219 protein-coding genes, 1 tRNA gene and 1 pseudogene (1 of these 221 cut by a window edge) are annotated in these 229,525 nt (G+C 65.4%); 127 read left to right on the top strand and 94 right to left on the bottom strand.

All coding sequences use genetic code 11. From position 1 onward, the window contains the following. The 4 genes from QMF22_RS07905 to dnaA all read right to left on the bottom strand — a co-directional run. Positions 1–190, bottom strand: partial view of a DciA family protein gene (locus tag QMF22_RS07905; RefSeq protein ID WP_283452137.1) — the start only. The gene continues 350 nt to the left of window position 1, outside the view; 190 of the gene's 540 nt are visible here — the first part of the coding sequence; its start codon is at positions 188–190; its stop codon lies beyond the left edge, outside the window. Then, complete coding sequence (gene recF / locus QMF22_RS07900; protein ID WP_283452135.1) at positions 183–1,349, bottom strand: DNA replication/repair protein RecF; 1,167 nt, start codon at positions 1,347–1,349, stop codon at positions 183–185. Before recF ends, QMF22_RS07905 begins: the two co-directional genes overlap by 8 nt. A 5-nt stretch (positions 1,350–1,354) precedes the next feature. After that, positions 1,355–2,512: a DNA polymerase III subunit beta gene (gene dnaN / locus QMF22_RS07895; protein WP_283452133.1), complete on the bottom strand. Its 1,158-nt coding sequence runs from the start codon at positions 2,510–2,512 to the stop codon at positions 1,355–1,357. Between the two features lie 493 nt (positions 2,513–3,005). After that, on the bottom strand, positions 3,006–4,424 hold the full coding sequence (gene dnaA / locus QMF22_RS07890) for a chromosomal replication initiator protein DnaA (protein ID WP_283452131.1): 1,419 nt from the start codon (positions 4,422–4,424) through the stop codon (positions 3,006–3,008). A 473-nt stretch (positions 4,425–4,897) separates the two neighbouring features. Between dnaA and rpmH the strand changes: the two genes are divergently transcribed. From rpmH to QMF22_RS07850, 8 genes are all read left to right on the top strand, one after another. Further along, entirely contained in the window at positions 4,898–5,035 is a 138-nt protein-coding gene (gene rpmH, locus QMF22_RS07885) for a 50S ribosomal protein L34 (protein WP_010204566.1), read from the top strand. 23 nt (positions 5,036–5,058) lie between these two features. Next, positions 5,059–5,436 carry a ribonuclease P protein component gene (gene rnpA / locus QMF22_RS07880; RefSeq protein WP_283452116.1) on the top strand — a complete coding sequence of 126 codons (378 nt, stop codon included), beginning with the start codon at positions 5,059–5,061 and terminating at the stop codon, positions 5,434–5,436. Continuing rightward, a complete protein-coding gene (yidD, locus tag QMF22_RS07875; RefSeq protein WP_283452113.1) occupies positions 5,433–5,744 on the top strand; it encodes a membrane protein insertion efficiency factor YidD in 312 nt (103 codons plus the stop codon). The genes rnpA and yidD overlap by 4 nt, the downstream gene beginning before the upstream one ends. 8 nt (positions 5,745–5,752) lie before the next feature. Continuing rightward, a complete protein-coding gene (gene yidC, locus QMF22_RS07870; protein WP_283452111.1) occupies positions 5,753–6,736 on the top strand; it encodes a membrane protein insertase YidC in 984 nt (327 codons plus the stop codon). Between the two features lie 152 nt (positions 6,737–6,888). Next, positions 6,889–7,356, top strand: coding sequence for a Jag family protein (locus tag QMF22_RS07865; protein WP_283452640.1), 468 nt, complete (start codon positions 6,889–6,891; stop codon positions 7,354–7,356). 11 nt (positions 7,357–7,367) lie between these two features. After that, positions 7,368–8,048, top strand: a complete 681-nt coding sequence (rsmG, locus tag QMF22_RS07860; RefSeq protein ID WP_283452639.1) for a 16S rRNA (guanine(527)-N(7))-methyltransferase RsmG — start codon at positions 7,368–7,370, stop codon at positions 8,046–8,048. Positions 8,049–8,124: 76 nt separating this feature from the next. Then, the gene (locus QMF22_RS07855; RefSeq protein WP_283452109.1) at positions 8,125–9,078 is read left to right on the top strand and encodes a ParA family protein; all 954 of its coding nucleotides are present in this window, start codon (positions 8,125–8,127) and stop codon (positions 9,076–9,078) included. After that, positions 9,078–10,028 carry a ParB/RepB/Spo0J family partition protein gene (locus QMF22_RS07850; protein ID WP_283452107.1) on the top strand — a complete coding sequence of 317 codons (951 nt, stop codon included), beginning with the start codon at positions 9,078–9,080 and terminating at the stop codon, positions 10,026–10,028. Before QMF22_RS07855 ends, QMF22_RS07850 begins: the two co-directional genes overlap by 1 nt. A gap of 627 nt (positions 10,029–10,655) precedes the next feature. Here QMF22_RS07850 and QMF22_RS07845 read toward each other — a convergent pair. The 6 genes from QMF22_RS07845 to QMF22_RS07820 form a co-directional block, all read right to left on the bottom strand. Continuing rightward, complete coding sequence (locus QMF22_RS07845) at positions 10,656–11,612, bottom strand: D-alanine--D-alanine ligase family protein (RefSeq protein ID WP_283452105.1); 957 nt, start codon at positions 11,610–11,612, stop codon at positions 10,656–10,658. 40 nt (positions 11,613–11,652) lie between these two features. After that, positions 11,653–12,984 carry an aminotransferase-like domain-containing protein gene (locus QMF22_RS07840; RefSeq protein ID WP_283452102.1) on the bottom strand — a complete coding sequence of 444 codons (1,332 nt, stop codon included), beginning with the start codon at positions 12,982–12,984 and terminating at the stop codon, positions 11,653–11,655. Positions 12,985–13,130: 146 nt separating this feature from the next. After that, positions 13,131–13,454: a thioredoxin gene (trxA, locus tag QMF22_RS07835; RefSeq protein ID WP_283452100.1), complete on the bottom strand. Its 324-nt coding sequence runs from the start codon at positions 13,452–13,454 to the stop codon at positions 13,131–13,133. A 22-nt stretch (positions 13,455–13,476) separates the two neighbouring features. After that, positions 13,477–14,439 (bottom strand): thioredoxin-disulfide reductase, encoded by a 963-nt coding sequence (gene trxB, locus QMF22_RS07830; RefSeq protein WP_283452097.1) that lies wholly within the window; start codon positions 14,437–14,439, stop codon positions 13,477–13,479. A gap of 189 nt (positions 14,440–14,628) precedes the next feature. Further along, a complete protein-coding gene (murJ, locus tag QMF22_RS07825) occupies positions 14,629–16,254 on the bottom strand; it encodes a murein biosynthesis integral membrane protein MurJ (RefSeq protein WP_283452095.1) in 1,626 nt (541 codons plus the stop codon). Next, positions 16,247–18,565: a DUF6049 family protein gene (locus QMF22_RS07820; protein ID WP_283452093.1), complete on the bottom strand. Its 2,319-nt coding sequence runs from the start codon at positions 18,563–18,565 to the stop codon at positions 16,247–16,249. The genes murJ and QMF22_RS07820 overlap by 8 nt, the downstream gene beginning before the upstream one ends. Before the next feature lie 81 nt (positions 18,566–18,646). Here QMF22_RS07820 and QMF22_RS07815 point away from each other — a divergent pair, with 81 nt between their 5' ends. From QMF22_RS07815 to QMF22_RS07765, 11 genes and pseudogenes are all read left to right on the top strand, one after another. Further along, entirely contained in the window at positions 18,647–20,077 is a 1,431-nt protein-coding gene (locus QMF22_RS07815) for a CCA tRNA nucleotidyltransferase (protein WP_283452637.1), read from the top strand. After that, positions 20,067–20,948 carry a carbohydrate ABC transporter permease gene (locus QMF22_RS07810; protein ID WP_283452091.1) on the top strand — a complete coding sequence of 294 codons (882 nt, stop codon included), beginning with the start codon at positions 20,067–20,069 and terminating at the stop codon, positions 20,946–20,948. Before QMF22_RS07815 ends, QMF22_RS07810 begins: the two co-directional genes overlap by 11 nt. Then, the gene (locus QMF22_RS07805; RefSeq protein ID WP_283452090.1) at positions 20,935–21,765 is read left to right on the top strand and encodes a carbohydrate ABC transporter permease; all 831 of its coding nucleotides are present in this window, start codon (positions 20,935–20,937) and stop codon (positions 21,763–21,765) included. The genes QMF22_RS07810 and QMF22_RS07805 overlap by 14 nt, the downstream gene beginning before the upstream one ends. 43 nt (positions 21,766–21,808) lie before the next feature. Further along, positions 21,809–23,149, top strand: a complete 1,341-nt coding sequence (locus QMF22_RS07800) for an ABC transporter substrate-binding protein (protein ID WP_283452088.1) — start codon at positions 21,809–21,811, stop codon at positions 23,147–23,149. A gap of 162 nt (positions 23,150–23,311) precedes the next feature. Then, positions 23,312–23,680 (top strand): annotated as a pseudogene (rpsF, locus tag QMF22_RS07795) (30S ribosomal protein S6); the annotation flags it as partial. Between the two features lie 246 nt (positions 23,681–23,926). Beyond that, complete coding sequence (locus QMF22_RS07790) at positions 23,927–24,445, top strand: single-stranded DNA-binding protein (RefSeq protein ID WP_283452086.1); 519 nt, start codon at positions 23,927–23,929, stop codon at positions 24,443–24,445. Between the two features lie 47 nt (positions 24,446–24,492). Continuing rightward, positions 24,493–24,756, top strand: a complete 264-nt coding sequence (rpsR, locus tag QMF22_RS07785) for a 30S ribosomal protein S18 (RefSeq protein ID WP_035835236.1) — start codon at positions 24,493–24,495, stop codon at positions 24,754–24,756. A gap of 9 nt (positions 24,757–24,765) precedes the next feature. Next, entirely contained in the window at positions 24,766–25,215 is a 450-nt protein-coding gene (rplI, locus tag QMF22_RS07780) for a 50S ribosomal protein L9 (protein WP_283452071.1), read from the top strand. A 456-nt stretch (positions 25,216–25,671) separates the two neighbouring features. Next, positions 25,672–27,099 carry a replicative DNA helicase gene (dnaB, locus tag QMF22_RS07775; protein WP_502846921.1) on the top strand — a complete coding sequence of 476 codons (1,428 nt, stop codon included), beginning with the start codon at positions 25,672–25,674 and terminating at the stop codon, positions 27,097–27,099. A gap of 144 nt (positions 27,100–27,243) precedes the next feature. After that, positions 27,244–27,885: a hypothetical protein gene (locus QMF22_RS07770; protein ID WP_283452069.1), complete on the top strand. Its 642-nt coding sequence runs from the start codon at positions 27,244–27,246 to the stop codon at positions 27,883–27,885. Then, positions 27,882–28,151 carry a hypothetical protein gene (locus tag QMF22_RS07765; RefSeq protein ID WP_283452067.1) on the top strand — a complete coding sequence of 90 codons (270 nt, stop codon included), beginning with the start codon at positions 27,882–27,884 and terminating at the stop codon, positions 28,149–28,151. The genes QMF22_RS07770 and QMF22_RS07765 overlap by 4 nt, the downstream gene beginning before the upstream one ends. A 69-nt stretch (positions 28,152–28,220) precedes the next feature. On the opposite strand, the gene purB is transcribed toward QMF22_RS07765, so the two are convergent. Both purB and QMF22_RS07755 read right to left on the bottom strand, forming a co-directional pair. Next, positions 28,221–29,603, bottom strand: coding sequence for an adenylosuccinate lyase (purB, locus tag QMF22_RS07760; protein ID WP_283452065.1), 1,383 nt, complete (start codon positions 29,601–29,603; stop codon positions 28,221–28,223). After that, a complete protein-coding gene (locus QMF22_RS07755; RefSeq protein WP_283452063.1) occupies positions 29,600–30,127 on the bottom strand; it encodes a low molecular weight protein-tyrosine-phosphatase in 528 nt (175 codons plus the stop codon). Before QMF22_RS07755 ends, purB begins: the two co-directional genes overlap by 4 nt. Before the next feature lie 180 nt (positions 30,128–30,307). Between QMF22_RS07755 and QMF22_RS07750 the strand changes: the two genes are divergently transcribed. Both QMF22_RS07750 and QMF22_RS07745 read left to right on the top strand, forming a co-directional pair. Then, a complete protein-coding gene (locus tag QMF22_RS07750) occupies positions 30,308–30,544 on the top strand; it encodes a hypothetical protein (RefSeq protein WP_283452061.1) in 237 nt (78 codons plus the stop codon). Continuing rightward, positions 30,532–31,998 (top strand): hypothetical protein, encoded by a 1,467-nt coding sequence (locus tag QMF22_RS07745; RefSeq protein WP_283452059.1) that lies wholly within the window; start codon positions 30,532–30,534, stop codon positions 31,996–31,998. The genes QMF22_RS07750 and QMF22_RS07745 overlap by 13 nt, the downstream gene beginning before the upstream one ends. Before the next feature lie 18 nt (positions 31,999–32,016). Here the strand turns inward: QMF22_RS07745 and QMF22_RS07740 are convergent, their stop codons facing one another. Next, positions 32,017–32,409 carry a phage holin family protein gene (locus QMF22_RS07740; RefSeq protein ID WP_283452057.1) on the bottom strand — a complete coding sequence of 131 codons (393 nt, stop codon included), beginning with the start codon at positions 32,407–32,409 and terminating at the stop codon, positions 32,017–32,019. 103 nt (positions 32,410–32,512) lie between these two features. On the opposite strand from QMF22_RS07740, the gene QMF22_RS07735 reads away from it, so the two are divergent. The 14 genes from QMF22_RS07735 (at position 32,513) to QMF22_RS07670 (ending at position 44,952) form a co-directional block, all read left to right on the top strand. Beyond that, on the top strand, positions 32,513–33,619 hold the full coding sequence (locus QMF22_RS07735) for a histidinol-phosphate transaminase (protein WP_283452055.1): 1,107 nt from the start codon (positions 32,513–32,515) through the stop codon (positions 33,617–33,619). 106 nt (positions 33,620–33,725) lie between these two features. Continuing rightward, the gene (locus QMF22_RS07730; protein ID WP_283452053.1) at positions 33,726–34,817 is read left to right on the top strand and encodes a thiamine pyrophosphate-dependent enzyme; all 1,092 of its coding nucleotides are present in this window, start codon (positions 33,726–33,728) and stop codon (positions 34,815–34,817) included. Next, positions 34,817–35,821 carry an alpha-ketoacid dehydrogenase subunit beta gene (locus QMF22_RS07725; RefSeq protein ID WP_283452051.1) on the top strand — a complete coding sequence of 335 codons (1,005 nt, stop codon included), beginning with the start codon at positions 34,817–34,819 and terminating at the stop codon, positions 35,819–35,821. Before QMF22_RS07730 ends, QMF22_RS07725 begins: the two co-directional genes overlap by 1 nt. Positions 35,822–35,843: 22 nt before the next feature. Further along, entirely contained in the window at positions 35,844–37,193 is a 1,350-nt protein-coding gene (locus QMF22_RS07720; RefSeq protein ID WP_283452049.1) for a dihydrolipoamide acetyltransferase family protein, read from the top strand. Between the two features lie 55 nt (positions 37,194–37,248). Next, positions 37,249–38,292 (top strand): metal ABC transporter substrate-binding protein, encoded by a 1,044-nt coding sequence (locus tag QMF22_RS07715; protein WP_283452047.1) that lies wholly within the window; start codon positions 37,249–37,251, stop codon positions 38,290–38,292. A gap of 7 nt (positions 38,293–38,299) precedes the next feature. Beyond that, positions 38,300–39,097, top strand: coding sequence for a metal ABC transporter ATP-binding protein (locus QMF22_RS07710; RefSeq protein WP_283452045.1), 798 nt, complete (start codon positions 38,300–38,302; stop codon positions 39,095–39,097). Then, positions 39,098–39,982 carry a metal ABC transporter permease gene (locus tag QMF22_RS07705; protein WP_283452044.1) on the top strand — a complete coding sequence of 295 codons (885 nt, stop codon included), beginning with the start codon at positions 39,098–39,100 and terminating at the stop codon, positions 39,980–39,982. Further along, a complete protein-coding gene (locus QMF22_RS07700; RefSeq protein WP_283452633.1) occupies positions 39,982–40,833 on the top strand; it encodes a metal ABC transporter permease in 852 nt (283 codons plus the stop codon). The genes QMF22_RS07705 and QMF22_RS07700 overlap by 1 nt, the downstream gene beginning before the upstream one ends. Further along, positions 40,830–41,231, top strand: a complete 402-nt coding sequence (locus QMF22_RS07695) for a Fur family transcriptional regulator (RefSeq protein WP_283452043.1) — start codon at positions 40,830–40,832, stop codon at positions 41,229–41,231. The genes QMF22_RS07700 and QMF22_RS07695 overlap by 4 nt, the downstream gene beginning before the upstream one ends. A gap of 222 nt (positions 41,232–41,453) precedes the next feature. Then, positions 41,454–41,690 carry a 50S ribosomal protein L28 gene (rpmB, locus tag QMF22_RS07690; protein WP_035835252.1) on the top strand — a complete coding sequence of 79 codons (237 nt, stop codon included), beginning with the start codon at positions 41,454–41,456 and terminating at the stop codon, positions 41,688–41,690. Next, the gene (gene rpmG / locus QMF22_RS07685; protein WP_035880539.1) at positions 41,690–41,857 is read left to right on the top strand and encodes a 50S ribosomal protein L33; all 168 of its coding nucleotides are present in this window, start codon (positions 41,690–41,692) and stop codon (positions 41,855–41,857) included. The genes rpmB and rpmG overlap by 1 nt, the downstream gene beginning before the upstream one ends. A gap of 2 nt (positions 41,858–41,859) precedes the next feature. Continuing rightward, entirely contained in the window at positions 41,860–42,165 is a 306-nt protein-coding gene (rpsN, locus tag QMF22_RS07680; protein WP_119975823.1) for a 30S ribosomal protein S14, read from the top strand. 300 nt (positions 42,166–42,465) lie between these two features. Then, positions 42,466–42,753: an HU family DNA-binding protein gene (locus tag QMF22_RS07675; RefSeq protein WP_035835256.1), complete on the top strand. Its 288-nt coding sequence runs from the start codon at positions 42,466–42,468 to the stop codon at positions 42,751–42,753. Between the two features lie 210 nt (positions 42,754–42,963). After that, on the top strand, positions 42,964–44,952 hold the full coding sequence (locus QMF22_RS07670) for a bifunctional copper resistance protein CopD/cytochrome c oxidase assembly protein (protein WP_283452026.1): 1,989 nt from the start codon (positions 42,964–42,966) through the stop codon (positions 44,950–44,952). Between the two features lie 6 nt (positions 44,953–44,958). On the opposite strand, the gene QMF22_RS07665 is transcribed toward QMF22_RS07670, so the two are convergent. Beyond that, positions 44,959–46,041 carry a hypothetical protein gene (locus QMF22_RS07665; RefSeq protein ID WP_283452024.1) on the bottom strand — a complete coding sequence of 361 codons (1,083 nt, stop codon included), beginning with the start codon at positions 46,039–46,041 and terminating at the stop codon, positions 44,959–44,961. Between the two features lie 133 nt (positions 46,042–46,174). Between QMF22_RS07665 and QMF22_RS07660 the strand changes: the two genes are divergently transcribed. Then, positions 46,175–47,530 carry an ATP-dependent DNA helicase gene (locus QMF22_RS07660; RefSeq protein ID WP_283452022.1) on the top strand — a complete coding sequence of 452 codons (1,356 nt, stop codon included), beginning with the start codon at positions 46,175–46,177 and terminating at the stop codon, positions 47,528–47,530. Between the two features lie 43 nt (positions 47,531–47,573). On the opposite strand, the gene QMF22_RS07655 is transcribed toward QMF22_RS07660, so the two are convergent. From QMF22_RS07655 to QMF22_RS07640, 4 genes are all read right to left on the bottom strand, one after another. Then, complete coding sequence (locus tag QMF22_RS07655; RefSeq protein WP_283452020.1) at positions 47,574–48,173, bottom strand: hypothetical protein; 600 nt, start codon at positions 48,171–48,173, stop codon at positions 47,574–47,576. A 48-nt stretch (positions 48,174–48,221) separates the two neighbouring features. Further along, entirely contained in the window at positions 48,222–48,632 is a 411-nt protein-coding gene (locus QMF22_RS07650) for a DUF4383 domain-containing protein (protein WP_092338294.1), read from the bottom strand. Between the two features lie 204 nt (positions 48,633–48,836). After that, on the bottom strand, positions 48,837–49,100 hold the full coding sequence (locus QMF22_RS07645) for a GlsB/YeaQ/YmgE family stress response membrane protein (protein WP_283452015.1): 264 nt from the start codon (positions 49,098–49,100) through the stop codon (positions 48,837–48,839). Positions 49,101–49,281: 181 nt separating this feature from the next. After that, the gene (locus QMF22_RS07640) at positions 49,282–49,557 is read right to left on the bottom strand and encodes a hypothetical protein (protein ID WP_283452014.1); all 276 of its coding nucleotides are present in this window, start codon (positions 49,555–49,557) and stop codon (positions 49,282–49,284) included. Between the two features lie 269 nt (positions 49,558–49,826). Here QMF22_RS07640 and QMF22_RS07635 point away from each other — a divergent pair, with 269 nt between their 5' ends. Then, on the top strand, positions 49,827–50,303 hold the full coding sequence (locus QMF22_RS07635) for a MarR family winged helix-turn-helix transcriptional regulator (protein WP_283452012.1): 477 nt from the start codon (positions 49,827–49,829) through the stop codon (positions 50,301–50,303). Between the two features lie 6 nt (positions 50,304–50,309). Here the strand turns inward: QMF22_RS07635 and QMF22_RS07630 are convergent, their stop codons facing one another. Next, complete coding sequence (locus QMF22_RS07630) at positions 50,310–51,173, bottom strand: Rossmann-fold NAD(P)-binding domain-containing protein (RefSeq protein ID WP_283452010.1); 864 nt, start codon at positions 51,171–51,173, stop codon at positions 50,310–50,312. Positions 51,174–51,260: 87 nt separating this feature from the next. On the opposite strand from QMF22_RS07630, the gene QMF22_RS07625 reads away from it, so the two are divergent. Both QMF22_RS07625 and QMF22_RS07620 read left to right on the top strand, forming a co-directional pair. Then, positions 51,261–51,782, top strand: coding sequence for a DinB family protein (locus QMF22_RS07625; RefSeq protein WP_283452008.1), 522 nt, complete (start codon positions 51,261–51,263; stop codon positions 51,780–51,782). A gap of 169 nt (positions 51,783–51,951) precedes the next feature. Next, positions 51,952–52,572 carry a dihydrofolate reductase family protein gene (locus QMF22_RS07620; RefSeq protein WP_283452007.1) on the top strand — a complete coding sequence of 207 codons (621 nt, stop codon included), beginning with the start codon at positions 51,952–51,954 and terminating at the stop codon, positions 52,570–52,572. Between the two features lie 77 nt (positions 52,573–52,649). On the opposite strand, the gene QMF22_RS07615 is transcribed toward QMF22_RS07620, so the two are convergent. Beyond that, positions 52,650–52,720 (bottom strand) — tRNA-Gly (locus tag QMF22_RS07615). Positions 52,721–52,791: 71 nt separating this feature from the next. Between QMF22_RS07615 and dcd the strand changes: the two genes are divergently transcribed. Both dcd and QMF22_RS07605 read left to right on the top strand, forming a co-directional pair. Then, entirely contained in the window at positions 52,792–53,391 is a 600-nt protein-coding gene (gene dcd / locus QMF22_RS07610) for a dCTP deaminase (RefSeq protein ID WP_283452005.1), read from the top strand. Positions 53,392–53,446: 55 nt separating this feature from the next. Beyond that, positions 53,447–53,968 (top strand): hypothetical protein, encoded by a 522-nt coding sequence (locus QMF22_RS07605; RefSeq protein WP_283452003.1) that lies wholly within the window; start codon positions 53,447–53,449, stop codon positions 53,966–53,968. A 41-nt stretch (positions 53,969–54,009) separates the two neighbouring features. Here QMF22_RS07605 and QMF22_RS07600 read toward each other — a convergent pair whose 3' ends face one another. Both QMF22_RS07600 and QMF22_RS07595 read right to left on the bottom strand, forming a co-directional pair. Next, positions 54,010–54,810: an isocitrate lyase/PEP mutase family protein gene (locus tag QMF22_RS07600; protein WP_283452001.1), complete on the bottom strand. Its 801-nt coding sequence runs from the start codon at positions 54,808–54,810 to the stop codon at positions 54,010–54,012. A 211-nt stretch (positions 54,811–55,021) separates the two neighbouring features. Continuing rightward, the gene (locus QMF22_RS07595) at positions 55,022–56,332 is read right to left on the bottom strand and encodes an MFS transporter (protein WP_283451999.1); all 1,311 of its coding nucleotides are present in this window, start codon (positions 56,330–56,332) and stop codon (positions 55,022–55,024) included. Between the two features lie 218 nt (positions 56,333–56,550). Between QMF22_RS07595 and dnaK the strand changes: the two genes are divergently transcribed. From dnaK to QMF22_RS07570, 5 genes are all read left to right on the top strand, one after another. Then, complete coding sequence (dnaK, locus tag QMF22_RS07590) at positions 56,551–58,425, top strand: molecular chaperone DnaK (RefSeq protein WP_283451998.1); 1,875 nt, start codon at positions 56,551–56,553, stop codon at positions 58,423–58,425. Between the two features lie 9 nt (positions 58,426–58,434). Next, the gene (locus QMF22_RS07585; RefSeq protein WP_283451995.1) at positions 58,435–59,055 is read left to right on the top strand and encodes a nucleotide exchange factor GrpE; all 621 of its coding nucleotides are present in this window, start codon (positions 58,435–58,437) and stop codon (positions 59,053–59,055) included. Beyond that, entirely contained in the window at positions 59,048–60,049 is a 1,002-nt protein-coding gene (locus tag QMF22_RS07580; protein ID WP_134468118.1) for a DnaJ C-terminal domain-containing protein, read from the top strand. Before QMF22_RS07585 ends, QMF22_RS07580 begins: the two co-directional genes overlap by 8 nt. Before the next feature lie 2 nt (positions 60,050–60,051). Next, the gene (locus tag QMF22_RS07575) at positions 60,052–60,465 is read left to right on the top strand and encodes a heat shock protein transcriptional repressor HspR (RefSeq protein ID WP_283451991.1); all 414 of its coding nucleotides are present in this window, start codon (positions 60,052–60,054) and stop codon (positions 60,463–60,465) included. Between the two features lie 130 nt (positions 60,466–60,595). Further along, positions 60,596–61,720 carry a class I SAM-dependent methyltransferase gene (locus tag QMF22_RS07570; RefSeq protein WP_283451989.1) on the top strand — a complete coding sequence of 375 codons (1,125 nt, stop codon included), beginning with the start codon at positions 60,596–60,598 and terminating at the stop codon, positions 61,718–61,720. 15 nt (positions 61,721–61,735) lie between these two features. Here QMF22_RS07570 and QMF22_RS07565 read toward each other — a convergent pair whose 3' ends face one another. The 4 genes from QMF22_RS07565 to QMF22_RS07550 all read right to left on the bottom strand — a co-directional run bounded on the left by QMF22_RS07565 (position 61,736) and on the right by QMF22_RS07550 (position 68,135). Further along, complete coding sequence (locus tag QMF22_RS07565) at positions 61,736–62,329, bottom strand: histidine phosphatase family protein (RefSeq protein ID WP_283451987.1); 594 nt, start codon at positions 62,327–62,329, stop codon at positions 61,736–61,738. Then, the gene (locus QMF22_RS07560; protein ID WP_283451985.1) at positions 62,326–63,642 is read right to left on the bottom strand and encodes a glycosyltransferase 87 family protein; all 1,317 of its coding nucleotides are present in this window, start codon (positions 63,640–63,642) and stop codon (positions 62,326–62,328) included. Before QMF22_RS07560 ends, QMF22_RS07565 begins: the two co-directional genes overlap by 4 nt. A gap of 162 nt (positions 63,643–63,804) precedes the next feature. Further along, positions 63,805–67,335, bottom strand: coding sequence for a DEAD/DEAH box helicase (locus tag QMF22_RS07555; protein WP_283451983.1), 3,531 nt, complete (start codon positions 67,333–67,335; stop codon positions 63,805–63,807). A gap of 293 nt (positions 67,336–67,628) precedes the next feature. Next, the gene (locus QMF22_RS07550; protein WP_283451981.1) at positions 67,629–68,135 is read right to left on the bottom strand and encodes an Lrp/AsnC family transcriptional regulator; all 507 of its coding nucleotides are present in this window, start codon (positions 68,133–68,135) and stop codon (positions 67,629–67,631) included. A gap of 176 nt (positions 68,136–68,311) precedes the next feature. On the opposite strand from QMF22_RS07550, the gene QMF22_RS07545 reads away from it, so the two are divergent. The 4 genes from QMF22_RS07545 to QMF22_RS07530 are packed head-to-tail and all read left to right on the top strand — an operon-like array spanning position 68,312 to position 71,503. Further along, positions 68,312–69,382: a thiamine pyrophosphate-dependent enzyme gene (locus QMF22_RS07545; RefSeq protein WP_502846920.1), complete on the top strand. Its 1,071-nt coding sequence runs from the start codon at positions 68,312–68,314 to the stop codon at positions 69,380–69,382. After that, positions 69,375–70,415: an alpha-ketoacid dehydrogenase subunit beta gene (locus QMF22_RS07540; RefSeq protein ID WP_283451979.1), complete on the top strand. Its 1,041-nt coding sequence runs from the start codon at positions 69,375–69,377 to the stop codon at positions 70,413–70,415. Before QMF22_RS07545 ends, QMF22_RS07540 begins: the two co-directional genes overlap by 8 nt. Further along, positions 70,408–70,737, top strand: a complete 330-nt coding sequence (locus QMF22_RS07535) for a biotin/lipoyl-containing protein (protein ID WP_283451977.1) — start codon at positions 70,408–70,410, stop codon at positions 70,735–70,737. The genes QMF22_RS07540 and QMF22_RS07535 overlap by 8 nt, the downstream gene beginning before the upstream one ends. A 4-nt stretch (positions 70,738–70,741) precedes the next feature. Then, a complete protein-coding gene (locus QMF22_RS07530; protein ID WP_283451975.1) occupies positions 70,742–71,503 on the top strand; it encodes an alpha/beta fold hydrolase in 762 nt (253 codons plus the stop codon). A gap of 93 nt (positions 71,504–71,596) precedes the next feature. Here the strand turns inward: QMF22_RS07530 and QMF22_RS07525 are convergent, their stop codons facing one another. The 4 genes from QMF22_RS07525 to hisC form a co-directional block, all read right to left on the bottom strand. After that, positions 71,597–72,388, bottom strand: coding sequence for an ABC transporter ATP-binding protein (locus tag QMF22_RS07525; RefSeq protein ID WP_283451972.1), 792 nt, complete (start codon positions 72,386–72,388; stop codon positions 71,597–71,599). Positions 72,389–72,395: 7 nt separating this feature from the next. Continuing rightward, positions 72,396–73,295, bottom strand: coding sequence for an ABC transporter permease (locus QMF22_RS07520; protein WP_283451970.1), 900 nt, complete (start codon positions 73,293–73,295; stop codon positions 72,396–72,398). 30 nt (positions 73,296–73,325) lie between these two features. Then, complete coding sequence (locus QMF22_RS07515; RefSeq protein ID WP_283451968.1) at positions 73,326–74,321, bottom strand: ABC transporter substrate-binding protein; 996 nt, start codon at positions 74,319–74,321, stop codon at positions 73,326–73,328. An 83-nt stretch (positions 74,322–74,404) separates the two neighbouring features. Beyond that, positions 74,405–75,472, bottom strand: coding sequence for a histidinol-phosphate transaminase (gene hisC / locus QMF22_RS07510; RefSeq protein ID WP_283451965.1), 1,068 nt, complete (start codon positions 75,470–75,472; stop codon positions 74,405–74,407). A gap of 269 nt (positions 75,473–75,741) precedes the next feature. Here hisC and QMF22_RS07505 point away from each other — a divergent pair, with 269 nt between their 5' ends. The 3 genes from QMF22_RS07505 to QMF22_RS07495 are packed head-to-tail and all read left to right on the top strand — an operon-like array spanning position 75,742 to position 79,532. Further along, positions 75,742–77,922, top strand: a complete 2,181-nt coding sequence (locus tag QMF22_RS07505) for an ATP-dependent Clp protease ATP-binding subunit (RefSeq protein WP_283451963.1) — start codon at positions 75,742–75,744, stop codon at positions 77,920–77,922. A gap of 55 nt (positions 77,923–77,977) precedes the next feature. Beyond that, complete coding sequence (locus QMF22_RS07500; protein ID WP_283451961.1) at positions 77,978–79,027, top strand: zinc-dependent alcohol dehydrogenase family protein; 1,050 nt, start codon at positions 77,978–77,980, stop codon at positions 79,025–79,027. A gap of 34 nt (positions 79,028–79,061) precedes the next feature. Next, positions 79,062–79,532, top strand: coding sequence for a hypothetical protein (locus tag QMF22_RS07495; protein WP_283451959.1), 471 nt, complete (start codon positions 79,062–79,064; stop codon positions 79,530–79,532). On the opposite strand, the gene QMF22_RS07490 is transcribed toward QMF22_RS07495, so the two are convergent. Then, entirely contained in the window at positions 79,529–80,134 is a 606-nt protein-coding gene (locus QMF22_RS07490; RefSeq protein ID WP_283451958.1) for a nitroreductase family protein, read from the bottom strand. The genes QMF22_RS07495 and QMF22_RS07490 overlap by 4 nt on opposite strands. A 126-nt stretch (positions 80,135–80,260) precedes the next feature. Here QMF22_RS07490 and QMF22_RS07485 point away from each other — a divergent pair, with 126 nt between their 5' ends. Then, on the top strand, positions 80,261–80,929 hold the full coding sequence (locus QMF22_RS07485) for a hypothetical protein (RefSeq protein WP_283451956.1): 669 nt from the start codon (positions 80,261–80,263) through the stop codon (positions 80,927–80,929). Positions 80,930–80,936: 7 nt separating this feature from the next. Here the strand turns inward: QMF22_RS07485 and QMF22_RS07480 are convergent, their stop codons facing one another. The 11 genes from QMF22_RS07480 to QMF22_RS07430 all read right to left on the bottom strand — a co-directional run bounded on the left by QMF22_RS07480 (position 80,937) and on the right by QMF22_RS07430 (position 93,722). Beyond that, complete coding sequence (locus QMF22_RS07480; protein ID WP_283451954.1) at positions 80,937–82,622, bottom strand: long-chain-fatty-acid--CoA ligase; 1,686 nt, start codon at positions 82,620–82,622, stop codon at positions 80,937–80,939. Next, positions 82,619–83,701, bottom strand: coding sequence for a threonine aldolase family protein (locus QMF22_RS07475; RefSeq protein WP_502846919.1), 1,083 nt, complete (start codon positions 83,699–83,701; stop codon positions 82,619–82,621). The genes QMF22_RS07480 and QMF22_RS07475 overlap by 4 nt, the downstream gene beginning before the upstream one ends. A gap of 17 nt (positions 83,702–83,718) precedes the next feature. Then, positions 83,719–84,831, bottom strand: coding sequence for an ABC transporter permease (locus QMF22_RS07470; RefSeq protein WP_283451949.1), 1,113 nt, complete (start codon positions 84,829–84,831; stop codon positions 83,719–83,721). Further along, complete coding sequence (locus QMF22_RS07465; protein WP_283451948.1) at positions 84,828–85,712, bottom strand: ABC transporter ATP-binding protein; 885 nt, start codon at positions 85,710–85,712, stop codon at positions 84,828–84,830. The genes QMF22_RS07470 and QMF22_RS07465 overlap by 4 nt, the downstream gene beginning before the upstream one ends. A 96-nt stretch (positions 85,713–85,808) precedes the next feature. Then, a complete protein-coding gene (locus QMF22_RS07460) occupies positions 85,809–86,507 on the bottom strand; it encodes a response regulator (protein WP_283451945.1) in 699 nt (232 codons plus the stop codon). After that, positions 86,504–87,823 carry a sensor histidine kinase gene (locus QMF22_RS07455; protein WP_283451943.1) on the bottom strand — a complete coding sequence of 440 codons (1,320 nt, stop codon included), beginning with the start codon at positions 87,821–87,823 and terminating at the stop codon, positions 86,504–86,506. Before QMF22_RS07455 ends, QMF22_RS07460 begins: the two co-directional genes overlap by 4 nt. Before the next feature lie 69 nt (positions 87,824–87,892). After that, positions 87,893–89,299, bottom strand: a complete 1,407-nt coding sequence (locus tag QMF22_RS07450; RefSeq protein WP_283451940.1) for a hypothetical protein — start codon at positions 89,297–89,299, stop codon at positions 87,893–87,895. 225 nt (positions 89,300–89,524) lie between these two features. Further along, complete coding sequence (locus tag QMF22_RS07445; protein ID WP_283451938.1) at positions 89,525–90,187, bottom strand: SDR family NAD(P)-dependent oxidoreductase; 663 nt, start codon at positions 90,185–90,187, stop codon at positions 89,525–89,527. Then, complete coding sequence (locus tag QMF22_RS07440; protein WP_283451937.1) at positions 90,187–91,587, bottom strand: DUF6421 family protein; 1,401 nt, start codon at positions 91,585–91,587, stop codon at positions 90,187–90,189. Before QMF22_RS07440 ends, QMF22_RS07445 begins: the two co-directional genes overlap by 1 nt. A gap of 249 nt (positions 91,588–91,836) precedes the next feature. Then, positions 91,837–92,730 (bottom strand): amidohydrolase family protein, encoded by an 894-nt coding sequence (locus QMF22_RS07435; protein ID WP_283451934.1) that lies wholly within the window; start codon positions 92,728–92,730, stop codon positions 91,837–91,839. Continuing rightward, positions 92,727–93,722, bottom strand: coding sequence for an LLM class F420-dependent oxidoreductase (locus QMF22_RS07430; protein WP_283451932.1), 996 nt, complete (start codon positions 93,720–93,722; stop codon positions 92,727–92,729). The genes QMF22_RS07435 and QMF22_RS07430 overlap by 4 nt, the downstream gene beginning before the upstream one ends. A 106-nt stretch (positions 93,723–93,828) precedes the next feature. Here QMF22_RS07430 and QMF22_RS07425 point away from each other — a divergent pair, with 106 nt between their 5' ends. Beyond that, positions 93,829–94,230 (top strand): DUF3592 domain-containing protein, encoded by a 402-nt coding sequence (locus QMF22_RS07425; RefSeq protein ID WP_283451929.1) that lies wholly within the window; start codon positions 93,829–93,831, stop codon positions 94,228–94,230. Here the strand turns inward: QMF22_RS07425 and QMF22_RS07420 are convergent. Continuing rightward, complete coding sequence (locus tag QMF22_RS07420; RefSeq protein WP_283451928.1) at positions 94,227–95,378, bottom strand: cation:proton antiporter; 1,152 nt, start codon at positions 95,376–95,378, stop codon at positions 94,227–94,229. The genes QMF22_RS07425 and QMF22_RS07420 overlap by 4 nt on opposite strands. Before the next feature lie 82 nt (positions 95,379–95,460). Between QMF22_RS07420 and QMF22_RS07415 the strand changes: the two genes are divergently transcribed. After that, positions 95,461–96,297, top strand: coding sequence for an SDR family oxidoreductase (locus tag QMF22_RS07415; RefSeq protein WP_283451926.1), 837 nt, complete (start codon positions 95,461–95,463; stop codon positions 96,295–96,297). 166 nt (positions 96,298–96,463) lie between these two features. Beyond that, the gene (locus tag QMF22_RS07410; protein WP_283452628.1) at positions 96,464–97,867 is read left to right on the top strand and encodes an APC family permease; all 1,404 of its coding nucleotides are present in this window, start codon (positions 96,464–96,466) and stop codon (positions 97,865–97,867) included. Between the two features lie 45 nt (positions 97,868–97,912). Here QMF22_RS07410 and QMF22_RS07405 read toward each other — a convergent pair whose 3' ends face one another. Further along, positions 97,913–98,728, bottom strand: a complete 816-nt coding sequence (locus QMF22_RS07405; RefSeq protein WP_283451923.1) for an alpha/beta fold hydrolase — start codon at positions 98,726–98,728, stop codon at positions 97,913–97,915. Positions 98,729–98,886: 158 nt separating this feature from the next. Between QMF22_RS07405 and QMF22_RS07400 the strand changes: the two genes are divergently transcribed. Next, the gene (locus QMF22_RS07400; protein WP_349357087.1) at positions 98,887–99,735 is read left to right on the top strand and encodes an AEC family transporter; all 849 of its coding nucleotides are present in this window, start codon (positions 98,887–98,889) and stop codon (positions 99,733–99,735) included. A gap of 22 nt (positions 99,736–99,757) precedes the next feature. Here QMF22_RS07400 and QMF22_RS07395 read toward each other — a convergent pair whose 3' ends face one another. From QMF22_RS07395 to QMF22_RS07380, 4 genes are read right to left on the bottom strand one after another with little or no spacing between them, the layout of a single operon-like run. Beyond that, complete coding sequence (locus QMF22_RS07395; RefSeq protein ID WP_283451919.1) at positions 99,758–100,627, bottom strand: fumarylacetoacetate hydrolase family protein; 870 nt, start codon at positions 100,625–100,627, stop codon at positions 99,758–99,760. A gap of 1 nt (position 100,628) precedes the next feature. Continuing rightward, the gene (locus tag QMF22_RS07390; protein ID WP_283451917.1) at positions 100,629–102,674 is read right to left on the bottom strand and encodes a TRAP transporter permease; all 2,046 of its coding nucleotides are present in this window, start codon (positions 102,672–102,674) and stop codon (positions 100,629–100,631) included. Continuing rightward, the gene (locus tag QMF22_RS07385) at positions 102,671–103,195 is read right to left on the bottom strand and encodes a hypothetical protein (protein WP_283451915.1); all 525 of its coding nucleotides are present in this window, start codon (positions 103,193–103,195) and stop codon (positions 102,671–102,673) included. The genes QMF22_RS07390 and QMF22_RS07385 overlap by 4 nt, the downstream gene beginning before the upstream one ends. 5 nt (positions 103,196–103,200) lie before the next feature. After that, on the bottom strand, positions 103,201–104,193 hold the full coding sequence (locus tag QMF22_RS07380) for a TAXI family TRAP transporter solute-binding subunit (RefSeq protein ID WP_283451913.1): 993 nt from the start codon (positions 104,191–104,193) through the stop codon (positions 103,201–103,203). A 208-nt stretch (positions 104,194–104,401) separates the two neighbouring features. Here QMF22_RS07380 and QMF22_RS07375 point away from each other — a divergent pair, with 208 nt between their 5' ends. The 4 genes from QMF22_RS07375 to QMF22_RS07360 are packed head-to-tail and all read left to right on the top strand — an operon-like array spanning position 104,402 to position 107,781. Continuing rightward, the gene (locus QMF22_RS07375) at positions 104,402–105,277 is read left to right on the top strand and encodes an NAD(P)-dependent oxidoreductase (protein WP_283451911.1); all 876 of its coding nucleotides are present in this window, start codon (positions 104,402–104,404) and stop codon (positions 105,275–105,277) included. Positions 105,278–105,305: 28 nt separating this feature from the next. Then, entirely contained in the window at positions 105,306–106,091 is a 786-nt protein-coding gene (locus tag QMF22_RS07370) for an SDR family oxidoreductase (RefSeq protein WP_283451909.1), read from the top strand. Then, a complete protein-coding gene (locus QMF22_RS07365; RefSeq protein WP_283451907.1) occupies positions 106,084–107,070 on the top strand; it encodes a dihydrodipicolinate synthase family protein in 987 nt (328 codons plus the stop codon). The genes QMF22_RS07370 and QMF22_RS07365 overlap by 8 nt, the downstream gene beginning before the upstream one ends. A gap of 54 nt (positions 107,071–107,124) precedes the next feature. Further along, complete coding sequence (locus QMF22_RS07360; RefSeq protein WP_283451905.1) at positions 107,125–107,781, top strand: GntR family transcriptional regulator; 657 nt, start codon at positions 107,125–107,127, stop codon at positions 107,779–107,781. Between the two features lie 21 nt (positions 107,782–107,802). Here the strand turns inward: QMF22_RS07360 and QMF22_RS07355 are convergent, their stop codons facing one another. Further along, positions 107,803–108,228, bottom strand: a complete 426-nt coding sequence (locus QMF22_RS07355; RefSeq protein ID WP_283451903.1) for a cupin domain-containing protein — start codon at positions 108,226–108,228, stop codon at positions 107,803–107,805. Then, on the bottom strand, positions 108,225–109,412 hold the full coding sequence (gene lhgD, locus QMF22_RS07350) for an L-2-hydroxyglutarate dehydrogenase (RefSeq protein WP_283451902.1): 1,188 nt from the start codon (positions 109,410–109,412) through the stop codon (positions 108,225–108,227). The genes QMF22_RS07355 and lhgD overlap by 4 nt, the downstream gene beginning before the upstream one ends. A gap of 52 nt (positions 109,413–109,464) precedes the next feature. Between lhgD and QMF22_RS07345 the strand changes: the two genes are divergently transcribed. Beyond that, positions 109,465–110,199 (top strand): fumarylacetoacetate hydrolase family protein, encoded by a 735-nt coding sequence (locus tag QMF22_RS07345; protein WP_283451900.1) that lies wholly within the window; start codon positions 109,465–109,467, stop codon positions 110,197–110,199. Positions 110,200–110,214: 15 nt separating this feature from the next. On the opposite strand, the gene QMF22_RS07340 is transcribed toward QMF22_RS07345, so the two are convergent. The 6 genes from QMF22_RS07340 to QMF22_RS07315 are packed head-to-tail and all read right to left on the bottom strand — an operon-like array spanning position 110,215 to position 115,350. Beyond that, positions 110,215–110,901: a GntR family transcriptional regulator gene (locus tag QMF22_RS07340; protein ID WP_283451897.1), complete on the bottom strand. Its 687-nt coding sequence runs from the start codon at positions 110,899–110,901 to the stop codon at positions 110,215–110,217. A gap of 41 nt (positions 110,902–110,942) precedes the next feature. After that, entirely contained in the window at positions 110,943–111,614 is a 672-nt protein-coding gene (locus QMF22_RS07335; RefSeq protein ID WP_283451895.1) for a GntR family transcriptional regulator, read from the bottom strand. 36 nt (positions 111,615–111,650) lie between these two features. After that, a complete protein-coding gene (locus QMF22_RS07330) occupies positions 111,651–112,811 on the bottom strand; it encodes an acyl-CoA dehydrogenase family protein (RefSeq protein WP_283451894.1) in 1,161 nt (386 codons plus the stop codon). Further along, positions 112,804–113,985 (bottom strand): CaiB/BaiF CoA transferase family protein, encoded by a 1,182-nt coding sequence (locus QMF22_RS07325; protein WP_283451891.1) that lies wholly within the window; start codon positions 113,983–113,985, stop codon positions 112,804–112,806. The genes QMF22_RS07330 and QMF22_RS07325 overlap by 8 nt, the downstream gene beginning before the upstream one ends. Next, positions 113,982–114,608 (bottom strand): carboxymuconolactone decarboxylase family protein, encoded by a 627-nt coding sequence (locus tag QMF22_RS07320; RefSeq protein ID WP_283451889.1) that lies wholly within the window; start codon positions 114,606–114,608, stop codon positions 113,982–113,984. Before QMF22_RS07320 ends, QMF22_RS07325 begins: the two co-directional genes overlap by 4 nt. Next, positions 114,601–115,350: an SDR family NAD(P)-dependent oxidoreductase gene (locus QMF22_RS07315; protein WP_283451888.1), complete on the bottom strand. Its 750-nt coding sequence runs from the start codon at positions 115,348–115,350 to the stop codon at positions 114,601–114,603. The genes QMF22_RS07320 and QMF22_RS07315 overlap by 8 nt, the downstream gene beginning before the upstream one ends. 182 nt (positions 115,351–115,532) lie before the next feature. Between QMF22_RS07315 and QMF22_RS07310 the strand changes: the two genes are divergently transcribed. Then, positions 115,533–115,949, top strand: coding sequence for an FAD-binding oxidoreductase (locus QMF22_RS07310; protein WP_349357081.1), 417 nt, complete (start codon positions 115,533–115,535; stop codon positions 115,947–115,949). A gap of 18 nt (positions 115,950–115,967) precedes the next feature. Here QMF22_RS07310 and QMF22_RS07305 read toward each other — a convergent pair whose 3' ends face one another. Continuing rightward, positions 115,968–117,662: a dihydroxy-acid dehydratase gene (locus tag QMF22_RS07305; RefSeq protein WP_283451886.1), complete on the bottom strand. Its 1,695-nt coding sequence runs from the start codon at positions 117,660–117,662 to the stop codon at positions 115,968–115,970. Between the two features lie 156 nt (positions 117,663–117,818). On the opposite strand from QMF22_RS07305, the gene putP reads away from it, so the two are divergent. Further along, positions 117,819–119,321, top strand: a complete 1,503-nt coding sequence (gene putP / locus QMF22_RS07300) for a sodium/proline symporter PutP (RefSeq protein WP_283451884.1) — start codon at positions 117,819–117,821, stop codon at positions 119,319–119,321. A gap of 80 nt (positions 119,322–119,401) precedes the next feature. Here the strand turns inward: putP and QMF22_RS07295 are convergent, their stop codons facing one another. Together QMF22_RS07295 and QMF22_RS07290 are read right to left on the bottom strand one after the other, a co-directional pair. Beyond that, a complete protein-coding gene (locus QMF22_RS07295; RefSeq protein WP_283451882.1) occupies positions 119,402–119,986 on the bottom strand; it encodes an antibiotic biosynthesis monooxygenase in 585 nt (194 codons plus the stop codon). After that, entirely contained in the window at positions 119,987–120,823 is an 837-nt protein-coding gene (locus QMF22_RS07290) for an exodeoxyribonuclease III (RefSeq protein ID WP_283451880.1), read from the bottom strand. It lies immediately after the preceding gene. A 108-nt stretch (positions 120,824–120,931) separates the two neighbouring features. Here QMF22_RS07290 and QMF22_RS07285 point away from each other — a divergent pair, with 108 nt between their 5' ends. Beyond that, on the top strand, positions 120,932–121,933 hold the full coding sequence (locus tag QMF22_RS07285; protein WP_283451878.1) for a TIGR03557 family F420-dependent LLM class oxidoreductase: 1,002 nt from the start codon (positions 120,932–120,934) through the stop codon (positions 121,931–121,933). Positions 121,934–121,980: 47 nt separating this feature from the next. Further along, entirely contained in the window at positions 121,981–122,769 is a 789-nt protein-coding gene (locus tag QMF22_RS07280; protein ID WP_283452626.1) for a coenzyme F420-0:L-glutamate ligase, read from the top strand. Here the strand turns inward: QMF22_RS07280 and QMF22_RS07275 are convergent. Further along, positions 122,766–123,116, bottom strand: coding sequence for a hypothetical protein (locus QMF22_RS07275; RefSeq protein ID WP_283451875.1), 351 nt, complete (start codon positions 123,114–123,116; stop codon positions 122,766–122,768). The two genes, QMF22_RS07280 and QMF22_RS07275, sit on opposite strands and share 4 nt — an antisense overlap. A gap of 119 nt (positions 123,117–123,235) precedes the next feature. On the opposite strand from QMF22_RS07275, the gene cofC reads away from it, so the two are divergent. Continuing rightward, the gene (gene cofC / locus QMF22_RS07270) at positions 123,236–123,928 is read left to right on the top strand and encodes a 2-phospho-L-lactate guanylyltransferase (RefSeq protein ID WP_283451873.1); all 693 of its coding nucleotides are present in this window, start codon (positions 123,236–123,238) and stop codon (positions 123,926–123,928) included. Here the strand turns inward: cofC and cofD are convergent. The 4 genes from cofD to QMF22_RS07250 form a co-directional block, all read right to left on the bottom strand. Continuing rightward, positions 123,925–124,914, bottom strand: coding sequence for a 2-phospho-L-lactate transferase (gene cofD / locus QMF22_RS07265; RefSeq protein WP_283451871.1), 990 nt, complete (start codon positions 124,912–124,914; stop codon positions 123,925–123,927). The two genes, cofC and cofD, sit on opposite strands and share 4 nt — an antisense overlap. Next, positions 124,911–125,690 carry an ABC transporter ATP-binding protein gene (locus tag QMF22_RS07260; RefSeq protein WP_283451869.1) on the bottom strand — a complete coding sequence of 260 codons (780 nt, stop codon included), beginning with the start codon at positions 125,688–125,690 and terminating at the stop codon, positions 124,911–124,913. The genes cofD and QMF22_RS07260 overlap by 4 nt, the downstream gene beginning before the upstream one ends. Next, positions 125,681–126,697: a putative F420-0 ABC transporter permease subunit gene (locus QMF22_RS07255; RefSeq protein ID WP_283451867.1), complete on the bottom strand. Its 1,017-nt coding sequence runs from the start codon at positions 126,695–126,697 to the stop codon at positions 125,681–125,683. The genes QMF22_RS07260 and QMF22_RS07255 overlap by 10 nt, the downstream gene beginning before the upstream one ends. A gap of 94 nt (positions 126,698–126,791) precedes the next feature. Beyond that, on the bottom strand, positions 126,792–127,784 hold the full coding sequence (locus QMF22_RS07250) for a putative F420-0 ABC transporter substrate-binding protein (protein ID WP_283451865.1): 993 nt from the start codon (positions 127,782–127,784) through the stop codon (positions 126,792–126,794). Between the two features lie 173 nt (positions 127,785–127,957). Here QMF22_RS07250 and fgd point away from each other — a divergent pair, with 173 nt between their 5' ends. Further along, complete coding sequence (fgd, locus tag QMF22_RS07245; RefSeq protein WP_283451863.1) at positions 127,958–128,962, top strand: glucose-6-phosphate dehydrogenase (coenzyme-F420); 1,005 nt, start codon at positions 127,958–127,960, stop codon at positions 128,960–128,962. Between the two features lie 21 nt (positions 128,963–128,983). Here fgd and QMF22_RS07240 read toward each other — a convergent pair whose 3' ends face one another. After that, on the bottom strand, positions 128,984–130,366 hold the full coding sequence (locus QMF22_RS07240) for an aminotransferase-like domain-containing protein (RefSeq protein WP_283451861.1): 1,383 nt from the start codon (positions 130,364–130,366) through the stop codon (positions 128,984–128,986). Between the two features lie 153 nt (positions 130,367–130,519). Between QMF22_RS07240 and QMF22_RS07235 the strand changes: the two genes are divergently transcribed. The 9 genes from QMF22_RS07235 (at position 130,520) to QMF22_RS07195 (ending at position 140,636) form a co-directional block, all read left to right on the top strand. Next, positions 130,520–131,374: a nitrilase-related carbon-nitrogen hydrolase gene (locus QMF22_RS07235; RefSeq protein WP_283451860.1), complete on the top strand. Its 855-nt coding sequence runs from the start codon at positions 130,520–130,522 to the stop codon at positions 131,372–131,374. Positions 131,375–131,494: 120 nt separating this feature from the next. Further along, positions 131,495–132,928, top strand: coding sequence for a dihydropyrimidinase (hydA, locus tag QMF22_RS07230; protein WP_283451858.1), 1,434 nt, complete (start codon positions 131,495–131,497; stop codon positions 132,926–132,928). Positions 132,929–132,938: 10 nt separating this feature from the next. Continuing rightward, positions 132,939–133,955, top strand: a complete 1,017-nt coding sequence (locus QMF22_RS07225) for a TIGR03842 family LLM class F420-dependent oxidoreductase (protein WP_283451856.1) — start codon at positions 132,939–132,941, stop codon at positions 133,953–133,955. 4 nt (positions 133,956–133,959) lie between these two features. Next, the gene (locus QMF22_RS07220) at positions 133,960–134,901 is read left to right on the top strand and encodes an ABC transporter permease (protein ID WP_283451854.1); all 942 of its coding nucleotides are present in this window, start codon (positions 133,960–133,962) and stop codon (positions 134,899–134,901) included. After that, positions 134,898–135,746, top strand: a complete 849-nt coding sequence (locus QMF22_RS07215) for an ABC transporter ATP-binding protein (protein WP_283451851.1) — start codon at positions 134,898–134,900, stop codon at positions 135,744–135,746. The genes QMF22_RS07220 and QMF22_RS07215 overlap by 4 nt, the downstream gene beginning before the upstream one ends. Then, entirely contained in the window at positions 135,743–136,513 is a 771-nt protein-coding gene (locus QMF22_RS07210) for an ABC transporter permease (RefSeq protein ID WP_283451849.1), read from the top strand. Before QMF22_RS07215 ends, QMF22_RS07210 begins: the two co-directional genes overlap by 4 nt. A 45-nt stretch (positions 136,514–136,558) precedes the next feature. Continuing rightward, entirely contained in the window at positions 136,559–137,695 is a 1,137-nt protein-coding gene (locus QMF22_RS07205; RefSeq protein WP_283451847.1) for an ABC transporter substrate-binding protein, read from the top strand. Between the two features lie 89 nt (positions 137,696–137,784). Further along, positions 137,785–139,107, top strand: coding sequence for an aspartate aminotransferase family protein (locus QMF22_RS07200; RefSeq protein ID WP_283451844.1), 1,323 nt, complete (start codon positions 137,785–137,787; stop codon positions 139,105–139,107). A 29-nt stretch (positions 139,108–139,136) separates the two neighbouring features. After that, the gene (locus tag QMF22_RS07195) at positions 139,137–140,636 is read left to right on the top strand and encodes a CoA-acylating methylmalonate-semialdehyde dehydrogenase (RefSeq protein WP_283451842.1); all 1,500 of its coding nucleotides are present in this window, start codon (positions 139,137–139,139) and stop codon (positions 140,634–140,636) included. Between the two features lie 179 nt (positions 140,637–140,815). On the opposite strand, the gene QMF22_RS07190 is transcribed toward QMF22_RS07195, so the two are convergent. Continuing rightward, positions 140,816–141,730, bottom strand: a complete 915-nt coding sequence (locus tag QMF22_RS07190; RefSeq protein WP_283451840.1) for a LysR family transcriptional regulator — start codon at positions 141,728–141,730, stop codon at positions 140,816–140,818. A gap of 63 nt (positions 141,731–141,793) precedes the next feature. Between QMF22_RS07190 and QMF22_RS07185 the strand changes: the two genes are divergently transcribed. Beyond that, entirely contained in the window at positions 141,794–141,982 is a 189-nt protein-coding gene (locus tag QMF22_RS07185; RefSeq protein ID WP_283451838.1) for a hypothetical protein, read from the top strand. On the opposite strand, the gene QMF22_RS07180 is transcribed toward QMF22_RS07185, so the two are convergent. Next, positions 141,918–142,775 (bottom strand): IclR family transcriptional regulator, encoded by an 858-nt coding sequence (locus tag QMF22_RS07180; protein ID WP_283451835.1) that lies wholly within the window; start codon positions 142,773–142,775, stop codon positions 141,918–141,920. The two genes, QMF22_RS07185 and QMF22_RS07180, sit on opposite strands and share 65 nt — an antisense overlap. 179 nt (positions 142,776–142,954) lie before the next feature. Between QMF22_RS07180 and QMF22_RS07175 the strand changes: the two genes are divergently transcribed. The 12 genes from QMF22_RS07175 (at position 142,955) to QMF22_RS07125 (ending at position 155,185) form a co-directional block, all read left to right on the top strand. Continuing rightward, positions 142,955–143,785 (top strand): maleate cis-trans isomerase family protein, encoded by an 831-nt coding sequence (locus QMF22_RS07175; protein WP_283451833.1) that lies wholly within the window; start codon positions 142,955–142,957, stop codon positions 143,783–143,785. A 9-nt stretch (positions 143,786–143,794) separates the two neighbouring features. Beyond that, positions 143,795–145,132 carry an SLC13 family permease gene (locus QMF22_RS07170; protein WP_283451832.1) on the top strand — a complete coding sequence of 446 codons (1,338 nt, stop codon included), beginning with the start codon at positions 143,795–143,797 and terminating at the stop codon, positions 145,130–145,132. Positions 145,133–145,158: 26 nt separating this feature from the next. After that, positions 145,159–146,346, top strand: a complete 1,188-nt coding sequence (gene argE / locus QMF22_RS07165) for an acetylornithine deacetylase (protein ID WP_283451829.1) — start codon at positions 145,159–145,161, stop codon at positions 146,344–146,346. Positions 146,347–146,377: 31 nt separating this feature from the next. After that, entirely contained in the window at positions 146,378–147,268 is an 891-nt protein-coding gene (locus QMF22_RS07160; RefSeq protein ID WP_283451827.1) for an MFS transporter, read from the top strand. After that, the gene (locus QMF22_RS07155; RefSeq protein WP_283451826.1) at positions 147,268–147,690 is read left to right on the top strand and encodes an MFS transporter; all 423 of its coding nucleotides are present in this window, start codon (positions 147,268–147,270) and stop codon (positions 147,688–147,690) included. Before QMF22_RS07160 ends, QMF22_RS07155 begins: the two co-directional genes overlap by 1 nt. Before the next feature lie 115 nt (positions 147,691–147,805). Continuing rightward, entirely contained in the window at positions 147,806–148,354 is a 549-nt protein-coding gene (pyrE, locus tag QMF22_RS07150) for an orotate phosphoribosyltransferase (RefSeq protein ID WP_283451824.1), read from the top strand. Beyond that, positions 148,354–149,817, top strand: a complete 1,464-nt coding sequence (locus tag QMF22_RS07145; protein ID WP_283451822.1) for a hypothetical protein — start codon at positions 148,354–148,356, stop codon at positions 149,815–149,817. Before pyrE ends, QMF22_RS07145 begins: the two co-directional genes overlap by 1 nt. Positions 149,818–150,119: 302 nt before the next feature. Then, positions 150,120–151,157: an NAD(P)-dependent alcohol dehydrogenase gene (locus QMF22_RS07140; RefSeq protein ID WP_283451820.1), complete on the top strand. Its 1,038-nt coding sequence runs from the start codon at positions 150,120–150,122 to the stop codon at positions 151,155–151,157. Positions 151,158–151,181: 24 nt separating this feature from the next. Beyond that, positions 151,182–151,940: an SDR family NAD(P)-dependent oxidoreductase gene (locus QMF22_RS07135; protein WP_283451819.1), complete on the top strand. Its 759-nt coding sequence runs from the start codon at positions 151,182–151,184 to the stop codon at positions 151,938–151,940. Positions 151,941–151,942: 2 nt separating this feature from the next. Continuing rightward, on the top strand, positions 151,943–152,221 hold the full coding sequence (locus tag QMF22_RS17475; RefSeq protein ID WP_502846918.1) for an alcohol dehydrogenase catalytic domain-containing protein: 279 nt from the start codon (positions 151,943–151,945) through the stop codon (positions 152,219–152,221). Positions 152,222–152,305: 84 nt separating this feature from the next. Continuing rightward, complete coding sequence (locus QMF22_RS17470) at positions 152,306–152,704, top strand: hypothetical protein (RefSeq protein WP_502846917.1); 399 nt, start codon at positions 152,306–152,308, stop codon at positions 152,702–152,704. Between the two features lie 420 nt (positions 152,705–153,124). Continuing rightward, positions 153,125–155,185, top strand: coding sequence for an HNH endonuclease signature motif containing protein (locus QMF22_RS07125; RefSeq protein ID WP_283451817.1), 2,061 nt, complete (start codon positions 153,125–153,127; stop codon positions 155,183–155,185). A gap of 406 nt (positions 155,186–155,591) precedes the next feature. Here QMF22_RS07125 and QMF22_RS07120 read toward each other — a convergent pair whose 3' ends face one another. From QMF22_RS07120 to QMF22_RS07110, 3 genes are all read right to left on the bottom strand, one after another. Continuing rightward, positions 155,592–156,392, bottom strand: a complete 801-nt coding sequence (locus QMF22_RS07120) for an HAD-IIA family hydrolase (protein ID WP_283451815.1) — start codon at positions 156,390–156,392, stop codon at positions 155,592–155,594. 105 nt (positions 156,393–156,497) lie between these two features. Next, positions 156,498–157,142 (bottom strand): metal-dependent transcriptional regulator, encoded by a 645-nt coding sequence (locus QMF22_RS07115; protein WP_283451812.1) that lies wholly within the window; start codon positions 157,140–157,142, stop codon positions 156,498–156,500. Positions 157,143–157,163: 21 nt separating this feature from the next. After that, positions 157,164–158,435, bottom strand: a complete 1,272-nt coding sequence (locus QMF22_RS07110; RefSeq protein ID WP_283451810.1) for an Nramp family divalent metal transporter — start codon at positions 158,433–158,435, stop codon at positions 157,164–157,166. Positions 158,436–158,509: 74 nt separating this feature from the next. On the opposite strand from QMF22_RS07110, the gene QMF22_RS07105 reads away from it, so the two are divergent. From QMF22_RS07105 to QMF22_RS07070, 8 genes are all read left to right on the top strand, one after another. Next, a complete protein-coding gene (locus QMF22_RS07105) occupies positions 158,510–159,145 on the top strand; it encodes a TrmH family RNA methyltransferase (protein ID WP_283451808.1) in 636 nt (211 codons plus the stop codon). A 42-nt stretch (positions 159,146–159,187) separates the two neighbouring features. Further along, positions 159,188–159,556: a nuclear transport factor 2 family protein gene (locus QMF22_RS07100; protein ID WP_283451806.1), complete on the top strand. Its 369-nt coding sequence runs from the start codon at positions 159,188–159,190 to the stop codon at positions 159,554–159,556. Between the two features lie 76 nt (positions 159,557–159,632). Beyond that, on the top strand, positions 159,633–160,118 hold the full coding sequence (locus QMF22_RS07095) for a DUF3151 domain-containing protein (RefSeq protein WP_283451804.1): 486 nt from the start codon (positions 159,633–159,635) through the stop codon (positions 160,116–160,118). Next, on the top strand, positions 160,119–161,405 hold the full coding sequence (locus QMF22_RS07090) for an adenylosuccinate synthase (RefSeq protein ID WP_283451803.1): 1,287 nt from the start codon (positions 160,119–160,121) through the stop codon (positions 161,403–161,405). Positions 161,406–161,500: 95 nt separating this feature from the next. Then, a complete protein-coding gene (locus QMF22_RS07085; RefSeq protein WP_283451801.1) occupies positions 161,501–162,295 on the top strand; it encodes a GNAT family N-acetyltransferase in 795 nt (264 codons plus the stop codon). A 250-nt stretch (positions 162,296–162,545) separates the two neighbouring features. Continuing rightward, entirely contained in the window at positions 162,546–163,505 is a 960-nt protein-coding gene (locus QMF22_RS07080; protein WP_502846916.1) for a DMT family transporter, read from the top strand. Positions 163,506–163,526: 21 nt separating this feature from the next. Continuing rightward, positions 163,527–163,967, top strand: coding sequence for a chorismate mutase (locus QMF22_RS07075; RefSeq protein ID WP_283451799.1), 441 nt, complete (start codon positions 163,527–163,529; stop codon positions 163,965–163,967). A gap of 81 nt (positions 163,968–164,048) precedes the next feature. Then, positions 164,049–164,972, top strand: a complete 924-nt coding sequence (locus tag QMF22_RS07070; protein ID WP_283451797.1) for an SDR family NAD(P)-dependent oxidoreductase — start codon at positions 164,049–164,051, stop codon at positions 164,970–164,972. A 162-nt stretch (positions 164,973–165,134) separates the two neighbouring features. On the opposite strand, the gene purL is transcribed toward QMF22_RS07070, so the two are convergent. After that, positions 165,135–167,441, bottom strand: coding sequence for a phosphoribosylformylglycinamidine synthase subunit PurL (gene purL / locus QMF22_RS07065; protein WP_283451795.1), 2,307 nt, complete (start codon positions 167,439–167,441; stop codon positions 165,135–165,137). 126 nt (positions 167,442–167,567) lie between these two features. On the opposite strand from purL, the gene QMF22_RS07060 reads away from it, so the two are divergent. Then, the gene (locus QMF22_RS07060; RefSeq protein WP_283451793.1) at positions 167,568–167,810 is read left to right on the top strand and encodes a hypothetical protein; all 243 of its coding nucleotides are present in this window, start codon (positions 167,568–167,570) and stop codon (positions 167,808–167,810) included. A 74-nt stretch (positions 167,811–167,884) separates the two neighbouring features. Further along, positions 167,885–168,730: an endonuclease/exonuclease/phosphatase family protein gene (locus QMF22_RS07055; RefSeq protein ID WP_283451791.1), complete on the top strand. Its 846-nt coding sequence runs from the start codon at positions 167,885–167,887 to the stop codon at positions 168,728–168,730. Between the two features lie 144 nt (positions 168,731–168,874). Here the strand turns inward: QMF22_RS07055 and QMF22_RS07050 are convergent, their stop codons facing one another. Continuing rightward, complete coding sequence (locus QMF22_RS07050) at positions 168,875–170,467, bottom strand: AMP-binding protein (RefSeq protein WP_283451788.1); 1,593 nt, start codon at positions 170,465–170,467, stop codon at positions 168,875–168,877. 197 nt (positions 170,468–170,664) lie between these two features. On the opposite strand from QMF22_RS07050, the gene QMF22_RS07045 reads away from it, so the two are divergent. From QMF22_RS07045 to QMF22_RS07000, 10 genes are all read left to right on the top strand, one after another. Next, positions 170,665–171,618 carry a phosphate/phosphite/phosphonate ABC transporter substrate-binding protein gene (locus QMF22_RS07045; protein WP_283451786.1) on the top strand — a complete coding sequence of 318 codons (954 nt, stop codon included), beginning with the start codon at positions 170,665–170,667 and terminating at the stop codon, positions 171,616–171,618. 47 nt (positions 171,619–171,665) lie between these two features. Then, the gene (phnC, locus tag QMF22_RS07040) at positions 171,666–172,535 is read left to right on the top strand and encodes a phosphonate ABC transporter ATP-binding protein (RefSeq protein ID WP_502846928.1); all 870 of its coding nucleotides are present in this window, start codon (positions 171,666–171,668) and stop codon (positions 172,533–172,535) included. Next, positions 172,532–174,217 (top strand): phosphonate ABC transporter, permease protein PhnE, encoded by a 1,686-nt coding sequence (gene phnE, locus QMF22_RS07035; RefSeq protein ID WP_283451782.1) that lies wholly within the window; start codon positions 172,532–172,534, stop codon positions 174,215–174,217. Before phnC ends, phnE begins: the two co-directional genes overlap by 4 nt. Then, positions 174,214–175,383 (top strand): TIGR03364 family FAD-dependent oxidoreductase, encoded by a 1,170-nt coding sequence (locus tag QMF22_RS07030; protein WP_283451780.1) that lies wholly within the window; start codon positions 174,214–174,216, stop codon positions 175,381–175,383. Before phnE ends, QMF22_RS07030 begins: the two co-directional genes overlap by 4 nt. Next, positions 175,380–176,126, top strand: coding sequence for a phosphonatase-like hydrolase (locus QMF22_RS07025; RefSeq protein ID WP_283451778.1), 747 nt, complete (start codon positions 175,380–175,382; stop codon positions 176,124–176,126). Before QMF22_RS07030 ends, QMF22_RS07025 begins: the two co-directional genes overlap by 4 nt. 2 nt (positions 176,127–176,128) lie before the next feature. Continuing rightward, complete coding sequence (locus tag QMF22_RS07020; protein ID WP_283451776.1) at positions 176,129–177,331, top strand: alcohol dehydrogenase catalytic domain-containing protein; 1,203 nt, start codon at positions 176,129–176,131, stop codon at positions 177,329–177,331. 273 nt (positions 177,332–177,604) lie between these two features. Next, positions 177,605–178,249, top strand: a complete 645-nt coding sequence (locus QMF22_RS07015) for a TetR/AcrR family transcriptional regulator (protein ID WP_283451774.1) — start codon at positions 177,605–177,607, stop codon at positions 178,247–178,249. Further along, on the top strand, positions 178,246–179,892 hold the full coding sequence (locus tag QMF22_RS07010) for an MDR family MFS transporter (protein WP_283451772.1): 1,647 nt from the start codon (positions 178,246–178,248) through the stop codon (positions 179,890–179,892). Before QMF22_RS07015 ends, QMF22_RS07010 begins: the two co-directional genes overlap by 4 nt. Positions 179,893–180,067: 175 nt before the next feature. Beyond that, positions 180,068–180,478, top strand: coding sequence for a YciI family protein (locus QMF22_RS07005; protein WP_283451770.1), 411 nt, complete (start codon positions 180,068–180,070; stop codon positions 180,476–180,478). 1 nt (position 180,479) lies between these two features. Then, entirely contained in the window at positions 180,480–181,748 is a 1,269-nt protein-coding gene (locus tag QMF22_RS07000) for an RNA polymerase sigma factor (RefSeq protein WP_283451768.1), read from the top strand. On the opposite strand, the gene purQ is transcribed toward QMF22_RS07000, so the two are convergent. From purQ to kynA, 5 genes are all read right to left on the bottom strand, one after another. After that, positions 181,735–182,433 carry a phosphoribosylformylglycinamidine synthase subunit PurQ gene (purQ, locus tag QMF22_RS06995; RefSeq protein ID WP_283451766.1) on the bottom strand — a complete coding sequence of 233 codons (699 nt, stop codon included), beginning with the start codon at positions 182,431–182,433 and terminating at the stop codon, positions 181,735–181,737. The two genes, QMF22_RS07000 and purQ, sit on opposite strands and share 14 nt — an antisense overlap. Then, positions 182,433–182,717, bottom strand: a complete 285-nt coding sequence (locus tag QMF22_RS06990) for a phosphoribosylformylglycinamidine synthase subunit PurS (RefSeq protein ID WP_283451765.1) — start codon at positions 182,715–182,717, stop codon at positions 182,433–182,435. The genes purQ and QMF22_RS06990 overlap by 1 nt, the downstream gene beginning before the upstream one ends. A gap of 86 nt (positions 182,718–182,803) precedes the next feature. After that, positions 182,804–184,096, bottom strand: coding sequence for a kynureninase (locus QMF22_RS06985; protein ID WP_283451763.1), 1,293 nt, complete (start codon positions 184,094–184,096; stop codon positions 182,804–182,806). After that, on the bottom strand, positions 184,093–184,992 hold the full coding sequence (locus tag QMF22_RS06980) for an amidohydrolase family protein (protein WP_283451761.1): 900 nt from the start codon (positions 184,990–184,992) through the stop codon (positions 184,093–184,095). Before QMF22_RS06980 ends, QMF22_RS06985 begins: the two co-directional genes overlap by 4 nt. Next, positions 184,989–185,843 (bottom strand): tryptophan 2,3-dioxygenase, encoded by an 855-nt coding sequence (gene kynA, locus QMF22_RS06975; protein ID WP_283451759.1) that lies wholly within the window; start codon positions 185,841–185,843, stop codon positions 184,989–184,991. Before kynA ends, QMF22_RS06980 begins: the two co-directional genes overlap by 4 nt. Before the next feature lie 96 nt (positions 185,844–185,939). Here kynA and QMF22_RS06970 point away from each other — a divergent pair, with 96 nt between their 5' ends. After that, positions 185,940–186,659 (top strand): TetR/AcrR family transcriptional regulator, encoded by a 720-nt coding sequence (locus tag QMF22_RS06970; RefSeq protein WP_283451757.1) that lies wholly within the window; start codon positions 185,940–185,942, stop codon positions 186,657–186,659. 3 nt (positions 186,660–186,662) lie between these two features. Here QMF22_RS06970 and QMF22_RS06965 read toward each other — a convergent pair whose 3' ends face one another. The 3 genes from QMF22_RS06965 to purD form a co-directional block, all read right to left on the bottom strand. Next, positions 186,663–187,493 carry a VOC family protein gene (locus tag QMF22_RS06965; RefSeq protein ID WP_283452622.1) on the bottom strand — a complete coding sequence of 277 codons (831 nt, stop codon included), beginning with the start codon at positions 187,491–187,493 and terminating at the stop codon, positions 186,663–186,665. 168 nt (positions 187,494–187,661) lie between these two features. Next, positions 187,662–188,633: a phosphoribosylaminoimidazolesuccinocarboxamide synthase gene (locus QMF22_RS06960; RefSeq protein ID WP_502846915.1), complete on the bottom strand. Its 972-nt coding sequence runs from the start codon at positions 188,631–188,633 to the stop codon at positions 187,662–187,664. After that, a complete protein-coding gene (gene purD / locus QMF22_RS06955; RefSeq protein WP_283451753.1) occupies positions 188,633–189,898 on the bottom strand; it encodes a phosphoribosylamine--glycine ligase in 1,266 nt (421 codons plus the stop codon). The genes QMF22_RS06960 and purD overlap by 1 nt, the downstream gene beginning before the upstream one ends. Positions 189,899–189,950: 52 nt before the next feature. On the opposite strand from purD, the gene QMF22_RS06950 reads away from it, so the two are divergent. Then, positions 189,951–190,310, top strand: a complete 360-nt coding sequence (locus QMF22_RS06950; RefSeq protein ID WP_283451751.1) for a sterol carrier family protein — start codon at positions 189,951–189,953, stop codon at positions 190,308–190,310. A gap of 154 nt (positions 190,311–190,464) precedes the next feature. Beyond that, complete coding sequence (locus QMF22_RS06945; protein ID WP_283451750.1) at positions 190,465–195,042, top strand: lamin tail domain-containing protein; 4,578 nt, start codon at positions 190,465–190,467, stop codon at positions 195,040–195,042. 17 nt (positions 195,043–195,059) lie between these two features. Here the strand turns inward: QMF22_RS06945 and QMF22_RS06940 are convergent, their stop codons facing one another. Then, positions 195,060–195,977 carry a ribokinase gene (locus QMF22_RS06940; protein WP_283451748.1) on the bottom strand — a complete coding sequence of 306 codons (918 nt, stop codon included), beginning with the start codon at positions 195,975–195,977 and terminating at the stop codon, positions 195,060–195,062. A gap of 38 nt (positions 195,978–196,015) precedes the next feature. Between QMF22_RS06940 and QMF22_RS06935 the strand changes: the two genes are divergently transcribed. The 3 genes from QMF22_RS06935 to purM are packed head-to-tail and all read left to right on the top strand — an operon-like array spanning position 196,016 to position 199,137. Then, complete coding sequence (locus QMF22_RS06935; protein ID WP_283451746.1) at positions 196,016–196,435, top strand: MFS transporter; 420 nt, start codon at positions 196,016–196,018, stop codon at positions 196,433–196,435. A gap of 12 nt (positions 196,436–196,447) precedes the next feature. Then, positions 196,448–198,037 (top strand): amidophosphoribosyltransferase, encoded by a 1,590-nt coding sequence (gene purF, locus QMF22_RS06930; RefSeq protein ID WP_283451744.1) that lies wholly within the window; start codon positions 196,448–196,450, stop codon positions 198,035–198,037. Then, positions 198,034–199,137, top strand: a complete 1,104-nt coding sequence (purM, locus tag QMF22_RS06925) for a phosphoribosylformylglycinamidine cyclo-ligase (protein WP_283451741.1) — start codon at positions 198,034–198,036, stop codon at positions 199,135–199,137. Before purF ends, purM begins: the two co-directional genes overlap by 4 nt. Before the next feature lie 245 nt (positions 199,138–199,382). Here purM and QMF22_RS06920 read toward each other — a convergent pair whose 3' ends face one another. Beyond that, complete coding sequence (locus QMF22_RS06920; RefSeq protein ID WP_283451739.1) at positions 199,383–199,670, bottom strand: DUF3073 domain-containing protein; 288 nt, start codon at positions 199,668–199,670, stop codon at positions 199,383–199,385. Positions 199,671–199,822: 152 nt separating this feature from the next. On the opposite strand from QMF22_RS06920, the gene QMF22_RS06915 reads away from it, so the two are divergent. Beyond that, positions 199,823–200,908, top strand: coding sequence for an NAD(P)-binding domain-containing protein (locus QMF22_RS06915; protein WP_283451737.1), 1,086 nt, complete (start codon positions 199,823–199,825; stop codon positions 200,906–200,908). A 21-nt stretch (positions 200,909–200,929) separates the two neighbouring features. Here QMF22_RS06915 and QMF22_RS06910 read toward each other — a convergent pair whose 3' ends face one another. The 4 genes from QMF22_RS06910 to QMF22_RS06895 form a co-directional block, all read right to left on the bottom strand. Continuing rightward, positions 200,930–203,059, bottom strand: a complete 2,130-nt coding sequence (locus QMF22_RS06910) for an APC family permease (RefSeq protein WP_283452619.1) — start codon at positions 203,057–203,059, stop codon at positions 200,930–200,932. Between the two features lie 190 nt (positions 203,060–203,249). Beyond that, positions 203,250–203,990: a PadR family transcriptional regulator gene (locus tag QMF22_RS06905; protein ID WP_283451735.1), complete on the bottom strand. Its 741-nt coding sequence runs from the start codon at positions 203,988–203,990 to the stop codon at positions 203,250–203,252. Next, positions 203,987–204,874, bottom strand: a complete 888-nt coding sequence (locus QMF22_RS06900) for a DUF4097 family beta strand repeat-containing protein (RefSeq protein WP_283451733.1) — start codon at positions 204,872–204,874, stop codon at positions 203,987–203,989. Before QMF22_RS06900 ends, QMF22_RS06905 begins: the two co-directional genes overlap by 4 nt. 88 nt (positions 204,875–204,962) lie before the next feature. After that, complete coding sequence (locus QMF22_RS06895) at positions 204,963–205,757, bottom strand: CPBP family intramembrane glutamic endopeptidase (RefSeq protein ID WP_283451731.1); 795 nt, start codon at positions 205,755–205,757, stop codon at positions 204,963–204,965. A 111-nt stretch (positions 205,758–205,868) separates the two neighbouring features. Between QMF22_RS06895 and QMF22_RS06890 the strand changes: the two genes are divergently transcribed. Beyond that, complete coding sequence (locus tag QMF22_RS06890) at positions 205,869–207,035, top strand: M20/M25/M40 family metallo-hydrolase (RefSeq protein WP_283451729.1); 1,167 nt, start codon at positions 205,869–205,871, stop codon at positions 207,033–207,035. A gap of 547 nt (positions 207,036–207,582) precedes the next feature. Here QMF22_RS06890 and yczE read toward each other — a convergent pair. Then, on the bottom strand, positions 207,583–208,188 hold the full coding sequence (gene yczE / locus QMF22_RS06880; protein ID WP_283451726.1) for a membrane protein YczE: 606 nt from the start codon (positions 208,186–208,188) through the stop codon (positions 207,583–207,585). A 63-nt stretch (positions 208,189–208,251) separates the two neighbouring features. Here yczE and yczR point away from each other — a divergent pair, with 63 nt between their 5' ends. Both yczR and QMF22_RS06870 read left to right on the top strand, forming a co-directional pair. Further along, positions 208,252–209,712, top strand: coding sequence for a MocR-like transcription factor YczR (yczR, locus tag QMF22_RS06875; RefSeq protein WP_283451725.1), 1,461 nt, complete (start codon positions 208,252–208,254; stop codon positions 209,710–209,712). A gap of 35 nt (positions 209,713–209,747) precedes the next feature. Beyond that, positions 209,748–212,945 (top strand): efflux RND transporter permease subunit, encoded by a 3,198-nt coding sequence (locus QMF22_RS06870; RefSeq protein ID WP_283451723.1) that lies wholly within the window; start codon positions 209,748–209,750, stop codon positions 212,943–212,945. Positions 212,946–213,216: 271 nt separating this feature from the next. Here the strand turns inward: QMF22_RS06870 and QMF22_RS06865 are convergent, their stop codons facing one another. Further along, positions 213,217–214,884 carry a M23 family metallopeptidase gene (locus QMF22_RS06865; RefSeq protein WP_283451721.1) on the bottom strand — a complete coding sequence of 556 codons (1,668 nt, stop codon included), beginning with the start codon at positions 214,882–214,884 and terminating at the stop codon, positions 213,217–213,219. Between the two features lie 136 nt (positions 214,885–215,020). Continuing rightward, positions 215,021–216,604 (bottom strand): histidine ammonia-lyase, encoded by a 1,584-nt coding sequence (hutH, locus tag QMF22_RS06860; RefSeq protein ID WP_283451719.1) that lies wholly within the window; start codon positions 216,602–216,604, stop codon positions 215,021–215,023. Between the two features lie 98 nt (positions 216,605–216,702). Between hutH and QMF22_RS06855 the strand changes: the two genes are divergently transcribed. Further along, positions 216,703–217,470 (top strand): IclR family transcriptional regulator, encoded by a 768-nt coding sequence (locus QMF22_RS06855; RefSeq protein ID WP_283451717.1) that lies wholly within the window; start codon positions 216,703–216,705, stop codon positions 217,468–217,470. A gap of 111 nt (positions 217,471–217,581) precedes the next feature. On the opposite strand, the gene QMF22_RS06850 is transcribed toward QMF22_RS06855, so the two are convergent. Then, on the bottom strand, positions 217,582–218,790 hold the full coding sequence (locus QMF22_RS06850) for an alpha/beta hydrolase (RefSeq protein WP_283451714.1): 1,209 nt from the start codon (positions 218,788–218,790) through the stop codon (positions 217,582–217,584). A 108-nt stretch (positions 218,791–218,898) separates the two neighbouring features. Beyond that, on the bottom strand, positions 218,899–219,021 hold the full coding sequence (gene ykgO / locus QMF22_RS06845) for a type B 50S ribosomal protein L36 (protein ID WP_035839829.1): 123 nt from the start codon (positions 219,019–219,021) through the stop codon (positions 218,899–218,901). A 49-nt stretch (positions 219,022–219,070) separates the two neighbouring features. Between ykgO and QMF22_RS06840 the strand changes: the two genes are divergently transcribed. Next, the gene (locus QMF22_RS06840; protein ID WP_283451708.1) at positions 219,071–220,147 is read left to right on the top strand and encodes a CobW family GTP-binding protein; all 1,077 of its coding nucleotides are present in this window, start codon (positions 219,071–219,073) and stop codon (positions 220,145–220,147) included. A 1-nt stretch (position 220,148) separates the two neighbouring features. On the opposite strand, the gene QMF22_RS06835 is transcribed toward QMF22_RS06840, so the two are convergent. Continuing rightward, positions 220,149–220,610 (bottom strand): GNAT family N-acetyltransferase, encoded by a 462-nt coding sequence (locus QMF22_RS06835; protein ID WP_283451705.1) that lies wholly within the window; start codon positions 220,608–220,610, stop codon positions 220,149–220,151. A gap of 260 nt (positions 220,611–220,870) precedes the next feature. Here QMF22_RS06835 and QMF22_RS06830 point away from each other — a divergent pair, with 260 nt between their 5' ends. From QMF22_RS06830 to paaZ, 4 genes are all read left to right on the top strand, one after another. Beyond that, positions 220,871–223,072 (top strand): DEAD/DEAH box helicase, encoded by a 2,202-nt coding sequence (locus tag QMF22_RS06830; protein ID WP_283451704.1) that lies wholly within the window; start codon positions 220,871–220,873, stop codon positions 223,070–223,072. Positions 223,073–223,247: 175 nt separating this feature from the next. Continuing rightward, entirely contained in the window at positions 223,248–224,432 is a 1,185-nt protein-coding gene (locus tag QMF22_RS06825) for a thiolase family protein (RefSeq protein WP_283451702.1), read from the top strand. Further along, positions 224,432–225,325, top strand: a complete 894-nt coding sequence (locus QMF22_RS06820; RefSeq protein ID WP_283451700.1) for a 3-hydroxyacyl-CoA dehydrogenase family protein — start codon at positions 224,432–224,434, stop codon at positions 225,323–225,325. The genes QMF22_RS06825 and QMF22_RS06820 overlap by 1 nt, the downstream gene beginning before the upstream one ends. 50 nt (positions 225,326–225,375) lie before the next feature. Then, entirely contained in the window at positions 225,376–227,433 is a 2,058-nt protein-coding gene (gene paaZ / locus QMF22_RS06815; protein WP_283451698.1) for a phenylacetic acid degradation bifunctional protein PaaZ, read from the top strand. A gap of 158 nt (positions 227,434–227,591) precedes the next feature. Here paaZ and QMF22_RS06810 read toward each other — a convergent pair whose 3' ends face one another. Both QMF22_RS06810 and QMF22_RS06805 read right to left on the bottom strand, forming a co-directional pair. Further along, positions 227,592–227,969, bottom strand: a complete 378-nt coding sequence (locus QMF22_RS06810; protein WP_283451696.1) for a DUF7882 family protein — start codon at positions 227,967–227,969, stop codon at positions 227,592–227,594. Between the two features lie 151 nt (positions 227,970–228,120). Then, entirely contained in the window at positions 228,121–229,371 is a 1,251-nt protein-coding gene (locus tag QMF22_RS06805; protein ID WP_283451694.1) for a low temperature requirement protein A, read from the bottom strand. Positions 229,372–229,525 lie beyond the last annotated feature (154 nt).

Raw genomic sequence — 229,525 nt, 5'->3', positions numbered from 1 at the left:
CGCGGCCGATCCCGAAGGGAACACTCGATCCGGCTACCGGCGCGATTCTCTTTCGGCCGCGTGAGTGTCTGGCGTTGGGATCACCGAAAACACTCTTGAAGCGCAGATAGACCTGCGCTGCCTCACTGGTACCGGATTCCACCGAATCGCCGGTCTCAGTTGTTTCACGTGGAACATTTTCTTCAGCCATCGGTGACCGCGCCGGCATGAATGTGAATGGTGTGCGCAACGAGGGCCGGGGGAACATCCTCGAGTACCGCCGCGGTAATCAAAACCTGTTCGAACGACCCGATCGCGGCGGCCAACCGCGCCCGACGCTGCAGGTCGAGCTCGGCAAAGACGTCGTCCAGAATCAGGACCGGGTCGCCACTGGCTGATTCCTGCCGCAACAGCTGAGCGGATGCGAGTTTCAATGACAGTGCGAACGACCACGACTCCCCGTGGCTGGCATATCCCTTGGCCGGCAAGGCATTGAGCATGAAAACCAGGTCGTCGCGGTGGGGTCCGGCAAGGGTGATGCCCCGCTCCAATTCGCGTTTTCGCAGTCCGACCAGTGCCGTTCGAAATATCTCATTGGTAGACGATTCCACCGAAGCGGCGGATGGCAGGACGGTGGCCGGCAGAACGCCGAGCTCGGCGTCTTCGTCGGCGCCCAGGATGCTGAGGCTCGCCATGAGGGCTGGGCCATGATCTTCATTCACGACGGCACGATAGGCCGCTCGCAACGGTTCACCAAGCTGCTGCACGAGCTTGGCGCGCTCGTCAATGATTTCCGAGCCGAACTCCACCAGCCGGTCATCCCAGATATCGAGCGTGGAGAGCTGATTGCCGCGCACGCCCGATGCCCGAGCCGACTTGAGCAGGGTGTTGCGCTGTTTGAGCACTCGATCGTAGTCGCTGAGCACTGCGGCCAATCGCGGGCTGCGTAGCACCAACAGCTGATCGAGAAATTTGCGCCGACCGGAAGGGTCGCCGCGCACGAGGGCAAGGTCTTCCGGAGCAAACACCACGCTCGAGAAATAGCGCGGCAGATCGCGGGTCTTGATGACCGATCGGTTGACCTGCGCTCGGTTTTGCCCCGTGCGGTTCAGCTGCACCTCGGCCAGGATGTCCCGGCCGTTGTATTCAAGTCGGGCCCGAATAATGCCGGCATCCTGCCCGGACCGAATCATGGCCTTATCGGTGGAGACTCGGTGGGATCCGAGCGTGCTGAGAAAGCCGAGTGCCTCAACCAGGTTGGTTTTGCCCTGGCCGTTCCGTCCGACGATGAGGTTCGGGCCCGGAAAAAAACCAACCTCGGCGTTCGCATAGTTGCGAAAGTCGGTCAGCGAGAGGTGAGTAACTCGCACCGTTGTTAGCGGAGGAGCAGGTTGGGCTGCAGGAGGTATTTGTAGCTGTCCACTCCAGCCTGCTCGCGCGAGGTCTGGCTGGTGATCAATACCGGCCCGGGCTTATTCGGGTTTTCCGTCTTCGTGAACGAGATGCGCACAAATTCGGAGTGCACGGCACTGAGCCCGTCCAGGAGAAACTGCGGTTTGAGGGAGACGACGGTCTCGGTGCCAGAGAGAATGGCATCGATGGTTTCCGAAGCCTGGGCTTGTTCTGAGCCGACCGCTTCGAGGGTGACCCCATCGGTGGCGAACGTGAAACGCAGGGCCGCTTCGCGTTCCAACACGAGCTGCACGCGGCGGGTGGCTTCGATGAGGTCGGCCGTGTTCATCACCGCGTAGTTGTCAACGGTGGCTGGGAACAGGCGACGAACGGGAGGAAAATTGCCCTTGATCAGCAGTGACGTAACGGTCTTCTTGTTCGCGGTGAACGCGATCAGTTCGCGGTCGTCGCTGTTGGTGATAGAAACCGAAATGGTTCCGCTGTGACCGAAAGTCTTGCCGACCTCCTGCAGGGTACGGGCAGGAACGAGTGCGGTGATCGTTCCTGTTTCATTGCCGGCGGTGTTGCTGCCCGGGTCCCAGTCGATTTCCCTGACCGCGACGCGGTATCGGTCGGTGGCTACGAGGCTGAGACTATTTTCGGTGACCTCGAGCTGCACCCCGGTGATGACGGGGGTAACGTCGTCCCGCGAGGCAGCTACGGCGACCTGGGCGACAGCTGCAGCAAATTCCTCAGCCGGTACGAGGCCGGACTGGGTGGTGACCACGGGAATGTTCGGATATTCCTCAACCGGCATGGACAGCAGGGTGAAGCTGGCCGAGCCACAGCTGACCTTGATACGCGAATTCTCCGTGGAAAACCGCACGGGAGCGTTGGGGAGACGGCTGGCGATTTCGGCGAGGAGCCGGCCGGAGACGAGAACTTTTCCGGTCTCTTCAACCTCGGCGACGATCTCGGTCTGCGCCGAGACCTCGTAGTCGAATGACGACAGAATCAAGCCCGTCGCTGTCGCTTCGATGAGTACACCACTCAGAATCGGCAGCGTCGTGCGTTGGGGTAGAAGTTTGACCGCGAAGGAAACTGCTTCGCTGAAGACGTCCCGATTGGCCTGAAATCTCACGAAACATTCCTTGCGTTCGACGGGCGGATGGGTGGGCCTCAATGCTAGCTGTTGTCACAGGCCTATTCGTTACCGTGCTGCTCTGAGGTGCGCGGCACTCAAGGTTGTCGGCTGGATCAAGGTTAAAGAATTCTTGTTAATCTTCTTAACCGTTGTGGAAACTGTGGATAACTCTGTGAAAACCGCTCATGCGTTGGGAACTACACGTTTGTAAGTTGTGGGCGAGGTGTGGAAGTTTGTCATTCGTTTGGGCAAGCGCAACTTGTGGTAATCACACGTTTCTACAGGTAGGCGTCGAGTTTCTACAGGCGGCGCCCGGTTGTGTGAGTTAATTCCACAGGGTTATCCACAGGTGTGAAAACTAAAAAAATTTCGGCCCCTCCGGGTCAAAACTCGTCAGAGCGTCCAGTGGGGCCGAAATTTTTACTGCGGGCAGGGCTGCTTGGATCGGTGATCCTGTTTCCGTGAAGGTCGGTATTTTTGATGCGGGAACTTACTTGTAACGGTGATCCTGCTTGATGCGGTTTGTGAGCTCCGTGACCTGGTTGTAAATCGACCGACGCTCCTTCATGAGCTCGCTGATCTTCTTGTTCGCATACATCACCGTGGTGTGGTCGCGGTTACCGAAGAGCTGACCAATCTTGGGCAGGGAGAGGTTGGTGAGTTCACGACACAGGTACATAGCGATCTGGCGTGCAGTGGCAATCGCCTGTGAGCGGCTCGAACCGTATAGATCGTCGACGGATAGTTTGAAGTAATTGGCCGTGTTCGTGATGATGTCAACCGGAGCGATGACGTTGTCCTCATCCAGGGTGATGAGGTCTTTCAACACCGTCTGTACCAAATCCATGTCCACCGGCGTTCGATTCAGGCTCGCAAATGCGGTGACCCGAATCAACGTCCCTTCCAACTCGCGAATATTGGAGGAAACCTTCGATGCCATGAACTCGAGAATGTCGTGGGGAACCTGCAGCTTTTCGCTCTGGGCCTTCTTGCGCAGAATAGCTATGCGGGTTTCGAGGTCGGGCGCCTGGACATCCGTGATCAGGCCCCACTCGAATCGACTACGCATGCGGTCTTCGAAGCCGGTCAAATGCTTCGGCGGCAGGTCGCTCGTGATCACCACCTGCTTGTTGTGGTCATGCAACGTGTTGAAGGTGTGAAAGAAGGCTTCCTGGGTTTCCGCTTTGTTCTGTAGAAACTGAATGTCGTCGATCATGAGGATGTCGATGTTGCGATATCGGGCTTGAAAGGCCGCGCCGCGGTTGTTCGCGATCGAATTAATGAAGTCGTTCGTGAACTCTTCGGAGCTGACATAACGTACGCGGATGCCCGGGTACAGACTCATGGCGTAGTGACCGATTGCGTGCAACAGGTGTGTCTTGCCCAGCCCCGATGATCCGTAGATGAAGAGCGGGTTGTAGGCCTTGGCCGGCGCTTCGGCCACGGCCACTGCCGCAGCGTGCGCGAACCGGTTCGACTGGCCGATCACGAAGTTATCGAAACTGTATTTGGGGTTGAGCCGGGTTTCGTGCGGCTGCGCCGGAACGGCACCCTCGAATACCGATTGCGGCGGGGCGGGGGTGGTGACATCGGGTGGGGTCAGCGTCTGTTGCACCGGGCGCAGCGATTCCTGCTCGAGTTCCGGGTTCACAACCACGTAGAAGGTCGACACCGCAGTCGCTTCGTCCAGCTGACTCATCGCGGTCAACAGGGGAACCCTCATCCGCTGGTTGAGCATGCTGGCGGTGAACTCGTTCGGCACTTCGAGATAGAAGGTACCGGCGGCGATGCCCTTCGGCTCGACCAGACTGAGGAACCCGTAGAGCATGGGGGTGATCGTGGCGTCGGATTCCAACGTGGTCAGAACGGACCGCCAGGTTTCGGCTATCGGCGCTTCTACGTCTGCCATTGTTCCTACAATCTGTGTATTTCGGGTGTTCACTAGTGGACCGCGGCGGACGAGTGCGGGGCCGGTGTTGAAAACCGGCAAGCCGCCGTCAGTTGGCCCGCACCGCGGGCGTTTTGGAGCCTGGTTCGAAATCTGGGTTCGAGTTCATCGTTAAAGTTATCCACCGCTTGTGTATAAAACCGACCCAATTCTCAGGTTGATGCCACCAACCTGTGGATAACTTGTCTTTACGGTAGTCAATCCCGCTCAGCGAGGCGAATTCAGCGGTGAATCGCCTTCTCTGGTTGGTATCTGTGTTGGAGTCATTATTGTGGAGAATCGGCCGATTCGGGGCCTGAGTTTGACCAGACGTGGCCGAGGCCGTAGTTTTAATCAGTTGACCCCATCCTGCGGGCTTCCAACTTCTGTGCGCGCTGCTGTTCTGGCCGCGGGGAATCCAGCCAGCGGTGATTCAAATACGTGGAGATTGAACTATGAGCAAGAGAACCTTCCAGCCGAACAACCGTCGTCGCGCCAAAGTGCACGGCTTCCGTCTGCGCATGCGCACCCGTGCGGGCCGCGCCATCCTCGGTGCTCGCCGTCGCAAGGGTCGCACCGAACTCTCCGCGTAGACTCTCGTGGCCGCCAGGATCTCGTGCTCGCTCACGTAAATCGCATCACAAGCGGCAGCGACTATCAAGGCGTCGTTCGGCGCGGTGTGCGGATCGTTGGTGCGCACACCGTTCTCTATGTACGAAGGAGCGCTGAGGTTCCTTCGGGTACCGAAGCCGTTCCGGTACGTTTCGGCTTCATTGTCGCAAAGAATGTGGGTGACGCCGTGAGACGCAATCTCGTTCGCCGCCGCCTCAAGGCGGTTACGTACGAACTGCTCTCCCTGGTTCCATCTGGCACGGATGTCGTCATCCGCGCTTTGCCGACGGCGCAAGGCGCCGCCTGGCAGACGCTGTTCGAAGAAGTCCAACGCTCGCTTGCTCGCCCACTCCCGGTACGGAAGGGCAGTCCGGGGCGATGAACCCGATACTCGCGACGATCGTTCTGATACCCCGCAATGTGGGTGTCGTAATTCTTCGCGTGTATCGCGCCGTGATCTCGCCGTTGTACGGAGACGTGTGCCGGTTTTACCCGTCTTGTTCGGCCTACGCACTAGGAGCCGTTCAGGAACACGGACTAGCGTGGGGATCGGCTCTCGCTGCACGCAGACTGAGTCATTGTCATCCGTGGACAGAAGGCGGCATTGATGATGTACCGCTCAAGAGCAAACGTCGCTACCGCGTGACGAAGTTCGGTTTTGTTGTCGCTCCTAGCCACGGAAAGGGCTAACCCACAGTATGGACCTCATAGGTACGATCCTCTGGCCTCTGAAATGGGTGGTCGAGCTGCTGCTCGTGGCCTTCCACTGGCTCTTTTCGCGGATGGGAATCGCGGGACTGGGCTACGACGACGGTCTCACCTGGGTGCTGTCCATCGTCGGCCTCGTTCTGGTCGTGCGTGCCGCCCTCATTCCCATCTTCGTGCGGCAGATCAAGAGCCAACGCAAGATGCTCGAGGTTGCCCCACAGCTCAAGAAGATCCAGGACAAGTACAAGGGCAAGAAGGACCAGTTCTCGCGTGAGGCAATGTCCCGCGAGACCATGGCCATGTACAAGAAGACGGGTACCAACCCGCTCAGTTCCTGCCTACCACTGCTGTTGCAGATGCCGATTTTCTTCTCCCTGTTCCAGGTTCTCAACGCGGCCCAGAAGTCCAACGCCGGCGTTGGACCGCTTAACCAGAGCCTGGCTGAGAGCTTCGGCAATGCCACTCTCTTTGGCAACGCGCCGCTGCACGACACCTTCGCCGCACAATGGTCCCTCTGGACCGCCGGTTTGCCCTTCAACGGCACCGTCATGATCATTGCGGCCAGCATGGTCGTGCTCATGACCGCATCGCAGTTCATCACGCAGTTGCAGATCGTCTCGAAGAACATGTCGCCGGAGACGAAGGCGAGCCCCATGTTCAAGCAGCAGCGCATCATGCTCTACCTGCTCCCCCTGGTCTTCGCCTTCTCCGGTGTCGCCTTCCCGCTCGGTGTCATGTTCTACTGGCTAACCTCGAACTTCTGGACCATGATCCAGCAGTTCCTGGTCATCCGAAACATGCCGACGCCAGGCAGTGAAGCCGCGAAGGCCCGCGAAGAGCGTTTGGCACGTAAGGGCAAGCTCATAGCGACCGATGGTGACATCATTGTCGTGGAAGAGCCCGCCAAACCCGTGCAGCGCCAGCAGCCGGTCGGCAAGGCCCGTGCCAAGAAGCAAACCGGCCCGAAAAAGTAGTGGAGAACACCGTGACGGACAAGACCGGCCTCACTGAGGTAGACACTGTCGCCAGCTCTGAGGACGTAAGCAGCGCCGTTCCTACTGCCCCCGTCACACCAACGGATGCCGCTCCCACTCCGCCCGAGACGGGTAGCCTCGCCGAGGCCCCCATCACGACCGATCAACTCGAGCGCGAGGGTGACATCGCCGCGGACTACATCGAGGAATTTCTCGATATCTGCGACCTCGATGGCGACATCGACATTGATGCCCGCAACGGTCGGGCCTACCTATCGGTCAAAGCCTCGGATGCCGACAATCTGCGCGTGCTCTCCAAGCCGGAAACGGTCAACGCCCTGCAAGAATTGACGCGCCTCGCGGTACAGAACAAGACGGGTTCATTTTCGCGTCTGATCCTGGATATAGGCGGATCCCGTGAGGTGCGCGAAGCTGAACTCGCCGCCCTCGTGGCGCGTGCGATTGCCCGCATTGAAGGCGGCGCGACCGAAGCCGACCTGCCCGCTATGTCATCCTACGAGCGCAAACTCGTGCACGACATCGTTGCCGCCAGTGCTGGCTACCGGTCCGAGTCCTCGGGCGAGGGTCGCGACCGCCACACCGTCATCACCGCGGCGTAGTCTCGTTGGTCATGTCGCAACCTGTCACCCCGGAGCCGATCGGTGCCGTATCCGGTACCACCGAGGCTGTCGAGCTTGAAGCTGAGCCGACCGTAGCGGTCGATTTGTTTGGTTCTCAGATCGATGTGATTCGTGCATTCACCGGTAATTTAGCTGATCAGGGCGAAATATTGGGCTTGATTGGACCTCTGGAACTCCCCCGCCTCTGGTCTCGCCATATTCTTAACTGTGCAATTGTGGCACCTCTATTGCGCCCGGGTGTCGTGGGGGATGTCGGTTCCGGCGCCGGTCTACCCGGTCTGGTTCTGGCAATCGCCCGTCCCGATGTGAACTTTGTGCTGATTGAACCGATGGAACGTCGGGTGGCTTGGCTGAATGACCAGGTTGCGGCCCTGCACCTGACGAACGTGACTGTTGTGCGGGCGCGCGCCGAAGAGGCGCGGCTCCCGCATCCGCTCGATCAGGTCACCGCACGCGCGGTGAGCGCCTTCAGTAAGCTCATTCCCTTGACCGCGCCCCTGCTGCGCTCCGGTGGCGAACTCATTCTCATGAAGGGTGCGGGAGCGGAGCGTGAGGTCGCCGCCGCCGTAAAGCCCACACGCAAGTATCGTCTGCGCGATGTTGAGGTCATTACCCTCGGCTCCGGCGTGCTGCCGGAGGTGACCCGGGTCATCCGGGCTACAGTGGACTAGTCCCGAGTGTCGCCAAATTTGGTGTTCGGGAGTCCCTTTCGGGTGGCTCATCAACCGTCGAGCGTAAAGGTTTCACGTGAAACATCCTGCTGAAGATCAGCGCACCGGCAAGGCGGCGGGGTTCGACGGTACAACCCCGCTCGCCCGCGAAATCGCTGAGCTGACGCGACGGCGCCAGGTCATCGCGGCTGGCGAACTGCCCAAACCTGAGAAGACCCGGGTGTTGACAATCTCCAACCAGAAGGGCGGGGTCGGCAAGACCACGACCGCCGTCAATCTCGCTGCTGCACTCGCGCGGCAGGGTGCACGCGTTCTCGTCATTGACCTTGACCCGCAGGGGAATGCGTCAACCGCACTCGGAGTGGAGCACCGCGCCGAGACGCCGAGTGTCTATGACGTCATCATCAACGACATGCCCATGGACGAGGTCGTGCAGAAGAGTCCGGAATTCGGCGCCCTGTTCTGTGTACCCGCCACGATTCACCTGGCCGGGGCCGAGATCGAACTGGTCTCACTCGTCGCGCGCGAGCAGCGCCTTCGCCGCGCGCTTGATCTCTACCTGGCCGAGATGGCCGAGCCCTACGACTACGTCTTCATTGATTGCCCTCCCTCCCTCGGGCTGCTCACCATCAACGCCTTTGTGGCCGCCCGCGAAGTTCTCATTCCCATCCAGTGCGAGTACTACGCACTCGAAGGTCTCAGCCAGTTGCTCAAAAACATCGCTCTGATTGAGAAGCACCTCAACCCCGACCTGGTCGTCTCGACCATTCTGCTGACCATGTATGACAGCCGCACCAACTTGGCGACTCAGGTTGCCCAGGAAGTGCGCGATCACTTCCCCAAAGAGGTCCTGAACACCGCAATTCCGCGCTCTGTACGCGTTTCTGAGGCACCGAGTTACGGTCAGAGCGTCGTTAGTTACGACCTGAACTCCGCAGGATCGCTCTCCTACCTCGAAGCGGCGGCAGAAATGGCCCACCGAGGGGCTCCCCGATCCGAGAATATGCCCCAAATGAAAGATAAGCACTAATGGCGAAAAGAACCGGCCTCGGCCGCGGTATTGGCGCACTCATTCCGGTGCAGGACGACGTGTCGGCTCCCCGACCGGTTGACGTCTTTTTTCCGCGCAGTGTTTCACGTGAAACGGATGACTCCCCCGAGCTCGTTCCGGTTCCTGGCGCGAGTCTGGCCCACCTGAACCCACAGGATATTGTTCCCAACCGCGCGCAGCCGCGCACTATTTTCGACGAGGATGACCTTGCTGAACTCGTGCACAGCATCCGCGAAGTCGGAGTACTCCAACCGATCGTCGTGCGGCCGTTGCCGGATGAGCCCGGCAAGTACGAACTCGTTATGGGCGAGCGTCGTCTTCGCGCGACCAAGGAGGTCGGGCTCGACAGCATCCCAGCTGTCGTTCGAGAGACCGCCGATGTCGATATGCTGCGTGACGCGCTGCTGGAAAACCTGCACCGCGCCCAGCTGAATCCGCTCGAAGAGGCATCCGCATACCAGCAGCTGCTCGCTGACTTCGGTATCACCCAGGAAGAATTGGCGGTCAGAATTGGTCGATCGCGGCCTCAGATCACCAACACCCTGCGTCTGCTGAAATTGCCGGAACCGGTGCAGCTGCGAGTTGCGGCCGGGGTGCTGTCGGCTGGCCATGCGCGGGCGATTCTGTCAGTCGGCGATCTGGCTGGCATGCTTCGCTTGGCTGACAAGATCGTCGAAGAGGATCTCTCGGTGCGCGCGGCCGAGGCCGCGGCGACGTCTGTTCCAAAGCTTATCAACGCAAAGCCACTTCCTGGGCGACGTCAGGGCCACCTGGATGAAATCGCTGAGCACCTCGGGGATCGGCTCGACACTCGCGTCAGAATCAATCTTGGGGCAAGAAAAGGCCAGATCACAGTGGATTTCGCCACAATCGGCGATCTCAACCGTATTCTCACCGTTCTCGGCGAACCGGGCTTCAGCGCGAGCTAGTTCTTCTTTGGACGGGCCGTTTCACGTGAAACATAGCTCGCCGCGGGGTACTTTATTTCCGTAAAACGGTCCAAGGCTCACGGCGAACCCTCTACTGCGGATCACGGCTGGGTCGATAGCCTCAAACGCACCCGTATGGGCGTGGGCGGCGGCGACGGGTAATCCGCTCCCCGCTCAGACATCGAGGTCTTTCGGGTGCCTCTCGCGAAAAAACGTGCGAGAGGCACCCGAAATACTTCGAAACTCGCAACTCCGCGGAAAACCCGTCGCCTCCGCTATGTTGTTGAATTCACTCGTCCTAGGCCGTGAGTTGAGGTTGTCGCGACCGTCATTGCCCTCTGGCCTGCTGGTTTACGGGAGCCTTGGCGCATTGTTTCACGTGAAACTGTATTTCGCGGCCGACGGCCATCCGTTCCGCACACAGTGTTGCGTAGACGCAGTGCGATCTCGAAGCGGCCGATCAGCGGCGATCTTCGGGTGGCGCCAAGTGTTTCACGTGAAACACTCCCGTCCCGATTGCTGCAACTCGGGCAATCCGGGGGGGTCCGAGCTTGTCGAGACTGCCATCGCCCTACCGTGAGCGATCTGCGGGAGCTGTACCGTGTTGTTTCACGTGAAACGTTGGTGCTACCTGGCTGTCAGGGCGTTCGCGGCCAGGGCGGAGTAGGTGGAACCCAGGGTCTGGTTGGTCGACTCGATCGCCTGCGGTACCAGGGATGTTTCCGTCAAGCCTGGAAGCACGTTGGCCTCCAGGAACCAGGCAGTTCCGGCGGTGTCGACAATGAGGTCGATGCGGCTCAGGTGACGGAGGCCCAGCAGTCTGTGAATGGCGACCGCCGTTGCGGAAACTGATGCCGAGGCATCGTCGGGAAGGCGAGCCGGCGTGTAGAAGTCCGTCTCGCCGGCGTTGTACCGTGCCTCGAAGCTGTAGACGCCGTCAACGGGCACGATTTCAACGATCGGCAGGGCTGTGGGTCCGGTCCCGGTGTCAATTACCGCCACTGTGACCTCAATGCCGTCTACATAGGCCTCAACCAGGGCAGTGTTGGCGTAGGTGTACGCGTCCACCATGGCGCGGGGCAGGTCCGCTGCGATGCGCACGATTGTGACTCCCTGAGAGGAACCGCCCCGAGCTGGTTTGACGACCAGAGGCAGGCCGATTGCGCCGATCAGGTGCTCCAGCACGCTCGTGGCACCGAGGTCCCGAAATGTTTCGGTGGAGAGGGCGATTGCTGGGGGAGTGGGGTGGCCGGCCCGGCGCACGAGCTCCTTGGCGGTGCCCTTGTTCCAGGCCAGGGCGGCGGCGGGCCCGGTTGAGCCAAGAATTGGGATGCCGGTAGTCTCCAGCAGCGAGAGGAGGGCGCCATCCTCTCCGGTAGCTCCGTGCAGGGTGGGCCAGATCAGGTCGGGGGCCTGCTCGGTAAGGGTGGTGAGCAGGTTGGCCCCGGGATCGATCACGGTGACCGTGTGGCCCTCACCAGTGAGGGCATCCGCTACCCGTCGCCCCGAGCGCAGGGAAACGTCACGTTCGTGAGAGATTCCGCCGGCTAGAATTGCGATTTTGAGGGACTTGAATTCGCTCATGATCAGGTTTTTCCCTACCTTGGTGGGTGAACGGGGGAGTCTAGGAGATATTGGCCGGTGGACCGGCATAGCGCTGATTGTTGGAGCCGGGCCGATCGGGAACTGCGCCAAGCACTCCAGTTCCGGCGAAGGTATCGAGCAGATCGAGCTCGCCGCGAATGACCGTGGCCAGACGACGGATACCTACTCTGATGCTCTCCGGCGTTGGATAGCAAAAGGCCAAACGCATGTTTTGACGCCCGTCTCCATCGGCGTAGAACGCGGTCCCCGGTGTGTAAGCCACGAGTTCCTTGACCGCGCGAGGCAGCATGGCTTTGGAATCGAGCTGTTTAGGCAGGGTCACCCAGACATAGAACCCGCCGGTGGGGTTGGTCCAGGTCAAATCGGGCAGATATTCCTCGAGGGCGGCCAGCATGGCGTTCTTACGCTCGTGATAGACGCCGCGGAAGGTGTTGATCTGCCCCTTCCAATCGGCGGTGGAAAGGTATTCCGAGATCACCATCTGGGTGAAGGAGCTGGGAGAGAGGACGGCCGCCTCGTTGGCGAGCACGAGTTTCTCGCGGATCGCGTGCGGGGCGAGTGCCCAGCCCACCCGAAAGCCGGGAGCCAGGGTCTTGGAGAAGGTTCCCAGGTAGACGACGCCGTCTCGCTCGAGTGAGCGAATGGCATCCGGTGCCTGCTGGTCAAAGTAGAGCAGACCGTAAGGGTTGTCCTCCAGCACGAGAATATTGTTCGAGCGGCAGATCTCGAGAATCTCCATGCGGCGTGCCCAGCTCAGGGTGACGCCGGCCGGATTGTGAAAACTGGGGATCGTGTAGAGAAATTTGATGGTGCGCCCGGCTGCCTTGAGGGCCGCGATGTGCTCGATCAGTGCGGCCGGGATCAGGCCGTCCTTGTCCATCGGTACGTGATCAACATCGGCCTGGTACGACTTGAAGATCACCATGGCGGTGACGTAGCTGGGGCCTTCGGAGATGACGACATCTCCGGGGTTCAGGAACAACTTGCTGACCAGTTCGAGGGCGTGCTGCGAACCGGTGGTGACGACCACGTCGTCGGCGTTGGCCTTGATGCCTTCGAGTGCCATGACGTCGAGAATTTGCTCGCGCAGCAAGGGAACTCCCTGACCAGAGCCATATTGAAGCGCTGTGGCGCCTTTCTCGCGCATGACGCGCTCCATGGCATTGATGACCAGGTCCTGAGGCAGAGCCGCAACGTAGGGCATTCCGCCGGCGAGGGAGACGACTTCGGGGCGCGAGGCCACGGCGAAGAGCGCGCGCACCTCGGAGGCCTTGAGACCGGCGGCGCGATCGGCGTAGTGGTGGTACCACGGGTCGAGGTTGTTGCCGCCCTGCACAGTACCTGTCTGCACAGGCCCGGACTGCTTGTCATCTGCAGTGGAGCCTTGAATTGTCACGTCACCTATCCGTTCTGCTGTCGTCTTCATCGTATGGGGTGGCACGGGGCACGAAAAAACCCGCCCGGTCGAGGCCGGGCGGGTTTCGTCGTGCGGGCTGGTTAGACGAGGTAGTCGGCCAGGTCCTTTTCGAGCTGCGGCTTGGGCTTGGCGCCGATGACGGTCTTGACGACCTCGCCCTTCTGGAAGACCTTCATCGCCGGGATGGAGGTGATCTGGTACTTGGCGGCGAGGGCGGGGTGCTCGTCGACATTGAGCTTGACGATATCGAGCTTGTCGGAGTTTTCGGCCGCGATCTGGTCGAGAATCGGGCTGACGGCGCGGCAAGGGCCACACCACTCGGCCCAGAAGTCCACCAGAACGGTCTTCTCGTTGTTGATGACTTCCTGATCGAAGTTGGCCTCTGTTACAGCGCGTGCAGTCATGTGAATCTCCTTCTTGGGTAAATTAAACGAGTTCGGGTTCGCTGGCCGAAGCCAGCAGTTCCTGGGGAAGAGTACTGAGGTAGTGCTCGGCATCGAGGGCAGCAGCGCAGCCGGAGCCGGCCGCAGTGATGGCCTGGCGGTAGCTCGAGTCAATCACGTCACCGGCCGCGAAGACACCGGCCTGGCTAGTCAGCGACGACCGACCCGCGACGGCAATGGTGCCCTCGGGCGTGAGGTCAAGCTGCTTGTGCACGAGGTGCGTGCGCGGGTCGTTGCCGATCGCCACGAACACGCCGCCGACTGGAAGGCTGCTCTCGGTGCCGGAGACGGTGTCGCGCAGGGTCAGGCCATCGACAGCGTCGGCGCCGGTGATGCCGACGACTTCGGAGTTCCAGATGAACTCGATCTTGTCGTTGGCGAAAGCACGTTCCTGCATGATCTTGGAAGCGCGCAGCTCACCCTTGCGGTGGATGACGTGCACCTTCGAGGCGAATCGGGTGAGGAAGGTGGCTTCCTCCATGGCAGAGTCTCCGCCGCCGATGACGGCGATTTCCTTGCCCTTGAAGAAGAAGCCGTCGCAGGTCGCACACCAAGAGACGCCGCGACCGGAAAGGCGTTCTTCGTCGCTGAGGCCGAGCTTGCGATAGGCGGAACCGGTGGCGAAAATCACCGTGAGTGCCTGCTCCACGTCGCCACCACCGAGGGTGACCGTCTTGATGGGGCCGGACAGGTCGACCGATTCGACGTCGTCGTAGACGACCTCGGTGCCGAAGCGCTCTGCCTGCTCCTGCATCTTGGTCATCAGATCGGGTCCCTGTACGCCTTCCGGGAAGCCGGGAAAGTTCTCAACGTCGGTCGTATTCATCAACTCACCGCCGGCCTCCACCGAACTGGCAATCAGAAGCGGTTTGAGGTTGGCCCTCGCGGCATAGATTGCCGCGGTATAGCCGGCCGGTCCGGAACCGATGATGATGATCTGACGCACGCGCACACTCCTTGCAGTGGTGGGCAAGACGGGCAAAATCCCGCCTCACGTTTCGATACAACACATCCTAATCCGATGCTATTCCGCGGCCTCCCAGCTTGCCGGGTGCTGCCCAGCCAGTGACAAACCGAATCAGACCCGGCCAGCCCCTCACTTGAGTGCTGTGGACCCCTTGGGGCATCGAGGTGCTCAGCGCCGCAAGCGGGCCCGCAAGGGCGTGAGGAACGCTGTGAGCTCCCCGCTGCGCATAAGCAGCAGCAGGCCGAAGTAGGCCGCGGCCATCACCAGGCTGATCAGAATCATGGACACCATGGCCGCAAGCCTCGACGACACGGCGAACCCGCCCTCGACATTGCCCCCCAGAATCATCGTTAGGGCCAGACCAGCGGCTACGGGAATAACGACGGCGACCAGGTATTTTACGAGACTGCGCAGAATGCGTCGCCCGTCGATACCGTGCATTCGTCGACGCAGAAGAGCTGCGGCCAGAATGGCCTGCAATGTTCCGGTTACCGTGATTGAACCGGCGATGCCGACGGCTATCCAGTCCGTCGGTAACCAGGCGCACGCCAGCACGGCAACGATCAACAAAACCACCTGGAACAGTGTGAAAAAGAACGGTGTGCGAGTGTCACCAAGGGCGTAAAAGGTACGTTGCACAACGAACAACACGCAGAACGGTATTAGCCCCAGAATGAACGCGATGATGACGTTTCCGATGGACTGGACCTGGTCGAATGGTGCCACGAACACCGCTGCGAATGGGTACGCACAGACCGCGATAACGGCCGCTGCAAGCACGATCACGAGCGATGTCCCCCGAATCGCACTCGAAGCATCCGTTCTGACCAATGACCAGTTGCCCAGAGAGGCGTGCTCACTCATGCGGGTGAAGTAAGCCGTCGCGACCGACACGGTGATCACGGAGTGCGGCAGCATGAAGATCAGCCAAGCCGTGGCGAGAACGGCAACGGATGCCTTGCCGTGTGCGAGCGTGACGACCTGCGTTTCCACGATGCCGGCGAACGTGGTGAGCAACAGCATGCCGAAGGTCCAGCTCGCCATCTTGCCGGCAGCGCCGAGGCCAACGCCGCGGAAGTGAAAGTCCGGGCGGTAGCGCAAGCCAATCCGACGCCAGAAGTAGAACAGCACGACGGCCTGGGTGATCACGCCGAGGGTCGCGCTGCCGCCGAGCACGGTGACCATCGCCGAGGTGACTTCGCCGGCCGATCGAGCACCTGACGGGTCGGGACTGAACAGCGCGGCGAAGACGATCAGGCCCGCGATAGCGACCACGTTGTTCAGTACCGGAACCCAGGTGAATGGTCCGAAGGACTTGCGGGCGTTGAGCACTTCGCCCAGCAGCGTGTAGAGGCCGTAGAAGAACATCTGCGGGAGGCACCAGTAGGCGAATGCCACGGCGAGAGCCTTCTCGTTCTCTGGCAGGTTCAGGCCGATGAAGCCCGTGATCAGCGGCGCCAACAGGGTGGCCGCGAGCGTCGTCACGAACAGCACGACCAAGGCGAGGGTCAGTAGTTTGTTGATATAGGCCGTGCCGCCGTCGGCGTGCAGGCTGGCTCGAACGATTTGCGGGACGAGCACGGCGGTCAGGATGCCGCCCGCCACGATCACATATATCGTGTTGGGCAGCTGGTTGGCGATCGCGAAGGTGTCAGCGGCAGCCCCGAACTGGCCGATGATCGCGGCAAGCACGATGACCTTCACGAATCCGAGAATGCGCGACACGATCGTTCCGGAGGCCAGGAACGCGCTGGCCCGTCCGATGCCGCTGCTGCTGGGAGCCGGGTCAGGCATCGGGCACCGCCGTGGGTAACACCGTCTCTTCACTGACAGCGGATGTCTCGGCCGATTTCTCACGGCGTCGACGCACGATGTTGCGCCAGATACCAAAACCGAAGAAGCCGACGACGAGAATGGCGAAGATACTCGCGCCAACACCTTCCCAGTCGGCGCGTACGCTGACATCGATCGGGGCCGGCTGGCCGAGCGGGGTGCCATTCAGGGTGAACAGGGTGACCCGCAGGACCACATCGCCGTTACCGACAGCGGCGCTGAGGGGTACGGAGACGGCCTGCGCGGAGTTCGGCTGAATGGTCGTCTCGAGGGTTTCACCGACCACGAGTCGCCCGTTGGACGGCACGATCTCGGTGCGCACGGTGACGGCCTGGTCCAGGGCATTGTTGAGCGTTATGCGCAGGTCGACCTTGCTGCCCACCACGATGATCGGCCCGCGGGTGGTCACGGTCACGGCGTGGATCAGGTCGAAGGAAGCAGCGAGGTTCGCCCGCACCTGGTCGGCCCAGGCCGCGGTCTGAGAGGCCCAGGTGGTGTCCAGAAGGGTGAGCAAATCCAATCGTGCTGGCGCGGTGAACGCCAGCGGATCGGCCAGAATGGTCGCGAATTCGGCGATTGCCGCCTCGCGCTGCAACAGCGATCGGGCCAGCGTGACCCGGTCGCTGTCAATGGCCTGGTCACGAAAAGTCACCGTGGTGCCCGGAGTGGAATCCAGGGCAGCCTGCAGGGGGGCCGCGTTCGACCAGGCCGTCGAATCGAGGGCGGCAAGCGTCTGAGCGACCCGGGTCGCACTTTCCGGAATGCTTCGGTTGAAGGTGACCAACAATGTGCGTGCCGAGTTGGGGTTCTCCGCAGACACGACCGCGAGCAGCGACGCCGCCTCGGAGACGCTGACCCGCCACTCGTCCTCGGTCGTGGCTTCGGCCGCGGTACGGATGGCGGCCGACAGCGCGGAGTCGCTGACCAGACCAAGCCCGCCCGGAAGAGCGAACGCGGTATTCGGCGTGAAGACGTCTGACTGTTCGACGTTCCCGCTGGAGAGGATGGTCGTGGTCAGGCCGCTCGCGGCAAAGACGTCAAGATCGCCGCGCGCAACCTGCCCGGCGACCGGCCAGCCGATCGCGGTGCTCGTGTAGTTCCAGGCCAGCAGGTCACTGGTCGAGGGGATGACCGTTGCGCCGGGTTCCGGCGTGGGTGTCGGGGTAGGAGTCGGAGACGCGATGGCTTGGGCCCTGGCTCCTGACGTGACGCTGGGCACATCGGTCGGTTCGGTGGTGTCTTCCGGGAGCGGTGTGGCCGAGGGCACGACGAACAGGCTCGCGTCGATCGCCGACACGAAGGAGGTGGGCGCGAGCAGCGTCGTGGCACCGGCCTGCGCTTGCAACGCGATATCGGCATCCGCGTAGCCGAGCGGGAAGATGTCATTGCTCGCACCGGCCAGACGATCGAGCCAGGCCACGGCCGACGCCGGAGCGGCCGTGCCGAGCACCCGAATCGAGGCGATGATCTGCGGATCTATGGCGATCGTCGCGGTGGGCGCATCAATGGCGGCATCCAGTTGGCGCGAGAGCAGACCGACCGAGCTCGTGTACGACTCGAGTGCCTTCGAGGTGATCAGGCCGGCCGCGCTTTCCGGGGTCGTGATCGGCAGAATGGCGGCGAGAGCGACCGGGGTGATCGCGCTGCCCTGGGACCAGACAAACGTGCCGCGGCCCTCCGCTTGAATCTCGTCACCCGCTAGGAGAATCGCGGCGATCCCACGCGCGCCCCACGCGTTGCTATCGGTCAATCCCACGGCCGCAGCCGGAACCGTGACGCTCAGGTTCGTGCTGGCACCAGCCGGTATGCCTTCCGTGGTGGGCACACTTACCAGCTGGTCGCCGGAATTTGCATCGTCATCGGGCCGCAGCCAGCTATCGAGTGCCGTTCGGGTCGTCAGCGCGAGCTGCGCGAGGTACACATCGACTCGGCCGATCGGAATGTCTGCGCTGGTGTTGTTGTGCACGGTCACCGTCAGAACCAGGTCCTGGCCAGGCACCAGCTGCGGTGACGTGGTCGGCGCGACCGTGATGCCGACGGTGTCGGCTGGGGTGGTGACGGTCGCGACGGAGCCGTTCTCCGGGGCGGCCTGAGCCGACGTTAGAACGAATATCGGTGCAAAAATCAGCGACGCCAGGGTCAGAGCGCCCACCAGAAACGCCGTAATCGGCCCGGTCCGGCGACGACCTATCGTGCGCCGGGCCGGGCGCACGGCGCCGCACGCGGCAGCCGGGAGCGCGGGCCGATGCGCGGAATCTGAATCGGCCACCATAGGGGGATTCTACGGCGTGTCAGCCTAGAGCCGCCTGCACCGAGTCTGCGTGGCCCCATGATGGCAACTAATATGGGGCATATGCAGAGCGTCGCGGCAGCCCTCGCACGACTGGGCGACCTGGCTGCCACCCCCACCGTTTCCCGTCTCGCGAACGCATTTGCAGCGGCCGGCCATGAGCTGGCCCTGGTCGGCGGCCCGGTACGCGATGCGTTCCTGGACCGCCCACTGCACGACCTGGATTTCACCACGGATGCGACACCCGATCAGATTCTCGCCCTCGTCAAACCGCTCTCCGAAGCGCAGTGGGACATCGGTCGGGCGTATGGCACGATCGGTGCGAGCCTCGCCGGTGAAACCGTGGAGATCACCACCTACCGGGCGGACAGCTATGACGGCACGACCCGCAAGCCCGATGTGGTGTTCGGTACCAGCCTGGAACCCGACCTGCTCCGCCGGGACTTCACCGTCAACGCCATGGCCCTGCGCCTGCCCCAATTGATGCTCGTCGACCCGGCCGGCGGCATTGACGATCTGCTGGCTCAGCGCCTCCGCACTCCGAGCACTCCGGAGGTGTCCTTCGGTGACGACCCCCTGCGGATGCTGCGCGCGGCTCGGTTTACCGGCCAGCTGGGTTTCACGCTGGATCTGGATACCGCAGTGGCCATGGAGACGATGCGGGAAAGTATCCGTATCGTGTCGGCCGAACGCATCGGTGACGAACTATCAAAGCTGTTGGTCTCCCGGGACCCTCGCGCCGGCATCGAGGTACTGATGGAATCGGGCCTGGCCGAGATCGTGCTGCCGGAGATTCCCGGCTTGCGGCTCGAGATCGACGAGCACCACCACCACAAGGACGTCTACCAGCACACCCTCACGGTGCTGGAGCAGGCGATGGGCTACGAGACTTCGCGTGGCAGCCTGGAGGCCCCAGACCTGATCGTGCGTCTCGCCGCCCTGCTTCACGACATCGGCAAGCCGGCCACCCGCAAGCTGGAACCCGGCGGCGTCGTGAGTTTCTACCACCACGACGTGGTGGGTGCCAAGCTCGCCAAGAAGCGCCTGCGCGCCCTGCGCTTTGACAACGACACCATCAACGCCGTCGCCCGTCTGATCGAGCTGCACCTGCGATTCTTCGGCTACACGGAGGGCGCCTGGACCGACTCGGCCGTGCGCCGGTATGTGCGCGACGCCGGCGACCAGCTGGAACGACTGCATATTCTGACCCGCGCCGACGTAACGACCCGCAACCGGCGCAAGGCCGACCGGCTCGGCTTCGCCTACGACGACCTGGAACAGCGAATTGCCGCGCTGAACGAGCAGGAAGAGCTCGGCGCGGTACGGCCGGACCTCGACGGCGAACAGATCATGGCGGTGCTCGGTCTGAAGCCGGGCCGCGAAGTGGGAGAGGCCTACCGGTATCTGCTCGAGCAGCGTCTCGATGACGGCCCACTGGGCGAGGAAGAAGCCACCCGACGGTTGATTCAGTGGCGGGCGGAGCGTGCGGAGTAGAGGCAGGCTGCGTCGACGCAGTGCGATCACCGGCTATGCCCTTCTCGCCCCCAGCCTGTTCGGCGTGGTCTGCTTTCTGCTGCTCCCGGTGCTCGTCGTGCTCTGGCTCAGCTTTCAGAGCTGGGACCTGATCGGCCCGATCACCTTCGTCGGTCTCGACAATTACCAGTCCGTTCTCAGCGACGGTGTCTTCGGCAATTCACTGCTGGTCACGCTGATCTTCGTTGCCCTCGTGGTGCCAATTCAAACCCTGATCGGGCTCGGCGCGGCGACCCTGCTCACGCGTGGACTGCCGGGGTCCGCCTGGTTTCGGACCATCTACGTGCTGCCGTGGATCTGTGCCCCGCTTGCTCTCGGAGTCGTCTGGAAGTGGATTCTCGCGCCCACCGACGGAGCCCTGAACACCTTGCTCGGGCAGCGCGTCGAGTGGCTCAGTGATCCGGCGCTCGCGCTGCCGGCCGTGGCCGCCGTGGTGATCTGGACCAACGTCGGCTACGTCACCCTGTTCTTCATGGCCGGGCTCCTCAACATCCCGGGGCAGATTCTCGAGGCCGCCCGCATCGACGGTGCCGGCGCGGTACAGATGTTCTGGCACATCAAGCTTCCGCTGCTGCGTCCCACCATGTTCTTCGTGCTGGTTACCACCGTCATCTCGGCTTTTCAGGTCTTCGACCAGGTCTACGCGCTCACCCAGGGCGGACCTGCACGATCAACGGATGTCGTAGCGGCGCGCATCTACTACGAAGCTTTCGACGCCTTCGACCTCGGTCGTGCGGCCGTCATGGCGGTCGTTCTGCTGGTCATCCTGGTGGTCATCACCCTCGCCCAGCAGCTCTATTTTCGTCGGAGGGTCACCTATGAAATGGACTAGATTCTCCTCAACCGCCGCCGTCTACCTGGTGCTCGTGCTCGGCGCACTGTTCACCCTCGGGCCGTTCCTGCTGAGTATCCTCACCGCTTTCAAGACTCGGGAGCAGTTCGCGCAGCAGTCAGCCCTGAGCTGGCCTGACCCATTCACCCTCGACAATTTTGCCCTGCTGCTGACCGGACCGGCACAATTCGGTCGTGCCATCGTGGTCACGGTTCTGGCGGCGGTACTGATTCTGGTCGGGCAGCTGATCTGCTCGATTCTCGCCGCGTATGCCTTCGCTAGGGTCGATTTTCCGGGCCGTCAGGTGCTGTTTTGGGTGTACCTGTCGACCCTGATGATCCCACCCGTCGTGCTTGTCGTTCCGCTGTACCTGATGATGACCGAGGCCGGGCTGCGGAACTCGTTCTGGAGCCTCGTGCTGCCGTTCGCGTTTGCTTCCCCCTACGCGATCTTTCTGCTGCGCGAGTACTTTCGCGGAATCCCTCAGGAACTCATTGATGCGGCCCGGCTGGACGGTGCGAACACCCTCGACGTGCTGGTCGAGATTGTCGTGCCACTGTCGCGTCCGATTATTGCCACGCTGACCCTGATCACGATCGTGAGCCACTGGAACAGTTTCATGTGGCCGCTCGTGGTGACGACCGGCACCGACTGGCGGGTCGTGACCGTCGCTACCGCGAGCCTGCAAAGCCAGTTCAACGGCAACTGGACGCTCGTAATGGCGGCCACGACACTCGCCCTGGTGCCGCTGCTCGTGTTGTTTCTCCTGTTTCAGCGCAGCTTTGTGCGGTCCATCACCATCTCGGGATCTGCGTAGGCTGGTTCACTGGGGAAGGATCGATCCGTCAATAGAGGACTTCATGGCTAAGCGTTCCACTATCATTGCTGCCGGCGTTGCCGGAGTGTTGCTCGTCATTACCGGGGCCGTCACCGCCCTGACCTTCTCCAGCACGGAATCATCCGGCGATATCACCACAGTGACCGTGCGCCTCTGGGACGAACAGGTCGCCGCCGCGTACGAGAAGTCATTTTCCGCCTTCGAACAGGACAACCCCGACATCCACATCGACGTCGAGATTGTGCCCTGGAATGACTATTTCGAGAAGCTGCGCACCGACGTTGCCGGTGCTGGTGCGCCCGACGTCTTCTGGGTCGACGGCGGCAGCTACCCCGCCTACGCCGACGCGGGGGCGCTGCTGGACATCACCACCGCCATCCCAGCGGATGCCCAGGCCGGCTGGTCCGCGCCCGTCACGGCCCAGTACACCAGGGACGCCACGCTGTGGGGAGTGCCGCAGCTGGCCGACCCCGGCATTGCGGTGTATTACAACGCCGACCTGCTCGGTGATGCCGGCCTGACCGCAGGCGACGTGTCCGCACTCACCTGGGATCCCACCGGTGACAACGACACCCTCATTGGCGTGCTGCAGAAACTCACCAAGGACTACAACGGGAACACGGCCGACAGTGCCGAGTTCGACGGTTCCAACCTCAGCCAATATGGCTACAACGCCGGCTACGACCTGCAGGCGATGGTGCTGAATTACCTGGCCTCCAATGGTGCCCAGTTTCAAAACGAGTCCAACCAGTACGCTTTCGCGTCCGACGCCGGCATCGCCTCGTTCGAGTACCTGGTCGATCTCATGAACAAGTGGCAGGTCGCTCCGTCGGCCGCCGACACGAACACCAACGGCGACTTCAGCCGCGAACAGTTTCTGCAGGGCAAGATGGCCCTGTTCCAGAGTGGTGTGTACAACCTCGCCAATGTGAGCGCCGGGGCCAACTTCGATTGGGGCATTGTGCGCCTGCCCAGCGGCCCGGCCGGTGCGATCAGCGGCGTCGATGGCATCGCCGCCGCCGGTAATGCGGCATCCCATCATCCGGTCGAAACGCAGCGGGTCTTGGCATGGCTCGGGAGTGCCGCCGGATCAGAATTCATCGGGGCATCGGGTGCAGCGTCTCCGGCCGTGCTGGCCGCGCAGCCGGCCTACGCGGCCTACTGGGCTTCGGAGAATGTCGACATCAGCCCGTTCTACGACGTGCTGGCCGCCGGAACGGCGCCGGCGCCGCGGGGAGCCGGCTGGCCGGCCGCCGAGAACGCCATGCGGCCGCTGCTCGATGAGGTCTTCCTCGGCCGCACGCCGGTTGGCTCCGGTGTCCGTGCCGCCCAGAATGCCGCCAACGCCACTCTGACCGAGTAGGTCGGCCAACGACGGCAGATCGACTGGCGAATGCGCGCGGCATCCGGTAGTCTGGGCAGGTTGCCTGCGTGCCGGATTCCCGGCCTCCGCCGGCAGCACATGCACAACCCTCCTGTTGCAGAAATTCTGCAGCCGTTTTAGTCCGAAGGAGGTGGGTTAGTCATGCATCAGTACGAACTTATGGTTATCCTCGATCCCGAGATCGATGAGCGCACCGTAGCTCCCAGCCTTGACAAGTTCCTCAACGTTGTTCGCAACGATGGTGGCAGCATTGACAAGGTTGATGTCTGGGGTCGTCGTCGTCTCGCTTACGAGATCAACAAGAAGACCGAAGGCATTTATGCCGTCGTTGACTTCACCGCGAACGCCTCAGCCACAGTCGAGCTCGACCGTCAGCTGAAGCTGTCCGAGGCCGTCATGCGCACCAAGGTGCTCCGCGCCGAAGAGGGCATCGCCCAGGTCGTCGTCGCCACCAAGCTGGCCGCAGAGAAGGCTGCTCGCAAGGCTGCCAACCCGAAGGTCATCGCCGCCAAGGCTGACGCTGCTGCTGCAGCCGCTGCCGCTCCGGCCGCTAAGGTCGCCGCTGCCGCCAAGCCTGTCGTTGCCGAGACCGTCGTTGCAGAGGCCCCCGCCACTGCTGCGAAGGTCGAAGTTGCTGCTCCGGTTACTGCTGCCCCCACCGCGGTTCCCGCCGCGAAGGTTGCCGCTGCAAAGCCTGCTGCTGCCAAGGCGACTCCTGCTCCGGCCGCTGCCGACAAGGCAAGCGACAAGTAGCCCATGGCTGGCGAGACCGTAATCACCGTGGTGGGCAACCTCACCAGCGATCCGGAACTGCGTTATACGCAGAACGGGCTGGCGGTTGCTAACTTCACCATCGCTTCCACTCCGCGTACGTTCGATCGTGCGGCCAACGAGTGGAAAGATGGCGACGCGCTGTTCCTGCGTGCGAGCGTTTGGCGTGAATTCGCCGAACACGTTGCAGGTTCACTGACCAAGGGGTCGCGTGTCATCGCTTCCGGGCGTCTCAAGCAGCGTTCGTATGAGACAAAGGAAGGTGAAAAGCGCACGAGTATGGAGCTCGAGATCGATGAAATTGGTCCTTCGCTGCGCTACGCCACCGCCTCCCTCACTCGTGCGCAGTCCTCTGGCCCTCGCAGCGGTGCTCCCGCTGCCGGCGGCCAGGGCAACGATGAGCCATGGGCACCCAGCGCCCCCGCCAAGACTGCTGCGCCAGCAGCAGCTGGTGGAGACGTCTGGAACAGCCCCGGCAACTTCAGCGACGAGACCCCCTTCTAAGCTCGCCTTGCGCGTAGCTAACACCTCTTTTAGAAAGTAAGGAAATCATGGCTGGAAAGTCGAGCGGCGACCGCCGCAAGCCGCTTCGCGGAGCTAAGGGTGGCAAGAACGCCGCTCCCGCGAAGTCGATTCGGGTTGGTGTCATTGATTACAAAGATGTCCCCACCCTGCGCAAGTTCATCTCCGAGCGTGGAAAGATCCGCGCCCGCCGCATCACAGGCGTTTCCGTTCAGGAACAGCGCCTCATCGCCCGTGCCGTCAAGAACGCCCGCGAAATGGCTTTGCTGCCCTACGCAGGATCAGGCCGGTAAGGAAACCAAATGTCGAAATTGATTCTGACGCATGAGGTCTCCGGCCTCGGTGCACCCGGCGACGTCGTAGACGTCAAGAACGGGTTTGCTCGTAACTACCTCGTTCCCAAGGGCTTCGCTGTGGCGTGGACCCGCGGTGGCGAGAAGCAGATCGAGCAGATCAAGGCAGCCCGCGCTGCGCGTGAGCACGCCACCTTCGAAGAGGCTGAGGCACTCAAGGTCAAACTTGAGAACACCAAGGTCACCCTGGTCGTCAAGGCCGGCGCCGGCGGACGCCTCTTCGGTTCGGTCAAGACCACGGATGTGGCTAACGCCGTTGCAGCCGCAGGTCTTGGAACGATCGACAAGCGCAAGATCGAACTCACCGCCATCAAGCTGACCGGTGAGCACACGGCAACGGTTCGTCTTCGTGACGAGCTCAGCGCCACGATCACTCTCGTGGTCGTCGCTGCCAAGTAGCATCACACCTCGGCAGGCCGGGCTTTTTGGCCGGTCGCCTGTACCACTCCCATAGCGGGGGGTTCCCTAAGGAATCCTCCGCTATGCGGCGTTAAGAGCCACTTTTGGGGCATTGACCCACTGCTTTTGTGCACAGGTGAGCATTCGTATCGACAAGGTTCAAGGGTTGATTGAGGTTACTTTATTCACACCCATGTGCAGAACTTAAAATCCTGATCAAACGGCAGTTATTTGCAACTATTTAAAATCTGTCCACAAGCGAGTGCACAGGTTCTGCACAATCTCCACGGCGTTTCGCGCAGATTCTCCACAGAGTTATCCACAGGGGTGTTTGTGGGTCGCGCTACTGGCTCCTTAGGGTGATCCAGTAGCAGAATCTGGCTCGGGCTGGGTGGGTGCGTCCCGTGTCGGTGGGTCCTGATACACCTAGAGTCACGACAGAGAAAGAGGTACCGAGTGTCGATCGCCCATTTGGGCCTGGCCAACCAGCCAGCGTCAAGCGAGTACGGTTCGTCTACCGGTGGTGGGCCGGGCCGTCTGGAGCGGCCCGCTGAAGCTTGGAAGTCGGAGCGGGCGCTGCCCCACGACCTCCTCGCCGAGCAGAGCGCCCTCGGGGGCATGATGCTGAGCAAGGACGCAGTCGCTGACGTCGTCGAAACCGTGCGGGGCGGAGACTTCTATATCCCCAAGCACGAGATCATCTTCGACGCGATTCTTTCCCTCTACGCCCAGGGCGAGCCGACCGACGTCATCACGGTCACCGATGAGCTCACCAAGGTCGGTGAACTGTCCCGTGCCGGTGGTGCGGACTACCTGCACACCCTGACGAGCCTGGTGCCCACCGCTGCCAATGCCGGGTTCTACTCCACCATCGTCGCCGAACGCGCGCTGCTGCGTCGTCTAGTGGAAGCTGGTACGCGCATTGCGCAGATGGGCTATGCCGCCGAGGGCGAGGTGCTCGACCTCGTCAACACGGCTCAGGCCGAGATCTATGCCGTCACCGGGGGTACCCAGACCGAGGACTACGTTCCGCTCACCGACGCTGTGACGGCGGCCATCGAAGAAATCGAGGCCGCCAAGCTCAAAGACGGCCAGATGAGCGGCGTACCCACGGGCTTCGCCGACCTCGACGAACTCACCAACGGGTTCCACGGTGGCCAGCTCATCATCGTGGCCGCCCGTCCGGCACTGGGTAAGTCCACCCTCGCCCTCGACTTCGCGCGGTCGGCCTCGATCCACCACAACATGCCGAGCATTTTCTTCTCCCTCGAAATGGGGCGCAGTGAAATTGCCATGCGCCTGCTCGCGGCGGAGGCATCCGTTCCCTTGCAAAGCATGCGTAAGGGCACCGTCGAGGCCCGCGACTGGACCACTATCGCGGCCACCCGCGGTCGCATCAACGACGCACCGCTCTACATCGACGACAGCCCGAACATGACCCTGGTTGAGATTCGAGCCAAGTGTCGTCGGCTCAAGCAGCGAGTCGGGCTCAAGATGGTCATCATCGACTATCTGCAGCTGATGACCAGCGGCAAGAAAGTCGAGTCACGACAGCAAGAGGTCAGTGAGTTCTCCCGAGCGCTCAAGCTGCTTGCCAAAGAACTGCAGGTTCCGGTTATTGCGCTGTCCCAGCTCAACCGAGGTCCGGAGCAGCGCGCCGACAAGATGCCCGCCATCTCCGACCTTCGTGAGTCGGGTTCGCTCGAGCAAGACGCCGACATGGTGATTTTGCTGCACCGCGAGAGTGCCTACGAGAAGGACAACCCGCGGGCCGGTGAGGCCGACCTCATCGTGGCCAAGCACCGTAACGGCCCCACCCGCACCGTCACCGTTGCCTTCCACGGCCACTACTCCCGGTTCGCTGACATGGTGGCCGGCGGGTAGCTCGGCACTGCCTCATTCAGGAGCCTGATCGTGCCGGGCCCGGTTCGTCGCGCACGAACGCACCGCGTGCAGCCCGCTCGCAGATCCGCACGGTCCCGCCGCGTAGACTGAGCCTGACAAATTTTGCAACGAAAGAGGTCCTGCGTGGCAAACGCCCAGGCACCATCACACGTCGGTTCCGGGTACTGGTCCGTGGCTGTTGGGCGCGCCCTGATCGCCGTGGTTCCCGCAGCGATAATCACATTCAACCGGGACCACTCGGCCCAGCTTGGTCTGCTCGTGTTCGGCGCTTTCGCGCTCGCCAGTGGCCTGCTCCTCGTTCTGACCGGCCCGCGTACCCTCACCGCCGCTGCCGACCGCAGCCTGTTTCTGATCCAGGGCATCGTGAGCATGGTAGCCGGCGCGACAGCGCTCGGCTTTCACGCCGGAGGCCACGGGTTCTTTTTATTCATCGTGAGTGTCTGGGGGGCCGTCACCGGCTTTCTCGAGATCTATGCCGGTATCCGGGTGCGCAAGCGCCCGCTGCCAGCCAAAGACTGGCTGTATACCGGAATCGGCACCGCGATCCTCGCCCTGCTCTTTCTGCTTCTGCCGCCCAATCCGGTGGTCTCGGTCGGCCTCTTCGGTGCGTACCTGGTCTTTCTCGCTGTTTTCCTGCCCATCGCCGGCCTCTCCATCAAGTGGGATTCGCCCAGACAGCGCCGCGACGCCGCGGCACCAACGAACATCGCACCACCGAACATCGCACCAACGAACACCGCGCCTAGAGATTTGGACTCACTGTGACCAAGAAGACCCCTGGCACGCCCAACTCCGCCCACCAGCCCAGCCGCTCTGATCGACTGAAGCCGGCCGAATTGCTCGCCATTTCGGCCGGAATGGCCCTCTTCGTCGGGCTGACTATTCTGGGCACCACGCGCGAGCTCATGCTCTCCGTGATCGGACTCGGCGTGACGTTCATCGTGGCGCTCGTGGTGATCGCCATGCTCGTGCTCGGTATGAAGCCCAATGCCTCGGAGCAGACCGACCTCGACGAGCAGAACGGGCACTAGCCGGCTCCGCAACGAAAAAAAGCACCTTCGTCCCTGTGGACGAAGGTGCTTTTGGGTAACTGGTGACAACTAGGGCAGGTAGTCGACCAAGGGGGCGGCCAGGCCGACGTAACTTCCCGGGGTCAGGGCCAGCAGGCGGGTCTTGGCCGCTGCGCCAATATCGAGGGCCGAGACGAATGCTGCCAGGTCGGCGCTCGTGATGCGCTTGCCGCGGGTCAGCTCCTTGAGAAGGGCATATGGGTCTTCGATGGACGAGCGGCCGGCCGAGACCTCAGCGCGAATCACGGTCTGAATCGCTTCGCCCAGAATCTCCCAGTTGGAGTCGAGGTCGCTCGCCAGCAGCGCACGATCGATGTCGATCTCGCCGAGACCCCGCAGAATATTGTCGAGCGCGAGCAGCGAATGCCCGAAGCCGACACCGATGTTGCGCTGGGTGGTGGAGTCGGTGAGGTCACGTTGCAGGCGGCTGGTCACGAGGGTAGCCGCGAGTGAGTCCAGGATGGCGCAGGACAGTTCGAGGTTAGCTTCCGCGTTCTCGAAGCGAATCGGGTTGATCTTGTGCGGCATGGTGGACGAGCCGGTGGCACCGACCTGGGGAATCTGGCGAAAATATCCAATGGAAATGTAGGTCCAGATATCGGTGGCCAGGTTGTGCAGAATGCGGTTGGCGTGAGAGGCGCGGGAGTACAGCTCAGCCTGCCAGTCGTGCGACTCGATCTGAGTCGTGAGCGGGTTCCAGCCGAGGCCGAGACCCTCGACGAACTCGCGGGAGACGGCCGGCCAGTCAATGGACGGATCAGCGGCCACGTGGGCGGCGAAGGTTCCGGTGGCGCCACTGAACTTGCCCAGGTATTCGCCGGCCTCAATCTGGCGCACGATGCGTTCGAGGCGGTAGACGAATACGGCGAGTTCTTTACCCATGGTGGTCGGCGTCGCGGGCTGCCCGTGGGTGCGGGCCAGCATCGCATCCGCTCGAAAGTCCAGCGCGTTGCTGCGAAGCGCTTCGATCACGAGGCGCAGCTTGGGCAGCCAGACGGTCTGCACGGCATCCCGCACGGTGAGTGCATAAGAAAGGTTGTTGATGTCCTCACTGGTGGCCGCGAAGTGGGTGAGCTCGCTGATGTGATCGAGGCCCAGTGTGCCGAGGCGTCGGCGAACGAGGTATTCGACGGCCTTCACGTCGTGGCGGGTGGTGGCCTCGAGCTCGGCCAGTTCGTCGATCTCGGCCTGACCGAAGTCGGTCACGAGTGTACGGAGGGCCACCTTCTGCTCGTCACTCAGGGGTGCGGAACCGAACAGGCTGCGGTCGGTAAGGGTGACCAGCCACTCCACCTCGACGCGCACGCGGGCACGGTTGAGACCGGCCTCGGACAGGAACTCGCCCAGATCGGAAACGGCGGCTCGGTAGCGGCCATCAAGCGGACTCAGAACCTGTACGGGTAGGTGACTCATCGGACTCCCTGTCGAATTGCGGGTGCAAGTTGTTTCACAAGTGCGTGACTTGCCCTCTCAATCATGCCTAATACGGCGTCAAACAACGCATCGTCGGAATAGTAGGGGTCTGGCACGTCGAACAGGGCGGCCTGTTCGGCGTCGAAGCTCAGCAGCAGTCGTACCTTGGCGCGATCGCGATCCTCGAGGGCCCAGTTGCGCAGGATACGCTCCTGGCTGCGGTCGAGCACGACGACGAGGTCGTGTTCGGCGAACCACAGCGGGTCAAACTGGCGGGCCCGATGGTGGCTGCCGTCGTAGCCGCGCTTAGCCAGGGCCGTGATCGTGCGACCGTCGGCCTGCTCACCCACATGCCAGTCTCCGGTGCCGGCCGAGCTGCTCGCGATGAGACGCCCGAGGCCGAGTTTCGTGACGAGGTCGCGCAGCACGACCTCGGCCATGGGCGACCGACAGATATTTCCGGTGCAGACGAAAATGATTCGAAACGGCGTCGACTCGTCGGGGGTGAGTGACGCGAAGGGCATGTCTTCCATTCTGGAGCAGTTTCGCCTTCTCCACACGTCCAGTATTTGGTGTCTATACACAGAATGCGCGACGGCCAGCCGGATGCGTCGCGGATTCTGCGACGATCGTCCCGACCTGGAGGTGTCATGGACGCAGTGGGGCGGGTACCGGGTGGGCCATACAGTCCCGCGCACTTGGCGATGATGCATTCCCAGCGCGATCTCCTGCTCGGCCTGCGTGCCGAAATCGAGGGTAAACGTCGCCAGCTACTCGCCCTGGACCCCAGCGAATTCTGGAGTTCCAAATCTCAGCGTGCCTATTCGGGCTGCGTCGCAGACATCGTGCAACACCTCGATGTTGTGCTGCACTACCTGCACGAGGCGCTGGCCAGCGTGCGAAACCAGATCTACCTCGAGGAGGAGCTGTGCCCGGCGTGAGGGACGGCCTCGTTCACGGCGACCTGACTGTCTCGGTCGGCGGTACGACCATCGTTGCCACCGATGAAGTGCTCGCCCAGGCACAGTTCCTGAACGTTCTGCGAAATGATGTGGCTGACTGGGCGGGTCGCGCGCATCGGATCCGCAATTTGGACCCGAACTGGCCGGCGAACTGGCTGGGCCAGGATCCCTGGCCAGATCTGCTCCAAGTGGCCGGCCGGCTGAATTCGCTTCACGAGTACTGCGGTGTTATCGCGGACAATCTCATTGCAGCGGCTAGAAGTTACGGATACGTGGAGCGTGTCGCCCGGGAGGCTGCATTGATGGGTGCCGCAGATCTTGCGTATGGCCTCGGCCGGCTTCTTCGGGGTGGCCTTGTTGCCCTTACCGGCACGCCGCTCGGTGTATCCATGGCCGGTGTCGCCGGCGTCGGGCACATATGGCTTTATGGAAGCCTCCGTTCGCCCTACCGGGCGCGGGCTGCACGAATCGGCACGGACAAGCTCGACCCCCGCCTACTCACGAACCCCACCGTGGTGGCCCTGCTACGAGCTGCGGCCTCGTCGCTCGACGACGTAGCTTGGGGCCTGGCCGGTACACCGCGATCTGTTGGTCGGGCTTTCGGTGACGAAGGTCTGGGTGTGATCGACACCTCACGCACAGCGTTCGGCGTTTTGGCCGTGGCGCGCAAAGACGGCTTGTTGCGGGAAAGTCCGGTGAGCGTTGCTGCAGTGGGAGATTCAACCCAGCCAATGCCCCCCACTGGTGTCGGCGACCTTGCTTCGCGGATCCCGAAGGCCGTCGCGGGGAAGCCGCAGGTGCGCATTGAGAATTATGGAGACACCGAGCATCCGTCCTGGGCGGTCTACATCAGTGGAACCGTTGAATGGGATGCCATCGCCAAAACGGACCCCTTAGACCTCACCTCCAACATCACCGCGATGGCCGGGCAGGCCGCGGGTTCCTTCGAGACCGTCATTAGCGCCATGAAGGCGGCCGGAATCGCACCGTCCGACCCGGTTGTGCTTGCCGGCCATTCCCAGGGCGGCCTGATCGCCACCCAGGTGGCTGCCTACAGCTGGTTCAACGTGCAGGCGGTGGCCACCTTTGGGGCACCCGAATCCAAGGTGCCCGTGCCGGACGGCGTAGCCACCCTGACGGTCGAGCACACCGACGACATAGTGCCTGCGATGGGCGGAGACAGCCTGACCGACTCCGCTGACCGCGTGACTGTGCGCCGTGAAGCGTTCGCCTCCGAGCCGCTGCCAGCTGGTGCCGCCCTGCCGGCTCACAACCTCGACACCTACCGCGAGACTGCGCTGCTCATTGATGCCTCTCCGGAGGAGAACCTGCAGGGCTTTCGCGATACCGTGACCGGCATTCTCGGGAGCGAATCGGGCGGGGCGGTCTTGTGGCACGGCATCCGAGTACCGGAAGGGCCTGCGCCGCAGTAGGTTTCTTCCCGCCGCAGCTCAGTCGCGCGCGGTGACCGGACGCAGAATGAGACCGAGCAGCCAGGAGATGATGCCGAGCACGAGGGCACCCAGCACACCCCACCAGAAGCTGTCAACGACGAGGCCGAAGCCCAGAAAGCCGGAAAGCCAACCCACGAGCAGCAGGAGCAGGCCGTTGACGATCAGGGCGAACAGTCCGAGCGTCAAAATGTAGAGCGGAAAAGCGACGATGCGCAGCACCCCGCCCACAATGGTGTTCACGAAGCCGAAGATGAGCGCAATCAGAAGATAGGTGAGCACGCCGGCGCCGGCATCCGGCGCGTAGGGCGTGACGTGCACCCCCGTCACCAGCAGGGCGGTGAACCACAGGGCTACCGCGTTGACGATCAGTTGGATCAGGAATCTGGCCATGCACCTACTATCTCACTGGCTCGCGCCGACCAGGTCGTGGCGGCCGAAAGTCAAGCGAACATTCATTCTCAACAGCGAATATATCCGGGCGTAGACTCACCGAGTGAGCCTCTCAGACCGCCCCTCAGTCCGACTGCGCCCGGAGATCATCGCCCTCCCGGCCTACAAGCAGGGCAAACCGGCCGACGCCAGTGCCTTCAAACTCTCCAGCAATGAGAACCCGTTCGACCCGCTGCCCGGTGTTATTGCGGCGGTCACGGCCGAAACGGCCTACAACCGCTACCCGGACGCCTCGGCCCTGGTTCTGCGCGAGCGCCTCGCTGCCACGTACAGCCTCGACACAGACCAGGTGCATGTCGGATCCGGCTCGGTGGCTCTGCTGGCCCAGCTCATTCTCGCTGCGGCCGGGCCCGGCGATGAAGTGCTCTACTCCTGGCGGTCGTTTGAGGCCTACCCTTCCCTCGTGACCGTCGCCGGTGCGACCAGCGTGCGCGTGCCCAATCGCACCGATCATGGTCATGATCTGCCCGAGATGGCCGCCGCGATCAGCGACAACACCCGGGTCGTCATCGTTTGTTCGCCGAACAACCCCACCGGCACGATCGTCACGAAGGACGAATTCGAGTCCTTCATGGCCGTCGTCCCAACCGATCTTCTGGTTATTCTCGACGAGGCATATGTCGAGTTCGTCACCCAAGCGGATGCCGTTAACGGCCCGCCGCTGCTCGCCCGCTACCCCAATCTGGTCGTTCTTCGCACCTTCTCGAAGGCCTACGGTCTTGCCGGGCTGCGGGTTGGCTATGCGCTCGGCCCGGTGGACATTCTGAACGCCGCCCGATCGACCGCGATTCCACTCTCGGTGACCGCGCAGGCCGCAGCCGGCGCGATCGCGTCCCTGAAGGCGGAGAAGGAGTTACTCGAGCGGGTTCGCGTCATCGCCGCGCGTCGCGATGCGACCTGGCAGGCGCTGACCCGACAGGGTTGGAACATCCCTGCGCCCCAGGGGAACTTTCTGTGGCTGCCGACTGGTGCCGAAACGACCACTGTGGCCGAGGCGCTTGGAGAGGCCGGCCTCGTCGTTCGTCCGTTCGCGCCGGAAGGTATTCGAGTCTCGATCGGTGAGGAGCAGGCTGTGGCGACACTCCTACTAATGAGCGCGGATCTTGTCGACGCCCTTCCCGCCGATCACCCAGCTCGGAAGATAGGTTAGTACGGTGTCAGCCACCCGAAACGACGCGACTGCGCCACGCCTTGCCGCGCGTACACCTGCCCCATCCGCTCCCTTTGGCCTCGATGGGGCCGAGACCTGCGTGCGGATGATCTCTCCGAACGGCGCGTTCGAACCCAACGCAGCCGCCGAGGAGTTTCTTCCCTACCTCGACCGACTCACCGAGGCCGACCACCGCAGGTTTTACCGCGACATGGTCGTGGTGCGTAAGTTCGATACCGAGGCGGCCAACCTTCAGCGCCAGGGCCAGCTGGCCCTCTGGGTTCCCAGTCACGGCCAGGAAGCCGCCCAGGTCGGGTCTGCCTACGCCACACGCGCGCAGGACCATGTATTCCCCTCCTACCGTGAGCACGTCGTCGGTATGATCCGTGGCCTCGACGTTGTGGACATCCTGCGCATGCTGCGCGGAGTCACCCTCGGCGGCTGGGTACCCGAAGAGCACGGAAACTTTCACCTCTATACCCTCGTTCTCGCCTCGCAGACCCTGCACTCCACCGGCTATGCCATGGGCATGCAGCTCGACGGGTCGACCGCGACCGGCAACCCGGAGACCGACCAGGCCGTCATCGTGTACTACGGCGACGGTGCTTCCTCGCAGGGCGACGCCAATGAGGCGCTCGTCTTCGCGGCAAGCTACCAGACCCCGCAGGTATTCTTTCTGCAGAACAACCACTGGGCCATCTCGGTGCCGGTCGCACGGCAGTCCCGAACACCGCTCTACCTGCGCGCCGGCGGTTTCGGCATGCCCGGCACCCAGATCGACGGCAACGATGTGCTCGCGAGCTTCGCCGTCACGGCAAAGTCGATGGATGACGCGCGCGCCGGCCAGGGCCCGTCCCTGATCGAGGCGCTCACTTACCGCGTCGGCGCACACACCACCGCCGACGACCCCACCAAGTACCGCGACCCGGAGGAACTCGCCTACTGGGTAGCCCGAGACCCGATCGTGCGCTTTCGCAGCTATCTGCAGGGCCGGGGCATCGAGCAGGAATTCCTTGACGCCGTCGATGAAGAAGCGGCCGACTTCGCGGCCGATGCCCGCCGTCGCGCTCTGGAAATCACCGGCCCGGAGCAATCGGTGATCTTCGACAACGTCTACGCTGAACCGCATCCGCTCGTGGCTGAGCAAAAGGCCTGGCTGAAACGCTATGAAGCGTCTTTTGACGAGGGTAAGAACTGATGAACACTGGTACCGACACGAGCGTGGCATCCGCTTCGCTGCCCATGACGAAGGCTCTGAACGCCGGACTGCGTCAAGCGATGCAGAACGACCCTAAGGTGCTGCTGATGGGCGAGGACATCGGCCCGCTCGGCGGCGTTTTTCGGGTCACAGAGGGGCTCATCGCCGAATTCGGCGACAAGCGGGTTCTAGATACCCCGCTCGCCGAATCCGGCATCATTGGCACCGCCATCGGCCTGGCCATGCGCGGCTTTCGCCCGGTGTGCGAGATCCAGTTCGACGGATTCGTCTTTCCCGGTTTCGACCAGATCACCAGCCAGCTGGCCCGCATGCGCAATCGCCATGAGGGCGGCCTGATCATGCCGGTGGTCATTCGCATTCCGTACGGCGGACACATCGGCTCGATCGAGCACCACCAGGAGAGCCCGGAGGCCTACTTCGCGCACACCCCCGGTCTGCGGGTGGTCAGCCCGTCCAACCCGCACGACGCCTACTGGATGATGCAGGAAGCAATCAAGAGTGACGACCCGGTGATTTTCTTCGAGCCAAAGAGCCGCTACTGGCCTAAGGGCGAGGTGCGCTTCGGTGAGAGCGGAACGCCGCTGCACGCCAGCCGGGTGGTGCGGGCCGGTACCGATGTCACCGTCGTCGGTCACGGCGCCATGGTGAGCGTGCTGCTGCAAGCCGCCGAACTCGCCGCCGCCGAGGGCATCAGCCTCGAGGTCATCGACCTGCGGTCGATCTCCCCGATCGATTACGGACCGATCCTGGGTTCGGTGTTGAAAACCGGTCGCCTCGTGGTCACCCAGGAAGCGCCCGGCTTCGTGAGCGTCGGCAGTGAGATCGCCGCCACGGTCGCCGAGCGTGCGTTCTACACGCTCGAAGCGCCCGTGCTGCGGGTCTCCGGCTTCGACACACCGTTTCCGCCGGCCGCCGTCGAGACGCACTTTCTGCCCAGCCCCGACCGGGTGCTCGAAGCCGTCGACCGCGCTCTCGCCTACTAATGAACGTCAGGAAAGGCCTCTTATGAGCGTTTCTAAATTCACCCTCCCCGACGTCGGCGAAGGCCTGACCGAGGCCGAGATCGTGGAATGGAAGGTCGCGCCCGGCGATACCGTGACGATCAACCAGGTGCTGGTCGAGATTGAGACGGCCAAATCGCTGGTCGAGCTGCCGTCACCGTTCGTCGGCGTGGTCGGGGAAATCCTGGTCGCCGCCGGCACCACCGTCGACGTGGGTACCCTCATCATCACGATCAACTCCGAGGCCGGCGCGAATGCCGATCAGCCGACTCCGACACCGGATGCCGCCGCCACGCTCGCCCAGGACACGAGCAGCACTATCAGCGATGAGGCGCCCGAACCTGTACTGGTTGGCCGCGGTACCGCCGCCACGATGCCCACCCGTCGGCGTCGGCACACCGGTGCGAATGTCGCGCACGAGACGCTCGCGCCTGAGGCCCCGCAGCGCACGCAGGCCGAGCCGCTGGAACCGACTCGGCGTGCGGCATCCGCTGGACCGGTCATGGCCAAGCCGCCGATTCGCAAGCTCGCCAAGGACCTCGGCGTCGACCTCTCGCTGGTTGAGGCGACCGGTCCGGTCGGTGACGTGACCCGCGAAGACGTGCTGCGCGGTGCGACCCAGGCCAGCGTTTTCCGCAACATTAAGACGCCGGAATGGCCGGTCGATCGCGACGAACATATCCCGGTGAAGGGTGTGCGCAAGGCTATCGCGCAGGCCATGGTGAAGAGTGCGTTCACCGCGCCGCACGTGAGCTTGTTCGTTGACGTGGATGCCACCCGCACCATGGAATTCGTGAAACGCCTCAAGGCTTCCACCGACTTCGCGGGAATTCGCGTGTCGCCCTTGCTGATCATGGCCAAGGCCATGATCTGGGCGGTGCGACGCAACCCCACGGTGAACTCCACCTTCACCGATGAGGAGATCATCGTGCGGCACTACGTGAACCTCGGTATCGCCGCGGCCACGCCACGCGGGCTGATCGTGCCGAACATCAAAGAAGCGCAGGACATGAGCCTGCTCGAACTCGCTGCGGCGCTCGAAAAGCTCACCATGACCGCCCGCGACGGCAAGACCAGCCCGGCCGAGATGAGCAACGGCACGATCACCATCACGAACATCGGCGTGTTCGGCATGGACACCGGTACGCCCATTCTCAACTCTCCCGAGGCCGGAATCGTGGCCCTCGGCACGATCAAGCAGAAGCCGTGGGTGGTTGACGGTGAGGTACGAGCCCGGTTCGTGACCACCATCGGGGCGAGCTTCGACCACCGCGTCGTCGATGGCGATGTCGCGAGCCGTTTTCTCGCCGACGTCGCGAGCATCATCGAAGAGCCGGCCCTGCTGCTCGAGTAATCGCTGACCCGCTAATGGTTTTGACAATCATTATCAGCAAGACTATTCTCGGGGGATGCACAAGAGATCCTTTATCGTTCCCGCACTCCTCGCATCAGCCGCCCTCGCTCTCTCGGGGTGCTCGGCCGGCACGATCGCGAGCGCCGACGGCGCGGCGACCGACCTCAAAATCGTCGCGACGACCACCCAAGTTGCGGACCTCACGCGCAATGTCATCGGAACCGCCAGCGGCGTCGACCTCACCCAGCTCATTCAGCCCAACCAGAGCGCCCACAGCTACGACCCGTCCGCGGCCGACCTGACCGCGCTCGGTGCCGCGGACGTGCTCGTCATCAACGGCGTCGGACTCGAAGAGTGGCTCGACGACGCCATCGCCGCCTCGGGCTTTGACGGCGTCACCATCGACGCCGATACCGGCATCACCATCTCAGAGGTCGGCGCCGGCGAGGATCACGCCGCCGACGAAACGGATGCCCGCACCGACGAAGCCGATGCGCCCGCCACAGCCGACGCGCACGCGCACGACGGTGGCGACCCACACATCTGGACTGATGTGCACAACGCAGAGACGATCGTGCAGACGATCACCGACGGACTCGTGACCGCCGACCAGGGCAATGCAAGCGTCTTCGAAGCCAATGCCTCCGCGTACACGGCACGGCTCACCGACCTTGATGAGTGGATCCGCACCAACGTCGACACCGTACCGGAGAGCGAGCGCCTGCTCGTGAGCAACCATGACGCCCTCGGGTACTTCACCGCGGCGTACCACATCGACTATGTCGGCTCCGTGATTCCGAGTTTTGATGACAACGCCGAGCCGAGCGCCGCCGAGATCGACGCCCTGGTCGCGGCCATCAAAGCCACCGGCGTCACGGCCGTCTTCTCCGAGGCGTCGCTCAGCCCCAAAACCGCCGAGACGATCGCGACCGAAGCCGGCGTCACGGTCTACTCCGGCGACGACGCCCTCTACGTCGACTCGCTCGGCCCGACCGGAAGCGCCGGTGACACCTACATCAAGGCGCAACTGCACAATGCAACGCTCATGCTTGAATCCTGGGGCGTCACACCCTCTGCACTGCCCGCCGACCTGCAATAGTTAACACGTGATCGAGAACACTTCTCAAGTAACACCCCCAGCGAACGTTGCCGCCGCTCTTCGAGTGGCGGCAGCGTCGTTCGCGTACGGTCCCGAGGCCGCGTTGACCGGAATCGACTTCACCGTGTCCCCCGGCCAGGCCGTTGCCCTGATCGGCCCCAACGGCTCGGGCAAGTCCACCCTGCTCAAGGGCATTCTCGGGCTCATCACCCGCACGGCTGGTACCGTCGAGGTGCTCGGACAGTGGCCGGCACCGGCTGGCTACATCGGCTACGTACCGCAGACCGACCAACTCGACCCGCACTTTCCGGTCTCACTCGAGCAGGTCGTCCTGATGGGCCGCTACCGTTCCCTCGGCTGGTGGCGCATGCCTGCTCGGGCCGACCGCCGGGCCGTGACCGAGGCGCTCGAGACCGTCGGCCTGGGCAGCCGCGCCAAGACACGCTTCGGTGAGCTGTCGGGCGGGCAGCAGCAGCGCGGTCTGCTGGCGAGAGCCGTGGCATCCGACCCGCGCTTATTGTTGCTGGATGAGCCGTTCAACGGCCTGGATCAGGTCAACCGGGACGCCCTCATCGAAACGGTGAAACGCCTCAAGCAGCAGGGTGTCGCGGTGCTCGTGTCCACCCACGACCTTGACCTCGCTCGGGCCGTGTGTGAGAGCGTTCTGTTGCTCAACGGCGCCCAAGTGGCCTTCGGTCCGCGCGAAGAGGTGCTCACCCTGGCCAACGTGCAACGGGCGTTCGGCTCGGTCGGTGTGGAAATGGACGAGCACACCATCGTGGTTCCCGGCCACGGAGGTCACTGAGTGGATGCCCTCATCACAGCCTTCGACCTGCCGTTCATGGCCAGGGCGCTGCTCGTGCTGGTCGTGCTCAGCCTCGTGGCCGGGCTTGTCGGAGTGCTCGTCAACCTGCGCGGGCTCGAGTTCATCAGTGACGGACTCACTCACGCGGTCTTTCCGGGCGTGGCCATCGGATTCGTCTGGGGCGGGCGCGACGGCCTGTTCGTGGGAGCACTGATCGCGGCCCTTCTTGCTGCTGTCGTGCTCACGGTGATCGTTAGACGGGCCGTCACCTCAGACGCCGCGATCGCGATCGTCTTCACAGCCATGTTCAGCGTGGGAATCATCGTTGTTTCACGGGAAACAAACTACGTCGGCCAGCTCGACGCACTGCTCTTCGGGCGTTTGCTCACCGTCAGCCCGGCCGAGGTCAACCAGACCGTCGTGGTGTGCCTGATCGCGCTGATCATCGTGGGATTCACGCTCAAGGAGCAGGTATTTCGCGCCTTCGACCTGGAAGGCACCGCGGCCGCCGGCTACCGGCCGCTCATTCTCGACATTCTGCTCAACGTTGCCATCGCCCTGGTCGTGGTGGCGGCCAGCAGCGCCGTGGGCAACCTGCTCGTGCTCGCCGTGCTGATCGTGCCGGGCGCCGTGGCGCGGCTGGTGACCGATCGCCTGTGGCTGCTCTTTCCGGTGGCCGCCGGCTTCGCGATCCTGGCCGCCTGGGTGGGGCTCGCGCTCGGCTACGAAGCGTCGGTGAACGGCGGAGTCGACCTGCCGAGCGGAGCTACTGTCGTACTCGTTCTTGTCGCCGGCTACGTGCTGGCCCTGGTAGTACGGCTCGTCCTCGACCGAATCGGCGGCCCGCGTCGAACGCGGGCTGTTGCTGGATCGGCGGCGCAGTGATGGGTTACTTCGAACAAGCTCTCCTGGCCGCGTTGCTGATCGGGGCACTCAGTGGCCTCGTCGGCACCCTCGTCGTGCTGCGCCAGCGCACGTTCTTCGCCCAGGCCCTCACCCACGCGACGTTTCCCGGAGCGGTCGGCGCGGCCATCCTGGGCGTGAGTATCCCGCTGGGGGCCGCGGTGGCGAGCGTGGTCATTGTGGGCATCATGACCATGATCGGGCGGGTGAAACGTCAGGGCAACCAGGTCGCCTCCGGCATTCTGCTCACTGCCGGATTTGCTCTCGGGGTTCTGCTGCAGGGCCTCAACCCCTCCCTGCCGGTCAAGGTCGATTCCTACCTGGTCGGTTCCATCCTCACGGTGACCTCCAACGACATAACTCTGGTGGCCATCGTTCTGGCGCTCGCTGTACTGGCCATCGTATTTCTCGGCAAACAGATCATGTACTCGACCTTCGACGTGAACGGGTTTCGTGCGGCAGGCTTCCGGGAATGGCCGATCGAATTGCTGACCCTCGTGCTCATCACGGCTACGGTCGTCACGGCGATGCCGGCCGTCGGCGCCATCCTGGCCATCGCCCTGATCGCAGCCCCCGCTGCGGCAGCCCGCCTCGTGTCACGCACGACCACCCAGATGTTCGTCATCGCGCCCGTACTCGGCGCGGTGTCCGGTGTCATTGGCGTGCTGCTGTCCCGCTCCCTCGATGTGGCGGCCGGACCGGCGATCGCCCTGACGGCGGCCGCCCTCTTTCTGCTCGCCCTGGTTCTTCGACGGCTGGTCGCTGCAGCGGGCGCGCTCGGCCAAGCGGATGAACGCCGACCCACGCGAACATCGTTACGGTTGAAAGCATGAAGCGAAACACCTGGCAGCGTGAGGCCGTACGGGGCGCCCTCGATGCAAACGACGGCTTCGTCAGTGCCCAGGCCCTGCACTCGGCCCTGCACGCCAGCGGATCTCCCATCGGCCTGGCTACGGTCTACCGCGCTCTCGCCGACCTCGCCGTCAAGGGTGACGCCGACTCCCTTCAGTCGCCGGAGGGCGAGAGCCTGTACCGCGCCTGCAGCACCAACCTTCACCACCACCACTTGATCTGCCGCAACTGCGGCCTCACTGTGGAGATCGAAGCGGATGCCGTCGAGCGGTGGGCCAAAGACGTCGCCGCGAAGAATGGCTTCACCGAAGCCGCCCACGTCGTGGACGTGTTCGGATTGTGCGCCGCCTGCACGGCCAAGGCCGCAGCATCCGCTTAAGCCGTTTCGCGAAAGCGGGTGGCGTGTTACTTCGACCTCGTTCGTAGCCAGTTCGGTTTGCAAGAGGGCCGGCGATCGAGTAGCATGGGTAGCTGCTACGCCTGTGTGCGTACATTGCGGGCGATTCTCCCCCGGTTCTGAGCTTGCTCGGAGCTGATGTGGTTCTGCCCGTCGACAAGGGATCTTGGGAAGGGCATTCGCTCTTCGGTAATGGAGGTAACCATGGCATCTGTATGCCAGGTGACCGGAGCTGTTCCCGGCTTCGGACACAACATTTCGCACTCGCACCGACGCACCAAGCGTCGTTTCGATCCGAACGTTCAGAAGAAGACGTACTACGTACCGTCGCTTCGTCGCAAGGTCACACTGACCTTGTCCGCAAAGGGCATCAAGGTTATTGATGCTCGTGGTATCGAGAGTGTTGTCAAAGACGTTCTCGCTCGTGGGGTGAAGATCTAATGGCTAAGGCTCATGACGTACGTCCGATCATCAAGCTTCGTTCCACGGCTGGAACCGGTTACACCTATGTGACCAAGAAGAACCGCCGCAACGACCCCGACCGTCTGGTACTCAAGAAGTACGACCCGGTCATCCGTAAGCACGTTGACTTCCGTGAGGAGCGCTAAACATGGCGAAGAAGAGCATGATTGCCAAGAACAACCAGCGCAAGGTCATCGTTGAGCGGTACGCCGCCAAGCGCCTTGAGCTCAAGAAGGCACTAGTTGACCCTGCCGGCACCGACGAGTCGCGTGAAGCCGCTCGCAAGGGCCTGCAGAAGCTGCCGCGCAACGCGAGCCCGGTGCGCCTGCGCAACCGTGACGCCGTTGACGGTCGTCCCCGTGGCCACCTCTCCAAGTTCGGCATCTCGCGTGTTCGTTTTCGCGACATGGCGCACCGCGGCGAACTGCCCGGCATCACCAAGTCCAGCTGGTAACTCCGGCCGGCAGCCGCTGAAGTTCATCTTCAACGGCCTCTGAATCATCCAAACGGGATGTCGACTCTGAGTCGACATCCCGTTTTGTGTTGCCTGATGTTCCGCGGACAGCGAAAATCGGGTGCCCGAGTGGGTGAAACTGCCCTGAAATGGTCGAAAATCGCCGTAAATCCGGGGATTTTGGCGGATCAATGCTAGATTTCAACTCGGTCGAACCGACCGGCGGGGCTTCTCTCTCGAGGAGCATCCGTATTACGCATATCGCTGTTTATACAGACGAAGGTCCGAGGAGGACACTCAATGGCTGACAAGTCGCTGAACAAGACCGAGCTCGTTGCCAAGGTTGCCGCTGACTCCGGACAGAGCCAGGCCGCCGTTGACGGCGTTCTGAACGCATTCTTTGCAACCCTGGCCGAGACCGTTGCCGCTGATGGCAAGGTCACCATCCCGGGATGGTTGGGCGTCGAGCGCACCGCAACCGCAGCTCGTACCGGCCGCAACCCGCAGACCGGCGAAGAGATCGCCATCGCTGCCGGCCACCGCGTCAAGCTGACCGCCGGAAGCAAGCTCAAGGCTGCCGCCAAGTAGCTTTTGCTCTCAGAAAGGGGCGTCGACCACGGTCGGTGCCCCTTTCGGCGTTCCCGGGCAGGGGTTCGGGCAGGGTTCCCTTGGCGAGGTGTGCGTTCGAGCGCCGTGGAACGATTCAAACCGCCTCAAACTCACCCTTCGGTGCCAGATCGCGCGTTCGCGCGGGCACCTGGCGACCAATGCCCAGGGCTGGGCGAATAAGCTGGGCGGGTGCCCCGTCTCGTCCGCGTTCTCGGACCGGCAGTCCTGCTGCTGGTCGCTGTATTGTCCACCCTTGTCGCGCTCGCCTACGGGGGTGGCGCCTCGGCCCAACTGCTGGCCGACCCGGGACCGGTGGTGCGCTGGGGACTGCCCATCGCCAAACTTGTCGTCAACATCGCAGCGGCGGGCACCATCGGCGCCCTCGTGCTCACGCTCTTCGCGCTCAGCCCCAAGGAACGCGAATTCGGCACCGCCCTGGACTTCGCAGCGGCGTCGGCAGCCGTGTTCGCCGTCGCATCCGCTGTCACCGGCTTTCTGACCTTTCTGCAGGTCACCAACGTGCCCTTCGGCATAAGCGACCAGTTCAGCGCCACGGTCGGCCAATTCTTCAGCCAGATCGAACTGGGGCAGGCCTGGCTCGCCACAACACTGATCGCCGCCGGCGTCACGGTGCTGTGCTTTGCCGTGCGCAACCAGACCGCGCTGGTCTTCGTGACCGTGCTGGCCTTGACCTCGCTGCTGCCGATGGCCCAGCAGGGCCACTCGGCGGGCGCTGCCGGGCACGATGCAGCCATCACGGCCCTCGGCCTGCACCTGGTCTTCGCGGCGATCTGGCTGGGCGGCCTGCTCACCATCATTGTGCTGCGCACCCAGCTCGACGGCGAACGCATCCGCCAGGTGATTGGGCGGTATTCGTCCCTCGCGCTGATCTCGTTCATCGTCGTGGCCGCGTCCGGCTACGTCAGCGCCGAACTGCGCATCGGGAGCTGGGACAACCTGTTCAGCCCCTATGGCATTCTCGTGCTGGTCAAGGTGATCGCGCTGATCGCGCTCGGCGCCTTCGGCATTCTGCAACGTCGTTTTTTCATTCAGCGCATGCAGCGGAGTGAGACGTCACAAAGCCGCTGGTTCTGGTGGCTGGTCGTGACGGAGCTCGGTTTCATGGGCCTCGCCGCTGGCGTGGCTGCCGCGCTCGCCCGCACGGCCACCCCGGTCGCCCAGGTGGTGGCGACGGAGATCCCCCAGTCGACGCCAGCGCAGATTCTGACCGGTGAACTACTGCCGCCCGAGCTGACCTTCTCGCGCTACTTCACCGAATGGGACATCGACCTGGCCTGGCTGCTGTTTTGCGCTTTCGGTATCTTTTTCTATCTGGCAGGCGTGTGGCGTTTGCACCGCCGGGGCGACAAGTGGCCGGTCTACCGCTCCATTGTGTGGGTGAGCGGGCTCGTGATCCTGTTCTACCTCACGAGTGGCGGACTCAACGTTTACGTCGACTACCTGTTCTCGGCACACATGCTCATGCACATGATGCTTACAATGCTCGTTCCACTGCTGCTCGTACCCGGTGCTCCGGTAACCCTGGCGGCACGGGCCATCCGTAAGCGCCAGGACGGCAGCCGCGGTTCGCGCGAATGGATCCTGATCGCTGTGCACTCGAAATTCGCGGGAGTCGTCGCCAACCCGCTCGTGGCGGCCGGACTCTTTGCCGGTTCGCTGTGGGTGTTCTACTACACGCCGATCTTCAGCTGGGCCGCGACCGACCACATCGGGCATGAGTGGATGACGGTTCACTTTCTCATCACGGGCTATCTTTTTGTGCAGTCCCTCATCGGGATCGATCCCGTTCCGTTCCGGCTTACCTACCCGTTCCGGCTGTTGCTGTTGATCGGCACCATGGTTTTCCACGCCTTCTTCGGTGTCGCTCTCATGATGGGCACGAGCCTGCTCCTCGCGGACTGGTTCGGCGCCATGGGGCGCACCTGGGGTCTCAGCGCGATTGCTGACCAGCAGATGGGTGGCGGCGTGGCGTGGGGCGTCGGTGAGCTTCCCACGATTGCCCTCGCGATCGTGGTGGCCATTCAGTGGAGCCGAAACGACACCAAAGTTGCGCGTCGGCTGGATCGCACGGCCGACCGCACCGAGGACTCCGAGTTGATCGCCTATAACGCGAAACTGGCCCGAATCGCCCAGCGCGACGCGCAGACCCCCAACTAGCGGGACCTAGTGCAGCTGGATGGCCAGGGCGCCGCTCGGCTGCACGACCACGCTGAGTCCCATGGTGAACGGAACGTCTTCGTCGCGGGTGCTGACGTCGCCGTCGAAGAGTGATTGTACGTCGACCACGATATGGGCCTGCCCGGGGGTGGCGACCATTTCGAAGGACAGCTCACCGGCCGTGAGGGCGACGGTGGGATACGTGGTGATCGACCAGGCCGGAGTGCTCTCGATGCGATCGTCGATGGTGATGCCCCACGGGCAGCTGGTCGGTTGCAGAACCGTTTGGGTGGCGCAGTCGTCGAGGAACTTGTTCAGCTCCGACTGCACCTGGCCAACCATGGCCTCGTTCGGCAGTGCGTTGACCTCGACCGCGGTGGGACCGGCCACCGTCGCGCGCACGATGGACTTCTCGGCGGTCAGCATGGCCGAGTCGTGTTCGAAGGTGTAGCGGTTCGGAGCGAAGGCGAGATACGCGGCAGACGTGGAGAACGTGGCGGGGGCATCCGCTGCACTGTGGGCACGCGTATCGAGGGTGAGGCCGTTGACCGTGAACGATCGTTCGTGCAGCACAGAGACCTGCAGTACGGCGAGGGGGCTGGTGCTGAAAGCCCAGGCGTTGAAAACGCCACTGAAGGTGCCAGCCCGCTCGACGGTGAACACCATGCTCGAAGCGGTGCCGTTCAGGTCAAAGTCGAAGACAACCGTCTGGGCCGTGCCGTCGTCGGTGGCGACGGTATCGGTCGCGCTGGCGAGTTCGATATTGTCGAGACCGCCCAAAACGGATGCCCGCAGCAGCGTCTTCGGCAGATCCTTCGCGACCTCGTCGGTCAGCCCCCAAGACGCCAGATCGGCAGTGCTGGGCATGACGCCGCCGAGGGCGAGGGCTCCGACGGTGTCGCCGCGGGCGAGGGCATCAAGGTACTGCTCCACAAAGCCGCCGGCGCTGTACACCGTGCGATTGAGGGCGCTGATGGTGCCGGCGAGACCGGCCGCGAGCAGCCCGGCGACCACCACGATGGCGAGAACGGCCCGGAGCATACTGCCGCGGCGCCCGCTCGCCCGATGCTGTTCGGCCGGAATGGTCACTTGAATATTGTATGGGGAGGTGGGTCGGCCAGTCGGCCACACCCCGTCTCGCGCCCGTACGGGCTGGGCGGTTACAGTGGGATGTCCCCTGCGCTGGTCCCGTGCAGCATTCGACTGTCAGAGAGAGTGTGCCGTGTCCGAGATTCCGCTCAGCCGTGAACAGGCGCTGGTCTTCGCAGCGATCGAGGGCACCAAGCAGAACGTCTTCGTTACGGGCCGGGCCGGAACGGGCAAGTCCACGCTGCTGAATCACCTGTCCTGGAACACGAGCAAGCAGATCGTGATCGCCGCGCCCACCGGCGTCGCCGCGCTGAACGTGGGCGGCCAGACCATCCACTCGCTCTTCCGCCTGCCGATCGGCGTGATCGCCGACAGCCCGATCGACCAGAACGACCAGGTGCGCAAGCTCCTGAACACCATCGACACCCTCGTGATCGACGAGGTCTCGATGGTCAACGCCGACCTGATGGACGCGATCGACCGCAGCCTGCGCCAAGCCAGACAGCGGCCATTCGACGTGTTCGGCGGGGTGCAGATCGTGCTGTTCGGCGACCCGTACCAACTCGCGCCGGTGCCCGGCGGCCCCGACGAGCGCGCCTATTTCGCCGATCATTACCGCTCGATGTGGTTCTTCGACGCGAAGGTCTGGCGTGACGCCGAGTTGCGCATCTTCGAGCTCACCGAGATTCACCGCCAGCACGACAACGACTTCAAGCTGATGCTCAACGCCGTGCGCCACGGCCAGGTCACCCCCGAGATCGGTGGCGCACTCAACGGTGCCGGAGCACGAACACCGCCGACCGAGGGCGTGATCACCCTCGCGACCCGCAACGATGCTGTGAACCGCATCAACGCATCCGCTTTGAAGAAGCTGTCGGGCAAATCACTCACCGCCAAGGCTGATATCACCGGGGATTTCGGCGGTAAACAATTTCCGGCTGACGAGGTGCTCGAGCTCAAGGTGGGCGCGCAGGTGATGTTTCTGCGCAACGACTCACCGCTCGACGGAGGCCCGCGCTGGGTGAACGGCAGCATCGGCACGGTGACCAAGGTCACCTCGACGGTATTCGTCGACATCGACGGCGACGTGCACGAGGTTGAGCCAACCGTGTGGGAGAAGTACAAGTACACCTACAATGCCGCGACCAAGAAGCTGAGTCGGGATGTCGTAGCCGAATTCACGCAGTTTCCGCTGCGGCTGGCCTGGGCGGTCACCATTCACAAGTCGCAGGGCGCCACCTACGAGCGGGCGATCGTCGACCTCGGTGCGCGGGTGTTCAGCCCCGGCCAGACTTATGTGGCCCTGAGCCGCCTGACCAGCCTGGATGGGCTCTACCTCACCCGCCCGTTGCGGCCGAGCGACATCATCGTCGACGAGAACGTGAAGAGATTCATGAACATTGAGGTGGTACCGCCGGTGGCCGACCTGGCCGGGCTGGATGTGTCGGGATCGGCATCGACCGACCAGGAAAACGGGCTGCCCGCCTGACACTGTTGCCCGGCGGGGCCCGTTTCACTTGTCTGCGAGGAACCTAGTGTGACCCGTGGCCGCCCGAGTCCGGCACGATCAACTCGGTAACCCCGTGCGAACCATGGGGCACGGCGTGCGAGCCGACCTCGGTAGCGGCGAGGGCCGGGGTGGTGAGCGCCGAGAGGAGAAAACCTCCGACGACCAGGCCGGTGATAAAACGCCAGCCACCAGGTGTTGACGTGCCTTGTGTTGACGTGCCGGGTGATGTAGCGGGCGCGGCGGCACCGAGGGCCGTAGGGATTCCGTTCGGTGCGCGCCGCAGGGCGATGGCCACCGTTGCGGCCAAGAAAATGTTGAAGAGTGATGCCACAGCCATCGGGTAGAGCGGCAGACCGGTCTGGGCGCTGGTGACGCCGAGTCCGCTGCCGAGCGCGGCCGTCACACCCCAAATGAAGACTGGGATGAGAGCCGCACCGACGACGATGCGCGGCGTGATGACGCGGCCGGTGGCAAGGGTGGCGATTCCCCAGCCGAGTTCAGCGATGCCGAACCCGACCAGAAGAACCGACAGTGGAAACGGAGCCGTCACGCCCACGGCCAGGTGGATCAGAGCGGCGCCGAGAGCGGCGAAGCCGAGCCAGGTGCGAACGACCGGGGACATGATGCTCCTTGGGTGATCTGCTGCGAAGGGATGGAGTGTTGCCGGTTGTCAGGCCGTGGCGTGGGTGCGAACCGTCTTGTCGGCGGTGAGGCCGACACCCAGAAGCACGATCGCGCTGGCGAGGTGCAGGAAGTGGTCGGCGGTGTTCAGCGCCAGGATGTTCAACGAGGTGCTCGCGATGAAGAATCCGACGATACCCAGGAGCAGGTAGACGGCACCGATGGTGGTGTTGGTGGCCTTGGCTGCCATGGCATTGGAGAGGCCGGCAATAAGCAGGGCGGCACCGATCAACAGGTGCGCAACGTTGTGCAACGGGTTGACCTCGAAGATGCCGAGGAGAAGTCCGCCCTGGGTGGCGATGAAGCCGACACTGCCGGTGACGGCAAAGCCAAGCAGTCCGACGAGAACGTAGACCGCGCCGAAGATGGTGGCGATCAGACGATTGGGTGATGTGCGCATTTCAGGTGCCTCCTATGTGATTCACGGGTTAACCCGTGGTTGCTATGTATTCGGAGCTCCATCCGCTTCGGATTGGTACTAATTGTGGCCCCGATATCCCCGAATGGGTGTGGACACGTGTACCGAGGTCGGGACAAAACAGTGCGGCACCCAAGAACTGGGTGCCGCACTGGGTTGATCGCCGCCTTTCGGCGGTGGACTAGGTCAGGCTTTGCGCCGGCCCGTGATCGCGCCATAGATGAGAAGCACAATGAGCGATCCGACGATGGCGAGAACCCACGTGGTCAGGGAGAAGAAATCGCCCAGGTTCACGTTGAACAGGAGTCCGCCGAGCCAGCCGCCCAGGAATGCGCCGACGACGCCGAGCAACAGGGTGATGAACCAGCCTCCGCCCTGGCGACCGGGAAGGATTGCCTTCGCGATGGCGCCGGCGATGAGGCCGAGCAGGAGGAATCCAAGGAAACCCATGAGACTACCTTTCAGTCAGTCGTGCGGTCAGTGAATGTGCCGGCGCAAAGCAGATGCGCCGTTCGCGTGAACGTACCCGTGTCGGGGCCCTCCGTCAATGGCATCTGCTGGTGGATCGAAACGAATTCTCGACCAGCGGATGCCGACGGTCCCGTAGCGTCGAAAGGGTACCCGGAACGATTCAATCCAGCCAGTAGTCATCGTCAATGTATGACAGACCGACCGTGGGCATGGACTCGATGACATCGGGTAGATCCTGGGTGAAGATCGTTTCAAATTTTACGATGGAATGGCTTGTGATGAGCAGGGAGATCTGCGAACTAACAGTACTGAAAATGTCGACGAAGCCACCCCCGTTGTGTACCGCTGCCGCGAGAGCGGCTTTGAGCGCCAGAATGTTGTAGTCACCAGAGAGATAGAACCAGTCGTCGTTGATCGTCAATCTGTAGCTCTGCATTGCATGGTCCATTTCGTTGTAGCAGGTGTTCCGGCGCTGGCGCAGCGACGCCGTGCGTGCGGGCCGGTCGGGAATGACTACCGTGGCTGCCGAGCTGGAGCAATGCGTGACGTTCAATATACGGTACTTACTTCAAAGTACAAACTACTTAATCGCTAAGAAGCTTACTTGTTGATCTATCCGGTACGCTGACAAGACAGATCGGCCGTGTGGGCGATTCTGCGGGCCTGCAGGTGGGCAAGACACACAGACCAGAGGTCGGAAAAAGCATGTACGGACTGGATAACGCGGGACGCGCCCTGGATAGCCTGTCGGCGTCCGCACTGTCATTTCTGCGGGCGATGGACCGCAACCGCAGTCGGGTCGCTGCGGAAACCAACCTGACCGGAAGCGAAGTGCGAGCTCTCGCGCGGGTCGCCGAGGCCGGCAGCATTACGCCGAAGATGCTCGCGGAGTCCCTGGAGATGACGACGGGCGCCGTGACGGCGATTTCGAATCGTCTGGTGGCGTTAAACCTGCTCACCCGGGTGGCGCACCCGCATGATCGGCGCAGCCTTCTGCTGGTGCTCACGCCGGATGCCGAACAGATAACTCAGAAGGTCTACGATGACTTTCAGGCGCTCATTGCCCATGCCGCCCGGGGCCTGAGCCCGGAAGACCAGGCTCGGCTCGGCGACCTGCTGAGCTCCATGGCGCTCACCGTCGGGTCGGACGCCGACCTGAGCCTGGCTGGGCCGAGCGCCTAGATCGCCCTAGGGATGGCGGGTTCCGCCGCCGGCCAGGAGCGCTCGGTAGCCTTCACGATAGGTGGAGTAACTGAAGGTGAAGCCGGTGTCGCGCAGCAGTTGGTTACTCAGGAGCTTGTCGCCGCCGCGCTGGCTTTCGCGGTTCGGGGTCGGCCCGTTTGACTCTTCGAGGGTTGGCTCGGGCAGGCCGAGCTCGGCCGCGAGAAAGGTCAGCACCTCGTTGGCCGGCACCGGCGCGTTGTCGACGCCGAGATAGAGCGGAGCCGGGTGCTCAGTGCGGAGCAGCAGGTGAACGATCGCGGCGGCTGCGTCGTCCCGGTGTATGCGGTTGGTGTGGCGCGACTGGGCGGAAAGCCCGGCGCCGGTTTGTACCTGTTTGATCAGCCGTTCCCGGCCGGGGCCGTAGATGCCGGCCAGGCGCAGAACTGTGGCGGCGGGCAGCCGCTGGTGCAGCATCCGCTCGGCGTCAAGCACGATGGAATCGGTGCCCGTTTTCGGGTTGGCGGGGGTCTGCTCGTCGACCCGGCTGCCGTCGTTGACGTCAAAGACGGCGGTCGAGGAGACGAGCAGCACGCGCTGCGGCGTGACCTGCGCGTCATCGAGGGCGTCCAGCAGGTTGCGCAGGCCGTCGAGGTAGGCAGCCCGGTAAGCGTCGACCGTGGGACTGCCGGCGGAGATGGCGATGACGACGAACTCGGTGTCGGTCGGGATGACGGGTTTTGTGGTGCTGAGGTCAACGGATTGCCCGTCAATTTCGGCGGGCAGAACGCGCCCGTTGCGCCGGAGCCCCACCACCCGGTGCCCGAACAGCGCGAACCGTAAGCCCACCTCGGTGCCAAGGTCGCCGCATCCAGCAATGAGTACCGTCATCTGTCTCCCTATTCTGTCTCCACGGTATCGGGCGCACGATGACAGTTCGCCCGGAGCGCCACGCCGCTTGGTCGCTAGCATGAAGTCATGCCTATTGTGCCTGACACGTCTGACTGGACCTGGGTGCTCGAGCGCCCTTGCCCCGCTTGTGGATTTCGGGCGGGCGAGGTTCTGTTCGATGACTTGCCTGCGCTGATCCGGGCGAACGCCGCTGTCTGGCCAGCGGTGCTGGCACGAGCGGATGCCGGGGTGCGCCCCAACGATCACACCTGGTCGCCCGTGGAATATGCGGCGCATGTGCGCGATGTCTGTCTGCTGTTCACGGAGCGTCTAAACCGCGCACTCGAGGAAGACGACCCGCTGCTCGACAACTGGGATCAGGATGCCACGGCGATATCCGAACGCTACGACCTGCAGGTACCGGCGACGGTGGGCCGTGAGCTTGCCGTGGCGGCAGCATCCGTTTCTGATGCCTTTGCGGCCATTCCAGCGGATGCCCGCCAGCGCACCGCCCGCCGCAGCGACGGTCCGTCGTTCACCGTGGAGACCCTCGGGGCCTACTTTTTGCACGACATCGTGCACCACCGCCACGACGTGGGTGCCGCCTAGCGGGAACGTCGACCGGGTGCGGGCGCCCGATCTGGGCGCGCACTGCGACGGTCACCGTAGCGGCCACCCACATCGGGCGCGCCCACAGTGACCTGGCTTGCTCTGGCTCCTTGACACCGCGATCGTAACCGGCCACCATGTCGGCACCTTCCGTTGAAAGGAGTCCGTCATGCCCGGCCGCATCCATATTGACCTATTCACCACGCTGGACGGAGTCGCGCAGGCTCCTGGCGGCCCCGACGAAGACACCGACGCTGGTTTCGCGTTCGGCGGCTGGCAGGCACCCCTGATCGACGACACCGACGGCGCCCAGATCGGCGCGGGGATTGAGGCCATGGACGCTTTGCTGCTGGGACGGCGCACGTACGACATCTTCGCCTCGTACTGGCCGCATCAGCTTGACGGGCCGTCGTCGAGTGATGCGCGCACGTTCGACGCGATCCCCAAGTACGTCGTGTCGCGCGGTACGCCCCGTCTCGAATGGCGCGACTCGCACCTGATCAGCGGTGACCTCGCGTCCGAGCTGACGGCGCTCCGCGACCGGCACAAGGAGATCCACGTGATCGGCAGCATCGACTTCGCCCGCACGCTCGTGACCCAAGGCCTGTTCGACCAGCTGAACCTGTGGGTGTACCCGATCGTGCTCGGCGCCGGCAAGCGCCTGTTCACCGCCGACGGTCCGCCCGCGAATCTTGAGTTGCTCGCCGCCGAGCCGGCTTCGACGAAGGGCGCCGTTCTGCTGCGCTACGCGTGGAAGGGGCCGATGCCGGAGACCGGCGTCATGAGCTGACGACACACCGTTGTGGGGGGTGCGCCGGGCCACACTGCACGAAGTTGTCCAGTGAGAACGCGACGGGGTTTGCCGGGAGCGGATGACGGGAATCGAACCCGCGCTATCAGCTTGGGAAGCTGAAGTTCTACCATTGAACTACATCCGCGTGCCCGACCGTGGATGAACAACAATCGGAACCGTGCCAGCATATCAACCCCGCGCCGCTAGGCTGGCACCGTGCTGCTCTCCGATCGCGATATTAAGGCCGAACTCAATGCTGGACGAATCGGTTTGGAGCCGCTCGACCCGGCGATGATCCAACCATCGAGCATCGATGTGCGCCTCGACCGCCTGTTTCGGCTGTTCGACAACCACAAGTACGCCTACATCGATCCGGCCGAAGACCAGCCAGAGCTAACCCACCTCATCGAGACCAAGCCCGACGAGCCGTTTATTTTACACCCGGGCGAGTTTGTGCTCGGCGCCACATACGAGCAGGTAACCCTGCCCGACAACGTTGCAGCACGCCTCGAGGGCAAGAGTTCGCTCGGCCGCCTCGGTCTGCTCACCCACTCCACGGCCGGCTTCATCGACCCCGGCTTCTCTGGCCACGTCACGCTCGAGCTCAGCAACGTCGCGACCCTGCCGATCAAACTCTGGCCCGGAATGAAGATCGGCCAGCTGTGCTTCTTTCAGCTCAGCTCCCCGGCGGAGAAGCCATACGGCTCAAGCGAATACGGCTCCCGCTACCAGGGGCAGCGTGGCCCGACGGCGTCGAGATCATTCCAAAACTTTCACCGCACCACCATCAGCGAGCCGATCGCCGCGAGCGACTGAAAGCGGATGCCTGCGGGTAATCTGCAGGTAACCTCGCGTCGGGTAAAATCTGGGTATGACCTCCATGCCCACCCGATTCGACGAGGCGCTCGTCGCTGCCGGCCCAACCCCGGAATACCCCGGGCGCATGCATCGCTTCGGCCAGATGGTCGGCTCTTGGGCAGCCAAAGGCACCCGCCTCGACGAGACCACCGGCGAGTGGATCGAACGCGACTTCATCTGGATGGTCGAGTTCATCCTCGACGGCCGGGCCGTGCAGGACGTCGAGGTGGTCGCGAGCACGACGCATCCGTCTGGGTTTGAAACCGTTGCCACCACCGTGCGCGTCTACGATTCCCTGGCCGGGGCCTGGCGCGTGAGCTATTTCGCGCCGGCTCTCGGCGAGTACTGCCAGCTCATAGCCACCCCGTATCGCCACGGCGTGCGGCAGGAGGGCACCCGCACTGACGGTCGCCCGATCCGCTGGAACTTCACTGCCATCACCCCCGACAGCTACAAGTGGGAGGGCTGGGTCTCCGCCGACGAGGGTGCGACCTGGCAACTGATCGAACACAACGAGGCCACCCGCATCCGCTAGTCGTCATCGACGCAAGCGGATGCCGGCGGCCCTCGCGAGAACTACAGTTCGAACTTGAACCCGAGGTCGGCGGGGTACTCGCCGAGCGCAGTCAGGTTCGCCGCAGCGGCCTGCAGAGCTGCCAGGGTGAGACCGAGAGTGCCGGGACCGAAGCTGACCCGGGAGACGCCGAGCTCGGCGAGGCGCTTCAGCGGCACGAGTCCGGGGGCGCCGATCACGGAGATTTTGCCCTTGACCTGTTCGATCGCCCGGGAGACCTTCTGCTCGTCGGTGAGACCGAGAAAAAAGATGACGTCGGCACCGGCACCGAGATAGGCGTTGGCGCGGGCGACGGCCTCGTCCCAGTCACCGCCACCGGCCAGGGTGTCCACGCGCGCGTTGATCACGAGCGGAATACCGCTCTGGTCGGCGCCGGTGCGGGCTGCGGCCACGCGGGCGGCAGCGGTCTCGATGTCGAACTGGGGCGCCTTCGGGGCGCCGACCGAGTCTTCGATATTGATGCCGACGATGCCGGATTCCTCGATGAGGCGACGAACGTTGCGGGTCACGCCCGCGGCATCCGGCGAATAGCCCTTTTCGAAGTCGGCCGAGACCGGCAGATCCACCGCGCTGGCGATGATCGTGGCGGCACGGATGGCTTCATCGAGTGAGAGGCCTTCACCGTCTGGCAGGCCGCGCACGTTCGAGATGGAGTGGCTCGCGGTGGCGAGGGCCTGGACGCCGGCGGCGTCGGCCACGATCGTGGCGGTGATGGCATCCCACACGTTGGTAACGATGAGGGGGTCGCCGGGCACGTGCAGCGAGAGTAAAAGTTCGGCCTTCTGGAGCTGGGTAAGTGTCATGCGCTTCAGTCTGACCGGCTTCTGGCCCCCAAGCGAGGGAACATCCCCATTTCAGCGGATGCTCAGGCAAACGACCGTTGGCGCCCAGGCAGTGGAGCGTCGTCGTTCGGCGCGCCAGCTGCGCGTGAGCGCGCCAGCTGTAAGTGGCGCGCTCACCGATTACGGGCGTGCCGAGACTTTCCGTCACACGGCCGCGCTGCCACCAGCCCGATTAGCGAATCTGCTGCTGTTTGGCCGAGACGGGAATGAGCAGCAGCAGGCCGAGCAGCAGCACGAGCATGATGCCGAGAATGCCCCAGTAGGTCTCGCCGAAGATGGTCACCGCCAGCGCGAAGGCAGCCGGGGCGAGAAAGCTCACGGCCCGACCAGTCGTGGCGTAGAGCCCGAAGACCTCGCCCTCGCGGCCCACCGGGATGAGTCGGGCGAGAAACGTGCGGCTGGCCGACTGGGCCGGACCGACGAACAAGCACAGTGCCAGCCCTGCGGTCCAGAACACGATCTGCCCTCCGTCGTGCAGAACGAACACCAGAAGCCCGCTCACCAGGAGCCCGACCAGAGCGGTCACGATCACGGGCTTCGCACCGAGGCGGTCGTCGAGCGCGCCGACGCTCATGGTGGCAATACCGGCCACCACGTTCGCCGCGATGGCGAAGATGATGACCTCGCCGGGGGAGAATCCGAAAACGGATGCCGCGAGCACGCCTCCAAAAGTGAAGACGCCGGCCAGGCCGTCGCGGAACACCGCGCTCGCAATGAGGAAGTACACCGTCTGGCGGCTGGTCCTCCATAACCGGGCAATGTCGTGGGCGAGCACAATATAACTTCGAAAGAAACTGACTCTTTCGCGGCGTACGGCCTGCGGCGCCCGGTACTCCGGCACTCGCAACAGCACGGGGAGCGCGGACAGTCCGAACCAGGCAGCCGCTAGCAACATGGACACACGCACAGCCAGGCCGTTGTCGCCGGTTACTCCGAACAGGCCAACGTCGGGCTGAATAAAGCCGAAGTAGACGATGAGCAACAGCACGATGCCGCCGAGGTAGCCCATGCCCCAGCCGAACCCGCTCACCTTGCCGATCGTGCGCGGCGTTGATACCTGGGCGAGCATGGCGTTGTAGTTGACCGCGGCGAATTCGAAGAAGACGTTGCCGGCGGCGACCAGGAACAGGCCCAGTAGAAGGTAGCTTGGGCTCGCCTGCACGAAGAACATGGCTGCGGTCATTGCGACGACGATGAAGGTGTTGACGCCGAGCCAGAATTTACGGCGACCCGAGGTGTCGGAGCGTTGCCCGGTGATCGGGGCAAGCGCCGCGATAACCAGGCCGGCAATGGCGAGCGCCCAGCCGAGCTGGGCCGAGATGACGTCTTCGTCGCCGAATGATGAGCCTGTTATGTAGACAGTGAAGACGAAGGTCGTGACTACGGCGTTGAACGCTGCCGACCCCCAGTCCCAGAATGCCCAGGCCACCACCCGCCCGCGCGTTGGAGCGGCACCAGCGTCTACGGCGACAGTCTCGGTCATGTGCACAATCTACTGCCCCGGAGTAAACAGGTGGGTTTGGCCGCCGCGCGGCTGAGGTGGCAGCATCCGCTTGTTGAAAGTTGAGTCACTCACACTCAACTTTCAGCCTCCAGAATTGACACCGGCTAAGCCGGTCTGGGAGACTTGAGTCATCGAGGCTCAAGTCTTGAGATTACTTTGTAGTTCGTTTCGCACATGATTGAAGGAGAACAACCCACATGGCTCGTGCAGTAGGTATTGACCTCGGAACCACCAACTCTGTGGTGGCCGTGCTCGAAGGTGGAGAACCCACCGTCATCGCCAACGCTGAAGGCTTGCGCACCACCCCCTCGGTGGTCGCGTTCACCAAGGACGGCGAGGTTCTCGTCGGAGAAACCGCCAAGCGCCAGAACGTCACCAACGTCGACCGCACCATCTCCAGCGTCAAGCGCCACATGGGCACCGGCTGGACCGTCGGCATCGACGACAAGAAGTACACCCCGCAGGAGATTTCGGCGCGTATTCTCGCCAAGCTCAAGCGTGACGCCGAGCAGTACCTGGGCGAAAAAGTCACCGACGCCGTCGTGACCGTGCCCGCGTACTTCAATGACGCCGAGCGTCAGGCCACCAAGGAGGCCGGCGAGATCGCCGGACTCAACGTGCTGCGCATCATCAACGAGCCCACCGCCGCCGCGCTGGCCTACGGCCTCGACAAGGGCAAGGAAGACGAGCTCATTCTGGTCTTCGACCTCGGAGGCGGAACGTTCGACGTATCGCTGCTCGAGGTGGGCAAGGATGACGACTTCTCCACCATTCAGGTGCGCTCGACCGCCGGCGACAACCGCCTCGGCGGCGACGACTGGGATCAGCGCATCGTTGATCACCTGATCAAGCGCTTCAAGGAGACCACCGGCGTTGACGTGTCGAAGGACAAGATCGCCAAGCAGCGCCTCAAGGAAGCTGCCGAGCAGGCCAAGAAGGAACTCTCTTCGAGCATGTCGACGAGCATTCAGCTGCCCTACCTCTCGCTGACCGAAAACGGTCCGGCCAACCTCGACGAGACGCTCACCCGCGCCCAGTTCGAGAAGATGACCGAAGACCTGCTCGACCGCACCAAGAAGCCCTTCCAGGACGTCATCCGGGAGGCCGGCGTCAAGGTCGGCGACATCGCCCACGTCGTTCTCGTCGGTGGTTCCACCCGCATGCCCGCCGTCTACGAGCTCGTCAAGAGCGAGACCGGCGGCAAGGACCCGAACAAGGGCGTCAACCCGGACGAGGTCGTCGCTGTCGGCGCCGCGCTCCAGGCCGGCGTGCTGAAGGGCGAGCGCAAGGACGTTCTGCTCATCGACGTCACCCCGCTGAGCCTCGGAATCGAGACCAAGGGCGGCATCATGACGCGCCTGATCGAGCGCAACACGGCCATCCCGACCAAGCGCAGCGAAACCTTCACCACGGCCGACGACAACCAGCCGTCCGTTGCGATCCAGGTGTTCCAAGGCGAGCGCGAGTTCACCCGCGACAACAAGAACCTCGGAACCTTCGAGCTCACCGGCATCGCTCCGGCGCCGCGCGGAATTCCGCAGGTCGAGGTCACCTTCGACATCGACGCCAACGGCATCGTGCACGTGTCCGCCAAGGACAAGGGCACCGGAACCGAGCAGTCGATGACCATCACGGGCGGTTCCTCGCTCGCGAAGGAAGACATCGAGCGTATGGTGCGCGAGGGTGAAGAGCACGCCGCAGAAGACAAGCGTCTGCGCGAAGTCGCCGAGACCCGCAACACGGCCGAGCAGCTCGCCTACTCGATCGAGAAGCTGATCAAGGACAACGTCGACAAGCTGCCCGAAGACGTGAAGAATGAGGTGCAGACTGACGTCGACGCTCTCAAGTCCGCTCTCGCCGGCGACGACGAGGACGCGGTGAAGAGCGCGTTCGACAAGCTCAATGAAAGCCAGGGCAAGCTCGGCGAAGCCATCTACAAGTCCAGCCAAGCGGATGCCGCAGCCGGGGCTGACGACGCCGGCACCGACGAGACTCCCTCCGACGAGAACAAAGACGAAGACGTTGTCGACGCCGAGGTTGTGGACGACGACGAAGACGACAAGAAGAAGTAGGCCGCAACTATGGCTGACAAGAAACATCCAGACAACGACGCTGCGGGGGTGCCCGATGACGGCACCGCCGCAGCTGGCGGGCCGGCAGAAACGGCGGCCGCTGCGGCATCCGCTGCTGACGGCGATGCGGCGGCTTCGGCCGACGGCATCGAAGAAGACGAACTGACCGTTCAGGACATCCTGGACGCGGCGGAGCGCGAAGCTGCTGAGCCGACGAGCGAACACCTCGCCGATCTCAAGCGCGTCACGGCCGAGTACGCCAACTACCGTCGGCGCACCGAAGCCAACCGTGCCATCGAGAAAGAGCGCGTGACCGGGGATATCGTCAAGGTGCTGATTCCAGTACTCGACGACATCTACCGTGCTGAAAAGCACGGCGATCTCGTGCCCGACTCTGCTTTCGCCACGATCGCGGCCAAGCTGCGGGCGAGCGTTGAGCGTCTCGGACTGACCTCATTCGGTACGGTCGGCGAACCGTTCGACCCGAACATGCACGAGGCGATCTTCCAGCAGCCGAGTGCCGCCGTCGACACCGAAACCGTGGGCGACGTCGCGGAGACGGGGTACTACCTCGGCTCCACGCTGCTGCGCGCGGCCAAGGTCGTCGTTCAGGTACCGAGCGATGGCTAGCCAGGACTGGTTCGACAAAGACTTCTACAAGGTTCTCGGGGTATCGAAAGATGTCACGCCGGCCGAGTTGAAGAAGGCGTACCGCAAGCTGGCTCGCAAATACCACCCGGATTCCAACCCGGGGAACCCCGCCGCTGAGGCGAAGTTCAAGGAGCTCAGCGAGGCGCACTCGGTATTGAACGACCCCGCGCAGCGCAAGGAATATGACGCCGTGCGGGCCATGGGCAGCGGGGCGCGGTTCGCCGCGCCCGGCGGCCGGGCCCAGAGCGGCGGGTTCGAGGACGCCTTCGGGGGCATGTTCGGCGGCGGAAGCCGTCAGCAGAGCTATACCTTCGAGCAGGGCGGCTTCGACGACATCCTCGGGGGTATGTTCGGACGCGGTGGTGGCGGTGGGGGCGGCTTCGGCAACCCCACCGGCGGCTACCGTGGGTCGGGCGCGCCCACCCGCGGCCGAGACGTGATCGCTTCGACGACCATCGACTTCATCACGGCCACCCAAGGCGACCAGATCAGCCTGCAGACGCAGGATGGTCGACCGATCAAGGTCAAGGTTCCGGCCGGTGTCGCCGACGGGCAGAAGATTCGCCTGCGCGGCAAGGGTCAGCCCAGCCCGGACGGCGGAGAGACCGGCGATATCGTGCTCACGATCACCGTGCGCAAGCATCCGGTGTTCGAACGTGACGGCCTCAACCTGCGCGTGACCGTGCCGGTGACTTTCGTCGAGGCCAGCCTCGGCGCGACGATCGAGGTGCCCACCCTAGGCGGAAGCCCGGTCAAACTGCGCGTAGCTCCGGGCACTCCCGGTGGCCGCGTGCTGCGGGTCAAGGGCCGCGGCGTCACCACGGCCAAGGGCACCGGCGATCTGCTCGCCGTCGTGCAGGTCGCGGTACCGTCGCACCTCTCGAAGGATGCGGAAGAGAAACTCGCCGCGTTCGCCGAGGCGCTGCCCAAGGAAAACCCGCGCGATGAATTGATCGCGCGGGCGAAGGGCTGATCATGGACGAGACCACCCGGGTTTTCGTGATTTCCACGGCCGCTGAGCTTGCGGGAATGCACCCGCAAACCCTGCGCCAATACGATCGCCTGGGACTCGTCAGCCCGGAACGCACCCCCGGCAAGAGCCGCCGGTACTCCATGCGCGACGTGGCAAAGCTCCGTGAAATTGCGGAACTCGGCTCTGAGGGCGTGAGTTTGGAAGGCATCCGTCGTATCCTCGAACTCGAGGATCACGTGCGCGGTCTCGAAAACCGTGTGCGCGAGTTGGAATCGACGCTCGCCGATGAACTACTGAACCGTCCGGGCCGCCGCGTTTTCGCGGCTGGCTCGGCCGGCGACGTCATTTCAATGAAGGCGGGCACTCGCACCAGGCGCAGCAACCAGATTGTCATCTGGCGGCAGCCCAGACCATAGTCAGCTCCACGTTTTTGTTTCACAGCACGAACTGGTTGCACCAGCACCACTTTCAGGGGGAACCATGTCCGAATCGGGCACGCACGACCAGTCCGCGACGCGGAACACCAACACGTATTCGAAAAACATCGTGAACGAATTCGACTTCGATCGACTGCGCCGTCGCCCTGATATCGAGGCCGAGAACCTGTTCGCCGTCGATGCCAGCGACCGGCTGATCCTCGATGAGGCCGCCGGCGCGCTCGCCGCCTACCGTTCCGGCGGAGTCGTGGTACTCGAGGATCGCTACGGCGCCCTCACCCTCGGTGCCGCAGCCCTGCACGGCGCCCGCGGTATCCGGGTCTACCAGGATGCCCTCTCGGGCGAATACGCGCTCGACAGCAACGCCTCCGGCGTCAACCTGACGGACGCCTACCGCTCCCTTCCGCTCGATGTCGAGCTCCTGAAGGACGCCCACGTCGTGCTGCTGCAGCTGCCGAAAAGTCTCGACGCGCTCGACGAAATCGCTGGCGCCATCGCGAAGTACGCGGCGCCCGACGTGATCGTTTTCGCCGGTGGCCGCATCAAGCACATGACCGTGAGCATGAACGAGGTGCTGCGCCGCCATTTCGGCGCCCTGAACGTGCGCCCGGCCCGCCAGAAGTCGCGCGTGCTGATCGCATCGTCGCCCATGGCAACGTCAACCACCGACTGGCCACACACCGAAAAGCACGACGACTTCGACCTGACCGTACGCGGCCACGGCGGCGTTTTTGCCGGAACCAGCATCGACATCGGCACCCGGGCGCTGCTCGAGGTGCTCGACCGCATGAAGCCCGACGCCGAACGTGCCATCGACCTCGGCTGCGGTACCGGAGTGCTTGCCGCAGCCCTCGCCGTTCAGCGACCCCTGCTGCGGGTGCTCGCGACGGATCAGTCGGCCGTGGCCGTCGCATCCGCTCGCGCAACCGTCGACGCCAACGCGCTCGCCGATCGGGTCACCGTCGTGCGCGCCGACGGCCTGTCCGGCCAGGCGGATGACTCGGCCGACCTGATCCTGCTCAACCCGCCGTTCCACATCGGAGCGTCGGTGCACGCCGGCCTCGCCGAGAAGCTGTTCAACGACGCGGCGCGAGTACTTGCGCCGGGCGGCGAGCTGTGGACGGTATGGAACACGCACCTCGGTTACCGCCCGATGCTCACCCGCATCGTCGGATCGACCCGCCAGGTTGGCCGCAACACCAAGTTCACGGTGACGGTGTCGACCGGTCGCTAGGGGATTGACCAGGGGTCAGGCGCGCACGAGCGGCTCGCCGTTCAGCACGTCGAGCTGCCACGCCGGGGTGTTGTCGCCGTGGGCGTGGTGATGGTGCACGAGGTTGAGCGAGGCGTTGCTGATGCTCTCGATGCGCGCGTCGAGAGCCTGAGCGAGGCTCAAACGGATGAGCGTGCCGTGCGCGACGACGATGATGCGGGCTCCGGGGTGCTCGCGGGCCAGCTCGCCCAGGGCATCGATACCCCGAGCAGCGACTGCTTCCTCGGTCTCGGCGCCGTGGAATCCGCCGGGAAAACGCAGCGCGTCGAGTTCAGCGCCGGCACTGAGGCCCTCGGCTGGCCCGTAATTGCGCTCGATCAGACCCGGAATGCGCCGGGCTTCGTCGAGTCCGAGCTGTTCGCCGATGAGGTCGGCGGTTTCTGCCGCACGTGACAACGGGGACGAGACGATGAAGTCCCAGTCGTAACGCTTCAAGGGGGCGACGGCATCCGCTGCCTGGCCGCGCCCCACGTCGTTGAGCGGGATGTCGGTGGCGCCCTGAATTCGCGCGGCGGCGTTCCAATCGGTCTGGCCGTGGCGGATGAGGGCGAAGGTCGTCGTCGTGGTCACCCGTCTATTCTGCCTTGGCCGACTGGGAGTGTGCGACGGGCCAAGATCTCTCGACCCGGCGCAGCCCAGGCCAGTCGCACGAGGCGCGTAACCGACCAGCCGAACAGTACGACCAGTAGAGCGTTGCGCGCGGTGAGCAGGAGCAGCGAGAACAGGTCGCCATCAATGAGCGGCAGGTAGAAGATGGGAAAGATCAGCGTGGTCAATGCCGAGATGGCCAGCATCAGCACGGCCGGCACCCGCCACTGGGCCCAGCTTGTGGCCACACCGACCGCGACCACCGGCACCAGCCACAGCATGTACTGCGGCGACCCCACCTTGTTGAAGACGATGAAGGCGCTGACCAGGGCGAGCGCGCCGACCAGCAGCAGCTGGGCGGCATCCGTTCGGCGGTGCTGGGCAATCAGCATCAGTACGAAGATCGCCGCTATGGCACCGAACATGACCGGCGTCATCAGTGAGGCGACCAGCCCGGTGCCGGGGCCGGTGACCTCGCGGGTGGCGATGGTGAAGTTCTCGTAGATGACCGTGCTGTGGTGGCCGAGCGTGGCCAGCCACACCCACGGGGTGGTGATGGGCGCCTCGAGTTGCAGGGCACGGTCAGATTGTTCGGTGACGAATCCGGTGAGGAATTGCAGGCCGCCCAAGAGCCAAACGGATGCCGCCACCCCCGCCGACAGTATTGCTCCGGTGAGCACCACCGTGCGTCGGCGGGGCGAGACAGTGACCACCGCGAGCACGACGGCGGCCGGCCAGACCTTGATCCACGTGGCGAGGGTCAGCGCAGCCGCAGCGACAATCGGCCGCTTCGCGAGCAGCACGAGTGAGACGATGACCAGTGGCGCCGTGATTCCTTCCAGTCGCAGCAATCCCACCGGACTCAGCAGAAACGACGCGAACAACCAGTACCAGGCCGATTTGAAGCCGCTACGGCGGCGTCCCCAATCGGTGAGCGCCCCGACCGCGATGGCGTTCAAGGCGGCCGTCAGCAGAAACCAGAGCAGTTGGTAGAGCAGGGGGCCGGCGATGCCCGCGAAGGCGATCGGGAGCATGGCGCCGATCGGGTACACCCACTCGGTGTCGATGCCCTGCCAGTCGCCGTGCTCCAGGCCGAGTTCAGCCCAGGTGCGGTACAGCGGCAGGTCGCCCAGAACCCCGCCGGTGAGGATGGTCGGCAGCAGCGCGAACAGGAACACCGTGTGGAGACCGAGAAAACCGAGCACGAGGGTGCGCGGGCGCTGGAGAGCGAGTCGGCGACTCGGCGTCAGCGCTCTCGCCAGTCGGGCGTCAACCCGATCGAAAATAGTGGACATTGGACCGTTTCTGCAGGTGCGAGGTGGGGCCGTCGCGTGCAGTCTAGGGGGATCGGGTGAACGCTGGGTTTCAGCTCTGGCTGCTGGCGCGCCGGGCCCATGATCTATCGTGGTCCCACTTTCCGGGACCGGGCCTGGAAAGTGGTGGTGTGGGGAAGCAGGTCAAGCCAGGAGCTCTCGAATGTCGGCGGCCGTCAGCGCGGTGCCGGCTGGGGCGCCGTCGGTCATGACACTCTCGAACAGGCGGGCCTTGGTGGCCTTGAGGGCCATGACCTTCTCTTCGATGGTGTCCTTGGAGACCAGCCGGTAGACCATGACGTTCTTGGTCTGGCCGATGCGATGCACGCGGTCGACGGCCTGGGCTTCGGTGGCCGGGTTCCACCACGGGTCGAGCAGAATGACGTAATCGGCCTCGGTGAGGTTGAGGCCGAATCCGCCGGCCTTGAGGCTGATCAGAAAGACCGAGCTGGTGCCCTCTTTGAAGTCGCTGATCGCCTTGGCCCGGTTGCGGGTCTTGCCGTCGAGGTAGGAGTACGTGATGCCGGCGGCATCGAGCCGGTCGCGTGCCTTGCCGAGGTACTGGGTGAACTGGCTGAAGATGAGGGTGCGGTGGCCCTCCGCGACGGTGTCCTCGAGCAGTTCGAGCAGGGCATCGAGTTTGGTCGACGGGATCGCGTCGTACTTCGCGTCGTACAGGCTGGCGTCGAGGCTGAGCTGGCGCAGCATGGTGAGCGAGCGAAAGATCTCAAACCGGTTCGCATTCATGTCCTCGATCAGGCCGAGGACCTTCTGGCGCTCTCGGGCGAGGTGCATGTCGTAGACCTTGCGGTGCCGCGGGTGCAGGTCGAGTTCGAGCACCTGCTCTTGCTTCTCCGGCAGGTCGCTGGCTACCTCGGCCTTGGTGCGGCGCAGCATGAAGGGACGGATGCGGCGGCGCAGCTGCGCGAGACGCTCGGCGTCGGCATCCGTTTCAATCGGCTTGCGATAGTAGTCGGCGAAGCGGCTGGGGCTCGGAAACAGTCCGGGCGCCGTGATGGAGAGCAGCGACCACAGTTCCATGAGGTTGTTCTCCATGGGCGTGCCGGTGATGGCGAGCTTGAACGGGGTGCGCAGGCGACGCGCGCAGACGTGCGCCTTGCTCTGGTGGTTCTTCACGAACTGGGCTTCGTCGAGCAGCAGGCCGGCCCAGTCCTGAGCGTTGTACTCCTCGAAGTCGAGCCGGAACAGCGTGTAGGAGGTGATCACGACATCCGCTTGGCCCATCACGTCGTGCAGGCTGGAGCCGCGCTTGCCAGCCGTCTGCGTGATGGCGACCGTGGCGAGGTCGGGCGCGAATCTGGCGCACTCGGTGGCCCAGTTCGAGACGACGCTTGTCGGGGCGACAACGAGGAACGGCTTGCGGGCGGCGCCTTCCGAGTCGCGCTGCGTGTCGCGAGCGTGGGCGATGAGGGCGATGGCCTGCAAGGTCTTGCCGAGCCCCATGTCGTCGGCGAGCACGCCGCCGAGCTGGTGGTCGTAGAGAAAACTGAGCCAGTCGAATCCGGTCTGCTGGTAGGCGCGCAGGGTGGCGTGCACGGCTGGCGGCAGTGAACGTTCGGCGATCGGTGCGGCCTCAGACAATCCCTCGACAGCGCTGCGCCACGTGGCGGCCTGTTCGGCCACGACGCCGAGCAGCTGCAGTTCGTCCCACAGGTCCGCCTGAAAGCGACTGAGACCTAGCGTGCCGGCGTTGCTCTCCTGCAGGCCGCGCGCCTCTTCGATCAGGCGGCGCAACTGCTGCAGCTCGGGTCGGTCGAGGCTGAAATAGGTGCCGCTGTCGAGGATCATCAGGTCCTGGTCGGTGGCCAGCGCTCGAAACAGGTCGTCGAAGGGAATGTCTTCGCCCTCGATCGAAACCGTCACGGCGAGGTCGAACCAGTCGCGGGTATCGGTGCTCTCGGTGGTGGCGAGGCTGATCACGGGCGCTTCGTCGGCTTCGCGGTAGCTCGGGGCGTCGGCGGAGACCTGCACGACGATGCCAGCCGCTTCGAGCTTCGTCACGGTCTCGCCGAGAAAGCTGATCATGACGGCACCGCGCAGCTCGGAGCGCTCGAGCAATCGAGCCTGGCTGATCGGGGTGGCGGGCTGCCACAGGGCCACGAACGACGTAATCGTGCGTTCGACCTCATGCAGGATAACGCTCTCTCGGGTCGCATCGCGAAAGCGGGTGTCGCCCGGGGTGGGGCGCAGGGGGTGGCGGTACAGTACGGATTCAATGCCGACCGCGGCAGTCGTGGTGTCGACGTGGTCGGCAGCGGCAACAATAGAGGATGCCACCGCCGGGCCGGGCGCAGTAGCTCCGCCCGAGCCGCCGGTCGCAGCAGTGGTTGCCGCAGCGGGCTTGGCTACGTCGGTGGGCGCGACGTACTGCCACTCCCAGGCGAGGGTGATGCGGGCATCAGTTTGGTGGGTGATAGTGAGTGCGAGCTGCGGACGGGCCGTCCTGGGCAGCTCGAACGAGGCATCGTGGCTGGTCAGAGTCAGCTTTTGCTGGAGAAAGGGGTAATAGTCGGCGAGGAATGTGGCTTCGTCGTCGGCCGGAATGTCGAAGCCGCCGGTGACCGCGAGCGCCCGAATCTCGGAGCTGACCTGCGCAATCAACGGGGCGAGAGTGAGCTGCTTGCCGGTCGCGAGCGGGTCGGCCGGGCTCAGGAAAGTATAGGCGCCGTGCGCCGGGTCCCCGATAAAACCGAATTCGGCACCGCGATGCAGCTGTTCGTTCAGTACGAGAAGCGGGCTCAGCAGCAGCCCCTCGTCGTCGCGCCGAATGTCGATCTCGAGCGCGGCCGGCGTGGGGGAGAGCAGAACGGGATTCTGGGCATCCGTCGCGCAGACCATGGGCAGACCGCTCAACTGGGCTTCGTGCAGAAGGTCCCAGAGGGCTTTGTTCTCGAAGTTGTCAAGGTAGAGCCAGTGGTCGGTATAGCTGTAATAGCGCTGACCGGTGGCCGAGAGGGCGTAGAGAGCGTTGAGAATCTTGCGGTGACCGCGGTTGTAGGTGCCCGGGGTCCAGGACAGGTTGTCCCAGGTGAGGTTGCCCCGAATCCACTTGCCTTTCTTGCCCATGACCATGGGGCGGGCGCCGAGGCGGCGGGGACCCGGGCGCCGGTTGGGACTGTAAGCGGGGTCGAGGAGGTCGAATTGCAGCGCGAGGGCCGTGCTGGTGGAGGCCTCGCCGGTCGGCTTGGCCAGAGGAGCCAGGGCCGCGCGCCAGGCCGGGACGGGCGGGCGAATCGGAACAACGGGGGACGGCGTCGGTGGCTGGTAGGCGGCCGGCACGAAGGTCGATTCGAAGACGGGGGTGCGGCGGTCGCCGATCGCTCGCACGTTGGAGGCGTTGCGCTCGGCGTTCAGCTCGGCGCGCGTACTGCGGCTGGCCAGAAGCAGAGCGGCGACGTGCTTGCAGTTGCTCCCCATCGGGCAGGTGCAGGTACCGCTGGCTCGAACGGCCTGGCCTGCGGCGTTCAGTGTGAACGAGACGAGCACGGTGTACGGCTGCGGGCTGGTGCCGCTGACGCGACCGGTGAGGTGTGTTCCCGACGGGGCCCAGGACTGTTCGGTGACATGTCCGTTGCGGGCGTATCGTTCACCGCGCGAGAACGACTGGCTGCCGACGATGCGGGCGATCTCGTGCGTGCTGAGGGAATGGGCCATAGGTGTGGGAGCTCCGTAAGAAAAAGGGACCAACCTCTATTATCTCACGGGAGGCTGGCCGCCCGCGCTCAACTCGGTGGCTCACGGGGCTGCGCGGCCGCGCGCTCGTCCCGCGGCGCTCGCGGCACTCCTTGGAGTTGGCGGCACTCCTACAAGGGGGGCCCCGAACTCTAACGAATGCCGCGACGGGGTGTATCGCCCGGCCGCGCTCGCGGCACCCCTTGGCCGTCGGGGCACTCCCAACTAGGGGTGCCCCGAACTCTAACCAGTGCCGCGACAGACGCGGAGGGCGATTAGCCCGCAGTGCGGGCCGGTGCGGCGGGCATGGGCGCGCCGGTGGCGGTGGCCTGCAACAGAGCGAGAGCCTGCGCCTCGATGTGGGTCTGCAGCACGATCACGCTCGAGGAGCGCACGACCGTCTGCGTCGCGACGATCAGGTCGAGCACCCGCTGCACGTCGGCGTTCGACCGGGCGACGACACGAGCGAGCATGTCGCTGTCGCCCGAGACCGTGTGCAGTTCGAGAATCTCCGGTATTTTGGCGAGGGCCGCGACAACGACGGCGTGGCCGGAGTCCTGCCGCACGGTGAGTGAGCAGTAGGCGGTGACCGGAAACCCGAACTCGCTCGGGTTGAGCGCCGGAGCCCAGGACTTGATCACCCCGCGGCTCATCAGTCGGTCGAGCCGGGCTTGCACCGTGGCTCTGGCCACCTTGAGCCGACGCGAGGCCTCGAGCACCGAGAGCTTGGGGCGCTCGCAGAACAGGGTGACGAGGCGGGAATCCAGAGAATCGATGTCCATGACGTGACCTTTCACGTGCCGCTAATGCTGTGGTGATGAATGTACTAACTGTACGGTGATTTGACTCAAACACGCACAATTTTTCGCAGATTGTGCACTCCAATTAGTCACTGTGGCGAACGCTGGGCAAAGTCACTAACTTTACTGTGACCCGCCCACCGATGGAAGGAGCCAGCATGGCGCCTCGTGCACTCGCTGCCACGCTCGACACCCTGTCCACTTCTCCAGCGGATGATGCAGCTCGAGGCCCAGCCCGCCTCCTCGACGTGTACCGGATGCTGGCGAACGTGCGCCAGCTCGACACCTCGGCCGTGGCCTGGCAGCGGCAGGGACTCATTCCCGGTTACGCGCCGATGCTGGGGCAGGAAGCAGCCCAGGTCGGCGCTGGATTCGCCGTCGACAAGACCCGAGACTTCGTCTTCCCGAGCTACCGCGAGATGGGCGTGGCCTACACGCTCGGTGTGAACATGGTGGACTACATGTCGACCCACAAGGCCATCTGGCACGGCGGGCTCTACGACCCGGTCGCCAGCCACTTCGCACCGTTTCAGGCTGTCGTCGGTGGATCCGTTCTGCACGCGGTCGGCTGGGCGCACGGTCAGACTTTGAACGGGGCCTCGCTGGGCGGTCTCGGAGTTGGCCTGGCGTTTCTCGGCGACGGAGCGAGCTCGCAGGGTGATGTGCACGAGGCCATGAACTTCGCCGCCATTCTGAAGGCGCCGGTGGTGTTCTTCGTGCAGAACAACGGCTGGGCCATTTCGGTGCCGACCGAGCAGCAGGTGGCCGGCGGCTCGGTCGCCGCTCGCGCAGCAGGCTACGGCATGCCGGCCCTGCGCATCGACGGCAACGACGTGCTCGCCGTGCTGGAGGCCACTCAGCGCGCGGTCGCCCATGCCCGGGCCGGACTCGGCCCGGTCGTGGTCGAGGCCATGACCTATCGGCGCGGCCCGCACTCCACGAGCGACGACCCCGGCCGCTACCGCACCCTCGATGACGAGAAAATCGACGGCGGCGAAGATCCGCTCAGGCGGTTTCGGTCGGTGCTGGTCGAGCAGGGCGTGGCCGATGCGTCCTTCTTCGACAAATCCGACGCGGATGCTCAGACGCGGGCCGACGAGATTCGCGACGGCGTCGTGGCCCTCGAAAGCCGCCCCGGCAGCGAAATGTTCGACTTCGTTTTTCAAGAATCAACCCCGACGCTCGGCGCCCAGGCGCGCCAGTGGAGAGAGGAATCCGAGCATGTCTGAGTCCACGAAGAGCGCCACTTTAGAAATCGTGCGGGAGACACCGCTCCTGCAGCTCTCCATGCAGCAGGCCATCAACCGCGCGCTCGGCGAGATTCTCGACACCGACGACCGTGCCCTCATCTTCGGCGAAGACGTCGGCCTGCTCGGCGGTGTCTTTCGGGTCACCGACGGCCTGCAGCAGCGCTTCGGCGCGAACCGAGTCTTTGACACCCCGCTGGCAGAGTCGGGCATTCTCGGCACTGCGATTGGTCTGGCCATGGCCGGGTTCCACCCGATTCCCGAGGTGCAGTTCGACGGCTTCGCCTACCCGGCCGTGAACCAGATCATCACGCAGCTGGCTCGCATGAACTATCGCAGCCGTGGCACCCTCCCGATGCAGGTGACGCTGCGCGTGCCCAGCTTCGGCGGCATTCGCGCCCCCGAACACCACGGCGAAAGCCTCGAATCGCTCTTCGCGCACGTGCCAGGACTCAAGGTCGTGTCGCCCGCCAACCCGCAGCAGGCCTATCACCTGCTCAAGCACGCCGCCTCGATGCCCGACCCGGTCATCTTCATGGAGCCGAAGGCGCGCTACTGGAACAAGGCCGGGGTCGACCTCGCTGCTGACGAAGACATCGCCTCCCTCGAGGGTTCGGTGATCGCCCGCCCGGGAAAGCACGCGACTCTCATCGCCTGGGGCGCCATGGTCTCCCGCTGCCTCCAGGTGGCGGAGCTGGCCGCGGAAGACGGCATCGAACTCGAGGTGCTCGACCTGCGCTGGCTGAAGCCGATCGACGAAGCGGGGCTGGCGGCATCCATTTCGCGCACCCGTCGCGCCGTCGTCGTGCACGAGGGGCCGCACACCATTGGCCTCGGCGCGGAGGTGGCCGCGCTCGTCTCGCAGAGCTGTTTCGACACGCTGCGGGCACCGGTCGAGCGGGTGACCGGCTTCGACGTGCCGTACCCGTCTGGCGACCTGGAAGACGAGTACATCCCGAACATTGACCGCATTCTCTTCGGAGTGCAACGCGTATTGGAGTACCGCCGTGGCTGAAGTCTCTTTTCCCCTGCCCGACCTCGGTGAGGGACTGCTCGAAGCGACAGTGCTCGAATGGCTGGTCAAGGTGGGTGACCAGGTCGAACGCAATCAGCCGTTCGTCGAGGTTGAGACCACGAAATCGTCGGTGGAACTGCCATCGCCGATATCCGGTACCGTGCTCACGCTGCACGGCGAGCCCGGCGACGTGGTACTCGTCGACACTCCGCTGATCACGTTCACGGTCGCTGACGATTCGGCTGGCATCGTGGGAACCGTGCCGGCCGAGGTCGCCCCGAAACGCCGCGTGCGCCTCTCGGCCGTGCTCGACGAGGACTAGAACGGTGCTCACCAGCTGGCAGCAGCACGAACCCGAGGTTGACGCCGGCCTGGCCCCGGTGCTGCTCGTGCACGGCTTCGCCTCGTCGACCGCCCTCAACTGGGAGGCGACCGGCTGGCTGCGCGACCTCAGCAATGCCGGCCGCCAGGTGCTCACCATCGACCTGCTCGGTCACGGCGAGAGCTCCGCACCGCTCGAAACGGATGCCTACGCCCCCAGCCGCCTGCGCGCCGCCATTCTTGAGGTGCTCGCCATGGCCGGTGTGGGGCCACGCGAGGCCGACGATCCAGCATCCGGCGTCGATCTGGTCGGCTACTCGCTCGGGTCGCGCCTGGTCTGGGAGCTCGCCGCCGAGCGACCCGACCTGGTCAATCGCGCGGTCCTCGGCGGCATGAGCGCCGAGGACCCCCTGGCCGACTTCGATCTCGATGCGGCTCGAATATTTTTATCCGACTCCGAGGAGATCGCGCACGAGTCGACCGCCTCGCTGATGGCCCTGATGCAGCTCGCGCCGGGTGCGAACACTCCGGCCCTCTTGCGGCTGGTCGCGGCGATCAAGGCGGAACGGTTCGAGCCGGGCGCAGCCGTTCCGCCCCGACCTCTGCTGTTTGTCACGGGCGACCGCGACGTGCTCGCGACCGGCACGGCTGAGCTCGCGGCGCTCGCCGCCGACTCTGAGGTGCTCTGGCTGCCCGCCCGCACCCACGTGAACGCGGTCAGTTCCCGAGCTTTCAAACAGGCCGCGATCGAGTTTCTCGCCCGCTGAGCAGCTGAATCGTACAAGCCGCCGGACCGCGCAAGCGCCGACCCTGCCCGCGCTCTAACGCAGTGCCGGGTCGGCGCTCCTGACAGTCGACCGCTACCCGAGCAACGCCCGGTCGTCGAGGGATGCGCCCTTGATCTTGGCGAACTCGGCGAGCAGGTCGGGCACGGTCATGGTGGCTTTGCGCTCGGCATCGACGTCGAGAATGATCTGGCCCTCGTGCATCATGATGAGCCGGTTGCCGAGGCGCAGCGCCTGTTCCATGTTGTGCGTGACCATGAGGGTGGTCAGGTGGTGCTTCTCGACGATGCTCTCGGTGAGCGTCGTGACCAGTTCGGCCCGCTGTGGGTCGAGCGCGGCCGTGTGCTCGTCGAGCAGCAGAATGCGCGGCTGGGTGAAGCTCGCCATGAGCAGTGACAGCGCCTGGCGCTGACCGCCGGAGAGCAGCCCGACCCGGGCCTTGAGCCGGTTTTCGAGGCCGAGTTCGAGGGACAGCAACTCCTCGCGAAAGAACGCACGGCGCTTGTGGGTGACGCCCCAGGGCAGTCCGCGGCGCTGGCCGCGGCGCAGCGCGAGGGCGAGGTTCTGCTCGATGCTCAGGTCGGGCGCTGTTCCGGCCATCGGGTCCTGGAAGACGCGGCCGACGTAGGCGGCGCGTGCGTAGTCGGGCATCCGCTTAACGGAACTGCCGTCGATCGACAGGTCGCCGGAATCGATCGGCAGCTTGCCGCTGATCATGTTGAGCAGGGTGGATTTGCCGGCGCCGTTGCTGCCGATGACGGTGACGAAGTCGCCGGTGTTCAGCTGCAGCGACACGTCGTTCAGCGCGACGCGTTCGTTGACCGTGCCGGGAAAGAAGGTCTTGGTGATGTTCTCGATGAGCAGCATGAGACTCCTAGTTGGCTTTGACGGCGGCGGCGGAACGCATCTGGCGCAGCGAGGGGATGCGCTTCAGAAAGCCCCAGCGAGGCAGGAGCAGCGCGGCGACGACGAGCAGCGCCGAGATGAGCTTCATGTCGTTCGGGTTGAGGCCAGCGCCGAGGGCGAAGAAGATCACCAGGCGATAGATGACGGCGCCGCCGATGACGGCCAGCGAAGCGATAAAGATGGTGCGACGCCCGAACACGGCCTGGCCGACGATGACCGAGGCGAGCCCGACGAGAATGAGGCCGATACCCATGCTGACGTCGGCGAAACCCTGGTACTGCGCGATGAGCGCGCCGCATAGGCCGACGAGTCCATTTGAGATCGCAAGCGTGAGAATCGTCGTGCGGTGCGTGTTGACACCCAGGCTGCGGATCATCTGTTCGTTGTTGCCGGTCGCCTGAATCGACAAACCGAGGTCGGTGCTGAGGAACCAGTCGATCGCGAACTTGATGACGAGAGCGGCGACGGCAAAGAGCAAGATGCTCCACACCCCGCCGAGCAGACCGGCGTCACGCAGCGGCGTCATGAGGGTGTCCTCCCGCAACAGGGGCAGGTTGGACTTGCCCATGATGCGCAGGTTGATCGACCACAGCGCAATCATCGTGAGGATGCCGGCGAGGAGGCCGTCGATGCGGCCCTTGGTGTAGAGCACGCCGGTGACTAGTCCGGCGACCGCCCCCGACGCCGCTCCGGCGAGGGTGGCGAGGGGAGCCGGCACGCCGTTGATGATGAGCGACGCGGCTACTGCGGCCCCGGTCGTGAAGCTTCCATCGACGGTGAGGTCGGGAAAATTGAGGATTCGAAACGTCAGGTAGACGCCCAACGCCATGATTCCGTAGAGCAGGCCGAGTTCGAGAGCCGCATTCATCTGGTTATTCCTTCGGTAGAGGAGCGGCGGCTAGTCGATGATTTTGTCGGCCTTGGCGATGAGCTCCTCGGAGAGGGTCACGCCCATGCGCTTCGCGGCGGCCGGGTTGAGGATGAATTCGATCGTGTCGAGGGTCTCGACCGGCATGTCGGCGGGGTCTTCGCCGTCTTCGAGGATGCGGATGGCCATCTGGCCGGTCTGGTAGCCGAGGTCGGTGTAGTTGATGCCGTAGGTGGCGATGGCGCCACGCTCGACCTGGCCGTTTTCAGCACCGAACAGCGGAATCTGGTTGGCCTCCGAGTACTGGATGACAGCTTCGAGCCCCTCGGTGACGCGGTTGTCGGTGGGGATGTAGATGGCATCCACGTCGCCGAGCGACACGGTCGCCTGGGCGACCTCGCTCGAGTTCGTCACGGTGGCCTCCTTGATGGTCAAGCCGAGGTCCGTGGCAGCCTCCTTGGCAAGCTCGACCTGCACGTCGGAGTTGACCTCGCCCGAGCTATAGATCACGCCGACCGACTTCGCGCCCGGCAGAATCTCCTGGATCAGTTCGAGCTGTTCCTTCACTGGGTTAAGGTCACTGGTGCCGGTGATGTTGCTGCCCGGCTTCTCCCAGCTCTCGACCAGTCCGGCCTCTTCCGGCTCGGTCACCGCGGTGAACAGCACGGGAATGTCGATGATGGTCTGCGCGGCGGCCTGCGCGGTGGGCGTGGCGATGGCGAGCACGAGGTCTACCCTGTCGGCGGCGAACTTGGCGGCGATGGTGCTCGCGGTGGCTTGCTCGCCCTGTGCGTTCTGCTCGTCGAACTTTATGTCGGTGCCCTCGACGTAACCGGCGTCAGCGAACGCTTTCTTGAAGCCTTCACGGGCGTCGTCGAGCGCCTGGTGCTGCACGATCTGGCTGATTCCGATCGTGATCATGTCATCCGAAGCGGATGCTTTCGGCTCGCTGGCCGCGCAGCCGCTCAGTGCGAGGGCGCCCGCGGCGACCAGGGCGAGGGCTGTTAGCGATTTCGTGTGCTTCATGCTGGGAAATTCTCCTTTGAATTCTGATTGCGAACATGCGGGTGCGGCGCGCGCGAATATCCGCGGCCGAACGTTGAAAGGGGCTAACGGGCGGCGGGAGTGAGAGCAGCAGCAGCCGCGACCAGGAAACGATCGTTCTGCACTGCCGTGCCGATCGTGACGCGCAGGCCCTCGCCGCCAAAAGCACGGGCCAGGATGCCTTGGGCACTGAACACCGTGTTCACCCGGTCGGTGTCGTCGCCGGTGCGCAACCAAACGAAGTTTCCCTGCGAGTCGATGACGCGCCATCCGCTCGCCCGAAGCGCTGCCAGCACCCGGGTGCGTTCGGCGACGATCTCGTCGATGTGCAGGGCCAGCTCAGCCTCGGCGTCGAGGGAGGCGAGGGCTGCTCGCTGGGCGAGGGCGGTGACCCCGAACGGCAGGGCAACGCGGCGCAGATTGGCCGCGACGGCGGTCGGCGCGATCGCGTAGCCGATGCGCAGACCGGCCAGGCCGTAGGCCTTGGAGAAGGTGTGCAGCACGGCCACGTTGGGGTAGCGGCGAAAGAAGTCGATGCCGACAGCAGACGACGCGTCGCGGTTGAAGTGCACGTACGCCTCGTCGACGACGACGAGCACATTTTCGGGCACCCGCGCCAGAAACGCGTGGAGTTCGTCGGCGGTGACGAAGGCGCCGGTGGGATTGTTGGGGTTGCAGACGAGAATGAGCCGGGTCTGGCTCGTGATGGCGTCGGCCATGGCATCGAGGTCGTGGCGCTCATCGGCAGTGAGCGCGACCGCGACGGGCGTCGCCCCGGCAACCTGCACCAGAATCGGGTAGGCCTCGAAGGAACGCCAGGCGAAGATGACCTCGTCGCCGGCTCCGGCGCTCGCGTGGATGATCTGTGACAACACCTCCACGGACCCGGCCCCGAAGGCCACGTTCTCGGCGGCCACGTCGAACCGCGCCGCGATGCGGTCGGTGACCTCGGTCACGGCCATGCTCGGGTACAGGTGAATCTCGCCGAGAGCGGATGCGATGGCCTCGGTCACCGAGGCCAGCGGCGCAAACGGGTTCTCGTTCGACGACAGCTTGAAGGCTCCCGAATCGCCGGCCGCGGCCCCCTGCTTGTAGGCGGGCAGCCTGCTGATGGCTTCGCGTTGCTGCACCATAATCTCTCAACCTCACTCGTGACGGGCGGGCCAGACATGCGCGTCGAGTAGGACGTCGGCAATGACGGGTTGATTCAGAGCGTAGTGAACGGGCAGAAGTTTGACAATTCGACCAGCCTGCACGACACAAACTGCTCTATTTGACTGGTGTCGAGCCGTATTTGCCAGACAAGTTGCTTAGTTCTCGAATATTCGATGCCCTATTTCGGCTGCTGGCAGTCTGGGGCTAAATTTGAGTCAGCAAGGCTCAACTTTAGAGGAGACAGCTCATGCAAGCCGGTCAGCAACCACCGCAGAAAGACGCCAAGACGGCCCTCGAACTGTACGGGGTGAACCTCACCGATATCGCCCGCAGTGGCAAGCTCGATCCGGTGATCGGGCGCGACGCGGAGATTCGCCGGATCAGCCAGGTGCTCACCCGACGCACCAAGAACAACCCGGTGCTCATCGGGGAACCCGGCGTCGGCAAGACCGCCGTGGTCGAAGGGCTGGCCCAACGCATCGTGGCCGGTGATGTGGCCGACTCGCTCAAAGGAAAGCAACTGGTCTCCCTCGACCTGGCCGCCCTCGTGGCCGGCGCTAAGTACCGCGGTGAGTTCGAAGAGCGGCTCAAGGCCGTGCTCAAGGAGATCAACGACGCCGACGGGCAGATCATCACCTTCGTCGACGAACTGCACACGCTCATGGGTGCCGGCGGCGGCGAAGGCTCCGTCGCGGCGAGCAACATGCTCAAGCCCATGCTGGCCCGCGGCGAGCTGCGCCTGATCGGCGCCACCACACTCAACGAGTACCGCGAATTCATCGAGAAGGATGCCGCACTGGAGCGCCGCTTCCAGCCGGTGCTCGTCGACGAACCGTCGGTGGAAGACACCGTCGCCATCCTGCGCGGGCTCAAAGAACGCTACGAAGCCCACCACAAGGTGACGATCGCGGATTCTGCCCTCGTGGCCGCAGCATCCCTCTCGAATCGGTACATCACCGCACGCCAGCTGCCCGACAAGGCCATCGACCTCATCGACGAGGCCGCGAGCCGGCTGCGCATGGAGATCGACTCCTCGCCGGTGGAGATCGACGAGCTGCGGCGCAGCGTCGATCGGCTCAAGCTCGAAGAGCTCGCCTTGAAGAAGGAGAAGGACGACGCCTCGAAGGCGAGGCTGGTCAAGCTGCGCGATGATCTGACCGAACGCCAGGCCAGTCTTAAAGAACTTCAGGCGCGCTGGGACAGTGAGCGGGCCTCGCTCAACCGAATGGGTGGGCTGCGTGAGCGGCTCGACACCGCACGCATCGAATCCGACCGGGCCCAGCGTGAGGGCAACCTCGAAAAGGCCTCCCGGCTGCTCTACGGCGACATTCCGGTGATGGAACGCGCGCTCGCCGACGCAGAGAAGGAAGAATCCGTCGGACCCCGCATGGTCAACGACCAGGTCACGAGCGAGGACATCGCCGCAGTGGTCGCCGCCTGGACCGGAATTCCGGTCGGCCGACTGCTGCAGGGTGAAACCGACAAGCTGCTCAACCTTGAAAATGAGCTCGGCCACCGCCTGATCGGCCAGAAGCGCGCCGTGCGCGCCGTCGCCGATGCGGTGCGGCGTTCGCGGGCCGGCATCTCCGACCCCGACCGGCCGACCGGATCGTTCCTGTTCCTCGGCCCGACCGGTGTCGGCAAAACCGAGCTGGCCAAGGCGCTCGCCGAGTTTCTGTTCGACGATGAAAAAGCCATGGTGCGCATCGACATGAGCGAGTACGGCGAGAAGTTCTCGGTGTCACGCCTGGTCGGAGCGCCTCCGGGTTATGTCGGCTACGAGCAGGGCGGCCAGCTCACCGAGGCCGTGCGGCGTCGCCCCTACTCGGTGATTCTGTTCGACGAGGTGGAGAAGGCACACCCCGAGGTGTTCGACGTGCTACTGCAGGTGCTCGATGACGGCCGCCTCACCGATGGCCAGGGCCGCACCGTGGACTTTCGCAACACCATCCTCGTGCTCACCTCGAACCTCGGTTCGCAGTTTCTGGTCGATCCGACCCTGTCGGTGGAGCAGAAGGAGGAGGCCGTGCAGGGTCTGGTGCGGCAGGCTTTCAAGCCCGAGTTCGTCAACCGACTCGACGACATTGTGGTGTTCTCCTCCCTCACCACCCACGAGCTCGGTGAGATCGTCGAACTCGACGTCGACCGGTTGCAAAAGCGCCTCGCCGAGCGCCGCCTCGAATTGGCCGTGACACCGGATGCCCGCCGCTGGCTGGCCGAGCGTGGTTACGACCCGATCTACGGCGCTCGCCCCTTGCGGCGGCTGATGCAGAGGGAGATCGACGACCGCCTTGCGCGGGCCCTGCTCGCCGGTGACATTCGGGACGGCGACACGGTGCTGGTGGCGCTCGCCGAAGACGGCGACGCCCTCACCGTCGCATCCGCTCCCGCGCTGCCGGAGATGCCCCTCGAGGAGGACTTGCTCTAGCAGCGGCTCTAGCGTGCAGAGGGAGATGTCCAGAGTCGCGGGTTAGGCTTAAATCATGCTCGCAACTGTGATTTATGGCGAACGGGATGTTCGCCTTGAAGAAGTTCCCGAACCCGTACTCTCGACCGGTGGCGATGCCATCGTTCGGGTGGTCGCGGCCTGCGTCTGCGGGTCGGACCTGTGGCCCTACCGCGGCGTCACGCCCACCAAGGAACCGCACCGCATCGGCCACGAATTTGTCGGCATCGTTGAAGCCATCGGCTCCGACGTGTCGACCGTCAAGGTCGGCGATTTCGTCATCGCACCCTTCTATGACTGCGATGGCACCTGCGTCAACTGCCAGAACGGCGTGAGCACCTCCTGCCTTAATGGCGGCTGGTGGGGAGCGGATGACCAGCTCGGTGGATTCGCCGACGGCGCTCAGGGCGAGCGCGTGCGCGTTCCCCACGCCGACGGCTCGCTCGTGGCCACGCCCACGGTTCCGAGCGATGACCTTGTTCCGAGCCTGCTCACCCTCGCCGACGTGATGGGCACCGGGCACCACGCGGCCGTCTCGGCCGGCGTGGAGCCGGGCAGCACAGTGGTCGTCGTCGGTGATGGTGCCGTCGGGCTATGCGCTATCCTCGCCAGCAAGCGCCTCGGTGCGACCCGCATCGTGGCGATGTCCCGCCACGCCGACCGCCAGGCCGTGGCCCGCGAATTCGGCGCGACCGACATTATCGAAGCCCGGGGTGATGAGGGCGTTGCCGCCGTCAAGGCCCTGTTCGACGGTATCGGCGCGGACTACGTGCTTGAGTGCGTCGGAACGCAGGAATCCATGGACCAGGCCATCCGTTCGGCTCGCCCGGGCGGAATGGTCGGCTACGTCGGCGTTCCCAACGGCGGCGCCGAGTTGCCGATCCGCACCCTGTTCGGCACCAACGTCGGCGTGAACGGTGGTGTCGCATCCGTGCGCAGCTATGTCGAGGAGCTGCTGCCCGAGGTGCTCTCGGGCGAGATCAACCCCGGTCGGGTCTTCGACCTGCAGCTTCCGCTGGCTGAGGTGACCGAGGCCTACGCTGCCATGGACGAGCGCCGGGCCATCAAGGTGCTCCTGCGCCCCTAACCCCCCCCATCTGGCCCACTCTGGAGGGACAATTGTGAATCAACCGTTCCTCTGGGGAGGGCTACTGGCATTCGCCATCGCCTCCGCGATTCTGCGGCTCGTGGTGGGGCGCCCTCTGCTGCGAAAGCGTTCGGTGCGTGTGGGATGGCCATGGGCTGTGGTGGGGTTCGCCAGCGGGCTTGCACTGGTTTTTCACTGCACCGCTATGTTCTTCGGGCCCTGGGTCGACGCCGTGTCGTTTCTTCTGGCACCGGCCGACATGGTTCGGGGCATGGGCGCGGGCAGCCAAGTCGCCTACTGGCTTCCCGCCGCGGCCCTGGTGGTGGCATGGCAGAAAGTATGGGGGCCGGCTCTGGGGGCACTCATTGTCACCCTTGCCGGCGTGGGAGTGACCATGTATTGGCCGTTCCCAATCGACGTACACCTCGCGTGGCTCACGGCCGTGATCATCGTCGGTTCGTTGATTCCGACGCTGTTACTCCGTGGGCCACGCGCTGCGAGCTAGTCGTCGGCGAGCAGCAGCTCGGTGAGGGGCTTGCGGGTGCGGGGGGCGATCTCGCGCTCGTGCAGCTCGGGGGCGAGCGTGGCAGCGTCGCCGAGTACGCCGAGGGCGGTGACCGTCACGACGTCCTGCTCGGGGGTGAGGTTGAAGGCTGCGGCAATGGCCGCGCCGTCGAATCCGCCCATCTGGTGCGTGTGCAGTCCCTCGTGCTGGGCCTGGATCGACAAATGAGCCACGGACTGGCCGAGGTCGTAGCGCGCCCAGGGGTTCTGGCGTTCGCCCTCCGCCGGCAGCTGCGCCACATTGACGATCAAAACGGATGCCGAATCGGCCCACGCCTTGTTGAACCCCATCAGCGCGTCGGTGATCTTGACGAAACTGGCCGAACCGCGGCGGGCCACAATGAAGCGGGCCGGCTGCCCGTTGTTGCCTGAGGGCGCCCAGCGTGCGGCCTCGAGCACGGTCGTGAGGGTGGCCTCGTCGATGACGGCGCTCTTGTCGTAGGCACGGGGGCTCCAGCGCTCGGCCAGAATCTCGATGAGCGGCGACTGGGTGTCGGCGCGACGGGTGGCGTTTACCTGGGTGGGGTCAACGATGAGGGTCATGGGCGAATCCTTTGATCGAGGAATGTAGGCGGGGCTACGCTGACCCACTGGCTATAACGCTGCAGACTGCGCACTATTCCAACTAGGGTGTCATTACGTGATGTGACGATAAGCCGAGGTGGGACCGTGAAGAAACACGCCAGCGCTCGTTCCGTCGGAGTACTGGCCACGGCGGGCACGATCGTGGCCGCGCTGTCGGGCTGCAGCGCCTTTTTTCCTGCGGACGTGACGCCGACGGCATCCGTTTCGAGCCCGGAACCGGTCGCCTGCAGCCAAGCGGATGCACAGCTGACCTGGCACCCGATGCAGGAAGCGGAGCCGGCCCTGCTTGGGCACCGGGAGCTCACCGTCGCCGCCGATGGCACTGAGACCGCCATCGACACGGAGCTCGTCTATTTCTCGAGCCTTGTCAGCGACGATCTGCTATCCCGCGACTATTTCACGCCCGAGTGGATGGATTTTCTGCTGGCGGAGTTTGAACGCACCGGGCAGACGGAGACGACGGACCCGGGGCATCCGCAGGTTGACTTCGAGGCGGCGAAACCGTCTGTTCCACTCGTGGGGACAACCATCATGGGTTTTCAAACCAATCAGATTCAGGTTGCCTTCGACCTGAGCTGCTCCGGCAGCGAGGTGGGCTCCGGCCTGCTCACGACAACCACGAATGGCCTGATCGCCACCATGCTCGTGTGTGGGCAGCCGGCGCCGGCGCCGACCATGGGTGAGATGCAGGACTTTCTTCCGCAAACTCTGTACCAAAAACAACTACGGTCCTACTGCCCCAATCACGGCTAGCCGCCGGCTATTTACCCTGCAGGCGGTTGCGCACTTCGCGGCGCAGCACCTTGCCGAGCAGGCTGCGCGGCAGGTCGTCGACCTCCACGATGCGACGCGGCACCTTGTAGGCCGACAGCCGGGTGCGGCAGTACTCCCGCACCGCTGCGACATCGAGTTCGGTGCCGGGCGTGAGTACGACGACGGCCACCACGTCTTCGCCGCCGTTCGCGCTCGGCAGGCCGACCACGGCCGCGTCGTTGATATCGGGATGCGAGAGCAGGGCTTCCTCCACCTCGGACGGCGACACGTTGAAACCACCGGTGATGATGAGCTCCTTCATGCGGTCCACGACCGTGATGAAACCATCCGCGGAAACCCGAACGATGTCACCGGTGCGCAGCCAGCCGCCGGGCAGCAGCGCCTGGGCGCTCTCGGTGGGCCGGTCCCAATAGCCCGAGAAGACCTGCGGGCCGTGAACGAGCAGCTCGCCCTCTTCTTCGAAGCCGCGCTCAACTGTGGGGTCGTCGGGATCGACGACGCGAATATCGGTGCTGGGAAACGGCACGCCCACCGTTCCGGGGCGACGGCTCGGGCCGATCGGATTGCCGGCCACGATCGGCGACGCCTCGGTCATGCCGTAGCCCTCGACCAGCAGTCCGCCGGTCGCCTTCTCCCAGCGCTCAACGATCGACACCGGCAAGTTCATCGCGCCAGAAATCGCAAAGCGGATGCCCGTCAGGCTCACCTTCTTCTTCGCTGCGGCCGTGACCAGGCGGTCGTAGATCGGCGGCACCGCCGGCAAGAACGTGGGCGGCGCATGCTTGGCGGCGTCCAGCACGAGCTTCTCATCGAACTTCGGAAACAGCACGAGCCGGGCGCCGATGCTCATCGCGAAGGTGAGGCACAGGGTGAGGCCATAGGCGTGGAACATGGGTAGAACACCGTAGACCGTTTCATCGCCGGGACGGAGGCCCGCCACCCAGGCGGAACCCTGCGCGGCGTTGGCACGCAGGTTGTAGTGGCTCAAAATGGCACCCTTCGGGGTGCCGGTTGTGCCGCTCGTGTACTGCAGCACGGCGGTGTCGGTCAGCAGCGGGCGCTGGTGCGAGGGGTGCAGCTTGCGGGCGCCCACGATCGACTCCCAGCTGATCGCGCCCTTTCCTGGTCCGGCGGTGAGGGAGTCCCGGGCATCCCGGGCCTTCTTGATCGGCAGTGTGAGGGCCAGCCGTTTGGAGAACGGCATCGCGCGGGTGAGGTCGATGGTGACGACATCCGCTACCCCCATATCACCCGGAAAACTGCGCACCGACTCGTAGACCTTGTCCCAGACGATCGCGACCTTCGCACCGTGGTCTTCGAACTGGTGGCGCAGCTCGCGGTCGGTGTAGAGCGGATTGTGCTCGACCACTATGGCGCTGAGACGCAGCACAGCATAGAAGGCGACGACGTGCTGCGGGCAGTTCGGCAGCACCAAGGCCACGCGGTCGCCGGGGCTCACGCCGAGTTTGCGCAGGCCGTTGGCGGCCCGGGAGATCTGCTCGCCGAGCTCGGCGTAGGTGGTGGCGGCGCCGAAGAAGTCCAGGGCGACGCACGGTGCGAACCGCTCCGCCGAGGTCTCCATCATGTCGGTGAGGCTTTCGGTGGTCTCCTCGATCGTGCCGGGAACGCCCGGCGCATACGAGGAGAGCCAGGGCTGGTCCTTGAAGGTCACGACAGTTCCCGGGTGATCGCGGCGACGAACTGGTCGATGTCGTCTTCTGTGGTGTCGAAGCCGCACATCCAGCGCACCTCGTTCTTCGACGCGTCCCAGTCGTAGAAACGGAACGACTCGCGCAGCCGGTCGGCGACGCCGGCCGGCAGGGTGGCGAAGATGGCGTTGGCCTGGGTGGCCTGGCTGAAGGCCAGGCCGTTGATGGTGCCGTCGTTGAGCGCGTTTTCGAGAGCGCCGCGCAGTCGGGCTGCCATCGCGTTGGAGTGGGAGGCGTTTCGCAACCACAGGTCGCCGTCGAGCAGCGCGATGAGCTGCGCCGAGACGAATCGCATCTTGCTGGAGAGCTGCATGTTCGACTTGCGCAGAAACTTCAAACCAGTGGATGCCGCCGGGTTCAGCACCACGATGCACTCACCCAGCATCATGCCGTTCTTCGTGCCGCCAAAGCTGAGCACGTCGACACCGGCGTCGCGGGTGAATGCCCGAAGCGGAACCCCGAGGCTCGCGGCGGCGTTGGAGATGCGCGCACCGTCCATGTGCAGCGTCATGCCCTTGGAATGGGCGTGATCGGCGATGGCGCGCACCTCATCGACCGTGTACGCGGTGCCGAGCTCGGTGGTCTGCGTGATGGCCACGACGAGCGGCTGGGCGCGGTGCTCGTCGCCCCAGCCCCAGGCTTCCTGGTCGATGAGTTCGGGGGTGAGCTTGCCGTCGGGGGTGACCACCGGCAGCAGTTTGAACCCGCCGACGTGTTCGGGGGCTCCGCCCTCGTCGTTGTGGATGTGTGCCGTGGCCGAGCAGATCACGGCGCCCCAGCGCGGCAGCATCGACTGCAGCCCGGTGACGTTGGCGCCGGTGCCGTTGAACACCGGAAAAGCTTCGACGCCCGCGCCGAACTGTGCCACGAAGACTTCCTGCAGCCGGGCCGTGTAGACGTCTTCGCCGTAGGCGATCTGGTGGGCGCCGTTGGCCTGGCTCATCGCCTCCAGAATCTCCGGATGAATTCCGGAGTAGTTGTCGGAGGCGAAACCGCGGGAGGACAGATCATGGAGTTGGGTCACTCCTCCATCCTCCCGCATTCGGCTGGCTGTCCGCCCTACTTGTGCAGGGCGTCGCGCAGGGAGACGCGGGCGCCCATCCGCAGCAGCGCGTTGGAATAGATGCGCGACCCGATCAGGATGACGACCATCGTTGAGAGGACCAGCACGATCAGCGAGAGCGCGGGCTCCCACCATTCGGCCTGGCCCAGGAAGATGCGTACCGGCATCCCGACCGGAGCCGAGAACGGAACGTACGACATGATCGCCAGCACGAGCGGGTTGTCGTTGAAGAAGATCACCAGAAAATAGGGGACCATCACGAGGAACAGCACCGGCGAGGTCGCCGAGCCAACGTCTTCCTGCCGCGACACCATCGAGGCCGTAGCCGCGTAGAGCGAGGCGAGCAGTACGAATCCGAAGGCGAAGAACACGGCGAACCAGACGATGGCCGGGCCCACATCGGCCAGCAGTACCCGCTGCCCGGTCACCGCCAAGCCCACGGAGACCAATAGTCCGATGGCCACGATCTGCCCGAAGGCCATGAGGCTGTTGCCGAGTACCTTGCCGGCGAGCAGGGCCCGCACCGAGATGGTCGACATGAGAATCTCGACGATGCGGGTCTGCTTCTCTTCGACGACACTCTGGGCAATCGTGGCGCCGAAGGTGGTCGCCGACATGAGAAAGATGATGCCGAAGCCAATGGCAACGAGGTAGGCGAGAAACCCGTCTTGCGAGGCCGGTTCGAGAATCTCCACGTCGGGGCTCACGCTGAGCGTGCCGAGAACGTCGCTCGGCGCTGAGTCGAGGCCGATCACGGTGATTCCGAGCAGCGAATCGGCACTACCGGACGGCACGACGGCCGCGTCGACCGTGCCGTCGCGCACGAGCGCTTCGGCCTCCTTGACCGTGTCGGATTCGACGATGTCGAAGGCCGCGGTCTGTTCGACGACGCTGATGGCCGTGCCGACCACCGCGACCTTGGTCAGGCTCGTGTTCTGGCTGAGAAGACTGCCGACGACGACCGACGCCACGGAGATGAGCAGCAGAATTCCGGTCGCGATGAGAAAGGACTTGCTGCGGAGGCGCGCTGTGATCTCCCGGTTGGAGACCAGCCAGACGCTCCGGGCGAAGGTGGGCGCGGTGTGCACCGGACGTGAGAGATTGCTCATGCGATGACCTCCTTGAAAATGGTGGCGAGGGTGGGCCTCTGCTGACTGAAGCTGTGTACCGCGCCGAGCGTGATCGCGTGCTGCAGGACGGCCTGGCTGGCGGCATCCGTTTCGGCTTCGAAGACGGCGAAATCCCCGTCGAAGTCGATCACGGTGATGCCCGGCTGCGAGCGGATCCAACCCGTGTCGCCTTGCGTTCGGATTTCGAAGCGGGGGCTGCTGTGCTGCTCGCGCAGGGCTTCGCGCGAGCCATTGGCACGAATCTCGCCGTCGGCGATGATGACGAGGTCGTCGCAGAGCCGTTCGACGATGTCGAGCTGGTGCGAGGAGAACAGCACGGGCGCGCCGCGTGCGGCGTAGCTGGCGAGCACGCTCATCACCACCTCCACCGCGAGGGGGTCGAGGCCGGAGAACGGCTCATCGAGCACGAGAAACTCGGGATCGTGCACGAGTGCGGCGGCGATCTGGGCGCGTTGCTGGTTGCCGAGGGAGAGCGACTCGACGGTGTCGCCGGCGCGTTCGGTGAGTCCGAGACGCTCGAGCAGATCGGCAGTATTGCGGCGAGCGGATGCCGGCACCAGCCCGTGCAGGCGCGCCAGGTACACCAGCTGCTCGGCGACCTTCATCTTCGGGTAGAGGCCGCGCTCTTCGGGCATGTACCCGAACCGGCGGCGGTCGCTCGCGGTGACCGGCACGCCGTCGATGAGAACGGTGCCCGTATCCGGCGAGAGCACGCCGAGAATGATGCGCATCGTCGTGGTCTTGCCGGCACCGTTGGCGCCGACGAAACCGGTCATGCGGCCGTCCCCGACAGTGAAGCTCACGTCGCTGAGCACCTCTCTCGTGCCGTAGCTCCTGGTGACTCCCCTGATGTCGAGCATGCCCGCCCTTTCATTGCGTGTGCCTTCACGGTAGCGCGGGGCTGTTAGCCGGCGCATCCGTCTGGCGGGTGAACCGGTCTCCGCCGCACGGTGGAGCTAGGTCTCGAGCGCGCCGCCGGGCACGATCACGCGGTGCTCGTAGGCGTAGACGACGGCCTGGATGCGGTCGCGTAGTCCCAGCTTCATCAGCACCTTGGAGACGTGCGATTTCACGGTGGCCTCGCCGAGGTAGAGCTGCGCGGCGATTTCGGCGTTGGCCAGGCCCTGGGCCAGCAGCGCGAACACCTCGGTCTCGCGCTCAGTCAACTCCTGGAGCTCGCTCGGCACCGCGGCAAGCGGTGAAACGGATGCCCCGCCCGGGTTCACGCACCGCTCAATCACGCGCCGGGTCACATCGGGTGCCAGCAGGGCATCGCCGCGGGCGAGTACCTGAACGGCCTCGATCAGCGCTTCGGGCGTGGAGTTCTTCAGGATGAAGCCGCTCGCGCCGTGTTGCAGCGCTGCAAAGAGGTAGTCCTCGCGGTCGAAGGTCGTGAGCATGAGCACCGCGGCGTGGATCGACGGGTCGTCGACGATGGACTGGGTGGCGGCGAGGCCGTCGACGCCGGGCATCTGCACGTCCATGCAGATGACGTCGGGCTGAAGCGTTCGAGCCATAACGAGTGCGGCCGCGCCGTCGGCGGCCTCGCCGACGACATGAAGACCCGGCTCGGACTGCAAAATGATGCGGAACCCGGCGCGCACGAGCGCCTGGTCGTCGACGAGTAGCACGCGGACACCGGCCGGCTCACTCATACGGTCTCTCGTTTCATGAGTGGAAACCGCGCGCGTACGAGATAGCCGCCGCGCGGTCGTCCGCCGAGGTGCAGTTCGCCGCCGACGGCAGCGACCCGTTCGCGCATGCCCCGCTGGCCGAGCCCGGTGGTCACGGCGCTCGTGCCACTGGCAGCTGCCGCAGCGAATTGTCGCCGTGGACCGACGCCGTCGTCGGTGATCTCGAGCTCGACGGCATCCGCTTCGTAGCGCAGGCGCAGGTCGGTGCTGACGCCGGGGCCGGCGTGTTTGCGCGTGTTGGTCAGGGCTTCCTGCGCGATGCGATAGATGCTCAAGCCGATCGTGGCGGGAATCGTGCGTTCCTCGCCCACGATCGAGAGGCGCACGGGGACGCCGGCGGTGCGGGATTCGTCGGCGAGCTCGCCGAGTTGGGCGATGCCGCGGGTGCTGCTGCTCTGGCTCGTCTGTTCGATGCCGGGGGCATCGTCGCCACGCAGGGCTCCGAGCATGGTGTGCAGCTCGTCGACGGCGCTGCGCGCGCTTTGCTCGATGATGGTGAGCGCGTCGGCCGCCTGCTCGGGGTCACTCGAGAGAATGCGGCGGGCCGCGCCGGCCTGCACACCCATGACCGAGACATGGTGGGCGACGACGTCGTGCAGCTCGCGGGCGATGCGCACCCGTTCCAGGGTGAGGGCCTGCGCGGCCGTGCGCTCGCGTTCGGCTACGAGCTCGGCGGTGCTGTCCTTCAGGGCGGCCCCGTTGCGCGCGGACTTCCAGGCGGATTCCCCGAAGTACCAGGCCGCACCGAAATAGACCAGGTTGATCAAGACCTGCAACACACCGAACGCCGCGTAGGGGGAGAAGAAGCCGTCGCGGGAGAGGTCGGGCATCATGGTCAGCTGGTTGGCCTGCACGATCAGTTGCGCGAACAGCCAGATGAACATGCCGGCCACGATCGCGATTCGAACCCACTTGGCGGCGACGCGGTGGCGGCTCCAAGCCCCGACCGAGTAAAGGGCGATATACAAGCAGATATTGGAGAAGAGCAGGTCGCTGGCTTCGAGCATGGCGCCGGAGGCGAAGACCACGGAGGCCGTGAGGGCCACGATTTCGGGCCAGCGGCGACGCAGCGCGAGCGGCAGGGTGATGAGTGCGACCCAGAGCACCACGAGCCAGACCGGGGAGTCGCTGAAGACGCCGGAGGTGCGGGTGAGAGACACACTCAGGGCGGTCGCGGCGGCCAGGACCAGACCGACCCATAGGTCATTGCGCAGGCTCGGCCCGCTGGGGGTGGGCCTCCGCCACTCGTCGCTGAGGTGGGAGTCGGGGGTGCTCATGACTACACGCTAGCGTGCACGCAAAAGGGGCGCGGCCCGTTGGCCACGCCCCTTCACATTGTTGCTGCGTTACGCGAGCGTGCGGCGGCGACGCGCGATGACGAGCGCGGCACCGAGCAGAAGCAGCAGCGCGGCGGAGCCGAGCGGCACGATGGGATCGACGCCGGTGGCGGCGAGGGTTTTGCTGATGCTGAACGCGACGGCCTGCACGGCACCCGAGGACTGGCCGGTGAAGACCAGGGTGTGTGAGCCCGAGGCGAGCAGCGCCAGCATGGCGGGACTCAGAACGGCCTGCACCTTGCCGTTGACGACGGGGAACGTGCCGACGAGTGTCGGCGTGGAGTAGGCGTAGACGTCAACAAAGCCGTCGGCGGCGGCCCAGTCCACGGTGGCCGTGTACGACTTGGTCACGTCGAGGCCGTCGGCCGGCAGGCCAGCGGATGCCGCCGTGCCGGTTACGACGCCAGCCCCGGTCAGGAAGGCGGCCAGCTCGGACGAGGTGGCGACCGGGGCGGCGGCGGCGGGTGCCTGAGCGGCGGTGACCGTGTCGGTGAAAGCGCTGGCGAATGCCGGCTGGAACCCCTCGCGGGTGGCGGTAACTAGACTGGCGATCTGCATGCCCGCCATGGAATCGGTGATCGTGTAGGTCGCACCAGTCGCGCCGTCGATCTCGCCGCCGGACTGGCCAGCGCTATAACCCCAGGAGTACGCGAGCGTTGCTCCCTCGGGCCAATCGTTTCCGGCTGTCGCGGTCAGCACGCTGCCGACAACCGGTGAGCCCGAGATCGTGACGGTACCGGCGGTCAGGAGCGGCAATGTAACGGCAGAAGTCCCGTTGGTGCTGTAAAACGTGCGAACTGAGCCCGGAAAAGTTCCGGTCACTGCGAGCGAAATTCGCTGACCGAGAAGGTCATCGGTCACCACGAATGAATCCGAGGTCGCTCCCGGAATGGCGGTCCAAGTCCCGTCTACGGACACTACCCACTGATAAGTGAACACGGTGCCGTCGGCCCAGGTTCCCTCGTCGACGGTCAGGGTTTCTCCAATCGCGGCGTTCCCCGCGATGGTGACCGGGCCAGCCTGAGCATTGGTGCGGTCGAGCCAGATCTGGTCGGTGGCGTTGCTCCACGACGTATGCGTGTTGTCAGAGACGCCGACACGAACGTACGAGCCGATATCTGCTGTAGTTACCTTGTAAGTCTTTTCGGTAGCGCCCTCGATGGGGACGCCGTCAGACCAGTCGGCTGGAATACGGACCCAAACATAAGTGAGGTCCGGGTTGTTATCCCAGGCGGTCAGATCCACATCGGCAGTGAGCATGTCACCGACGATGACATCCGTGGCGTGTGTGGGGCGATCGTCGAGTGCGAGGGCCTGGGCCGGCGCGGCGAGCAGGGTGCCGAATGCGAGTACGGCCGCGACTGCTAGGGCGACGGCGGAGCCGCGATTTCGAAAACGTACACGTGCGGAAGTCATTGGGGCCAATCTTGAAGCTGGACGTGTGGATCACACTGGTGGAGGAACCGCCGGTCGAGAAAATCGACCGTCGGCTGGGGTGTCTGCCTGTCCGCTGGTTCAAATTCTGGCCACAGAAAGCTGTGGTGATGCGAGAGCCCCGGACTCACCCTAAGGAAAAGTTCCGACCCAAAACGGATTCCGGCCAAACTGGGGGTGGAAACGTACCCGCGCCGCGAGTAAGTGTCAGGTTTCGGGAGGCGCGAGCAGAACCCGACTGTTATTGACGGATGCCGCCGCCTCATCCCACAGGCCGCTCACGCGGGTAGCCAGCTCGGTTTCGAGCCCGTCCAGCGAACGTACGACGAAAATCACGGCCGCGGCGCTGTCGCCGGCTTTCGCAAATCCTTGACCGACCGCACGGACCCAGGTTTCGGCCGCGGACTTCGCGGCCGCATAGTTCGCGCCGCCGGCGAGAGGCCGGTCGACCGAGACGCTCGAGACAATGGCGAGCCGCCCGGCCGACGAGGCCAGCAGGTCGGCGTTGAAGGCCCGGGTGGTATTGCGCAGCGTGGTCACCACGTGAGAGTGCAGAAAATCCCAGTCCTGGTCGGTCTGGCCAGCGAGCCCGCCGCCGCCGCGCCAACCGCCGACGAGATGGATCAGCCCGTCGATAGGGCCGACCGCTGCGGCCACCTCGGTTACCGCGGAAAAATTGGTCAGATCGCACTCGTGCAGGGCGGCATTCGGAGCGACGGCCAGCACGGACTGGAGGCGTGCGAGATTGGAGCCGACGGCGATGACGCGAGCACCGGCATCCGCTAGCGATGACGCCACTGCCAGCCCGGCCGTGCTGGTCGCGCCGGCGATCAGCACGGTGCGGCCGGCAACGGCCGGACTGGCGCTCATCAGTCGACCGCGCTGGCGGTGATGCCGGCCGTGGATTCGATGACCGTGCGCATCTTCTTCTCGAGCGCTTCGAAGAACATCGACAGCGGGAATTCGTCGTCGAGAACCTGGTCGGTGTAGCCCTTGGGTGCGCCGGCCAGCACGTCGAGCGGCAGCCCGCGGGCCCAGGTCGACGCCGGGTTGGGCGTGAGAGTCTTCGAGATCATCTCGTAGGCCGCGAGCCAGTGCGCCTTCTTCGGCCGGTCGATCGACGCCCAGTACAGCTCGTCGATCTGCGCGCCGAGCGCGATGACCACCTCGGGAACCGCTTCCCAATCGAAGGTGAGCCGGGTGTCGGTCCAGTGCAGAACACCGTGCTGGTGCATCCAGGCGAACAGCAGCTGACCGCCGAGGCCGTCGTAGTTGCGCACCCGGTTGCCGGTGATCGCGAACCGAAAGATGCGGTCGAAGATGACCGCGTACTGCACCAGTTTCGCGTGCCGACGGGCCTCGGGGCTGGCCAGTTCGCTTTGTGAGATCGTGACCGACTCCCGAAAAGCGGTCAGGTCGCAGCGCAACTCCTCCAGTGAGTAGAGGAAGAACGGCATGCGCTGCTTGATCATGAACGGATCGAACGGCAGGTCGCCGCGCATGTGGGTGCGGTCGTGAATGAGGTCCCACATGACGAAGGTCTCTTCGGTCAGTTGCTGATCTTCCAGCAGCAGTGCCGCATCCTTCGGCAGCTCAAGCCGCGTGATTTCGGCGGCCGCTCGCACGACCCGGCGAAAACGGGCGGCTTCGCGGTCGGCGAAGATCGCACCCCAGGTGAACGTCGGGATCTCGCGCATCGCGACAGTCTCGGGAAACAGCACGGCCGAGTTGGTGTCATAGCCAGGGGTGAAGTCGAGAAAACGAATCGGTACGAACAGCTTGTTCGTGTACCCGGCCTCGAGTTCGCCGACGAATTCCGGCCAGATGACCTCGATCAGTACGGCTTCGACCAGGCGGTTGGTGCTGCCGTTTTGCGTGTACATCGGGAACACCACGAGGTGGCGCAGCCCGTTCACGCGGTGCTGCTGTGGTTGAAAGGCCAGCAGCGAGTCGTAGAAGTCGGGCACGCCGAATCCGTCCGACGCCCAGCGGTCGAAGTCTACGACGAGGGCTGCCAGATACGCGGCGTCGTGCGCAAAATGCGGCGCGAGGTCGGTGATCGCGGCGGTGATGCGCGAAACGGAGATGTCAGCATCCGCGTGCCGCTCGACGTCGGTGATCGACCCGTTCTGAGACTGCACACCCTGCAGTGCCGTCGCTGCTGCCTTGAGGCTCAGCCAGGACGGGTGCTGCGCGAGTTCGTCTTCGAGAACCTCGGGCTCTCCGACCAGAGCGTTAGCTACGTGTGTTTTTTCAACAGATATCGACATGGGAACCTCCGATTCGAGTGAGTGCCGCGGTCGCGGCGGGCGTGCGCGCCGAAAAAAGGCGTTCCCTCAGAGTATCGGGCGCCGCGCGGCGTTTTCTTGCGATTTCTCGCAACGAATAACGTGCCTGGCCGGGTTTTCGCGCTGAGAATCGCCGCATTGGCCTCGCTCGCGCACTTCTTACCGGAGTGGCGGGCGGGGCATCCGGTCTGAGCGGTTCTCGACTCCCCCGTCGCCGATTGATGGGTACCGCTATTCGCCGATCAGCCGCAGACCGTTGTACCAGCAGACGGCGCGCAGCCAGTCGTCGTCGAGCCGCGATTCCCGATCGCGAAGGCGTTCGAGGGACTCGAGCTGGTGCGCATAGGGATACGGAATGTTGGGAAAGTCGCTGCCGAGCACCACCCGGTCGGGCAGGTCGGCCAACCGCGGCAGCAGGGCCGGGTCGAACGGTGCGAGCTGCTCGAAGAAATCGGTGAACACCATGGTGGTGTCGAGGTGCACCCACGGGTAGCGTTCGGCGAGATCGAGAAACTCGCCGTATTCCGGGGCACCGAGATGGGCGACGACGGCCGTCAACAGCGGATGCCGCGCCAAAACTCCCGCGAGCTTGTCCGGCCCGGTGAATCCCGCGCGGGAGACCGGCCCGCTGCCGACGTGGATCACGACCGGAATGCCGGCATCGGCGAGCAGGCCCCAGACCGGGTCGAGCCGGGGCTCGCGCAGGTCGAATCCCCCGATCTGCGCGTGAATCTTGAACACCCGAGCGCCGCGATCGAGGGCGGACTGCACCTGCTCGAGCACGCCGTCCTCCGGGTAGAACGTGGCGCTCGGCACGCAATCAGCGTGCTCCGCCGCCAGCTCGAGCGAGAAATCGGTCAGGGACGCCGCCATCCCAGGGCGATGCGCGTAGGACAGTGCGGTGAAGCGCCGCACGCCCAGCCGACGCATCGTCGCCAGCCGTGACTCCTGGTCGTCGCGGTATTGGATCGGCCATTCCCGGCCGATCAGCGGTTCGATCTCGTCGAAGTGCGCCCAGACGCGCCGCAGCATCCGCTCGGGCAGAAAATGGGTGTGCAGGTCAACCAGCCCGGGCAGGCCGAGGCCTCGCCACCACGCCGGTATCTCGTTGTCGGTGAGCATCATTGCTGCAGGGCGGGCATGACCTCGCGCTCGAACAGTTCGATGCCGGAGCGGTCGTAGGCTGCCTCGGGAAAATAGTGGATCGCATAGCCGAGGCCGCGCTTCTTCATGGCAGTCAGTCGCTCGATGACCTGTTCCGGTGTGCCAACGCCCTGGGCCTTCCCGCTTCGATACTCCGCCACGAACTTCTCGGCTCCCTCGGCACCGAGGTACGGGGCAACCCGGGCCTCGATCGCGTCCAGCCGTTCGGCAACTTCGGCTTCGGTTGCGCCGATCACGGTGTTGTAGTTAGCCGAGCGCACGATGCGCCCGAAGTCGGTTCCCTGGTCCACGCAGTGCTCGGCCAGGAGCGCGCTCTTGTGCGAGAAACCGTTCGGTGAGCCGTCGAAGTTGGTGTAATCGGCGTACTGTGCGGCGATTCGCAGGGTGACTTTTTCGCCGCCGCCGGCGATCCAAATGGGAAGACCACCGGCTTGCAACGGAAGGGGCCGAAAGATGGCGCCATCCATTTGATAATGCACACCGTCGAGGGTCGCCGTGCCCGTCGTCCAGGCCTGCTTCATAATCTGCACACCCTCGTCGAGCCGAGCGAGACGCTCGCCGGGGCCGGGAAACCCGTAGCCGTAGGCGCGCCACTCATGCTCGTACCAGCCGGCACCAATGCCCATCTCGATGCGTCCGCCCGAGATGATGTCGGCCGTCGCGGCGACTTTCGCTAGGTAGCCGGGGTTGCGGTAGCTCATACAGGTGCACATCTGCCCGAGGCGCACCCGTTTCGTGGTCGCAGCGAAAGCGGAGATGAGCGACCAGGCCTCGTGCGTGGCCTGCTCGCTCGGCACCGGAACGGTGTGAAAGTGGTCGTACACCCAGATCGACTCCCAGGCGCCGGCATCAGCGTGCGCGGCCAGGCCGCTCATGGTGGCCCACTGCGCCGCCGGTTCGATTCCGACCAGATCGTGTCGCCAGCCCTGGGGTACAAAGAGTCCAAATCGCATGGATTCAGCCTAGACGGGCCTGCTGGCCTGATGTGAAACGATACGATTTAGCCAGTGGTGCTTGCGCCGCCGGGAACCTCGATATAGACGACTCAAGGGATGGGCGGTGGCAGTGCACGCGCTCGACTTCGCCGGCATCATGAGCGAGATTCTCACCCTCGTCGGCCTCATCATCGGTGCGGTCCTCTATATCGTGGGTCTGTCCGTTCGCGGGATCAGTGGCCGCTGGACTCGCACGAGTGCCGTGATCGCAGCGGCGGGACCGGCTACGGTCATCCGCTGGTTTGATAACGACGGCGATGTGCACGAGCGTGCGGCTGACACGCACGAGACGCACCAGCTGGTGCCCGGCGACGACGTACGTGTCTGGTTTCGCAATCGCCAGCCCGAGAAGTGCCGCACGCACGACCCCGACCTTGACGGCAAGGGGCTGCGCCTGATCGGCCTGGTGCTGCTCGGCATCGGCGTTCTGGCCGGTGTGGCCGGCATCGTGCTGATGTTCCTCTAAGCAGCTTTCAGCCCAGAAACGGATGCCGCGCGCGGCTTGGCCCATCCGCTCGCCACCGCGGTCACCGCGATGGTCACGAGCGCCCCGAGCAGCAGGGCGGCGGCTTCCCCGGGAGCGAGCACGTGCAGCTGGGTGCCGATCGTGGCGGCCGCGATCGGAACTCCAAGCTGCGCGGCGGATAGCAGCCCGAAAGATAGGGGGAGCCCGAGCGCTCTGCTGGTCGCGTGGGTGAGCAGGGTGGCGACGCCGAGCGCGAGACCGAGCGCGATCATCTGCGGGTGATCTCCGAGGTCGCGAAGCGCGAGCGAGGCGCCGAGCCAGACGAAGAACAGCGGCCCGAAGAATCCGTCGGCGAGGGCGAACAACTGGCGCGCGAGGCGGCGCGGTTCGCCGACGGCCGCGACGGCGAGGCCGAACGCAAACCCGGCGAGCATGACTGAGACGTGGCTGAACACGGCCACGGCCGACAAGGCGAACAGAATGGCCAACTGGATGCGCAGCTCGAGGGCGAACTTGCGATTGGCCGACAGCTTGTGCAGCTTTATGCGCGAGCCGTTGCGTTCCAGCCTGGCCAGCACAATGTAGATGATCACGGCCAGCACAGCGACAGCGGCAGCGCCGAGGGCGGCGCGGCTGGCATTGGGCGGGTCGATGGCCAGAGGTAGTGCCACGATCGCAGCAATATCGGCGATCGCGACTTGCGCGGTGAGCTCGAGCACCGATCGGCCGCGCAGTCCCAGCGAGTGAATGAGCGGCAGCACGAGCGCGGCGGACGAGGAGGCGAGCAGCACTATATATAAGGGTGCGTGGTGCGTGCCGAAAATCAACGCGATGGCCACGCCGAGCGCGCTCGCCGCCACTGTGACGAGAATCGCCCGGAGCAAACCGGCCGACAGCGCCGACCGAATCGCGCCCGTGCGTAGCGGCACGTGTGTGCCGGCCACGAACATAATCAGCGCGAATCCGATATCTGCGAGAAAAGTCAGGGTGGGATCGGACGTGTCGATGAGGCCGAAACCGGTGCGGCCGACGATCACGCCGGCGGCGAGCTGGCCGATCACGACGGGAATGTTCCAGCGGCGCGGTGTGGCCAGCAGCGGCCCGAGCAGTGCGATCACGGAGATGATCGCGAGGGTTCGAAAGTCCATGCGCACCTCCCCCGGTCTGCCGCAATCTCGCGCTGAATCGAGCGTAGTCCCGCGCGACCCTCGCAGGCGGCATGATGGGGGTATGAGTCGAACCGTTGCCGGAGCCCGCGTGCTGATTACCGGAGCAGCCATGGGAATGGGCCGCCTGTATGCCGAGCGGGCTGTCGCCGAGGGGGCGAAAACGCTCATTCTCTGGGATCGCGACGGTGCCACGCTCGCGGCGACCACCGCCATCCTGAACGATCTGTCCAACGGGCGCACGACGATCGCGCCCTACGTTGTCGATATCGCCGATCTGGGGGCCATCGCGCAGACGGCGCAGCGGGTGCGCACCGAGGTCGGCGACCCCGACGTGGTCATCAACAACGCCGGAATCGTGCGCGGCAAATATTTCTGGGAGCACGACAACGGAGCGGACACCCGCCCAACGATGCAGATCAACGCGCTCGCGCCGATGTACATCGCCCGCGAGTTCCTGCCGGAGATGATCGCGAGCGGATGCCGCGAATCACGCATCGTGAACATCGCCTCGGCCGCCGGTACCCTCAGCACCCCGCGTATGAGTGTCTATGCCGCCTCGAAAGCCGCCCTGATCGGCTGGAGCGATTCGCTGCGGCTCGAACTGGTGCAGCAGGGCCACGGGCAGGTCAAGGTGACCACGGTCTGCCCGAGCTACATCAACACGGGCATGTTCGAGGGGGCTCGCGGTCCGTTGCTCACCCCGCTGATGACGCCGGAATACGTGGTGGATCGGGTCTGGCGGGCGATGCTGGCAGGCAAGCCGCAGTTGTTGCTGCCGTGGACGGTGAACCTGTCGAAGGTGCTCCGCGGAGTGCTGCCGCTGGCCGCGTGGGACGCCGTCGCCGGCCGTGTTTTCGGCGTTTACCGGTCAATGGATCGTTGGGTCGGCCGCGGATAGCGTTCTGCGCCGCCGCCGGGGTGACAGAATCAAGGCAGACAAGCGCTCGCGGCGGGCCGATCGGTTCGCCGCCAGCGCACCATCCGGCGTCGCATCAGCGTTGACCTGAGCCGAAACAAACGGGGACACCATCCATACCACGCACCATCACCACACGCCGGATTCTCTGCTCAAAGTCCTTGGAAATCGAGACGCGCTGGCTCTCGGCTTCGGAGCCATGATCGGCTTCGGCTGGGTTGTGCTGACCGGCGGCTGGATCAACGAAGCCGGCACGATGGGCGCCGTCACCGCCATGATCGCCGGCGGCATCATCATGGGCATCGTCGGCCTCACCTACGCCGAGTTGACCGCGGCCATGCCCAAGGCCGGCGGCGAACACAACTTTCTGCTGCGCGCCATGGGGCCGCGCTGGTCGTTTGTCGGATCTTGGGCGATCACCGGCGGCTACGTCACCATCGTCGCCTTCGAGGCCGTCGCCCTTCCCCGCACGGCCGGGTACCTCTTTCCCAACCTGAGTCAGATTCCGCTCTGGCAGATCGCCGGCGAGCAGGTGTATTTGACCTGGGCACTGGTGGGAGCGGTGGCGGCCGTCGTGATCACGGGCATCAACATCCGTGGTGTGAAGGTGGCCGGTGTCGTGCAGACGTTCGTCGTTTTGTTCCTGCTGATCGTGGGAGCGATGCTCGTGCTCGGCTCGTTCACCGGCGGCCAGGCCGTGCACATGGAGCCGTTCTTCACGGGCGGCATGGGCGGATTCTTCGCCGTGCTGGTCGTGGTGCCGTTTCTCTTTGTGGGCTTCGACGTCATACCGCAGTCGGCGGAGGAGGTCAACGTGGCACCCCGCCAGATCGGCAAGCTCGTCGTCGTCGCCGTGATCCTCGCCACCATCTGGTACGTCATGATCGTGCTCACCACCTCGTCGGCGATGCCGGCCGCCGACATCGGCCAGGCCGATATCGCCACAGCGGATGCCATGGGTGCACTCTTCGGCAACGACATCATGGCCAAGGTGCTCATCGCCGGCGGAATAGCCGGAATTCTCACCTCGTGGAACTCCCTGCTGCTCGGCGCCTCACGCCTGATGTTCTCGATGGCTCGTTCGGGCATGCTGCCGGCCTGGTTCGGCAAGCTGCACCCCAAGTTTCGTACCCCCACCAATGCGCTCTACTTCATCGGCGCCCTATCGTTTGTGGCCCCGTTCTTCGGCACGCAGATGCTCGGCTGGCTCGTTGATTCCGGTGCCCCGAGCATTGTCATGGCCTACATTCTGGTGGCCGTCGCCTTCGTGGTGCTGCGCCGCCGCGAACCGAAAATGGACCGCCCGCTGCGCGTGGGCGGCAAGGGCAATGGCGGAGTCGTGATCGGCGTCGCCGCTGCCGCGCTGTGCCTGGGCCTGCTCAGCCTGTATATGCCAGGGATGCCGGCGGCGCTGTCGTTCGAGCCCTGGGTGTTGTTCGGGCTGTGGTGGGTCGGTGGTGTCTTCTTCTACCTGCGCATTCCGGCCGGAATCGCGCCCGGTCATGACGCCGAGGAGCGACTGCTCGCGAGCCTGGGGTCGCGCCGCTCCTAGCCTCGGGCAGCGGTTTGTTTCTGTCCGGAGCAAGGGTGGAGGAGATTAGAGACTGTTGGTCGCGAGCCAGCTGATCAGTACGCGCTGAAACTCCAGCGGATGCTCGACGCTCGGCAGGTGCGCGGTGTCGCGGAACGTGCATCCGCTCGCCTGCGGCAACATCTCCAACAGGAACTCGTACTGCGCCAGCGACGACGTGACGTCGAGCTCGCCCACCGTGACCAGCGCGGGAACGTCGATGTCGCTCACCCGGTCGAGTGCCGGGGGCTCCAACGGAATCAGGATCGGCGCTTCCGTGGCGTGGATGACGTTGCGCAGATTGAGCTCCTGCGCGAGGGCCAGAAAGGCGGGATCGACGTCGGCCGCCTTGCGCGTGGGTCCGACCGCCCACAGCGCAACTTCGAGGCGCGCCAGCCGCGGCCACTGGCGAGCCTCGAAGGCCGCATCCAGCTTGTCGAACAGGGCGTCTTCCTTCTCGGTGAGCTCCACATCGGGAAACCCGCTGGGCCCTGACCCGATGGTCACGAGGCCGGCGACCCGCTCGGGGCTGGCCACGGCGAGGTCGATGGCGATCGTGCCTCCGCGGGAGCACCCGATCACGGTGACGCGTTCGACGCCGAGATGATCGAGCAGGGCCGCGGCATCCGCTCGGTTGGAGAATTCCACATTCTCGGTCGTGGTCTGCCCGAAACCACGGGTGTCGAAGCGGATGACGTAGTGGTGCGCCGCGAGGGCGGCCACCTGCGGATCCCACATGCGCAGGGTCGCGATACCGGCGTGAATCAGCAGCAGGGCTGGCGAGGCGGGGTCTCCCTGAGTCTCGTAATAGAGGGAAGCGCCAGGAACGTCGAGTCGGGGCATGCTTGGATCGTAGCAACGTCGATCACCCGACCGAAAGGGCGCACGCTGACTCATCAGCGGCGCAAGCGCCTAGGCTCATCAGAATGGGCGGTGTATTGGTCGGCTTCTCGATTATCGGATTTGTGATCCTGATCGGGTACTTCATTTAGCGGTTCGGCATTGCCGAAGCGGGTGCCGGTCGGGTGCTCAACCGCATGGCGTACTTCGTCGCGACCCCCGCGCTGCTGTTCACCGTGCTCTCCCACGCCGACGTCTCCGTGTTGTTCTCCGAGTTTCTGGCCGCCATCGTCTGCACGGTCCTCGTGGGCGCTTTGCTCTATATGGTGGCGTCCCGCTTATTCTTTCGCACTCCGCTGGCCGAGACGGTGCTGGGTGCCTCGAGCGCGACCTATGTCAACGTCAATAACATCGGATTGCCGGTGGCCATCTATGTGCTCGGCAGTGCCCAGTATGTGGCGCCAGTGGTGCTGCTGCAGCTGGTGATTCTGGCCCCGACGATTCTGGCCATTCTCGACCTGGCCACCCACGGCCGGGCATCCCTGCGATCGATCCTCACCCAACCGTTTCGCAACCCGATGATTCTTGCCTCACTCGCCGGTGTGGTCGTTGCGGTGTCCGGCATCACTCTGCCGGACCCGGTACTGGCACCGTTCGAGCTCATCGGCGGAGCCGCCATTCCCATGGTCTTGCTCTCGTTCGGCATGTCCCTGCACGGCCAGCGCCTGCTCCAGGCAGGCACCGGTCGCAAACAGGTCGTTGTGGCCACGGTGATCAAGGTCGTACTGGCACCGGTCATCGCGTACCTGTTCGGTCATTTCGTGTTCGACCTGGGCGGCGCCCAGTTGTTCGCGGTCGTCGCCGTGTCGGCCCTGCCGACCGCGCAGAACATTTTCAACTTCGCCTCGCGTTACGACCGGGCGTTCGTCGTCGTCACCCGCGACACAGTCTTACTCACGACGATCCTGTCAATGCCGGCATTGATCGTCGTTGCGGCCCTGCTGGCGTGACCAGCGCTACTGTGACTGCGCGTCAGCGTGGCTGGGCCACAACGGGATTCTGCAGAACACCGATCCCCGGGATGCGACACTCGGCGACATCGCCCGGCCGAACCTGCACCGCACCGGGCGTTCCGGTCGAAATGATATCGCCGGGATAAAGCGGCATGATCTTGCTGTGAAAGCTGACAAGGAAGGCCGGGTCATAACGCATGTTGGAGACGGTGTTGCTGCGGTGAACGGCTCCGTTAATCATGGTTGAGACGGTGACGTCGGCCAGGGAATCGTAGGACTCGAACACTTCCGACAACGGCACGATGCTCGGCCCGAAAGAGAAGAATCCGGGAAAGTTCTTCGACCGCGTGAGAAAACGGGGATTTCGCTGCAGGATATCTTCGGCCGTCTGGTCGAGCAGCGGAACCACGCCGGCCACATAATCTAAGGCATCGTCCGCTTCAACGTCGCGGCAGTATTGTCCGATCACGATGCCCAGTTCGGCCTCAGCGGTCGTTCGGATGCTCTGCCACGGGATCGGGATATTCTCGCCCGGACCGATGATGGTGTGGTCGCCCTTGATGAACGAGGCCGGCTCGTCGGGCACGCCCTCGGCGAGATCCGACGCATGTTCCACATAGTTCAATCCAATGCCCCACAGCATGCGGGGGTGCCGATACGGCGCACCGAAGGTCACCGAATCCGTCGGGCGAAAGACCGAAGCGTCAGCGGCGAGAGCTGCCGCCTCGATCGCATCCGCTGTGCCCGTGGTCAGGACGTCGAGCACGTCGCCCGTGAACCCCGGGAGGAGATCCCGAATGAGCGCTACTCCGCGATCCGGGAGGATGACGGCGGCGATTTCAATCGAACCGTCACGAATCGAGCCGTGACGAACACTACAGAGACGCATGTCAAGCCTTTCCGGACGCGCGGAGAGTGGATTTACGACCGATGAAGTGCACAATGACTCCCAGCGCAATGGCGCTCAGGCCACAGACCATGGGAACGAGCGAGAGCGTGACCAGGGGGATTGCACCGGCGCCGATGAGTACCCTGGCCGGCCACTTGGCCGGGCCCCACAGCCAGCCGCCGGTTCCCACCGAGAACGCTGCAACGGCAATGATCGACGTTACCGAGGCGAGCAGAATAGACCCGATCCCGCCCTGCAGCAGCAGACCAACACCCTGCTCTGACAACACGAAGATGAACGGCACGAGGAAGGCGGTGAGCGTATAACGCCAGGTCAGCCACATCGTCGTGATGGGCTTTCCCCCGGTAATAGCGGATGCCGCGAACGGCGACAACGCCGTCGGCGGGGAGACCTCACTGAGCACCGAGAAGTAGAAGATGAACATCGCCGCGGCGAAAGCCGGCACGCCGACGTCTTGAAGGGCCGGACCGATGATCACCCACGAGATGATGAAACTGGCCGTAACCGGCACCGCAAGACCGAGCAGGGTTACGGCGATGGCCGAGAGGATAGCCGTCAGCAGCAGGTTGCCTCCGGCGGCTGAGACGATGATGCCGGCCAGCTTCAATCCGAGACCGGTGAGGGTCAACACGCCGACGATGAGTCCGGCGGCGGCCATCACGGGAATGATCGACATGGCTCCGGCAGCTCCGGTAGCAAGGGCGTCCCAGACGCGTCGCGGAGTCATCCAGGAGTTGCGGTCGAAGAAGCTCAGCACGAAGGCGAGCACGGTGGCGTACACCACCGCACGGAACGGTGTCATCCCCAGCGACATGAAGACCACGATCGCCGCCAGCGAACTGAAGTGGTAGCCGAAGCGCAGCAGCAACTTGCCGGCCGGCTTGACTTCCATTTTGACGTCGGTGGTCTTGAACTTGCGGGCATCCATTTCAATCGACAGGATGAGCCCCAGATAGTACAGAATCGTCGGGATGATCGCCCAGAGCAGCACCTGCAGGTAGGAGACTCCGAGCAACGCGGCGATGATGAAGGCTGCCGCGCCCATCATCGGCGGTGCCATGATGGCACCGATTCCGGCAGCCGCGAGCAGGGCTCCGCCGTGTTCCCGCGGGTAACCCGCCCGGCGCAACAGCGGCCAGGAGATTCCACCGAGGGTCACGGTCGTTGCCACACCGGAGCCGGATACCGTTCCGAGCAGGAAGCCGGCCAGGGTTACGGTGCGGCCGGGGCCGGAGGCGGACTTGCCGAACGCGGCAAAGGACAGGTCGATGAAGAACCGACTGGCACCCGACGCGGTCAGTACAGCGCCGTACACCGTGAACAGAATGACGAAGGTGGCCGCAACGTTGGTCGGGACGCCGAACAATCCCTGCGTGCCCATGATGTTGTGACCGACCAAGCGGGACCAGTCGAAGGATGAGGTGCCGAACACGCCCGGAATATAGGAACCCCAGTGGGCGTAGGCGAAGAAGACAAGGACCGCAATGGGGATCATCAGACCCACGGTGCGCCGCGCGGCTTCGAGGGTCACCAGGATGGCGAGCGTGCCCATGATGACGTCGAGGTCGGTGGGGATGATCGCCCGACGAAAGAACGCGTCCCAGTCGGAAATGATGTACGCGAAGGGCACCACGGCGACCACAGCGAGCGACCAGTCCGCGATGCGGGGGTTGTCTTTCGCGCCAGGGGCCTTGGTTTTGTTCTTGCTGCCCCAGCCGCGGTAGGTAAGAAAAGTGGCTGAGAGGGCGAGCATTAAGAAGGCGGGCAGGTAGAACTGCGTGGCCATGGGGTTGAACACCCAGTACAGACCGAACAGGGAGAGAGCGACGCCCATGATCTTGACCACGAGCTGGGGAATGCCACTGAGCTTACGCGCGGGAATTTCAGCATCGAACTCCGCGAGAAGCGCTTCCTCGTCGATAGCCGGTTCAACCTCGTCGAGCAGGTCCGGTGCGGCGTCGCCCCGCGAAGAGTTCGGTGAGGATTTGGTGTTGACGGCTGCGCTGCCGCCCGATTCCTGGGTCATGGTGTCTCTTCGATCTCAAGTATTAGGTAGGGGTCGTCATCGTCGACAAGCTGCCAGAGTGCGTAGGGGGACGACCCGGGAATGTGGATGGTTCGTTCGCCGAGGTCGGTTGCCGCGATCGAGAGTGCCTCGAATACGGCCGGATGCAACGGGTCCGGCTCTACCACATACGCGCGTCGGTCCCCGGCAGGCGACGGGCGCGGAGCGTCGGGCACGGCGTAATACTCTTCGATCACGGCCAGCTGGTCGGCCGCGATTTCGACGAGTTCGTATTTTCCATCGGCGGCAACGACGTAGCGTTCCTCAGCCATGGTCTGGTAGATCGAATTGCGATAGCTGACGGAGAATGAGTCTCCGTCCAGCGGAAGGCTGGCCAGCACGTCGCCGTCCTGGTCGCTGACCACGATCATCCGTTCGCCGCCCTCGGCAGCGCCGACCGGCCCGAAGGCGGTGACGAAGCCGAAAGCGCCGATGGCGAGCGTGCCCAGCACCGCAGCGATGGCAACGGCTGGCTTGCGCATCGCGGTTAGCTCGCCTGGTCGAAGTATGTCTGAGCGCCCGCGCAGGTGGTGATGTACGGAACATTACCGGCCGTTGCTGCGTCCAGCTCTTCGGCTGCCGGGTGCACCTGAATCAGGGCTTCCTTGTTGTCGAAGACGGCTGCCGTGATCTGCTCCTGCAGGGTCTCGTCCATGTCATTGCTGGCGACCAGCAGGTTCGGCGAGACGATCACGGAAACGGCTTCGGTCTGGCCCTCGTAGGTGTTGGCCGGGATGTCCTGTTCGACATAGTACGCACCGAAATCGGTGGCGAGAGCATCGGCGTACTCGCCGAAGTTCACCAGCACCATGTCGCCGGTGCTGGCATAGTCGACCAGCGCACCAGTGGGGAGACCACCAGACCAGAAACCGGCGTCAATCGTGCCGTCGCGGAGGGCGTCGGCGGTCTCGGCGGCGCCGAGCTGGCGGCGGTCGATGTCGGTCTCCACGTTGATGCCGGCGGCTTCGAGAATGCGGATGGCTCCGACTTCCGTTGCCGAGGACGGCGATCCGACGGAAACGCGCAGGCCCTTCATGTCCTCGACACTTTCAATGCCGGTGCCGGCCGAGGTGACCAGCTGCATGTAGTTGTTGTAGAGGTTGCCGAGCGAGCAGATATCGGCAGCATTGTCCGCAAAGGAACCGACGCCGTCCACGGCATCGGACACGACGTCACCCACTACGAGGGCGAGGTCGGCCGATCCCGTCTGAATAAGAAGCAGATTATCGACCGATGCGTTCGTTTCCTGAACCGTGGCGCTATATCCCTCGATGTCGTTACCGATCATCGTGGCGATACCACCACCGAGCGGGTAGTAGACGCCGCCGGTGCCGCCGGTAGCGATGGACAAGGCGGTGGATCCGCCGGTCGCGCCACCGCCCTCACTGCAGGCGGTGAGAAAGAGGGCCGGTACCGCGAGCGCGGCAATGGCAATACGCACTGTGCGTCGTTGGGGAATTGTACGAGAGCGGATGGTCATGAGCTGTGGGCTCCAAACTTCATTGGTTCGAGCGGGCTGGGGAATGTGAATATCCCTCTCTCCATTTATACATTCCTCGTACTATCCACGTCAATAAACCCGAATTATCGCCATGTTTTTGTCGACATTGACAGGATTGTCTAAATTTCGTACAGTCGGGATCAGTGCAGTTACTGCAAACGCATTCAACGCGATTGATAGGAACCCAATGAAGCTGGCCATCATCGGTTGTGGCGAGGTCGGACGGCTCTATGCTGCCGCCGCAGCAGAGGCATTCGACGTGGTGCTGTGTGATTCGTTCCCCTCTCCGCAAGCCCGGGAATGCGCCCGGCGCCTCGACGTCGAGTTGAAGGAAACCATCGGCCAGTGGCTTGGCGAGATGGATCGGGTCTGGGCCTGCGTGCCCGGCGATGTCGCGCACAGCGCGGCCGAAGCCGCCCTGCCGTTTCTTCGCAGCGACGCGGTCTACGTGGACCTGAGTACCGCAACCACCGCGGGCAAGAAAGAAATGGGCCAGCGGATGTCCGCCCGGAACGTCGCGTATGTCGACGCCGCGATCATGGGCGCCATCGCACTCACCGGGTTGCAGACCCCGATCCTGCTCGCCGGGCCTCGAGCGGAAATCTCGCTGGCCGATTTCGCGACGATTCGGGCCCCGGCCCGTGCCCTCGCCGATGGTGAACCGGGCGATGCCATGACGTTGAAGCTTCTGCGCACGGTGCTCACCAAGGGGCTGGAAGCCCTTGGAGTGGAATGCCTGATCGCGGCCGAGAGTCAGGGTGTTCGGGACGAGTTGTACCTGGTTCTCGACGACATCAACCAGGCCGGGTTCACGCAATTCCTCAACGCCATCGTGCGCACGCACGTGGTGCACGCCGAACGGCGATCCCACGAGGTTCATCGTGCCATCGCCCAGCTGAATGAAATTGGCCTGCCGGGAACGGTACTGGCCGGCACATCGGAGCGCTATAAGCAGACGATTCGTTCACTGCGAGAGACTCCGCCAACTCCGGGCACGGCAGATCACATTGACTCAGCGGTCGGTTGGCTGCTCGAATCCACACTCGCGCGCACCGAGAACTGACCGACGGAACCTCAATGAAAGGATCACCATGGACTTGGGAATCGGAACGAAAACGGCACTCGTGCTGGGTGCCGGCGGTGGCCTGGGAGGAGCCATCGCCCGCGCCCTGGCCGCCGAGGGCGCTTCTGTCGCTGTCGCCAGCAGAACCCTGGCCGGGGCAGTCGCCACAGCCACCGCCATCACCGACGCGGGAGGCCGAGCCGAAGCTTTCGCCTGGGACCTCGCCAATCTGGTCGAGATGGACCGGCAGGTCAGCCTGGTTGAACAGCGCCTGGGCGGAATCGACATCCTCATCAATATGACCGGCGGACCCAAACCAACGCAGGTGAGCGGCGTGCCCGCCACGGAGTGGACCAGCTACTTCCAATCGATGGTCCTGCCGGTGATCGCACTGACCGATCGGGTGCTTCCTGGAATGCGCGAACGCCAATGGGGCCGCATCATCACCAACACGAGTTCGGGAGTGATCGCTCCTATTTCCAATTTGGGATTGTCGAATGCCCTGCGGTCGACCCTGGTCGGTTGGTCGAAGACTCTCGCCCGCGAAGTCGGCGGCGATGGCATTACCGCGAACATCGTGCTGCCCGGCCGCATCCTGACTGGTCGCATCGCCTTTCTCGACGAAGCGAAGGCCACCCGCGAGAATCGTGCGGTGGCCGACGTGACCGCCGAGAGCGAAGCCGCCATTCCACTCGGCCGATACGGCACCCCCGATGAGTACGGCAAAACGGTCACGTTCCTGGCCAGCGAGGCGGCGTCCTACATCACCGGGTCGACCATCCGTATTGATGGAGGACTGATCGCCAGTGTCTGAGCGGATAACTGCACCCGCGGGCAGCACGACGGTGACGGCGGGAGCGTTTTCGCGTTCGACCGCCGGGGTCTACGCCATCGCTCCCACCCCCTTCCTCGAGGACGGGGCTGTCGACTACGACTCGCTCGACCGCCTGATCGAGTTCTACAACGAGTCCGGCGTCGATGGGCTGACCGTTCTGGGACAGCTCGGCGAAGCACCGAAGCTCTCGGCGGAGGAAGCCGTGCGGATCGCCACGCGGTTCGTAGAACGCACTACCTTTCCCATCATCGTCGGAGCGTCCGCACCGGGCTTCGCGGCGATGCATGCCCTGACGGCGGCCGTGATGGATGCCGGAGCGGCGGGAGTCATGATTGCCCCTCCCGTTTCGCTGCGCACCGACGATCAGATCGTGGGCTACTACGCGGGCGCCAGTGCGGCCATCGGCAGCGAAACGCCCTTCGTGATCCAGGATTACCCGTTGACCTTCTCGGTAGTGATGACGCCCCAGGTGATTCGACGGATCGCCCTCGAGAACGACAACGCCCTCATGCTGAAACACGAGGATTGGCCTGGGCTCGAGAAGATCACCACTCTGCGCGGGTACGAGGCTGAGGGCAGCATGCCTCGCCTTTCGATCCTCTGCGGCAATGGCGGCCTCTTTCTGGACTTCGAAACGGAACGTGGTGCCGACGGCGCCATGACCGGCTATTGCTTTCCAGAAATGCTCGTCGACACAGTGGCGTTGACCGCTGCCGGAAACCGCGCCGCGGCCCACGACCTGTTCGATGCCCACCTGCCGCTGATCCGCTACGAGCAGCAGCCGGGCATCGGTTTGGCGGTGCGCAAGTACGTATTCCAGCGACGCGGCATTCTGGCCTCTGCGGCCCAGCGGTCACCGTCCGGCCGAATGACAGAAACGACCAGAGCCGAGGTCGACTACCTGCTGGAACGTTTGTCGCACCACGACCCCAGGGCGAAAATGTCGCGCGAACACTGACGCTAAGCTACAGCTGCTGTACAGCAGCTGAGTCGATTGAGAACGGGAAGAACAATGGCGGGTGCAGACGACAGCGTCTACTCGGTGGTGCGTGGTCGCATCGTGTCTGGGGCCTACCCACCGGGCCAGCACCTGCTCGAGTCCGTTCTCACCGAGGAGCTCGGCGTCAGCCGTTCTCCCGTGCGGGCAGCCCTGCGCCGACTGACCGAGGAAAGCCTGGTCATCACGGAACCCCATCGGGGTGCTTTCGTGGCGCAGCTGACGCGCTCGGACATCGACGAAGTCTTTGACCTGCGCCAAACGTTGGAGTCCAAGGCGGCCGGGCTGGCGGCGATCATCCGGTCGGACGATGAAGCCGACGCGCTGTTTGAATCGGTGCGGACGATGGAGGCGATCATTGAAGCGCGGTCGCCGAGCTACCGCGCGGAACTCCTGACGAACAACCAGGAATTCCACGATCTCATTCTGGCGGCGGCCAGAGCCCCCCGACTGGTTCAGATCGTGCGAACGCTCACGGCCGCGTCGCTGTCTCTGGGTACCTTCTATTACTACTCCGACGAAGATATCGCCCGCAGTGTGGCGTTTCACCGTGATCTTGCCGTCGCCATCCTGAAACAGCACCCCGAGGTGGCGGCCGCGCTCATGGCCGCCCACCTCGGTATCGCCCATCACGCTTTCGTCGATCGCAGATTCGGCGACGCGCGCGCCTAGCGCCCTTCAACGGGCAGGGGTCTAACCGTGGTCTTCGCCGTCGATTCGGCCCGTGACACCGGTGTCCACCATCGTGCGGGTGGCATCGGCCGACCCGTAGGTCCAGAGGATGCGCATGGGGTGGACCAGCGACGCGTTGCGAAAGTGGTGCGGAATGTCGGCGGGAACAAAGGTGGTGTCGAAGGTCGACAACCGCGTTTCGACGCCGTCGATGTTCACGACTGCTTCACCTTGAACGACGACCACGCTTTCGATGCAGTTGTGGCTGTGGTGGCCGATAGCGGCCCCCGGTTCGAAAGTCGTCAGGCCGTTGAGAAATGTCTGGGCGCCAATCGCTTTTGTGACGAGAGCCACAGTGGATGCGCCGTTGCCGCGATTCCGCGCGGGCAGCGCGGCCGGAACCAGAATGCGCGGCAGCACCACGCGCACGCGCGTCGGCTCGGTCATCGTAGGGCTGCCAATTCATCGGCAACAGCCCGGCCGATTTCCAGCCCGGCCGTCGCGGCGGGGGATGGCGCATTCAGCACGTGAACTTGCCGGGGGGCGCGTTCAAAGTAGAAATCGTCGACCAGGCTGCCGTCTCGTCGCATGGCCTGAGCGCGTACTCCGGCGTGGGTGGGCACCAGACTGTCGTCGGCCAGTGCGGGAACGAGCTCGCGCAGGCTCGCCAGAAAGCGCTTCTGCGACAGGGAACGGGCGACCTCATCGAGTCCGTTTCGCCAGAACTTCTTGCCCAATTTCCACAAACCCGGCCATCTTGCGCTCTCCCAGGTGTCCCGGGGGTTGATCTGAAGCCAGGTATACCCCTCGCGGGCGAGGGCGAAGACGGCATTGGGCCCGGCGTGAACGCCCCCCGTGACCATTTTGGTCAGGTGCACTCCGAGGAACGGAAACGCCGGGTCCGGCACCGGATAGATGAGGCCGTTCACCAGATGCGTCGACTCGGGAGTGAGCTCAAAGTACTCGCCCCGAAACGGAATGATCCGCACGTCAGGTTTCAGTCCGGCCAGACTGGCGACCCGGTCGCTGTGCAGTCCGGCACAGTTCACGAACTCGTCGGCGCGATATTCCGCCACTGTCGTGGTGACCGTCACCGCGTCCTGATGGGTCGCGACGCCCACGATCTTCTGGTCGAAGAGAACTTCACCGCCGGCCTGCTCGATCAGCCGACTCAGTGCGGCGCACACGCCGCGATAGTCCACGATGCCGGTGGATGGCACCTTCAGCGCGGCCACGGCGTTGACGTGAGGCTCAACCTCCCGCGCTTCTGACGTACTGACGATGGTGCAGCCCACCCCGTTGGCCTGGCCGCGTTCGTACAGCCGTTCCAGAGCGGGCACCTGAGACGCGTTCGTGGCGACAACGAGCTTTCCGCAGATATCGATGGCCACTCCGTTGTCTTTCGCGAAGCGCTCCATCGAAGTCGCCCCGGCCTGACCCAGCGTCGCCTTCAGGCTCCCTGGGGTGTAGTACAGGCCGGAGTGGATGACGCCGGAATTGTTGCCGGTCTGGTGCGCCGCAACGCCGCGTTCCTTCTCCAGCACGGTAACGCGGTGGCCTCGGCGCGTGAGCTCGTACGCGGTGGAAAGTCCGACGATGCCCGCTCCGGCGACGATGACGTGAGTCTTCATTGATTCGATCCCGCCTATAGTTTGCTTGCTGCCAGCATACTATAGTGAAATAATGCACCCGATCAATCCACTGTCTGCCGTCTCCTCGCCGCCGACCGCGCCCAGCCTTCCGATCCGCGACTCGGACGATCGCTACTACTTGCGCCGGGTGTTTTGCGTGGGGCGCAACTATGCCGATCACGCGCGCGAACTGGGTAACGATCCCGACCGGGAGCCCCCCTTCTTCTTCGCCAAGCCGGCCGATGCCGTGTTCGCCGTCGACGAGGGTGTTCCGGAGTGCGGGATCGCCCCGCACGAGGTGCCCTACCCGCCGCAGACCGCCAATCTGCACTACGAGATGGAACTCGTCGTGGCGATCGGCACCGGCGGCAGCGATATCTCGGTAGCGGATGCCCTCAGCCACGTCTGGGGCTACGGTGCGGGGATCGACCTGACGCGCCGCGACCTCCAGGACGAGGCCAAGGCACTGAAGCGCCCGTGGGATCTGTCCAAGGGCTTCGACTTCTCCGGCCCCTGCACGCCGCTCGTGGCAGCATCCCGGATCGGCCATCCGGCTGCCGGAAATGTGTGGCTGAGCGTGGATGGCGACAGTCGCCAGCGCGGCGATCTCGCCGACCAGATCTGGTCAGTTCCGGAAGTGGTCGCGTCGCTGTCGCGCTTCGTCACCCTTCGGCCGGGCGATTTGATCTTCACCGGCACTCCGGCCGGAGTGGGTGCCATAGTGACCGGCAACGAGGTTCGTGGTGGTGTCGACGGAATCGGCGAGTTGAGCTTTCGCGTCGTCTGACCCGGAGAATCGCCGCTATTCGTTCGCGAGGATGGTTTTGCGATCACTGAGAGCGCGCAACCGGGCACTTTCAATGTGGTGGCGCATCAGGTCGGCAGCGGCTTCGGGCGCACGGGCCACGAAAGCATCGTAGATCTGCCGGTGTTCCGCGGCGGCGAATCGGGCATCCGCTGAACCGAGTTTCACGAACAGGCGAAAGCGCTGCACCTGACCGCCGAGTGACCGGTAGGCCCCCTCGAGAAAGGGATTCGCCGACTGCTCGGCGATGAGGGTGTGAAAATCCTCGTCAGCCGACCAGTACTCCCGGAAGGATCGCACCACCTGGGACTCCGAGAGGCGCAGCAGGTCATCGATCGGCACCAGGAGTTTTGCGAGGAACTCCGGCGTCACCCGCCTCCCAGCCTCCAGCGCCAGGGCCGGCTCGAGCACGAGTCGGGCTTCCATGAGCTTGTCCAGCTCGACTTCGCTGAACAGCGCCGCCACGAAGTAGCCCCGAAGAGCTTCGCGATGCACGAGCCCGGTGTGTTCGAGACGGGCGAGCGCCTCGCGGATCGGCGTCTGGCTCACCTCAAACTCGCGCGACAGCGTGGGAATGTTCAGCGCAGCACCCGGATCGAACGTGCCGTTCATCAACTGGCCGAACAAGAGGGCGTAGACCTTGTCAGCGTGCGTTGTGCGTTCCGGTGCGTCGTCTCGTGCCATAGTAAAATCCTACCGGCTATAGTTTGGACGAGTTTGGTGCTCTAAGTCAGCAGGGCACGAAGCGCGTTCGTGGCGTGTCGCCGGTGATCGTCCAGGAGCTGGATCAGCCGATCGGTGTCGCCGACGGCGAAAGCCTCCACCATTTGCGAGTGTTCACTCTCCACGCGCTCCCGGTTGCTCGGGGTTTCGTAGTACAGCAGCCGGTAGGCCTCGGTCGAATCCCACAGGGCTCCGACGATACGTTCCAACCGCGGCAGCCCGGCTGCCGCCACCAGCACGAAGTGAAACCGTCGATTGGCTTCGGTCATCGCCAGGAGGTCGCCACCGTCGCTGGCGATTTCGACCGCGCGGGCAGCCTCGCGAAAATCGCTCAGCACTCCGGCCGGCGGATTGGCCATGGTCGTGCGTACGGCTTCGGTCTCGAGCAGCTGCCGAAGTCGGTAGACCTCCAGCAGGTCGTCCAACGACAATCGCGCCACCCGGTAGCCACGGTGCGGCTCGTGCACCACCCGGCCCTCGGCGGCCAGCGTGTTCAAGGCTTCGCGAACCGGCACCCGGCTCACCCCGAGACGTTCGGCGAGGGTGTCCTGGCGAAGCGGCTGGTCGGGAACCAGCTCGCCGACGACGATCAGCCGCCGCAGCTCCTTGAGTACGAATTCCGGGGCCGTCGATGGCCGCGGGCCGGTCACCGAGGGGGGAGTTAGTCGCGTCACGGTCATGACTCTAACCCACCCCCCACTCACTCCTACTCAGCGGAAGGCCGCGATGCCGGTGATGTGCTGCCCGAGAATGAGGGTGTGAACCTCGTCGGTACCTTCATAGGTGCGCACGCTTTCCAGGTTGTTCGCGTGGCGCATCGGGGAATAGTCCAGGGTGATGCCGTTCCCGCCGAGCATGGCCCGCGCTTCCCGGCAGACTTCGATGGCCTCCCGGCAGTTGTTCAACTTGCCCACCGAGATTTGGTGGGTCGACAGCGTTCCTAAGTCCTTGAGCCGCCCGATCTGCAGGGCCAGCAGGGTTCCCTTGTTGATTTCGAGTGCCATATTGACGAGTTTCTGCTGGGTCAGCTGGTAGCCGGCGAGCGGCTTGCCGAACTGCATCCGCTCGCGAGAGAAGTCGAGAACGGTCAGGTAACTGTCTCGGGCAGCGCCCATCGCGCCCCAGATGATGCCGTAGCGCGCCTCGTTGAGGCACTCAAAGGGTCCGCGCAGACCGCGAGCCTTGGGCAGCATCGCCGACTCCGGCAGTCGCAGGTCGGTGAGCTGGATTTCGCACTGGATCGACGCACGCATCGACAGTTTCTGCTCGATCGGGGTCGCGACGAACCCCGGAGTGTCAGTGGGCACGATGAAGCCGCGGATGCCGTCTCCGGTCATCGCCCAAATAATGGCCACCTGGGCCACCGAGGCGAGTCCGATCCACCGTTTCGTGCCGTTCAGCACCCAGTCGGAGCCATCACGATGGGCGAAGGTGGTCATGCTTCCCGGGTCAGACCCGGCCGTCGGCTCGGTCAGGCCGAAGCAGCCGATGATCTCGCCGGCGGCCATACGGGGCAGCCACTCGTTCTTCTGCTCCTCTGAGCCGTGCTTGTGAATCGCGCTCATTGCGAGGGAGCCCTGCACACTCACGAAGGTGCGCAGGCCGGAATCGCCTGCCTCCAGTTCCATCGCCGCGAGGCCATACTCCACGGACGTGCGTCCGGGGCAGCCGTAGCCCGTGAGGTGCATGCCGAGAAGACCGAGCTTGGCCATTTGCGGCACAATCTCGAGCGGAAAAATCGCCTTCTCGTACCAGCCCGCGATGTTTGGTTTGATCGACGAGTCGACGAACGAACGAACTTCATCGCGCAGGACGATCTCGGTGTCGGTGAGCAGGGATTCAATGCCGATGAGATCTGAGGTGTCAAGCATGGGCTGTCCTTCTGGTCGTGGTGGTTGGTTCGGTGTTGAACGTGGCTCCGGCATGTTCGCCGAGCATCGGTGGCGGTCGCAGATAGCGCGCGGGGGTATGGGAGAGGCGAATCGGGTTAGCGATCTGCCGACTGGAACGGGCGCCGTCTGTCACGTCCACGACGGGAGCCAGGCCGAGCGTCGTGGCCAGCTCCAGCGCTTCAAGAATCGAGTTCACCTTGCCGGCCGGTACTCCGGCCAGGAGCAGAGCGGCCGACCACTCTGCGGCGGGCTGATGCTGCAAGCGCTCCTCGAGCAGTTCCTTGAGAGCAGCCCGGTGGGCTAGACGCTCGGTATTGCTGCCGAAACGGTCGTCGTCGGCCAGCTCGGGCAGACCGAGCACTCGCACCAGATTGACGAATTGTTTGTCGGTGCCGACCGCGACGGCGATCGGGCCATCCTGGGTGCTGAAGGTTTCGTAGGGCGCAATGCTCGGGTGTGCGTTTCCCATTCGGCGCGGCGCCGTTCCGGTGGCGAGCGTGCTCGACGACTGGTTGACCATGCCAGCGAGCAGTGAGGAGAGCAGGTTCACCTCCACGCGCTGTCCCTGCCCGGTGCGATCTCGCACCCGCAGTGAGGCGAGGATTCCCACGACGGCGTTCTGGCCGGTGATCACATCGACGAGCGCGACGCCCACCTTGCTGGGCTCGGAATCGGGGGATCCGGTCACGCTCATGAGGCCCCCGACGGCCTGCACCAGCAGGTCGTACCCGGGAAGGTGAGCGCCGGCATCCGTTCCGAAACCGGTGATCGAACAGTAGACCAAGTCCGGTCGCTCCAGCCGGAGCGACGCATCGTCGAGTCCGTACTTGTGCATCACTCCCGGACGAAAATTCTCGATCACGACGTCTGCGGCGAGGGCGATGCCGCGGGCTTCGGCCAACCCCGCTTCGGTGCGCAGATCGCAGACCACGGACCTCTTGTTGCGGTTGACGCTGGCAAAGTAGGAGCCCATGCCGTTCGCATCGACCGGCGGAACCCAGGCCCGGGTGTCGTCCCCGGCCGGATGCTCAATCTTGATGACGTCGGCTCCAAAGTCGGCGAGCATCATGGAGGCGAACGGACCGGCCAATACCCGGGAGAAATCGGCTATCTTGATGCCGCCGAGCGGCGACCCGGTATCCGCGTCGATCACGAGGAGACCTCGGTGACGCTGGCGGGAGCGGGAGCGGGAGCGGGAACGTCGAAGGCGATCAGCAGGCCGGCCAGCAGTTGGTAATACCCGGCCAGTATGGTGATCTCGACCAGGCCGGCGTGGCCGTGCTGCTGCTTCGCCCGGGCATGAGTGCCCGCATCGACGGCGCGGTCGCGCACGAGCGCCAGCGCAAAGGCGAGAGCGGATGCCTCCCCCTTGGTGGCTGTCTCGGGCGTCACCCCCTGGGCGAGCGCCCGCAATTCGAGCGGGGTGATGCCGACGGTGGCCGCCACTCGGCTGTGGGCGTACCACTCGTACTCACAGCAGTATTCGGCTGCGATCAGGCACACCACCAGTTCGCGGGTGCGGTTCTCGAGCGTGCCGGCAAAACGCAGCGATGCGCCGAGGGCCGAAACGGCCTGGCCCAGGGCGGGGGAGTACAGCAGCGCGTTGAACGGGCCGGCGAGCAGGCCGTCATTGTCGACCACGAGGAAGGGCCCGTCGCCGCGCGGGGGAGCGACGATCTCGTCGTAGAGGCGTTGTTGCGCCGGGTCGAGGTCGGTCGGGGAGAGCAGAGGAAGGCGCCCGCCTTGTGCGCTTTCAGACAGGCCAGATTCAGACAAGGGTTCGCCCGCCGTCGATGAACAAGACCTGACCGGTGAGGAAGGCCGCCTGGCGGGAGGCCAGAAAGAGCACGGAACCAGTGAGGTCATCCACAGTGCCTAGCCGTCCGGCCGGAACGAGCTCGGTGTAGTGGTCGCGCATTCCGGGCCGGTCCAGGTGGGCGCGGGTCAGCTCGGTCTCGGTGTAACCCGGCGCGATGGCATTGACCGTGACGCCGGAAGCGGCCCATTCGCGCGCCATCACCCGCACGAGCTGGTTGAGGCCACCCTTGCTCGCCGCGTACGGCGCGTGGTCGGCGTGGGCGAGGGTGCTCGAAACCGAGGAGCAGAACACCTGACGCCCGTAGCCGGCATCGATCATGATTCGGCCGGCCGCCTTGCCGAGACGGAATGCACTGGAGAGGTTGACGTCGAGGATGCGCTGCCAGTCGTCGTCGTTCAGGTCGAGCACGGGAACCCGATGGTTGATCCCGACCGCATGCACGAGCACATCGAGGCCGCCGAGGCGTTCCACCGCGGTGGCGACCACGCTCTTGCACCCGGCCGTGGTCGTCAGGTCCGCCTGTACGCCGATGATGCGCGGATCCAGCTCGGCGAGGTGTTCTGGGCTGAGATCGGCCACAACAACCTGGGCACCAACCTCCAGGAAGGCGAGTGCGCAGGCAGTGCCGATTCCCCCGGCACCCGCCACGAGGACTCGCTGCGCGCCCAGGCCGAGCCAGTCATTCGTGGTGCCGGTCATCGCGTGCTCCGGTCACGGGGTGCGGGTGCGGGTGCGGGAGCGGGAGCGGGTGTCGGCTGGATTGCATCGTTGCAAAGACTCATTTGGATACTGTATCCAATTTGGGGCGGGAGTCAAAGGCTCGGGCGCAAGAACTTTCGGAGCGTTTTGTGCACAATACGACGCCGGTAGCATTGCTACCCATGCACACCGTCGTCGCCCAGTCGCAATCTCTGGCCACCGCTCTGCGCTCCCGGGGGGTGCGGCATGTGCGCGACGACGACACGACGAGGGCGGCATATTCCTCGGACGCCTCGCTCTACCGCGTCGTTCCATCGGCCGTCGTGCTGCCGCGCGACGCCGACGACGTCGCCACGACCCTGGCGCTGTGCCGAGACCGGGGGATTCCCCTGACCTCCCGCGGCGCGGGCACATCGGTGGCCGGTAACGCCATCGGTGCCGGCGTCATCCTGGATTTCAGCCGCTACCTGAACCAGGTCGTGTCGATCGATGCGGAGGCCCGCACTGCGGTGGTGCAGCCGGGAACGGTGCATGCCACCCTGCAGGATCTCAGCGACCGGCGCGGCATCCACTTGGCGCAGTTACTCGACCAGTCCTGAGACCTAGCCCAACACTACCTATTGCAGGAAGCTCAGATCTGCACCCTCTGGGGCCTGCAGAACCGTCGACGCATGCAGTCGACTCCAGCCGCGCGGGGGCAGGGCCGGAAGTTGCAGGTCGGCCCGCCGACGGGCGAGTTCGTCGTCGTCGACCAGCAGGTCGACGGTGCGACCAGGCACGTCGAGCCGAATCCGGTCGCCGTCACGAACCAGGGCGAGCGGCCCGCCGATCGCGGCCTCCGGCGCACAGTGCAGCACGATCGTACCGTAGGCGGTGCCGCTCATGCGGCCGTCGGAGATGCGCACCATGTCCCGAACGCCCTGCCGGGCCAGATAGCGGGGGATGGGAATCGATCCGGCTTCCGGCATGCCAGCCCCGACCGGGCCGATGTTGCGCATGACCAGCACGTGATCCGGGGTCAGCGCGAGACTCTCATCGTTGAGCCGGGCCTCCACGTCGTCGAGGGAGTCGAACACCGCAGCGATCCCCTCGTGCACGAGCAGGCGAGCGGATGCTGCCGCGACCTTGATCACGGCGCCGTCCGGCGCCAGCGAGCCGGTCAACGCCACGAGCGCACCGGTCGGTCCGAGCGGATCGTCGAGCGCGTGCACCGTGCTCTGCCAGGCCTGCGGGGCAACGGCCCCGTCGAGGGCCTCGCCCAGGGTCTGGCCGGTGATGGTCAGCACATCCAGATCGAGCAGCGGAGAGAGGGTTTTGAGCAGTGCGGGCACCCCGCCGTCGCGGTGCATGTCCGGCAGGTAATTCTGGCCGGCCGGTTTGCAGTCCACCAGCAGCGGAGTGCGCGCCGCGATCTCGTGAAAGTCGTCGAGGTCGAGTTCAATGCCGAGCCGCCGGGCAATCGCGGTGAGGTGAATGATCGCGTTGGTCGAGCCGGAGATCGCGGCGAGCACGGTCACCGCGTTACGGAAGGCTCCGGCGGTCATGATCTGCGACGGTCGGCGGTCGGCGGTCGCAATCTCGACGGCACGGCGACCGGTCTGCACGCCGAGCCGCAGCCGGTGGGCTGATACGGCCGGGGCGGTACCCGCGAAGGGGAGCGACATTCCCATGGCTTCAACGACGCAGGCCATAGTCGAGGCCGTCCCCATCACCATGCAGGTCCCGGCTGTCGGCGCGAGCTCCTGGTTGATCTCGCCGATGGTCGTCTCGTCGATCGCGCCGGCACGAAACTCCGACCACAGGCGTCGACAGTCGGTGCAGGCACCGAGCCGTTCGCCCTTGTAACTTCCGACAGACATCGGGCCGACGACGAGAGAAATCGCTGGGATGTCGGCCGACGACGCCGCCATGAGTTCGGCCGGCACCGTCTTGTCGCAGCCGCCCAGCAGAACCACCGAATCCATCGGCTGGCTGCCCAGCTGCTCCTCGAGTTCCATAGCCATGAGATTGCGAAAAAGCATGCTCGTGGGTGTGGTCAGAATCTCACCGATAGACATCACCGGAAAGACGAAGGGAAGGCCGCCCGCTTCGAGCACTCCGCGTTTGACGCTCTCGATGAGTTGCGGCATTTCCCGGTGGCAGGTCGTGAAATCCGAGGAGGTATTGACGATGCCGACGACCGGCCGTTCGAGGTCCTCGGGGTCCAGCCCGGCCGAGGCAAGAAAGGCCCGACGAATGAATTTGCTGAAATCCCGGTCGGCATAATTGGTCAGTTTGCGGTCAACGCCGACAGCTCTGTCATGTGTGTGCATGACCAATCAGGATCCCACACGTTCGCGAGATGGATGGGCGCATTGGGGTCAAAGGGTGGTAAAAAGCCCGTGTTTCTGCGAGACTGGAACTTTGAGCTTGCCCGAATCGCGGGCATTCACGTCCTGCATGTCGGGCATCCCAACAAAGGAATCCCATTGACGGATCAAACTTTTCAGATAATTGCGATCGTTTTATACCTCGCTGGCATGGTCGCCATCGGGTACTTCGCCTTTCGGCAAACGAAAGATCTTGACGACTATATGCTCGCCGGCCGAGGCCTGAAACCCGGCACAGCCGCCCTGAGCGCCGGAGCATCCGACATGTCCGGCTGGTTGCTCCTGGGGCTTCCCGGAGCGATTTACGTGTCCGGTCTGGTAGAAGCCTGGATCGCCATCGGCCTCACGATCGGCGCTTGGTTGAACTGGAAGTTCGTGGCCCCGCGGCTGCGTTCCTATACATTTGTGTCGAAGAACTCGATCACCATCCCAAGTTTCTTCGAAAACCGACTCAAGGACACGTCGCGCCTTCTACGCGTGATCTCCGGCGTCATTATTCTGGTGTTCTTCACCTTCTACGTTTCTTCCGGCATGGTTGCTGGCGGTGTGTTCTTCGAGAACTCATTCGGCTCGACCTTCCTCACCGGCATGCTGATCGTTGCCGGCGTCACCCTGCTGTACACCCTGTTCGGCGGTTTTCTCGGTGCGACTCTCACCGACGTCGCCCAGGGCATTCTCATGCTCATCGCCTTGATCGCGGTTCCCCTCGTCGCGCTCAACGCCACCGGCGGAATCACCGCCACACTCGATTCGATTCGCGCGGTCAATCCGGATCTGCTCTCCATCACCGCCGGCGGATCCGTGCTGGGCGTTATCTCCGCTGCCGCCTGGGGCCTGGGGTACGTCGGTCAGCCGCACATTATTGTGCGTTTCATGGCCCTGCGCACACCGCAGGATGCCACGGCGGGTCGCCGCATCGGCATCGGCTGGATGATTCTCACTGCCCTCGGTGCCGTCGCAACAGCCCTCATCGGTATCGCGTACTTCCAACAGAATCCTGACCTGACGCTCTCGAACCCGGAAACCGTGTTCCTGCTGCTGTCGCAAACCCTGTTCCACCCGTTCATCGCGGGTCTCGTGCTGGCTGCCGTTCTCGCCGCTATCATGAGCACCATCTCCTCGCAGCTGATCGTATCGTCGTCGGCGCTAGTTGAAGATCTCTACAAGATTGTCGGCAAGGATGCGACCCCCAAGCAGCTGGTTATGCTCGGCCGCGTCGGCGTACTGCTCGTTGCCGTCGTCGCCGGACTCATTGCGCTGCAGCAAAACTCGACCATTCTCGACCTGGTCGGTTTCGCCTGGGCCGGTTTCGGTGCTGCCTTCGGGCCTGTGGTCATCCTGTCCCTCTACTGGAAGAAGCTTTCCACCTGGGGCACTCTGGCTTCCATGGTCACCGGTGCTGTCGTCGTCTTCATCTGGGGCAGCTCCCCGCTCGGCGACATCCTGTACGAGATCGTGCCCGGCTTCGCTGCCAGCCTGATCGTGGCCGTGGTCGTTTCGCTGCTGACCTACAAGCCGAACGCTGAGATCGACGCCGAATTCGATCTGGCCGCCGAACAGGCCCACCCGAAGTACGTGGCGCCCGAGAAGGTGTCCGTCTAAGCAACACCGCACCTCGCACCACGGCGGCACCCATCCTCGGCCATACGGTCGAGGATGGGTGCCGTTTGCTGTTGCCGCCTTTAGCGGGGCGGTTTCTGCAGCCAGGGGCGCAGCATCCGGGTCACCCACGGCAGCACGAAGTAGGCCATGAGTGGCGTGAGCGCGAGGGTGGACAGCAGCACCTTGAGGGCAGTTGCGAGGTCGCCCCAGCCGGGAACCAACCAGGTCACCAGCAGAGTGAAGACGAGGTTGACCGGAAAGAAACCGAGCCAGATGCTGATCATTTGCTTCCAGCGCGGCGGCGGCACCAGTGCGGGTACTCCGGGTTCCGGTTGCACGCCGTCGAACCAGCCCTCGATGCCGGTGCGTTTCTCCACGTGGGCGTCGAGCACCAGGTCGGTTCCGGCCTCGAGCCACTCCGTGCGCTCGTCGGAATTCTCCCAGGCCTCAAGACTCTCGGGGTCGGAGAAGCGGTAGAGCATGTTCCAGGTCGCGGAATCTTCGCTGCCCCGCACCCAACCCGACCCAAGAAACCCGGGGTATTTGTGCGCGAGGTTGATGCCGTACTGCACCCACTCGCTCGCCTCGGTGAAGCGCTCCGGATCGACCGTGCGGGTGATGGAAACGGTGACGGATGCTGACGCGGGTGGGGGTGGGAGAGCCATCTAGAAGATCATCGGGCGGTCGTCGTCATCGCCGCCGAGATCGAGGTCGACGAGCACCGGCACATGGTCGCTCGGGGCGTCACCCTTGCGTTCGTTCCGGTGGATGCTGGCATCCGTCACCAGGTCGGCGAAGGCGGGCGAGCCGAGGATGAAGTCGATGCGCATGCCCTCGTTGCGCGGAAAGCGCAGCTGCTTGTAGTCCCAGAAGGTGAATCCTTCGGGCACGATCGGCCGCACGACGTCGGTCAGTCCTGCCCGTTCGAACCCGTCGAACGCCGCCCTCTCCTCGGGCGAGATGTGTGTCGAGCGCCCGGGCACGAAGCTCGGGTCGCCCATGTCTTCGTCGCGGGGCGCGACGTTCCAGTCGCCCATCATGGCCAGCGCGAGCGCGGGGTGCTGGCTGAGTTCCTCGGCCGCGTGGGTCTGGAGCGCCTTCAGCCAGGCCAGCTTGTAGGCGTAGTGCGGGTCGCCGAGCGCGCGACCGTTCGGCACGTAGAGGCTCCACAGCCGCAGGTCGTTCACGGTCACGCCGAGCGCGCGCGCCTCGAGCGGCTGGTCAGGGCCAACGGACCCTTTCTGGAAGCCGGGCATATTCGGAAAGCTGGTGACAACATCCGTCATCGGTTCCCGGCTCGCGAACGCCACACCGTTCCACTGACTGAGGCCGTGAATGGCCAGGTCGTAACCGGCATCCTCGAAAGCCTGCGACGGAAATTGCTCCGGCTTGCACTTGATCTCCTGCATGGCGAGAACGTCGATGTCCTCGCGTTCCATCCAGTCGACGATTCGCCCGGAGCGGGCACGAACGGAGTTGACGTTCCACGTGGCAATGCGCATTCGTCAAGCCTATAAGCCTGAAGCGGATGCCAGGTGGCGGTATCGGAAGCGGCCCCGGCTGTGTTGAGATTGAATGGGTACAACATTCTTGAGCGCGGAAAGGTCACAGTGACCCAGTTGCAAATTGGCTATGCGGCCATGTTGGAGCAGTTTCCACCTGCCGAAGCGGTCGCACTCTCGGCCTACGCCGAGCAGCACGGTTTCACCGGCGTGATGGCGGCCGACCACTTTCAGCCCTGGGTTCCGGCGCAGGGGCAGTCGAGCTTCGTCTGGAGCGTGCTCGCCTCGATCGCCGAGCGCACCACCGGCAACTTCGGGCCCGGCGTGACCGCACCGACGTTCCGCTGGCACCCGGCCATGGTCGCCCAGGCCTCGGCGACGCTCGCCTCGATGTATCCCGGCCGACACTGGCTGGGCCTGGGTAGCGGAGAAGCTCTGAACGAACACATCGTGGGCGGCTACTGGCCCGAGGCCCCCGAGCGCATCAACCGCATGTTCGAGGCCATCGAGATCATCTCCAAACTGTTCGCCGGTTCCCTGGCCGGCCGGGACGTCAAGCACTCCGGCCAGTTCTTCAAGCTCGAGTCGACCCGGCTGTGGACGATGCCACCGGTCGCCCCCGAAATTCTCGTCGCCACCGCCGGCCCGGTCACCGCCAAGCGCGCCGGCCGACTGGCCGACGGCCTGATCACGGTCGGCGCCCCGCTGGAGAAGATCTCGATGCTGTTCGGCAAGTTCGACGACGGTGCGCGCGAGGCCGGAAAAGACCCCTCGACGATGCCCAGGGTGCTGCAGCTGCACCTGAGCTGGGCCGAGACCGACGAAGAGGCGATGGCCAATGCGCTGCACGAGTGGCCGAACGGCGGCATGCGATTTCCGAAGAGCGACATCCGTTCACCCTTCGAGTTCGAGCAGCTGGCCAAACTGGTGCGCCCGGAGGACTTCGAGGGCCGCATGATCATCTCGGCCGACCCCGACGACCACCGCAAATACATTCAGAGGTTCGTCGACCTCGGTTTCGACCGCATCTACCTGCACAACGTGGGCCGCAACCAAAAACAGTGGATCGACGTCTTCGGCGCATCCGTTCTGCCGAAACTGGTGCGCTAGTGCCGCACGATTCGCTGCCCGACGCTGCCGCCGCCGAAGTGGGGGCCATGGAACTGTTCGGTCTGAAAGTATTCACACTCGGGGGTTTCGGCGAGATCGCTGCCGGAGACGACCTCGCGGACCTGATCGCTGAAGCCGCGCAATCCCGCCTCGTTGACGGCGACATTGTGGCGGTGACCAGCAAGATCGTCTCCAAGGCGGAGGGGCGCGTCGTTCAGGCCGCCGACCGCGAGCAGGCGATCACCGACGAGACCGTGCGCGTCGTGGCGTCGCGGGCGCACCCGGGCGGGGTCACCCGCATCGTCGAGAACCGGCAGGGCCTCGTCATGGCGGCGGCAGGCGTGGACACCAGCAATGCGCCCGAGGGTGTGGTGCTGCTGCTGCCGGTCGATCCGGATGGGTCGGCGCGCGCGATCTGCGCTGCACTCCGCGAACGCACCGGGCTGCGCCTCGGCGTGCTGATCACGGACACCGCCGGGCGCCCCTGGCGGGAAGGCCAGACCGACATCGCCATCGGCGCGGCCGGGCTCGCCGTGCTCGACGACCTGCGAGGCACAGCGGATGTCTCTGGTCGCCGCCTCGACGTCACCGTCGCGGCGGTCGCCGACGAGATCGCCGGCGCCGCCGACCTGGTCAAGGGCAAGACCAGCGGCAACCCGGTCGCCGTGGTGCGCGGACTCGGCCGGCTGGTCGCCGAGCTGGATGTCGCGGGCGCTCGGGCGCTGCAGCGCCCGAGCGACACCGACATGTTCCGGCTCGGCACGGCCGAGGCGCGCGCTGAAGGGTATGGCGAGGGATTCGCGGCCGGGTTGGCTGCAGCGGCCGGTAAAAGCTAGATCGAGATGGTGAGGGCCTGAATCAGGCCGCTCTCGGCGTCGAGCTCGAAGCGGTAGTTCAGGTCGACGCTGCGGCCCGGAAAGTTGCCCTCGACGCGGTTGACGACGGTCGTCGACGACTCGTCCTTCTCGGTGCGCAGCTGGGTGGTCGTGTACTCGAATTCGGCGGCGCTGCCGGCGAGCCAGGCGGTGATGGCCGTCTCGCCCGTGTAGGTCTTGCCGTCATCAATGACGACCGCGTTTTCGGTGAAGGTTGCTCGCGCGGAGGCGGGCTTCGCGCTGGCGCTGCGTTCGAGGTAGGTCATGATGGCCATCGGCAGCGTACGGGACTGGGTGGTGAGTGACATGGAACCTCCTGGGCCGTTCAAACGAACGTAATCGAGTCGATGGATGCGTGCAGTCGACCCTTGAGGCTACCGCGCGCCGGGTTGCGGCACATTGCACGCACGCTGGTACCTTGTCGCAGATGGAAGAAAACTCGGGCGACGGCCATGCTGCCTCGCCCTCGCCCTCGCCCTCGCCCTCGCCCTTGGCCGCTCCGGCCTGGGTGGTCGTTGTCCCGGTCAAGGGGAGCGCCGAGGCGAAGAGTCGTCTCGGGGCCGGGCCGGGGCGGGCGGCGCTCGCCGACGCGTTCGCCCTCGACACTGTGGCGATGCTGGTGGCGGCATCCGCTGTGGAGCGGGTGTTCGTGGTGACCGCGAGTACCCGGCTGGGCGCCCTGCTCGGCGGGTTCGGCGCGGTCATAGTGCCCGAGGTGCCAGTGGCTGAAACGGGGCATGCCCGCTTGAACGCCGGGATCGTGCAGGGCCTCGCTGCCGCTCGGCTCGCCTATCCCCAGGCGAATCTGGCCGTGATGACCGGGGATCTGCCCGCCCTGCGCCTGAGCGACCTGGAGAACGCGTTCGCGCTCGCCGAAGTGCACCCACGCGCCATGGTGGCCGACGCGGAGGGTGTGGGCACGACGACGTTGTTCGCCCGCGCAGGAGTCACTGTCACGCCGCGGTTCGGTCTCGGCTCCCGCGCTGCCCACGAGGGCGACGGACACGTGGTGCTCGACCTGCCGCCGACTTCGTCGTTGCGGCGCGACGTCGATACCGCGGCCGACCTCGAAGCCGCGCGGGCCCTCGGACTTGGGCCGCACACGAGTGTGTTGCTCTAGGCGGTAGCCGCGAGAGCAAGCACGGCCGCGGCCATCGCGGTTGTCGCGGGCAGGTCGGTCATCCACACCGGCACAGCAGCAGAGCGGATGCCGGCGGCCGCTAGCGTGGGCAGCGCCGCGGCATCCGTTCCATCGATCAGCCAGGCGTCCAGTACTCCGCCGTTCGTGCGCGCTCCGTAGTGCAGACCGACGGCGAGAGCACTGGTCTCGACGCCGATGGTGTGCAGGCAGGTATCGGCCATGCCGCGCACCGCCGCGCCGCCGATGATCGGGGATACCCCGACGACTCGCGCGCCGGTGGAACGCAGGGCTTGGCGCACTCCGGGCACGGCCAGGATCGTGCCGACCGAGACAACTGGGTTCGACGGTGGCAGCACGACCAGGTCGGCCTCGGTGATGGCTTCAAGAACACCAGGCGCGGCGACCGCGTCGGTCAGCCCCTGCTGCTTGAACCCGGTGATCGTCACGCGAGCGCGATATCGAACCCACCATTCTTCAAAGTGAATATAGTCGCCCGCCGTGTGCTCATCAATATTCTCGGCGAGGCATACGTGGGTTTCGACTGGCTGGTCGCTCATGGGAAGCAGGCGCACCCCGGGCTGCCAGCGGCGGCAGAGAAATTCGGTCGCCTGCGACAGCGTCGAGCCGTTTCGCAGAAGGTCGGTGCGAACGATGTGCGTCGCCAGATCGAGGTCGCCGAGGGTGAACCATGACCAGCCGCGCCCGTATGCTGCGATCTCCGCCGACGCGCGTCGCGTTTCGTCGGGGCGCCCCCAGCCCTGCTCCTCGTTGATGCCTCCGCCGAGTGTGTACATGACGGTGTCGAGGTCGGGGCAGATGCGCAGCCCGTCGAGCCACATGTCATCGCCGGTGTTCACAATCACGGTCACGGCCGCGTCCGGAGCGAGAACGGCGAGGTGCGCGAGCAGCCCGCGAGTGAAGCGGGCACCGCCGACACCGCCGGCCAAGACCGTGACTCGCTTCACGCCGACATCGCAGCCGAGTACACGATGACCGGATGCCCGCCGCGCGGATGCTCCAGAATGAAGCAGTCCACCCCGTAGACTGCGCCGATGATCTCCGGAGTGAGCACCTCGGCTGGTGGGCCCGAGGCCACCAGCAGGCCGCCGTCGAGCAACAGAATGTGGTCGCAGTACGCCGCCGCGAGATTGAGATCATGCAGGGCCATGATGGCCGTCACCCCGAGCTCCCGCACCTGGCCGAGCAGGGAAAGCTGGGCGCTCACGTCGAGATGGTTGGTCGGTTCATCGAGCAGCAGCAGGCTCGGTTGCTGCGCCATGGCCCGCGCGATCTGCACCCGCTGCTGTTGCCCGCCGCTCAGGCTGTGCCAGGACCGGTCGGCGAGCGATCGGGCACCCACCGCCTCGAGGGCATCGAGAGCGACGCCGCGATCCTCGTCGCCGCTGAAGGAGCCCATGAGTTTGGTGCGATGCGGAATGCGCCCGAGCAGCACAACCTCGAGCACGGTCAGCTCCACGCTCGGAGCCGCATTCTGCTCCAGCAGGGCGATGCGGCGGGCCGCGTCGCGTCGGTTCAGTGACCCCACCGAGACGCCGTCGAGGGCGGCGGTGCCGGCATCCGCTTTGTCGATGCCGGCAATGAGCCGCAGCAGGGTGGACTTGCCAGCGCCGTTCGGGCCGAGCAGGCCGGTGACGCTGCCGGTGGGCAGCGACGCTGAGACGTCGCGCAGAATACTGGTGCCGTCGATCGAGAACGACAGCTGGTCGAGGTCTACGCCCACAGGTGCGACTTCTTTCTCTTGATCAGCAGAATGAACACGGGCACCCCGATGAACGCCGTGATGATGCCCACCGGAAGCTCGCGCGGGTCGAACACAGTGCGGGCGAGCGTGTCGGCAATGACCAGGAACAGCCCGCCGCAGACGGCAACGAGCGGCAGCAGTCGGCGGTGTCCCGGCCCGCTGACGCCGCGCACGAGGTGCGGCAGGATGAGTCCGACGAACCCGATCGAGCCGCTGACGGCCACCATGGCACCGGTCAGCAGGGCCACCGATCCGAGCAGTGCCCAGCGGGTGCGGTTCACGTTGATGCCGAGGCTCGCCGCCGAGGTGTCACCGAACGCGAACGCGTCGAGCCGAGTCGCCGAGAAGAGGATGCCGGTGCCCACGACCAACACGGCCGTTCCGGCAATCGCGACGCTCTCCCATGTGGCGCCGGCCACCGAGCCGAGCAGCCAGTTGAGAATCTCGCGGTAGGAGTCGCCCTTGGCCGCCCAGAAGATGATGAACGAGGTCAGCGCGCCGGCGAGCTGGGCGATGGCCAGCCCGGCGAGGACCGCCCGCACCGGCGTGATCGTGCCACCGACCCGGGCGATGCTGAGCGTGGCGACAAGAGCGAGCAGCGCGCCGAGGAAGGCGGCGGCCGGCAGGGCAAAGCCGATGCCGAGAATGACCACGCAGACCGCACCGACGGATGCCCCGCTCGACAAACCCAGCAGGTACGGGTCCGCGAGCGGGTTGCGCGTCACGCTCTGCATCACCGCGCCGCTCAGGGCGAGGCCGGCCCCGACCAGCGCGGCCGTGAGCACGCGCGGCAGCCGCAGCTGCCAGACGATGGAGTCGGTGAGCAGAGGCACCGGCGCGGTCGGAAGCCCGAGGTGCGCGCCGATGCTGCCCGCCACCTGCGCGAGGCTGACGGCTGCCGGCCCGATGGTCACGGCGACCGCGCACACGAGAATGAGCGCGATGGTGGCTGCAACGAGCCACCCGAGGTACGTACTCCGGGTCACGCGAGTCTCCGCCAGGTTCGCGAAAGCGGGAAGGCTGTTGCCTCAACCCTGCTGAAGCGACACTTCACCCGCTTTCGCGTGGGGGGGAAGGAGCTCACTCGTTCAGGTCGGCTAACTGGGTGATCGTCGACGATGCTGCTTCTACATTGCGGATGCCGGCCTCGGTGGAGGCGAATGGCAAAATGATGTAGCGCTGGTTCTTCACTGCGTCGAGCACCTGGGTGGCCGGGTCCGATTCGAGGTGGGCGATCTTCGACGCGGCGGTGTTCCAGGTGGCGTCGACCAGCACGATGACGCTCGGGTTGGCCTCGATGATCGATTCCCAACCCACCGAGGTCCAGGTGTCGCTCACATCGGCGAAGATATTAGTGAGCCCAGCGGCGTCCATGATCATTTCGGGTGAGCCGATGCCGGCGCCCACGTAGGGGGTCGTGGTGCCGCTCGAGTACCAGAGGGCCGTGGTGGTTCCGGCGATCGACGGCGTCAGACCGGCGAGGTCGTCGTTCAGGGTGTTGACCAGGTCGGCGGCGGCGGACTCGACGCCAAAGATGGCGCCGGCTTCTTCGATCTCGGTGAACACCGAGTCGAAGGTGAGCGGATTGGGCATGAAGTCGCCCTTGCACGCTGCCGGTGAGACGTATGTGCCGACGCCGAGCGCCGTCAGGGCATCGCGTTCGCCCACACCGTCGGCGCTGAAGTTTGATTCCCAGCCGCCGTAGATGAAGTCGGGGTTCAGGCCGAGTACCGCCTCCTGGCCGGGCAGGAAGTCGCTGATCACGTTGAGGTCGGACCCTTCGGTCGCCAGCGATGAGGGTAACGGGCCGTCGAGAAAGGCTGAGCCGACGATGCGGTCGCCGAGACCTAGGGCCAACAGCAACTCGGTCGCCGAGGACTTGATCGACACGATCCGCTCGGGCGCCTTCGTGACGGTGAGGTTCGTGCCGCAATTCTTCACGGTGACCGGGTAGCTCGCGCTGGCGGCGGGGGACTCGGCCGGGGTGGCGGCCGGTGTTGCGGCGGCGCACCCGCTGAGCAGCAGGGCGGCGCTGGTGGCCACGCCGATGAACAGAAAACGGGAATGGCGCATGCGGAACCTCATTATTTTGGGCGCGGGAACTGGATTGTCCAGAGACCTGCTGCCCAAATCGAGGCAAGCTCAACCAATAAAATCTAATTGGTGGTCACGAATACCGTAGCAGGGACCGGCCAGTGCAAACATTGAGTCAGTGCGAATATTGGGTACGACACGAGGGAGAGCGCATGTTGAAGCTGGGATTGAAAGCGTCGGCGGAGCAGTTCGCACCGCGAGAACTAGTGGAACTCGGCGTCATGGCCGAAGAGCACGGGCTCGACAGCGTCACCGTGAGTGACCACTTTCAGCCGTGGCGGCACGAAGGCGGCCACGCGCCCTACGCGATGGCCTGGATGGCCGCGGTCGGCGAACGCACCAAGCGGGTGCAGATCGGCACGTCGGTGATGACACCCACGTTCCGCTACAACCCGGCCGTACTGGCCCAGGCCTTCGGAACCATGGGCTGCCTCTACCCCGGGCGCATCATGCTCGGTGTGGGAACGGGCGAGGCCCTCAATGAGATCGCCACGGGCTACCAGGGCGACTGGCCCGAGTTCAAGGAACGTTTCGCGCGCCTCCGCGAGGCCGTCGACCTCATGCGTCAGCTCTGGACCGGTGAGCGCATCGATTTCGACGGAGAGTATTACAAAACCGTCGGAGCCACCCTCTACGACGTTCCGGATGCCCCGGTGCCGGTGTACATCGCGGCCGGCGGCCCGGTCGTGGCCCGCTATGCCGGCCGTGCCGGCGACGGTTTCATCTGCACCTCGGGCAAGGGCATGGAGCTTTACACCGAGAAACTCCTTCCCGCCGTCGCCGAGGGGCTGGACAAGGTCGGTCGCGCCCAGGACGACATCGACCGCATGATCGAGATCAAGATCTCCTACGACACCGACCCGCAGGCCGCGCTCGAGAACACCCGGTTCTGGGCCCCGCTGTCGCTCACGCCCGAGCAGAAGCAGTCCATTCACGACCCGCTCGAGATGGAGGCGGCCGCCGATGCGCTCCCGATCGAGCAGGTGGCCAAGCGCTGGATCGTCGCCTCCGACCCCGACGAGGCGGTGGCACTGATCAAGCCGTACCTCGATGCCGGCCTCAACCATCTGGTCTTCCACGCCCCGGGCCACGACCAGAAGCGTTTTCTCGGCCTGTTCGAGCGCGACCTGGCCCCCAGGCTGCGCGAGCTGGGCTGACGCCTCAGCGAACGAATCCGGTTACGACCAGCGCGCACCGATGGGGTGCACGGCCGAATCAAGCGGACGCGCCGCCGCGGCCAGCGCCTCGGCCACCGGTCGGATGTCGTCGGGCAGGGCGCCGGCGGTCACGCGAATGAATGCGGGGCCGCCGGCGCCTGACAGATCCGGGGCGGCCAGAAACGGCGAACCGCCAGCCACGCGAATGCCGGAGGCGGCGAGCCGCACCATGGCATCCCGCTCGTTCTGCACGGGCAACCAGGTGTTGATGCCGTCGGCCTGCACCACCTCAAGCCCGAACTCGGCCAGGGCATCGGCAAGGGCACGCTGGCGGGCGAAGTAGATGCGGCGGGCCTCGCTGACCTGGGCCATGCTCTCGCCGTTGGTGAGCAGGTCGTGCAAAATGGTCTGCAGCATGCGGCTGGTCCAGCCGGGGCCGAGCATGCGCCGCGATACGATCGGGTCGATCAGCGCGGCCGGACCGCCGAGCGCGGCAATGCGCAGGTCGGGGCCGTGCGATTTGGAGAAGCTGCGCACGTGCAGGGTGCGTTCCGGCAGCCAGAGGCCGAGACTCACGTCGGAGGCGATGCTGATCTCGGCGGAGTGATCGTCTTCGATCACGATGGTGTCCGCGCTCGCCGGCGTAGCGCGCAGCAGCCGGGCCAGCTCCTCGGCCCGATGCGCCGTCATCGAGGCGCCGGTGGGGTTCTGCGCCCGCGGCTGCAGCAGCACCACGGCCGGGCCGAGCTTCAGCGCCGCGGCGAAGTCGGCCGGAACAATGCCGTGCTCGTCGACCGCTACCGGGAGGCGCTCGAGGCCGAGCTGGTCGAGTAGGTCGAAGAACGGCGGAAACGTGGGGTTCTCCATGATGACCCGGTCGCCGAACCGGGCCACTGCGTCGAGGCTGCGCGAGATGGCGTCGAGGGCGCCGTCGACGACGGTGATGGTTTCCACCGGGTAGGGCCACGAGGCCCGCAGTACCTCGAGCAGCTCCGGAATGATCGGCAGATCCTGGTAGCTCGGCGTCACCGCGCGCTGCGACACGCGGGACAGCGCCGGTCCGAGTGCCGGGAGCAGCAGCGGGTCGGGAGTGCCGCGCGAGAGATCGAGGCGGGCCGGACCGACCGCGCCGATCATGGACTGGCTGCGGGCCGGCAGCCACTGGGGCGCGGCATCCTGAACGAAGGTGCCGCCCCGACCACGCGACACGATCAGGCCGACCGAGGAGAGCGCCTGCCAGGCGTGGCTGACCGTGGCCGGGCTCACGCCGAGCTCGCCGGCCAGTACTCGCACGGTCGGCAGGCGGTCTCCAGGCGCGAGGCGACCGCTCGCGATCAGCCGGCCGATGGCCGCGGCAATCCCCGCCGGGGTGCGCTGCTCGATTTCATCGATAAAGTTCTGCATTGCTCTTGCCCCAAGGTGCCGTGGACGACAGGATGATTAATGCGTGCGTTACACAGAGAAACACATTTGAAATGTTTACGTCAAATAATAACAATACGAACAGCGCGGTTCATAGCGACCCTTGACTAACGAAAAGCAAGTGGAAGGCACAGCATGAATAGCCAGATCGTTCGAACCGCCATCACCCAGGCCACCTGGACCGGCGACGAAGAATCCATGATCGCCAAGCACGAAGGCTTCGTGCGCACCGCCGCCGCCCAGGGCGTGCAGGTGATCTGCTTTCAGGAACTCTTTCACGGCCCCTATTTCGGCATCGTGCAGGACGCCAAGTATTACGACTATGCGCAGGCCGTTCCCGGCCCGCTCGTGGATCGGTTCGCTAAACTCGCCGCCGAGTTCAAGATGGTCATCGTGCTTCCGGTCTATGAGGAAGAACAGCCCGGCGTGCTCTACAACACCGCCGCGGTCATCGACGCCGACGGAACCTACCTCGGCAAGTACCGTAAGCACCACATCCCGCACCTGCCGCAGTTCTGGGAGAAGTTCTACTTTCGCCCCGGCAACACCGACTACCCGGTGTTCGACACGGCGTACGGCAAGATCGGCGTCTACATTTGCTACGACCGCCACTTCCCGGAGGGCTGGCGTGCACTTGGCCTGAACGGCGCCGAGATCGTGTTCAACCCCTCGGCCACCAAGCCCGGTCTCTCGAACCGCCTGTGGGAGCTCGAGCAGCCCGCCGCCGCCGTCGCCAACCAGTACTACGTCGGCGCGAACAACCGCATCGGCAATGAAGCGGCCGAGTTCGGCGACGAGGCCGTGACCTTCTACGGCAGCTCGTACTTCGTTGATCCCAAGGGCAACTACGTGGGCGAGGGCGCCTCGACCGACACCGAGGAGATTCTCGTGCGAGACCTCGACCTTGGCGTCATCCGCGAGGTGCGCAACTCCTGGCAGTTCTACCGTGACCGTCGCCCCGACTCCTATGAGCCCCTCGTCGCGCCCTAATAATTGGGCCCCGAGCGGCTAGAGCCCTAGCAGCTAGGCACAAGCGGATGCTTCCGGCCGACCTTTGAGGCTCGACCGGCGGCATCCGCTACCCCTGACACTTTCAGCGAAGAGGATGCCATGAAGACTTTGATCAAGAACGGCACCGTGGTCAATGCCACGGGTCGAGGACTCGCCGACGTGCTCATCGATGGCGAGAAAATTGTCGCGGTGCTCGCACCCGGCTCCACCCTGCTCGGCTTCGATGTGGCGGGCAACGTCGACCGCGTCATCGATGCCGGCGGCAAGTACGTTATCCCAGGCGGTATCGACGCCCACACCCACATGGAGATGCCGTTCGGCGGCACCCAAGCCAGCGACACCTTCGAAACCGGCACCCGCGCGGCCGCCTGGGGCGGCACCACGAGCATCGTCGACTTCGTCGTGCAGTACGCCGGCGAAGACGTGCTGGAACGCTACGCCGCCTGGCAGCAGAAGGCCGCCGGCCAGTGCGCCATCGACTATGGCTTCCACCAGATTCTCAGTGACGTGCAGGACAGCTCTCTGACCGCGATGGACGAACTCGTCGGCGAGGGCGTCTCGAGCTTCAAACTGTTCATGGCCTACAAGGGGGTCTTTCTCAGCGACGACGGCCAGATCGTCAAGGCCATGCAGCGCGCCGCCACCAACGGCAGCATGATCATGATGCACGCCGAAAACGGCAGCGTCATCGACCTGCTCGTGCAGCAGGCCGTCGCCGCCGGCAACACCAGCCCGCTCTACCACGGCCTCACCCGGCCCTGGCAGGCCGAAGAAGAAGCCACGCACCGGGCCATAATGCTTGCCAACCTCACCGGCGCACCCCTATATATAGTTCATGTGTCGGCGAAGCAGGCCGTTGACCAGATCGCGACGGCCCGAGACAACGGCCAGAACGTGTTCGGCGAGACCTGCCCGCAGTACCTCTACCTCTCACTCGAAGACAACCTCGGTGCCGAGAGCGACGAGTGGGGCAGCTTCGAAGGAGCCAAGTGGGTGTGCTCCACGCCGCTGCGGGCCAAGGCTGAAGGCCACCAGCACCACATGTGGCAGAGCCTCGCCACGAACGATATCCAGATGGTGTCCACCGACCACTGCCCGTTCTGCATGAAAGGCCAGAAGGACATGGGCCTGACCGACTTTTCCAAGATCCCCAACGGAATCGGCTCGGTCGAACACCGCATGGACCTGCTCTACCAGGGTGTGGTCGACGGCAAGATCTCGCTCGAACGCTGGGTCGAAGTGTGCTCCACGACCCCGGCACGCATGTTCGGCATGTTTGGCCAGAAGGGCGTGATCGCCCCCGGCGCCGACGGCGACGTCGTGGTCTACGACCCGAATGGGCACACCTCCATCGGTGTTGATAAGACTCACCACATGAACATGGACTATTCCGCCTGGGAAGGCTACGAGATCGACGGCCACGTCGACACCGTCATCTCCCGCGGCAAGGTCGTCGTTGACGACAATGCCTACCTCGGCACCAAGGGTGACGGTCGCTACATCAAGCGCGGCCTGAGCCAGTACCTGATTTAGGGCGGAAAAGATGGATTTCGGAGCAGTACTTCAAACCAACCCGCCGTCGGCGCGCACCGTGCAACTGGCCAAACTGGCCGAGGCCCACGGGTTCAGCCACGTCTGGACCTTCGACTCGCACCTGCTCTGGCAGGAACCGTATGTGATCTACAGCCGCATCCTGGCCGAAACCAGCAAGATCATCGTCGGCCCCATGGTCACCAACCCGGCTACCCGAGACTGGACCGTCACGGCGTCGACCTACGCGACCCTCAACGAGATGTACGGCAACCGCACCATCTGCGGCATCGGCCGTGGCGATTCGGCGGTGCGCACCACCAACGGTGCACCGACCACCCTGAAGACCCTGCGCGAGTCGATCCACGTCATTCGCGAGCTCGCCAACTCCCGCCCCGTGGAGTACAACGGTGCCACGGTGCAGTTTCCGTGGAGCCGCGGCTCCACGCTGGACGTCTGGGTCGCCGCGTACGGCCCGCTCGCGCTCAAGCTCGCCGGTGAGGTGGGCGACGGCTTCATCCTGCAGATGGCCGACCTCGACGTGGCCAAATGGATGATCGAAAGCGTGCGCACCGCAGCCTCCAACGCCGGCCGTGACCCGCTGGCAATCAAGTTCTGCGTCGCCGCCCCCGCCTATGTCGGTTCGGACTGGGAGCACATGCGCGACCAGTGCCGCTGGTTCGGTGGAATGGTCGGCAACCACGTTGCCGACATCGTCGCCAAGTACGGCGCCGATTCGGCCGTGCCGAAGGCACTCACCGATTACATCAAGGACCGCGAGGGCTACGACTACAACCAGCACGGCAAAGCCGGAAACGAGCACGCCGCCTTCGTGCCCGACGATATCGTCGACCGGTTCTGCCTTCTGGGAACGGCCAAGGACCACATCGAGAAGCTCGAGGCACTCAAAGACCTCGGCGTCGACCAGTTCGCCGGCTACCTGCAGCACGACAACAAGGAAGAAACCATGCGTGTCTACGGCGACACCGTCATTCCGGCACTGACCGATTCCATCACGGCCAAGAAATAAGCGGATGCCCACCCAGACCGAGCAGACCGCCCCGTCCCGGCGGAGAGCAGTCCCAGTGCGTCGCGACGCGCACGTGCACCCGCGCCTGCGCGGTGGCCTGTTCGGCCTGGCCGGCCTCGTACTGCTCGCCCTCATCTGGGAGCTCTACAAGGCGCTCGGCCCGGTCGATGGTGTCGTCATCGGCACGCTCACCGTGCTGCCGCGCACGACCGACCTCGCCATGCCGCACCTCTGGGTCATGTTTGATCGGCTGTTCGAGCCGGTGACGGGTGCGGCATCCGCTTTGCCGTTGTGGCAGGCGGTGTCGCAGGGCTCGCTGTTCACCCTGGGCATTGCCGCGGTCGGCTGGCTGGTCGGGGTGACTGTGGGGCTCGCGCTCGCGCTGCTGATGCAGCGTTTTCGCCTGGCCGAGTCGGCCATTCTTCCGTGGATCATTCTGAGCCAGACCGTGCCGCTCATCGCGATCGCTCCACTGGTGCGGCGCTGGGGCGCGCAGATCCAGTTCGGCGATTTCACCTGGGAAAGCTGGATGTCGGTGGCCCTGATCGCCAGCTACCTCGCGTTCTTTCCGGTGTCGATCGGCGCCCTGCGCGGCCTCGCCTCGCCCGACGCCAACCACGTCGACCTCATGCACTGCTACGCGGTCGGCTGGTGGAAGACGCTCTGGCGGCTGCGCCTGCCGGCCAGCGTCGGCTATCTGTTGCCGGCTCTGCGCCTGGCCGCGGTCAGCGCTGTCGTCGGCAGCGTCGTCGCCGAGGTGTCGATCGGGCTGCGCGGCGGCATTGGCCGGCTCATCGTGGAGTACGCCGGCGCGGCCGGCAACGACCCGGGCAAGCCCTGGGCGCCCATCTTCGGATCGATCTTGGTCGGCCTCGTCGCCGCCGGCTTTGTGGGCCTGATCGGCCTGTTCCTTCGTCGTTTTCGCAGGGGAGAGGCCTCAGCATGACTACCACCACTAGCTTCGCCGTCGACGTGCCCGCAGTGAACGTGCACGGCGTCAGCCGCATCTTCGCCGCCCGCAAGGGTCCAGGTGTCACCGCCCTCGACGACGTGAGCCTTACGGTCGCGCCCGGCGAATTCGTCAGCCTGATCGGGCCAAGCGGATGCGGCAAGAGCACGCTGCTGAGACTCATCGCCGACCTCGACGTTCCCACGAGCGGCAGAATCGAGGTGTTCGGCAAACCGGCCAGGCAGGCCCGCATCGACCAGGACTACGGCATCGCCTTCCAGCAGGCCGGCCTGCTGCCGTGGCGCACGGTGGCCGGCAATATCGAGCTGCCGCTCGAGTTGCACGGGGTCGGCAAGGCGGCGAGGCGCCGCCGTGCCGCTGAACTGATCGCGTTGGTCGGGCTCTCCGACTTCGCGGCGCACTTTCCCGACCAGCTCTCCGGCGGTATGCAGCAGCGCGTGGCAATAGCGCGCTCGCTCGCCGAAAGCCCCAGCCTGCTGCTTATGGACGAACCGTTCGGCGCCCTCGACGAGATGACCCGCGAGCGCATGCAGAATGAACTCGTGCGCATCTGCGCCGAAACCCAGGCCGCCGTGGTCTTCGTCACCCACTCCATTCCCGAAGCGGTGTTTCTTTCCAACCGGGTGGTGGTGCTGGAGCCGCGGCCCGGACGCATCCGTTCGATTGTGAGCGTTGGTCTTGGCGCTCCGAGTGGCCGCGGCGAAGACCTGCGCGAAGACGAGGGCTTCTTTCGCTCCCTCAGCGAGGTTCGCGACCTGCTGCACGGCGATGAAGCCGCCGGTGCCAGCCCGGCCGGCGCTCGCGGGGTCGAGACGCGATGAGAACGGCCCAGCCGGGACTGGTTCAGACCGTACTCGCCCCAATCGTGTTCGGGGTGGCCGTCATCCTGCTCTGGCAGGGCTTGGTCACCGGGCTGGCGATCAAGGCGTTCATTCTTCCGGCACCGTTTGCGATCGGCGCCGAATTCGCCGGCAACCTGAACAACGTCGCCGGCGGAATGGCGGTCACTGGCCGTAACTCCCTGATCGGCCTGGTCATCGGCGCCCTGATCGGCATTGCGCTGGCGATCGTGGCAGCACTCGCCCGCCTGCTCGATGAGATGGCCGCACCGATCGTCGCAGCCCTCTCGGTGGTTCCGATCGTGGCGCTCGCGCCGGTGCTCTATACGATGTTCGGTGCGGGCGCCGAGACCGCCCGGCAGCTGGTCGCTGCGCTCGCCGTGTTCGTGCCGGTCTACTTCAACACCCTCAAGGGCCTGCGCCAGGTGCGCCCGGTGGACCGCGATCTGATGCGCGCCTACGCCGTCACCAGCTGGCAGGCGACCCGCGCGGTCACCCTGCCCACCGCGCTGCCGTTCGTCTTCACCGGCCTGCGCATCGCATCGTCGCTCGCCGTGATCAGCGCCCTGATCGCCGAGTACTTCGGCGGACCGGTCGGCGGCCTTGGCAAATCGATCACCTCGGCCGCGTCGAGCAGCAACTACGGGCTGGCCTGGGCCTACGTGCTCGGCTCGATCATTCTCGGACTCGCTTTTTACTGTGCAGCTCTCATCGTGGAGAAGCTCGTCACCCGCCGTTCCGGCGGCTAGACCATCCACCCCACCACCCACAGCAACAGTAACCAAGGAGGCACCATGAAACACCGCATCACATGGCTTGGCGCAATCACGGCCGTCGGCGCTCTCGTTCTCTCAGGCTGCAGCACGGCGAGCACTGCTCCCTCAACGGATGCCGCCGGCGATCTCACCCCGATCACCCTGCAGCTGCAGTGGTTTGCGCAGGCCCAGTTCGCCGGTTACTACGCCGCGCTCGACCAGGGCTACTACGAAGACGAAGGCCTCGACGTGACCATCGACGAGGGTGGCTCCGACATCGTGCCGCAGGACGTACTCGCCGCCGGTGACGCCGACTACGCCATCTCCTGGGTGCCGAAGGTGCTCGGCTCGATCGAGCAGGGCGCCAACATCACCGACGTCGCCCAGATCTTCGAGCGCAGCGCCACCACCCAGATCTCGCTCAAGGACAAGGGCATCACGACCGCGGCGGACCTTGCGGGCAAGAACGTCGGCAGCTGGGGCTACGGCAACGAGTGGGAACTGTTCGCCGGCATGCAGAAAGCCGGCGTTGAGCTCGGCGACATCAACCTCATTCAGCAGGCGTTCGACATGACCGGATTCCTCGCCGGCGATATCGCTGCCGCCCAGGCCATGACCTACAACGAGTACGCCCAGGTTCTGGAAACCATCAACCCCGACACCGGCGAGCTGTTCCAGCCCGAGGAACTCAACGTCATCGACTGGAACGACGAGGGCACCGCGATGCTCCAGGACTCCATCTGGGCCAACGCCGACAAACTCGACAGTGACGCCGACTATGCCGACAACACGGTGAAATTCATCAAGGCGTCGATCAAGGGCTGGATCTACGCGGCCAACAACCCGTCGATCGCGGCCGGTATCGTCACGGCCGCCGGTTCGACCCTCGGGGAGAGCCACCAACTGTGGATGACCAACGAGGTCAGCAAGCTCATCTTCCCGTCGACCAACGGCGTCGGAATGATCGATGAAGCGGCCTGGGCCAACACGGTCGATATCGCTATGAACACCAAGAACGAAACCGGCGCGACCATCATCACCACGGCTCCGCCCGCCACCGCCTACTCCAACGAGTACGTCACCAAGGCGCTCGATGAGCTGAAGGCTGACGGCGTCGATGTCATGGGCACCGACTGGAAGCCCACCGAGGTCACCCTCAACGAGGGCGGCAACTAGCAGCTGAACCGGCCGGGCGGCCCTGCACGGGCCGCCCGGCGCACAATTTTTCCTATTCACCCACTTCCAACAGAAAGCCAGCGATATACGTGACTGACACCAGCACACAAACTCTCAACGCGCACACCAGCGAACTCGACCGGGCGCACGTATTCCATTCCTGGTCGGCACAGGCAGCATTGAAGCCGCTCGTCATCGCCGGCGGGTTGGGCTGCCGCGTCTGGGATCATGACGGGCGCACCTATCTCGACTTTTCGAGTCAGTTGGTGAACCTGAATATTGGCCACCAGCATCCGGCCGTCGTGAAAGCCATCACCGAGCAGGCCGCGCTCCTGACGACCATCTCGCCGGCCACGGCGAACCTGGCCCGCGGCGAGGCGGCCAAGCGCATCACCGACCGGGCCCCGGCCGGATTCAACAAGGTGTTCTTCACCAACGGTGGAGCGGATGCGAATGAGAACGCCATGCGCATGGCCCGTCTGCACACCGGCCGCGACAAGGTGCTCTCGCTCTACAAGTCGTATCATGGCAACACCGGCGCGGCGATCGTGGCGACCGGCGACTGGCGTCGCATCCCCAACGAATATTCGCGCGGCCACGTGCACTTCTTCGGCCCGTTCCTCTACCGCAGCGAATTCTGGGCGACGACCGAGGCTGAGGAATGCGCCCGCGCGCTGCACCACCTCGAACGGGTCATTCAGAGTGAAGGGGTGGCGTCGGTCGCCGCCATTCTGCTCGAGTCGATTCCCGGCACCGCCGGAATCATGATGCCGCCGGCCGGCTACCTGCCCGGGGTGCGCGCGCTCTGCGACAAGTACGGCATCATGCTCATCCTCGACGAGGTCATGTGCGGCTTCGGCCGCACGGGCAACTGGTTCGCCTTCCAGGCCTATGACGTCGTGCCCGACCTGATCACCTTCGCCAAGGGCGTCAACTCCGGCTACGTGCCCACCGGCGGTGTGATTATCTCCGATGCAATCGCTGCGACCTTTGACGAGACGGTCTTTCCCGGCGGGCTGACGTACAGCGGGCATCCGCTCGCCATGGCGTCGATCGTCGGCACCCTCGATGCGATGGCAGACGAGGGCATCGTCGAGAACGCCGCCCGCATCGGCCGTGATGTGCTCGAGCCGGGCCTTCGCGAGCTGCAGGCCAAGCACCCGATCATCGGCGAAGTGCGCGGTGTCGGCGTGTTCTGGGCGCTCGAGCTGGTCGCCGACCCCGAGACCCGTGAGCCGGTGAGCGCCGCCGTCATGGCCCGGGTGAAGGCCGAACTGCTCGGCCGCGGCCTGCTGCCGTTCCTCATGGAAAACCGTATCCACGTCGTGCCGCCGTGTGTCGTCACCGACGCTGAGGTGGCCGAAGCGCTTGCCACCTACGACGAGGTGCTCAGCCTCGACCTGCTTTCCTGACCGCTCCAACCATTAAGGACGCATCACCCATGACCGAAGTTCCCACCATTCAGCACTACATCGACGGCACCGCTGCCGCCGGTACCTCGACCCGCACCGCGCCCGTCTTCAACCCCGCCACCGGCACAGTCGCCAAAAACGTGCTGCTGGCGAGCGCCGCCGACCTCGACGCAGCCGTCGCCGTCGCCCAGGCCGCCTACCCGGCCTGGCGCGACACGAGCCAGGCTCGCCGCCAGACCATCATGTACAACTTTCGCGAGTTGCTGAACGCGCGCAAGGGCGACCTGGCCGATATCCTCACCGCCGAACACGGCAAGGTGACCTCCGACGCGCTCGGCGAGATCATTCGCGGCCTCGAGGTCGTCGAATTCGCCCTCGGAATGCCGCACCTGACCAAGGGCGAGTACTCCGAGAACGTCTCGACCGGCGTCGACGTGTACTCGATTCGCCAGTCGCTCGGCGTGGTCGGCATCATCAGCCCGTTCAACTTTCCGGCGATGGTGCCGCTCTGGTATTTCCCCATCGCGATCGCGGCCGGCAATACCGTCGTGCTCAAGCCGAGCGAGAAAGACCCTTCGGCGTCGAACTGGCTCGCCGAGCTGTTCACCGAGGCCGGCCTGCCTGCCGGTGTGCTCAACGTCGTGCACGGCGACAAGGAGGCCGTCGACGCGCTGCTCGTGAACCCCGACGTGCAGGCGATCTCCTTCGTCGGTTCCACCCCGATCGCCCGCTACATCTACGAGACCGCGGCCAAGCACGGCAAGCGCGTGCAGTCCCTCGGTGGCGCGAAAAACCACATGCTCGTGCTGCCTGACGCCGACCTCGACCTGACAGCGGATGCCGCCGTCAACGCCGGGTTCGGATCCGCCGGTGAGCGCTGCATGGCCATCAGCGTCATCGTCGCCGTGGAGCCCGTGGCTGACGAACTCATCGCAAAGATCGCCGAGCGGGTCAAGGGCCTCACGGTCGGTGACGGCACGCGCGGCTGCGACATGGGACCGCTGATCACCAAGGTGCACCGCGACAAGGTCGCCGGCTACATCGACATCGCCCAGGCCGACGGCGCCGACGTCGTCATCGATGGCCGCGGCGTGAAGGTTGATGGTGACCCCAACGGCTTCTGGCTCGGCCCGACCCTGTTCGACAAGGTCAGCGTCGACTCCGCCGTGTACCTCGACGAGATCTTCGGACCGGTGCTGTCGATCGTGCGCGTGGCCAGCTACCAGGAGGGCCTCGACCTCATCAACGCGAGCCAGTACGGCAACGGCACCGCCATCTTCACCAACGACGGCGGGGCCGCTCGCCGGTTCCAGAACGAGGTGCAGGTCGGCATGGTCGGCATCAACGTGCCGATTCCGGTGCCGGTCGCGTACCACTCGTTCGGCGGCTGGAAGAACTCGCTGTTCGGTGACGCAAAGGCCTACGGCCCCGCGGGAGTGAACTTCTACACCCGGGAGAAGGCGGTCACGAGCCGTTGGCTCGACCCGAGCCACGGAGGAATCAACCTGGGCTTCCCCCAGAACCAGTAGTTCTCCAGGCAGTTCTCGCCGGTCGGCGGTGGCGGGGCCATCCGCTCCCCGCTCAAACATTCAGGTGTTCCGGGAATCCGCGAAAGGCATGCGGATGCCCCGGAACACCTGAAAACTCGCAACTCCGCGGAAAACCCCGCCACCGCCTGGACTCTGGGGGACCTCGTTGCTGGGTCTTGCTACTGGGCCGTGTGGGACTGCTGCACTCTCGCGGCTTCGGATTTCAGGGCTTCGATGACGGTGCGCACGGCCAGGCGCTCGGCTCGGTCGGGGCGCATCAGAGCCACAATCTGTCGCTCCGACTCGATGCCGCGCAGTGGCTTCAGTACGAGTCGACCGGGCTGCCCGCCGCCGGAGGTGTACCGGGGCACGAGGGCGATGCCGAGCCCGGCGATCACGAACGATTCGATCAGCGCAAGGTCAGCGAAGCGCTGTGACATGGACAGGCGGGCGCCGGCCTCCTGCTCGATCGCGTGCAGAATGCGCTCGAACGGGTAGCCGTCGGTCACGCCGATCCAGGTCTCGCCGATGAGGTCGCTGGGACGCACCCAGGCGCGATCGGCGAGCGGATGCCCGACGGGCAGTCCCACATCGAGCGGCTCGGTCATGAGTGGAACAACCGTGAGGCCACGACCGGCCCAGGAGAGCTGGCCGCTCATGGAGTGGGCGAGCACAATGTCGTACTCGGCCGTGAAGGCGGGAAAGTCGCGTAGCTCCGGGTCTTCATCGGCGCAGTTGAGCACGAGGTCCGGCCCGAGAATCTTGATGACGCCGGGCAGCAGCATTTGGCCGGCGGTAGGAAAGGTGACCAGGCTCACTTCACCCGAGGCGTGGTTGCGGAATTCGTCCCAGAGTGCGGTCGCTTTCGCGAGTGACACCGCGACGTCCGCTGCGCTGCGGGCGAGGGCGCGGCCAGCCGAGGTGAGCACGAGTCCGCGACCATGACGCTGGGTGAGCGGTAAGCCGGCCTCGCGTTCGAGCACCTTGAGCTGCTGGGAGACGGCCGACGGGGTGCGGTGGGTGGCCAAGGCGACCGCCGTAACGCTGCCGCGGTCGGCGAGTTCGCGGAGCAGTTCGAGTCGTTGCACGTCCATGTAGCCAACCTACACAATGCATGCAGAATAATGCGATTGTGCTGCACGGTTAGGGGTGGTCAAATGAGAGGGTCACACACGAGCAATGTCGCCTCCGTGCCGGGCCACTCCATCTCCTTCGAAAGGCATCTCGTGATCATCCTCATCGCCATCCTGCTCGTTGCCGTTGTTTCCATCACCGCTCTCGTCATCGAGGTGCGCCGCGATGGCTACCGTCAGACCGAGCGTCGCAACCTGGTTCGCATCTTCTAGCCGGAGAATCCCGGCTACGCACGGCCGAGTCGGAGCCCAAGCGCCGGCTTGCCTCCATCGACGCCCGGGCCACCAGAGGGCCGAGGCGGTCAACGTCTTCGGGCGTGACCCGCTGGGTGGGAAAGCCCAAGCCCATCGCACCGGCCAGTTCGCCCATGTGTGTGAACACGGGTGCGCTGATTGAGCCCACGCCGAGGTTGCGCTCGCCGAAGGCAGCGAAGTAGCCCTGCTTGCGGGCGACCTCGACTTGAGCGTCCAGGGTTGCCAAATCGGCCGGGGTGGAAGGCGTGAACGCCTCAAGATTGGATTTCTCGAGGGCGGCACGGGCATCCGGATCGAAGGCGAGAAAAATCTTGCCGGGAGCGCCAGCGTGCAGAGGCATGACCATTCCGACCATGAACGGTCGGATCACCACGTGCCGAGTCTCGGCTACGGCCACGATGGTGCGGAAGGCGCCGTCGCGAACATAGAAGCATGCCGTCTCGCCGGTCTCGTCCCGCAGGTCCTGCAGCACCGGCTTCACGAGCTGTACTGCGTCGAGGCCGAGAGTTCCGGGCGCAGCCCAGCGCACCACTGCGATTCCAATGCGGTACCGATCCTGATCGCGATCAAGTAGTCCCTCATGCACCATGTCCTGCACGAGACGCTGGCAGGTGCTCGACGGCAGGCCGGTTTTCTTGATCACCTGCTGCAGGGTGAGTTCGGGTGCATCCACCCGGAAACAGTTGAGAATCTCGGTGATTTTGTGCAGCACCAGTGTGGGTGACCGGCGACTGACCTGTTCCGTTGACACGATCGTTGCTCCTACTTCTGTGCTGGGTCCGTCGACTCCAGAGTAGAGCCGTGCCGGCCCTGACGGGTGCCAGCGTCTTGACAGAACCCAACGTAACCCACAGGATGGGACTGTGACCTGTCTGATGGGTTGCAATACTCAACTCGCTCAGCCCCGCACACAACGACGCGGAGACAGCAATGACACGGTCCAACCTCACAACGGACGCCATGATGACTGCTAGCCGGCTCGGCTCCTCGCGCATCGGCCTTATCGTCCCGAGTTCCAACACAACTATGGAAACCGAGCTTCCGGAACTCTTTCGACGCCAGACCGCGGCAACCGGCCACACCTACACCTTTCATTCCGCCCGCGCCGCACTGAAAAACGTGACGACAGAGGAATTACTCGCTATGGCCTCGAAGGCCGCCGACTGCGCCACGGCCGTCTCCGACGCCGACGTCGACGTGATCGCGTATGCCTGCCTCGTAGCCGTCATGGCGCAGGGCCCCGGCGCGCACGAGCCCGCCGAGAACGTTATCCGCCAGGCGGCGACCGACAACGCTCACGCGGCCGAGGTCACGAGCAGTGCCGGTGCTCTCGTTCGCACCCTGCAGCAGCTCGGCGCCCGCCGCGTGGTGATGGTGGCCCCGTACATGGAACCGCTCACCCAAATGGTGAGCGACTACATCGAGGGAGCGGGTATCGAGGTACTCGACACCGTGAGCCTGGGCGTGGACGACAACCTTGCCGTGGGCTGCCTCAATCCGCTTGATTTGCCCGAGTTCGCGCGCAACCTGAAGCATGAGGGAGCCGACGTTATCGTGCTGTCAGCCTGCGTGCAGATGCCTTCCCTTCCCGCCGTGCAGGCGGTCGAGGACGAACTCGGCCTGCCGGTGATCACCGCGGCGACCGCGACCACCTGGGAAATCCTCCAACTACTCGGCCACACCCCGGCGATACCGAACGCCGGCGGGCTGCTGGCCGGCACACTTACATCTCTGGCTCCGCGCATTCGCACCAACGCGTAGGGCACGCGCATGTCTATCCCACTCCTCGCGTTCCTCGTGTTGATCGCGGCCTTCGCCATCGGCTCGTTCTCCAAGATCAACGCCGGCCTCATCGCGCTCGTAGCGGCCTTCGGCGTCGGCACGCTCGTGGCCGGTCTGCCCATCACTGAAGTGACCAACGAGTTCCCGTCCGGCTTGTTCTTCGTTCTCGTGGGAGCAACCCTGCTTTTCGCCATTGTGCGAATCAACGGAACGATCGACCTCCTGGCGTACTGGGCCGAACGCCTCGCGGGCGACCGCAAGGTGCTGGTACCCGTGCTCATGTTCCTGCTCACGGCCGTGCTCGCCACGGCGGGCGCCTTCACCCCAGCCGCGATCGCTATCGTCGCTCCGGTAGCGCTTGCCCTCGGTAGCCGCTTCGGAATCAGCACGCTGGCCATGGGCCTCGTGGTGGTGCAGGGCGCCAATGCCGGCGCGTTTTCGCCGGTCAATCCGTTCGGCGTGCTCGCGAACGTGATGCTCGACGATGCCGGTGCCAGCGGCGACTCGCTCAAGCTCTTCATCTATTGTTTCGTGTTCAACGCGCTACTTGCCGTCGTTGCGTACGCGGCAGCGCAGAAGATCATGGGAAAGCGTCTTAGCCGTGCGACCGAGTTGTCGAGCGGAGGTGCCAGCGAGATCGTGACGGGTTCCGGCGGAACCGCCCCTGGAACTCGGGCAGGAACATCCACTCTCACCCGTCCGGTGAAGACGGCACCGGTGAAGGTGGCCGCGACGCCGATTCGAATTCTCACCCTTGCCGGCCTCGGGGTGATGCTCGTGCTCACCACCGTGCTCGGTATCGATGTGGGGGTGGCGTCGTTCGTGGTCGCTCTCGCGCTCATAGTGGTGAATTCGAGCGTTCAGAAGGCGGCAGTGGAGAGCATGCCCTGGTCGGCCATTCTGCTGGTCACCGGGATCGTCACCTACGTCGGCATGCTCGAAGCCATCGGCGCGCTCGAGGAACTGCAGAACGGCATCGCCGGACTCGGTAACAGCTCGCTCGCGGCCCTCGTGACGAGCTACGTCGTAGCGATTGTCTCGGCGTTCGCATCGACCACCGGCACCCTGAGCGTGATCAGTCCGCTCGTCACGCCCATCGCAATCGATCCGCTGCTCAGCCCCATCGGCGTGATTACGGCAATCGCCATAAGTTCCTCCGTGGTGGATGTCAGCCCCATGTCTACGAGCGGCGCATTGCTCATGGCCAGCGCCCCGCCCAAAGACGAGCGCCTGTTCTTTCGCGCTCTGCTGGTCTGGGCTGTCGTCATGATCGCCGTCGTGCCCGTGCTGGTGTGGTTCTGCTTTGTGCAGCTCGGCATCAGCTAACTCAGACCCTCCCTCGAAAGGTTTTCATGACTGAATCCGCCGTTCTCGCGCCCACCACCCTGGCGTGGATCACGCGCCTGATTGCTTTTGACACCACCAGCCGCAATTCGAACCGGGAGTTGATCGACGTGATCGACGCGGAGTTGCGGGTGCGCGGGCTGGAGCCGCAACTCGTGCCCAACTCCGATGGTACGAAGGCCAATCTCGTTGTCACGATCCCGGCTCACGATGGGTCGACGTCGGGTGGCGTGATGCTTGCTGGCCACACCGATGTGGTTCCAGTGGACGGACAGGCGTGGAGCAGCGATCCGTTCACCGCTGAGGTGCGCGAAAACCGGCTCTATGGCCGGGGCGCCGCCGACATGAAGGCGTTCACCGGTGTCATTCTGTCGTTATTGCCCGAGTTTCTGGCCCGGCCGCTGGCAACACCGTTACACCTCGCGTGGACCTACGACGAAGAGGTGGGATGTCACGGGGCCATCACCCTGCTGGCCGACCTGGCCGCGCGGGACATCCGCCCAGACATCTGCGTGGTGGGGGAGCCGACCAGCATGCGGGCGGTGTCGGCGCACAAGAGCAGCCACCTGTATCGGGTGAGTTTCACCGGGCTGGCCTCGCACTCCTCCAACACTCCCAATGGCGTCAACGCCATCGAGTACGCGGCCAGGGCCATCGCGTTTATTCGCTCGATCGCCGACGAGCATCGAATGAACGGGCCCTTCGATGCAAGCTTCGAAGTGCCATACACAACCATTAACGTGGGCACGATTTCGGGCGGAGCGGCCGTGAACACGGTCGCCGAGCGATGTGACTTCGAGTTCGAATTTCGCGCGATTCCGGGAGTATCCACCTCGGCCATCTTTTCCCGCATCGAAGATTTCGTGCTCGGGGAGCTGCGCACGGCGATGCGTGCCGAACACTCAATCGCCGACGCGTCGTTCGCTCCGATCGGCGCCGTTCCCGCCCTCAGCGCAGCCGGAACCGGCACCGCGCTGCAGCTGGTGCACGATCTCACGGGAAGAAATTCTGAAGAAACCGTCGGTTACGGCACCGAGGGTGGCCTGTTCCAACTGGCCGGAATCGACACCGTGGTCTGTGGCCCGGGCAGCATCCGTCAGGGTCACACCGCCAACGAGTACATCGACCTGGCGCAAATCAATGCCTGTGAAGATTTCATGCGCGCGCTCGCTCGGCACCTCGCGCACCAGCACTGACCACACCCCCTTCTCCACAGAAAGAACTCTCATGACCGATGCGTCAGCACGCCCCGCCGTTTCCGGCAGGTCTCAAACGGATGACCCCGCCCTCGCCGAGAGGCGCAGGCAGGCCCGCAAGGCGGTCGTGGCCGCATCCATTGGCAACGGGCTGGAATGGTTCGACGTGATCGTCTACGGCACCTTCGCCGTGACCATCGCGAAATTGTTCTTTCCCACGGCCGACGAGACGGCGTCGCTGCTGCTCGCCTTCGCGTCGTTCGGTGTCTCGTTCATCATGCGGCCGCTCGGCGGCATCCTGATTGGGCGCTATGCGGATCGCGCCGGCCGCAAAGCTGGCATGCTCGTATCCATCTCTGTCATGTTCCTCGGCACGCTCTTGATCGTGCTGGCGCCCACGGCTGCCATGATCGGCGTGGCAGCGGCAGTCATCATTCTCGTGGCCCGGTTGCTGCAGGGCTTCGCCGCCGGCGGGGAGTTCGGCACCGCTACCGCGTTCCTCATCGAGTACGCACCGCACCGTAAAGCCTTCTACGGAAGCTGGCAGGTGGCCACGCAGGGTGCTGCCATGCTGCTCGCCGGGCTATTCGGATTCTTCCTGAACAATTTCCTGAGCCAGCAGAGCTTGGAAAGCTGGGGCTGGCGCATTCCCTTCATTTTCGCGCTCCTCATCGGGCCGGTGGGTTGGTATATCCGCTCAAAGATGCAGGACACCCCGGAATTCCTCACCATGACGCCGTCCGCATCGCCGCTGAGAGAGACCTTCATCGCGAATGCCGGACGCCTTTGGACAATGGTGGGCGTCGTGGCACTCGGGTCGGTAGGTATCTACATTGCCCTGTTTATGCCGACGTACGCCATCGTTAACCTGGGCATGCCCACCGAGGGGGCGTTGTCTCAACGCTCGTATTCGGCGTGGTGATGAGCGTCGGCTCGCCGTTCATCGGTAAGCTCGCCGACCGGGTGGGGCCGGCCAGGGTTATGACTTGGGCCGCCACGGGGACGCTGATGCTCGGCATTCCCCTGTTCATTCTGCTCAACCAGTTCCCCACGCTCCTCGTCATGATCGGCATCGAGCTGATTCTAGGAGTGCTGGCCACGGCGTACTTCGCTCCGCTGACGGCGATCATGTCGGCGATGTTCCCCGTGCAGATCCGCACGACGGGGTTGTCGCTCGGTTACAACATTGGCGTGACCGTGTTCGGCGGATTCGCACCGTTCATTCTCACGTTCCTCATCAGCACGACCGGTTCGCTGCTCGTGCCGGGGTATTACCTCGTGGCGATCGCGGCCCTGTCCCTCGGGAGCATCGTGGTGTCGCGTCGAGTGTTTCAGCAGCGGTAAACGGAGGCTGGCCCGGTTGCGCCCGAAAACTCGACCACCACGTGAAAAAGCCTTCTTTTGTCACGCCTGTTGGCGACCACGTTCGGCCGGGTGGGCATGCCCTAAACTGGCGGGTGTGACTGATACACGGCAGAAACTCATCGACTTCATCTCGGCCGAGGCCGTTTTTCACGGGGACTTCGTTCTTACGAGCGGCAAGAGGGCCACGTACTACGTGGACCTTCGCCGGGTGAGTCTCGACCACCGGGTGGCCCCGCTGATCGGGCAGGTCATTCTCGATCTCATCAAGGACGTGCCCGATGTCGTCGCCGTCGGCGGCATGACCATGGGCGCCGACCCGATCGCCGCCGCCGTCATGCACCAGGGCGCGGCCCGCGGCGCGAACTACGACGCCTTTGTCGTGCGTAAGGAGCCGAAAGACCACGGCCGAGGTCGCCAGGTTGAAGGCCCCGACCTCGCCGGCAAGCGCGTGATCGTGCTCGAAGACACCTCCACCACCGGCGGGTCGCCGCTCGCCGCCATCGAAGCCCTGCTCAAGGTGGGCGCGATCATCGCCGGAGTCGCCGTCGTCGTCGACCGCAACACCGGTGCTCGCGAAATCATCGAGGCCGCCGGCTACCCCTATTACGCCGCGATCTCCCTTGAGGACCTGGGGCTCAACTAGTGGTCTCAGACGACGACGAGCGAGGAATCGACTGGCTCGCGTCGCAGCTCGACCCGGAAACCGCCGGTGCCGGCACTGACTCGCCGGACGACTCTGCTGCCGAAGCTACAGACGACGCCAAAACGGATGTTGCCAAAACGGATGCCGCCGCGCCGGATGTCGCCGCACCCACGAGCCGCTTTGGTCGCCGCGCGCGTCGCGCCAAGGCGGCAGTGGCTGAGCCCGAGGTCGTTGAGCCCGTTGTCCCGGCGGTCCCGGCAGTTCCGGCCGGGCCAGCTCCCTGGTGGACCACCCCGCTGCCGCAACCGGTCGAAGCTGAGGTCGACGCTGCTGACGCTGCTGACGCTGCGGAGGACGCTGCACCGGCCACTCCCGCCGGGCACGAAGTCGTTCCGCCACCCCACAGTGAGCCTGTGCTGGACCCGAGGCCGGCTGCAGGGTCCGAACCCGTCACGCCCGCTGCTGTGGTGGCCGCGACCGTGCCAGCGGCTGTCGTACCGGCCGCCGTAGTGCCGGCCGCCAGCGAAGTGGCCGCCGTTGAATCGGCAGCCGCCGAGCCCGACACGGGCGGTCCGGTGACGGTCGCCCCGGCAACGGCAGAGCTTGGTGCTGCTGAGCCTGTTGCGTCCGAGCCCGTAACGGCCGAGGCCCCCGCTGCCGAGCAGCTCGCTCCGCCGGCCGTCATCGCGGGTGAGCTTCTCGAACAGCAGGCGACGGCCGCAACCGAGCTGCTGCCGGTCTCTGCAACGGATACTCGCGTGCCCCACGTGGGGGCGAGCATCCGCTTAGCCGATGCCGATGCCGACGCCGACGCCGAGGCCAGCACCGACCGGCCCAGGAACACCGAGGCGCCGAATCGCCACCGGTCCCGGCGAGTCCTTGCCGAGGGAACGCAAGCTGCCCTGGTCTGGACCGCCGTCGGGCTGCTTGCCCTCATCGTGCTGGTGGGCCTGTTCTATCTCGGACAGCGGCTGGTCGCGAGTCCGGTAGCGGCTCCGGCGCCGACCCAATCCGCGACGCCGACGCCCACTCCAAGCCCCACGCCCACGCCGATCCCAGAGGTCACCGCGGTCCAGGCCGCCGGTGCACACGAGTGGAACACCCTGTTCGGTGGCGAGTGCCTCGAACCGTATGTCTCGCCGTGGGAGGAAGAGTTCACGGTCGTCGACTGCGCCGTCGCGCACACCGCCCAGCTGGTCTACCGCGGCAGCTTCGGCGGCGATGCGACCACCGTGTTTCCGGGGGAGGCGGCGCTCGCCGCTCAGATCAACCTGCTCTGCACGGCACCCGGCATCCTCGACCTGAACGCCGCTGGCACCTACCCGAACCTGCAAATACAGGGCAGCTACCCGATCACCGACGAACAGTGGGCCACCGGCCCGCGCAACTACTACTGCTTCGTGAGCCGTGCCTCGGCCGAACCGCTGGCCGCGACCATCATGGGTGCCGGCCCGGCCGCCTGATCGTGGGCTCGGCCGGCTGCAGGCGCGAGCGGATGCGGCCGGCAGGCCAGCCGCCGCATCAGCTTCTTCCAGCCCGAAGCAGGGCTAGAGTGCGGTGTAGCCGCCATCGATGACGATGGTAACTAGCGCATCACGTCCGAAGCGACGACCACATTTCACTGAGGTGACCGGCCCGCTAGCGGGGTCGACTCCTCCATCGCGCTCTTCATTGTTAGGGTGCCTAACGCTGGCTCTATCGTCTCCGGGCGAGCATTACTTTTCAGTCCCCACGAATCACATCCATTTCAGAGAGAAGACTAGTCATGGCCAGTTCACCCACGCTCCCGGCGACAATGCGAACGAGCGTTCTGCTGAAGCAACGAGACTTGACGATCGAGGACCGTGCCGTACCCACGGCCGGCGCCGACGAGGTGCTCGTGAAGGTCGCCGCGGTCGGCGTCTGCGGCTCCGACGTGCACTACTACCGCGAGGGCCGAATCGGCGACTTCATCGTCGATGCCCCCCTGGTTCTGGGCCATGAGCTCAGCGGCACGATCGTGGCCGTCGGAGTGGATGTCGACCCCGCTCGGGTGGGGGAGCGGGTCGCCGTGGAACCGCAGCGCGCCTGCCGCCTCTGTCGGGAATGCCGTGCGGGCCGGTACAACCTGTGCTCGAAGATGGCATTCTACGCAACCCCGCCCATCGACGGTGCCTTCTGCGGCTACGTGACGATCCAGACCGAATTCGCCCACGCTATTCCTGATTCAGTCTCGTTCGAGGCTGCCGCCCTGCTGGAGCCGCTCTCGGTTGCCATCGCGAGCATCCGCAAGGCTGGTATCGTCCCCGGGTCATCGATTCTCATCGCCGGTGCCGGCCCGATCGGCATCATCACCGCCCAGACCGCGCGGGCCTTCGGCGCGAGCGAGATCATCGTCTCCGACCTGATCGCAGCCAAGCGTGAGCGTGCGCTGAAGTTCGGAGCCACCCGGGTCATCGACCCCGTGGCCGAAGACCCGGCAACGCTGGGCCTTGACGTGAACGCGTTCATCGACGCCAGCGGTTCCGCGCGGGCCGTGGACAGTGGCATCCGCTCGGTGCGGCCAGCCGGCACGGTCGTTCTGGTGGGGCTCGGCAACCCCGAGATGATCCTGCCGGTGTCGCAAATTCAAAACCTGGAATTGACCGTCACCGGCATTTTCCGCTACGTGGACACCTGGCCGACCGCTATCCACCTGGTCGCCTCCGGACAGGTCGACCTCGACTCGCTCGTGACCGGCAAATTCGACCTGGAGCATGTAGCAGAAGCCCTCGACAGCGATCGGAACGAAGACAGCCTCAAGTCCATCGTCTACCCGAACTAGTCCCGAGAGAAACGGAGCACCACCATGAATGTATTCAGCCTCGAAGGAAGAACAGCCCTGGTCACCGGCGGCAACCAAGGGCTCGGCAAGGCCTTCGCGTTCGCGCTGGCCCAGGCTGGCGCCCGCGTCGCAATCGCCGGGCGAAGCGCCGAACGCAACGCCGCCGTTGCGGTGGAGGCGAAGGCTGCCGGGCATGACTTCGTCACTATCCAGGCCGACATCACCAAAGACGACCAGGTCGCCCGCATGACCGAGGAAGCCATCACCGGCCTCGGCACGATCGACATTCTCGTGAACAACGCCGGCACCTGCTACCACGCACCGGCCTTCGACGTCACCGACGACGAATGGGCCGCGGTCTGGGACCTCAATGTTCGCGCGCTCTGGAAAGCGAGCCTGTCGGTTGGTGCCCACATGCGCAACGAGGGCAAGGGCTCCATCGTCAACATCGGCTCGATGTCGGGGATCATCGTCAACCGCCCGCAAATGCAGCCCGCGTACAACGCCTCGAAGGCGGCCGTGCACCATCTCACCAAGTCTCTGGCGGCCGAATGGGCCCCACTCGGAATCCGCGTGAACGCGGTCGCCCCCGGCTATGTCAAGACCGAGATGGCACCGGTCGACCGGCCCGAATTCCAGCGTTACTGGGTTGAAGACGCACCGCAGCAGAGGTTCGCCCTGCCCGAGGAGATCGCGCCCTGCGTAGTCTTCCTGGCCAGCGAAGCAGCGTCGTTCATCACCGGTTCCGTGCTCGTCGCCGACGGCGGGTACACGGTCTACTGATCATGGCAGCCGTCAGCGACCGTCGCGTCGTGGTCAACTCCGCCAACGACGTCGTGCTCGAAAATATCGAAATACCCGTTCCCGGCGCCACCGAGGTGAGTGTGCGCTCGACCGTGGTGGGAATCTGCGGGTCGGACATGCATGCCGCGCACGGGAAGCATCCGTTCATGTCGTTGCCGTTTCGGCCGGGCCACGAGGTCGTCGGCATCGTCTCTGGCGCGGGAGTGGTTGTTGACCCCGCATGGATCGGCACTCGCGTCGTGATCGAGCCCAACCTGTAGTGCGGAACCTGCGACCAGTGCGCCGCCGGTCGGTGCAACATCTGCGCGACCCTCGACGTGTTCGGCTGCCAGACGCCGGGCGGAATGGCCGACCAGTTCGTCATTGACGTCGGTCGAATCATCACCCTGCCCGACGACCTGTCCGACCTGGAAGCCGCCCTGATTGAGCCGCTGTCGACGCCCGTGCACGCTGTGCGGCGGGCCGGTGACCTCACAGGAAAGCGCGTCGTGGTGCTCGGAGCCGGACCGATCGGACTCTTCGCGACCCTGGCCGGGCTGCAAGCCGGCGCTGCGACGGTCGTCGTCGCGGATCTGCTCGACACCAAGCGTGCCAGGGCCGAGCGCCTCGGTGCCAGCGGCAGTTTCGACTCCAGCGCAGCGGATGCCGCGGAGCAGGCACGTGCGCTGCTCGGCGGTCCGGGCGAGCGGATGCTGCCGGCGCGGCGGGCAGGCCAGCCGCGCATGCGGCGTTGGCCAGCCTAGAGCGGCCGTGAGCGTGAAAGAGCCGAGAATGCGCGGGCTCGTGGCTGAGTTCCGAATTGCGTCGGGTCTGACGCAGCACTTCTGTGAGCGACGCCCGGGCCCCGTCCACGGGCCCACTTTATAAACTGGGCCCGTAAACGCAATATGGGCCCGGCTCCACGTACAGCGGCGTGGGTCGATAGCAGTCGGCCACAATGGCACTTCGTGTACAATTTGTAGTCAAAAATTCATTGAAGACTTCGAATTTTGATTCAGGAATCCATTGTCCGGTCAGGACCGCCGTACACCTCAATCGCAATGATTCATTACCTGAGTAACCCGGTGCTGCAGGCGCCGAAGTCCTAGAGTTCGTCCCGAACCATTTCTGAGTTTCTCTCGCTTTTGTGTTCTATTGGCGGTAGAATGGGTGTCAAGGAGGCAATGGCGCCCATGTTCATGGAAAACCCGAGCGAGTCCGGTTCGAACCCCGTCATTGTGGCGGTGGAGCAGGCTCGGGATGCATTGCTGGCGGCGTTGGGCGGGGTGTCGTTCGGGTTGCTGGGCGATGAAGAATCCCTGACCGTGCTGCTGGCGCTGGAGAGCGTGGGCCGGGTCGTTGACGGTGCCCGGGTGCTCTCCACGACCGACGTGCTGCGCCGCTCCGAATACTTTGATGCTGCCGCAGCGAAAGCCGCAGCCCAGGCGGCTGTTGATCAGAGTGCCGCCGCCCCGGGCGGTGCGGGTTCGAACAGTGCTGGTGCGGACAGTGCTGGTGCGGACAGTGCTGGTGCGGACAGTGCTGGTGCGGACAGTGCTGGTTCGGACACTGCTTCTGCGGAATCTGTGCCCCTTGAGGCTGCTGCTGCGGCTGCTGCGGCCTCGCCGAGCGTGGCGGGTGCCGCGGCGGCTCTGGCTGCGCCGACGCTGGCCCGTCGGCTGGGCTGCCGCAGCGGCGTCGAACTGGTCTGCACCCTCGCCCGACTCTCCCGCAGCGAGGTGCGTCAGCGGTCCGCGCTCGGTGAGAAAGCCGGCCAGCGGATGCTACTCGGCCGCCCCCTCAGTCCCACCTATTCTGTTCTCGGGAAGGCGCTGCAGGGCGGGGAGCTCGGGCTGGAGCAGGCCCGCGTGATCGTGCAGGTGCTCGACGGCCTGCGCTTCGAGGTGTTGCCCCCGGACCTCGACCGGGTCGAACGCTCCCTCGTGGCGAGCGGGTCCGGGGCGATCACTCCCGAAACTGAGGGACTGCCCGGTGCCGGCATCGCCTTTGCGCCGGAACTGCTGCGGCAGCAGGGCATCCAGTGGAAGGCGCGCCTCGCCCCCGACGGCACCGCACCCGGCGAAACCCCCACCGAACGGCGCAGCTGGCTCACCTTCGGCGGCCTAGCCAACGGCGGCTATAGCTTGAACGGCTGGTTCACCACCCTCGACCGCGCCATCATCGGCAACGTCTTCGATGCGTACCTGTCCGCCGCGGCGGCCAACCCGGTTCCCGGCGCCGACAGCGCCGCGACCCGGGCGACCGGCACCACCTCTGGCACGGCGTCCGGCACGAGTCGAGTTTCCAAGACCACTCCGCGGGCGCGGGTCGCGTTCCGGGAGACCGAACCCGATCACGCCACCACAAACGACAATGACAAGAACGGCGAGACCGAAGCTGGGGTCTACGGCGCGCACATCGGTATCGACGGCCAGAACCGTCAGGGCAACCAAAACTACGACAACGAAGCGGCACAAGAAGCGACCAGCGAGGCGAGTGAGGCAGGTCCAGAAAGCGAGGCAGGCGACACGCTCGGCACCGACCCACCCGACCCACTCAGCTCCGACCCACTCAGCTCCGACCGGCTCAGCTCCGACCGGCTCAGTTCCGACCGGCTCAGTCCGTGCCCGCAGCAACCCGACGACACCCGCTCCCGCAGTGAAAAACGAGCCAGCATCCTGCGCGCCGTGTTCGAAGGCGCCGCCCGGCACCCCGGCACCCCCACCATGGGCGGAGCCGCCCCCACCGTGCTCGTACACATCAACATCAACGACCTCCTCGACGGCCGCGGCACCGGCTGGATCGACGGCATCGACGGACACCTCACCACCAGCCAAGTCGACGAACTGATCTGCGCCGGCGGCTACCAACCCGCGCTGTTCGGCCAGAACGGCCAAATCCTAAACTTCGGCCGCAGCAACCGGTTCTTCACCGCCACCCAACGCCGAGCCCTCGCCGCCCGAGACGGCGGCTGCGTCATCCCCGGCTGCACCGTGCCACCACACCTGGCACAAGCGCACCACGTCATCCCCTGGCAAAAAGGCGGCCCGACCGACATCGACAACGCCGTGCTGCTCTGCAACGCCGGCCATGCCAGCATCGACACCTCCGGCTGGGAGATCGACATGCGCGACGGCCGCCCCTGGATCCGCGGCCCGCTCGTATTCGACCCCACCCAAACCTGGCGCCCCGCCGGCCAAAACCGCGCCGCCACACCCGCCGAGAAACCCCACTGGGACAAGTAGCGCGAACTGCACTCGGCCGACGGAATGGCTGGGCACCGCAGACAGCCACCGCGGGACTACGGCGGTCTCGACAGGACTGTCTCTTAAACGGTGTTTCTGGCCTGACGCGCTGGACTTGGGTCTGGCGGGAAAACCGTGCAGCCAGCCGACCGTGCAGCCAGCCGACCGTGCAGCCAGTCGACCGTGCAGCCAGTCGACCGTGCAGTCAGCCGACCGTGCAGTCAGTCGACCGTGCAGTCAGTCGACCGTGCAGTCAGTCGACCGTGCAGTCAACCGACCGTGCACCTCAACTGCGACCGTGCACCTCAGCTATGCGGGTGGGTCGACGCCGACAGAACCCGCAGGGGGCGGCATCCGCTCTCTGGCGCAGCGAGTGTGCACGAGCGAGCGCTTGTGGAGGAGCCGCCTAGATCTCGTCGCTCTCGATGAGCTCGGTCGAGAGCAGCTCGTGCACGCCGGCCACGATCTCGTCGGGCCGAAACGGGTAGCGGTTGATTTCGGCCTCGTCGCTGATGCCGGTCATCACGAGAATCGTGTGCAGCCCGGCCTCGATGCCAGCGACGATGTCGGTGTCCATGCGGTCGCCGATCATGCCGGTATTCTCCGAGTGCGCGCCGATCCTGTTCATCGCGGAGCGGAACATCATGGGGTTGGGTTTGCCGACAACGTAGGGTTCCATGCCGGTGGCCTTGGAGATCAGTGCCGAGATCGCGCCGGTCGCCGGCATCGGGCCGTCTTTGCTGGGCCCGGTCGCATCGGGGTTGGTCGCGATGAATCGCGCCCCGCCGAGTATCAGCCGGATCGCCTTGGTGATCGCCTCGAACGAGTAGTTGCGCGTCTCGCCGACGACCACGTAGTCGGGGTCGGTCTCGGTCATGATGAACCCTGCCTCGTGCAGCGCGGTCGTGATGCCGACCTCACCGATCACGAACGCCGTGCCGCCGGAAACCTGCGACTTGAGAAAGTCCGCCGTGGCGAGGGCGGAGGTCCAGATGCGATCCTCCGGCACGTTCAGTCCGCTCGAACGTAGCCGCGCGCTCAGGTCGCGTGGCGTGAAAATGGAGTTGTTGGTGAGCACCAGAAACGGCGTGCCCGAGTCGGTCCACTGCTGGAGCAGCTCGGCAGCCCCGGGAAGGGCCTGGTTCTCGTGTACGAGCACACCGTCCATGTCGGTGAGCCAGCATTCGATCTCGTCGCGTCGTGCCATCAGGCGCTCCTTTTCGTCGTGTTCAGCCTAGCCGCGCGAAGTTTCCCCACGGTTACGGGTTGGCTCACAATAAGCGGATGCCGCCGCGTGCGACAACCCGCCCGCTCAGGCGGTCACCCAAATCGACGCGGCCGCAGCGGGCGTGACCAGTCGACTCTGGCCGTCCGCTAGAACGATGGTGAGGGGCGCTGCCAGGGTGAACTCCGTGCCCGGCCCGATCAGGTCGGCGGCGAGCTCACGCAGCACGACCGGGTCGCGGTCGCTGATGCGCAGCACGGCAGCCCGGTGCCCGACCGTGGCGTCGGCCAGCAGCACGGCCGGCGGCCGCAGCACGGTGCCATCGGCGGCCGGAATCGGGTCGCCGTGCGGATCGTGTGCCGGAAATCCGAGGCGCGCGTTGATGGCTTCGAGCAGGCGGTCCGAGATAGAGTGCTCGAGAATCTCGGCTTCGTCGTGTACCTGGTCCCAGTCGTAGCCCATCTCGCCGACTAGCCAGGTCTCGATCAGGCGATGCCGGCGCACGACGGCGGTCGCGCGCAGCCGGCCGGCATCCGTTAGTGCCAGCGGACCGTAGGGAACGTGGGTGATGAGCCCACTCGCGGCGAGCTTCTTGACCATTTCGGTAACGGATGACGGTGCCACACCCAGTCGCACGGCCAGCGCCGACGGGGTGATCAAATCCGTCTGCCACTCGGTGTGGGCATAGATGGTTTTGAGGTAGTCCTCGGCCGCGCCGGTCGTGTGCGTCATATCTGTTTCAGGGTATCCGGGTCAAGCGCCGGTGAACACCAGTACGAGCAGCACCACGTTCAGCGCCACCAGCGCCAGAGCGCAGACCACTCCGGCAGCGGTCGTGAACCAGCGATTGGTGAAGGTTCCCAGCAGGCCGCGCTGGGCGGTGAGCCAGACCAGCGGAATCAGAGCGAACGGAATACCGAACGACAACACGACCTGGCTGAGCACGAGCGCCTGCGTGGGGTCGAACCCCACCCCGAGAATGAACAGCGCCGGAATCAGCGTGACCAACCGGCGCAGCAGCAGCGGAATGCGCACCTGGAGCAGGCCGTGCATAATCTCGGCTCCGGCATAGGCGCCGACCGAGGTCGAGGCCAGGCCGGAGGCGAGCAGTCCAATGGCGAACGTCGTCGCGATCGCCGGCCCGAGCGTGTCCCTGAGCGCGACGTAGGCACCCTGCAGGGTGTCGGTTCCGTCCACACCCTGCAAAGCGGATGCCGCCAGCAGCAGAATCGCCAGGTTCACCGTTCCGGCGATCGCCATGGCTATGGTGACGTCCCACTTCGTGGCCCAGAGCAGGCGACGCGTGGCCACGATGCCCTGCCATTCCGGAAACCGGTCGCGGGTGAGGGAGGAATGCGCGTAGATGGCGTGCGGCATGATCGTGGCACCGAGGATGGACGCGGCGAGCAGTACCGAGTTCGAGCCCTCGAAGCGGGGCACCATTCCGGCGAGCACGCCACCGGCCTCCGGGTGAGCGAAGAACACGCCTGCTGTAAAACCCACGGTGATGATGAGCATGAGCGCAATGATGACGCGCTCGAAGATGCGCGGCCCCCGTCGAGAATGCACCATGAGCACGACCATGGAGATGGTGCCCGTGATCACGCCGCCCCAGATGAGCGGCAGGTTGAACAGCAGATTGAGGGCGACCGCGCCGCCGATGATCTCGGCGAGGTCGGTGGCCATGGCTACGAGCTCGGCCTGGATCCAGTACAGCCTGCGGGCGGTGGGTCGCTTCATGCGCACCCCGAGAATCTCCGGCAGGCTCGCACCGGTGACGATCCCGAGCTTGGCCGAGAGGTACTGGATGAGCCAGGCCATGACGTTGCCGGCCACAACCACCCAGACCAGCAGATAGCCGTAGCGGGCGCCCGCGGTCATATTGCTCGCGACATTGCCCGGGTCGAGGTAGGCGACCCCGGCGACGAGGGCCGGTCCGAGCAGCCAGAGCAGGCGGCTGGAGGCGACCGTGGTAGGAGCGTCCGCCAGCACGCGGTCTGGGGCGGAGGCATCCGTTTTAGACATACCGAAACCATAGCCAGAATTTAGGCAGGCCGAAACCCCAATCTAGGCCGGAGTTGGCAGGATACTGTTGGGTCGTGCCAGAATCTGCAGTCGACAACTCCACGCCAGAGCGCTCCACCTACGGCGTCGGTCCCTGGCTAGGAGAATGGCCGAGCGAAGACCGCTACGACGTTGAGCTACTGCAGCACGGCGACACCCGCAACGTGATCGATCGATACCGCTACTGGAATATGGCCGCGATCGTGGCTGACCTGGACGAGCATCGGCATCCGTTTCACGTGGCCATTGAGAACTGGCAGCACGACATGAACATCGGCTCGATCGTGCGCAGTGCCAACGCGTTCGGCGCCGACACGGTGCACATCATTGGCCGCAAGCGCTGGAACAAACGCGGTGCCATGGTCACCGACCGCTACCAGCACGTGCTGCACCACCCGGATGTCGCCGCGTTCGTCGAGTGGTGTGCGACTGGAGAACTGCCGATTATCGCGATCGACAACGTGCCAGGCAGCGTCATCATCGAGACCTTTACTTTTCCCGAACGCTGCGCGCTACTGTTCGGTCAGGAAGGCCCGGGCCTGTCGGAAGCGGCCATCGCCGCCGCCGATTCCGTCGTGGAAATCAGCCAGTTCGGGTCGACCCGGTCGATCAACGCCTCGGCGGCCGCCGCCGTGACCATGCATGCCTGGGTGGTCCAGCACCGGTTCTGATCTTCACTGGTTTGCGGGCTGAATACGGGCTAGCGTGACGGTATGACTGCGATCACTGACGATCTTCCGGCCCGACTCCTCCACGAAGAAAACGCCGGATGGGAGGCCATTCTGGGCGGGAACGGCGGCGCCTACTACCAGCGCGAGATGACCGACGACGGTCTGATCATTGTGCCGGGCGCCGTCATCACGCGTGACCAGGTCACCGCGTACTTCGATCAGGCGGTGCCGTGGGAGAGCTACGGCATTCACGAACCCGCCATCATCCGCCTCGGCGAACACGCCGGTGTCGTGGTGTACAAGGCGATCGCCCGCCGCGGCGAGGTCGTGGCCGAACTGAACATGTCGACGACCTACCTGTTCGTCAACGGCGGCTGGCGGGTCGCCGCCCGGCAGCAAAGCCAGGCCTAGCCACGTAGGGACTGGCGTTTTAGGCTCATCTGGCCCGTCGCCGGGGCGCCCGGTCTCGGTCTTGGTAGGATTCAGTGTGACCGGCGACAATTTGATTTCAGAGCCCGAGACCCTTCTTCCCGCGGAACCGGAGGTGCTCGAGGCCCTCCGTCGAACCGCGAGGAGCGAGATCTCCGGTGTCGTGCAGGTGCATCCGACCTCTCCGCTCGCCTGGGCTGAACTGGCCGATGCCACCCATTCCGAGGGCCGCATCCTCGAGTCGTATGCCTATGCCCGCGTCGGTTACCACCGCGGACTCGACGCCCTGCGCAAGGCCGGCTGGCGCGGCCACGGACCCATTCCGTGGCGCCACGAACCCAACCGCGGTGTGCTCCGCGCCCTGTTCGCGCTGCGCCGCGGCGCCGAAGAGATCGGTGAGGCCGACGAGGTCTCCCGTCTGACAGCCTTTTTGACGGATGCTGACGTGGACGCCATCGACATCATCGGGGCCCTGTACACCGGCAGCCCGGGCTTCGACCCGGCGCCGCCCACCGAAGCTTTCGTTATTCGAGGAGAAGACTAAATGCCCGCGATCGTACTCATCGGAGCCCAGTGGGGCGACGAGGGCAAGGGTAAAGCCACCGACCTGCTCGGCAGCCGGGTCGACTATGTCGTCAAGTTCAACGGCGGCAACAACGCCGGCCACACCGTCGTCGTCGGCGACGAGAAGTATGCGCTGCACCTGCTGCCGTCAGGCATCCTGAGCCCCGGCGTCACCCCGGTCATCGCCAACGGCGTCGTCGTAGACGTCGAGGTGCTGTTCGAAGAGCTGGACGCGCTCTCGGAGCGCGGTGTCGATGTGTCGCGACTGAAGGTCAGCCTCAACGCCCACATCATCACCGCGTATCACCGAACCCTCGACAAGGTCACCGAACGTTTCCTCGGCAAGCGCCAGATCGGTACCACCGGGCGCGGCATCGGCCCGGCCTACGCCGACAAGATCAACCGGGTCGGCATTCGCGTGCAGGACCTGTTCGATGAGAACATTCTGCGCCAGAAGGTCGAGGGAGCCCTCGACCAGAAGAACCACATGCTCGTCAAGGTCTACAACCGCCGTGCCATCGAGGCCGAGGAGATCGTCACCGAGCTGCTCGGCTACGCCGAACGCCTGCGCCCCATGGTCACCGACACCGCCCTGCTGCTGCACCAGGCACTGGACGCCGGAAAGACCGTACTGTTCGAGGGCGGCCAGGCCACCATGCTCGACGTCGACCACGGCACCTACCCGTTCGTGACCTCGTCGAACGCCACCTCGGGTGGCGCGGTCACCGGCAGTGGAATCGCCCCGAACCGCATCGACCGCGTCATTGCCGTGGTCAAGGCGTACACGACCCGCGTCGGCAGCGGCCCGTTCCCCACCGAACTGTTCGACGAGTCGGGCGAATACCTGCGCTCCAACGGCTTCGAGTTCGGCACCACCACCGGGCGCCCGCGCCGCTGTGGCTGGTATGACGCCCCGATTGCCCGCTACACCGCGCGCATCAACGGCGTCACCGACTTCGTGCTGACCAAGCTCGATGTGCTCACCGGTCTGTCCGAGATTCCGGTCTGCGTGGCCTACTCGGTCGACGGCGTGCGTGTCGAAGAAGTGCCGGTCTCGCAGAGCGACTTTCACCACGCCGTCCCGATCTACGAGAACTTCCCCGGCTGGACCGAGGACATCACCGGCGTGCGCCGGTTCGAAGACCTGCCGCAGGCGGCACAGGAGTACGTCCTCGCTCTCGAAGGCATGAGCGGATCGCGCATCTCGGCGATCGGCGTCGGCCCCGACCGTGAGGCCATCGTGGTGCGGCACGACCTGATCGACTGATCAGTACTGGTTTTTCCGGCAACCGGGCACTGCGATTCCGCCCGGTTGCCACAATCGGTGCACAATTCCTCACTTTTACCTGTCACACTAGGCGAGTGAACGCCGTGAGACCCCATTCCCTGACCCTGACCGGTCGATTCGTGCAGCTGCAACCCATGGGCAGCGCAGTACTTCCCGACCTGCACCGCGCCATCGCGCACCCCGAAGTGTTCGCGGCCGGCTACGGCGGAGGCCCGGCCGCCCTACATTCTGATGTCGACGGCTTCATCAAGTGGGCACACGATTATTTCCAGTGGGAGAGCCTGCCCTACGTGGTGCGTCTGCTCGGGGGCCCCAACGACGGCGACGTCGTCGGAACCACGACCCTCGGTGATATCGACGAGGTGAACGAGTCAATTCACCTCGGCTGGACCGCCTACGACCCGCGCGTCTGGGGCACCGCCGTCAACGCCGACACCAAACTGCTCGTGCTCGGCGCCGCCTTCTCCAATGGCTTCGGGCGGGTCAAGATTCAAGTGGATGCCATCAACGAGCGTTCCCGCGCCGCCATCCTCGGCATCGGTGCCACGTTCGAGGGCATCCTGCGCCGCGACCGCCCGCGCGCCGACGGCACCTGGCGGGACAGCGCCGTCTATTCGATCCTCGCCGACGAGTGGCCGGCCGTGCGCGCGGGACTCGAGGCGCGTCTCAACGCGTTCGAGGGCCGGTTCGTCACCTACCGCAGCCTGCGACCGACCGGTCCAAGCGGCACCATCACCGGAGGCGGGCCGCGGGGCGGCTTTGGTCCGGGCGCCGGAAATGCTCCTGAGGCTGCTTCGGGCTCGGCCGGTCCGGTCCCGGAATCTGGAAGCGACGCGGAGCAGAGCGCCGGGGCCGACACCTCGCAGTAGGTGGAGCATCCGTTTGTCGGTGCCTTGTGATTCCGGGGGCTCTGGGGGGTTTGTGGGGGCTAATTCAGGAAAAGTCTGATGGGCGGGCGCGTGGGACCCCGGAATCATGCGGTACCCGAGTGGCCGGTGAGCCGGATTTCCTTAACCACGGGCAGGGGGGCGTGCAGCATCCGCTGCCATTCTTCGGCGATTTTCAGACCTTGTGCGCTGGCGGGCACTGGCATGCCGACGCCAGCTATAGGCTCGGAAGGTGTCCCCGACCCCTGCCGCCAGCAAGCCCCTCGTCACCCTGCAATTTCTCGGCATGGGGCTGATCTGGGGCTCCAGTTTTCTGTTCATGAAGATCGCCCTCGACGGCGTCAGCTTCGGTCAAATCGCCTGGTCGCGGCTCGTGCTCGGCGGGCTGACCCTGGGGCTGATCGTGCTGGTGAACCGTCCGCGCATAGGCAACGGGCCGGTACTGCCGCGGGAGGGCGTGGTCTGGCTGCACTTTCTGGTGATTGCGATCAGCGGATGCGTGATTCCGCACCTGCTCTTCGCCTGGGCTGAGCAGTACGTCTCCTCGAGCCTCGCGAGCATCTACAACGCCGTCACTCCGATCATGACGGCACTCATGGCGACACTCGCGTTTCGAGTGGAGAAGCTCGTGCGTGCGCAGGTGGCCGGTGTCGTTCTGGGCATCATCGGCGTCGTCGTGATCATCGGACCCTGGCAGTATGCCTCGCTCACCGGCGACCTGTGGGGCCAGTTCGCCTGCCTCGGCGCTGCGGTCTGCTACGGCTTCACCTTCGGCTACACGCGCCGCTTTCTGAGCGGGCGGCCGATCGCCGCTTCGACTTTCGCGTTTCTCAATATCGGCATCGCCGGCGGCATCATGCTGCTGCTGACTCCCGTGCTGGCGTGGAGCCCGGTCATGCTGACCCTGCCGATCGTGTTGTGCTTGCTGGCTTTGGGTGCACTCGGAACCGGCTTGGCCTACATCTGGAACATCAACGTTCTGCGCGCCTGGGGGCCGACCAACGCGTCCACGGTGACCTACGTGACGCCCGTGGTCGGCGTGGCGCTCGGGGTGCTCGTGCTGGCCGAAACATTCTCCTGGCACGAGCCGACCGGGGCGCTGTTGGTGCTGCTCGGCATCCTGCTGACGCAGAAACGGCTGCGATTCGGGTCGCTGCGCCCTGGCGGCCGGGAGGCGGCGGCATCCGCTTAGGCCATGCATTATCGTAAAAGTATGGTCGTACACGAGGAGTTACCCGCCGACGCTGACACGGCTGCCATCGCGCAGCTGCACAGCATTCGCGAAAGCATCGACAATATCGACGCCGCGCTCATTCACCTGCTGGCCGAGCGATTCAAGTTCACCCAGCAGGTGGGGCGGCTCAAAGCAGCGCACGGGCTGCCGGCCGCTGACCCCGCGCGTGAACTCATGCAGATCGATCGGCTCCGCGGCCTCGCCGAAGAGGCCCACCTCGACCCGGCCTTCGCCGAGAAGTTTCTCAATTTCATCATCGCCGAGGTCATTCACCACCACGTGAAGATCGCCGGTGGGGATGCTGTGCAGCTGGGGCGGGCCGCCGGCTCTGCGCCGACGTCCGCTGTCGCGACCCCGGCTGCGCAGCCACGCCCGCTTCCGCACCCGCCGGTAGCGCACGCACCAAGCTCGGCGTCGTGACGTCCGCCTGCCCGGAGATCTCGGCGCTGTGACCGTCGAGACAGACGTTTTCGGGCGTCAGCTCGATGCCGAGCAGGACTCGTGAACTGGAACCCGCGGGCTCTGCCCGACCAGACCGGCAAGACCTTCGTCGTGACCGGTGCCAACGCCGGCCTCGGCTATTTCACCAGCGAGCAGCTCGCCGGCGCGGGCGCCCACGTCGTGCTCGCCTGCCGCAACCCGGTGAAAGCGGATGCCGCGGCCGCGGCGATTCGCGCCCGCGTGGCGGGGGCATCCGTTTCGGTGGTGCAGCTGGATGTGTCGGATCTGCAATCGGTTCGCGACGTCAGCGAAACCCTGCGCGCCCTTCCTCGCCTCGACGGCCTGATTCTGAACGCTGGAATCGTGCACCCGCCGACGGATCGCGCCGTGAGCCTCGACGGCAACGAGCTGGTCTTTGCGACGAACTTTCTCGGGCATTTTGCTTTGACCGCGGGGTCGCTCATGGCCTTGCGGCGTACTCCCGGTAGCCGGGTCGTGTCCCTCGGGTCGCTGATCTCTCGGCTGATGGATTCCTCGCTTGACGATCTGCAGCTGGCCACTACCTATAACGGGTGGAAGGCGTACGCGCAGTCCAAGATCGCCATGCAGGTGTTCGGATTCGAGCTCGATCGGCGGCTGCGGGCCAACGGGGCCGGCGTGGTGCAGTCGTTGGTGGCGCATCCGGGATACTCGATTTCGGGGTTGACTCCAACCATTCCCGGTGTCAACGAAATCACCCCGGCCAAGCGTGTCATCGACGGCCTTCAAACGCTGGTCGGCGCGCAGGGCAAGCATCACGGAGCCTGGTCGACAGTGCGTGCAGCGATCGACCCGGATGCCCACGGCGGCGACTACTTCGGCCCCCGCCTTTTGGTGCGCGGCGCGCCTGTCCGTCAGCCCGCAACCCGAACCTCCCGAGACCGAGCGGTCGCCGCGCGCCTCTGGGAGCGAGCCGAGACCCTCATCGGCGAGCCGTTCCTTTAGCCCCCGTCACAGAGGCGTCGTCGGCTCCCACCGCATAACTCCTGCAATTTACGCGCCGAATATGAAAGTCCCGCGTCATTCCGGCGTTCAGTTTTGTGTCTTCCGGAATTTGCAGGAGTCATGCCGGAGTGCTGTCGACCAGAACGGGGCCGCGAGCTGGGGTTAGGCGAAGGCGGCGGGGAGCGGGGACTGGTGCCGCTGCTTCATTTCGGAGAGGGGCGCGGCGAAGACGTCTTGCACCTCTAGGGCGTGCAGGGTGGCATCCGTCACGCCGATGCGCAGCACCGGAATGTAGCGGCCGGCGCAGAGGCCGAGGAACTTCACGTCGTCTTCGCGCGGCACGGAGACGATGACGCGACCGGCCGATTCCGAGAACAGGGCAGTGGATGCGTCCACCCCGTCGCGCCCGCAGATGTCGCCCAGCCAGACCCGGGCTCCCACACCGAAGCGCATGACGGCTTCGGCCAGGGCCTGGGCGAGCCCGCCCTCGCTGAGGTCGTGGGCGCTGTCGATGAGGGCTTCCTTCGAGGCGGCGTGTAGCAGGCCGGCGAGGGCCTTCTCCTTACCGAGATCGACGATCGGCGGGCGACCGCCGAGGTGGTCGTGCACGACTCCGGCCCAGGCCGAACCGTCGAGCTCGAGGCGGGTCTCGCCGAGCAGGTAGATGTTGTGGCCGTCGTCCTGCCAGCCGCTCGGGATGCGGCGGGCGACGTCGTCGATCACGCCGAGCACGGCCACGACCGGGGTGGGGTGAATCGGCTGATCGCCGGTCTGGTTGTAGAACGAGACATTCCCGCCGGTGACGGGAATCTCGAGTTCGAGGCATCCGTCGGCGAGGGCCGTGACGGCCTCCCGGAACTGCCACATCACCTCGGGGTTCTCCGGCGAGCCGAAGTTGAGGCAGTCGCTGACGCCGGCCGGGACCGCGCCGGTCGCGGCCACGTTGCGGTACGCCTCGGCCAGGGCCAGCTGGGCGCCGCGGTACGGGTCGAGCTGGCAGTAGCGGCCGTTCGCGTCGGTCGCGATCGCGAAGCCGAGGCCAGACTCTTCGTCGACCCGAATCATGCCGCCGTCGTCGGGAAAAGACAGTGCCGTGTTGCCCTGCACGTAGTGGTCGTACTGGTCGGTGATCCAGCTCGGATCGGCCAGGTTCGGTGAGCCGAGCAGGTCGAGGAACTGCTCGCGCAGGGTCTCGCCGTCGAGGGCACGCGGCAGTCCGGAGGCGGTGTCGGCCTGCAGGGCGTCGATCCAGGTCGGGTAGGCGAGCGGACGCTCGTAGACCGGGCCATCTACGGCCACGGTGCGCGGCAGCACGTTGACGATTTCTTCGCCGTGCCAGTTGATAACTAGTCGGCCGGTGTCGGTGACCTCGCCGAGCACGCTGGTCTCGACATCCCACTTCTTCGTCACGGCGAGGAAGCCCTCGAGCTTCTCTGGCGTGACGATCGCCATCATGCGTTCCTGGCTCTCGCTCATCAGAATCTCTTCGGCGGTGAGCGTTGGGTCGCGCAGCAGCACCTTCTCGAGCTCAATGAACATGCCGCCGTCGCCGTTCGAGGCCAGCTCACTGGTCGCGCAGCTGATGCCGGCCGCGCCGAGGTCCTGGATTCCCTCGACGAGCTTGCCCGCGAACAATTCGAGGCAGCACTCAATGAGCACCTTCTCGGCGAACGGGTCGCCGACCTGCACTGCTGGACGCTTGGTCGGGCCATTGGCGCTGAAGGTATCCGAGGCGAGAATGGATGCCCCGCCGATGCCGTCGCCGCCGGTGCGGGCACCGAACAAAACGACCTGGTTGCCAACGCCGCGGGCATTGGCCAGGTGCAGGTCCTCGTGACGCAGCACGCCGACCGAGAGCGCATTGACCAGCGGGTTGCCCTGGTACACCCGGTCGAACACGGTTTCGCCGCCGATGTTCGGCAGGCCGAGGCAGTTGCCGTAGAAGCTGATGCCGCTCACCACGCCGTGCACGACGCGGGCAGTATCGGGATCGTTGATATCGCCGAAGCGCAGGGCGTCCATCACGGCCACCGGGCGGGCGCCCATCGAGATGATGTCGCGCACGATGCCGCCGACGCCGGTGGCGGCGCCCTGGAAGGGCTCAATGTAGGAGGGGTGGTTGTGGGATTCGATCTTGAAGGTGACGGCCCAGCCCTCGCCGACGTCGAGCACGCCGGCGTTCTCGCCCATACCGACCATGAGGTTCTTCTTCATGGCGGGGGTGACCTTGTCGCCGAACTGGCGCAGGTACATCTTCGAGCTCTTATAGGAGCAGTGCTCGCTCCACATCACCGAGTACATGGCGAGCTCGCCACTCGTGGGGCGGCGGCCCAGAATCTCGCGGATCTTCGCATACTCATCGGCCTTGAGCCCGAGCGCGCCGTAGGGCTGATCCTTCTCCGGCGTGGCAATAGCGTTCGAAACGGTGTCGGCGACGCCGCGGGAAGAGGTGTTGGAAACAGCGGTCACGTGTGGAATTCTCCCCGAGATAGCGGATGCTTGACCCGGCAAGTCTACCGGTCGCCCGGCCCCGGCCCGCAGAACTCTAGTCTTGCTGGAGCGACGCGGCCCATCACCGGCCGGACCGGGGGAGTCATGAGTAGTCTCAACGCCGCTCAGCCGACTGAACCGGCACAGGCCGATGTGAGTGCGCCCCGCCGCAACGGGGTCGCGCTGATCTGGTTCTGGTTCTGGATCGCCGTAGCATCGACCATCTTCGTGTCCACCTCGATCGGTGCAGCTGTGGCGGTCGTCGCCATCGCGGTGAAGAACCGGCCGAAGCGGCTGGCGAGAGTGTCGCTAGTCGCCGCGCCCGTTGCGGGTGACCGCGCCAGGTAGAGCTGGCGCGGTCACCGGTACGTGGTGCGGTGACCGAGAATGACGTCGTCGCACCATCGCAATAGGCTGGTCCCATGACTGACAGCGCACTCATCGGCCCCGTCGCCGCGCCGGATCTGCACGTCATGAGTTTCAACATCCGTCGACGCATGCCACACCTCAACCCGCGCAGCCCCGATCGGTGGGTGCATCGCCGGCCGCTACTGAAACGTCTGCTTGCTGCCGAGCAGCCCGCACTGATCGGCGTGCAGGAAGCACTGTTCGACCAGGCGAACTTCGTGCGTCACGCGCTCGGAGATCGATACCGTTCGATCGGCTATGGCCGGGAAACGAACAGGGGTGGGGAAGGCTGCCCGATCTTCTACGATTCCCGTCGGCTGCGCGTGCTCGAATGGAAGCAGACGGCCCTCTCCGACACACCGTCGCGGCCCGGCTCGACCGCGTGGGGCAACCGCGTTCCGCGCGTCGTCGTTGACGTGTCCTTTCACGACATCGCCACCGGCATCGACTTTCAGGCCGTGAACACCCACTTCGACCACCGCTCCCGTACCTCGCGGCTGCGATCCGCCGACGTGCTTCGACGCATCGTGTCAGCGTCGCCGCTGTCCACGATCGTGACGGGCGACTTCAACACGGATGCGAATACCGCCCCCTATGACCGCCTCACCGGCCTGGGCCTGCTTCTGGATTCCTGGAACACAGCAGACGAACGCGTCACCGAAGAGTGGGGAACGTTTTTGAACTATCGCCCGCCGCAGCGCAATCTCAAACGCATCGACTGGCTCCTCGTCACGCCCGGCGTCCCCGTGCTGAAAGCCGCCATAAACGTGAAGCGCTATGAGGGCGGCTGGCCCTCGGACCACGCCCCGATGCAGGCCGTCGTGAATCTCAAGGCATTGCCTCCGAAAGATGAGAAGTGACAGTGACCCCTGACTCGTCTTCACTGCGCCTTCACTGTAGCCCTCACTGAGAGGGCAAGTCAGGTCGAAGTGAGGAACCTCGCCGCGCGCATGTTCGACATGGGACCGGATGCCCGGGAGCGGGTGACTGACTCGCCCGAACCGCTACACCGCGGCAGCCTTCTCCCTGGCGCGCAGGTCCTTCCGCAAGATCTTGCCGGACGCCGACTTCGGGATCGCGTCGATGAACTCCACTGCGCGCACCTTCTTGTGCGGGGCGACCCGCTCGGCGACGTACGCCATGACCTCCTCGGCGGTGACCGCCGACTCAGCCACGGCGACGACGAAGGCTTTCGGGATCTCCTGGCCGTCGGCATCCGCTGCACCGATCACCGCCGCGTCTGCGATCTGCGGGTGCGTCAGCAGCAGCGCCTCCAGCTCGGCCGGCGCGATCTGGTAGCCCTTGTACTTGATCAGCTCCTTGCTGCGGTCGACGATGGTCACCTCGCCGAGCGCGCTCACCGTGGCGATGTCGCCGGTGTGCAGAAATCCGTCGGCGTCGATGGTCTCGCGGGTGGCTTTCTCGTTGTTCAGGTAGCCGAGCATCACGTTCGGGCCGCGCACCAGCAGCTCGCCGGGCTCGCTGACACCGTCTTCGGGGATCTCGATCTCTTCGCCGGTTTCGGTCGACACGAGCTTGCAGTCCATGTTCGGCACGGTCACCCCGACCGAGGCGCGCGCGAGGTGCGGGGCATCGATCGGAATGAGGTGGCTGACCGGGCTGACCTCGGTCATCCCGTAGCCCTGCAGAATGCGGCAGTCCAGCCGGGTGGCGACGGCCGCGGCGAGAGCGCCGTCGAGCGGCGCGGCCCCCGACAGAATCGTGTGCACGCTCGACAGGTCGTACTTCTCTACCAGCGGATGCTTCGCCACGGCCACCGCAATCGGCGGCGCGATGAAGACGTAGCTGCAGCGGTGATCCTGGATCATGCGAAGAAACTCGACGAAGTCGAACTTGGCCATGGTGACGAGGGAAGCCCGCTGTTTGAAGGCGAGGTTCAGCAGCACCGTCATTCCGTAGATGTGGTAGAACGGCAGCAGCGCGAGCACCTTGTCGTCCGGAACAACCCCGATCAGATCGCGGGCCTGCTGCACGTTCGCCACGAGGTTGCGGTGGCTGAGCATGACGCCCTTCGGCGCCGCCGTCGTGCCCGAAGAGTAGGGGAGCACGGCCACGTGCGTGGCGGGATCGATGCTGATGACGGGCGGGGCGGCATCCGCTTTCAATAAATCGGCCAGTGACGGATGTCCGGGCTCTCCGTCGATCACGACGATCTGCTCGTCGGAGATGCCTGCCGCGTGGGCTGCCGCCTTGGCGCCGGCCAGCAGCGGGGTGACGGTCACCAGCCAGGTCGCACCGGAATCGTGGAGCTGGCGCTGGATGTCGTCGGGAGTGTAGAGCGAATTGATGGTCGTGACCGTGGCTCCCGAGCGCAGAATGCCGTGGAAGATGGCCGTGAATTCCGGCGTGTTCGGGCAGAGCAGACCCACGACAGTGCCGGGCCCGACGCCGTCGGCGGCGAGAGCGCCGGCCACCCGGGTGATCTGATCGACCAGGGTGCGGTAGCTGAGAGCGGCCCCGCTGGCACCGTCGATGACGGCGGTGCGATCCAGCTCGGCCTCGCTCAGGTCACCGAACAGATAGTCGAAAATACTCTGCGAGGGAATCTCAACGGGAGCGTAGGGGCTCGTGAACACGGGGGATCTCCTTTGATCGGTGTGGCATGCACACGGTACCGCTCGGGGCTGACGCGAAACTGTGCATGTGACCCGAGTGGCCCGCGCCCGCATTTGCCACGGCGCGTTCACCTGCCGGTTACCCGGGGCTCCCGTGCTGTTGGCGTGGCCTGCCTAGCGTGGCTCCACGTAATGCCCTCGACTCAGGAAGGTTTCACGTGGCAATCCACAGCGCTTTTTCACGGACCACTTCTCTCGGCGCCAAGACGGCCTTCGCCGCCGGCGCCGCCGTTCTGCTCACCCTGAGCCTGGCCTCGTGCTCGGCGGACACCGCCGACGCGGCCGGTACCGGCACCGACGGCGTCAGCTACGCCGCCGATGAGAACACCCTCGTGTTCGGTGTGGTTCCCGACTCGGTCGACACCCAGACCAACTACCAGCCGCTGATGGACTACATCGAGCAGGAGACCGGCAAGACCGTGGAATACCACGAGTCGACCGATTACGCCGCCCTGATCGAAGCGGCAATCGCCGGCAAGATCGACGTGGCCTCGTTTTCCGGCTTCACCTACATCACCGCGACCAACAGCGGTGCGGCTATCACCCCGATCTCCTCGATCGTCACGACCGAGGGCGAGGTGCCCGGGTACTACTCGCAAGCGATCGTTCCGGCAGACAGCGCCATCACCTCGCTGGACGAGTTCGTGGGCAAGAAGGTCTGCTTCGTCGACCCGTCATCGACGAGCGGATACCTGTTCCCCTCCTACAACCTGCTCGAAGCCGGCGTCGACCCGGTCTCCGACGTCACCCCGGTGTTCGCCGGCAAGCACGACGTGAGCGTGCAGAAGGTCGGCGAGGGCAAGGAGTGTGAGGTCGGTTTCGCCGAGGACAGTGAGGTCGCCAAGAGCGACAAGGTCAAGGTCATCGCCGAGACCATGGTTCCCGGGGCACCGATCGTCGTCTCCGACACTCTGCCGGCCGAACTGAAGACCCAGCTCACCGAGGTGCTCGGCCAGGTCACCATCGACGACATCATCGCCTCCGGCGTGACGAGCGCCGACACCCAGGCCTTTCGCGACACCTTCTACGCGACCGAGCCGGTCGATGACAAGTACTACGACACAATTCGCGACATCTGCGTGAAGACGTCGGCATCGCAGTGCCAGGGCTAACCAGTAACTCCAGCGTTACCACCGGTTCCGGCTCCGCAGCGGAACCGGTGATCGACGTGCGCGGAATCACCAAAACCTTCGGCGAGACGACGGCCCTCAGCGACCTGTCGCTGACGGTGGCCCGCGGCGAAATTGTCGTATTACTCGGGTTGTCCGGTTCGGGCAAATCCACCCTGCTGCGACACCTCGACGGCCTCGACCGGCCCGACTCCGGCACTGTGACCGTGCTCGGCGCTCCGCTATCGGGCCTGAAGGGACGGCCGCTACGCGCGCTGCGCGGTCAGGTCGGTTTCGTCTTTCAGCAGTTCGAACTGGTCGGATCGCTCACCGTGCTCGAAAATGTGCTGACCGGTGCCCTGTTCCGGGTGCGCGGGCCGAGACTGGGCCTGTGGGGGTACCGCCGCGAGCTCAAGCTGGCCGCGCTCGGCCACCTCGACCGGGTGGGACTGCTCGCCCAGGCCTACCAGCGCGCCGACACTCTCTCGGGCGGCCAGCAGCAGCGGGTCGGCATCGCAAGAGCGCTCATGCAAAACCCACGCATTCTGCTCGCCGACGAACCGGTCGCCTCGCTCGACCCGGAGTCGAGCGCGCAGGTCATGGCACTGATCCGGGAGATCGCCATTGACAGTGGTCTCACCGTGGTGTGCAGTCTGCACCAGGTTGATCTGGCCCTGTCCTGGGGCGATCGCATTGTCGGCCTGCGCCACGGCCAGGTGGTGCTCGACACCGCCACGCAGGGGCTCTCGAAGCAGAATGTGATGGAGATCTACGGCCGCGTCACCACCTCGACCGGTGAGCTCGACGCGATCGAGACCGAGCTGGGCACCGAGCTGGGCACCGGTGAAGCGGGCGAGCCCGACGAACAGAGCGAGCTCGATCTGGCGACCTCCAGCTCGGCATGGGACAACCGCCGGTGACGCTCACGCTCGAACGCCCCCACGCCGACCAAGCGGATGCCGTCATCCCAGCACCGCAACGCCGCGTTCAACCGGAGAAGATCGCGGCCGGGCTCACGCTGGTTGCGCTGGTGGCGGCATCCGTTCTGTCACTGATCAGCGTGGATATCTCGCTGCCGCAGATGGTGGCGAGCTGGTCGAACGCCACTCGATTCTTCGATCGCGTGGGAGTCATCAGCTTCCCAGCGCCGGGCGAGCTGCTCTACCTGACCGCCCTCACGGTGGGGCTCGTGCTGCTCGGTACCCTGTTCGCCGCGTTCTTCTCGGTGCCGCTGGCGTGGCTCGCCGCCGCGAATACCTCACCCGGTCGCGGGTGGATGGCCGTCGCTCGCTTTCTCGGCGTGCTGACCCGGGCGGTGCCCGATGTCGTGCTCGCGATGGTGTTCGTGTTGATGTTCTCGCTCGGTACGCTGCCCGGAATCCTGGCCATCGGCATCCACTCGATCGGAATGATCAGCAAGATGTTCGCCGACGCGATCGAGCAGATCGACGAGGGCCCCCGGCTGGCGATTCGGGCCGCCGGAGGCACGCGGGTGCAGGAATTCTTCTCCGGCGTGCTGCCGCAGGTGCTGCCGTCGTGGGTGGCGACCGTGCTGCACCGCAACGATATCAACCTGCGCGGTTCGGTCATCCTCGGCTACGTCGGGGTCGCCGGACTCGGTCTCGAGATGTCCTACGCCTTCAAATCGCTCAACTACTCGCTCGGGCTCGGCATCGCGCTGGTCATTTTCGCGCTCTGCGTGGTGATGGAAATCGTGTCGAGCGCCGTGCGCACCGTCATGCTCGGCCTCGCGCCCACCCGTCAGGGGATCGGAGACCGGCTGCTGCGACGCCTCGGTATGACCGGCCAGACAGCGGATGCCTCGCGCCGCCCCTGGACCTACGCCCGCTTGCGCAACGCGGTCTGGGGCGTGCTCGCTGCGTTGATCGTGATCGGCAGCGTCTGGATCTGCGACATAAAGTGGGGCGACTTTCTCACCGTCTGGTCGTACCTGCCCGAGACCGCCGCCAAATTCTGGCCGCCGAGCTTCGGAAACTATGACGCCCCGGTCATGCTCGCGGCGATGGGCGAAACCATCGCGATTGCCCTGGCCGCAACGATTCTCACGATCGTCGCGTCGATCGTGATCGGATCGCTCGCCGCCCGCAACGTCGCCCCGTCGCCGCGCGTACGGGCCGGCTTTCGGCTGGTGCTCGTGACGATCCGCGGCATTCCGGAGATCATCCTGGCCATCGTGCTCATCGTCGTCACTGGTCTGGGCACCCAGGCCGGCACCATCGCCCTCTCTATCGGTGGCATCGGCCTGCTCGGAAAGCTGCTCGCCGACTCACTCGAAGAGGTCAAGCGCGGGCCGGAACAGGCCCTCCGGGCGGCCGGCGCAACGAGGCTGCAGGTCTACGCCGGCGCCACGGCTCCCCAAGGAATGAAAGCGTTGATCGGACACAGTTTCTACATGCTCGACACCAATATTCGGGCGGCCACCATTCTCGGCCTGGTCGGCGGCGGCGGGGTCGGCTACTACCTGCTGAACGCCGGCCAGGGGTCGCGCTATGACTTGGTCACCACGATCGTGCTCATGATTCTCGTGACGGTGGTTGCGGTCGAAGGCCTGGCAATGTGGATGCGGCGGGTGTTCCGATGACCCGCTTCGACGTGGTCGTCGTCGGCAGCGGCATCGTGGGCCTCGGGCACGCGCTCGCCGCCAGCGACCGGGGCCTCTCCGTCGCCGTCGTGGACCGCGCGGCGGCCATCGGCGGGGCATCCGTTCGCAATTTCGGCCACCTGTGTTTCACCCCGCAAAGCGGTCCGGCCCGGGAATTCGCCCTGCGGTCCCGCCCGCTCTGGCTGCGGCTGCAGGCGGATGCCGGTGTCTGGCTGCGCGAGTCGGGCACGGTGGTGATCGCCCGGCACGAGGACGAATTGGAAGTGCTGCGGGAGCTGGCGGCGCAGCGCGGAGCCGAGTCAGTCTTCGGCGTCGGCGCGCCCGACGTCGTGCTGCTGGGCGCCGCCGAGGTGTCGGAGCGTCTGCCGCTCGCCGACGGCACCGCGGTGGGCGGCGCGCACCTGCCCTGGGACCTGCAAGTCAATCCGCGCCAGGCCGCCGCCGGTCTGGCCGCATACCTGGCCAGCCGGGGTGTCGACTTTCGCGACCGCACCGCGGTCACGGCCGTACGGCCAGGCCGGGTCACGACCACTCGCGGGCCGATAGACTCCGGAACGGTCATCGTGGCGGTCAACCAGGACATCGACCAGCTCTACCCGGAGATCGCCGAGCGCGACGGCATTGTGCGCTGCGGCCTGGACATGCTCCGCGTCGACGCTGGCCTGCGCGTGCCGCTGCCCGCGCCGGTGCTGACCGGCTGGTCGCTGCTGCGCTACGGAGCATTTTCCAACCTTCCGGCGGCAGCCACTCTGGGCGAACGGCTACGGCGGGAGTATCCGCTGCTGGCCGAACTGGACCTCAACCAGATGTACACCCAGCTGCAGGACGGCTCGCTGATCGTGGGGGACACCCACTACCGCGGCGCATGCGTCTCCGCATTCCAGAATGAGAATGCGTTCGCACAGCTGCTGCAGCTCACCTCCGAATTGTTCGGCGTGCCGCGCCCGCGGGTGCTCGAACGGTGGCAGGGCATCTATGCCTCCGGGCGTGCCGACTTTCTCATCGACCAGCCCGAAGCCGGTGTGTACCTCGTAGCGGCCACCACCGGAATCGGCATGACCACCGGGCTCGGTCTCGCCGAACACGTCATCTCGACCGCCTGCAATTTCGCCATTCCCTCACTCACCCTGAAAGGCACCCCATGAGCACCGCACCCGTTGATCTTGACCTTGACCTTGATGATTTCGATACCGACGACGTGGACGTTGAGCTCGTCGTCTTCGACATGGCCGGGACCACCGTGAGCGACGACGGACTGGTCGAGCGGGCGTTCGTTCTCGCCGCCGAGCGCAGCGGCCTGGTCGACAACGCCGACGACCTCGAGGAAGCCGTCGCTTTCGTGCGAGAAACCATGGGGCAGTCCAAGCTCGACGTCTTTCGCGAGCTGACCGACTCCGAAGAAGCGGCGGTCGCGGCGACGGCCGCCTTCGAAACCGCCTACGGCGAACTCGTTGAACAGGTCGGAGTGACCGCGATCCCTGGCGCGGCCGACCTGTTCCAGGAACTGCGGGAGGCCGGCGTGAAGGTGGCCCTCGTCACCGGCTTCTCCCGTACGACGCAGGACACACTCATCGATGCGCTCGGTTGGAGCGACCTCATCGACGTGAGCCTCTGCCCGGCCGAAGCCGGCCGTGGCCGCCCCTACCCCGACCTGCCGCTCACGGCGCTGCTCCGCACCGGCGCATCGAGCGTCGCGGCCATGGTCGTCGTCGGCGACACGGCCAGCGACATGCTCTCCGGTCTGAGCGCTGGCGCCGGACTGGTCGTGGGCGTGCTGACCGGCACGCACGACACCGACACCCTCGAGGACGCCGGGGCTGATGTCGTCGTCACGAGCGTCGCTGACCTGGCCGAACTGCTCGGCCTGCGTGAGGAAACGATCGAGTAGCTATGCCCGAACACGATCCAATCGCTGCACCGGTGACGCTGCCGGCCCTCACCCTCGGAGTCGGCCGGGAGGTCGTGTTGCCGCGCGCCGCCGAGGCCATGGTCTGGTCGGGCGTCGGCCTGCCGTTGGACCGCGTAGCGGTGCCCGGCGTGCTGCTTAGGCCCGGTGACGTGCTGGTGGAGCTGGAATTGGCCACGATCTGCGGCTCCGACGTGCACACGGCGCTCGGCCACCGCCTCGCTGCGAAGCCGCTCGTGCTCGGGCACGAGCAGGTCGGTCGCATTGTCGCGGTCACGGAGCAGTCATATGCCGCAAATGGAATGCCGCTGCGGGTCGGGCAGCGAGTGGTCTGGTCGGTAACCGTGAGCTGCGGAACCTGCCCGCGCTGCCGCCGCGGCCTGCCCCAGAAGTGCCTCGAGCTGGTGAAATACGGCCACGAACGGATGCAACGCGGCTGGGAACTCAGCGGCGGCTTCGCCACCCACGTGCAGGTGCGAGCCGGAACTGCGGTAGTGGTCGTCGACGAACAGGTTCCGGCCACGGTTCTGGCGCCGGCGTCCTGCGCGACCGCGACGGTGGTAGCGGCGCTGGGGGCGGCATCCGCTCTCGTGCCGCTGGCCGGGGCGACCGTGCTGGTCACCGGTGCCGGGATGCTCGGAGTGACGGCCTGCGCGATGGCGACGGATGCCGGCGCCCTCGTGGTGGTCAGCGACCCGGACCCCGCCCGGCGTCAGCTCGCGCTCGCCTTCGGGGCCGCCGCAGTCGCCGACCCGGGCGCGCCGCGGGAGTCGCCGACCGGGGTGGCGAGTTTGCTCGCCGCGCTCGCGGATGCCGGCGCCGCCGAACCGACGATCGCCGTGGAGCTGAGCGGCGCCCGACCGGCCGTGCAAACTGCGCTGGACCTGATCGGCGTCGGCGGAGTGGTCGTGCTCGTCGGCAGCGTCTCGCCCGGTGACCCGGTTCTGCTCGACCCGGAGTCGATCGTGCGCCGCCTGGTCACCGTGCGCGGCGTGCACAACTACACGCCGGGTGACCTGTCGCAGGCGGTGACCTATCTCGGGAGAGCCTGGCACCGGCATCCGTTCTCGGCACTGGTCGGAACGACTTTTCCGCTCGCCCAAGCGGATGCCGCCCTCGCCCTGGCCGCGACGGCCCGCCACCCGCGCGTGGGCCTCGCCCCGCAGCCGCCCGCGACCCTCGGCTGACCCAACTAGTCGCCTGAGCCGCGAGTGCCGCGTCGCCGCGCCAGTTGTCGGGCACCGCGCCAGCCATAGGTGGCGCGCTCTCCGGCAACTGGGGCGGTGACCGAGTGCGACGGCTAGATCGTGCCGCCGGGCGGGCCGATGATACTTTCCAGTGATGGCGGGGCAAGGGCGTTGCAGCCGCACCTGAACAAGCACCTGAGCATTCACCGCGAAACATGCATCACTGTAAACTTGCAGTTGCGCAAAAACGCACTGTGCGCAAGAATTGTCCCCGTGATAACTGAACCGAACCTCGGCCTTCGTGACCGCAAGCGTCTCGATACGCGCCTGCGGCTCGAAGACGCCGCGGTCACCCTCGTGCTGCGCGATGGCCTGGAGCACACTACGGTCGACGCGATCAGTGAGCTCGCCAATGTGTCGCCGCGCACTTTCTTCAACTACTTCGAGAGCAAGGATGCCGCCATCCTCGGTCTGCGCCAGGTCGAAATCGCCGAGAACGAGCTGGTCGAGCATTGTGACCGCGTGGCCGAACAGGGTCTGCTCGATACCGTGATTCACCTGCTGCTGACCGTCATCGGCCCGCCGTCGACCCGACCGACGATGAGGGAAGACCGGCTCGAGATTTTGCGTCGGCACCCGCAGCTACTCACGACCCAGCTTGCCCAATTCACCCAACTGACCACCGAAGTCGCCAGCGCGGTCACGGCCCTCGTGGCACGGGACGCGCGGTTCGCGGGCGACTCGCCGGCCGAACAGGCGGCATCCGCTGACCTGGTGCTGGCCCTGTGCGGCGGCGCGGTGCGCGTGGCCGTCAAGGAATGGGCCGAAATGCGCCCGACCAACGCTGAGGGTGCGGCCGAACAACTTGAATCACGAGCAATTTCACTCGCCAGAGAGGTATCCGTAAAACTTTCATGACCACCACACTCACCCCGCAGCCGGAGGCGGCCGAGGCCGCCGCCAACCCCGGCAAGCGTCACATTCTGCTGGTCTTCGCCGGGCTCATGGTCACCATGCTGCTCGCCTCGCTCGACCAGACCATCTTCAGCACCGCGCTGCCGACCATCGTCGGCGAGCTCAACGGCGTCGACCACATGCTCTGGGTGACGACCGCGTACATTCTCGCGTCGACCATCATGCTGCCGGTCTACGGCAAGCTCGGCGACCTGATCGGCCGTAAGGGCCTGTTCATCGGCGCCATCAGCATCTTCATTCTCGGCTCAATCGTGGGTGGGCTGGCCCCCGACATGACCTGGCTCATCATCGGGCGTGCCGTGCAGGGCCTCGGTGGCGGCGGGCTGATGATCCTCTCCCAGGCGATCATCGCCGACGTCGTGCCGGCCCGCGAGCGCGGCAAGTACATGGGCGTCATGGGCGGCGTGTTCGCGCTGTCCTCCGTAGCCGGCCCGCTGCTCGGGGGCTGGTTCACCGAGGGCATCGGCTGGCGCTGGGCGTTCTGGATGAACATTCCCCTCGGAGCCCTCGCTATCGTGACCGCCATCTTCTTCCTGCGGTTGCCGACAAAAGACCACGCCAAGCCGAAGCTTGACGTCGCCGGGATGGGCCTGCTCGCCCTGGCCTCGACCGGGCTCGTGCTCACCACCACCTGGGGAGGCACGACCTACGATTGGGATTCCCTGCTGATCCTCTCGCTCATCGCAGCGACCGTCGTCGCCGCCGTGGCCTTCGTCATGGTCGAGCGCCGCGCCGCCGAGCCGATCATGCCGCTGCACCTGTTCAAGGACCGCAACTTCAACCTCACCACCGTCGCCGGCCTGATCACCGGCATCGCGATGTTCGGCGCACTCGCCTACCTGCCCACCTACCTGCAGATGGTGACCGGCGCGAACGCCACCGAGGCCGGGTTCCTGATGATTCCGATGATGGCCGCGCTGCTGATCAGCTCGATCGGCTCCGGTTGGTTGGTCAGCAAATTCGGCCGCTACAAGTGGATGCCGATCCTGGGCACGGTCATCGTCGGAGTCGCCCTGGTGCTGCTCTCGACCATGACCCCGACGCTGCCGATCTGGATCCTGTGCAGCTACCTCGCCGTCATGGGCCTCGGGCTCGGCCTGAGCATGCAGATCCTCATCCTGATCGTGCAGAACTCCTTCCCGAACTCCCAGGTCGGAACGGCGACCGCCTCGAACAACTACTTCCGCCAGATCGGTGCCTCCATCGGGTCAGCAGTGGTCGGCAGCCTGTTCGCCGCCCGCCTGACCGAACTACTCACCGAGCGCCTTCCCGCCGGCGGCGCCGGTGCGGCCAACTCCTTCACCCCGGCCATGGTGCGCGACCTTCCCGATGCTGCCCGCCAGATCATTATCAGCGGCTACAACGACGCGCTCACCCCGGTGTTCCTCTACATGGTGCCGCTGGTCGTCGTGGCCGTCATCCTGCTCTGCTTCGTGACCGAGAAGCCGCTCGCCACCACGATCGAGCGTGACATCCTGCCCGAAACCCTCGAAACGGATGGTGCCACCTACGTTCGTCTGGAAAGCTCGGCCGGCGTCGACGACGAAACTGAAGCGGTGGCATCCGCTCGACCAACGATGAACTGATCTAAACAGTGGCCCCGCGGGTCACGGGTGTCTGCCGCCCATGACCAGCGGGGCCATTTCTTGCATTGGAGAAGAAAATTCAGGTCGCGCTGTCCTATCCAACGGGGGCTGTTCGTTTCTAAGGTAGATGTCATCATCCGATGGGATCCACACGAACACCCGTGAAGGAGCAATCATGCCCAACTATGTCGCACTCATCTATTCGCCCGACGTCGACTGGAGCCGTCCCGAATACTCCGACGAAATGGCCGCCTACGGTGAATTCGGCCAGGCTGCCGTGAACGTCATCCGCGGTGGCGCTGTTCTGTACCAGACGAACACCGCCACGACGGTACGGGTCACCGGCGGTAAGGGCGGTGATGTCGTACTCAGCGACGGCCCCTACGCCGAGACCAAGGAGGCCCTCACCGGCTTCTACCTGCTCGAGTGCGCCGACCTCGACGAGGCGATCAAGGTCGCCTCCATGATTCCGGCCGCGTGGAACGGAGCCGTCGAGGTTCGTCCGGTACTGCTGATGGAAGCGCCGACCCCCGACAGCGTCGAAGCACGCCGGGCGGAGGCCCGAGCATCGTCGGTCACCACCTGACGTGAGCGACGTCGGGAACGCACCCGTCCTACACCTCGGTGAGCCGACAGTGCTCGCCGAGGTGCTGCGGCGTGAGCGGCGTCAGGTGCTCGCTTCGCTCACCCGGCTCACCGGCAACCTGGATCTCGCCGAAGACGCCGTGCAGGAGGCATCGATCATCGCCCTGCGCACCTGGCCGCGTACCGGCCTGCCGCCTAACCCGCGCGCCTGGCTGATCGTTGCCGCGAAACGGCGGGCCATCGACGAGCTGCGACGGGAGGCTATCCGGCCCGGCAAGGAGAGGGAGGCGATCACGCTGGCACTGCAACGAGCCCCCGACGACTTTCCGATCGGCGTGCTGCGCGACGACCAATTGCGCCTCATCTTCACCTGCTGCCACCCCGCTCTCGCCGCGGAGGCGCAGGTTGCGCTGAGCCTGCGCGTGCTCTGTGGCCTCACCGTCGCCGAGGTCGCCGGGCTGCTGCTCATTCCCGAGCCGACCATGGCCAAACGTCTCACCCGGGCCCGCGGCAAGATCGCGGCTGCCGGCATCCGCTACCGGGTGCCCGACACGGCCGACCTGCCCGAGCGGATGCGCGCGGTCGCCACGACGGTTTTCCTCCTGTTCACCGAGGGGTACGCCTCGCGCTCGAATGGGCTGCACGAGCGGCGCCAGCCCTGTGAGGAGGCCATTCGGCTGGGCCGCCTGCTCGTGGCGCTACTGCCGGGCGAGGCCGTGCTCGAGGGGTTGCTGGCCGCGATGCTGCTGCAGCATTCTCGCCGCGAGGCCCGCTTCGACGATGCCGGTGACATCGTGCTGCTCGGCGACCAGGATCGCTCGCGCTGGGACCGAGCGCTCGCCGCCGAGGGCGTATCGCGGGCTGCCGAGGCGATTCGCCTCAGCAGCGTCGTGCCGGAGCGGTTCGCGGTGGTCGCCGCTATCGCGGCCTGCCACGCCATCGCAGCGGATGCCGCCGCCACCGACTGGCGCGCCGTCGTCGCCTGGTACGACGTGCTCGTGCTGCTGGACCCGAGCCCGGTGGTACTGCTCAACCGGGCCGCGGCAGTCGCGGAGAGCGGGGAGCCGGCAGTTGCCCTCGCCGAGGTCGAGGCGCTCGAAGGCCTCGAGGAGTACTTCTGGTGGCACGCGAGCCGCGCGGAACTGTTGCGGCGCCTGGGACGGTCGGGCGACGCATCCGCTGCCGCGAAGCGAGCGTGCACCCTGACCAAGAGTGAAGCGCAGCGGCGGCTGCTGGCACGCCGCTACGGGGAAACGGTTACCGGGCGATGAGCGCCTGGGTGATGACCGAGGTGAAGAAAACGAGCCCGTCGACGCCGCTCGCCATGGCGGTGTCGGTGTCGGGGCCGAAACCGGCCTCGACGGCGTGCTCGGGGTGCGGCATGAGTCCGACGACGTTGCCGCGGGCGTTGGTGACGCCGGCGATGTCGTTCAGCGAGCCGTTCGGGTTGCCGCCGATATAACGGGCCACGATGCGGCCCTCACCCTCAAGGGCAGTGAGGGTCTCGGCGCTGGCCATGAACGAACCTTCGCCGTTCTTCAGCGGGATGACGATCTCGGCGTTGGCCGAAAATCCGGCTGTCCAGTCGCTCGCGTTGTTCTCGATGCGCAGCCCCTGGTCGCGGCAGATGAAGCGGCCCTTGTCGTTGCGAATGAGTCCACCGTCGAGCAGGTGGGCCTCGGTGAGCATCTGGAATCCGTTGCAGATGCCGAGCACGGGCATGCCCTTGTTCGCCGCGTCGATGACCTCGGTCATGATCGGCGAGAGGCTTGCGATGGCGCCGGCGCGTAGGTAATCGCCGTAGCTGAAACCGCCCGGCAGCACCAGGGCGTCGACCCCGTGCAGGTCGTGGTCGCCGTGCCAGAGGGCTACCGCGTCGGCGCCGGCCAGGCGGATCGCGCGCGCAGCGTCACGATCATCGAGCGAGCCGGGAAAGGTGACGACGCCGATGCGCATCAGACGACCGCTGCCGAGGGCGCGTTCTGCACGTGGATGCCGACGACATCCTCGATCACAGAGTTCGACAGCACGGTGTCGGCAAGCTCGCGCACAGCCGCGAGGGTAGCGGCATCCGCTTCGCCGTCAATGGAAATCTCGAAGCGCTTGCCGACGCGCACGCCGGTGACATTGGCCAGCGCTGACTGGGTCTGACCGAGGCGACCGAGGGCGCCGGCGACGGCCTTGCCCTGGGGGTCAAGCAACTCAGCCTTGGGCATTACTTCGACGACGATCGTTGGCACTGGGCACTCCGCATACAGTCTGGGGCTAATAGTCGTGGCAAATCTCTGTAATTCTACAGGCCGCGACTCGGGCGGCTCGGCGCGTGTCACTCCGAGATGCCCTTCTGGCCGAGCAGGATGCCGCGCAGCACGTCGCGCACGGCGGCCACTCCGTCGTAGGTTTCGACGAAGCTGGTGCTGAGCGGCGCGAGGCCGAGTCGCAGGCCGTTGGGGCTGCGAAAATCGGGAATGACATCGTTGTCCCACAGAATTTTTGTGACCTGGCGCATGAGCGGATGGTTGATGGTCACGTGACCGCCGCGATGCGTCTGCTCGCGTGGCGAGGCCACGGTGACGCCCATCGGGGCCAGCCACTCATCGACGAGGGTGATGGCGAACTCGGTCAGCGCGACCGATTTGGCGCGCACCGACCCGATCGTGGCCTCATCGAGCATGGCGATCGTGTTCTGCATGGCGAGCATGCCCACGACTGCGGGAGTGCCGCTCATAAACCGACGGATGCCGGTGGCCGGCACATATCCTGGCCCCATCTCGAAGATGGCCTGCGCACCCATCCAGCCCTGGATCGGCTGGGTCAGCACGTCCTGCAGATCACTCTTCACATAGCCGAACGCCGGCGCGCCCGGCCCGCCGCTCAGGTATTTGTAGGAGCAGCCGACCGCGAGGTCGACATCGCAGGCATCCAGCTCGACCGGAACCGACCCGACGGAGTGGCTGAGGTCCCAGAGCACGAGGGCGTCGTGTTCGTGGGCGACGGCGGTGATGGCCTGCATGTCGGCGAGGTAGCCGGAACGGTAGGCCACGTGGCTGAGGAGCACGAGCGAGGTTTGCGGGCCGACCACGCTGCGCACCTGATCGGCGGTCACTCCGCCCTCGGTATCGGATTCGATCCAGCGCAGGGTCAGGCCGCGCTCGCGCGCAATGCCCTCCAGAATGTACCGATCGGTGGGAAAGTTGTCGCTGTCGACCACAATCTCGGTGCGGCGCGGCCGCGAATCCACGGCGGCGCGGGCCAGTTTGTAGAGCAGCACGGTGGTGGAGTCGCCGACGAAGACCTGGCCGGCCGCGGCACCGAGGCAGGTGCGGCCGAGGTCGTCGCCAATCTGCAGGGGCAGCTCCATCCACTGCTCGTCCCAGCCGCGAATGAGCCGGGTGCCCCAGTCCTTGACGAGAAAGTCGGCGATGCGTTCGGCGCTGGCCCGCAGTGGGCGGCCGAGCGAATTGCCGTCGAGGTAGGCGCGCGGGTTGGCCGTCGCGGGGTCAGCGTCGGTGCCGAGAAACCGGGCGCGGTAGTGCGCGAGGCCATCGATGCGGTCCATCCGGCGCGCGAAGGCGAGGTGGGCGCCCCGGCCGGTTGAGCTGGTGAAGCTGGGAGTCATGCGAGAACCTCGAGTTCGGGGCGGGTGAGGGCGCGGGCGGTGCAGAGCCAGTCGGTGAAGTCCAGGGGATCGCGCGGCCGTTCGCCCGGAATGAAGGTCACCCGGCTATCGGAGAGGGTCAGGCCGAGCGGTGCCGGCGAGCAGAGGGCGGTCAGGACCTCGCCGGGAGTCAGCCCAGCCTCGAGCAGTGCCGCGATCTCACCCGCGTTCAACCCGAGCGGCAGCGGCCCGTTGCCTAGATCGGTGCCGTACAACACCCGCCCGCCGGCCGCGTGGAACCGACGCAGATTGTCGCTGGCAATCTCGAACGCGGCAGTGGGGCGACCCCAGCCGTGAACGTCCAGGGTGCTGATCCAGGTCATGCGGGCGGCCATCGCGGTCACGAGATCATCGGCGAGTCGCTCCGAAAACGGGGTGTGCGCGAACGCGTCCACTCCAGCCGTAAACGCGCGATCGGCCTGCCCGGCACCCTCCGCGTGCGCCACGACCGGCAGCGAACGTTCGTGTGCCCGCCCGACGAGCGCGGCCAAGACCTCGACGCCGAAGACCGGGCCGGCGACCGAGTTGAGGGTGATTTTCAAAACGGATGCCCCAGCCGCGGCCTGCAGGTCGACGGCGGTGGCGGCATCCGCGGTGGAGGCGACCGCGCAGCTCCAGGCGGGCTCGGCCCAGCTGGCCCGGCTGGGGTAGCCGCCGGGAGCCGTGATGAACTGGTGTGCGTATGCCAGATCGGGCATAGACGTGCGGAGGCCGTCGGGCAGCCAGCCGCCGAGGTCGATGGCCCGGGCGATTCCGCCGCTCGGCAGAACTGTCCCGTCGATAATGGCGAGGTGCAGGTGCGCGTCGAGGAAGCCCGGCAGTACCGTGCCTCGGCCGACCAGAAAGTGAGTGGTCACGCGCCGATCTCCGTGCGCACCGCGAACAACTCGGGAAAGAAGGTGAGTTCGAGGGCCTTCTGCAGAAAGGCCGCTCCACTGGATCCGCCGGTGCCGTGCTTCATTCCGATGATGCGTTGCACCGTCTTGAGGTGGCGAAAGCGCCAGAGCTGAAAGTTGTCCTCGAGGTCGACGAGTTCTTCGCAGGCCTCGTAGGCAGCCCAGTGCTCAGAGGCGTTCTCGTATATTCCTCTAAAGGTATGCACGAGTTCGGGGTGGTAGGTCCACGCCTCGGTGACGTCGCGCTCGAGCACAGCGGCGGGAATGTCGTAGCCGGCCCGGAGAAGGTAGTGCAGAAACTCGTCGTAGAGGCTGGGCGCTTCGAACGTGGTGGTGAGCAGGGCGTGGGCCGGGGCATCCGCTTCGAAGACGGACAGCATGCGACGGTTCTTGTTACCGAGCGCGAACTCGACCGCGCGATACTGGTATGACTGAAAGCCGCTGGAGTTTCCGAGAAAATGCCGAAACTGGGCGTATTCGGTGGGCGTGAGGGTCGCGAGTACCGACCACTGCTCCGTCAGGGTGCGCTGAATGTGCTTGACCCGGGCGATGCCCTTGAGAGCCGGTGCGAGCTGGTCCTGCCGGAGCGCCTCGATGGCAGCCTGCAGTTCGTGCAGCACGAGCTTGAGCCAGAGCTCGGTGGTCTGGTGCTGAATGATGAAGAGCAGCTCATCGTGGTGTTCCGGTACGCTGACCGGCTTCTGGGAGTCGAACAGGGTCGGTAGGTTGAGGTACGCCCCGTAGCTCATCTTCTCTCGAAAATCGGTGACGATCTCGGGGTCGAAGTCACGGGTGTTGTTCTTGAGAGTCATCGGGTTCCGTTCGGCTTGTTCAAATTGTGCGCAGGTTGCGGCTGTCGGCGCAACACCACAGCGAACCGTGCAGGTCAAAGTTCTAGACTGGAGCGCATGACCCCGCCGACCCGAAAGCCCCAGGATGGCGTGCCAGCCCCGTCTGTACCCGAGCGAACCGCAGCGCTTGCGCCCCGCCGCCGCGATGCCCGGCTGAATCGGGACCGCCTCGTTGTGTCGGCTCGCGCTCAATTTGCCCAGTACGGGATCGACGCCTCGCTCGAGGAGATCGCGCGTCAGGCCGAGGTGGGCGCGGCGACCCTGTACCGCAATTTTTCGACGCGGGATGACCTGGTTCGGGCGCTGTACGATCTGGCTTTGGCGGAACTGCACGCGGTGCGCGGTGAGATTGAGGCTGCCCCCACCCCGTGGGAAGCGCTCGTCGTGTACACCGAACGGGTCGCCGAATGGCTCGTCGCTGACCCGTCGCTGCCGCCGATCCTGCGCCGCATGGCGCAGCTCGACCCGTCAGCTAGGCCCGCTGCCGAGTTCGACGGCTTCATCGCGAGCCTGGTGGCCCGCGCCAAGAAGGACGGCACCCTGCGCCGGGACGTCGACGCGGTCGACCTCGCCGTACTCGTCACCATGGTCGGGTCGCTCGGCGGCCTCGGCGACGGTTACGCCGGCCAGTGGCGCCGTCAGCTCTCGATCGTGCTCGACGGCCTACGCGCCCCCGACGCGCCGCGGGCCAAGCTGCCCGGCCGCCCGCTCAACGTGAAGGACTACCAGGCCACCGTGCACGGCCTGACTCGCCGGGCGGCCCGCGCCGCCCGGTGAGGGTTAGACGGTCGGTGCGTCGGCTGCGCTCACTCGGATGCGGTTGGCCCACGGGTCCTCGAAGGCGAGGGTCTGGCCGTCGTGAGTGGTGTCGACCCTGTAGTGGGCCATCCGCTCGCCCAGAGCGCTCACGTCGTCGGTGCTGGGCACGATGATGCTGACTTCGCCGAGGCCGAGGGCCAGGCGGCGCTTGCCGCTGCCCGAGCTCTCCCAGGTGTTCATGGCCATGTGGTGGTGGTAGCCACCGGCCGAGACGAACAGCGCTGACGGCCCGAAGTTCGCGGTCGCCGCAAAGCCGAGCCGATTCACGTAGAACTCGCGGGCGCTGGCGACGTCGCCCACCGAGAGGTGAATATGGCCGACGATGGCGTGTCCCTCGCTCGGTTCAGCGGACATGTGCTCGGAAATGAATGCGTTCGGGTCGAGGTAGAGCGAGGCCATTTCGACCTGGCCGGGGGCCCAACTCCACAGGGTGCGGTCGCGGTCCCAGTACAGCTCGATGCCGTTCCCCTCGGGGTCGGTGAAGTAGAAAGCCTGGCTGACCAGGTGATCGGCACTGCCGGTGAACGTTCCGGGGGCTTTTGTGCCGATCGAGTACACGGCGGCGGCGAGGTCAGCCTGCGTGTCGAACAGAATCGCCGTGTGATAGAGACCGGCCGAGCGTGCTTCAGCGGCCTTGAGCTCGGGGGCGTGCTGCAGAAGCACGAGCGGGGTCTGGCCGCGCCCGAGTACCGCTACCGGGCCGTCATGGCTTTGCCGCTCCAGCGTCACGATGTCGCGGTAATATGCGATCATGGCGTCGAGGTTGCCCACGCGCAGGGTCACCGCCCCCATTCCGGTGTCGGCGGCCAGCAGATCTTTCGCGGTTAGGGTCACAGCAGGCACAACAGATGCGCCGCCCCGGCTATTCCGCGATCCGCCGGGTTGCGTCACCCCCGTTTGCCCGTCGTGGGAAGGCCTGCCGCGGTTGTTGCGTCGCGGTGTTGTTGTGTCGCTGTGTGCTCAAGCGCCGGTTAGGCGTTCAAGCAGTTCGCGATAGCGGGCCGCGGTCTGCTCCACGATCTCGGCCGGCAGCTCGGGCGGCATGCCGGCGCCGTCCCAGTTCGCGGAGAGCCAGTTGCGCACGATCTGCTTGTCGAAGCTCGCCATCCGGGTCTCCGGGGTGGTGCCGGTTCGCCAGGCTGCGGCATCCCAATAGCGGCTCGAATCGCTCGTGAGCACCTCATCGGCGAGTACGGTCACGCCGGAGTGTCGGTCGGCACCGAACTCGAACTTGGTGTCGGCGAGAATGACGCCGGCCTTCTCGGCGATCGTTCCGGCGGCCCGAAACAGGGCCAGCGAGAGGTCGCGCAGTTCGGCCGCAATGGTGGGCCCGACGAGTTCGACGGTGCGCTCGAACGAGATGTTCTCGTCGTGCTGGCCCATCGGGGCCTTCCAGGCCGGGGTATAGATGGGTTCGGGCAGGCGGTCGCCGTTCTGCAGTCCAGCCGGCAGCGATATGCCGCACACCGACTGGGTTTCGAGGTATTCCTTCCAGCCACTGCCGGTGAGGTAGCCGCGTACGACACACTCGATCGGGTACATGTCGAGGGTTCGGCAGAGCATCGCCCGGCCGGCGACGCTCGCCGGGATGAGCTCGCGCACGGCGTTGCCGACCTGTTCGTGGTCGGCGACGAGATGGTTCGGCACTCCGGTCAACCGGTCGAACCACCACAGGCTCAGTGTCGTGAGCAGCTCTCCCTTGCCCGGAATTCCGGGCTCGAGCACGTGGTCGAACGCGCTCACCCGGTCGCTGGCCACCACGAGCACGCGGGCCGCGGTGGCGAGGGAGGGGGCGGCATCCGCTGTCAGACTTGTTTCAATGTATAGGTCGCGCACCTTGCCCGAGTAGACACTGGTCCACCCCTCAAGCGCGGCGACAGCGGATGCGGGGGACACGTGCTCAGATTGGCTCACCCGTTCATTCTCCCGCATCACGCCACACGGGCGGCGATGTCGGTGCGAAAGTGGGCGCCGGCGAGCGATACGTGGCCGAGAGCCTCGTAGGCGCGGGCGCGGGCCTCGGCGAAGGTGGCGCCGACGGCGACGACGCTGAGCACCCGTCCGCCGGTGGAGACCAGTGTGTCGCCGTCGAGCCGGGTCGCCGCGTGGGCGATCGTGACGCCCTCCACGGCCAGGGCGGCATCGAGGCCGGTGATCTCGCGCCCGACCAGCGGTTCCTGCGGGTAGTTCTCGCTCGCCAGTACGACGGTGACGGCGACGTCGGACGAGAATTCAGGCCGGGGGTGCCCGCCGAGCGCGCCGGTCGCGGCGGCCAGCAGCAGGCTCGACAGCGGCGTCACCAGGCGCGGCAGAACGACCTGCGTCTCGGGGTCCCCGAACCGTGCGTTGAATTCGATCACACGAATGCCGGCATCCGTCAGAATGAGCCCGCAGTAGAGCAGCCCGACGAACGGGGTTCCCTCGGTCGCGAGCTGGCGCACGGTTGGCAGCGCGACGGTGTCGATGATCTCGTCGACGAACGCGTTTTCACTGCCGAACTCGGCGTCGAGCCAGGGCAGTGGCGAGTAGGCGCCCATGCCGCCCGTGTTGGGGCCGGCGTCTGCGTCGAGTGCTCGCTTGTAGTCCTGGGCGGGGGAGAGCGCCAGCACGTTCTGGCCGTCGCTGAGCAGGAACAATGAGATCTCCTGACCGTCGAGAAACTCTTCGATGAGCACACCGCCGTGTTCGAGCCAGTAGGTCGCGTGCGCGATGGCGGCTGGGCGGTCAGACGTGACGAGCACGCCCTTGCCGGCGGCGAGGCCGTCGGCCTTCACGACGTAGGGGGCGCCGAACTCGTCGAGGGCGGATTCGGCCTCGGCGAGGGTGCCGGCGCGCACTGCACGGCCGGTGGGAACGCCCGCCTCGTCCATGATGCGCTTGGCGAAGGTCTTGCTGCCCTCGAGGGCAGCGGCGGCTTGGTCGGGCCCGAATACGGCGATGCCGCGTGCGCGCAAGGCGTCGGCGACACCAGCCACGAGTGGGGCTTCCGGCCCGATCACGACGAGCTCGATGCTGTGCAGTACTGCATAGTCGGTCACGGCAACCGGGTCGTTCGGGTCAAGGTTGACGGACGGTACCTCAGCGGCGATCCCGGCGTTGCCGGGGGCGCACTCAACGGTCGGCCGCGGCTGCTCACGAATCAGCGCGGTGATGATGGCGTGCTCGCGGGCACCGGAACCAAGGACCAGAATTTTCACCATTTCAGGCTACCCGATGCCTCGGGCCCGCCTGATCCGGCAGACTGGAGCCATGGCACGAGCACGCATCGACGACGGGACAGGCCGGGCGGCCGTGCGGGCCGCGCTCGCCGAGGGCTCGAACGCGAGCCGGGATATCCGTGCCCAGGCCGTGCGGTACACCCTGCAGCTGCTGGCCGAACAGGCCGAGGGCAACACCCTCGAGGTGCGGGTGCCGCCGTTCGGCGCCGTGCAGTGCGTCGCCGGCCCCCGCCACACTCGCGGAACTCCGCCCAACGTCATCGAAACGGATGCCGCCACCTGGCTGGCGCTCGCTACCGGCGCTATCTCCTGGGCCGATGGCGTCGCAACAGGCGCCATCCACGCTTCCGGGGCCCGAGCCACCCTTCACGGTCACCTCCCGCTGCTCTAACCAGCCCGCGAGAGCGCAAAAAGTGCCCGTTTAAGGCATCCAATCGGGCAATTATTGCGCTCTCGCGGCCCCGTCTGTTCATGTGGAAGACATCCGCGGGATGGGTGCCGCCCCTAGCTTCAGGGGACCGCCCCCATGAAACAAAGGCTGCTCCGTGCCCAGATCGACTCGTCCATTTCGTCCGTCGCTGATTGCCGTCGGCCTGGTGCTGCTGATCGGCGGTGGCCCTGGAGCGCTCACGCCGGGACTGTCAGCTGCAGCGGCCGACGCGCCAGTTCCACCGCTTCTCGTCACTGAAATTACCCCGGACAACGTCGGCTACGACAACTTCGAGTTCTTCGAGGTGACCAACACGACCGCGGTCGACATTGACTTCAGTGAAGCCGGCATCGGACTGAGCTACATCTATGCGGACTCGGACGACCGCAGCAAGGATGTGCCCTTCGTGATACCAGCTGGTACGGCCATCCCGGCCGGCGCAAGCACGGTGTTCTGGCTGGACTACACCAGCGGAAACGTCGATACGTCGGTCTTCACCGAAGCCGACTTCCGCGCGCACTTCGCCACCGCAACCAGCTCCACCGATGCCTATCCGGTGGTGCGGGTGACCGGGCAGGCCGGCATGGCCAACGGCGGCGGTCGCGGAATCCGCATCGTCGACGGCGCCAACGCGTCGATCAGCTGGGCGGTCTACCCCGCCGGCTCCGTTGCCGTCGACCAGAGCGCCCACTTCGGCGCACCGGCAACGACCGAGTCGCCGTCGCAGGAACTGGTTCAATCGCTCGGAGTCCCCACCCCGGGTGACCCGGCACCGGCAGCGACGCCGACCCCCACAGCATCCCCGACACCGACGGCCACACCGACACCGACCGCGACGCCGTCTGCGCCCGCCAGCGCCGACACCGCCCCCCTGCAGATCACCGAGATCACCCCCGACACCACCAACGTGGGCTCGGCTGATGGCTACGAATTCATCGAGGTGTACAACTCCACCGCTAATCCGATCAACTTCGGCGATTACACCCTCAACTATCTTTACCCGCTAGCCGACCTCACGAATAGTTCTACGGTGCGCTGGCCGAGCACGCCGACGGACGTTGTGATCGACCCGGGCAGTACCGTGGTCTTCTGGATAAAGAACGGCCAGAACGACACCCTCGGTTCCACCGAATTCAACGCCAATTTTGGATCGACCCTCACGCTCGGCACCGACCTGATCGAGGTGTTTGCCGGTGGAATGGCCAACGGCTCTGCGCGCGGCCTGGAGATTCTGACTAATACCGGTTTCAGCGTCAATACGGCCTATTACAACCTCGCCAGCGTCGACGACGTCGACCCGAACATGGGCATCCAGTACGGCAACGACGCCACGATGCCGGGTCGGCAGCTCAACCTCGGTCGGGTAGCGGCCACGCCCGGGTCTATCTACTCCGCTCAGGTGGCCAGCGATCTCAAAACCATCGTCGCTGACTCGACCGTTCCGGTGATCGTGGATCACACCCTCGGGGCCATTGACCCGGCGCAAAACTTCACCGTATCGGCCACCGTAACCGACGACGTGCAGGCCCGCACCGTCTTGCTGCACCTCAAAAGCAATATCGACGCTGAATACCTGACCACAAACCTGTCCACGGACGGCGCCGACGGTTACCAGTACGACCTGCAACGGGTCGACCTCACCGGGAAGCGCTGGTACGAGTACTACTTCACTGCCCGCGACGCCAGCAACGAGTCGAGTACCGCGATCGTTCGGGTCGACCTCACGGGTGTGGATAACTCGCCGGTGCGCCTCAACGTCACCGACGGTCAGTTCGTGGCCGGCAGCACCATCCTTTCGGCTGCCGGGGATAGCAGTACCGACGGAACAACGCTGAGCATCGACGATCAGGTCGTCGCCACCAACCCGGAGCTGGAGTTCGCACCGCAGTTCGTGTTCGAGGTCACCGCGGTTAACACCTTCTTCCAGAACGGCGTCCTCGTGGGAACCGACATCCTGCGAATCTTCGATGACGGCATCCCGGAAGGCTGGGACACCATTGCCACTCCCGTGCCGCTGAGTTACGTGACGCAGGGTGAAGACATCGTGGTCAGCGTCTGGGCCGGGTCGAAAGTTGCCCCGGAGATCAACCCGAACGAGAACAACGATGACTTTCAAATTCGCAACCTCCGCCTGGTTCTGCCCGACGGACGCAGCCTGCAGCCGACCGGATACAGTGATCCCTCCCTCGTGCTCAGCATGGGTGACAGCGCGGGCAAACTGGATTTCCACGATGCAAGCTTCACCATCCCCGATGACGCCTACATGGCCGCCGCCCATGCCTGGGATACCACAGCGGTCGCCGATGGCGCGCACACCGTCGGTGCGAGCAATGGCGTCGACTCGGTCACCCGAACGGTCACGGTTGACAACACCGCTCCCACGGTCACGACCTCTGCGGTCGCTGGCCAGCTCTACCAGGGTGAGTTCATGCTCGACGGGGCGGCAACGGATGCCGGCGCCGGCTTCGACACCCTCGTCGCAACCCTCGACGGGCGCCCCATCGAGCTGCCCTACGCAACCTCGTCGATCAAGCTCACCGACGGTGAGCACACGCTCCTGCTCTCGGCTCGCGACCAGGTGGGGAACGTTGGCGAACTCAGCACGGTGTTCTCCACCCCGGTGGAAGAGCCCGGTAATGAGCTGATCACACCGCTCGACGGTGCCGTACTCGACGACGGAGCCCTCGACCTCACCGCTCGGGCGACCGACCCGACCGGGGACCAGCTGGACGTCACTTTTCGGCGGGGATTCGTGGCATCCGCTGCCGACAGCACCGTGCGCGGCTACTCGGGCACGACGGCCATCGCGAACGGTACCGATCGCACCATCAAGACGCTGCTCACCGGGGACCAGGTCACGGCCATGGCCCGCCTCGACGGCGCGGCCGAGCCCGTCGCCTCAGACACCCAGTTTCCGTACCAGTTGTTCGAGGTCGACGTTCCGGAGGATTCCGGGACAGACTTCACCGCCCGGGTCCGCTGGGACGGGAGCGCGAATGCCGATGCCAAGGTGTTGCTCTACGTGCAGAACGTGACGACGGGCGTCTGGGAAGAGTTCGACCGGCAGATCACCATGGGGGAGGGTGCGACTGATTTCACCCTCGATGCCATGGTGCCGGCCACTGATCACGTGCAGGACCAGGTGATCACCGTGCTGATCCAGCACTCGGAAGGCTTTGCTGGCGCAGACCTATCGGACCGGTCAAGCACCCTGCCCGTCAACAACGCCAACGACACCCCTCGATCCGACTACGACTTCACGCTCGCCGTTGAAACCGACACCCAGTACTACAACGACACGTATTTCCAGCGTCAGCTCGATATCCACGATTACCTGCTCACGCAGCGGTCGGCCGTGAACCTGCAGTACGTGTTCCACACCGGCGATATCGTCGACAACTCGGCCGATGAACACCAGTGGACCAACGCTAATCAGGCCTACAGCATGCTCGACGACGCCCAGCTGCCCTACGGTGTGCTGGCCGGCAACCACGACGTGGGGCATAAAGACGCCGACTACACCGCTTTCAGCGCCAATTTCGGGGCGGACCGGTACAGTGCAAACCCTTGGTACGGCGCGAGTTTTCAGGACAACCGGGGTCACTACGACCTGGTCACGGCCGGCGGCGTCGACTTCATAATGCTCTACCTCGGCTGGGCCCCGAGCGATGAGGGTATCGCCTGGCTCAACGAGGTGCTCGCCCAGTATCCCGAGCGCACGGCCATCCTCAACCTGCACGAATACATGCTCACCACGGGTGGTCTCGGCGCGGTGCCCCAGCGCATCCACGACGAAGTCGTGGCGACCAATCCCAACGTGGCAATGGTCTTCTCCGGCCACTATCACGACGCGTTCACCCGCATCGATCAGTTCGATGACGACAAGGACGGCACTCCCGATCGCTCGGTCTACCAGATGTTGTTCGACTATCAGGGGCTGCCCGAGGGCGGTCAGTCCTTCCTGCGACTGCTGCACTTCGACAATGCCACCGAGCAGATCAGCGTGCGCACCTACTCGCCCTATCTCGACACCTATAACTCCGAGGACCCCACCCTGGACCTGGAACATCAGGAATTCACCGTTCCTTACGCGGCATTCGGCATGAAATCCCAACAGAAGACCCTGGCAACGGATGCCTTCGCCGTCGACATCCTGACGAATTCCGCCATTGCCACGTTTGAGGCCGTGGCAAGCGGCACTGCGGTCACCGCGAGCTGGAACCCCGGAATCGGTACCCACGGCTGGTACGCCTACTCCGAAGACCCCTATGGAGCCACCGCCTACTCCGAGGTTCGCCGCCTGACCGTTGCCGCGCCGGTTGTGGTGCCCGAGACAGCGGCACCACCCGCGGCACCCGTTCCTTCGGCCCACGAGTCTCCCGAAGCTCCGGTTGTGACTCCGTTCGTGCTGTCGAGCGCTTCGCAGTCCCTCGCTGACAACGCGAGCGCGGCACTCACGGCAGAGATAGCCGCCGCCGCAACGGATGCCGCTGCCGCCGTCCCGCAGGCCGGCCGCGGCGCCGACACCCCGAGCGAGAGCTCGACGGACGATGTCGGTGCCGTCGGTGAGGTGACCGCCGTTGACGACGTCGTCCCGTTCAACATCTTGACCCTGGCGCTGATCCTGCTCGGCGCAGTAGCTGCGGCAGCAATCGCCCTGGTAACCCTGCGCGCGTTCCGCGCCCGACACTGACCGGCAGCCAGAGCGAGCTAACTCAGAATCGCCTCCACCTCGGCGCTCGTGGGCATCGAGGTGGTGGCTCCGGCGCGGGTCACCGCGATCGACGACGCCACCGTCGCGTACCGCACGGCCTCGATCATGTCGTCCGGGGTCACGGCGGTGCCGCGCACGTACCCGGCGGCCAGGCGTGCCACGAGGGCGCCGACGAAGGTGTCGCCGGCCGCCGTCGTATCGACGGCCGTCACCGGCCGGGCCGGCGCGAGCCCGAGTGCGTCGCCGTCGTAGGCCACGACCGACCCTTCCGAGCCCAGAGTCACGATCGCCCAGGTCTGCCCGGCGCTCAGCACCTCGGCGGCACGCACCGGGTCGCTCTCGCCGGTGAGCTCCGCGGCTTCGCCCTGGTTCGGCACGACCAGGTCGACCGAGGCGAGAAATCCGGCGGGCAGCGGTACCACCGGCGCGGGGGTCAGCACGGTGAACACCCCGGCCGCGCGGGCAACCCGGATCCCCTCGACGAGCACAGGCACCGGCAGCTCGCACTGCAGGACGAGAAATGCCGAGTCGGCCACGATCGCGCGCTGTTCCACGCTCAGGGTCATGACCGTGGCATTGGCGCCCGACACCACGACGATCGAATTCTCACCACTGTCCACGACGGAGATGTGGGCGGTGCCGGTGGGGGCATCCGCTGAGGCGAGTTCGGTAGAACGGATGCCCTCGCTCACCAGCAGCGCGCGCAGCTGCGTTCCGTAGGTATCCGCTCCCACCGCTCCCAGAAAAGTCACATCCGCTCCCAAGCGGGCGGCGGCGACCGCCTGGTTGAGCCCCTTACCGCCCGGAACCGTCGTGAAACCGGCCCCGAACATCGTCTCGCCGGGCTGGGGGAGGCGCGCCTGGCGCACGACGAGATCCATGTTGGCGCTTCCTAGTACTGCAATCGTGTTCATAGAGCCAGTCTTGCATCTGCCCATGGGACAATGAGTGGGTGAGTGCTTCTGAGCAGCCCAGCGCTGAACAACCCCAAGACCCGTCGACCGAGAATAACGGCGAGACCGTGCTGGCTGAGGCGACCGTGACGGTGCACCGGGCCCCGCGCTACCGCAACTTCATGCTCCTCGGAGCGGTCGTCGGCGTGCTGCTCGCCCTCATTCTCACGGTCTCCTTTCCGGAGAATGATGAGTACGACCGGGTACAGATTTTCGGCTTTCTGCTGCTCGGCGGCCTGGCCATCGGTACAACCCTCGGTGCCGCTGTGGCGCTAATAATCGACCGTGTTGTGGGTCGATCGCGCATGACGGTGGTCGCCGATAGACTGGGCGCGAACGAACACAGCACCAACGATCGTGCCGCTGAGCCTGGCTCCGGCACCCCCAACGATGATTTCCAAGCGTTCAACGAGAAGTAAAGAGGCTGCGGCTTGCCCGGTGGCGACGGACTGTTAAATCACGATCTTCTTCCCAATGAGAAGGGCCCACAAGATGCTTGTGGTGTCTTCGGAGTGTGGGCTCCCGGCGAAGAGGTAGCGAAACTCAGCTACTTCGGTCTCTATGCGCTGCAACACCGCGGCCAGGAATCAGCCGGAATCGCCACGAGCGACGGCACCAAGATCCTCATCTACAAAGACATGGGACTCGTCTCGCAGGTCTTCAATGAGGCTTCGCTGAGCACCCTGCTGGGGCACATCGCCGTCGGGCACACCCGCTATTCCACGACCGGATCGTCGAGTTGGCAGAACGCCCAGCCCACGCTCGGCCGTACCGCGAGCGGAACGGTGGCCCTCGGCCACAACGGCAACCTCACCAACACTGCCGAGCTGCTGCAGCTCGTGCACGAACGCTACCCGCAGGTTGACGGTGAACTCGCTCGCGGCAACACCACCGACACTGCCGTGGTCACCGCGCTGCTCACCGGCGACCTCGACCACACCCTCGAAGCCACAGCGCTCGAGGTGCTGCCGCGGCTCCGAGGCGCCTACTGCCTCGTCTTCATGGACGAAACCACCCTCTATGCGGCTCGCGACCCCCAGGGTGTCAGGCCGCTGGTGCTGGGCCGCCTGGAACGCGGCTGGGTCGTCGCCTCCGAGACCGCAGCCCTCGACATCGTCGGTGCGAGCTTCGTGCGCGAGGTTGAACCGGGTGAGCTCATCACCATCGACGAGAACGGGCTGCGCACGCAGCGCTTTGCGCAGGCCGACCCCAAGGGCTGCGTCTTCGAATACGTCTATCTCGCCCGCCCCGACACCACCATCGCCGGTCGCGGTGTGCACGAGGCGCGGGTCGAGATGGGCCGCAAGCTCGCCGCCGAGTACCCGGTCGAGGCCGACCTCGTCATCCCCACCCCGGAATCCGGCACCCCGGCAGCCATCGGCTACGCGCAGGCATCGGGCATTCCGTTCGGCCAGGGCCTCGTCAAGAACTCCTACGTCGGGCGTACCTTCATCGCGCCGTCGCAGACCATCCGGCAGCGCGGCATCCGCTTGAAACTGAACCCGCTCAAGAACGTGATCAAGGGCAAGCGTCTCATCGTCGTCGACGACTCGATCGTGCGCGGAAACACGCAGCGCGCCCTCGTCAGCATGCTGCGGGAGGCCGGCGCCGCCGAGGTGCACGTGCGCATCTCGAGCCCGCCGATCACCTGGCCGTGTTTCTACGGAATCGACTTCGCCAGCCGTGCCGAACTCATTGCGACCGGCCTCGAGATCGACGAGGTGCGCCAGTCGATCGGCGCCGACAGCCTCGGCTACCTCTCCGAGGACGGCATGATCGCAGCTACCGAGCAGCCGCGCGAACGCCTCTGCACCGCCTGTTTCACCGGCGTCTACCCGATCGCGCTGCCCGAAGCGCAGCACCTCGGCAAGAACCTGTTGGAGCGACCGGCAGCGGCAAACGGATGCGACCCCGGTCCGGATTCCGACCTGGAAGCCGTGCTGGCACCCGCCGCACGCAAAGAAGAAGCCCTCGCCCGCCTGGGCCAGGTGCCGTTCGGTGACCCAGGAAGACCAGAATGAGCAACTCCTCATATGCAGCAGCCGGAGTCGACACCAGGGCCGGTGACCTCGCGGTCGAGCTCATGAAGTCGGCCGTCTCTAAGACGCACGGCCCCGAGGTCTGGGGCGGTGTCGGCGGTTTCGCCGGGCTGTTCGACGTGTCGTTCCTCACCAAGTTTCGGCAGCCCCTGCTGGCCACGTCAACGGACGGCGTCGGCACCAAGGTCGCCATCGCCCAGGCCATCGACAAGCACGACACCATCGGTCAAGACCTCGTCGGCATGGTCGTCGACGACATCATCGTTGTCGGAGCACGCCCGCTGTTCATGACCGACTACATCGCCTGCGGCAAGGTCGTCCCCGAGCGCATCGCCTCGATCGTGGCCGGCATCGCCCGCGCCTGTTCCGAGACCGGAACCGCCCTCGTCGGCGGCGAAACCGCCGAACACCCCGGCCTGCTCGGCCAGGACGACTACGACGTGGCCGGCGCGGCCACCGGCGTGGTCGAAGCCGACCAGGTGCTCGGCGCCGACAAGGTCGTGTCCGGCGACGTCGTCATCGCGCTGGCGTCGAGCGGCCTGCACTCCAACGGCTATTCGCTCGTGCGCCATATTCTGGCGCAGCGCGGCATCGGCTATACCGACACGTCAGCCGAACTCGGCGGTGTGGTCGGTGAGGTTCTGCTCGAGCCGACCCGCCTGTACACCGGGCCGCTGCTCGACGTGATCAACGATCCAGAGCTGGCCGGCGCTATCCACTCGCTCAGTCACGTCACCGGCGGCGGTATCGCGGCGAACCTCGCCCGCGTGCTGCCCGTCGGCTCCTGGGTCGAGGTCGACCGCTCCACCTGGTCCCCGGCCCCGGTGTTCCGGGTGCTCGGTGACATGGCCGGCTCCACGCTGGAAAGCGCGGAGGGAACCTGGAACCTTGGAGTGGGCATGTTTGCGGTCGTGGATGCGGCATCCGCTTCGTCGGTCATCGCCCGGCTGGCCACGAGCGGCATTCCCGCCTGGGTCACCGGCCGGGTTTCGCGCGCCGCTCACGACCTGACCAAATTTGAGCAGGGCGCCAAGGGCGTCAACGGTGGCGCTGTGCGTCTGGTCGGGTCCTACGCGAGCTGAGCCCGACCCGATCGGCTCTCAGCGCCGCCGGTGGTGGGAGCGCACGAGTCAGGGCTCAGGCACAGCCCCGACCGCCAGCCTCGCGCGGCCGGTTGGCGCACGCGCCGCCTCGCCCGCCTGGCGCGCGTCGCGGGCCAGGCGCGTGAGCAGGAGACGGCTGCGCAACCCGTGATCGACGAATCGTGGCGACTACGAATTGCTGCAGCTCGAGCGGATGCCGCGAGCCGCGAAAGACTGTGGCGGCGTTAGGCGCGCTTCTTCTCGTCTTCGGTGGCGTAGTGGTCGACGTAACGGTCATCGTCGCCGTCCGGATCGTCGTCATCGTCGGCGGAGTCCGTGGCACCGGCGTCAGCGGCCTTCTTGGCCTTGTCCGCTTCGTACTCCGGCCACTTGGCCAGATCCTCGTCGAGACGCGGGTCGGACGGATGCCCGGTGAGCTCGCGTTCGAGCGCGTTGTAGTTGGTATCCGGGCTGAAATACTTCAGCTCCCGAGCTACCTTGGTGTGCTTTGCTTTTTGACGGCCGCGCCCCATGCGTGACCCCCTTACGATGCCAGGCCGAGCGAGTCGCGAGACCCTCGGGATTTGCCGAACGGAATGTGTAAAAACTAGAGTTTAGTTTAGCATGATGGGCCTTGCGCCCCGCGGACGCCGTTCGCAAGGCTAATCCGTAGGAATGGGGTGACATGGCGGGCACTGTCAGCATGCCCATCGTCATCATCGGCGCCGGCCAGGCCGGGCTGTCCGTGGGATTCTACCTGCGCCGATTCGAGCTCGTGGCCGGCCGGGACTTCATAATCTTTGACCGCGGACCGGGCACCGGCGGTGCCTGGCAGCATCGCTGGCAGGCCCTGCAACTCGGGTCGGCGCACCGAGTCAACGATCTTCCCGGCATGAAAGACCTCGGCCTGAGCTTTGACACGGCCGACCGAAACCTGCCGGCCCGCGACGTCGTCAGCGACTATTACCGTGACTATGAGCAGCACTACGAGCTGAACGTGGTGCGCCCGGTGACCGTGACCAGCGTGGCACCGCTGCAGTCCGACCTGGTCGTGGCCACGAGTTCACCAATCTTCGGCGACCAGAAAACCAATGCGCGCATGATCGTCAACGCGACCGGCACCTGGGGAGCGCCGTTCGTGCCGCATTACCCGGGGGCGAACACGTTCCAAGGAACGCAGGTGCACACGGCGAACTACGTCTCGAGTGAGGCGTTCACCGGCCAGCGCGTGATCGTGGTGGGCGGCGGCACGTCGGCGATCGGCTTTCTGCTCGAGCTCGAGGGGGTGGCCAGCGACCTCACCTGGGCGTCACGTCGCCCGATCGACTTCAGTCACACCGACGAGCTCGCCGAGGTGACCGCCGTCGCGGCCGTGATGCAACAGGATCGCGCGGCCCGTGCCGGTAAGGCCCTCCCGAGCATCGTCAGCGGCACGGGGGTGCCGGTCACCCGCCGCATTGCGGCCGGCATCGACCGCGGGCTGCTCGTGGCCCGGCCCATGTTTGCGAGCATCGAACCGACCGGGGTGCGCTGGAGTGACGGAACCTTCAGCGAGGCCGACGCGATCGTCTGGGCATCCGGTTTTCGGCCGGAGCTGCGGCACCTGGCCCCGCTCAAACTGCGCGAGAAGGCCGGCGGAGTCTCAGTCAGTTCCGGTGCGTCCTGGACCGACCCGCGCATCTTCTTCGCCGGATACGGTCCGCAAGCCAGCACAGTGGGCGCCAATCGGGCCGGACGTATCATCGCTCGACAGATCATGGCCAAGCTCTAGCCCATAAGCGGATGCCCGCCGCTACTTGCGCTTGCGCCTGCGTGATGCCGAGGGTCGCGACTGCGGCGGAACGGTTCCGACGGTCGTGGTCGACCTGGTTGCTGTGTCGATCGCACCGGTCGGTGGTGCGAGCGGACGACGCGAAACCGGGCGCGAACGCACCGGTTCGCCACGACGGTCCTGGCCGGGGATCGGCCGGGAACGGCGGCCGTAGATGAGCTCCGAGGAGTCGAGCAGCCACGGCACCAGGGCGATCGTCACGCCGTGCACGAGCATCAGCTTCTGGCGCAGGCGGCGAGCCTTGTGGTTGTGCAGCAGGCCTTCCCACCAGTGGCCGACGATGTAGATGGGCGTGTAGACGGTGATCACCTCGGCGCCGTGATCATCACGGCGGCCGCGAATGTAGTTGATCAGCGGCCAGCTGATGTCGCGGTACGGCGAGGAGACGATGCGCAGCGGCACCTGGATGTTCTGCTTCACCCAGGCGCGTTTGAGCTCCTTGGTTTCGGCGGTGTCGATGGAGACGTGCACGGCCTCGAGACTGACGTGCCGTGCCGCGATGGCGTAGTCGAGTGCCTTCAGCACGGGCTTCTGCATCTTGCCGACGAGCACGATCGCGTGGTCGCCTTGCGACCCGAACGTCGTGATCGGGTCGACTTCAATCTCCTTGGCGACGTCGCGGTAATACCGGTTGACGCCCATCATGAGGAAGAACAGCACCGGCATCATCACGAATACCAGCCAGGCCCCGTGGGTGAACTTGGTGATGGTGACGACGATGAGCACCACACCGGTCAGAGCGGCACCAAAACCGTTGATCGACAGGCTCAAAATGATCGAGCCTCGGTTCGGCGGGTTCTTTTTGAGCAGTTTGATCCAGTGCCGCACCATGCCGGTCTGGCCGAGAGTGAACGACACGAACACACCGATGATGTAGAGCTGAATCAGCACCGTGAGGTTGGCCCGGTACACCACCATGATCACGCACGCGGCGAGGGCCAACAGCACGACGCCGTTCGAGTAGATTAGGCGGTCGCCGCGGGTGCTGAGCGACTTGGGTGCGTATTTGTCTTGCGCGAGCACCGAGCCGAGCAACGGGAACCCGTTGAACGCGGTGTTCGCGGCGAGCAGTAGCACGGCCGCGGTGGCCGCCTGCAGCACGAAGAACATGATCGAGTAGTTGCCGAAGGTCGCGGCCGCGACCTGCGCGATCAGGCTGCGCTGCGGTGCCGTGGCGCACTCGGCCCAGCCGATCAGGTCACACGGATTCTCCGAGTAGTGCACTTTGGAGACGAGGGCCAGGATCGTGAGCCCGATGAACAGCACGATCGCGATCGCGCCCATGAGGGTGAGTGTGCGCTGGGCGTTTTTAACCTTGGGGTGTTTGAATGCTGGCACCCCGTTGGCGATGGCCTCAACGCCGGTGAGGGCGGAGCATCCGCTTGCGAAGGAGCGCAGCAGCAGCAGAATGAATGCTGACTGGGCCAGGTTGTGCGACTCCACATCGAATCCGGCGGATTCGGCGGTGGGCGCATCGCCGAGTGCGACCCGCACGAGGCCGACCACGATCATGAGCAGCACGCTGGCCACAAACAGGTAGGTGGGGATGGCGAAGGCTTTGCTCGACTCGCGCACCCCGCGCAGGTTAACGGCGGCGAGCAGAATGATGAAGAAGACGGCGAATTCCACCCGCAGCGGCGCCAGAAAAGGCAGGGCCGAGATGATGTTGTCCACACCACTGGCAACCGACACGACCACGGTCATCACGTAGTCCACCAGCAGAGCGGATGCGACGACCAGGCCGGCCTTCTCGCCCAGGTTCTTGTGCGCGACTTCGTAGTCGCCGCCGCCCGAGGGGTAGGCCTTGATCAGCTGGCGATAGGAGGCAACCACCACGACGAGCAGCACGACGACGACCGCGGCAACCCAGGGGGCGAAGCTCAGAAAGGCAAGTCCGCCGAGGGTCAGGATCATGAGGAGTTCTTGCGGCGCGTAGGCCACGCTCGACAATGGGTCGCTCGCGAAGATGGGAAGGGCGAGGTGTTTGGGCAGCAGCTGGCCGTCCAAATGCTCGGTTGGGAGCGGATCGCCGATGATCCACCGCTTGGGTGAACGGCTTTCCGGTACTGGGGCGTTCGCCTCGGGTGTCACGAGGGACGACACTACACCTACGGCGGCCACTGTCAAATCAAAGTGTGTACTTGGGCGATTCCGGCGATGTTCTCAAGCGGATGCGTGTGGGCCCCGGCGACGGTGCGAACTGGGTCTGCCAAACCCTCCCATCCCGCTGGTCGAGCCTGTTGAGACCGCCATCGACTGGCGCTGGCGGTCTCGGCAGAACCTACGGGTGGAGGGTGGCGAGGATGTTCGCGCGCACGTCGGCGAGCTGTCGGCGCAGGGACGGCACGGTGTCGCTTGGAACGGTGGAACGGGCGGCCTGCGTGCGGAGGTCGGTGCGCAGCTGCTGCCGAAACTCGTTGAGCACCATGTCGGCTTCGTTCAGGGCGCGGCGGGAGTCCAGCCGAGCAGACGTGTCCTCGTTCGGGGCGGTCGGAGTCGGTGGTGCGGGAGGTCCGTCGGGCGACGTCGGGCCGGTAGACGTGGGCGTGGGGCTCTGCCAGGTTGACGAGCCCGCCGGGTCCCAGGATTCCGGCGTGCCGTCGTAGCCGCGCCAAGCTGGCGGCGCTGACGCGTCGCGGGCCTGCCGGGCGGCGGAGGCGAGGTCGGCGCGCAGGGTCTTCATGGCAGAGTTGACGCCGGTGCGCACCTGGTCGGCCAGGCGGCGAACAGAGTCGGTCACCTCGTCTTCGATCGCACCGAGTTCTCCCTCACGGGCGAGCAGTTCGGCCCGGCCGGCGTCGGTGATCTCGTAGACGGTCTTGCGGCCATCCGCTTGCTTCGTCACGAGGCCTTCCTCCTCGAGCTTGGCCAGCCTCGGGTAGATCGTGCCGGCGCTCGGGCTGTAGGTACCGCCGAACCGGTCGCTCAGCGCCTGGATCAGCTCGTAGCCGTGCCGGGGCCGCTCGTTGAGCAGGCTCAGTAGGTACAGGCGCAGGCTGCCGTGGGCGAACATGGCACTCATGCCGGGTCCTCGGGGGAGTGGGCCGGGGCGTGCGCGTCGGCCGTGCCGGGAGCAGTCGCATCCGCTGGACTGGGGCTCGCGGGGTCACTGCGCACGACCGAGATGTCACCGGACACCGAGTTGGAGCGCACGTCGACCCAGCTGCCGTCGAGCGCGCCGGTGGAGCCTTCGTAGCCCTTGCCGAAGGCGGTGCGCACGGTCTGGTCGTCGAGCTGAAGCGTGCCGGAGAGGGTGTTGAGGTGGTAGCGCGCGGACACGCCGGGCTCGAGCCGCACGGTGAGGTTGCCGCTGACCGAGTTCGTCACAATCTGGTCTGGCGTGCCGGTGAGGTCGAGAAACACATTGCTCGAGACCCCGTCGAGCGTGAGTTGACGGATGCTTCCGCTCGCCGTCATATCACCAGACACGGTGTGCACGACCAGGGCTCCTACGTGGTTGCGCACCGAGATCTCACCGTTCACGGCGTTGAGCTCAAGGTCGCCTTGTACGTTGTCGACGACAAGGTCGCCGGAGACGGTACTGAGCTTGGCATCATTGCGGAGGCCCGAGATGAGAGCGTCGGCCGAGACGACGCCGAAGCGCAGGGCGACATCGCGGGGCACCGAGATGCTCACTTCGGCTCGCGCGGTGCCGCGGAACGAGGCGAAGACCTCGATGAAGTTGTCCCAACGCAGTTGCGGGTGGTCGATTTCCAAGCGGTCGCCGTCCATCGAGATTTTCAGGTCTTTGCCGGTAACGCCGTGCACTTCTATGCGGGCCCCGGGTTCGTCATGGCCGATGATGTCGACCGTGCCGGCGATGAGGCCGACCTTAAGCTTGCGCACCAGTTCGACGTCGATGATTTTGGTCTGCCCGGGGGCGACCAGCCATTTTTCCAGTGACACTGGGTTGTCCTTTCAGAAGGGTAAACTCGCGCTATATCGCGTGTTCTAAAAGACACGATATAGCGCGTTCCTGAGAGGCGCAAGAGGGTCAGTACAGAAAAAAGTTCAACCAGTCGCGATTGTGGGCGTGCACGAGCACGAGGAACACCACGACGTCGAATAGAAGGTGCACGCAGACCACGTAGGTCAGTGACCGGGTGCGGGCGAACGTATAGCCCTGCAGCAGCGCGAACGGCACGGTGAGTAGCGGCCCCCAACTCTGATATCCGAGCTCCCAGAGAAAAGAGGAGAAGATCACCGCCTGCAGAATATTGGCCTGCCAATCGGGAAAATGCCGTCGAAGCAGGGCGAAGGCGATGCAGATGAAGAACAGTTCATCCCAGATGCCTACGAAACCCACGCCCACGAACAGCCGGGCGATCTCGTCGGGAGCGGTCACCGTGGGCCAGTTCTGGTACGCGCCGCTTCCGATGAAGTAGCTCGGCAGAATCAGATACCCGAGCAGCACCACGATCGGCAGGTACGCCTTCTCAAGGGTGGTCCAGCGCTTCCCGGTGCGGATCGGAAACCGAATCGTGTGGTCCTTGAAGTAGTACCGCGAGAGCAGGTAGGGCACGAGCACCGAGAGGCTCAGCACGGTACCCATGAGTGCGATATTGGGGTAGCTGATGTTCGCCTCGACCGAGATCGTACTGATAATGCCGAGGCCGACGGCAATGAGCAGAAGGTCGCGAAACAAGGCCCGGCTGATCACAAAGGCGACCACGAGTGCCATGGCGAGCACGAAGTAGCCGGCCAGCGGCATCCTCACGGCAAACAACAGCACAGCGGATGCGCTCACCAGCGCCGCCGGAATCAGCCCCCACCGTGATGTTGTGCCCATGCTGCACCCTACCCAGCGCAGTTCCCAGTTCCGCGAGAGCGGAAAAAGTGTTGCAGCAGCCCCCGGAAGCAGCGGTTTTCCCGCTCTCGCGAGAGGGCCTAGATTTTAGGGATGACTCGTCTACTCCCGGAGAGCGACCCCGTCGCAATTTTGCAGCAGCTCGTGCGCATCGATTCGGTCAACCCCGACCTCGTGCCGGGAGCCGCCGGGGAAGCCGAGATTGCGGCCTGGTGCGGCCAGTGGCTGCGCCAGCAGGGTTTCGAGGTCACGGTTTTGGAGCAGACTCCCGGGCGTCCGTCGGTCGTCGGCGTCAAGCACGGCACCGGCACCGGCCGCTCGATCATGCTCAACGCCCACCTCGACACGGTCGGCGTCGCGACCTATGCTGGCGACCCGTTCAGTGGTGATCTTCGTGATGGCCGGGTGTTCGGGCGCGGGGCCGTCGACACCAAGAGCGGGCTCGCGGCGATTCTCGCGGCGTCGGTGCGGGCATCCGCCGGCGAGTTGGCCGGCGATGTGATCGTGACGCTGGTCGCCGATGAGGAATTCGGCAGCATCGGCACCGAGGAGGTGTTGCGAACAGTGAGCGCCGACGCCGCCCTGGTGATCGAGCCGAGCAGCCTTGAACTCACTACCGCCCACCGCGGCTTCGCCTGGTTCGAACTCGAACTGACCGGCCGGGCCGCACACGGCTCGCAGCCCGAGCTGGGCGTCGACGCCATCTGGCACGCGGGCCTCGCGCTCGGCGCCCTTGACGGGCTGCGGCAGCGACTTCACGCGGAACCGGCCCACCCCACGCTCGGCCACGGCGCCGTGCGGGTGTCGAAGATCGCCGGCGGCGACGATGCGGCCACGGTCGCGGCCCACTGTGTGCTGACCCTGGAACGACGGATGCTACCGGGCCAGTCCCCGGAGCAGGTCGAGTCCGAGCTGCGCGCGCTGTTCACTGCTGTGGCAGTGGAGGAGCCGAAGTTTGAGTTCACGCTGACGCGGCTGGTGGCGCGGGCGGCCTTCGAGGCCGAGCCGCACTGGCCCATCGTTCGCGCGTTGACGTCGAACGCCGAGCGGGTTCTCGGACGCCCGGCGGTCACGCGCGGCGAACCGTTCTGGACCGATGCCGGGCTCATTCTCGAAGCCGGAATTCCCTGCGTCGTGGTCGGCGCTGACGGCGACGGCCTGCACGCCGACACGGAGTGGGCCGACGCCCAGTCGGTGCGCGCGCTCGCTGACATTCTGACGGGCACGATCACCGAGTTCTGCGGGCCTACAGCTGGCTGATTCGCTGCAACCCCCTGCCCTCGTTCCAGGACTCGATGATCAGCTGCGTGTTGTCGGGATCGATGGAGGTGAGCACGACCTCGTGCACCCGCAGCTCGAAACCCGAAGACCCCGGCGGATCGGCCGGGTTGGGCTCTTCTGATGCTGCGCGCGCTCGGACTCGGCCTGCCGGCCATCGGCGAGGTCCTCGCACAGCAGCTGGGCGAGAGCGAGGCGCTGCTGCATCACCTCCGCTGGCTCCGGCCGGAGCACGAACGACTGGCCCGACAGATCCGGTCGGTCGAAAGTACTTCATGGGACTCGCGGAGATGTACGTGGCGGACGAGCGGTTTGCGGCGAACTATGGCGGGGGCGTCGTTTGTGCGGGATGCCATGGTGATCTGTGCAGAGCGGAACCTGTAGTTCAGTTCTGTTTCGTAGGCGGCCCGCGCGTCGGATGGGACACCTGCTCCTCGCTCAAACACCGCAAAACTCGCAACCCCGCAGGAGACCCAACCGCCGTGCTCCTTGCTTCGCAAGATTGTACAAGCTCCGGGTTCGACCGCTTTTAGGGAGTCGGAACCAGGGCGGTGGGCGCTGAGCGCTTGATCGCGAAGAGAGGGAGAGTGCGCTGGCAGAGGGGGCCGATCAGTACGGCGAACAGCGCGGTGCCGATTCCCACGTTGCCGCCGAGCGCCCAGCCAACGCCGAGCACGGTCACCTCGATGCCGGTGCGCACGATCCAGATCTTCCAGCCGGTGCGCTTGTGCAGACCGGTCATCAGGCCGTCGCGGGGGCCGGGGCCGTAGTGTGCCCCGATGTAGAGGCCGGTTGCGACGGCAATCATCAATAGGCCTGCGGCGAACAAGAGCACCCGCAGCCACAGGTCGAGGTCGGCCGGAATGAGCCACAGGCCGACGTCGGCGGCCGGGCCTACGAGCACGGCGTTCAGCAGCGTTCCGGAGCCAGGCTTCTGCCGAATCGGAATCCACAGCAGGAGCACGACGGCGCTGGTCAGAATCGTGATCAGCCCAAAGCCCAGGTGGGTGTGGTTGTCGATGCCCTGGGTGAGCACGTCCCACGGCGCCACCCCGATGCCGCCACGCACGATCAGAGCAATGCCGATTCCGTAGAGGAAGAGGCCAATAAGCAGCTGCGTGATTCGACGGGTCATAGTTAGCAATCCAATTGCATAACTGGCCTGTAATCAAGATGCCAATCTGGCTAGAGTGGCCTCATGAGCGAGAACCACCTGAGTGCGAGGGGCCTGGATGCTCTGTTGGGCGAGTGGCGCGGCGGGGCGAGCGCGTATCGAGCCTTGGGCGATCGCATCCGCTTGCTGACCCTCGACGGGCGTATCCCCACCGACAGCCGCCTGCCCGCCGAACGCGATTTGAGCGAGCGCCTCGGTGTCAGTCGAACCACGGTGACGGCGGCCTATCGTGAGCTGCGCGACGCGGGGTACCTGCGCAGCGTGCGCGGGTCGGGCAGCGTTGTGCGGTTGCCGGGGGACGGCGCGCCCAGTCCCACTCCGGCAGCGGAGGGAACCCTGGACTTCAGCAAGGCCACAATGCCGGCACTGCCCGGGCTAGCGGATGCCGCAGCGCACGCCGTCGCCGAATTGCCTCGGCACCTGGGTGACTCCGGTTTCGACCCCGTGGGCATTCCCGAGTTGCGGGCCGCCATCGCCGACCGCTATGCAGACCGCGGCCTGCCGACCGCGCCGGAACAGATCATGGTGACCCTCGGTGCCCAGCACGCGATCGCCCTGCTCGCCCGCGTGCTCGTGGGGCGGGGGGACCGCGCCGTGATCGAATCACCGACGTACCCGCACGCGGCCGAGGCCCTGCGTGCGGCCGGCGCCCGCCTCGCCGCCGTGAACGTGTCGGCCGGCGGGCCGCACGACGACCCGGCCACCCGGGGCTGGGACGAAGCCGCCCTCCTGCAGACCCTGCAGCGGAGCGGCCCGGTCGTCGGCTACCTCATGCCCGACTTTCACAATCCCACCGGCCAGAGCATGCCGGCCGAGCAGCGCGAACGGGTGGCCTCCGCCGCTGCGGACGCCTGCACGACGCTCATCATCGACGAGACCATCGCCGAGCTCACGATTGACCGGGAGGGCGAATTTCCGCCGTTCGCGGCCTGCGCCGACGCTCGGTCCGCACCACGTGTGGTCAGCGTCGGGTCGGTGGGTAAGACGGTGTGGGGTGGCATCCGCCTCGGCTGGATTCGGGCGGAACCGGCGCTCATTCAGAAGCTCGTCGCCGCCCGCAGCGCCAATGACCTCGGCACGCCCATCCTCGAACAGCTCATCGTGACCGGGCTGCTCGCCGACATGCCCAACATTCTCGCCGGCCGGCGTGAGCTTCTGCGCGTGGGCCGCGACCACCTGGAACGCCGCCTGGCCGATACCTTCCCCGATTGGCATGTTCCCCACGTCGACGGCGGCATCACCGTCTGGGTCAACCTCGGCAGCCCCGTGAGCTCGCAGCTCGCACTCGCCGCGCGCAGCCACGGGCTGCTCGTGCCGGCCGGTCCGCGATTCGGCCTCGACGGGGCCTTCGAGCGATTCCTGCGAGTGCCGTTCTCACACTCCGCCCCGGAGACCGACCGGGCCGTCGACGCGCTGGAGGCGGCCTGGGGATCGCTGCTGCGGCATCCGTTTATCGACACCGGGTACCTGGCCGAAGTGGTCTGACCCGCGCAGCCCGCGCGCACTGGCATACTGAGCGGGTGCATTTTCTCGCGGTAGTGAGCATGAAAAATCGGGCGCTGATTGCCCTCATCACCATTGTGGCGGCCGTGTTCGGCAGCCTCGCCCTGACCGGGCTCAAGCAAGAGCTGATTCCGTCGCTGCAACTGCCGCAGCTGCTCGTGTCCACCAGCTACCCGGGCGCGTCGCCGCAGGTGGTCAACGACGACGTCTCGACCCCGATTGAGACCGCCATTCAGGGCTTGGTCGGCCTCGAAACCACGTCGACGACGAGCAACACCAACTCCTCGCTGGTCAGCGCCACCTTCACCTACGGCACCGACCTGGTCAAGGCCGAATCCCGCATCGACCAGGCCATCAACCGCATCAAGAATGTGCTGCCGGCCGACGTAGACCCGCAGGTGATCAGCGGCAGCATCGACGATTTTCCGGTGATCTCGCTCGCGGTCACCTCGAGCGATACCGTGGCGCTCGCCGACCAGCTGAAGCGCAGCGTACTCGGCGACATTCGCGACGTGGCCGGAGTGCGGGATGCCGCCCTGATCGGAGACATCGGCCGCCGCGTCACGATAACGCCCAACGCCGAGGAACTCGCCGCCCGCGGCTTCAGCACCCAAAACCTGCGGGACGCCCTGCAGCAGAACGGGGCGCTGATTCCGGCCGGCGCCATCACCGAGGGCGACATGACCCTGTCGGTGCAGGCCGGCGGCAAGCTCGGCTCGGTCGACGACATTGCCGCGCTGCCCGTGATCGCTGGTTCCACCGGTCTCACCGGCGTAGCGGATGCCGCCCCCACGACCATCGGCGACGTCGCCACGGTCGCGCTCGTCGAAAACCCAATCACGACCATCTCCCGGGTGAACGGCGAACCCGCGCTCACCATTGCCGTCACCAAGGTTCCCGCCGCGAACACGGTCGACGTGTCGAAGGCGGTGCGCGCCATTTTGCCGCAGCTCGAGGCGGCCGTCGCGCCCGCGACCTTCACTGTCGTGTTCGACCAGGCGCCGTTCATCCAGCAATCGATTGACGCGCTCACCCAGGAGGGCCTGCTCGGCCTCGGCTTCGCGGTGATCGTGATTCTGCTGTTTCTGCTCTCGGTGCGCGCCACCCTGGTTACGGCGATCTCCATTCCGACCTCGGTGCTGATCACCTTCATCGGGCTGCAGAGCGTGGGTTATTCGCTCAATATCCTTACCCTCGGCGCGCTCACGATCGCCATCGGCCGGGTCGTCGACGACTCCATCGTGGTGATCGAGAACATCAAACGACACCTCGTCGCCGGCGCCGACCGCGCCGCCACGATCGTCTTTGCGGTGCGCGAAGTGGCCGGGGCCATCACGGCGTCCACCGTCACGACGGTCACCGTGTTCCTGCCCATCTCCTTCGTCGGCGGGTCGACCGGCGAGCTGTTTCGGCCGTTCGCGCTCACCGTGACGATCGCGCTACTGGCCTCACTGCTGGTGTCGCTGACCATCGTTCCCGTGCTCGCGTACTGGTTTCTGCGGGCGCCGCAGGCCATCACTGCCGACGAAACCGCCCTCGCCGCCGAACCAGAGCCGGCGATTCCGGCAACCGCCGGGCACTCGCGGCACGCGGCCGCGGCATCCGCTTCGTCCGGTCTGGCAGCGGACCGGCCAACGGGGCTGTCGGCGGCGGCCGAGGCCGGCGAGAACCCGGGGCGGCTGCAGAGGGGCTACCTTCCGGTGATCCGATTCACCCTCAAACATGCCGTCGCGACCCTGATGCTCGCCGTGCTCGTTCTCGGCGGAACGGCGGCGCTCGTGCCGTTCATGAAGGTGAACTTTCTCGGATCCACCGGGCAGAACACCTTTCGGGTGACCCAAACCCTGCCGGTCGGCAGCAGCCTGGCCGCGCAGGATGCGGCATCCGCTTCGGTCGAAAAAGCCCTGCGTGACCTGGACGGTATCGACATCGTGCAGCTCTCGATCGGTGGAGGCAGCGCCGCGAGCGCGTTCCGCGGCGGGGCGCCCACGTCGAGCGCGGTGACCTACTCGATCACGACCGCCGATGGTGCCGACGCCGACACTGTGCAAAACCACGCGCGCACGGCCCTGGCCGAACTGGGCGATGTCGGCCAGGTCTCCGTGGCCGCGGCGAGCGGTTTCGGGGCATCCTCCGACATCGCCGTCGATATCACGGCCGCAACGGATGCCGACCTGCAGACCGCGACTACCTCCATTCTCAGCGCGGTACAGAAACTCGGGGCGATCAAGGAGAGCGCGAGCACCCTCGCCGCCTCGCTGCCCTATCTGGCCGTCACGGTCGACCGGGAGGCGGCAGCCGCGGCCGGACTGAGCGAATTCGCTCTCGGCAGCCTGGTGTCGCAGGCCATGCAGCCGAGTGCGATCGGGTCGATCGTGATTGACGAGACCAATCTCACCGTCTACCTGTCGGCGCAGTCGCCGCCGACGACTGCCGCCGATCTCGCGGCCCTGCGGATTCCCACCCGTACCGGAGCGGTGGCTCTGGATACCCTTGCGACCGTGGAACAGGTCGAGGGTCCGAGCACGCTCACCACGGCGAAGGGGCTGCGTACCGCGACCGTGTCGGCGACCCCCGGAAGCGATGACCTGGGCACGGCGAACGCGCAGCTGAACCAGATGCTCGCCGACACGACGCTGCCGACCGGGGCGACCGCGACGCTCGGCGGAGTGAGTGCCGATCAGGCCGAAGCCTTTCAGCAGCTCGGCGTGGCGATGCTCGTGGCCATTCTCATCGTTTATATCGTGATGGTGGCGACCTTCCGGTCGCTGCTGCAGCCGTTGTTGCTGCTCGTATCGGTGCCATTCGCGGCGACGGGGGCAATCGCGCTGCAGGTGGTGACCGGCATTCCCCTGGGGGTGCCGTCGCTCATCGGTGTTCTCATGCTGATTGGAATCGTCGTGACCAACGCGATCGTGCTCGTTGACCTGGTCAACCAGTATCGGCGACGCGGTCGCTCGGTGCCCGACGCCCTTGTGGCCGGTGCCAGCCGGCGGCTGCGGCCTATTCTGATGACGGCGCTCGCCACCATATTCGCGCTGCTGCCGATGGCGATCGGCCTCACCGGCCACGGTGGATTCATCTCGCAGCCGCTCGCCCTCGTCGTCATCGGCGGGCTCGTATCGTCAACGGTGCTGACCCTGATCGTGCTGCCGGTACTCTACCTGCTGGTCGAGGGCACGCGCGAGCGGCGTGCGGTGCGTCGGTCCGCCTGAATTCGGTGCGAGATGCCAACTTCTGCCCCTTGATTCGTGCGAGACGTCGCTTTCGGCCCCATGCCCGGGTTCAAGGGGCTGAATCTGGCATCTCACGTGTGGTGGACGAGGCTCCTGGGGCCGAAAATGGCATCTCGTGCATGGTGAGTGCCCTGCCACAGCGAATGGCCGATAGCGACCACCGAGCATCGGCTGCCGCTGCCGCTGCCGCTGCCGCTGCCGCTGCCGCTGACGGTGACGCTGACGCAGGCAGCACTACGTCCGCGTGCAGTCAGCCTCCGAGCACGACGCCGCGAAGCAGGAAGAAGGGTTGCGGGTCGATGCGCACACCGTCGACCCGCACCTCAACGTGGGTGTGGCAGCCGGTGGACAGACCGGTGCTGCCGATGCTCCCAATGCGTTGGCCGGCGGCGACGCGATCACCGACAGTGACGAGAGTTTCACCGGTGGCGAGGTGGGCGTAGCCTGTTTGCACACCCTCGCCGTGGTCGATCAGGATCCAATTGCCGTAACTCCCCACGGAGCCAGCCGCGCGCACGATTCCGGCGGTGGCGGCTATGACGGGTGCTCTGCAGCTCGCCCCGATGTCGGTGCCGTAGTGGAACGCGCCGGCTCCGGGGAGCGGGCGAACCGGGCGCGGACCGTAGGTATCCGTTACGGGACCGCGTGCCGGGTTCACCCAGCCCTGGTTGCTCAGTTGGCCGACGTCGGTGTTGAGAATCGGGCGCACGCCGAGCGCGGCCAGGCTCGCGGCGGCTGTCACCGCCTGCGCTGCGGCGGCGACCAGGTCGAGTCCCGCAGCCTCGAAGTTGGTCGTGGCCGCGTTGAGGGTTTCCTGGCTGGCGCCAACCGACACCGAGCTCGCTGCGGCGCGCGTCTCGGCATCTTGCTGGTTCAGCCGGTCTGCGCGCCCTGAATCGGCCTCGGCGCGCGCCTGAATGGTCGCGATGTTCTCGGTAACGCGGTCCAGATGGTCGAGCGTGCTGAGCTGATCGAGCACGTTGCCCAGCGAGTGCCCGCCGAGAAAGACGTCGGCAACGCCGGCGCCGCCTTGTTGCTGGGCGAGCTTGCGCGCGAGTACCGCGAAGCTGCGCCGGGAGTCGGCGGCTTGCTGTACGGCCTCTAGCGCGAGGCGGTGCACGAGGGAGGCGCGACCGAGGGCGATTGACTGGCTCGCCCGCGTTGCCTCCAGTTCGTTGCGCGCGGTGTCGAGCGCGACCTGTGCGGCCTGCGAGCGGGTCAGCGCGGTCGCCAATACTGCTGCTCGCTGAACGGTCAGTTCCTGTGCGGCCGAGCGCTCGGCAGCGACCCGTTCGGCGGCAGCCCGCTGCGCCGCGAGAGCCTGGGCGGCGGCCGCGCGCGCCGTTGCCTGAGCGGATGCCGTGGTCGCGGCTTGTGCCGCAGCAGCCCCGGTGTCAATCGCTGCAACCGGGTTCGGGGCGACGGTCGGGTCTGGAGTCGGCTCAGGCGTCTCGGTCACCGGTGGGATGGGACCATCACTCGGCTCAGGAGCGGGTGCCTCGGTCGGGGTTGGCGTTGGCTCTGCGGTCGGTTCAGGGGCAGGTTCAGGGGCAGGTTCAGGGGTGGGCTCGAGGGTTGGCTCAGGCGTCGGCGCGACGGTCGGTTCAGGCGTCGGTTCAGGCGTGGGCTCCGGCGTCGGAGTGGGCGCCAACACGGCGTCCGGGGCGGTTGGTTCAGGCGTGGGCGTGGGCGCGGGCTCCGGGCTCGCGCTGACAGCGGACGGCGGCGTGGCCGACGAGCCCGCTGGCAGGTCGTCGGCGCTGGCCGCGATCGGAGCGCCGAACAGCACGAGGGCCGTGACAACGACCGCAGCGAGCCAGCCGTCGCGACGAACCAGCATCCGCTTGGCTGTGGCCGGATGCCGCGGTTTCGCTCGCCCGAACCGCACGGTGCGTCGGCGCTTCGCGGGTGGCAACATTGCAGGACCTGATCCATTTCGGGTAATGGATTTACGCGGCTCGGGCGGGCCAGCGTGGCGCAAGTATGGCACGGCACCGGTGCGCTCACAACGGGGCAAATTCACCGTTCAAGGTCGCTACAAGGTCGGCCGCGCGTTACACCAGCCCCGGGCTGGCAGCCAAGCGCACCGCGCCCGACGCCACGAGCGCCATTACCCCCTCAATTTCGGGGGAGAGAAACCGGTCGTGCCCGGGGCCGGCAGCGACGGTGCGCACGAGGTCGCGCACCGCTCCGGTCGCCGCGGCCGGCACGAGCGGCGCCCGGAGGTCGAGCGATCGGGAGGCGGTCATGATCTCGATCGCGAGCACCCGACCGAGCCCGTCGAGCGAGCGGCGCAGCTTGCGGGCGGCGTGCCAGCCCATCGATACGTGGTCCTCCTGCATCGCCGACGACGGAATTGAGTCAACGGATGCCGGTGCAGCCAGCCGCTTCAACTCCGACACGATCCCGGCGGCGGTGTACTGAGCGATCATGAGCCCGGAGTCGACGCCAACTTCGTGGGCGAGAAACGGCGGCAGGCCCTTGCTGCGGCTCGCATCGAGGTGACGGTCGGTGCGGCGCTCGCTCATGCTCGCGACGTCCGCTGAGGCGATGGCGAGAAAGTCGAGCACGTAGCCGAGCGGGGCGCCGTGAAAGTTACCGTTCGACATTACTCGCCCGTCGACGGTAACGACCGGGTTGTCGATAGCGCTGGCCAGTTCGCGGCCGGCCACGAGGGCGGCATGCGCGGCGGTGTCGCGCGCGGCACCGTGCACCTGCGGGGCGCAGCGCAGCGAGTAGGCGTCCTGCACCGACGTGTCTTCTGGGCCGGCGTGGCTGGCCAACAGGCCTGAGCCGTGGAGCAGGCGGCGCAGATTTCCGGCGCTGTCGGCCTGGCCGAGCTGGGGCCGCAGCTGCTGCAGATCGGCCGCGAAGACGGCATCCGTTCCGAGCAGAGCCTCCACGCTCATCGCTGCTGCGATATCGGCTGTCACGAGCAGGCGGGCGAGGTCGTCGAGGGCCAGCACGAGCATGCCGAGCATGCCGTCGGTGCCGTTGATCAGGGCGAGGCCCTCTTTCTCGGCGAGAACGACCGGAGGGATGCCGGCGGCTTTGAGGGCTTCGTCGCCGCTGATCAGGGTGCCGGCCGCGTCGCGCGCCTGGCCCTCGCCCATCACGACGAGGGCGCAGTGGGCGAGTGGGGCGAGGTCGCCGGAGCAGCCGAGCGATCCGTATTCGTGAACGACCGGTGTGATCTGCGCGTTCAGCACGGCCGCGTAGGTCTCGGCGGTGGCCGGGCGCGCACCGGTGCGACCGGTCATCAACGCGGAAAGCCGCAGCAGCATGAGGGCGCGCACGACCTCGCGTTCCACCTCGGGGCCGCTGCCAGCAGCGTGCGAGCGCACGAGGCTCGCCTGCAGCTGGGCGCGCCGGTCGGTGGTGATGAACGTCGTCGCGAGAGCCCCGAAGCCGGTGGAGATGCCGTAGTGCGGCTCGGTATCCGCCGCGAGGGCGTCGATGATCGTGCGGGTCGCCGCGACCTGTTCGAGGCTGGTGGGGTCGAGGGTGACCAGCGCATCGTGGCGGGCGACGGCGATCACATCGGCAAAGGAGAGCGCTCCGGCTCCCACGACAACGCTCGAAGCGGACGCCCCGCTCGGGTTGATCCGGTCGGTTCTGGGCGTTGCTGCAAGGGTCATGTTTCGATTGCACACCCTCGCGGGCCCGGGCAACAGGGCGATACGCTGGACGGTGTCCGGGATACCGGACGCGAGCATCCGCTCTGAAAGGATTCGTGATGGCGTCAAAGGTTCCGGCCGCGCAAAGCACCCTGCGCGTATTGACGCATCTCGCCGCCCAGCGCGGTCCGATCCCCGCGGCAGCGCTGGCGACCGCCCTCGACCTGCCGCGCTCGACCGTGTACCAACTGCTCGACGTGCTCGTGGCGGAGGGGTTCGTGGTGCACCTGCCGGAGGAACACCGCTACGGGCTCGGCATCGCCGCTTTCGAACTGAGCTCGGGGTTCAGTCGGCAGGAACCGCTCTCCCGGCTCGGCCGCCCGTTGATCGCCCAGCTCGTCGACCGGCTGGGGGAGAGCGCGCACCTCGTGGTGCTGCACGGGCGTGACGTGATCTACCTGGTCGAGGAGCGTGCGGCCCATCGCCCCTCCCTCGTCTCCGACGTGGGGGTGCGGCTGCCCGCGCAGCTCACGGCCAGCGGACGCGCCCTGCTCGCGGCCCTGCCCGCCGCCCAGTTGCGTGCGCTCTATCCCAACCAGGCGGCTCTGGAACAACGCGACGGCCGTGGCCCGCGCACGAGGCTCGAGCTTCGAGCCGTGCTCGACCGGGTCAAAACGGATGCCTACGCCACCGAAAACGGCGAGATCACGCCCGGCATCGCCTCCGTTGCGCTCGCCGTGCACGACCACGCCGGCTGGCCCGCCGCCGCCATTGCGGTGACCTTCGCGCAGGACCGGTTCTCACCCGGGGATTGGCCGGCCCTCGCCGAAACCGTGGCGGCGACGGCCGCGGAGCTGTCCCGTCGGATCGGCGGCCGGCCGCGCTGAGCCGCCCTCACCGGGCGTCGCGGCACGCCTCCAAGAAGTTGGCACGTGTTCAAACCAGTGCCACCTTCTCAAACACGTACCGCGAGGGAGTTGAGGCCGATTCGCGGCCCGCTACCAGCCCAGTTCGGCGTGCAGAAACGACGCGACCCGGGTGCGCATGCCCTCGTCGAGGATGCCGATCGAGTGCAGGTCTCCGGGCACAACCACGAGCTCGGTGCGGATGCCCAGGCTCTCCAGTTGCGCGGCGTACTCGGTCGACTGGCTCAGTGGAATGAATTCGTCAGAGGAGGTGCCGATGAACACCGGCGGGTCGCTGCGGTCGAGTCGGCTCGAGGCCGAGGCGTCGACGGACTGAGCGCACCGGTTGATGTTCGTACAGCCCAGGTAGTTGCGGGTGATGCGCGTAAGCCCGTCGACGGCGTTGACCAGACCGGATGCCCGCAGGTCGACCGGCCCCGACAGCTCGGCCACCGCGGCGATACGTGCGTCGGTCGTGAGCGCGCCGCGGCCGCTCGTGCCGAGCAGGGCAACGAGGTTGCCGCCGGCCGACCCGCCGAACGCCCCGATCTGGTTGGGGTCGATGCCGTACTCCTCGGCGTTGTCCAGGTCACGCACCCATTCCACGGCGAGCTTCAGATCATCGATCGCGGCCGGAAAGACGGCGTCGGGCACCAGCCGATAGTTCACCGAATAGGCCACGAATCCCTCGCTCGCCAGCCATTCGCAGACGAGGCGCCAGTCGCTGTTGCCCTTGTCACCGCGGGCCCAACTGCCGCCGTGCACCGAGATGACGGCCGGCAGGAGCGAGTGCTCAGGAGCGGATGTCGCGGCGTCGGACGGCATCGCGGCCTCAGCTTCGGTGCCCGTGTCGGTGCCCGCGCCCGGCAGAACGGCGTCTGCGGAACCGCCGGCCACGCCATCCGCTGTATCGCCGCGTGCTGTGCCGCCGCGTGCTGTATCGTCGCGTGCTGTGCCATCGAGCGCGGTGTCAGACGGGTCGGGAGTGCTGGTTGATCGCGGGGGAGTCGGCGAACAGACATCGAGGGTGAGCAGCGCACCGTCGGATTGCGTGCCGTAGACGACATCGGTCGTGACGGTCACGTCGTCGCCGGGCGCAAAGGTACGGATACCCACGACATCGTTGGTTGTCAGCTCGCTGGCGCGCGCTGCCGGATCGTCGGGGGCGACGTCATACAGGTCGACCCGAAAGCCGGCCAGCAGGCCAGTGGCCACGATCGCCACACTCGTTGCAATGAGCGCGATGCTGCCGCGGGTGAGTCGGCGGCGGCCGCGCGGGGTCGGGCGTCGAGCTGGTGTCACTGACGCCCCCCGGAATCGATTCTGGTCGATTCGAGACTAGGCGCATCCGCTGCCGCCAGCGAATCGCGGTCGATCGCCCCTGCCGAGACTGCGGCGACGGTGGCGCGGCTAGCCCTGGCGTGCTTTGGCGCGCGGATTGAGCTTGTTGATCACGAACGTGCGGCCGCGGCGCCGCACGATCTGCGAGCCCGGAACCTTCTTGAGCGCCTTGAGCGAATTGCGTACCTTCACGCTGTCTCCAAATTCTTATTGAGAACGACTATCAACTAGAGTAACAGACATGCAGACAGAAACGTATCTTCGGGTGAATGTAGTGAGCGGCCTGGCCGGCGCGGGCAAGACATCGGTGGCGCACAACCTCGGGCGCCAACCGTTCGCCCTGACCACATCGGCGGCCGGCGGCCTGCGCACTGTGCTGATCGAAGCGGCCGACAGTGCCCCAACGGGCGGGGGCGAGGCATCCGCTCTCGACGTATTCGTCGAGGCACCGACCGCGGTCGGGCCGCTCGAGATTGCCAGTTCCCTCGTCGCAACCGGTGATTCACCCGAGCGACTCGCAAACGGCCACGCCGTGCGTCTCGGCGACCTCATCACCGTGCTGAATGCCGAGCGATTCTGGGACGACCTCCACCGTGAAACCCTCGCGCCGACTCCCGACGAACACGACGTGAACTATGACCACGCCCACAACGACCCTGAGCGCACCGTCGGTGACCTGTTGATCGAACAGATCGAGTGGGCGAGCATCGTCGTGATCAACAAGACTGACCTTGTGCCCATGAGCGATTCCGCCGATATTCGCGATTTCGTGCGCCTGCTAAATCCGGCCAGCCACATCGTCTTCGCCGAACACGGCCAGGGCAGTGCCGACGGCTGGCCCGTTCCGCGCCGCGACATGTTCGCCTGGCTGCAGCGCAGCTCCGGTTGGGTACGCCAACTCAACGGCGACGCCCTGCTCTCGCGCAGTCCGCAGGGGCTTAACTGTGTCGTCTACCGGGACGTGCGACCGTTCCACCCGGCGCGCCTGGCCGACTTTTTTCGGGACCGCGCCGAGGAGGCTGGCGAGATCCTGCGCTCCCGCGGACTGTTTCGTCTCGCCACACGGCCCGCCACGGTCGGATCCTGGAGCAGCGCCGGTCCCACCATCACCTTCGAGCCCACCGGCATGGCGAGCCACGACCCCGAGTCACTGCTCGGCCAGGAGATCGCATTCTTCGGCCGCGACCTCGATGCGCGCCTGCTCAGCGCCAACCTTGACGACTGCCTGCTCACCGACGCCGAGTTTCTCGCCGGCCCCATGTTCTGGAACACCCTCGCCGACCCGTTCCCGGCTTGGGTGCTCGAACGTGCCGCTTGAGTCAGAGGCTCTTGGCGAAGCAGACGCTCAACTCTTCGCCGACATACGGGCCGAACAGCTCGATCTGCTCGTAGCCGCGACGACGGTACAGCGCCATCGCCGCGTCCTGCAGCGTTCCGGTCTCCAACGCGAGAGAGCGGATGCCGCGGGCAGCGGCATCCGCTTCGATGCGGTCGAGCAGGCGGCCGGCCACACCGCGGCCCCGGGCTTCGGCGTGCACGAACAATCGCTTCAGTTCGGCTGTGTCGGCCGAGTCCAGCGGAACCAGAGCCGCCATTCCGCAGGCAGCGCCGTGCGCATCACGGGCCACATACACGGCGACACCGGGACGCTCGAGTTCGTCGGTACTCAGCAGGAACGTGTTCTCCACCGGGTAGAGCGAGTATGCGAAGACGGTTCCGGCGGCCAGTAAGGCCGCGACGTCGGCCTGGCGCGGTTGCTCAATACTGATCGAAATGGTCATGTCATCAGAATAGAGCGCGGCAATGTGCGCACTTGAGCGTGACTTTTCAGGGTATATCCGGTAGCGTAGACAAGTCGGCTCTTGACACCGCGCTGTGCGCGGATGGGTTTGTAAGTCAAGTTGGGCCGGTTTCCCAGTAATCCGCTGGTGAAAAATCACTGTATGTGAACGGCCCCGACCACAGATTGCTCGGGTTCTCAGTTACGTCGCATGTGCGATGTTGTTCTGCCATGTACTGAACACAACCCAGAGATATTTTTATGCCTCAAGGCAATTCGCACAACTCCACCGTCGGTCGTGGCGGTAAGAACTTCGATCCCAAGTATGCCTCCAAGGCCGGATCGGGCCACGGCGGTTCCAACAACGCCGGCAGCAAGAGCCCCGGACACCGCGGTTACCGCGCGGACGAGGGTGCCCCCAAGAAGCAGCGCTGGAACGCGGACGAGCGCGCGGCTCGTTCGAATGAGCGTCCGTCGAGCGAACGCCCGGCCTACGGCTCGCGTTCCGTTCGCCCCGAAAACGGTGGCCGCACCAACAGCGAGCGCAACGAGCGCCCTGCCTACAACAACGACCGTCCGCGCACGGATCGTCCGTCGTACAACAATGACCGCAACAGTGACCGTCCGGCCCGCACCGAGCGCCCCTCTTACGGTGACCGCGCCCCGCGCGCCGACCGTCCGGCCTACAACAACGACCGTCCGTCTTATGGAGACCGCAACAGTGCTCCGCGCACCGAGCGTCCCTCGTATGGTGACCGTGCCCCGCGCACCGACCGCCCGGCCTACAACAACGACCGTCCGTCCTACGGCGACCGCAACAGTGCCCCGCGCACTGAGCGCCCCTCTTACGGTGACCGTGCCCCGCGCACTGACCGTCCGTCGTACAACAATGACCGTCCGGCCCGCACCGAGCGCCCCTCCTATGGCGACCGCAACAGTGCTCCGCGCACGGAGCGTCCGTCCTATGGTGACCGTGCCCCGCGCACCGACCGCTCGGCCTACAACAACGACCGTCCGGCTCGCACGGAGCGTCCGTCCTATGGTGACCGTGCCCCGCGCACCGACCGCTCGACCTACAACAACGACCGCCCCGCTCGCACGGAGCGTCCGTCTTACGGCGATCGCGCCGAGCGTGCGCCACGTCGCGACTTCGGTAACGATCGCCCGGCTCGTTCAGACAATGACAGCACCTTCTACCCGAAGCGCAACGAAAACGGCGCCAAGCCGAGCTTCGCCGGCGGCGACGACGTCGTACTCGAGCGTCTCGAAGCCATCGCCACGACGGCATCCGATGTCGTCGGTGTGACCTTCGGCGACCTGGGCCTCGGCGAGAACATCGTGCGCGAGCTCGCCGCCCTTGGCGCTCCGTCACCGTTCCCGATCCAGGCTGCGACCATCCCCGACGTGCTTGCCGGGCGCGACGTGCTCGGCCGTGGCAAGACCGGATCCGGCAAGACCATCGCCTTCGGTGCTCCCCTCGTGGAAAAGCTGATGGAGAACAACGGCGCCAAGGACCGCAAGATGGCCCGCAAACCCCGCGCGCTCATCCTCGCGCCCACCCGTGAGCTCGCGCTGCAGATCGACCGCACCGTCCAGCCCATCGCCCGCAGCGTTGGCCTCTTCACCACGCAGATCTACGGCGGAGTTCCGCAGTACCGCCAGGTCAGCGCCCTCCAGCGCGGCGTGGACATCATCATCGGCACCGCCGGCCGCATCGAAGACCTCATCGACCAGGGTCGTCTCGACCTCTCCGAAGTTGTCGTCACCGTGCTCGACGAGGCCGACTACATGTGCGACCTCGGGTTCCTGGAGCCGGTGCAGCGCATCCTGCGCCAGACCAAGGCCGGCGGCCAGAAGCTGCTCTTCTCCGCCACCCTCGACAAGGGCGTTGCCTCGCTGGTCAAGGAATTCCTGACCAACCCGGCCGTGCACGAGGTTGCCGGTGAAGACCAGGCCTCCTCCACGATCGACCACCGCGTGCTCGTCATCGAGCACCGCGACAAGGGCCGCATCATCGAAGAGCTCGTCAACCGCGAGGGCAAGACTCTCATCTTCAGCCGCACCCGTGCCTACGCCGAGCAGCTCGCTGACCAGCTCGAAGACGCCGGAGTCAAGGCCACCAGCCTGCACGGTGACCTCAACCAGGCCCGCCGTACCCGCAACCTGCAGATGCTCACGAGCGGCCGGGTCAACGTTCTCGTCGCAACGGATGTCGCGGCTCGCGGAATCCACGTCGACGACATTGACCTGGTCATCCAGGCCGACGCCCCCGACGAGTACAAAACGTACCTCCACCGCGCCGGTCGTACCGGCCGCGCCGGCAAGACCGGAACAGTTGTGACGCTCATTCCCAAGCAGCGTCAGCGCCGCATGGGCGAGCTGCTCGAGCGCGCCGAGATCGACGCGAGCTACACCACCGCCGCCCCCGGTGGCGCGGCTGTGCGCGAACTGGCGAGCATCTAGCATCCGCTTGTTTTAGAAAAGAGGGGCACCTGCCAGTCGGCGGGTGCCCCTTTTGCGTACCGTTTGCGCCGCGCTTGCCGAACTCGCCCGCATCTGCCAGAATTACTTTCCGAACGGTCGGTAAGTTACGACTCGTTCCCACACGCACCCGCAGACATCGTCGTCAGGAGAAAACATGGCTGAGGCCTACCTCGTTGGAGGAGCACGCACCCCCGTAGGTCGGTACGGCGGAGCGCTGGCCACAGTTCGTCCAGATGACCTCGCCGCGCTCGTCGTCGGCGAGGCCGTGCGCCGCGCCGGAATCGATCCGGGCCTGATCGAAGAGATCATCTTCGGAGCCGCAACCCAGGCCGGCGAAGACAACCGCAACGTCGCCCGCATGGCCGGGCTGCTGGCCGGATTGCCCGACCACGTTCCGGGAATCACCGTGAACCGGCTGTGCGCCTCCGGCATGTCAGCGATCACCATGGCCGCGCAGGCCATCCGCGCCGGAGACGCCGATCTCATGATCGCCGGCGGCGTCGAGTCGATGACCCGCGCCCCCTGGGTGCAGGCCAAACCCGACCGCGCCTGGGCCAAGCCCGGCGCCCAGTTCGACACCTCCATCGGCTGGCGCTTCGTGAACCCCAAACTCGCCGCCCGTGACAAGGCCACCTTCTCCATGTCGGAGACCGCCGAAGAGGTCGCCCGCCTCGACGGCATCACCCGCGAAGAAGCGGATGCCTTCGCCCTCCGCAGCCACCAGCGCGCAGCCGCCGCGATCGACGCCGGCCACTTCGTCGATGAAATCGTCGGCGTGCCCACTAAAAAGGGCGAGGTGCTCGTCGACGAGGGTCTACGCCGCGAGACCACCCTCGAGGGCCTCGCCGCCCTGCGGCCCATCGTTGCCGGCGGTTCGGTCGTCACGGCCGGCAACGCGAGCTCGCTCAATGACGGCGCCTCGGCGGTTCTCGTGGCGAGCGGCGAGGCCGTGAAAAAGTACGGCCTCACGCCGCGCGCTCGCATTGTGGTCGGCGCCAGCGTGGGCCTGGCCCCCGAGATCATGGGCCTCGGCCCGGTCGCCGCCACTCAGCGCGCGCTCGAGCGCAGCGGCCTGAGCCTCGCCGACCTCGGTGCCATCGAACTCAACGAAGCCTTCGCCACCCAGTCCATCGCGTGCATCCGCCGCCTCGGCCTCGACGAAGAAATTGTCAACCGCGACGGCGGCGCTATCGCGCTCGGGCATCCGCTCGGGTCCAGCGGTGCACGCCTGGTCGTGACGCTGCTCGCCCGCATGGAGCGGGAAAACGCCCAGCACGGCCTCGCCACCATGTGTGTCGGCGTCGGCCAGGGCTCGGCCCTCATTTTGGAGCGTGTCTGATGTCTGTGTCTGAACTCGAACTCGGCGACCGCGGCGAATCCGGCGTTCCTGATCGCGTCGGCGTGCTCGGCGGCGGGCGCATGGGCGCCGGAATCGCGCACGCCTTCCTGCTCGCCGGAGCCCACGTGGCTCTGGTCGAACGCAACGACAGCGAAGCGGATGCCGCGCGCGAGCGCGTGCTGCGCGCCGTCGACGCGAGCATCACCCGCGGCGCCACCGGGGAGACCCGCCCGGAGCTCGAGGCTCGCCTCGCTGTCGGCGCCGATTTCGGCCTGTTCAGCGACCGCGAACTCGTCGTCGAAGCCGTTCCCGAGGTGCGCGCGCTCAAGGTGGAAGCCCTGCAGAAGGTCGAGGCCCACCTTCCCTCCGACGCCGCCCTCGCCAGCAACACCTCGTCGATCTCGATCGACGACCTCGCCGATGAGTTGAAGCGCCCCGCCCGTTTTCTCGGCCTGCACTTCTTCAACCCGGTGCCGGCCTCGAACCTGGTCGAACTCGTCACGGGCAGCGCCACCTCGCCAGAATTGGTCGCGGATGCCCAGAGCTGGGTTTCGGCGCTCGGCAAGACTCCGATCACCGTCAGTGACGCCCCCGGATTCGCCTCGTCCCGCCTCGGCGTGGCCCTCGGGCTCGAAGCGATCCGCATGCTCGAGGAGGGTGTCGCGAGCGCCTCGGATATTGATGCGGCGATGATGCTGGGCTACAAGCATCCGGTCGGACCCTTGAAACTCACCGATCTGGTCGGACTGGACGTGCGGCTCGGCATCGCCGAATACCTGCACAAGCAGCTCGGCGCCCGTTTCGAACCGCCCGCGCTGCTGCGCAAACTCGTCGCCGAAGGCAAGCTCGGCCGCAAGTCCGGCCAGGGCTTCTACCGGTGGGACGAAGCCTGATGCCCGCCCGCACCGACACCGCCCCCCGCACGCGCATTGAAGGAGACCCCATGACGACCATTCTGCCCAGCTACGTCCAGGGCGCCTGGTGGACCCCGACGTCCGAGGACGCTGCGGTCGACGTCTGTGATGCCTCGACCGGTGAGGTCGTCACCCGGGTCAGCACGCAGGGCCTCGACCTCGCCGCCGCCCTCGACTACGCCCGTACCGTCGGCCAGAAATCGCTCGGCGAGCTCACCTTTCACCAGCGTGCCGTGTTGCTCAAGCAGATGGCGTTGCTGCTGACCGAACGCAAGCAAGAGCTCTACGCCCTGTCGAGCCGAACCGGCGCCACCAAGGTCGACTCCTGGGTCGACATCGACGGCGGCATTGGCGTGCTGTTCAGCTACTCCTCCAAGGGGCGCCGCGAACTGCCCAACGCCCGCGTCTACGTCGACGGACCGGTCGAGCCGCTCTCCAAAGACGGTTCTTTCATCGCCCGCCACATCTACTCGCGCCTGCCCGGAGTTGCCGTGCAGATCAACGCCTTCAACTTTCCGGTTTGGGGCGCGCTGGAGAAGTTCGCGCCGGCCTTCCTGGCCGGCGTGCCGACCCTGGTGAAGCCCGCGACGCCGTCCGGCTACCTCGCCGAAGCCTTCGTGCGCATTCTCGCCGACTCCGGCCTGCTGCCCGAGGGCTCGCTGCAGCTCGTGTCCGGCAGCGTGCCCACTCTGTTCGACGACGTGCGCCTCGGCGACCTCGTGGCCTTCACCGGATCGGCCTCGACCGCCGAAAAGCTGCGCGCGAGCGACTCCGTGCAGACCGGAGGAGTGCGCTTCACCAACGAGACCGACTCGATCAACGCCTCCGTTCTCGGTCTGGATGCCGCCGCCGGCACCCCCGAATTCGACGCCTTCGTCAAGCAGGTCGTCACCGAGATGACCGTCAAGGCCGGCCAGAAGTGCACCGCCATCCGTCGCGTCATCGTGCCGCGCGCGGCCATGGATGACGTCGTCACTGCCGTGCAGGCGCGCATCACCGAACGCATCGTACTCGGTGACCCGCGCGCCCAGGGCGTCACCATGGGCCCGCTCGCCTCCGCAGCACAGCGCCTCGAAGTGCTGAAGCAGGTCGCCCGCCTGCAGGAGGCCGGCGGCAAGCTAGTCGTCGGCCAAACGGATGCTCCGCTCGTTCTCCACGCAGACGGCACGACCGCGCTCGCTCCCGGCGGTGCTTTCGTCGAGCCGCTGCTGCTGCGCTTCGACGACGCCTCCGCCTCCGCCGTGCACGAAGTCGAGGCCTTCGGCCCGGTCTCGAGTGTGCTCGGGTACGACACACTGGATGAAGCCATCGCCCTCGTGCGCCGGGGCGGCGGGTCGCTCGTGACCAGTATCGCCACCCACGACCCGTCAGTGGCCGTCGCCCTGATGACCGGCATCTCCGCCTTCAACGGCCGCGTGCTCGTGCTCGACCGCGACGACGCCCGCACGTCCACTGGGCACGGTTCGCCGGTGCCGCAGCTCGTGCACGGTGGTCCAGGCCGGGCCGGCGGCGGCGAAGAGCTCGGCGGCATCCGTGCGGTGCTGCACCACATGCAGCGCACCGCCATTCAGGGTTCGCCCGAAATGCTCACGGCCATCACCGGAATCTGGCACCAGGGCGCGTCTGCACGAGCCGGCGACACGCATCCGTTCCGGAAGAGCCTGGCCGAACTCGTGATCGGCGACCAGATCGTGTCCGACTACCGCACGGTCACCCTCGAAGACATCGAAACCTTCGCCCAGTTCACCGGGGACACCTTCTACGCCCACATGGACGAAGACGCTGCCGCCGCGAACCCGTTCTTCCCGGGCCGGGTGGCGCACGGCTACCTGCTCGTGTCCTGGGCCGCCGGACTGTTCGTCGACCCGGCGCCTGGACCGGTGCTCGCCAACTCGGGTCTCGAGAACCTCAAGTTCGTCACGCCGGTCTCGCCCGGTGACAGCATCCGCGTCGCGCTCACCGCGAAGCAGATCACCCCGCGCGAGACCGACGACTACGGCGATGTGCGCTGGGATGCCGTTCTGACCAACCAGAACGACGAACTCGTGGCCTCCTACGACGTGCTGACGCTGGTCGCGAAGCACTAGGTTCACACGAGAGGGGCCCGCGCACTGCACGGGCCCCTCTCGTTTTTCGCGTTCGCCCGTCGTATTCCGAACGCTTACGACGCCTGTGCACGTTCGGGGTCACCCAGCTCCAGGAGATTCTGCTGAACGCGTGAGCGTGAGGCGAACTCGTGAGACGGCTAGATGAGCACAGTGTCGGTGCGCGCGGTCGTTCGGGCATCAATCGTCGTCTTTGGCCGCGCAGTGAGCGTGGCCACCGGCAGCGAGCCGGCCTCACTGACGATGACAAGGCCCTGGGCGCTGTTGGCTGAGCGGCTGAGGTCCTCGATCCACTGGCGGTTGAGCGTGACGGCCTGCCCGCCGGCGTACTTGAAGTACAACGGGATCGCCGGGTTCAGCCAAATCGAGCTGCGACCGGAACCGACAGCGGCGGAGTCCTGCCAGGACAGCAGAAAACTCTCACCCCGGCGCAGCTTCTGCGCGATCACGAGTTGCAGGTGAGCGAGGGTACGATCATCGATCTCCACTACGACGCGGTCATATGTGAGAGAACCCATGATTGCCTTTCTGATCGAGTGAACGATGTCACCGATCTCAGTATCTCTTCTCGGCCGCCGACCCAGTAGGGTCCTACGACCCCATTCGCCCCCCTATTCGGGACCGCAGTCCCCGGCGGGTACGCGGCCGTTCGGAGGGCGCGGCATCCGGTCAGCCGGCGTCGTCGTCGGTGGTACCGGCGACGACCCGCGTAACCGTCTCCCACGCCGCAACGACCACCAGGACGACTGAGGTCGTGGCGCCGAGCCCGAGCGGGGTCATGAACGTTGCAACCGTGCCGGCCAGCGCGAGCAACACCAGCCCCACGAGGTGGGAGAAGAGCAGCGTGCGCGTGACGATCCACCGAAAGAGCAGAAGCCCGACGAGGTAGAACAACGGCCCACCGATGATGGTCACCGCCACCGGAAGCGTCATTGAATCTTCCGGATGCTCGAGCACCGACTTGTCGGCAACGGAGGTGACGACGATTCCCGCAATGATGATCGCGTGGACGTACGTATACGCGAGTCGGGCGATGCGGCCCGGCTCGTTCGATGCCGAGATCGCCTTACTGCCGGCCCGCTCGCCGTGATCAAAGTACAGCCACCACATCGCGACCCCGTTGACGAAGGCGAGAAACAACCCGGTTATCCCCAGAGCGGATGCCTCCTGATCGACGAAAGCAAACCCGGTCACCAGAAAAGACTCCCCGACGGCAATGATGACGAACAGGGCGCTGCGCTCGGCGATGTGCGGCCCGGAGACATCCCAATCATCGACGCCCGGTGCCTTCAGTCCGGGGATGCGAAATCCGAGGCTCGCTGAACCGTACTCAATGGCCAGGGCGATCAACCAAGCCGGCAGCCGCACCGAGAGCGGCATGAGGCCACCGACGATCCAGAACACGCTCGCCACCGAGAGCCAGAGCAGAATGCGCAGAAAGGTCGCGTGCAGGGCCGGATCGTGCCGGGCAAGGGCGAGCACCATGAACACGGTGCGGCCCAGTTGCAGCACAACATAAGCGACAGCGAAGACCAGCCCCTGGTCGCCGAAGGAATCGTAGATCGACGTGCTGATCACCAAACCCACGAGCGAGAGCCCGATCACGACGCCGCGCACCGGCAGCCTGGCCGGGTCGAGCCAGTTCGTCACCCAGGTGGTGTACACCCAGAGCCACCACAGCGCGAGTACCAGAATGATCGACTCCAGCGCACCGACCCAGGACTGGTTGGCGTACAGGTAGCGCGACAGTTGGGTGAGGGCGAAGACGAATATCAGGTCGAAGAACAGCTCGATGTAGGTGACCCGGTCGCCTCTGGCGGAATCGTCCGCCCGCAGCAGACTCCGGCGACACCCCAGGCGCAGAATCCACGCGCGGTGTTCTATCGGATGCTCCGGCTGCATTTTCTCTGATCGACTCACCTCCCCAGTGTCCCCCCGGGACCGGTGCGACACGCCCGGGTGGGGTGCGTTTTGACGGGTGGGTGTGGTGGCCGTAATGTATCTATACGTACCCCAAAGGTGCGAAAAGCCGCAGTGCTTTTCGGCCTCATGTGGGACCAGATCGTAGCCAGAT

The organism is Cryobacterium sp. PH31-L1 (assembly GCF_030063145.1).
Classification (GTDB): Bacteria; Actinomycetota; Actinomycetes; order Actinomycetales; family Microbacteriaceae; genus Cryobacterium.
The sequence above is the reverse complement of the archived record's forward strand: the minus strand, read 5'-3'. Positions and strand labels throughout refer to the sequence as shown.

Excerpts from the sequence above, each read along its gene's own strand:
- dnaA (WP_283452131.1), bottom strand. The coding sequence starts at position 4,424 with ATGGCAGACGTAGAAGCGCCGATAGCCGAAACCTGGCGGTCCGTTCTG.
- rpmH (WP_010204566.1), top strand. The coding sequence starts at position 4,898 with ATGAGCAAGAGAACCTTCCAGCCGAACAACCGTCGTCGCGCCAAAGTG.
- yidD (WP_283452113.1), top strand. The coding sequence starts at position 5,433 with ATGAACCCGATACTCGCGACGATCGTTCTGATACCCCGCAATGTGGGT.
- yidC (WP_283452111.1), top strand. The coding sequence starts at position 5,753 with ATGGACCTCATAGGTACGATCCTCTGGCCTCTGAAATGGGTGGTCGAG.
- rsmG (WP_283452639.1), top strand. The coding sequence starts at position 7,368 with ATGTCGCAACCTGTCACCCCGGAGCCGATCGGTGCCGTATCCGGTACC.
- QMF22_RS07850 (WP_283452107.1), top strand. The coding sequence starts at position 9,078 with ATGGCGAAAAGAACCGGCCTCGGCCGCGGTATTGGCGCACTCATTCCG.
- QMF22_RS07845 (WP_283452105.1), bottom strand. The coding sequence starts at position 11,612 with ATGAGCGAATTCAAGTCCCTCAAAATCGCAATTCTAGCCGGCGGAATC.
- trxA (WP_283452100.1), bottom strand. The coding sequence starts at position 13,454 with ATGACTGCACGCGCTGTAACAGAGGCCAACTTCGATCAGGAAGTCATC.
- murJ (WP_283452095.1), bottom strand. The coding sequence starts at position 16,254 with ATGCCTGACCCGGCTCCCAGCAGCAGCGGCATCGGACGGGCCAGCGCG.
- QMF22_RS07820 (WP_283452093.1), bottom strand. The coding sequence starts at position 18,565 with ATGGTGGCCGATTCAGATTCCGCGCATCGGCCCGCGCTCCCGGCTGCC.
- QMF22_RS07815 (WP_283452637.1), top strand. The coding sequence starts at position 18,647 with ATGCAGAGCGTCGCGGCAGCCCTCGCACGACTGGGCGACCTGGCTGCC.
- QMF22_RS07805 (WP_283452090.1), top strand. The coding sequence starts at position 20,935 with ATGAAATGGACTAGATTCTCCTCAACCGCCGCCGTCTACCTGGTGCTC.
- QMF22_RS07800 (WP_283452088.1), top strand. The coding sequence starts at position 21,809 with ATGGCTAAGCGTTCCACTATCATTGCTGCCGGCGTTGCCGGAGTGTTG.
- QMF22_RS07790 (WP_283452086.1), top strand. The coding sequence starts at position 23,927 with ATGGCTGGCGAGACCGTAATCACCGTGGTGGGCAACCTCACCAGCGAT.
- rpsR (WP_035835236.1), top strand. The coding sequence starts at position 24,493 with ATGGCTGGAAAGTCGAGCGGCGACCGCCGCAAGCCGCTTCGCGGAGCT.
- rplI (WP_283452071.1), top strand. The coding sequence starts at position 24,766 with ATGTCGAAATTGATTCTGACGCATGAGGTCTCCGGCCTCGGTGCACCC.
- purB (WP_283452065.1), bottom strand. The coding sequence starts at position 29,603 with ATGAGTCACCTACCCGTACAGGTTCTGAGTCCGCTTGATGGCCGCTAC.
- QMF22_RS07755 (WP_283452063.1), bottom strand. The coding sequence starts at position 30,127 with ATGCCCTTCGCGTCACTCACCCCCGACGAGTCGACGCCGTTTCGAATC.
- QMF22_RS07750 (WP_283452061.1), top strand. The coding sequence starts at position 30,308 with ATGATGCATTCCCAGCGCGATCTCCTGCTCGGCCTGCGTGCCGAAATC.
- QMF22_RS07740 (WP_283452057.1), bottom strand. The coding sequence starts at position 32,409 with ATGGCCAGATTCCTGATCCAACTGATCGTCAACGCGGTAGCCCTGTGG.
- QMF22_RS07730 (WP_283452053.1), top strand. The coding sequence starts at position 33,726 with ATGATCTCTCCGAACGGCGCGTTCGAACCCAACGCAGCCGCCGAGGAG.
- QMF22_RS07725 (WP_283452051.1), top strand. The coding sequence starts at position 34,817 with ATGAACACTGGTACCGACACGAGCGTGGCATCCGCTTCGCTGCCCATG.
- QMF22_RS07720 (WP_283452049.1), top strand. The coding sequence starts at position 35,844 with ATGAGCGTTTCTAAATTCACCCTCCCCGACGTCGGCGAAGGCCTGACC.
- QMF22_RS07715 (WP_283452047.1), top strand. The coding sequence starts at position 37,249 with ATGCACAAGAGATCCTTTATCGTTCCCGCACTCCTCGCATCAGCCGCC.
- QMF22_RS07700 (WP_283452633.1), top strand. The coding sequence starts at position 39,982 with ATGGGTTACTTCGAACAAGCTCTCCTGGCCGCGTTGCTGATCGGGGCA.
- QMF22_RS07695 (WP_283452043.1), top strand. The coding sequence starts at position 40,830 with ATGAAGCGAAACACCTGGCAGCGTGAGGCCGTACGGGGCGCCCTCGAT.
- rpmB (WP_035835252.1), top strand. The coding sequence starts at position 41,454 with ATGGCATCTGTATGCCAGGTGACCGGAGCTGTTCCCGGCTTCGGACAC.
- rpmG (WP_035880539.1), top strand. The coding sequence starts at position 41,690 with ATGGCTAAGGCTCATGACGTACGTCCGATCATCAAGCTTCGTTCCACG.
- rpsN (WP_119975823.1), top strand. The coding sequence starts at position 41,860 with ATGGCGAAGAAGAGCATGATTGCCAAGAACAACCAGCGCAAGGTCATC.
- QMF22_RS07675 (WP_035835256.1), top strand. The coding sequence starts at position 42,466 with ATGGCTGACAAGTCGCTGAACAAGACCGAGCTCGTTGCCAAGGTTGCC.
- QMF22_RS07655 (WP_283452020.1), bottom strand. The coding sequence starts at position 48,173 with ATGTCCCCGGTCGTTCGCACCTGGCTCGGCTTCGCCGCTCTCGGCGCC.
- QMF22_RS07650 (WP_092338294.1), bottom strand. The coding sequence starts at position 48,632 with ATGCGCACATCACCCAATCGTCTGATCGCCACCATCTTCGGCGCGGTC.
- QMF22_RS07645 (WP_283452015.1), bottom strand. The coding sequence starts at position 49,100 with ATGGGTTTCCTTGGATTCCTCCTGCTCGGCCTCATCGCCGGCGCCATC.
- QMF22_RS07640 (WP_283452014.1), bottom strand. The coding sequence starts at position 49,557 with ATGCAGAGCTACAGATTGACGATCAACGACGACTGGTTCTATCTCTCT.
- QMF22_RS07635 (WP_283452012.1), top strand. The coding sequence starts at position 49,827 with ATGTACGGACTGGATAACGCGGGACGCGCCCTGGATAGCCTGTCGGCG.
- QMF22_RS07630 (WP_283452010.1), bottom strand. The coding sequence starts at position 51,173 with ATGACGGTACTCATTGCTGGATGCGGCGACCTTGGCACCGAGGTGGGC.
- QMF22_RS07625 (WP_283452008.1), top strand. The coding sequence starts at position 51,261 with ATGCCTATTGTGCCTGACACGTCTGACTGGACCTGGGTGCTCGAGCGC.
- QMF22_RS07620 (WP_283452007.1), top strand. The coding sequence starts at position 51,952 with ATGCCCGGCCGCATCCATATTGACCTATTCACCACGCTGGACGGAGTC.
- QMF22_RS07605 (WP_283452003.1), top strand. The coding sequence starts at position 53,447 with ATGACCTCCATGCCCACCCGATTCGACGAGGCGCTCGTCGCTGCCGGC.
- QMF22_RS07600 (WP_283452001.1), bottom strand. The coding sequence starts at position 54,810 with ATGACACTTACCCAGCTCCAGAAGGCCGAACTTTTACTCTCGCTGCAC.
- QMF22_RS07595 (WP_283451999.1), bottom strand. The coding sequence starts at position 56,332 with ATGACCGAGACTGTCGCCGTAGACGCTGGTGCCGCTCCAACGCGCGGG.
- dnaK (WP_283451998.1), top strand. The coding sequence starts at position 56,551 with ATGGCTCGTGCAGTAGGTATTGACCTCGGAACCACCAACTCTGTGGTG.
- QMF22_RS07585 (WP_283451995.1), top strand. The coding sequence starts at position 58,435 with ATGGCTGACAAGAAACATCCAGACAACGACGCTGCGGGGGTGCCCGAT.
- QMF22_RS07580 (WP_134468118.1), top strand. The coding sequence starts at position 59,048 with ATGGCTAGCCAGGACTGGTTCGACAAAGACTTCTACAAGGTTCTCGGG.
- QMF22_RS07575 (WP_283451991.1), top strand. The coding sequence starts at position 60,052 with ATGGACGAGACCACCCGGGTTTTCGTGATTTCCACGGCCGCTGAGCTT.
- QMF22_RS07560 (WP_283451985.1), bottom strand. The coding sequence starts at position 63,642 with ATGTCCACTATTTTCGATCGGGTTGACGCCCGACTGGCGAGAGCGCTG.
- QMF22_RS07555 (WP_283451983.1), bottom strand. The coding sequence starts at position 67,335 with ATGGCCCATTCCCTCAGCACGCACGAGATCGCCCGCATCGTCGGCAGC.
- QMF22_RS07550 (WP_283451981.1), bottom strand. The coding sequence starts at position 68,135 with ATGGACATCGATTCTCTGGATTCCCGCCTCGTCACCCTGTTCTGCGAG.
- QMF22_RS07545 (WP_502846920.1), top strand. The coding sequence starts at position 68,312 with ATGGCGCCTCGTGCACTCGCTGCCACGCTCGACACCCTGTCCACTTCT.
- QMF22_RS07540 (WP_283451979.1), top strand. The coding sequence starts at position 69,375 with ATGTCTGAGTCCACGAAGAGCGCCACTTTAGAAATCGTGCGGGAGACA.
- QMF22_RS07525 (WP_283451972.1), bottom strand. The coding sequence starts at position 72,388 with ATGCTGCTCATCGAGAACATCACCAAGACCTTCTTTCCCGGCACGGTC.
- QMF22_RS07520 (WP_283451970.1), bottom strand. The coding sequence starts at position 73,295 with ATGAATGCGGCTCTCGAACTCGGCCTGCTCTACGGAATCATGGCGTTG.
- QMF22_RS07515 (WP_283451968.1), bottom strand. The coding sequence starts at position 74,321 with ATGAAGCACACGAAATCGCTAACAGCCCTCGCCCTGGTCGCCGCGGGC.
- hisC (WP_283451965.1), bottom strand. The coding sequence starts at position 75,472 with ATGGTGCAGCAACGCGAAGCCATCAGCAGGCTGCCCGCCTACAAGCAG.
- QMF22_RS07505 (WP_283451963.1), top strand. The coding sequence starts at position 75,742 with ATGCAAGCCGGTCAGCAACCACCGCAGAAAGACGCCAAGACGGCCCTC.
- QMF22_RS07500 (WP_283451961.1), top strand. The coding sequence starts at position 77,978 with ATGCTCGCAACTGTGATTTATGGCGAACGGGATGTTCGCCTTGAAGAA.
- QMF22_RS07490 (WP_283451958.1), bottom strand. The coding sequence starts at position 80,134 with ATGACCCTCATCGTTGACCCCACCCAGGTAAACGCCACCCGTCGCGCC.
- QMF22_RS07475 (WP_502846919.1), bottom strand. The coding sequence starts at position 83,701 with ATGCGGGAGGATGGAGGAGTGACCCAACTCCATGATCTGTCCTCCCGC.
- QMF22_RS07470 (WP_283451949.1), bottom strand. The coding sequence starts at position 84,831 with ATGAGCAATCTCTCACGTCCGGTGCACACCGCGCCCACCTTCGCCCGG.
- QMF22_RS07465 (WP_283451948.1), bottom strand. The coding sequence starts at position 85,712 with ATGCTCGACATCAGGGGAGTCACCAGGAGCTACGGCACGAGAGAGGTG.
- QMF22_RS07460 (WP_283451945.1), bottom strand. The coding sequence starts at position 86,507 with ATGAGTGAGCCGGCCGGTGTCCGCGTGCTACTCGTCGACGACCAGGCG.
- QMF22_RS07455 (WP_283451943.1), bottom strand. The coding sequence starts at position 87,823 with ATGAGCACCCCCGACTCCCACCTCAGCGACGAGTGGCGGAGGCCCACC.
- QMF22_RS07450 (WP_283451940.1), bottom strand. The coding sequence starts at position 89,299 with ATGACTTCCGCACGTGTACGTTTTCGAAATCGCGGCTCCGCCGTCGCC.
- QMF22_RS07445 (WP_283451938.1), bottom strand. The coding sequence starts at position 90,187 with ATGAGCGCCAGTCCGGCCGTTGCCGGCCGCACCGTGCTGATCGCCGGC.
- QMF22_RS07440 (WP_283451937.1), bottom strand. The coding sequence starts at position 91,587 with ATGTCGATATCTGTTGAAAAAACACACGTAGCTAACGCTCTGGTCGGA.
- QMF22_RS07435 (WP_283451934.1), bottom strand. The coding sequence starts at position 92,730 with ATGATGCTCACCGACAACGAGATACCGGCGTGGTGGCGAGGCCTCGGC.
- QMF22_RS07430 (WP_283451932.1), bottom strand. The coding sequence starts at position 93,722 with ATGCGATTTGGACTCTTTGTACCCCAGGGCTGGCGACACGATCTGGTC.
- QMF22_RS07420 (WP_283451928.1), bottom strand. The coding sequence starts at position 95,378 with ATGGACTTTCGAACCCTCGCGATCATCTCCGTGATCGCACTGCTCGGG.
- QMF22_RS07415 (WP_283451926.1), top strand. The coding sequence starts at position 95,461 with ATGAGTCGAACCGTTGCCGGAGCCCGCGTGCTGATTACCGGAGCAGCC.
- QMF22_RS07405 (WP_283451923.1), bottom strand. The coding sequence starts at position 98,728 with ATGCCCCGACTCGACGTTCCTGGCGCTTCCCTCTATTACGAGACTCAG.
- QMF22_RS07395 (WP_283451919.1), bottom strand. The coding sequence starts at position 100,627 with ATGCGTCTCTGTAGTGTTCGTCACGGCTCGATTCGTGACGGTTCGATT.
- QMF22_RS07390 (WP_283451917.1), bottom strand. The coding sequence starts at position 102,674 with ATGACCCAGGAATCGGGCGGCAGCGCAGCCGTCAACACCAAATCCTCA.
- QMF22_RS07385 (WP_283451915.1), bottom strand. The coding sequence starts at position 103,195 with ATGCGCAAGCCAGCCGTTGCCATCGCTGCGGTGCTGGGCACGCTCGCC.
- QMF22_RS07380 (WP_283451913.1), bottom strand. The coding sequence starts at position 104,193 with ATGACCATCCGCTCTCGTACAATTCCCCAACGACGCACAGTGCGTATT.
- QMF22_RS07375 (WP_283451911.1), top strand. The coding sequence starts at position 104,402 with ATGAAGCTGGCCATCATCGGTTGTGGCGAGGTCGGACGGCTCTATGCT.
- QMF22_RS07370 (WP_283451909.1), top strand. The coding sequence starts at position 105,306 with ATGGACTTGGGAATCGGAACGAAAACGGCACTCGTGCTGGGTGCCGGC.
- QMF22_RS07360 (WP_283451905.1), top strand. The coding sequence starts at position 107,125 with ATGGCGGGTGCAGACGACAGCGTCTACTCGGTGGTGCGTGGTCGCATC.
- QMF22_RS07355 (WP_283451903.1), bottom strand. The coding sequence starts at position 108,228 with ATGACCGAGCCGACGCGCGTGCGCGTGGTGCTGCCGCGCATTCTGGTT.
- lhgD (WP_283451902.1), bottom strand. The coding sequence starts at position 109,412 with ATGAAGACTCACGTCATCGTCGCCGGAGCGGGCATCGTCGGACTTTCC.
- QMF22_RS07345 (WP_283451900.1), top strand. The coding sequence starts at position 109,465 with ATGCACCCGATCAATCCACTGTCTGCCGTCTCCTCGCCGCCGACCGCG.
- QMF22_RS07340 (WP_283451897.1), bottom strand. The coding sequence starts at position 110,901 with ATGGCACGAGACGACGCACCGGAACGCACAACGCACGCTGACAAGGTC.
- QMF22_RS07330 (WP_283451894.1), bottom strand. The coding sequence starts at position 112,811 with ATGCTTGACACCTCAGATCTCATCGGCATTGAATCCCTGCTCACCGAC.
- QMF22_RS07315 (WP_283451888.1), bottom strand. The coding sequence starts at position 115,350 with ATGACCGGCACCACGAATGACTGGCTCGGCCTGGGCGCGCAGCGAGTC.
- QMF22_RS07310 (WP_349357081.1), top strand. The coding sequence starts at position 115,533 with ATGCACACCGTCGTCGCCCAGTCGCAATCTCTGGCCACCGCTCTGCGC.
- QMF22_RS07305 (WP_283451886.1), bottom strand. The coding sequence starts at position 117,662 with ATGCACACACATGACAGAGCTGTCGGCGTTGACCGCAAACTGACCAAT.
- QMF22_RS07295 (WP_283451882.1), bottom strand. The coding sequence starts at position 119,986 with ATGGCTCTCCCACCCCCACCCGCGTCAGCATCCGTCACCGTTTCCATC.
- QMF22_RS07290 (WP_283451880.1), bottom strand. The coding sequence starts at position 120,823 with ATGCGCATTGCCACGTGGAACGTCAACTCCGTTCGTGCCCGCTCCGGG.
- QMF22_RS07280 (WP_283452626.1), top strand. The coding sequence starts at position 121,981 with ATGGAACTGTTCGGTCTGAAAGTATTCACACTCGGGGGTTTCGGCGAG.
- QMF22_RS07275 (WP_283451875.1), bottom strand. The coding sequence starts at position 123,116 with ATGTCACTCACCACCCAGTCCCGTACGCTGCCGATGGCCATCATGACC.
- cofC (WP_283451873.1), top strand. The coding sequence starts at position 123,236 with ATGGAAGAAAACTCGGGCGACGGCCATGCTGCCTCGCCCTCGCCCTCG.
- QMF22_RS07250 (WP_283451865.1), bottom strand. The coding sequence starts at position 127,784 with ATGCGCCATTCCCGTTTTCTGTTCATCGGCGTGGCCACCAGCGCCGCC.
- fgd (WP_283451863.1), top strand. The coding sequence starts at position 127,958 with ATGTTGAAGCTGGGATTGAAAGCGTCGGCGGAGCAGTTCGCACCGCGA.
- QMF22_RS07240 (WP_283451861.1), bottom strand. The coding sequence starts at position 130,366 with ATGCAGAACTTTATCGATGAAATCGAGCAGCGCACCCCGGCGGGGATT.
- QMF22_RS07235 (WP_283451860.1), top strand. The coding sequence starts at position 130,520 with ATGAATAGCCAGATCGTTCGAACCGCCATCACCCAGGCCACCTGGACC.
- hydA (WP_283451858.1), top strand. The coding sequence starts at position 131,495 with ATGAAGACTTTGATCAAGAACGGCACCGTGGTCAATGCCACGGGTCGA.
- QMF22_RS07225 (WP_283451856.1), top strand. The coding sequence starts at position 132,939 with ATGGATTTCGGAGCAGTACTTCAAACCAACCCGCCGTCGGCGCGCACC.
- QMF22_RS07220 (WP_283451854.1), top strand. The coding sequence starts at position 133,960 with ATGCCCACCCAGACCGAGCAGACCGCCCCGTCCCGGCGGAGAGCAGTC.
- QMF22_RS07215 (WP_283451851.1), top strand. The coding sequence starts at position 134,898 with ATGACTACCACCACTAGCTTCGCCGTCGACGTGCCCGCAGTGAACGTG.
- QMF22_RS07210 (WP_283451849.1), top strand. The coding sequence starts at position 135,743 with ATGAGAACGGCCCAGCCGGGACTGGTTCAGACCGTACTCGCCCCAATC.
- QMF22_RS07205 (WP_283451847.1), top strand. The coding sequence starts at position 136,559 with ATGAAACACCGCATCACATGGCTTGGCGCAATCACGGCCGTCGGCGCT.
- QMF22_RS07195 (WP_283451842.1), top strand. The coding sequence starts at position 139,137 with ATGACCGAAGTTCCCACCATTCAGCACTACATCGACGGCACCGCTGCC.
- QMF22_RS07190 (WP_283451840.1), bottom strand. The coding sequence starts at position 141,730 with ATGGACGTGCAACGACTCGAACTGCTCCGCGAACTCGCCGACCGCGGC.
- QMF22_RS07185 (WP_283451838.1), top strand. The coding sequence starts at position 141,794 with ATGAGAGGGTCACACACGAGCAATGTCGCCTCCGTGCCGGGCCACTCC.
- QMF22_RS07175 (WP_283451833.1), top strand. The coding sequence starts at position 142,955 with ATGACACGGTCCAACCTCACAACGGACGCCATGATGACTGCTAGCCGG.
- QMF22_RS07170 (WP_283451832.1), top strand. The coding sequence starts at position 143,795 with ATGTCTATCCCACTCCTCGCGTTCCTCGTGTTGATCGCGGCCTTCGCC.
- argE (WP_283451829.1), top strand. The coding sequence starts at position 145,159 with ATGACTGAATCCGCCGTTCTCGCGCCCACCACCCTGGCGTGGATCACG.
- QMF22_RS07160 (WP_283451827.1), top strand. The coding sequence starts at position 146,378 with ATGACCGATGCGTCAGCACGCCCCGCCGTTTCCGGCAGGTCTCAAACG.
- QMF22_RS07155 (WP_283451826.1), top strand. The coding sequence starts at position 147,268 with ATGAGCGTCGGCTCGCCGTTCATCGGTAAGCTCGCCGACCGGGTGGGG.
- QMF22_RS07140 (WP_283451820.1), top strand. The coding sequence starts at position 150,120 with ATGGCCAGTTCACCCACGCTCCCGGCGACAATGCGAACGAGCGTTCTG.
- QMF22_RS07135 (WP_283451819.1), top strand. The coding sequence starts at position 151,182 with ATGAATGTATTCAGCCTCGAAGGAAGAACAGCCCTGGTCACCGGCGGC.
- QMF22_RS17475 (WP_502846918.1), top strand. The coding sequence starts at position 151,943 with ATGGCAGCCGTCAGCGACCGTCGCGTCGTGGTCAACTCCGCCAACGAC.
- QMF22_RS17470 (WP_502846917.1), top strand. The coding sequence starts at position 152,306 with ATGGCCGACCAGTTCGTCATTGACGTCGGTCGAATCATCACCCTGCCC.
- QMF22_RS07125 (WP_283451817.1), top strand. The coding sequence starts at position 153,125 with ATGGCGCCCATGTTCATGGAAAACCCGAGCGAGTCCGGTTCGAACCCC.
- QMF22_RS07120 (WP_283451815.1), bottom strand. The coding sequence starts at position 156,392 with ATGGCACGACGCGACGAGATCGAATGCTGGCTCACCGACATGGACGGT.
- QMF22_RS07115 (WP_283451812.1), bottom strand. The coding sequence starts at position 157,142 with ATGACGCACACGACCGGCGCGGCCGAGGACTACCTCAAAACCATCTAT.
- QMF22_RS07110 (WP_283451810.1), bottom strand. The coding sequence starts at position 158,435 with ATGTCTAAAACGGATGCCTCCGCCCCAGACCGCGTGCTGGCGGACGCT.
- QMF22_RS07100 (WP_283451806.1), top strand. The coding sequence starts at position 159,188 with ATGACTGCGATCACTGACGATCTTCCGGCCCGACTCCTCCACGAAGAA.
- QMF22_RS07090 (WP_283451803.1), top strand. The coding sequence starts at position 160,119 with ATGCCCGCGATCGTACTCATCGGAGCCCAGTGGGGCGACGAGGGCAAG.
- QMF22_RS07075 (WP_283451799.1), top strand. The coding sequence starts at position 163,527 with ATGGTCGTACACGAGGAGTTACCCGCCGACGCTGACACGGCTGCCATC.
- QMF22_RS07060 (WP_283451793.1), top strand. The coding sequence starts at position 167,568 with ATGAGTAGTCTCAACGCCGCTCAGCCGACTGAACCGGCACAGGCCGAT.
- QMF22_RS07055 (WP_283451791.1), top strand. The coding sequence starts at position 167,885 with ATGACTGACAGCGCACTCATCGGCCCCGTCGCCGCGCCGGATCTGCAC.
- QMF22_RS07030 (WP_283451780.1), top strand. The coding sequence starts at position 174,214 with ATGACCCGCTTCGACGTGGTCGTCGTCGGCAGCGGCATCGTGGGCCTC.
- QMF22_RS07025 (WP_283451778.1), top strand. The coding sequence starts at position 175,380 with ATGAGCACCGCACCCGTTGATCTTGACCTTGACCTTGATGATTTCGAT.
- QMF22_RS07020 (WP_283451776.1), top strand. The coding sequence starts at position 176,129 with ATGCCCGAACACGATCCAATCGCTGCACCGGTGACGCTGCCGGCCCTC.
- QMF22_RS07010 (WP_283451772.1), top strand. The coding sequence starts at position 178,246 with ATGACCACCACACTCACCCCGCAGCCGGAGGCGGCCGAGGCCGCCGCC.
- QMF22_RS07005 (WP_283451770.1), top strand. The coding sequence starts at position 180,068 with ATGCCCAACTATGTCGCACTCATCTATTCGCCCGACGTCGACTGGAGC.
- purQ (WP_283451766.1), bottom strand. The coding sequence starts at position 182,433 with ATGCGCATCGGCGTCGTCACCTTTCCCGGCTCGCTCGATGATCGTGAC.
- QMF22_RS06985 (WP_283451763.1), bottom strand. The coding sequence starts at position 184,096 with ATGACTCCCAGCTTCACCAGCTCAACCGGCCGGGGCGCCCACCTCGCC.
- kynA (WP_283451759.1), bottom strand. The coding sequence starts at position 185,843 with ATGACTCTCAAGAACAACACCCGTGACTTCGACCCCGAGATCGTCACC.
- QMF22_RS06970 (WP_283451757.1), top strand. The coding sequence starts at position 185,940 with ATGACCCCGCCGACCCGAAAGCCCCAGGATGGCGTGCCAGCCCCGTCT.
- QMF22_RS06965 (WP_283452622.1), bottom strand. The coding sequence starts at position 187,493 with ATGGGGGCGGTGACCCTGCGCGTGGGCAACCTCGACGCCATGATCGCA.
- QMF22_RS06960 (WP_502846915.1), bottom strand. The coding sequence starts at position 188,633 with ATGCGGGAGAATGAACGGGTGAGCCAATCTGAGCACGTGTCCCCCGCA.
- QMF22_RS06950 (WP_283451751.1), top strand. The coding sequence starts at position 189,951 with ATGGCACGAGCACGCATCGACGACGGGACAGGCCGGGCGGCCGTGCGG.
- QMF22_RS06940 (WP_283451748.1), bottom strand. The coding sequence starts at position 195,977 with ATGAACACGATTGCAGTACTAGGAAGCGCCAACATGGATCTCGTCGTG.
- purM (WP_283451741.1), top strand. The coding sequence starts at position 198,034 with ATGAGCAACTCCTCATATGCAGCAGCCGGAGTCGACACCAGGGCCGGT.
- QMF22_RS06920 (WP_283451739.1), bottom strand. The coding sequence starts at position 199,670 with ATGGGGCGCGGCCGTCAAAAAGCAAAGCACACCAAGGTAGCTCGGGAG.
- QMF22_RS06915 (WP_283451737.1), top strand. The coding sequence starts at position 199,823 with ATGGCGGGCACTGTCAGCATGCCCATCGTCATCATCGGCGCCGGCCAG.
- QMF22_RS06905 (WP_283451735.1), bottom strand. The coding sequence starts at position 203,990 with ATGAGTGCCATGTTCGCCCACGGCAGCCTGCGCCTGTACCTACTGAGC.
- QMF22_RS06895 (WP_283451731.1), bottom strand. The coding sequence starts at position 205,757 with ATGGGCACAACATCACGGTGGGGGCTGATTCCGGCGGCGCTGGTGAGC.
- QMF22_RS06890 (WP_283451729.1), top strand. The coding sequence starts at position 205,869 with ATGACTCGTCTACTCCCGGAGAGCGACCCCGTCGCAATTTTGCAGCAG.
- yczE (WP_283451726.1), bottom strand. The coding sequence starts at position 208,188 with ATGACCCGTCGAATCACGCAGCTGCTTATTGGCCTCTTCCTCTACGGA.
- yczR (WP_283451725.1), top strand. The coding sequence starts at position 208,252 with ATGAGCGAGAACCACCTGAGTGCGAGGGGCCTGGATGCTCTGTTGGGC.
- QMF22_RS06865 (WP_283451721.1), bottom strand. The coding sequence starts at position 214,884 with ATGTTGCCACCCGCGAAGCGCCGACGCACCGTGCGGTTCGGGCGAGCG.
- hutH (WP_283451719.1), bottom strand. The coding sequence starts at position 216,604 with ATGACCCTTGCAGCAACGCCCAGAACCGACCGGATCAACCCGAGCGGG.
- QMF22_RS06855 (WP_283451717.1), top strand. The coding sequence starts at position 216,703 with ATGGCGTCAAAGGTTCCGGCCGCGCAAAGCACCCTGCGCGTATTGACG.
- QMF22_RS06840 (WP_283451708.1), top strand. The coding sequence starts at position 219,071 with ATGCAGACAGAAACGTATCTTCGGGTGAATGTAGTGAGCGGCCTGGCC.
- QMF22_RS06835 (WP_283451705.1), bottom strand. The coding sequence starts at position 220,610 with ATGACCATTTCGATCAGTATTGAGCAACCGCGCCAGGCCGACGTCGCG.
- QMF22_RS06830 (WP_283451704.1), top strand. The coding sequence starts at position 220,871 with ATGCCTCAAGGCAATTCGCACAACTCCACCGTCGGTCGTGGCGGTAAG.
- QMF22_RS06825 (WP_283451702.1), top strand. The coding sequence starts at position 223,248 with ATGGCTGAGGCCTACCTCGTTGGAGGAGCACGCACCCCCGTAGGTCGG.
- QMF22_RS06820 (WP_283451700.1), top strand. The coding sequence starts at position 224,432 with ATGTCTGTGTCTGAACTCGAACTCGGCGACCGCGGCGAATCCGGCGTT.
- paaZ (WP_283451698.1), top strand. The coding sequence starts at position 225,376 with ATGACGACCATTCTGCCCAGCTACGTCCAGGGCGCCTGGTGGACCCCG.
- QMF22_RS06810 (WP_283451696.1), bottom strand. The coding sequence starts at position 227,969 with ATGGGTTCTCTCACATATGACCGCGTCGTAGTGGAGATCGATGATCGT.